Origin of the sequence: Streptomyces sp. NPDC090108 (assembly GCF_044747185.1) — a bacterium.
In the GTDB taxonomy this organism is placed as follows: domain Bacteria; phylum Actinomycetota; class Actinomycetes; order Streptomycetales; family Streptomycetaceae; genus Streptomyces.
This window is the reverse complement of sequence record NZ_JBIVDQ010000005.1, coordinates 171,636-400,590: the sequence shown is the minus strand read 5'-3', so window position 1 is coordinate 400,590 and position 228,955 is coordinate 171,636. Positions and strand designations below refer to the sequence as shown.

General features: G+C 72.8%; 188 protein-coding genes, 4 tRNA genes, 1 other RNA gene, 4 pseudogenes and 1 riboswitch (1 of these 198 running past the window's edge). Of the genes and pseudogenes, 106 read left to right on the top strand and 91 right to left on the bottom strand.

The features are described 5' to 3' along the window. The first annotated feature begins 45 nt into the window (after positions 1 to 45). Both ACIPRD_RS20030 and ACIPRD_RS20025 read left to right on the top strand, forming a co-directional pair. Positions 46 to 1,992, top strand: coding sequence for a hypothetical protein (locus ACIPRD_RS20030; protein WP_401564692.1), 1,947 nt, complete (start codon positions 46 to 48; stop codon positions 1,990 to 1,992). Positions 1,993 to 2,124: 132 nt separating this feature from the next. Then, the gene (locus tag ACIPRD_RS20025; protein ID WP_356398183.1) at positions 2,125 to 2,814 is read left to right on the top strand and encodes a TetR/AcrR family transcriptional regulator; all 690 of its coding nucleotides are present in this window, start codon (positions 2,125 to 2,127) and stop codon (positions 2,812 to 2,814) included. Between the two features lie 6 nt (positions 2,815 to 2,820). Here ACIPRD_RS20025 and pulA read toward each other — a convergent pair whose 3' ends face one another. From pulA to ACIPRD_RS19970, 11 genes are all read right to left on the bottom strand, one after another. Further along, complete coding sequence (gene pulA, locus ACIPRD_RS20020) at positions 2,821 to 8,235, bottom strand: pullulanase-type alpha-1,6-glucosidase (RefSeq protein ID WP_401564689.1); 5,415 nt, start codon at positions 8,233 to 8,235, stop codon at positions 2,821 to 2,823. Positions 8,236 to 8,426: 191 nt separating this feature from the next. Continuing rightward, positions 8,427 to 9,119 carry a TetR/AcrR family transcriptional regulator gene (locus ACIPRD_RS20015; protein WP_401564686.1) on the bottom strand — a complete coding sequence of 231 codons (693 nt, stop codon included), beginning with the start codon at positions 9,117 to 9,119 and terminating at the stop codon, positions 8,427 to 8,429. 123 nt (positions 9,120 to 9,242) lie between these two features. Beyond that, on the bottom strand, positions 9,243 to 10,385 hold the full coding sequence (locus ACIPRD_RS20010) for an acyl-CoA dehydrogenase family protein (RefSeq protein WP_356398175.1): 1,143 nt from the start codon (positions 10,383 to 10,385) through the stop codon (positions 9,243 to 9,245). Between the two features lie 184 nt (positions 10,386 to 10,569). Next, positions 10,570 to 12,246 carry an FAD-dependent oxidoreductase gene (locus ACIPRD_RS20005; RefSeq protein ID WP_401564682.1) on the bottom strand — a complete coding sequence of 559 codons (1,677 nt, stop codon included), beginning with the start codon at positions 12,244 to 12,246 and terminating at the stop codon, positions 10,570 to 10,572. Positions 12,247 to 12,455: 209 nt separating this feature from the next. Continuing rightward, complete coding sequence (locus ACIPRD_RS20000; protein ID WP_356398169.1) at positions 12,456 to 13,415, bottom strand: diiron oxygenase; 960 nt, start codon at positions 13,413 to 13,415, stop codon at positions 12,456 to 12,458. Positions 13,416 to 13,447: 32 nt separating this feature from the next. Next, positions 13,448 to 14,956, bottom strand: coding sequence for a flavin-containing monooxygenase (locus ACIPRD_RS19995; RefSeq protein WP_401564679.1), 1,509 nt, complete (start codon positions 14,954 to 14,956; stop codon positions 13,448 to 13,450). A 131-nt stretch (positions 14,957 to 15,087) separates the two neighbouring features. Next, positions 15,088 to 16,467 (bottom strand): alpha-amylase family protein, encoded by a 1,380-nt coding sequence (locus ACIPRD_RS19990; protein ID WP_356398163.1) that lies wholly within the window; start codon positions 16,465 to 16,467, stop codon positions 15,088 to 15,090. Positions 16,468 to 16,601: 134 nt separating this feature from the next. Beyond that, complete coding sequence (locus tag ACIPRD_RS19985) at positions 16,602 to 18,284, bottom strand: glycoside hydrolase family 13 protein (RefSeq protein WP_356398160.1); 1,683 nt, start codon at positions 18,282 to 18,284, stop codon at positions 16,602 to 16,604. A gap of 164 nt (positions 18,285 to 18,448) precedes the next feature. Beyond that, positions 18,449 to 19,354 carry an ABC transporter permease subunit gene (locus ACIPRD_RS19980; RefSeq protein WP_356398157.1) on the bottom strand — a complete coding sequence of 302 codons (906 nt, stop codon included), beginning with the start codon at positions 19,352 to 19,354 and terminating at the stop codon, positions 18,449 to 18,451. Between the two features lie 19 nt (positions 19,355 to 19,373). Beyond that, positions 19,374 to 20,378 carry a sugar ABC transporter permease gene (locus ACIPRD_RS19975; RefSeq protein WP_356398155.1) on the bottom strand — a complete coding sequence of 335 codons (1,005 nt, stop codon included), beginning with the start codon at positions 20,376 to 20,378 and terminating at the stop codon, positions 19,374 to 19,376. 111 nt (positions 20,379 to 20,489) lie between these two features. Next, positions 20,490 to 21,764, bottom strand: a complete 1,275-nt coding sequence (locus ACIPRD_RS19970) for an extracellular solute-binding protein (RefSeq protein WP_356398153.1) — start codon at positions 21,762 to 21,764, stop codon at positions 20,490 to 20,492. A gap of 520 nt (positions 21,765 to 22,284) precedes the next feature. Here ACIPRD_RS19970 and ACIPRD_RS19965 point away from each other — a divergent pair. Then, a complete protein-coding gene (locus tag ACIPRD_RS19965; RefSeq protein WP_356398151.1) occupies positions 22,285 to 23,328 on the top strand; it encodes a LacI family DNA-binding transcriptional regulator in 1,044 nt (347 codons plus the stop codon). Positions 23,329 to 23,396: 68 nt separating this feature from the next. Further along, a complete protein-coding gene (locus ACIPRD_RS19960; protein ID WP_401564673.1) occupies positions 23,397 to 24,263 on the top strand; it encodes a phosphatase PAP2 family protein in 867 nt (288 codons plus the stop codon). A gap of 22 nt (positions 24,264 to 24,285) precedes the next feature. Here ACIPRD_RS19960 and ACIPRD_RS19955 read toward each other — a convergent pair whose 3' ends face one another. Further along, entirely contained in the window at positions 24,286 to 27,279 is a 2,994-nt protein-coding gene (locus tag ACIPRD_RS19955; RefSeq protein WP_401565156.1) for a bifunctional [glutamine synthetase] adenylyltransferase/[glutamine synthetase]-adenylyl-L-tyrosine phosphorylase, read from the bottom strand. A gap of 195 nt (positions 27,280 to 27,474) precedes the next feature. On the opposite strand from ACIPRD_RS19955, the gene ACIPRD_RS19950 reads away from it, so the two are divergent. The 6 genes from ACIPRD_RS19950 to ACIPRD_RS19925 all read left to right on the top strand — a co-directional run bounded on the left by ACIPRD_RS19950 (position 27,475) and on the right by ACIPRD_RS19925 (position 32,841). After that, a complete protein-coding gene (locus tag ACIPRD_RS19950) occupies positions 27,475 to 27,936 on the top strand; it encodes a nuclear transport factor 2 family protein (RefSeq protein ID WP_401564670.1) in 462 nt (153 codons plus the stop codon). A 205-nt stretch (positions 27,937 to 28,141) separates the two neighbouring features. After that, positions 28,142 to 29,029 carry an alkaline phosphatase family protein gene (locus ACIPRD_RS19945; protein ID WP_401565154.1) on the top strand — a complete coding sequence of 296 codons (888 nt, stop codon included), beginning with the start codon at positions 28,142 to 28,144 and terminating at the stop codon, positions 29,027 to 29,029. 1 nt (position 29,030) lies between these two features. Beyond that, positions 29,031 to 30,602, top strand: a complete 1,572-nt coding sequence (locus ACIPRD_RS19940) for an MFS transporter (RefSeq protein ID WP_401564667.1) — start codon at positions 29,031 to 29,033, stop codon at positions 30,600 to 30,602. Beyond that, positions 30,599 to 31,621, top strand: coding sequence for a TolB-like translocation protein (locus ACIPRD_RS19935; RefSeq protein ID WP_401564664.1), 1,023 nt, complete (start codon positions 30,599 to 30,601; stop codon positions 31,619 to 31,621). Before ACIPRD_RS19940 ends, ACIPRD_RS19935 begins: the two co-directional genes overlap by 4 nt. 120 nt (positions 31,622 to 31,741) lie before the next feature. Beyond that, on the top strand, positions 31,742 to 32,638 hold the full coding sequence (locus ACIPRD_RS19930) for a helix-turn-helix domain-containing protein (protein WP_401564661.1): 897 nt from the start codon (positions 31,742 to 31,744) through the stop codon (positions 32,636 to 32,638). After that, entirely contained in the window at positions 32,635 to 32,841 is a 207-nt protein-coding gene (locus tag ACIPRD_RS19925) for a DUF397 domain-containing protein (RefSeq protein WP_356398133.1), read from the top strand. Before ACIPRD_RS19930 ends, ACIPRD_RS19925 begins: the two co-directional genes overlap by 4 nt. A gap of 18 nt (positions 32,842 to 32,859) precedes the next feature. Here the strand turns inward: ACIPRD_RS19925 and ACIPRD_RS19920 are convergent, their stop codons facing one another. Continuing rightward, positions 32,860 to 33,423: a GNAT family N-acetyltransferase gene (locus ACIPRD_RS19920; RefSeq protein WP_401564658.1), complete on the bottom strand. Its 564-nt coding sequence runs from the start codon at positions 33,421 to 33,423 to the stop codon at positions 32,860 to 32,862. A 166-nt stretch (positions 33,424 to 33,589) separates the two neighbouring features. On the opposite strand from ACIPRD_RS19920, the gene ACIPRD_RS19915 reads away from it, so the two are divergent. Both ACIPRD_RS19915 and ACIPRD_RS19910 read left to right on the top strand, forming a co-directional pair. Next, positions 33,590 to 34,021 carry a VOC family protein gene (locus ACIPRD_RS19915; protein ID WP_401564655.1) on the top strand — a complete coding sequence of 144 codons (432 nt, stop codon included), beginning with the start codon at positions 33,590 to 33,592 and terminating at the stop codon, positions 34,019 to 34,021. A 76-nt stretch (positions 34,022 to 34,097) separates the two neighbouring features. After that, entirely contained in the window at positions 34,098 to 34,835 is a 738-nt protein-coding gene (locus ACIPRD_RS19910; RefSeq protein ID WP_401564654.1) for a hypothetical protein, read from the top strand. A gap of 169 nt (positions 34,836 to 35,004) precedes the next feature. Here the strand turns inward: ACIPRD_RS19910 and ACIPRD_RS19905 are convergent, their stop codons facing one another. From ACIPRD_RS19905 to ACIPRD_RS19895, 3 genes are read right to left on the bottom strand one after another with little or no spacing between them, the layout of a single operon-like run. Continuing rightward, positions 35,005 to 35,520: an NUDIX hydrolase gene (locus tag ACIPRD_RS19905; protein ID WP_356398122.1), complete on the bottom strand. Its 516-nt coding sequence runs from the start codon at positions 35,518 to 35,520 to the stop codon at positions 35,005 to 35,007. Next, positions 35,517 to 36,254 (bottom strand): hypothetical protein, encoded by a 738-nt coding sequence (locus ACIPRD_RS19900; RefSeq protein WP_401564652.1) that lies wholly within the window; start codon positions 36,252 to 36,254, stop codon positions 35,517 to 35,519. Before ACIPRD_RS19900 ends, ACIPRD_RS19905 begins: the two co-directional genes overlap by 4 nt. Next, positions 36,251 to 36,991: a hypothetical protein gene (locus ACIPRD_RS19895; protein ID WP_356398116.1), complete on the bottom strand. Its 741-nt coding sequence runs from the start codon at positions 36,989 to 36,991 to the stop codon at positions 36,251 to 36,253. Before ACIPRD_RS19895 ends, ACIPRD_RS19900 begins: the two co-directional genes overlap by 4 nt. A 322-nt stretch (positions 36,992 to 37,313) precedes the next feature. On the opposite strand from ACIPRD_RS19895, the pseudogene ACIPRD_RS19890 reads away from it, so the two are divergent. Further along, a pseudogene (locus ACIPRD_RS19890) lies at positions 37,314 to 38,032 on the top strand (ATP-binding protein); the annotation flags it as partial. Continuing rightward, a pseudogene (locus ACIPRD_RS19885) lies at positions 38,002 to 38,259 on the top strand (hypothetical protein); the annotation flags it as partial. The pseudogenes ACIPRD_RS19890 and ACIPRD_RS19885, both read left to right, overlap by 31 nt. A 93-nt stretch (positions 38,260 to 38,352) precedes the next feature. On the opposite strand, the gene ACIPRD_RS19880 reads toward ACIPRD_RS19885, so the two are convergent. Together ACIPRD_RS19880 and ACIPRD_RS19875 are read right to left on the bottom strand one after the other, a co-directional pair. After that, positions 38,353 to 38,859: a hypothetical protein gene (locus ACIPRD_RS19880; RefSeq protein ID WP_401564648.1), complete on the bottom strand. Its 507-nt coding sequence runs from the start codon at positions 38,857 to 38,859 to the stop codon at positions 38,353 to 38,355. A gap of 593 nt (positions 38,860 to 39,452) precedes the next feature. Continuing rightward, a complete protein-coding gene (locus ACIPRD_RS19875; RefSeq protein ID WP_356398112.1) occupies positions 39,453 to 40,814 on the bottom strand; it encodes a glutamine synthetase family protein in 1,362 nt (453 codons plus the stop codon). A gap of 304 nt (positions 40,815 to 41,118) precedes the next feature. On the opposite strand from ACIPRD_RS19875, the gene ACIPRD_RS19870 reads away from it, so the two are divergent. Continuing rightward, positions 41,119 to 42,303 (top strand): globin domain-containing protein, encoded by a 1,185-nt coding sequence (locus ACIPRD_RS19870; RefSeq protein ID WP_356398109.1) that lies wholly within the window; start codon positions 41,119 to 41,121, stop codon positions 42,301 to 42,303. A gap of 190 nt (positions 42,304 to 42,493) precedes the next feature. On the opposite strand, the gene ACIPRD_RS19865 is transcribed toward ACIPRD_RS19870, so the two are convergent. Then, entirely contained in the window at positions 42,494 to 42,940 is a 447-nt protein-coding gene (locus ACIPRD_RS19865) for an RrF2 family transcriptional regulator (protein WP_401564646.1), read from the bottom strand. Positions 42,941 to 43,169: 229 nt separating this feature from the next. On the opposite strand from ACIPRD_RS19865, the gene ACIPRD_RS19860 reads away from it, so the two are divergent. From ACIPRD_RS19860 to ACIPRD_RS19840, 5 genes are all read left to right on the top strand, one after another. Continuing rightward, positions 43,170 to 43,874 carry a DUF3105 domain-containing protein gene (locus ACIPRD_RS19860; protein ID WP_401564643.1) on the top strand — a complete coding sequence of 235 codons (705 nt, stop codon included), beginning with the start codon at positions 43,170 to 43,172 and terminating at the stop codon, positions 43,872 to 43,874. Next, positions 43,871 to 44,509, top strand: a complete 639-nt coding sequence (locus tag ACIPRD_RS19855; protein WP_356398101.1) for a DUF305 domain-containing protein — start codon at positions 43,871 to 43,873, stop codon at positions 44,507 to 44,509. The genes ACIPRD_RS19860 and ACIPRD_RS19855 overlap by 4 nt, the downstream gene beginning before the upstream one ends. Before the next feature lie 209 nt (positions 44,510 to 44,718). Further along, on the top strand, positions 44,719 to 46,686 hold the full coding sequence (locus ACIPRD_RS19850) for a S53 family peptidase (protein ID WP_356398098.1): 1,968 nt from the start codon (positions 44,719 to 44,721) through the stop codon (positions 46,684 to 46,686). 221 nt (positions 46,687 to 46,907) lie between these two features. Beyond that, a complete protein-coding gene (locus tag ACIPRD_RS19845) occupies positions 46,908 to 48,662 on the top strand; it encodes an NAD+ synthase (protein WP_401564639.1) in 1,755 nt (584 codons plus the stop codon). 135 nt (positions 48,663 to 48,797) lie between these two features. Next, the gene (locus ACIPRD_RS19840) at positions 48,798 to 50,516 is read left to right on the top strand and encodes an FAD-binding oxidoreductase (RefSeq protein WP_401564637.1); all 1,719 of its coding nucleotides are present in this window, start codon (positions 48,798 to 48,800) and stop codon (positions 50,514 to 50,516) included. A gap of 56 nt (positions 50,517 to 50,572) precedes the next feature. Here the strand turns inward: ACIPRD_RS19840 and ACIPRD_RS19835 are convergent, their stop codons facing one another. The 4 genes from ACIPRD_RS19835 to ACIPRD_RS19820 all read right to left on the bottom strand — a co-directional run bounded on the left by ACIPRD_RS19835 (position 50,573) and on the right by ACIPRD_RS19820 (position 55,425). Continuing rightward, positions 50,573 to 51,784 (bottom strand): MFS transporter, encoded by a 1,212-nt coding sequence (locus ACIPRD_RS19835; protein WP_401564635.1) that lies wholly within the window; start codon positions 51,782 to 51,784, stop codon positions 50,573 to 50,575. A 92-nt stretch (positions 51,785 to 51,876) separates the two neighbouring features. Continuing rightward, positions 51,877 to 52,926 (bottom strand): endonuclease/exonuclease/phosphatase family protein, encoded by a 1,050-nt coding sequence (locus tag ACIPRD_RS19830; protein WP_356398087.1) that lies wholly within the window; start codon positions 52,924 to 52,926, stop codon positions 51,877 to 51,879. A 189-nt stretch (positions 52,927 to 53,115) separates the two neighbouring features. After that, the gene (locus ACIPRD_RS19825) at positions 53,116 to 53,745 is read right to left on the bottom strand and encodes a TetR/AcrR family transcriptional regulator (RefSeq protein WP_356398084.1); all 630 of its coding nucleotides are present in this window, start codon (positions 53,743 to 53,745) and stop codon (positions 53,116 to 53,118) included. Positions 53,746 to 53,829: 84 nt separating this feature from the next. Then, positions 53,830 to 55,425: an MFS transporter gene (locus ACIPRD_RS19820; RefSeq protein WP_401564631.1), complete on the bottom strand. Its 1,596-nt coding sequence runs from the start codon at positions 55,423 to 55,425 to the stop codon at positions 53,830 to 53,832. A 379-nt stretch (positions 55,426 to 55,804) separates the two neighbouring features. Here ACIPRD_RS19820 and panB point away from each other — a divergent pair, with 379 nt between their 5' ends. The 3 genes from panB to ACIPRD_RS19805 all read left to right on the top strand — a co-directional run bounded on the left by panB (position 55,805) and on the right by ACIPRD_RS19805 (position 58,882). Beyond that, positions 55,805 to 56,671 (top strand): 3-methyl-2-oxobutanoate hydroxymethyltransferase, encoded by an 867-nt coding sequence (panB, locus tag ACIPRD_RS19815; RefSeq protein ID WP_356398079.1) that lies wholly within the window; start codon positions 55,805 to 55,807, stop codon positions 56,669 to 56,671. A gap of 364 nt (positions 56,672 to 57,035) precedes the next feature. Beyond that, on the top strand, positions 57,036 to 58,061 hold the full coding sequence (locus ACIPRD_RS19810) for an ATP-binding cassette domain-containing protein (protein ID WP_356398076.1): 1,026 nt from the start codon (positions 57,036 to 57,038) through the stop codon (positions 58,059 to 58,061). Then, on the top strand, positions 58,058 to 58,882 hold the full coding sequence (locus tag ACIPRD_RS19805; RefSeq protein ID WP_356398074.1) for an ABC transporter permease: 825 nt from the start codon (positions 58,058 to 58,060) through the stop codon (positions 58,880 to 58,882). Before ACIPRD_RS19810 ends, ACIPRD_RS19805 begins: the two co-directional genes overlap by 4 nt. A gap of 44 nt (positions 58,883 to 58,926) precedes the next feature. On the opposite strand, the gene ACIPRD_RS19800 is transcribed toward ACIPRD_RS19805, so the two are convergent. Beyond that, a complete protein-coding gene (locus ACIPRD_RS19800) occupies positions 58,927 to 62,289 on the bottom strand; it encodes an AfsR/SARP family transcriptional regulator (protein WP_401564628.1) in 3,363 nt (1,120 codons plus the stop codon). Between the two features lie 311 nt (positions 62,290 to 62,600). On the opposite strand from ACIPRD_RS19800, the gene ACIPRD_RS19795 reads away from it, so the two are divergent. Continuing rightward, complete coding sequence (locus ACIPRD_RS19795; RefSeq protein WP_401564625.1) at positions 62,601 to 63,401, top strand: site-2 protease family protein; 801 nt, start codon at positions 62,601 to 62,603, stop codon at positions 63,399 to 63,401. Between the two features lie 13 nt (positions 63,402 to 63,414). Here ACIPRD_RS19795 and ACIPRD_RS19790 read toward each other — a convergent pair whose 3' ends face one another. Both ACIPRD_RS19790 and npdG read right to left on the bottom strand, forming a co-directional pair. After that, positions 63,415 to 63,660: a hypothetical protein gene (locus tag ACIPRD_RS19790; protein WP_401564622.1), complete on the bottom strand. Its 246-nt coding sequence runs from the start codon at positions 63,658 to 63,660 to the stop codon at positions 63,415 to 63,417. Between the two features lie 39 nt (positions 63,661 to 63,699). Further along, on the bottom strand, positions 63,700 to 64,413 hold the full coding sequence (npdG, locus tag ACIPRD_RS19785) for an NADPH-dependent F420 reductase (protein ID WP_356398062.1): 714 nt from the start codon (positions 64,411 to 64,413) through the stop codon (positions 63,700 to 63,702). A gap of 251 nt (positions 64,414 to 64,664) precedes the next feature. Here npdG and ACIPRD_RS19780 point away from each other — a divergent pair, with 251 nt between their 5' ends. Next, on the top strand, positions 64,665 to 65,261 hold the full coding sequence (locus ACIPRD_RS19780; RefSeq protein WP_401564620.1) for a hypothetical protein: 597 nt from the start codon (positions 64,665 to 64,667) through the stop codon (positions 65,259 to 65,261). An 11-nt stretch (positions 65,262 to 65,272) separates the two neighbouring features. Here the strand turns inward: ACIPRD_RS19780 and ACIPRD_RS19775 are convergent, their stop codons facing one another. Beyond that, entirely contained in the window at positions 65,273 to 65,527 is a 255-nt protein-coding gene (locus tag ACIPRD_RS19775) for a hypothetical protein (RefSeq protein WP_401564618.1), read from the bottom strand. 58 nt (positions 65,528 to 65,585) lie between these two features. Between ACIPRD_RS19775 and map the strand changes: the two genes are divergently transcribed. After that, positions 65,586 to 66,443: a type I methionyl aminopeptidase gene (gene map / locus ACIPRD_RS19770; RefSeq protein WP_356398053.1), complete on the top strand. Its 858-nt coding sequence runs from the start codon at positions 65,586 to 65,588 to the stop codon at positions 66,441 to 66,443. 76 nt (positions 66,444 to 66,519) lie between these two features. Here the strand turns inward: map and ACIPRD_RS19765 are convergent, their stop codons facing one another. Beyond that, complete coding sequence (locus ACIPRD_RS19765; protein ID WP_356398050.1) at positions 66,520 to 67,164, bottom strand: PhzF family phenazine biosynthesis protein; 645 nt, start codon at positions 67,162 to 67,164, stop codon at positions 66,520 to 66,522. Between the two features lie 304 nt (positions 67,165 to 67,468). On the opposite strand from ACIPRD_RS19765, the gene efeO reads away from it, so the two are divergent. From efeO to ACIPRD_RS19745, 4 genes are all read left to right on the top strand, one after another. Beyond that, positions 67,469 to 68,605, top strand: coding sequence for an iron uptake system protein EfeO (efeO, locus tag ACIPRD_RS19760; protein WP_401564615.1), 1,137 nt, complete (start codon positions 67,469 to 67,471; stop codon positions 68,603 to 68,605). Positions 68,606 to 68,618: 13 nt separating this feature from the next. After that, positions 68,619 to 69,887 carry an iron uptake transporter deferrochelatase/peroxidase subunit gene (gene efeB, locus ACIPRD_RS19755; protein ID WP_401564612.1) on the top strand — a complete coding sequence of 423 codons (1,269 nt, stop codon included), beginning with the start codon at positions 68,619 to 68,621 and terminating at the stop codon, positions 69,885 to 69,887. A 3-nt stretch (positions 69,888 to 69,890) separates the two neighbouring features. After that, positions 69,891 to 70,766, top strand: a complete 876-nt coding sequence (gene efeU / locus ACIPRD_RS19750; RefSeq protein ID WP_356398041.1) for an iron uptake transporter permease EfeU — start codon at positions 69,891 to 69,893, stop codon at positions 70,764 to 70,766. 114 nt (positions 70,767 to 70,880) lie between these two features. Beyond that, positions 70,881 to 71,873: a hypothetical protein gene (locus ACIPRD_RS19745; RefSeq protein WP_401564609.1), complete on the top strand. Its 993-nt coding sequence runs from the start codon at positions 70,881 to 70,883 to the stop codon at positions 71,871 to 71,873. Between the two features lie 108 nt (positions 71,874 to 71,981). Here ACIPRD_RS19745 and ACIPRD_RS19740 read toward each other — a convergent pair whose 3' ends face one another. The 6 genes from ACIPRD_RS19740 to ACIPRD_RS19715 all read right to left on the bottom strand — a co-directional run bounded on the left by ACIPRD_RS19740 (position 71,982) and on the right by ACIPRD_RS19715 (position 78,763). Beyond that, entirely contained in the window at positions 71,982 to 72,719 is a 738-nt protein-coding gene (locus tag ACIPRD_RS19740; protein WP_356399090.1) for a bifunctional DNA primase/polymerase, read from the bottom strand. A gap of 268 nt (positions 72,720 to 72,987) precedes the next feature. Further along, positions 72,988 to 74,016, bottom strand: coding sequence for a small ribosomal subunit Rsm22 family protein (locus ACIPRD_RS19735; protein ID WP_356398035.1), 1,029 nt, complete (start codon positions 74,014 to 74,016; stop codon positions 72,988 to 72,990). A 240-nt stretch (positions 74,017 to 74,256) separates the two neighbouring features. Beyond that, positions 74,257 to 75,432 carry a serine hydrolase domain-containing protein gene (locus tag ACIPRD_RS19730; RefSeq protein ID WP_356398032.1) on the bottom strand — a complete coding sequence of 392 codons (1,176 nt, stop codon included), beginning with the start codon at positions 75,430 to 75,432 and terminating at the stop codon, positions 74,257 to 74,259. Next, positions 75,384 to 76,733 (bottom strand): multidrug effflux MFS transporter, encoded by a 1,350-nt coding sequence (locus ACIPRD_RS19725; RefSeq protein ID WP_401564605.1) that lies wholly within the window; start codon positions 76,731 to 76,733, stop codon positions 75,384 to 75,386. The genes ACIPRD_RS19730 and ACIPRD_RS19725 overlap by 49 nt, the downstream gene beginning before the upstream one ends. Positions 76,734 to 76,983: 250 nt before the next feature. Next, positions 76,984 to 78,264 carry a serine hydrolase gene (locus ACIPRD_RS19720; protein WP_356398027.1) on the bottom strand — a complete coding sequence of 427 codons (1,281 nt, stop codon included), beginning with the start codon at positions 78,262 to 78,264 and terminating at the stop codon, positions 76,984 to 76,986. A gap of 172 nt (positions 78,265 to 78,436) precedes the next feature. After that, complete coding sequence (locus ACIPRD_RS19715; RefSeq protein WP_356398024.1) at positions 78,437 to 78,763, bottom strand: nuclear transport factor 2 family protein; 327 nt, start codon at positions 78,761 to 78,763, stop codon at positions 78,437 to 78,439. A 142-nt stretch (positions 78,764 to 78,905) separates the two neighbouring features. On the opposite strand from ACIPRD_RS19715, the gene ACIPRD_RS19710 reads away from it, so the two are divergent. Continuing rightward, positions 78,906 to 79,460: a DoxX family membrane protein gene (locus tag ACIPRD_RS19710; RefSeq protein WP_401564601.1), complete on the top strand. Its 555-nt coding sequence runs from the start codon at positions 78,906 to 78,908 to the stop codon at positions 79,458 to 79,460. A 176-nt stretch (positions 79,461 to 79,636) separates the two neighbouring features. Here the strand turns inward: ACIPRD_RS19710 and rnpB are convergent. Together rnpB and ACIPRD_RS19700 are read right to left on the bottom strand one after the other, a co-directional pair. After that, positions 79,637 to 80,038, bottom strand: an RNA gene (gene rnpB / locus ACIPRD_RS19705) — RNase P RNA component class A. Positions 80,039 to 80,188: 150 nt separating this feature from the next. Further along, on the bottom strand, positions 80,189 to 81,622 hold the full coding sequence (locus ACIPRD_RS19700; protein WP_401564599.1) for an RNB domain-containing ribonuclease: 1,434 nt from the start codon (positions 81,620 to 81,622) through the stop codon (positions 80,189 to 80,191). Between the two features lie 444 nt (positions 81,623 to 82,066). On the opposite strand from ACIPRD_RS19700, the gene yaaA reads away from it, so the two are divergent. Further along, the gene (gene yaaA / locus ACIPRD_RS19695; RefSeq protein WP_356398015.1) at positions 82,067 to 82,858 is read left to right on the top strand and encodes a peroxide stress protein YaaA; all 792 of its coding nucleotides are present in this window, start codon (positions 82,067 to 82,069) and stop codon (positions 82,856 to 82,858) included. A gap of 72 nt (positions 82,859 to 82,930) precedes the next feature. After that, on the top strand, positions 82,931 to 83,593 hold the full coding sequence (locus ACIPRD_RS19690; RefSeq protein WP_401564597.1) for a bifunctional 4-hydroxy-2-oxoglutarate aldolase/2-dehydro-3-deoxy-phosphogluconate aldolase: 663 nt from the start codon (positions 82,931 to 82,933) through the stop codon (positions 83,591 to 83,593). On the opposite strand, the gene ACIPRD_RS19685 is transcribed toward ACIPRD_RS19690, so the two are convergent. From ACIPRD_RS19685 to ACIPRD_RS19675, 3 genes are read right to left on the bottom strand one after another with little or no spacing between them, the layout of a single operon-like run. Beyond that, entirely contained in the window at positions 83,565 to 85,109 is a 1,545-nt protein-coding gene (locus ACIPRD_RS19685) for a bifunctional RNase H/acid phosphatase (protein ID WP_401564594.1), read from the bottom strand. The genes ACIPRD_RS19690 and ACIPRD_RS19685 overlap by 29 nt on opposite strands. Positions 85,110 to 85,157: 48 nt before the next feature. Next, positions 85,158 to 85,901 carry a C4-type zinc ribbon domain-containing protein gene (locus ACIPRD_RS19680; RefSeq protein WP_356399088.1) on the bottom strand — a complete coding sequence of 248 codons (744 nt, stop codon included), beginning with the start codon at positions 85,899 to 85,901 and terminating at the stop codon, positions 85,158 to 85,160. A 13-nt stretch (positions 85,902 to 85,914) separates the two neighbouring features. Beyond that, positions 85,915 to 86,763, bottom strand: a complete 849-nt coding sequence (locus ACIPRD_RS19675) for a Nif3-like dinuclear metal center hexameric protein (RefSeq protein WP_401564591.1) — start codon at positions 86,761 to 86,763, stop codon at positions 85,915 to 85,917. 187 nt (positions 86,764 to 86,950) lie between these two features. Between ACIPRD_RS19675 and ACIPRD_RS19670 the strand changes: the two are divergent. Then, a pseudogene (locus tag ACIPRD_RS19670) lies at positions 86,951 to 88,085 on the top strand (hypothetical protein); the annotation flags it as partial. A gap of 880 nt (positions 88,086 to 88,965) precedes the next feature. Here ACIPRD_RS19670 and ACIPRD_RS19665 read toward each other — a convergent pair. After that, positions 88,966 to 89,877 carry a MaoC/PaaZ C-terminal domain-containing protein gene (locus ACIPRD_RS19665; RefSeq protein WP_401564588.1) on the bottom strand — a complete coding sequence of 304 codons (912 nt, stop codon included), beginning with the start codon at positions 89,875 to 89,877 and terminating at the stop codon, positions 88,966 to 88,968. 273 nt (positions 89,878 to 90,150) lie between these two features. Between ACIPRD_RS19665 and ACIPRD_RS19660 the strand changes: the two genes are divergently transcribed. The 4 genes from ACIPRD_RS19660 (at position 90,151) to ACIPRD_RS19645 (ending at position 93,905) form a co-directional block, all read left to right on the top strand. Further along, positions 90,151 to 91,071, top strand: a complete 921-nt coding sequence (locus ACIPRD_RS19660) for an ABC transporter ATP-binding protein (protein WP_356398000.1) — start codon at positions 90,151 to 90,153, stop codon at positions 91,069 to 91,071. Next, a complete protein-coding gene (locus ACIPRD_RS19655) occupies positions 91,071 to 91,787 on the top strand; it encodes an ABC transporter permease (protein WP_401564585.1) in 717 nt (238 codons plus the stop codon). The genes ACIPRD_RS19660 and ACIPRD_RS19655 overlap by 1 nt, the downstream gene beginning before the upstream one ends. Before the next feature lie 15 nt (positions 91,788 to 91,802). Next, a complete protein-coding gene (locus ACIPRD_RS19650) occupies positions 91,803 to 93,215 on the top strand; it encodes a sensor histidine kinase (protein WP_401564582.1) in 1,413 nt (470 codons plus the stop codon). A 78-nt stretch (positions 93,216 to 93,293) separates the two neighbouring features. Further along, positions 93,294 to 93,905, top strand: a complete 612-nt coding sequence (locus tag ACIPRD_RS19645; protein ID WP_356397992.1) for a response regulator transcription factor — start codon at positions 93,294 to 93,296, stop codon at positions 93,903 to 93,905. A gap of 24 nt (positions 93,906 to 93,929) precedes the next feature. Here ACIPRD_RS19645 and ACIPRD_RS19640 read toward each other — a convergent pair whose 3' ends face one another. From ACIPRD_RS19640 to ACIPRD_RS19630, 3 genes are all read right to left on the bottom strand, one after another. Beyond that, positions 93,930 to 94,754 (bottom strand): hypothetical protein, encoded by an 825-nt coding sequence (locus ACIPRD_RS19640; protein WP_401564580.1) that lies wholly within the window; start codon positions 94,752 to 94,754, stop codon positions 93,930 to 93,932. Next, positions 94,754 to 95,293, bottom strand: a complete 540-nt coding sequence (locus tag ACIPRD_RS19635) for a SigE family RNA polymerase sigma factor (protein WP_356397988.1) — start codon at positions 95,291 to 95,293, stop codon at positions 94,754 to 94,756. Before ACIPRD_RS19635 ends, ACIPRD_RS19640 begins: the two co-directional genes overlap by 1 nt. A 152-nt stretch (positions 95,294 to 95,445) precedes the next feature. Continuing rightward, positions 95,446 to 96,876: an MFS transporter gene (locus ACIPRD_RS19630; protein WP_356397985.1), complete on the bottom strand. Its 1,431-nt coding sequence runs from the start codon at positions 96,874 to 96,876 to the stop codon at positions 95,446 to 95,448. A 299-nt stretch (positions 96,877 to 97,175) separates the two neighbouring features. Here ACIPRD_RS19630 and ACIPRD_RS19625 point away from each other — a divergent pair, with 299 nt between their 5' ends. From ACIPRD_RS19625 to ACIPRD_RS19610, 4 genes are all read left to right on the top strand, one after another. Beyond that, positions 97,176 to 98,918: an MFS transporter gene (locus ACIPRD_RS19625; RefSeq protein WP_401564577.1), complete on the top strand. Its 1,743-nt coding sequence runs from the start codon at positions 97,176 to 97,178 to the stop codon at positions 98,916 to 98,918. A 188-nt stretch (positions 98,919 to 99,106) separates the two neighbouring features. Then, positions 99,107 to 99,757 (top strand): class I SAM-dependent methyltransferase, encoded by a 651-nt coding sequence (locus ACIPRD_RS19620; RefSeq protein ID WP_356397980.1) that lies wholly within the window; start codon positions 99,107 to 99,109, stop codon positions 99,755 to 99,757. Positions 99,758 to 100,054: 297 nt separating this feature from the next. Next, positions 100,055 to 101,047 (top strand): N-acetylmuramoyl-L-alanine amidase, encoded by a 993-nt coding sequence (locus ACIPRD_RS19615; RefSeq protein ID WP_401564573.1) that lies wholly within the window; start codon positions 100,055 to 100,057, stop codon positions 101,045 to 101,047. Between the two features lie 84 nt (positions 101,048 to 101,131). Beyond that, on the top strand, positions 101,132 to 101,956 hold the full coding sequence (locus ACIPRD_RS19610; protein ID WP_356397974.1) for a hypothetical protein: 825 nt from the start codon (positions 101,132 to 101,134) through the stop codon (positions 101,954 to 101,956). A gap of 119 nt (positions 101,957 to 102,075) precedes the next feature. On the opposite strand, the gene ACIPRD_RS19605 is transcribed toward ACIPRD_RS19610, so the two are convergent. The 4 genes from ACIPRD_RS19605 to ACIPRD_RS19590 all read right to left on the bottom strand — a co-directional run bounded on the left by ACIPRD_RS19605 (position 102,076) and on the right by ACIPRD_RS19590 (position 106,231). Then, on the bottom strand, positions 102,076 to 102,636 hold the full coding sequence (locus ACIPRD_RS19605; RefSeq protein ID WP_356397971.1) for a hypothetical protein: 561 nt from the start codon (positions 102,634 to 102,636) through the stop codon (positions 102,076 to 102,078). A 324-nt stretch (positions 102,637 to 102,960) separates the two neighbouring features. Continuing rightward, complete coding sequence (locus tag ACIPRD_RS19600) at positions 102,961 to 104,031, bottom strand: prenyltransferase/squalene oxidase repeat-containing protein (RefSeq protein ID WP_356397968.1); 1,071 nt, start codon at positions 104,029 to 104,031, stop codon at positions 102,961 to 102,963. Further along, a complete protein-coding gene (locus ACIPRD_RS19595; RefSeq protein ID WP_401564570.1) occupies positions 104,028 to 104,807 on the bottom strand; it encodes a class I SAM-dependent methyltransferase in 780 nt (259 codons plus the stop codon). Before ACIPRD_RS19595 ends, ACIPRD_RS19600 begins: the two co-directional genes overlap by 4 nt. Then, a complete protein-coding gene (locus ACIPRD_RS19590) occupies positions 104,801 to 106,231 on the bottom strand; it encodes a glycosyltransferase family 4 protein (protein WP_401564567.1) in 1,431 nt (476 codons plus the stop codon). Before ACIPRD_RS19590 ends, ACIPRD_RS19595 begins: the two co-directional genes overlap by 7 nt. A gap of 220 nt (positions 106,232 to 106,451) precedes the next feature. On the opposite strand from ACIPRD_RS19590, the gene ACIPRD_RS19585 reads away from it, so the two are divergent. The 12 genes from ACIPRD_RS19585 to ACIPRD_RS19530 all read left to right on the top strand — a co-directional run bounded on the left by ACIPRD_RS19585 (position 106,452) and on the right by ACIPRD_RS19530 (position 121,881). Then, positions 106,452 to 107,117, top strand: a complete 666-nt coding sequence (locus tag ACIPRD_RS19585; protein WP_401564564.1) for a TetR family transcriptional regulator — start codon at positions 106,452 to 106,454, stop codon at positions 107,115 to 107,117. A 56-nt stretch (positions 107,118 to 107,173) separates the two neighbouring features. Then, entirely contained in the window at positions 107,174 to 107,782 is a 609-nt protein-coding gene (locus ACIPRD_RS19580; protein WP_401564562.1) for a hypothetical protein, read from the top strand. Further along, on the top strand, positions 107,779 to 108,438 hold the full coding sequence (locus ACIPRD_RS19575; RefSeq protein ID WP_356397955.1) for a hypothetical protein: 660 nt from the start codon (positions 107,779 to 107,781) through the stop codon (positions 108,436 to 108,438). Before ACIPRD_RS19580 ends, ACIPRD_RS19575 begins: the two co-directional genes overlap by 4 nt. Next, positions 108,438 to 113,096 (top strand): putative T7SS-secreted protein, encoded by a 4,659-nt coding sequence (locus tag ACIPRD_RS19570; RefSeq protein WP_401564559.1) that lies wholly within the window; start codon positions 108,438 to 108,440, stop codon positions 113,094 to 113,096. Before ACIPRD_RS19575 ends, ACIPRD_RS19570 begins: the two co-directional genes overlap by 1 nt. Before the next feature lie 26 nt (positions 113,097 to 113,122). After that, positions 113,123 to 113,515 (top strand): Imm50 family immunity protein, encoded by a 393-nt coding sequence (locus ACIPRD_RS19565; protein ID WP_401564556.1) that lies wholly within the window; start codon positions 113,123 to 113,125, stop codon positions 113,513 to 113,515. 94 nt (positions 113,516 to 113,609) lie between these two features. Next, a riboswitch (cobalamin riboswitch) is annotated at positions 113,610 to 113,739 on the top strand. 112 nt (positions 113,740 to 113,851) lie between these two features. After that, entirely contained in the window at positions 113,852 to 115,078 is a 1,227-nt protein-coding gene (locus ACIPRD_RS19560; RefSeq protein WP_401564553.1) for a prenyltransferase/squalene oxidase repeat-containing protein, read from the top strand. Beyond that, positions 115,075 to 115,752, top strand: a complete 678-nt coding sequence (locus ACIPRD_RS19555; protein WP_401564550.1) for an SCO2322 family protein — start codon at positions 115,075 to 115,077, stop codon at positions 115,750 to 115,752. Before ACIPRD_RS19560 ends, ACIPRD_RS19555 begins: the two co-directional genes overlap by 4 nt. A 427-nt stretch (positions 115,753 to 116,179) precedes the next feature. Further along, on the top strand, positions 116,180 to 117,253 hold the full coding sequence (locus ACIPRD_RS19550; RefSeq protein ID WP_401565150.1) for a CbiQ family ECF transporter T component: 1,074 nt from the start codon (positions 116,180 to 116,182) through the stop codon (positions 117,251 to 117,253). Continuing rightward, positions 117,250 to 119,136, top strand: coding sequence for an ABC transporter ATP-binding protein (locus ACIPRD_RS19545; RefSeq protein WP_401564547.1), 1,887 nt, complete (start codon positions 117,250 to 117,252; stop codon positions 119,134 to 119,136). Before ACIPRD_RS19550 ends, ACIPRD_RS19545 begins: the two co-directional genes overlap by 4 nt. Further along, positions 119,133 to 120,035 (top strand): ECF transporter S component, encoded by a 903-nt coding sequence (locus ACIPRD_RS19540; protein WP_401564545.1) that lies wholly within the window; start codon positions 119,133 to 119,135, stop codon positions 120,033 to 120,035. Before ACIPRD_RS19545 ends, ACIPRD_RS19540 begins: the two co-directional genes overlap by 4 nt. A 333-nt stretch (positions 120,036 to 120,368) precedes the next feature. Further along, the gene (locus ACIPRD_RS19535; RefSeq protein WP_356397937.1) at positions 120,369 to 120,782 is read left to right on the top strand and encodes a transglycosylase SLT domain-containing protein; all 414 of its coding nucleotides are present in this window, start codon (positions 120,369 to 120,371) and stop codon (positions 120,780 to 120,782) included. 367 nt (positions 120,783 to 121,149) lie between these two features. Then, positions 121,150 to 121,881: a YoaK family protein gene (locus tag ACIPRD_RS19530; protein ID WP_401564542.1), complete on the top strand. Its 732-nt coding sequence runs from the start codon at positions 121,150 to 121,152 to the stop codon at positions 121,879 to 121,881. Between the two features lie 265 nt (positions 121,882 to 122,146). Here the strand turns inward: ACIPRD_RS19530 and ACIPRD_RS19525 are convergent, their stop codons facing one another. Continuing rightward, a complete protein-coding gene (locus ACIPRD_RS19525; RefSeq protein WP_401564540.1) occupies positions 122,147 to 124,252 on the bottom strand; it encodes a bifunctional glycosyltransferase 87/phosphatase PAP2 family protein in 2,106 nt (701 codons plus the stop codon). Positions 124,253 to 124,647: 395 nt separating this feature from the next. Here ACIPRD_RS19525 and proP point away from each other — a divergent pair, with 395 nt between their 5' ends. Together proP and ACIPRD_RS19515 are read left to right on the top strand one after the other, a co-directional pair. After that, the gene (proP, locus tag ACIPRD_RS19520; protein ID WP_401564539.1) at positions 124,648 to 126,024 is read left to right on the top strand and encodes a glycine betaine/L-proline transporter ProP; all 1,377 of its coding nucleotides are present in this window, start codon (positions 124,648 to 124,650) and stop codon (positions 126,022 to 126,024) included. Between the two features lie 218 nt (positions 126,025 to 126,242). Continuing rightward, positions 126,243 to 126,914 carry an O-methyltransferase gene (locus ACIPRD_RS19515; protein ID WP_356397929.1) on the top strand — a complete coding sequence of 224 codons (672 nt, stop codon included), beginning with the start codon at positions 126,243 to 126,245 and terminating at the stop codon, positions 126,912 to 126,914. A gap of 55 nt (positions 126,915 to 126,969) precedes the next feature. Here the strand turns inward: ACIPRD_RS19515 and ACIPRD_RS19510 are convergent, their stop codons facing one another. After that, positions 126,970 to 127,362, bottom strand: a complete 393-nt coding sequence (locus ACIPRD_RS19510) for a hypothetical protein (protein WP_401564536.1) — start codon at positions 127,360 to 127,362, stop codon at positions 126,970 to 126,972. 106 nt (positions 127,363 to 127,468) lie between these two features. Here ACIPRD_RS19510 and ACIPRD_RS19505 point away from each other — a divergent pair, with 106 nt between their 5' ends. After that, on the top strand, positions 127,469 to 127,891 hold the full coding sequence (locus ACIPRD_RS19505; protein ID WP_356397923.1) for a DUF1992 domain-containing protein: 423 nt from the start codon (positions 127,469 to 127,471) through the stop codon (positions 127,889 to 127,891). 54 nt (positions 127,892 to 127,945) lie between these two features. Next, on the top strand, positions 127,946 to 128,479 hold the full coding sequence (locus tag ACIPRD_RS19500) for a GNAT family N-acetyltransferase (protein WP_401564534.1): 534 nt from the start codon (positions 127,946 to 127,948) through the stop codon (positions 128,477 to 128,479). Here the strand turns inward: ACIPRD_RS19500 and ACIPRD_RS19495 are convergent. Beyond that, positions 128,463 to 130,526, bottom strand: coding sequence for a DHA2 family efflux MFS transporter permease subunit (locus ACIPRD_RS19495; RefSeq protein WP_401565147.1), 2,064 nt, complete (start codon positions 130,524 to 130,526; stop codon positions 128,463 to 128,465). The genes ACIPRD_RS19500 and ACIPRD_RS19495 overlap by 17 nt on opposite strands. A gap of 404 nt (positions 130,527 to 130,930) precedes the next feature. Here ACIPRD_RS19495 and ACIPRD_RS19490 point away from each other — a divergent pair, with 404 nt between their 5' ends. After that, entirely contained in the window at positions 130,931 to 132,118 is a 1,188-nt protein-coding gene (locus ACIPRD_RS19490) for a peptidoglycan-binding protein (RefSeq protein WP_401564531.1), read from the top strand. A gap of 357 nt (positions 132,119 to 132,475) precedes the next feature. On the opposite strand, the gene ACIPRD_RS19485 is transcribed toward ACIPRD_RS19490, so the two are convergent. Together ACIPRD_RS19485 and ACIPRD_RS19480 are read right to left on the bottom strand one after the other, a co-directional pair. Next, positions 132,476 to 133,153: an HAD-IA family hydrolase gene (locus tag ACIPRD_RS19485; RefSeq protein ID WP_401564528.1), complete on the bottom strand. Its 678-nt coding sequence runs from the start codon at positions 133,151 to 133,153 to the stop codon at positions 132,476 to 132,478. A gap of 389 nt (positions 133,154 to 133,542) precedes the next feature. Beyond that, the gene (locus tag ACIPRD_RS19480; RefSeq protein ID WP_356397912.1) at positions 133,543 to 134,124 is read right to left on the bottom strand and encodes a TMEM165/GDT1 family protein; all 582 of its coding nucleotides are present in this window, start codon (positions 134,122 to 134,124) and stop codon (positions 133,543 to 133,545) included. Between the two features lie 375 nt (positions 134,125 to 134,499). Here ACIPRD_RS19480 and ACIPRD_RS19475 point away from each other — a divergent pair, with 375 nt between their 5' ends. Then, on the top strand, positions 134,500 to 135,144 hold the full coding sequence (locus ACIPRD_RS19475) for an HNH endonuclease family protein (protein WP_356397909.1): 645 nt from the start codon (positions 134,500 to 134,502) through the stop codon (positions 135,142 to 135,144). 302 nt (positions 135,145 to 135,446) lie between these two features. Then, positions 135,447 to 135,911 (top strand): DoxX family protein, encoded by a 465-nt coding sequence (locus ACIPRD_RS19470; protein WP_356397906.1) that lies wholly within the window; start codon positions 135,447 to 135,449, stop codon positions 135,909 to 135,911. Positions 135,912 to 136,048: 137 nt separating this feature from the next. Here ACIPRD_RS19470 and ACIPRD_RS19465 read toward each other — a convergent pair whose 3' ends face one another. Next, positions 136,049 to 136,627: a superoxide dismutase family protein gene (locus tag ACIPRD_RS19465; protein WP_356397903.1), complete on the bottom strand. Its 579-nt coding sequence runs from the start codon at positions 136,625 to 136,627 to the stop codon at positions 136,049 to 136,051. A 447-nt stretch (positions 136,628 to 137,074) separates the two neighbouring features. Here ACIPRD_RS19465 and ACIPRD_RS19460 point away from each other — a divergent pair, with 447 nt between their 5' ends. Then, the gene (locus ACIPRD_RS19460) at positions 137,075 to 137,692 is read left to right on the top strand and encodes a VTT domain-containing protein (RefSeq protein WP_356397900.1); all 618 of its coding nucleotides are present in this window, start codon (positions 137,075 to 137,077) and stop codon (positions 137,690 to 137,692) included. 187 nt (positions 137,693 to 137,879) lie between these two features. Here the strand turns inward: ACIPRD_RS19460 and ACIPRD_RS19455 are convergent, their stop codons facing one another. Further along, positions 137,880 to 138,131 carry a DUF2277 domain-containing protein gene (locus ACIPRD_RS19455; RefSeq protein ID WP_356397897.1) on the bottom strand — a complete coding sequence of 84 codons (252 nt, stop codon included), beginning with the start codon at positions 138,129 to 138,131 and terminating at the stop codon, positions 137,880 to 137,882. A 93-nt stretch (positions 138,132 to 138,224) separates the two neighbouring features. Between ACIPRD_RS19455 and ACIPRD_RS19450 the strand changes: the two genes are divergently transcribed. Continuing rightward, complete coding sequence (locus tag ACIPRD_RS19450) at positions 138,225 to 139,193, top strand: ketopantoate reductase family protein (RefSeq protein WP_401564521.1); 969 nt, start codon at positions 138,225 to 138,227, stop codon at positions 139,191 to 139,193. Between the two features lie 183 nt (positions 139,194 to 139,376). On the opposite strand, the gene ACIPRD_RS19445 is transcribed toward ACIPRD_RS19450, so the two are convergent. Beyond that, positions 139,377 to 139,979, bottom strand: coding sequence for an SMI1/KNR4 family protein (locus ACIPRD_RS19445; RefSeq protein WP_401564519.1), 603 nt, complete (start codon positions 139,977 to 139,979; stop codon positions 139,377 to 139,379). Positions 139,980 to 140,179: 200 nt separating this feature from the next. Here ACIPRD_RS19445 and ACIPRD_RS19440 point away from each other — a divergent pair, with 200 nt between their 5' ends. Continuing rightward, entirely contained in the window at positions 140,180 to 140,536 is a 357-nt protein-coding gene (locus tag ACIPRD_RS19440) for a hypothetical protein (protein ID WP_356397889.1), read from the top strand. 45 nt (positions 140,537 to 140,581) lie between these two features. Here ACIPRD_RS19440 and ACIPRD_RS19435 read toward each other — a convergent pair. Beyond that, a tRNA-Val gene (locus ACIPRD_RS19435) sits at positions 140,582 to 140,653 on the bottom strand. A 446-nt stretch (positions 140,654 to 141,099) separates the two neighbouring features. Here ACIPRD_RS19435 and ACIPRD_RS19430 point away from each other — a divergent pair. The 3 genes from ACIPRD_RS19430 (at position 141,100) to ACIPRD_RS19420 (ending at position 143,527) form a co-directional block, all read left to right on the top strand. Beyond that, the gene (locus ACIPRD_RS19430; RefSeq protein ID WP_356397886.1) at positions 141,100 to 142,506 is read left to right on the top strand and encodes a hypothetical protein; all 1,407 of its coding nucleotides are present in this window, start codon (positions 141,100 to 141,102) and stop codon (positions 142,504 to 142,506) included. 157 nt (positions 142,507 to 142,663) lie between these two features. Beyond that, on the top strand, positions 142,664 to 143,227 hold the full coding sequence (locus ACIPRD_RS19425; protein ID WP_356397883.1) for a DUF4383 domain-containing protein: 564 nt from the start codon (positions 142,664 to 142,666) through the stop codon (positions 143,225 to 143,227). Between the two features lie 75 nt (positions 143,228 to 143,302). Further along, positions 143,303 to 143,527, top strand: coding sequence for a zinc ribbon domain-containing protein (locus ACIPRD_RS19420; protein WP_356397880.1), 225 nt, complete (start codon positions 143,303 to 143,305; stop codon positions 143,525 to 143,527). 267 nt (positions 143,528 to 143,794) lie between these two features. Here the strand turns inward: ACIPRD_RS19420 and ACIPRD_RS19415 are convergent, their stop codons facing one another. Genes ACIPRD_RS19415 through ACIPRD_RS19405 form a run of 3 tightly spaced genes read right to left on the bottom strand, consistent with a single transcriptional unit; the run spans position 143,795 to position 148,366 of the window. Beyond that, the gene (locus ACIPRD_RS19415; protein ID WP_356397877.1) at positions 143,795 to 144,619 is read right to left on the bottom strand and encodes an HAD family hydrolase; all 825 of its coding nucleotides are present in this window, start codon (positions 144,617 to 144,619) and stop codon (positions 143,795 to 143,797) included. Further along, the gene (locus tag ACIPRD_RS19410) at positions 144,619 to 147,177 is read right to left on the bottom strand and encodes a phosphoribosyltransferase (RefSeq protein WP_401564515.1); all 2,559 of its coding nucleotides are present in this window, start codon (positions 147,175 to 147,177) and stop codon (positions 144,619 to 144,621) included. Before ACIPRD_RS19410 ends, ACIPRD_RS19415 begins: the two co-directional genes overlap by 1 nt. A gap of 22 nt (positions 147,178 to 147,199) precedes the next feature. Then, on the bottom strand, positions 147,200 to 148,366 hold the full coding sequence (locus ACIPRD_RS19405) for an HpcH/HpaI aldolase/citrate lyase family protein (protein WP_356397871.1): 1,167 nt from the start codon (positions 148,364 to 148,366) through the stop codon (positions 147,200 to 147,202). A 176-nt stretch (positions 148,367 to 148,542) separates the two neighbouring features. Here ACIPRD_RS19405 and ACIPRD_RS19400 point away from each other — a divergent pair, with 176 nt between their 5' ends. Beyond that, positions 148,543 to 149,373: a TerD family protein gene (locus tag ACIPRD_RS19400; RefSeq protein ID WP_356397868.1), complete on the top strand. Its 831-nt coding sequence runs from the start codon at positions 148,543 to 148,545 to the stop codon at positions 149,371 to 149,373. 19 nt (positions 149,374 to 149,392) lie between these two features. Here ACIPRD_RS19400 and ACIPRD_RS19395 read toward each other — a convergent pair whose 3' ends face one another. From ACIPRD_RS19395 to ACIPRD_RS19370, 6 genes are all read right to left on the bottom strand, one after another. Beyond that, positions 149,393 to 150,130, bottom strand: a complete 738-nt coding sequence (locus tag ACIPRD_RS19395) for a Tellurium resistance (protein ID WP_356397865.1) — start codon at positions 150,128 to 150,130, stop codon at positions 149,393 to 149,395. A gap of 166 nt (positions 150,131 to 150,296) precedes the next feature. Further along, positions 150,297 to 151,442 carry a DUF475 domain-containing protein gene (locus ACIPRD_RS19390; RefSeq protein ID WP_356397862.1) on the bottom strand — a complete coding sequence of 382 codons (1,146 nt, stop codon included), beginning with the start codon at positions 151,440 to 151,442 and terminating at the stop codon, positions 150,297 to 150,299. Between the two features lie 78 nt (positions 151,443 to 151,520). Then, positions 151,521 to 152,099 carry a TerD family protein gene (locus ACIPRD_RS19385; RefSeq protein ID WP_356397860.1) on the bottom strand — a complete coding sequence of 193 codons (579 nt, stop codon included), beginning with the start codon at positions 152,097 to 152,099 and terminating at the stop codon, positions 151,521 to 151,523. A gap of 107 nt (positions 152,100 to 152,206) precedes the next feature. After that, complete coding sequence (locus tag ACIPRD_RS19380) at positions 152,207 to 152,782, bottom strand: TerD family protein (RefSeq protein ID WP_356397857.1); 576 nt, start codon at positions 152,780 to 152,782, stop codon at positions 152,207 to 152,209. Positions 152,783 to 152,922: 140 nt separating this feature from the next. After that, entirely contained in the window at positions 152,923 to 153,381 is a 459-nt protein-coding gene (locus ACIPRD_RS19375; RefSeq protein WP_356397854.1) for a peroxiredoxin, read from the bottom strand. 186 nt (positions 153,382 to 153,567) lie between these two features. Next, complete coding sequence (locus ACIPRD_RS19370; protein ID WP_356397851.1) at positions 153,568 to 154,005, bottom strand: DUF3052 domain-containing protein; 438 nt, start codon at positions 154,003 to 154,005, stop codon at positions 153,568 to 153,570. 495 nt (positions 154,006 to 154,500) lie between these two features. On the opposite strand from ACIPRD_RS19370, the gene aceE reads away from it, so the two are divergent. Further along, positions 154,501 to 157,257, top strand: a complete 2,757-nt coding sequence (gene aceE / locus ACIPRD_RS19365) for a pyruvate dehydrogenase (acetyl-transferring), homodimeric type (protein ID WP_356397848.1) — start codon at positions 154,501 to 154,503, stop codon at positions 157,255 to 157,257. 76 nt (positions 157,258 to 157,333) lie between these two features. After that, a complete protein-coding gene (locus ACIPRD_RS19360) occupies positions 157,334 to 158,074 on the top strand; it encodes a potassium channel family protein (RefSeq protein ID WP_401564507.1) in 741 nt (246 codons plus the stop codon). Positions 158,075 to 158,164: 90 nt separating this feature from the next. Here ACIPRD_RS19360 and ACIPRD_RS19355 read toward each other — a convergent pair whose 3' ends face one another. Both ACIPRD_RS19355 and ACIPRD_RS19350 read right to left on the bottom strand, forming a co-directional pair. Further along, entirely contained in the window at positions 158,165 to 158,470 is a 306-nt protein-coding gene (locus ACIPRD_RS19355; RefSeq protein WP_401564504.1) for a small hydrophobic protein, read from the bottom strand. A gap of 101 nt (positions 158,471 to 158,571) precedes the next feature. Next, complete coding sequence (locus tag ACIPRD_RS19350; protein ID WP_356397840.1) at positions 158,572 to 160,191, bottom strand: MFS transporter; 1,620 nt, start codon at positions 160,189 to 160,191, stop codon at positions 158,572 to 158,574. Positions 160,192 to 160,329: 138 nt separating this feature from the next. Here ACIPRD_RS19350 and ACIPRD_RS19345 point away from each other — a divergent pair, with 138 nt between their 5' ends. The 3 genes from ACIPRD_RS19345 (at position 160,330) to ACIPRD_RS19335 (ending at position 163,292) form a co-directional block, all read left to right on the top strand. Next, positions 160,330 to 160,956: a TetR family transcriptional regulator gene (locus tag ACIPRD_RS19345; RefSeq protein WP_356399080.1), complete on the top strand. Its 627-nt coding sequence runs from the start codon at positions 160,330 to 160,332 to the stop codon at positions 160,954 to 160,956. A 194-nt stretch (positions 160,957 to 161,150) separates the two neighbouring features. Beyond that, positions 161,151 to 162,371 (top strand): alpha/beta hydrolase, encoded by a 1,221-nt coding sequence (locus ACIPRD_RS19340; protein WP_401564500.1) that lies wholly within the window; start codon positions 161,151 to 161,153, stop codon positions 162,369 to 162,371. A 66-nt stretch (positions 162,372 to 162,437) separates the two neighbouring features. Next, positions 162,438 to 163,292: a DUF4429 domain-containing protein gene (locus ACIPRD_RS19335; protein ID WP_356397836.1), complete on the top strand. Its 855-nt coding sequence runs from the start codon at positions 162,438 to 162,440 to the stop codon at positions 163,290 to 163,292. A gap of 59 nt (positions 163,293 to 163,351) precedes the next feature. Here ACIPRD_RS19335 and ACIPRD_RS19330 read toward each other — a convergent pair whose 3' ends face one another. Further along, positions 163,352 to 164,368: an aldo/keto reductase gene (locus ACIPRD_RS19330; RefSeq protein WP_356397833.1), complete on the bottom strand. Its 1,017-nt coding sequence runs from the start codon at positions 164,366 to 164,368 to the stop codon at positions 163,352 to 163,354. Further along, positions 164,365 to 164,835, bottom strand: a complete 471-nt coding sequence (locus ACIPRD_RS19325; RefSeq protein WP_356397830.1) for a MerR family transcriptional regulator — start codon at positions 164,833 to 164,835, stop codon at positions 164,365 to 164,367. The genes ACIPRD_RS19330 and ACIPRD_RS19325 overlap by 4 nt, the downstream gene beginning before the upstream one ends. 102 nt (positions 164,836 to 164,937) lie before the next feature. On the opposite strand from ACIPRD_RS19325, the gene ACIPRD_RS19320 reads away from it, so the two are divergent. Continuing rightward, entirely contained in the window at positions 164,938 to 165,759 is an 822-nt protein-coding gene (locus tag ACIPRD_RS19320) for a serine hydrolase domain-containing protein (protein WP_401564496.1), read from the top strand. A gap of 144 nt (positions 165,760 to 165,903) precedes the next feature. Here the strand turns inward: ACIPRD_RS19320 and ACIPRD_RS19315 are convergent, their stop codons facing one another. Next, the gene (locus tag ACIPRD_RS19315) at positions 165,904 to 166,560 is read right to left on the bottom strand and encodes a pirin family protein (RefSeq protein WP_356399078.1); all 657 of its coding nucleotides are present in this window, start codon (positions 166,558 to 166,560) and stop codon (positions 165,904 to 165,906) included. Positions 166,561 to 166,701: 141 nt separating this feature from the next. On the opposite strand from ACIPRD_RS19315, the gene ACIPRD_RS19310 reads away from it, so the two are divergent. The 5 genes from ACIPRD_RS19310 to ACIPRD_RS19290 all read left to right on the top strand — a co-directional run bounded on the left by ACIPRD_RS19310 (position 166,702) and on the right by ACIPRD_RS19290 (position 171,683). Then, a complete protein-coding gene (locus ACIPRD_RS19310; protein WP_356397824.1) occupies positions 166,702 to 167,910 on the top strand; it encodes a helix-turn-helix domain-containing protein in 1,209 nt (402 codons plus the stop codon). An 89-nt stretch (positions 167,911 to 167,999) separates the two neighbouring features. Continuing rightward, on the top strand, positions 168,000 to 168,917 hold the full coding sequence (locus tag ACIPRD_RS19305) for an ACP S-malonyltransferase (protein ID WP_401564493.1): 918 nt from the start codon (positions 168,000 to 168,002) through the stop codon (positions 168,915 to 168,917). Between the two features lie 22 nt (positions 168,918 to 168,939). Continuing rightward, positions 168,940 to 169,971, top strand: coding sequence for a ketoacyl-ACP synthase III (locus ACIPRD_RS19300; RefSeq protein ID WP_401564491.1), 1,032 nt, complete (start codon positions 168,940 to 168,942; stop codon positions 169,969 to 169,971). 106 nt (positions 169,972 to 170,077) lie between these two features. Next, on the top strand, positions 170,078 to 170,326 hold the full coding sequence (locus tag ACIPRD_RS19295) for an acyl carrier protein (RefSeq protein ID WP_356397816.1): 249 nt from the start codon (positions 170,078 to 170,080) through the stop codon (positions 170,324 to 170,326). 85 nt (positions 170,327 to 170,411) lie between these two features. Beyond that, positions 170,412 to 171,683 (top strand): beta-ketoacyl-[acyl-carrier-protein] synthase family protein, encoded by a 1,272-nt coding sequence (locus tag ACIPRD_RS19290; protein ID WP_356397813.1) that lies wholly within the window; start codon positions 170,412 to 170,414, stop codon positions 171,681 to 171,683. 229 nt (positions 171,684 to 171,912) lie between these two features. On the opposite strand, the gene ACIPRD_RS19285 is transcribed toward ACIPRD_RS19290, so the two are convergent. Continuing rightward, complete coding sequence (locus ACIPRD_RS19285) at positions 171,913 to 172,407, bottom strand: DUF3145 domain-containing protein (RefSeq protein ID WP_356397810.1); 495 nt, start codon at positions 172,405 to 172,407, stop codon at positions 171,913 to 171,915. Positions 172,408 to 172,661: 254 nt separating this feature from the next. Between ACIPRD_RS19285 and ACIPRD_RS19280 the strand changes: the two genes are divergently transcribed. Further along, positions 172,662 to 173,546 (top strand): SGNH/GDSL hydrolase family protein, encoded by an 885-nt coding sequence (locus ACIPRD_RS19280; protein ID WP_356397807.1) that lies wholly within the window; start codon positions 172,662 to 172,664, stop codon positions 173,544 to 173,546. Positions 173,547 to 173,561: 15 nt separating this feature from the next. Then, complete coding sequence (locus ACIPRD_RS19275) at positions 173,562 to 174,533, top strand: aldose epimerase family protein (protein WP_356397804.1); 972 nt, start codon at positions 173,562 to 173,564, stop codon at positions 174,531 to 174,533. A 133-nt stretch (positions 174,534 to 174,666) separates the two neighbouring features. Here ACIPRD_RS19275 and ACIPRD_RS19270 read toward each other — a convergent pair whose 3' ends face one another. From ACIPRD_RS19270 to ACIPRD_RS19260, 3 genes are all read right to left on the bottom strand, one after another. Next, complete coding sequence (locus tag ACIPRD_RS19270; RefSeq protein WP_401564487.1) at positions 174,667 to 177,135, bottom strand: beta-glucosidase; 2,469 nt, start codon at positions 177,133 to 177,135, stop codon at positions 174,667 to 174,669. Positions 177,136 to 177,358: 223 nt separating this feature from the next. Then, a complete protein-coding gene (locus ACIPRD_RS19265) occupies positions 177,359 to 178,186 on the bottom strand; it encodes an EI24 domain-containing protein (RefSeq protein ID WP_356397801.1) in 828 nt (275 codons plus the stop codon). 50 nt (positions 178,187 to 178,236) lie between these two features. Next, positions 178,237 to 178,698 carry a MarR family transcriptional regulator gene (locus ACIPRD_RS19260; protein WP_356397798.1) on the bottom strand — a complete coding sequence of 154 codons (462 nt, stop codon included), beginning with the start codon at positions 178,696 to 178,698 and terminating at the stop codon, positions 178,237 to 178,239. A gap of 91 nt (positions 178,699 to 178,789) precedes the next feature. Here ACIPRD_RS19260 and ACIPRD_RS19255 point away from each other — a divergent pair, with 91 nt between their 5' ends. Further along, positions 178,790 to 179,812 (top strand): NADP-dependent oxidoreductase, encoded by a 1,023-nt coding sequence (locus ACIPRD_RS19255; RefSeq protein ID WP_401564482.1) that lies wholly within the window; start codon positions 178,790 to 178,792, stop codon positions 179,810 to 179,812. 139 nt (positions 179,813 to 179,951) lie between these two features. On the opposite strand, the gene ACIPRD_RS19250 is transcribed toward ACIPRD_RS19255, so the two are convergent. Continuing rightward, positions 179,952 to 181,109 (bottom strand): serine hydrolase domain-containing protein, encoded by a 1,158-nt coding sequence (locus ACIPRD_RS19250; protein ID WP_401564480.1) that lies wholly within the window; start codon positions 181,107 to 181,109, stop codon positions 179,952 to 179,954. Positions 181,110 to 181,291: 182 nt separating this feature from the next. Next, positions 181,292 to 182,362, bottom strand: coding sequence for a hypothetical protein (locus ACIPRD_RS19245; RefSeq protein ID WP_401564478.1), 1,071 nt, complete (start codon positions 182,360 to 182,362; stop codon positions 181,292 to 181,294). Positions 182,363 to 182,563: 201 nt separating this feature from the next. Between ACIPRD_RS19245 and ACIPRD_RS19240 the strand changes: the two genes are divergently transcribed. The 7 genes from ACIPRD_RS19240 to ACIPRD_RS19210 all read left to right on the top strand — a co-directional run bounded on the left by ACIPRD_RS19240 (position 182,564) and on the right by ACIPRD_RS19210 (position 191,956). Next, the gene (locus ACIPRD_RS19240; RefSeq protein ID WP_356397786.1) at positions 182,564 to 183,721 is read left to right on the top strand and encodes a mandelate racemase/muconate lactonizing enzyme family protein; all 1,158 of its coding nucleotides are present in this window, start codon (positions 182,564 to 182,566) and stop codon (positions 183,719 to 183,721) included. A 47-nt stretch (positions 183,722 to 183,768) separates the two neighbouring features. Further along, positions 183,769 to 184,764: an alcohol dehydrogenase catalytic domain-containing protein gene (locus ACIPRD_RS19235; protein ID WP_356399075.1), complete on the top strand. Its 996-nt coding sequence runs from the start codon at positions 183,769 to 183,771 to the stop codon at positions 184,762 to 184,764. Between the two features lie 134 nt (positions 184,765 to 184,898). Beyond that, positions 184,899 to 185,867 (top strand): hypothetical protein, encoded by a 969-nt coding sequence (locus ACIPRD_RS19230; protein WP_356397783.1) that lies wholly within the window; start codon positions 184,899 to 184,901, stop codon positions 185,865 to 185,867. A gap of 149 nt (positions 185,868 to 186,016) precedes the next feature. Further along, a complete protein-coding gene (chvE, locus tag ACIPRD_RS19225; protein ID WP_401564475.1) occupies positions 186,017 to 187,126 on the top strand; it encodes a multiple monosaccharide ABC transporter substrate-binding protein in 1,110 nt (369 codons plus the stop codon). Between the two features lie 32 nt (positions 187,127 to 187,158). After that, positions 187,159 to 188,742: a multiple monosaccharide ABC transporter ATP-binding protein gene (gene mmsA, locus ACIPRD_RS19220; RefSeq protein ID WP_401564473.1), complete on the top strand. Its 1,584-nt coding sequence runs from the start codon at positions 187,159 to 187,161 to the stop codon at positions 188,740 to 188,742. After that, on the top strand, positions 188,739 to 189,983 hold the full coding sequence (mmsB, locus tag ACIPRD_RS19215) for a multiple monosaccharide ABC transporter permease (RefSeq protein WP_401564471.1): 1,245 nt from the start codon (positions 188,739 to 188,741) through the stop codon (positions 189,981 to 189,983). Before mmsA ends, mmsB begins: the two co-directional genes overlap by 4 nt. A 140-nt stretch (positions 189,984 to 190,123) precedes the next feature. Then, positions 190,124 to 191,956 carry a pyridoxal phosphate-dependent aminotransferase gene (locus ACIPRD_RS19210; protein WP_401564468.1) on the top strand — a complete coding sequence of 611 codons (1,833 nt, stop codon included), beginning with the start codon at positions 190,124 to 190,126 and terminating at the stop codon, positions 191,954 to 191,956. 7 nt (positions 191,957 to 191,963) lie between these two features. Here the strand turns inward: ACIPRD_RS19210 and ACIPRD_RS19205 are convergent, their stop codons facing one another. Beyond that, positions 191,964 to 192,617: a DUF4360 domain-containing protein gene (locus ACIPRD_RS19205; protein WP_356397768.1), complete on the bottom strand. Its 654-nt coding sequence runs from the start codon at positions 192,615 to 192,617 to the stop codon at positions 191,964 to 191,966. A 422-nt stretch (positions 192,618 to 193,039) separates the two neighbouring features. Between ACIPRD_RS19205 and ACIPRD_RS19200 the strand changes: the two genes are divergently transcribed. From ACIPRD_RS19200 to ACIPRD_RS19185, 4 genes are all read left to right on the top strand, one after another. Continuing rightward, positions 193,040 to 196,009: a beta-galactosidase gene (locus ACIPRD_RS19200; protein WP_401564464.1), complete on the top strand. Its 2,970-nt coding sequence runs from the start codon at positions 193,040 to 193,042 to the stop codon at positions 196,007 to 196,009. 141 nt (positions 196,010 to 196,150) lie between these two features. After that, the gene (locus ACIPRD_RS19195) at positions 196,151 to 196,768 is read left to right on the top strand and encodes a toxin-antitoxin system, toxin component family protein (protein ID WP_356397762.1); all 618 of its coding nucleotides are present in this window, start codon (positions 196,151 to 196,153) and stop codon (positions 196,766 to 196,768) included. Beyond that, the gene (locus ACIPRD_RS19190; RefSeq protein ID WP_401564461.1) at positions 196,765 to 197,994 is read left to right on the top strand and encodes an MAB_1171c family putative transporter; all 1,230 of its coding nucleotides are present in this window, start codon (positions 196,765 to 196,767) and stop codon (positions 197,992 to 197,994) included. Before ACIPRD_RS19195 ends, ACIPRD_RS19190 begins: the two co-directional genes overlap by 4 nt. Beyond that, positions 197,987 to 199,384, top strand: a complete 1,398-nt coding sequence (locus tag ACIPRD_RS19185; RefSeq protein WP_401564459.1) for an FAD-dependent oxidoreductase — start codon at positions 197,987 to 197,989, stop codon at positions 199,382 to 199,384. Before ACIPRD_RS19190 ends, ACIPRD_RS19185 begins: the two co-directional genes overlap by 8 nt. Positions 199,385 to 199,405: 21 nt before the next feature. On the opposite strand, the gene ACIPRD_RS19180 is transcribed toward ACIPRD_RS19185, so the two are convergent. Both ACIPRD_RS19180 and ACIPRD_RS19175 read right to left on the bottom strand, forming a co-directional pair. Beyond that, positions 199,406 to 200,251 carry an SMP-30/gluconolactonase/LRE family protein gene (locus ACIPRD_RS19180; protein ID WP_401564456.1) on the bottom strand — a complete coding sequence of 282 codons (846 nt, stop codon included), beginning with the start codon at positions 200,249 to 200,251 and terminating at the stop codon, positions 199,406 to 199,408. Further along, positions 200,248 to 201,021, bottom strand: coding sequence for an IclR family transcriptional regulator (locus ACIPRD_RS19175; protein ID WP_356397752.1), 774 nt, complete (start codon positions 201,019 to 201,021; stop codon positions 200,248 to 200,250). The genes ACIPRD_RS19180 and ACIPRD_RS19175 overlap by 4 nt, the downstream gene beginning before the upstream one ends. Positions 201,022 to 201,155: 134 nt before the next feature. Between ACIPRD_RS19175 and ACIPRD_RS19170 the strand changes: the two genes are divergently transcribed. From ACIPRD_RS19170 to ACIPRD_RS19150, 5 genes are all read left to right on the top strand, one after another. Further along, complete coding sequence (locus ACIPRD_RS19170; RefSeq protein WP_356397751.1) at positions 201,156 to 201,713, top strand: hypothetical protein; 558 nt, start codon at positions 201,156 to 201,158, stop codon at positions 201,711 to 201,713. Between the two features lie 177 nt (positions 201,714 to 201,890). Further along, on the top strand, positions 201,891 to 202,964 hold the full coding sequence (locus tag ACIPRD_RS19165) for a MerR family transcriptional regulator (protein ID WP_356397748.1): 1,074 nt from the start codon (positions 201,891 to 201,893) through the stop codon (positions 202,962 to 202,964). A 77-nt stretch (positions 202,965 to 203,041) separates the two neighbouring features. Then, on the top strand, positions 203,042 to 203,701 hold the full coding sequence (locus ACIPRD_RS19160) for an O-methyltransferase (protein WP_401564451.1): 660 nt from the start codon (positions 203,042 to 203,044) through the stop codon (positions 203,699 to 203,701). 64 nt (positions 203,702 to 203,765) lie between these two features. Then, a complete protein-coding gene (locus tag ACIPRD_RS19155; protein ID WP_356397742.1) occupies positions 203,766 to 205,241 on the top strand; it encodes an acyl-CoA synthetase in 1,476 nt (491 codons plus the stop codon). A gap of 183 nt (positions 205,242 to 205,424) precedes the next feature. Next, positions 205,425 to 206,462, top strand: coding sequence for a rod shape-determining protein (locus ACIPRD_RS19150; RefSeq protein WP_356397740.1), 1,038 nt, complete (start codon positions 205,425 to 205,427; stop codon positions 206,460 to 206,462). Between the two features lie 980 nt (positions 206,463 to 207,442). Here ACIPRD_RS19150 and ACIPRD_RS19145 read toward each other — a convergent pair. From ACIPRD_RS19145 to ACIPRD_RS19135, 3 genes are all read right to left on the bottom strand, one after another. Further along, positions 207,443 to 207,516, bottom strand: a tRNA-Ile gene (locus tag ACIPRD_RS19145). A 176-nt stretch (positions 207,517 to 207,692) separates the two neighbouring features. Further along, positions 207,693 to 207,765: transfer RNA gene (locus tag ACIPRD_RS19140), tRNA-Asn, on the bottom strand. Between the two features lie 6 nt (positions 207,766 to 207,771). Continuing rightward, positions 207,772 to 207,844 (bottom strand) — tRNA-Asn (locus tag ACIPRD_RS19135). 158 nt (positions 207,845 to 208,002) lie between these two features. On the opposite strand from ACIPRD_RS19135, the gene ACIPRD_RS19130 reads away from it, so the two are divergent. From ACIPRD_RS19130 to ACIPRD_RS19115, 4 genes are all read left to right on the top strand, one after another. Next, positions 208,003 to 208,305, top strand: a complete 303-nt coding sequence (locus ACIPRD_RS19130; protein ID WP_356397737.1) for a YtxH domain-containing protein — start codon at positions 208,003 to 208,005, stop codon at positions 208,303 to 208,305. Positions 208,306 to 208,424: 119 nt separating this feature from the next. Then, a complete protein-coding gene (locus ACIPRD_RS19125) occupies positions 208,425 to 209,879 on the top strand; it encodes an FGGY family carbohydrate kinase (RefSeq protein ID WP_356397734.1) in 1,455 nt (484 codons plus the stop codon). A 141-nt stretch (positions 209,880 to 210,020) separates the two neighbouring features. Beyond that, positions 210,021 to 211,754, top strand: coding sequence for an ABC transporter ATP-binding protein (locus tag ACIPRD_RS19120; RefSeq protein WP_356397731.1), 1,734 nt, complete (start codon positions 210,021 to 210,023; stop codon positions 211,752 to 211,754). Continuing rightward, positions 211,754 to 213,682, top strand: coding sequence for an ABC transporter ATP-binding protein (locus ACIPRD_RS19115; protein ID WP_356397728.1), 1,929 nt, complete (start codon positions 211,754 to 211,756; stop codon positions 213,680 to 213,682). The genes ACIPRD_RS19120 and ACIPRD_RS19115 overlap by 1 nt, the downstream gene beginning before the upstream one ends. A gap of 89 nt (positions 213,683 to 213,771) precedes the next feature. Here the strand turns inward: ACIPRD_RS19115 and ACIPRD_RS19110 are convergent. The 5 genes and pseudogenes from ACIPRD_RS19110 to ACIPRD_RS19090 all read right to left on the bottom strand — a co-directional run bounded on the left by ACIPRD_RS19110 (position 213,772) and on the right by ACIPRD_RS19090 (position 221,103). Next, a pseudogene (locus ACIPRD_RS19110) lies at positions 213,772 to 215,015 on the bottom strand (RNA polymerase sigma factor). Between the two features lie 148 nt (positions 215,016 to 215,163). Further along, a complete protein-coding gene (gene dnaG / locus ACIPRD_RS19105) occupies positions 215,164 to 217,071 on the bottom strand; it encodes a DNA primase (RefSeq protein ID WP_401564446.1) in 1,908 nt (635 codons plus the stop codon). Positions 217,072 to 217,118: 47 nt separating this feature from the next. Beyond that, on the bottom strand, positions 217,119 to 218,384 hold the full coding sequence (locus tag ACIPRD_RS19100; protein WP_356397722.1) for an FAD-dependent oxidoreductase: 1,266 nt from the start codon (positions 218,382 to 218,384) through the stop codon (positions 217,119 to 217,121). 104 nt (positions 218,385 to 218,488) lie between these two features. Then, positions 218,489 to 219,766, bottom strand: a complete 1,278-nt coding sequence (locus tag ACIPRD_RS19095; RefSeq protein ID WP_356397719.1) for a deoxyguanosinetriphosphate triphosphohydrolase — start codon at positions 219,764 to 219,766, stop codon at positions 218,489 to 218,491. Positions 219,767 to 220,218: 452 nt separating this feature from the next. After that, positions 220,219 to 221,103 (bottom strand): sirohydrochlorin chelatase, encoded by an 885-nt coding sequence (locus tag ACIPRD_RS19090; protein ID WP_401564442.1) that lies wholly within the window; start codon positions 221,101 to 221,103, stop codon positions 220,219 to 220,221. A 394-nt stretch (positions 221,104 to 221,497) separates the two neighbouring features. Between ACIPRD_RS19090 and ACIPRD_RS19085 the strand changes: the two genes are divergently transcribed. Then, complete coding sequence (locus tag ACIPRD_RS19085) at positions 221,498 to 222,175, top strand: vancomycin high temperature exclusion protein (protein ID WP_401564440.1); 678 nt, start codon at positions 221,498 to 221,500, stop codon at positions 222,173 to 222,175. A 142-nt stretch (positions 222,176 to 222,317) separates the two neighbouring features. Here the strand turns inward: ACIPRD_RS19085 and ACIPRD_RS19080 are convergent, their stop codons facing one another. After that, the gene (locus ACIPRD_RS19080) at positions 222,318 to 222,758 is read right to left on the bottom strand and encodes a gamma-glutamylcyclotransferase family protein (protein WP_401564438.1); all 441 of its coding nucleotides are present in this window, start codon (positions 222,756 to 222,758) and stop codon (positions 222,318 to 222,320) included. A gap of 155 nt (positions 222,759 to 222,913) precedes the next feature. On the opposite strand from ACIPRD_RS19080, the gene ACIPRD_RS19075 reads away from it, so the two are divergent. From ACIPRD_RS19075 to ACIPRD_RS19065, 3 genes are all read left to right on the top strand, one after another. Next, positions 222,914 to 224,554, top strand: coding sequence for a M4 family metallopeptidase (locus ACIPRD_RS19075; RefSeq protein ID WP_356397708.1), 1,641 nt, complete (start codon positions 222,914 to 222,916; stop codon positions 224,552 to 224,554). Positions 224,555 to 225,055: 501 nt separating this feature from the next. Then, entirely contained in the window at positions 225,056 to 225,595 is a 540-nt protein-coding gene (locus ACIPRD_RS19070) for a hypothetical protein (RefSeq protein ID WP_401564435.1), read from the top strand. Between the two features lie 169 nt (positions 225,596 to 225,764). Further along, the gene (locus ACIPRD_RS19065; protein WP_356397703.1) at positions 225,765 to 226,397 is read left to right on the top strand and encodes a class F sortase; all 633 of its coding nucleotides are present in this window, start codon (positions 225,765 to 225,767) and stop codon (positions 226,395 to 226,397) included. Positions 226,398 to 226,446: 49 nt separating this feature from the next. On the opposite strand, the gene ACIPRD_RS19060 is transcribed toward ACIPRD_RS19065, so the two are convergent. The 3 genes in view from ACIPRD_RS19060 to ACIPRD_RS19050 are tightly spaced (each overlapping or abutting the next) and all read right to left on the bottom strand, a layout consistent with a single transcriptional unit that may run on beyond the window. After that, entirely contained in the window at positions 226,447 to 227,280 is an 834-nt protein-coding gene (locus ACIPRD_RS19060) for a carbohydrate ABC transporter permease (protein ID WP_356397701.1), read from the bottom strand. Then, entirely contained in the window at positions 227,273 to 228,175 is a 903-nt protein-coding gene (locus ACIPRD_RS19055) for a carbohydrate ABC transporter permease (protein WP_401564432.1), read from the bottom strand. Before ACIPRD_RS19055 ends, ACIPRD_RS19060 begins: the two co-directional genes overlap by 8 nt. Next, positions 228,172 to 228,955 carry the 3' portion of a sugar ABC transporter substrate-binding protein gene (locus ACIPRD_RS19050; protein ID WP_356397695.1) on the bottom strand. The gene runs 467 nt beyond the window's last position, so only the last 784 of its 1,251 coding nucleotides appear in the window; the start codon falls outside the window, past its right edge; the stop codon is at positions 228,172 to 228,174. The genes ACIPRD_RS19055 and ACIPRD_RS19050 overlap by 4 nt, the downstream gene beginning before the upstream one ends.

Sequence of the window (228,955 nt, the reverse complement as noted above, 5' to 3'; positions counted from 1 at the left end):
CCCGCTTGACGGTGACCAACCAAGGGCTCGGTCGTTGGTCAGGGCGTGCAGTCACAGGATGTAGCCCAGCGTCACGGCCGCTCCGACGGCCCGGCCACCGATGTCCAGCAGGCCGAGGCCGCGCTCGTCGAGCACTACCCGCGGCTGGTCCGGCTCGCCTATCTGGTGCTGCCGCCGGGCCTCGGCAGGCGCCGGCGGGTGCTGACCGCACACGCCCTGGTCCAGCGCGCGCTGCCCCGCGGCCGCGCGTCGCGGTCCGCGATCCCGGCGCAGGCCGGGGGCGCTTCGGGCCGTTCGCACGCGCGGGGGCGGGACGCCCAGGGCGGTGACGCCGGGTACGCGTTCGTCCGCCTCCAGGTTGTCCGCGCGGCCCTGGAGGCGTCCCGGCCGCGCAAGGGCCTGCCCAAGCGCGCGCAACTGCCGCCGCTGCTGCCCCAGGTGTGGGGCCTCAGGCTGTTCCCGCGCTCCGGCGGCGCCGACGAACTCGCCCTGGACCAGCGCCTGTCCGAGCTGTCGGGGCCGGCCCGTGCCGCCTATGTGCTGCGCGGCCTGGAACGGCTGCCCGACGCCGACGTACGCCGGGTCCTGAAGTCCGCGGGCGTCACACGCGCCGAACCGGTGCTGGCCGAGGCCAACGGGGTGCCCGAGCAGTACACGCTGCTGGCCTCCCCCGAGTTCGACGCGTGCACGCTCCAGGCCCGGCCGACCGATCTGGTGCGCCGGCGCCAGCACGTCAAGGCGGCGCTGGCCGCGGCCGCCGCGCTCGCGGTGTGCGGCGCGCTGGTCGCCCTGCCCGGCGGCGGCTGGGGCCCGGACGGCGCCGCCGCGCCCGCCTACGCGGCGAACCCGGCCGCCGAGGCCGCCCTGGACCCCGGCAGGCTGACCCGGGCCGCCCCGGCGGCCTGGAGGACCTCGGCGCGCACCGACTTCTCCGTATGGCCCGCGCGCGGCCCGCTCACCGGCGACGAGGCGCTGCTGCGCCGTGCCCTCGCCGTCTGGGCGCGCCCGGGTGCCCGGGTGCGGGTCTCGGCGACCCCCGGCACCCAGACCGGCGGCCCGGCCGGCCCCCCGCAGCTGCTCTACGCGGGCCGGGTCGACGCGGCCCGCGTGGTGATCCTCTACGACGGGCTGCGGATCGCCCGCTACGCCGAGCCGGCGGACGGCACCGAGGGCGCGGCGCTCGACTTCGCCCGGGTGGACGGGGCGAGCGGCGCCGAGGCGAGCGCGCTGGTGCTCGGCCGCGCCGACGGCAACGTGCGCTATCTGACGGCGCCCTGGGTCCGGAAGGCGGCCGAGCGCGACCTGACGAAGCCGGACGCGGCGCCCGCCGCTCTCGCCGTCACCGACGGCGTCACCGCGCCGCTGGCCAGCCCCGCGCTGCGGCCCGGCGCCTGCACCTCGTGGAACGTGCTCCAGCTGACCGACGCCACCGGCACCCGGCTCGCCACCGACCTGGGCGAGCTGGTGCCGGCCCACCTCACCGCGGGCCGGCCGGGCTCGGCCGGCGAGGCGTCGGGGGCGGAGGGGCTGCGGGCCTGGGCGCCCTTCGCCTGCTCGCTGGCCGCGGAACGCTCCGCCGGGGTGCGCGGGGTGAACGCGTGGGCGTACGCGCGCCAGCCGCTGCCGGACGCGAGCGGCACCGGCACCTGGATGTGCACGCGGGCCGAGACCTGGCGGGGCGACGGGACGGCCGCGCTGGCCCAGTTCGGCACGCCGGGCGGTGCGGCCGGTGCGGTCGTGGCCAAGGGCACGGACGTGACCGCGTGCGGTCCGCGCGATCCGCACGTGCTGGCCGGGGTGCTGTGGAAGTCCGCTTCCGGTACCTGGTACCTGCTGGCGGCGGGCGGCCGGGACACCGCGACGGTCCGGGCGACCGGCGGGGTCACGGCGTCCGGGCAGGGCCCGCTGCTGGCGGCCCGCGCCACCCAGGGCGCCCGGGCCGAACTGGCGGGCACGCTCACGGACGGCAGGCGGATCGGCGGACTGCGGTAGGTGTCCGCCCCGGCCTCCTCGCCGCGCGCGGGACCGGTACGGGCGGCTCGTGCCCGGTCTGTGCGGGGAGCCCGTGAACACCTCGGCGGTGCCTTCCGGTTGAAGGACCGTACCGCTCGGTAAGGTAGTCGTATGAGTACCGGGGTTCGCCGCAGGATGGGCGTCGAGGAGCGGCGGCAGCAGCTCATCGGGGTCGCCCTCGACCTGTTCAGCCGACGTTCGCCCGACGAGGTGTCCATCGACGAGATAGCGGCCGCGGCGGGCATCTCACGCCCGCTGGTGTACCACTACTTCCCCGGGAAGATCAGTCTGTACGAGGCGGCGCTGAAGCGTGCCTCGCAGGATCTGTCGAGCCGGTTCGAGGAGCCGCGCGAAGGTCCGCTGGGCGCGCGGCTGCTGCGCGTGATGGGCCGCTTCTTCGACTTCGTGGACGAGCACGGACCCGGTTTCTCCGCGCTGATGCGCGGGGGCCCGGCGGTGGGCTCGTCGGCGACGAACGCGCTCGTGGACTCCGTGCGCCAGGCGGCCTACGAGCAGATCCTCGGCCACCTGGACGTCACCGAGGCCCCCGCGCGCCTCGAACTGGTCGTCCGCTCGTGGATCTCGCTGGCCGAGTCGACGGCGCTGATCTGGCTGGACGGCCGGCGCATCCCGCGCGCGGAGCTGGAGCGCCAGCTCGTCAACGACTTCGCCGCGCTGGCCGCGGTGAGCGCGGCCTACGACCCGGAGATGGCCGCCCTGCTGGGCGCGATGGTGAAGGACGAGCCGGCCGACGGCCCCTTCGCGGAGCTCGCCGGCCGGCTGCTGTCCCTGGCTCCCTGACCGCGTTTAGCGCGCGGCCCTGGTGAACACCGCCACGGTCCGCGCCGGAACGGTGAACGTGCCCGAACCGGCCGCGTAGGAGGAGGACTTCACCGTGGCGTCCGCGCCCGCCGCCTGCACGGGGTGCAGCCGGTAGGGCGTGCCCGCGAGGGCCGTGACCTTCTGCTCCTGCGCCTGCGGGGTGGCGTTGAACACGACGACCAGGTCACCGAGGCGCATGGTGATCACGCCGGGTGTCTCGTCCTCGCCCGAGAGCGGGAAGGAGAGTTCGCCCTGCACCCGGTCGGCCGTACCGAGGGAGAACGCCTTCTCCGAGGTGCGGATCCGCAGCAGGTCCTGGTAGGCGGCCGAGGCCCCGGTGATCTGCGGGCAGCCCACCTTGACCGAGCCGAGCAGGGGCCTGGCGTACGGCCACTTGGACTCGTTGTCGGCGGCCGGGGGCAGCCCGCGGCCGAAGCCGTTGCCGTCGGCGCAGTTCCAGTGGATGGCGTTGAACCAGTCGCCGCTGTCGAAGGAGTTGCGGTCCAGCGACTTCGAGCGCAGCAGGTCGGTGCCCGCCTGGGAGAGCGCCGGGCCCTGCGAGAGGGCGGCGGTGGCCATCGCCAGGACCTGCATGCGGGCCCGGTCGGACGCGGAGGTGTCCTTGGGGAGCTTGTAGGTCAGCGCGTCGAACAGCGACTCGTTGTCGTGCGCGTCCACGTAGGCGAGGGCGTCGCCCGGCGCGTCCGCGTAGCCGGCGGGTGAGCCGTTGTAGTCGACACCGGCGCCGGTGACCTCCTTGCCGCCGGAGTCGGTGAAGCGGTACTGGGCGAGGCTGCCGCTCAGCCCGACCTTGATCAGGTCCTGGTAGTGCAGCAGGCGGGCCTTCTGCTCGGCCGGAGTGCCGTTCGCCGTGGAGGAGTTGGGGTCGGTGTACAGGCCCGAGGCGAAGCCCTGGACGCCGGGGTCGGAGTCGAAGGGGCCGCCGCCGCGCACGGCGTCACGGGCGCGGTCGGAGAAGGTGGCGATGCCGGTGCCGGCCATGTTCTTCTGGGTGGCCTGCACGAAGCGGGCGTCGTCGGCGACCTCGCCGAAGTTCCAGCCCTCGCCGTACATGATGATCTTCTTGCCGTCGACGCCGTCCTTCTTCGGGGTGAGCGCGTCGAGTGCCTTGCGCACGGCGAGGATGTTGGCCTTCGGGTGGTGGCCCATGAGGTCGAAGCGGAAGCCGTCGACCTTGTACTCCTTGGCCCAGGTGACGATCGAGTCCACGACGAGCTTGCCCATCATGGCGTTCTCGGTAGCGGTGTTGGCGCAGCAGGTGCTGTTGGCGACGCTGCCGTCCGCGAGGAGCCGCTGGTAGTAGCCGGGCACGATCCTGTCGAGGACGGAGGTGTCGGCCTGGCCGGCCGCCGCCGTGTGGTTGTAGACGACGTCCATGACGACGCGCAGGCCGTCCTGGTTGAGCGACTGGACCATTCTGCGGAACTGGACCGTGCGCGCGGTGCCGTCGGGGTCGGTGGCGTACGAGCCCTCGGGGACCGTGTAGTGGTACGGGTCGTAGCCCCAGTTGTAGGCGTCCTTCGCGGCGGTCTTCGTCACGCACGCCTGCTGCTGGTCGGAGTCGGGCGCGTAGGAGGCGAGGTCGCAGTCGGGGTGCGCCTGGTCGGCCTTCTTCTCGGGGATGGTGGCGATGTCGAAGGCGGGCAGCAGGTGCACGTAGGAGGTGCCGGCCTTCGCGAGGGCCCGCAGGTGCTTGGAGCCGTCGCTGTTCCTGTCGGTGAAGGCCAGGTAGGTGCCCTGGTCCGCGGCCGGGACGGTCCTGTCGGCCGCCGAGAAGTCGCGGATGTGCAGCTCCTGGATCTGCGCGTCCTTCAGCGGTACGGCGGCGGGCTTGCGCAGGGTGTTCCAGCCGCCCGGCGCGAGGGACTTGTCGCCGAGGTCGACGACGAGGCTGCGCCCGGAGTTCGCGGTGAGGGCGACGGAGTAGGGGTCGGTGACCTCGTTGGTGACCATCTTGCGGACGCTGGGCGCCCAGACCCGGACGACGTACCGGTAGGACTTGCCCTTCCAGGAGGCGGGGCCGGTGACGGACCAGACGCCGGTGGCGTCGTCGCGGTGCATCGCGACGCCGTGGCCGTCCAGGTCGAGGCGGACGGACTGCGCGGTCGGCGCCCACACGGAGAGGGTCGGCCTGCCGTCGTGGAACACCGGTCCGAGCCGGGCCCCCGTCGCACCCGGGTACAGGTCGTCGAGGACGCCCGCGATCTGCACGCCCGTCGCGGCCAGGACGGCTCCGTTCGCGGCGCGCTGCGAGGCGACGAGCTGACCCGTGAGCGCCTCGCGCACCCGGCCGCGGTCGCGCGGGTCGACGGTCCAGGCGGTGTAGTCCTTCAGGTACGGGAACTTCGCCTTCTGGGCGTCGCTGAGGGTGCTCTTCGCGAGGCGCAGCCAGCGCTCGTCGTCGCTGGTGAGGGCCCCGTCCTTGACGGTGATGGAGCCGTCGCGGGAGTACAGCAGCTGGGTGGAGGCGGCACCGTCGGCGCCGTTCCAGGCGACCGTGTCGCGGTCGATCCAGACCGCCTTGGAGGTGGTCAGGTCGAGGGCGGCGGCGCTGCCCGCGGGCTGCGGCAGGAGGTACTTCTCCTGGCCGTTCAACAGCCACACCTCGTTGCCGTTCGCCTTGAGGTCGAGCGACTGGTCGGTGGGCAGGTCCTTGTCGTCGCCCTTGTGGAGGATGTAGCTGAGGCTGGTGGCACCCTCGGTGAGCGGTACCTCGAAGACCGCGCCATAGGCGTCAGTCTTCACCGGCTGCAGGGGGTTCGGCCAGTCGGTGGGGTGCGCGGCGCCGGACCAGACGTGCAGGCCCCAGCCGGCGTAGTCCCCGTCGGCGCGGTGGTAGTGGATGACGGCCTTGGCGGTGTCCTGGGCGGGGTGGTCCGGCCGCTGGGTGAGGACGTCGGCCTTGCCCTGCTCGATCCAGACCTCACCGGTCTTGGTGACGTCGATCGACCGGTCGGCGGAGACGTCCTTGTCGCCGTCCTTGTCGATGACGAGGAAGCCGACGTTCGAGGCGCCCGGCTTGAGCTTGACCCAGGCGAAGGCGCCGTAGGCGTCGCGTCCGGTGAAGGGGTGGCCGGCGGGCCAGGTGGTGGCCTCGCCGTCGGCGAGGTCGCCCCAGGCGTACAGGCCCCAGTCGGCGTAGTCGCCGTCGGCGCGCTTGTAGTGGACGACCGCGTAGTCGCGGGAGGAGGCCGTGGGGACCTCGGGCGCCGGGGCGGTGCCGGTGGTGCTGCTCGCCGTGGCGCTCGCGGTGTGCCCGGCGGAGTCGACGACGACCGCCTTGTAGCGCAGGGCGGTGCCGGCGGGCACGTCCGCGCCGATGGTCTGGGTGACCTTGTAGGGGGCGTGGTCGGCGGAGCCGAGGGTGTGCCACTCGCCGTTGCCGGTCTGCGCGGCGAAGACGACCCGGTCGAGCCGGCCGCCGTCGACGCCGGCGCCGATCTCGACGGTGCCGGTGGCGCCGGCGGCCGGAGCCGTGAGGGTGATCGTCGGCCGGGTGGCGGGCCGGTCGAGGGGGCCGGCGGCCTTGAGGACGACGGCGGTGCCGGCCGGGACGGTGACGGTGACCTGGCGGCCCGCGTCGGAGGTCACGGTGTCGTGGGTGCCGTAGACACCGCGGTAGGCCATCCGGGCCGAGCCGGTGGCGAAGGTGGCCGTCTTCGCCCCGTCCGCGTTGTTGAGGGCGACGACGTACTCGGCGCCGGTGCGCGCGTCGGTGCGGGTGAAGGCGTAGACGCCGGGGCCGTCGGCGGCGTACCGCTCCGTCTGGACGCCGTCCGTCAGGGCCGGGTTGGCCGCGCGGAGCCGGGAGAGGGCCGCGATCTCCCGGTAGAGGGGCGCGTGCGTGTCGTACGCGTCGCTCGCGTGGGTGCGGGCGGTGCCGATCTCGTCGTCGTCGATGTAGTCGGCGACCTTGGAGGCGAACATGGTCTGGCGGGCGTCCTTGTCGCCGCCGGAGCCGGTGAAGCCCTGCTCGTCGCCGTAGTAGACGACCGGGTTGCCGCGGCTGAGGAACATCAGCTGGTTGGCCAGCTCGTCCTTGCGCAGGATCTCGGCGTCGCCCGCCCCGGGGTTGTCCTGCTTCAGGAAGTACCCGATGCGGCCCATGTCGTGGTTGCCGAGGAAGGTGACCTGCTCGTACGCGTTGGCCTTCGACGACGTGTACTTGTAGTCGTCGCCGAAGACGCCCGCCAGCTTCTTCGCGCTGCCGCCCTGGGAGGCGTAGGTGCGCGCCGCGTCCTGGAAGGGGAAGTCGAGGGTGGCGTCGAGCCGGCCCTGGGTGACGTACGGCGAGGTGAAAGAGGTGTCGGCGGAGTAGACCTCGCCGAACATGAAGAAGTTCTTGCGGCCGTGCGCGGCCGCGTACTTGTCGAGCGCGGTGGCCCACTGGGTCCAGAAGGGCATGTCGACGTGCTTGACGGTGTCGATGCGGAAGCCGTCGACGCCGAAGTCCCGCACCCAGCGCTCGTAGATCTTCTCCATGCCGTGCACGACCTCGGGACGCTCGGTCCACAGGTCGTCCAGACCGGAGAAGTCTCCGTAGGTGGCGTTCTCGCCGGCATAGGTCGAGTCACCGCGGTTGTGGTACATCGACGGGTCGTTGAGCCAGGACGGCACCTTGGCGTCCCGCTTCGCGGCCGGGACGACCGGGGTGCGCGGGAAGGTGGCCTTCGAGACGGCGGGGAATCCCTTGCCGCCGGACGCGTAGTCGGCGTCGTCGAAGGGCCTGCCGTCCTTGGTGAGGTACGGGAAGGCGCCCTTGGAGAGGTACTCGTGGGAGGTGCCCTCGTAGTCGACGACGTCGGCGGTGTGGTTGGTGATGACGTCGAAGAAGACCTTCATCCCCTTGGCGTGCGCCTTGGTGATGAGGGTCGCGAGGTCCTTGTTGGTGCCGAAGTGCGGGTCGACCCTGGTGAAGTCGGTGATCCAGTAGCCGTGGTAGCCGGCCGAGGCGTCGGCTCCGGTGCCCTGCACGGGCTGGTTCCTGAAGATGGGCGCCATCCAGATGGCGGTGGTGCCCAGACCCTTGATGTAGTCGAGCCGCTTCGTCAGGCCCTTGAGATCGCCGCCCTGGAAGAACCCCTTGTCGGTGGGGTCGTAGCCGGTGGCGAGGCGCGAACCGGTCAGACCGCCGCGGTCGTTGGCGGTGTCACCGTTGGCGAAACGGTCCGGCATGACGAAGTAGAACTGCTCGCGGGTGTCGCCGTGCCGGGCGGGCGCGGCCGCGAGCTTCGCGTCGGAAGGCGGCGGTGGCGGCGCGTCCGCGTGCGCGGCCACGGGTTGCACCAGTGCAGCGGCGAGGGCGGCGGCGACGACGGCCGCGGCCCTCCTCCGGTACGGGGTACGGCGCGTGCGGGGCGCCGGCCATCTCGGTATCACAGGCGGGAACTCCTTGCGATTACGGCTCTGTCGGGGTGCGACCCCCACGCCCGCTCCACGGCTCCGGTGCCGGGCGCCCGCGCGACCGTACCGCCAACGAAAGGGTTGCAGCAAGAGTTCTGAAACTCTTAGCAAGACCTTTCAGCGCCAATGTCGGACGAAGGACGACAACGCCCGCGCCCGTGCCGCGCTCAGCCGCCGAGCAGCTCCGACAGGGCCTGATCGGGGGCGAGTCGGACGCCGAGCGTGCGCAGGTTGCCGTCGAGCACCGACCAGATCGAGCAGGTGAGGAACTCGGCGAACTCGGCGCCGCCGAGCTCGCCCGGCGTGGTGGTGAGCCAGTCGTTGACCGCGGCGTCGACGAATCCGACGATCCCGACCGCCAGCGAGCGCGCCAGCGCGCTGTCCTCGCCGAAGGACTTCAGGACGGCCTCGAACAGGGCGCCCACCTGCACGGCGATCGCCGCCTTGGTGCCCGCGACCACCTCGGAGCCGGCGCCCGGAGCGGGGTTGCCGAGGCCGAGGAAGGCGTGCAGCCGGGGGTGCAGGGCGATCCAGTCGAGGTAGGCGCCGACGGCACCGCGGATGGCGCCGAGGACGGTGCCGCCGGGCGCCAGCGCGGGGGCGAGGCAGGCCATGAGGGACTCGACTATGCGCCCCCGGATCAGCTCGTCGAGTTCGGCGCGGTCCTTGAAGTGCCGGTAGACCACCGACCTCGGCAGCCCGATCCGTTCGGCGATCTGCTTCACGCCGACGTCGGGGCCGTCCTCCTCGATGGCGGCCACGGCGGCGTCGAGCACGTCGGTCTGGCGCCGGGCCCGGTGCGCGTTCCAGCGGGTCGAACGGCCGTCGGCCTCGGCCCGCTGGTTCGTGGTGTCCGCCATCGGCCCAGCATAACTTCGGCCTTTCGCGCGCTCCGACGCGCGCGGGCCGTGCCCCCGGACGCCGCGGAACGCCCTCGGACGCCCAGGGGGCATTCCCGGACGCCGGAGGGGGGAGCGATGCCCTCAGACGCCGAGGGAGCGCCCGATGATCTCCTTCATGATCTCGGTGGTGCCGCCGTAGATGGTCTGCACCCGGCTGTCGAGGAAGGCCCGGGCGACCGGGTACTCGCTCATGAAGCCGTAACCGCCGTGCAGTTGGAGGCAGGTGTCAACGACCCGCTGCTGCAGCTCGGTCGTCCACCACTTGGCCATGGCCGCGTCCGGGACGGTCAGGGCGCCCTCGTTGTGGGCGGTGACGCAGCGGTCCAGGAAGGTGCGGGCGACCCGGATCTCGGTGGCCATCTCGGCCAGCTTGAAGCGGTTGGCCTGGAAGGAGCCGATGGGCCGGTCGAAGGCGGTGCGTTCCTTGCAGTAGGCGAGGGTCGCCTCGAAGACGGTCTCGCTCGCCGCCACGGCCACCACCGCGATCGACAGCCGCTCCTGCGGCAGCGCGTTCATCAGGTGGACGAAGCCGGAGTTCTCCTCGCCGAGCAGGTTCGCCGCGGGGACGCGGACGTCGTCGAAGAACAGCTCGGCGGTGTCCTGGGCCTTGAGGCCGATCTTGTCGAGGTTCCGGCCGCGTGCGAAGCCCGGCGTGCCGCGCTCGACCACGAGCAGGCTGGTGCCGTGGGCGCCGCCCTCCGGGTCGGTCTTGACGACGACGATCACGAGGTCGGCGTTGATGCCGTTGGTGATGAACGTCTTGGCGCCGTTGACGACGTAGTGGTCGCCGTCGCGGACGGCGGTGGTGCGGATGTTCTGCAGGTCGCTGCCGGCGCCCGGTTCGGTCATCGCGATGGCCGTGATCAGCTCGCCCGAGCAGAAGCCGGGCAGCCAGCGCCGCTTCTGCTCCTCGTTCGCCAGCTTCAGCAGATAGGGGGCGACGACGTCGTTGTGGAGCGTGAAGCCGACCCCGGAGGCACCGGCGCGCACGATCTCCTCGCTGAGCACGGTGTTGTAGCGGAAGTCGGCCACTCCCCCGCCGCCGTACTCCTCCGGCACGTCCATGCCGAGCAGCCCGAGCTTGCCCGCCTCGGTCCACAGGGCGCGCGGGACGATCCCGTCGCTCTCCCACTGCTGGTGGAAGGGGGCTATGTGACGCTCCACGAAGGCGCGTACCGTCGCGCGGAAGCTCTCGTGGTCGGCGGTGTACAGCACGCTCTCCATGACTGGGCCATTCCTTGTCGTCGGGCGGCGGAGGGAGTCGGGCATAACGCTGTCGTGCGGGAGTCGCCAAGGTACGGGCGCGTGCCGCTGGACGCCCAGGGCCGGTCTTCCGGATCTCGCCGGGGTCGCCGGGTCTGCTGTGAGGGTTGCAGGTCCAGGCACGGCCCGGTCCGGAAGAAAGACCCTAGCGGGACCGGCGCAGGACGGTCAGGGGCAGGCGCCGCCGTGGCCCGGGGGTCGCGGGGCGCGCTGTGGCGAGCAGGGTGTCCCGGTCGGTGATCTTGACGCGGGGGCGCCCCTGGAGAGCGCCGGCCGCGCGCTCGGCCCGGTCGATCGCCTGCCAGCCGCCGAGGTCCACGGCGTCGCCGGACTCCCCCGGACCCGCCACCGGGGGCCCGTCCGCCGCGTCCCGCGCCGGGGGCCCGAGCAGGCCCGCGTCGAAGTCGTCGAGGAGGGCCGCGACGGTCTCCTCGGCGCAGGTCTTGTTGGTGCCGATGAAGCCGGTCGCCCCGCGCTTGATCCAGCCGGCGACGTAGACGCCCGGCGCGACCCGGCCCCGCTCGTGGGGGACGGTGCCGGTGCCCTCGTCGAACGGCAGCCCGGGCACCGGCCGGGCGCGGTAGCCCACCGAACGCAGCACGAGCGAGGCGGTGATGGTCTCCGTGGCACCCGTGGGTACGGCCCGTACGGTGCCGTCGGTGCCGGTGCGCAGCTCGGTGCGGACGACCTCGACGCCGGTCGCCCGCTCGTCGCCGAGGACGCGCACCGGCACGGTCAGGAAGCGCAGCACGATGCGGCGGCGGCCGGGTACGGGGGTGCGGGCGGCGAGTTCGGCGAGCAGCGCGGTCCTCGGCGAGGTGTCCGCCGGCAGGTCCCGCGGGTACCCCTCGACCAGCACGTCGACGTCGTCGAGGGCGGCGAGCGCGACAAGCTCCGGCAGGGTGAAGGAGGCCTCGGCGGGTCCGCGCCGTCCGAGGACGACCACCTCGCGCACCCGGCTGCCGCGCAGCGCCTCCAGCGCCCCGTCGGCGATGTCGGTGCGGGCGAGCGCGGCGGGGTCGGCGGTCAGGATCCGGGCGACGTCCAGGGCCACGTTGCCGTTGCCGACGACCACGGCGCGCTCGCCGTCCAGCGCGGGGCCGTAGGAGGCGGCGGCGTGGTCGGGGTGGCCGTTGTACCAGGCCACGAAGTCGGTGGCGGCCACGCTGCCGGGCAGGTCCTCGCCGTCGACGCCGAGCCGCCGGTCGGCCGCGGCGCCGACCGCGTAGACGACGGCGTGGTGGTCGCGCAGCAGGTCCTCGTGGCCGAGGTCCCGGCCTATCTCCACGCCGAGCCGGTAGGTGAAGCCGGGCTGGGTCTCGATGTCCCGGAAGAGCCGGGTGACCCCCTTGGTGTCCTGGTGGTCGGGCGCGACCCCGGCGCGGGCGAGGCCGTAGGGGGTGGGCAGCCGGTCGTGGACGGTGACGCGCACACCCGGGTGCCTGAGCAGTTCGTCGGCGGCGAAGAGGCCCGCCGGTCCCGCGCCGACGACGGCCACCCGCAACTCTGCCTCGGCGAGCCGCCGTTGCTCCGGCACGAGCGCGAGCGGGGTACGGGCCGGATGCGGATCGCCCTCGTAGTAGGCCGCGTTGAGGGCGAGGAACGGCTGTTCGGCCGCGGTGAGCGCGGTGTGCGGCTTGAGCGCGTCCACCGGGCAGGCCGTCACGCAGGCGCCGCAGTCGACACAGGCGCGGGGGTCGACGTGGAGCATCTCGGCCTCGGCGAAGCCCGGTTCGCCGGGCGCGGGGTGGATGCAGTTGACCGGACAGGCGAGCACGCAGGACGCGTCGGCGCAGCACGACCGGGTGACGACGTAGGGCATGGCGGACTTCTTCGCTCGGGCGGACCGCCCGGACGATCGGACGGACGGAAGGACCGGTGGGACGGAAGGACGGGTGGGACGGACCGGTGGGACCGAGGGACCGGCGGCGGGCGGACGCGGGCGGACCGGCGTCACCGGGCCACCGGGCCACCGGGCCACCGGGCCACCGGGCCACCGGGCCATCCCGCCCCACCGGCCCGGCCCGCCGTTCAGGCCGCCGACGACGCGGGCTGGCCGCGGTAGCGGGACGGGCGGCCGTCGATGCGCAGCAGCCTCCACACCCGCCGGGAGGCCCTGTTCATCAGGCCGATGTCCTCGGCGAGCATGCGCACGTCGGCGAAGAGGTCGCGGAGCATCTTCCGGCCCTCGGGGGACCTCCAGAAGATGTCCTTGATCACCCGGTACGGCACGCCCATCTTCGCGGCGGTCCTGCGGTCGGGGATCACGATGACATCGCCCAGGCGGCGCATGATCAGCGGGAACATCACCGACAGCACGCCCCTGCGCACCTTCCCGTACCCGGGGACCTTGGTGCGCAGGAACTCGTGCGCGAAGGAGATGTGCCGGGCCTCCTCGGCGACATGGATCTGCATGATCCGGGTCAGCAGCGGGTGGCCCTCGGCGCCCGAGCGCAGGATCGCCTTCTGGATGTGGTCGATCGGCTCCTCCCCGGCCAGCACGCCGGTGAAGAACGCCTCCGGCAGCAGCGAGGCGGTGAGCGGGAGGAAGCGGCTGATCACCTGGAAGGAGCGGCGTCCGCCGTGCACGTCGACGCCGGCGCGGTTGACGAACTCCTGGAACATCTGGGTGTGGTGGGTCTCCTCGGTGATCTCGTGGGTGAGATACCGGAACTCCGGGTCCTGGTTGCCCAGATGGACGACGTAGTCCAGCGCCCCGCGCATGAGCAGGTTCTCGAACTGCATGCCCACCTTGGCGACGTTGGCGTACCGCCAGAGCCCGATCTCGGCCTGCCGCTCGGGCGTCTGTTCCCGGTACCAGGCATGGCCGCCCAGCGGGTCGGCGGCCGGCAGGATCCAGCGCGGGTCCCTCGGGTCGACGGCGAAGTCCGGGTGGTCCCAGTCGATGTCGGTGAACGCGTCGAAGTGGACGTGCACCGATCCCTCGGACAGGGTCCGGAGCACCTCGTGGTAGGTCTGCTGCCTGGTCATCACGGTCCTCGATCCGGCGGTGGGACGAACGGTCAGGCCACGCGGTCCGGGGCGGTCCGGTCCGCGGGCAGATCCGCGGGCGGGCCGTCGAAGCGCAGCGCGGGGTCCTCGACGGGGGCACGCCGCAGGGCGCGCCGGTCGCGGTAGTAGTTGTTCCAGATCCGCCAGGGCGCGCGGGTCCCCTGCCGGGGCATCACGGCGTCGCCGCGGGCGATGTATCCGGAGGTCAGCGAGTCGCCCATCGCGGACTCCGCGGACCGGTCCGCCTCGGTGGCGACGGGGACGACCCGGGTGTGGCCCCGCTCCTCCATGTGGGTGAGCAGCCGGCTGAGGTACTCGGCGGCCATGTCGGCCTTCAGGGTCCAGGAGGCGTTGGTGTAGCCGAGGACGACGGCGAAGTTGGGGACGCCGTCGAGCAGCACGCCCTTGTAGACGACGTGGTCGCGGGTGTTCACCGGGCGGCCGTCCACCTCCAGCCGGGCGCCGCCCGCGATCTGCACGCGCAGTCCGGTGGCGGTGACGACGATGTCGGCCGGGATCTCCTCGCCCGACCGCAGCCGGACCCCGGTCGCGGTGAACGTGTCGATGTGGTCGGTGACCACCGAGGCGGCCCCGCTGCGCAGCGTCCTGAAGAGGTCGCCGCCGGGCACCACGCACAGCCGCTGGTCCCAGGGCCGGTACGACGGGGTGAAGTGCCGCATGTCCACGTCCGGGCCGAGCCGGGCCCGCACGCCGGCCAGCAGCACCCTGCGCATGACGCCGGGGGCGGTCCGGCACAGCGCGTACAGGCCGCGCTGGAGCGCGATGTTGCGGGAGCGGCCGAGCCGGTGCAGGAGTCCGGCGGGTACACCCGCTCTGCGCAGCAGCACCGACACGGGGTCGTGTTCCGGCAGGCTCATGATGTACGTCGGCGAGCGCTGGACCATGGTGACGTGGGCGGCGTCGCCGGCCATGGCGGGCACCAGGGTGATGGCGGTGGCACCGCTGCCGATGACGACGACGCGCTTGCCGCGGTGGTCCAGGTCCTCGGGCCAGTGCTGGGGGTGGACGAGGGTCCCGGTGAAGTCCTCCTCGCCGGGGAAGTCCGGCCGGTGACCGGCGTCGTAGTCGTAGTAGCCGGTGGCGTTGACGAGGAACGAGCAGGTGTGGGTCTCGGTCTCGCCGGTGGTTTCGTCCAGCGCCTCGACGGTCCACCGCCGGTCCTCGGTGGACCAGCCGGCCCGCACGACCCTGCGGCCGAAGCGGATGTGCCGGGTGACGCCGTACTCGTCGGCGGTGTCCTGGATGTACCGGCGGATGTCGCCGCCGTCGGCGAGGGTCCTGGTGCCCCGCCAGGGCCGGAAGCGGTAGCCGAAGGTGTACATGTCCGAGTCGGAGCGCACGCCGGGATAGCGGAACAGGTCCCAGGTGCCGCCGACGCGGGTGCGGCGCTCCAGGACGACGTAGGTCCGGCCGGGGTTCCGCTCGGTCAGATGGCAGGCGACGCCGACGCCGGACAGCCCCGCGCCGATGATCAGCACATCGACATGCCGTTGCCCCATGCCCGTCTCCCTCTTCCCGCCGCGCGTTTCGCTGACGTGTCCGCAACTTACCTGCGACAGCGTGTTTCAGATACTGCCGGGAAAGTTATTTACGTCACGTCTAACAGCGGCGGGAGGAGGGAACGCGGGCCTCAGCAGGCCGACTTGCCCGCGTAGATGGCGAGGGCGGTGTTGGGCGCGACCGAAGCGGTGAACCAGCCCGTGCTGTTGACCGTCACCGTGCGGTTCGCCTGCACGTCGCAGTAGGTGCCCGCCGGCAGCGAGGTCTGGAACGACCGGTTGGCCGTGGTGCCCTCGTGGTTGACGACCACATAACCCTTGGTGCCGCGGCCGAAGCTGATCAGGTTGCTGCCGTCGTCCCACCAGTTGGTGACGGCCTGCCCGCGGGTGGCGTTGCGGAAGGCCACCATGGACTTGATCTCCGGCCAGGCGTGCTGGCACTTCCAGCCGTCCTGCCAGCAGGCGTTGACGGTGCCGCCGTTGGGCGGGCCGGCGTCGATGTCCGACCACTCGTAACCGGAGTTGATGTCCGGCGCGCCGTAGGGCCAGGCCAGCATGAACACGTTGGCCAGGGTGTAGGTGGCGCCGTCCTTGTAGTTGAGGGTGCTGCCGTTGCGCTCGGTGTCGTGGTTGTCGACGAAGACGCCGGCCTGCGAGCTGCTCAGGTACCCCCAGGGCTGGCCGAAGTTGCTGAGGTAGGCGAGGTTCTCCGAGGTGAAGACCCGCTTGAGGTCGTAGGCGTAACGGAACTCCTGCACGTCTCCGTTGCCGGTGTACTCGGTGGGCTGCACCGCCTCGCCGGCGCCGTAGATGACCTCCTGCTTCCAGTAGACGGACGGGTTGGTCAGCCGGGACTTGATGTTGGCCAGGTCCGCGGTGTCGATGTGCTTGGCGGCGTCGATGCGGAAGCCGTCCACGCCGAGGGAGAGCAGGTCGTTCATGTAGTTGGCGATGGTCTGGCGGACGTGCTCCTCCCCCGTGTCGAGGTCGGCGAGGCCCACCAGTTCGCAGTGCTGGACGTTCCAGCGGTCCGCGTAGTTGGTGACCTGGGAGGTGCAGTCGTCGAAGTCGGCCGAGGAGTACACCCCGGGGTAGTTGTACTTCGTGTACGAAGAGCCGCCGGTGCCGGTGCCCGATCCCGCCGACATGTGGTTGATGACGGTGTCGGCGACGACCTTCACACCGGCCGCGTGGCAGGTGTTCACCATGTTCTGGAAGTCGGTGCGGCTGCCGAGCCGCCCCGCGATCTTGTACGACACCGGCTGGTACGACGTCCACCACTGCGAGCCCTGTATGTGCTCGGCGGGCGGGGAGACCTGGACGAATCCGTATCCGGCGGGGCCGATGGTGGTGGTGCACTCGCGGGCGACCGAGGCGTACTTCCACTCGAACAGGACGGCGGTGACGTCCTTGGTGCCGGGCGGGGTGGCCTCAGCGGCAGTCGGGTACATGCCAACCGAGAGAGTGGCCGCGAGGGCGGCGATCAGCGTGGGGAGTGTTCTGCGTGCCATCGTGGGGGTTCCTTCGTCATTGAAGGCGCTTGCTGAAACATTTCAGCAAACTTGCGGTGACGCAGATGTTAAAGGCCCGCCACCCCGAAGGGCAGCGGGCCGAGTGAAGTTGATACGGAAACTTTCCGGGAGGGTCAGTCCGTCGTCCACCACACGGTCGCGTCGGCGGGCACCAGCGCCTCGCCGCCGCGCTCGGTGACGCCGGCGCTGGCGAGCAGCGGGCGGCCGTACGCCGGGACCGTCACCGGCTCCCCGGTGGTGTTGGCGGTGCACACGAACCGCCCGCGCCGGAAGGCCAGAACGCCCTCGGGGGCGGCCAGCCACTCCACCGCGTCGCCCGCGCCGAGGTCCGGCTGCTCGCGGCGCAGCCGCAGCGCCGAGCGGTACAGCTCCAGCGTCGAACCGGCCACGCCGTCCTGCGCCTGCACGCTCAGCCCGCCCCAGCTCGCGGGCTGCGGGAGCCAGCTGCCACCGCCGCCGAAGCCGTACGACGAGCCCTCGCGGGTCCACGGGATCGGCACCCGGCAGCCGTCGCGGAAGCCGTCCTGGCCGGCGCCGCGGAAGTACGCCGGGTCCTGGCGCACCTCGTCGGGCAGGTCGACGACGTCCGGCAGGCCCAGCTCCTCGCCCTGGTAGACGTAGGCCGAGCCGGGCAGCGCGAGCATCAGCAGGGTGGCGGCGCGGGCCCGGGCGAGACCCAGCTCGCGGTCGCCGGCCGTGCGGATCTGGGTGCCGAGGCCCGGCGGGTTGGCGAAGCGGGTGGCGTGCCGGGTCACGTCGTGGTTGGACAGCACCCAGGTGGCGGGGGCACCGACCGGGCGCATGGCCTCCAGGGTGCGGTCGATGACCTCGCGCAGCTCCGCGGCGTCCCAGGCGGTGCCCAGGTACTGGAAGTTGAAGGCCTGGTGCAGCTCGTCGGGGCGGACGTAGCGGGCGGTGCGCTCCACGGTCGGGGTCCACGCCTCGGCGACGAAGATGCGCTCGCCGGAGTACTCGTCGAGGATCAGCCGCCACTGGCGGTAGACCTCGTGCACGCCGTCCTGGTCGAAGAACGGCATGACATCGTTGCCCAGCAGCTTCAGCTGGTCGTGGTCGCCGAGGTCGGGCAGGCCCTCGGCCTTCACCAGGCCGTGGGCCACGTCGATGCGGAAGCCGTCGACGCCCATGTCCAGCCAGAACCGCAGGATGGAGCGGAACTCGTCGCCCACCGCCGGGTGTTCCCAGTTGAGGTCGGGCTGCTCGGGGGCGAAGAGGTGCAGGTACCACTCGCCGGGCGTGCCGTCGGGCTCGGTGACCCGGGTCCAGGCCGGGCCGCCGAAGATGGACTCCCAGTCGTTGGGCGGGAGTTCGCCTGCGGCGCCCTGGCCGGGCCGGAAGTGGTAGCGCTCGCGCAGCGGCGAGCCGGGGCCCTCGGCGAGCGCCCGCTTGAACCACTCGTGCTGGTCGGAGGAGTGGTTGGGGACCAGGTCCACGATGATGCGCAGGCCCAGCCGGTGGGCCTCGCGGATCAGCGCGTCGGCGTCGAGGAGGCTGCCGAACATCGCGTCGACAGCCCGGTAGTCGGCGACGTCGTAGCCGGCGTCGGCCTGCGGGGAGGCGTAGAAGGGGCTCAGCCACACGGCGTCCACGCCGAGGTCGCGCAGGTACGGCAGTCGGGAGCGCACGCCCTCCAGGTCGCCCATGCCGTCGCCGTTGCTGTCGGCGAAGCTGCGCGGATAGACCTGGTAGATGACCGCGTCCCGCCACCAGTCACGGTGCTGGGCGACGGTGGCGACGGTGGATTCGGCGGCCGGGGCGGCGGGGGGCTGCTGGCTCATGGGGTCCTAGGTACCTAACAGAGTTCGGGTCATGGCAGGGGTACGGCGTCGGCCGGCGGGGCCGGGAGTCCGAGGCGGCCGCGGTGTCCGTGGTGTCGGACCGGGAACCGCGGCCGCCTGTCCCGTGCGGGTCAGGCGCACGGGAGTCCGGGGTACGGGGCGGGTCAGCCCTTCGTGCCGCCGGCGGTGAGGCCGGTGACGAGGTTCTTCTGCACCAGGTAGAAGAACACCGACACGGGTATCGCGACGAGCACCGCGGTGGCGGCCATGTAGTTCCACTGCGCGTCGTGCTCGCTGACGAACGTCTGCAGACCCACGGCGAAGGTGTACTTGGAGTCGTCCAGCATGAAGGTCGTGGCGAACGCGACCTCGCCGACGGCGGTGATGAAGTTGTAGAAGGCGGCGACGGCGAGACCCGGGCGGGCCAGCGGCAGGATCAGCCGGAAGAAGGTGCCGAACGGGGTGAGTCCGTCCACCCGTCCCGCCTCGTCGATCTCGAAGGGGATGGTGTCGAAGTACCCCTTGAGCAGCCACGCGCTGTACGGCACCGCCGTGGTGCAGTTGATGACGATCAGGCCCCAGTAGGTGTCGATGAGGCCGAGCTCGCCGAAGATCTCGTACATCGGCACGATCAGGATGGCGATCGGGAAGGCCTGGGTGAGCAGCAGCACCCACATCAGCGACCTGTAGCCGGGAAAGCGCATGCGCGAGACGGCGTAGCCGGTGGTCGCGGCGACGAAGACACCGATGAGGGTGGTGCCCAGGGCCACGATCATCGTCGACTTGAGCCAGTCGAAGAACGCCGTGTGCTCCAGGACGAAGCTGTAGTTGGAGAAGGTGACCTTGCCCGCGATCTTGCCCGGGTGCAGGTAGTCGTCCTTGTCCGGACCGAGGGACAGGTAGAAGAGCCAGACCACCGGTGCGAGGGCGACGATGCTCGCCAGCGTCAGACCGGCGTGCAGCAGGGCCGCGCCGAGCGGGCCGCGTTCACCCCGCCCGCGGGCGCGGCGCGCGGCCGGCACGGCGGCGGACGGGCCGGTCTCTGTCTTCTCGAGGGTCGTGGTGCTCATGGCGGCGGCTCCTGCGGCGTCAGACGGCGAGCTGGTCATTGCGCTTCAGCCAGCGGAAGTAGAAGGACGTGAAGACGGTCAGCAGCGACAGCAGCAGCACGCCGTACGCGGCGGACTGGGCGAAGTCGCGGGGCTGCTGTCCGAAGCCGAGGTAGTAGGCCCAGGTGACGAGGATCTGCGCGTCGGGGGCGCTGGTGGGGCCGAACAGCAGGAAGATGATGGCGAACTGGTTGAAGGTCCAGATGACGCCGAGCAGGATCACGGTCGAGCTGACGGAGCGCAGGCCGGGCAGCGTCACGTGCCGGAACTGCTGCCAGGCACTGGCCCCGTCCATCTCCGCGGCCTCGTAGAGCGTGGCGTCGATGGACTGCAGGCCGCCGAGCAGCGAGAGCATCATGAACGGCACACCGCACCAGGTGTTGACCATGATCGCGGCGAACCGCTGCCAGAAGGTGTCCTCCAGCCACTGCGGCTCGGGCAGGTGCAGGGCGCCGAGGACCTGGTTGACCACACCGGAGTCGGCGAGCATGATCCGCCAGGAGAAGACGGTGACGAACGTCGGCACGGCCCAGGGCACGACCAGCATCAGCCGGTAGAAGGTGCGCCCGCGGACCTTCTGGTTGAGCATCATCGCGAGGCCGAGGCCGAGGGTGTAGTGCAGGGCCACGCAGCCGGCCGTCCAGACGACGGTCCACAGGAAGTGCGACCAGAAGCGGTCGTAGGACAGCGGTCCGAACAGGATGTCCTTGTAGTTGTCCAGGCCGATGAACTTGTAGGTGGCGTCGATGTGGTTGACGCCGATGGTGCGCGCCGAGTTGAGGCTGTTGGCGTCGGTGAGGGTCAGGTAGAGACCGCGCACCAGCGGGTAGGCCACGATGGCGCCGAGCACGACGACCACCGGCGCGATCATCGCGTAGGCGTACCAGTGCTTCTGATAGCCGTTCTTGATGCGCTGCACCGGCCCGGGCCGAGGCGCGCGGCCACCGCGGCTCTCGCCGGGTGCGCGGTCGATGGCGACTGTCATGGTTCGGCACCTTCGATGGGTTCGGGGGTCGGGCCGGGGTACAGGCGGGTGGCCGCCGGATCCTGCCGCCCGGTCAGGAGCGGGAGGCGGGGATCCGACGGCCACACGGAATCACTTGCTGAAGCCGGGCACCAGCTTGGCGATCGCCACTTCGGCGTTGCTCAGGCCCTTGTCCAGCGACTCCTTGCCGCCGGCGATCTTCGGGAGCTCGGTGTCCAGCGGACCCCACAGCGAGCTGTACTCGGGCAGCGCCGGGCGCGGCTGGGCCGCGGCCAGGACGCCCTGGTAGCCGGCGATGCCGGGGTCGGCCTTGACGGCTGCGGTGTAGGCGTCGGAGCGGGTGGGCAGCGTGGAGTTCTTCAGGGCGATGGTCTCCTGGGACTTCGCCGAGGTCATGAAGTTGACGAACTTCAGCGCGGCCGCCTGGTGGGCCTTGTCCGAGCCGGCGTACACGGCCAGGTTGTGGCCGCCGGTCGGGGCGCCCGCCTTGCCGGAGGAGCCGGCCGGGACGGTGGCGATGCCGAGGTTGCCCTTGTCCTTGAAGGCCGTGCCCTTGTAGAAGTTCGTGATCTCCCAGGGGCCCTGGACGATCGCGGCGACCTTGCCGTTGACGAACGCGTCCTGGATGTGGGCGTAGGCGTCGGCGGTGGTGTCGGCCTTGTGCAGGCCCTTGCCGGAGAACAGGCCCAGCCAGGTGCCGTAGCCCTTCTTGGCGGCCGGCGAGTCGACCGTGATCTTCTTGGCGGCGGCGTCGACGGTGTCGGTGCCCTCGCCGTAGAGGAAGTTCTGGGCGTAGTAGGCCTGGGTGGAGCCCCAGTAGCCGTCCGTGCCGGTCTTGCTCTTGATCTTGGCGGCGTCGGCCTTCAGCTCGTCCCAGGTCTTGGGGGCCTCGGCGATACCGGCCTTCTTGAACAGGTCCTTGTTGTAGACGAGGGCCAGGGTGTCGGTGACCAGCGGCACGCCGTAGGTCTTGCCCTCGAACTGGGCCTGCTTGATCAGGTTCGGCTGGAACTTGGCCTGGTCGGCGAGGGCCTCGGTGCCGTCCAGCGGCAGGAAGTAGCTCTTCTTCGCGAAGCCCGGGGTCCAGCCGACCTCCGAGCGCAGCACGTCCGGGGCGCCCTTGGAGCCGGCGGCCGTGTCGAACTTGTTCTGCGCCTGGTCGAAGGGGACATCGACGTACTTGACCTTGATGTCCTTGTTGGCGGCCTCGAACTGCTTGATCAGGGCCTGGTACGTCGGTGCCTCATTAGTGGCGTTGGAGGTGTCCCACCAGGTGATGGTCACCGGACCGGACGCCTTGCCGTCGCCGCTGTCGTCCCCGCCGCACGCCGTCGCCGTGAGGGCGAGGGACGCCACCAGCGCGGAGGCCGCTATGCCACGCCGCATGAGTTCTCCTTGAGGGTAAAAGCCCGAGTGGTGCAGGGGGCGGTCCCGTCCACCGTCCCTGCGACTTGCCGACTGCGCCGTTGCGGCGGCCGGGCGAGTGGGAACGTAACAGCGTTGTAAGCGCGGCGAAAGACCTTGCAGAAAAAAAATGCAAGACGACGCGAGGGTTACCGGGCCGTGACCTGCGCTAGACCGGCCCGAAACCCGGGTCTTCCGCCGGTAGGCGGGTTGACGGACACTTGTGCAAGACTCTGCAAGCCCTTGCCAGGGTTTTCCACCGCCGGGATCATCCCCTTGCAGCGGCGGTACGCGGGAGCGGGCAGCGCCGGGGCACACCCGGAACACACACCGGGGTCGGCGCACCGGGAGCCGCCGGGACACACACCGGCCGGCACCGGGCGGCACACCGAAAGGGACGAGGAGCGCGATGACGCAGCATTCCACGGCGGGCCGTTCGGCGGCCCACGCACGACGTCCCGCCGGTGGGCAGGGACGGGGACGCCCGGTACAGTCCGGTGGCGTGACCACACGGCTTGCGGACATCGCCGCACAGGCAGGGGTGAGTGAGGCGACCGTCAGCCGGGTCCTCAACGGCAAACCCGGCGTCGCCGCCACCACCCGGCAGTCAGTACTGGCCGCGCTGGACGTGCTCGGCTACGAGCGCCCCGTCCGGCTGCGGCAGCGCAGCGAGGGCCTGGTGGGCCTGATCACCCCGGAGCTGGAGAACCCGATATTCCCGGCCCTCGCCCAGGTCATCGGCCAGGCGCTGACCCGGCAGGGCTACACCCCGGTGCTCGCCACCCAGACCCCCGGCGGCTCCACCGAGGACGAGCTGACCGAGATGCTCGTGGACCGCGGGGTCGCCGGCATCATCTACGTCTCCGGGCTGCACGCCGACACCACCGCCGACATGCAGCGCTACGAGCGACTGCGGGCGCAGGGCGTGCCGTTCGTCCTGGTGGACGGGTTCTCGCCGAAGGTGCAGGCGCCGTTCATCTCGCCCGACGACCGGGCCGCGACCACCCTGGCGGTGACGCATCTGGTGTCGCTGGGGCACACCCGGATCGGGCTGGCGCTCGGCCCGAAGCGGTTCGTGCCGGTCCAGCGCAAGATCGAGGGCTTCGTGCGGGCCGTGCAGGACCAGCTGGGGCTGAGCGCGGAGACGGTCGAGACGGAGCTGGTGCAGCACTCGCTGTACACGCTGGAGGGCGGTCAGGCGGCCGCGACGGCGCTGATCGACCGGGACTGCACGGCGGTGGTGTGCGCCAGCGACATGATGGCGCTCGGTGCCATACGGGCGGCCCGGCAGCGGGGCCTCGAGGTGCCCCGGGACGTGTCGGTGGTCGGTTTCGACGACTCCCCGCTGATCGCCTTCACCGACCCGCCGCTGACCACGGTCCGCAAGCCGGTGCCGGCGATGGGGCAGGCGGCGGTGCGCACGCTGCTGGAGGAGATCGGCGGGACGCCCGCGCCGCACAGCGAGTTCGTGTTCATGCCGGAGCTGGTGGTGCGCGGTTCGACCGCTTCCGCCCCGGGTGAGCGGAAAGTCATCCGTATGTCGTAGGACATGCGGGACGGACCCGACCTTGGGATGATCTGTCGAGGATGCCCGTTCTGGCAGACTCTGATCCCATGAGCGACTCGGCCGTGACAGATCCGGAAGGCCGCGAGCGGGCGCCCCTTCCGGGGAACGTCAGGGGCCGGGACGGGCACGGTCCGCTCGGCCGGCTGCGCCGCCCCCGGCGGCCCCGGCTGTGGTTCGAAGTGCTGCTGATCGCGGTGAGTTACTGGACCTACTCGCTGATCCGCAACGCCGTGCCGGAGCAGCGGGCCGAGGCGCTGCGCAACGCCGACGCGGTCTGGCGGTTCGAGCACCGGCTGGGTCTCGCCGTCGAGCAGTCCGTCAACCACGCGGCGAACGCGGACTCCTGGCTGATCATCGGCATGAACTACTACTACGCCACGCTGCACTTCGTGATCACGCTGGGTGTGCTGGTGTGGCTGTACCGGTGGCATCCGGGGCGTTACGCGGCGGCCCGGCTGGTGCTGTTCGCGACCACGGGCGTGGCCCTGGCCGGCTACTACCTGTTCCCGCTGGCCCCGCCCCGGCTGATGCGCGGCGGCCGCTTCGTGGACACCGTCATGGTGCACCACACCTGGGGCTCGATGGCCTCCGGCGACCTGAAGCACATGTCGAACCAGTACGCGGCGATGCCCTCGATGCACATCGGCTGGTCGCTGTGGTGCGGACTGACCGTCTTCGCGCTGGCCTCGGTGCCGTGGGCGCGGGTGCTGGGCCTGCTGTACCCGCTGCTGACCCTGCTGGTCATCGTCGCCACCGCCAACCACTTCTGGCTGGACGCGGTGGGCGGTGTGCTGTGCCTGGCCTTCGGTTTCGCGGTGGCCCGCCTGTGGTACGGCGGCCTGCCGCACGCCCTGCCCCGGCGGGTGCCGGAGCCGGCCGCCCCGCGTCCGGGGCCCGCGGCGCCCCCGGTCTGAGGGCGTCCGGGGGCCGGATCCCTCAGTCGGCGTAGAACAGTTCGTCCACGACTGCGCGCGCGCGGCGGGCCGTACGGCGGTAGGCGTCGAGCATGTCCCCGGCGTGTCCGGAGCCGTAGCCGAGGTAGCGGCCGACGGCGGCCAGTTCGCGGGGCTCGGTGGGGAAGGTGTCCCCGGCCCGGCCGCGGACCAGCATGACCGCGTTGCGGACCCGGCTCGCCAGCACCCAGGCCTCGTCCAGGACGGCCGCGTCCTCCCCGGACAGCAGTCCGGCGTCGCGGGCGGCGGCGAGGGCCTCGCGGGTGCGGGTGGTGCGCAGCGCGGGCACCCGCCGGCCGTGCCGCAGCTGCATCAGCTGCACGGTCCACTCCACGTCGGACAGGCCGCCGGGGCCGAGCTTGGTGTGCAGCTTGGGGTCGGCGCCGCGCGGCAGCCGCTCGGACTCCATGCGGGCCTTCAGCCGCCGGATCTCCCTGACCGCCTCGTCGTCGAGTCCGTGCTCCGGGTAGCGCAGCGGGTCGATCAGCTCGATGAAGCGGCGCCCGAGGTCCGCGTCGCCGGCGACGTGCTCGGCCCGCAGCAGCGCCTGCGACTCCCAGACCAGGGACCAGCGGCGGTAGTACGCCTCGTACGACTTCAGGGTGCGCACGAGCGGGCCGGACTTGCCCTCGGGGCGCAGGCCGGCGTCGATGAGCAGCGGCGGGTCGGCGCTCGGCAGCTGGAGCAGCCGGCGCATCTCGGAGACGACCTTGTTCGCGGCCGCCGCGGCCTCCTGCTCGTCCACGCCCTCGCGCGGCTCGTGCACGAACAGCACGTCGGCGTCGGAGCCGTAGCCGAGTTCGTGTCCGCCGAAGCGGCCCATCCCTATGATCGCGAACCGGGTCGGCAGGGTGTCGCCCCAGCCCTCGCGGACCACCGCGCGCAGGGTGCCGGCGAGTGTGGCGGCGGTCAGGTCGGAGACGGCGCCGCCGACGCGGTCGACGAGGGCGCCCGGGTCGGCCCCGGGGTCGCCGGCCTCGATGCCGTAGGAGTCGACGATGTCCCCGGCGGCCGTGCGGAACAGTTCGCGGCGGCGCACGCCGCGGGCCGCGGTGACGCCCTGCGCCGCGTTCTCGGCGCGGCCGACGGCGGCGAGGATCTCCTGCTCCAGCTGGGCGTGGCCGCGCGGCTCCAGGCCACCGCCGTCGCCGTCGCCGAGCAGCGCGACCGCCTCGGGGGCGCGCATGAGCAGGTCGGGCGCGAGCCGCCCGGCCGACAGGACACGGGCGAGGTTCTCGGCGGCGGCGCCCTCGTCGCGCAGCAGTCTGAGGTACCAGGGGGTCTTGCCGAGCGCGTCGGAGACCTTGCGGAAGCCCAGCAGACCGGCGTCGGGGTCGGCGGAGTCGGCGAACCAGCCGAGCATCACGGGCAGCAGGGTGCGCTGGATGGCGGCCTTGCGGGTGACCCCGGAGGCCAGGGCCTCCAGGTGGCGCAGGGCGGCGGCGGGGTCGTGGTAGCCGAGGGCGATCAGGCGTTCGCGGGCCGCGTCGGGGCGCAGCCGGGTCTCGCCGGGGGCGAGCTGGGCGAACGCGTCGAGCAGCGGGCGGTAGAACAGCTTCTCGTGCAGGCGGCGTACGACACCGGTGTGCCGCTTCCACTCGCGCAGCAGGCCGGTCACCGGGTCGGTGCGCAGGCCCAGCGAACGGCCCAGGCGCCGCAGGTCCTCCTCGGCCTTGGGGACCAGGTGGGTGCGGCGCAGCCGGTGCAGCTGGATGCGGTGTTCCATGGCGCGCAGGAAGCGGTAGGCCTCGTCGAGGCGGGCGGCGTCCTCGCGGCCGACGTAGCCGCCGACGGCGAGCGCCTGGAGGGCGTCGAGGGTGGTGCCGCTGCGCAGCGAGGGGTCGGTGCGCCCGTGCACCAGCTGCAGGAGCTGTACGGCGAACTCGACGTCCCTGAGGCCGCCGGGGCCGAGCTTGAGCTCGCGGTCGATCTCGGACGCCGGGATGTTCTCCACGACCCGGCGGCGCATCTTCTGCACGTCGGAGACGAAGTTCTCGCGTTCGGCGGCCTGCCAGACCAGGGGCTGCAGGGCGTCGAGGTACTCCTGTCCGAGTTCCGCGTCGCCGGCGACCGGGCGGGCCTTCAGCAGGGCCTGGAACTCCCAGGTCTTCGCCCAGCGCTGGTAGTAGGCGAGATGGCTGCTGAGGGTGCGCACCAGGGGGCCGTTGCGGCCCTCGGGGCGCAGATTGGCGTCGACCGGCCAGATGGAGCCCTCGACGGTGGTCTCGGAGCAGATCCGCATCATGTGCGAGGCGAGCCGGGTGGCGGCGCCGAGCGCCTTGGCCTCCTCGGTGCCCTCGGCGGCCTCCGCCACGAAGATGACGTCCACGTCGGAGACGTAGTTCAGCTCGTGGCCGCCGCACTTGCCCATCGCGATCACCGCGAGGCGGCAGGCGGCCGCGTCGGCGGGGGCCGCCGCGGCCGCCATGGCCAGGGCGGCACGGAGGGTGGCGGTGGCGAGGTCGGCCAGTTCGGCGGCGGTCTGCGCGAGGTCGGTGGTGCCGCACACGTCACGGGCGGCGATCGACAGCAGGCAGCGGCGGTAGGCCACCCGCAGGGCGACCGGGTCGCCCGCTTCGGCCAGGCGGCGCTCGAACTCCTCCACCCCGGGGTGCAGGTCGCGCGGCTCGTAGGTGACCAGCTCCTGCCAGTCGTGCGGGTGCCGGGCGAGGTGCTCGCCGAGGGCGGCGGAGGCGCCGAGCACGCCCAGCAGGCGGTCGCGCAGCGGCTTGGCGGCGATGAGGGTGTCGAGCAGCTCGCGGCGGTCCGTGGGGCCGGGCTGCTCCTCCAGCAGCCGGACCAGCCCGTGCAGCGCGAGGTCGGGATCCGCGGTGGCGCCCAGCGCCTCCAGCAGGACCGGGTCGTCCCGGACGGCCGCCAGCTCGGCGCTGTCCAGCAGGCGTTCGGCGGCGGAGGGGTCGGTGAAGCCGTGCCGAAGCAGTCGGGTGAAGGTGCTGCTCCTGCGCCCCGGCGTCATCCGCGGCCTCCCCTCGCGTACGGGCATGGATCAAGGTTGCTCTGGCCAGAGCCTAGTCGCAGCAGCAGGGGACGGCCCCGGGCCCGGCGGCCTCTCCCTCGCCGCCGCGGGCGTCTCCGGCGCCGCCGACCGGCGCCCGCGACGCGGGGAACGTACCCTCTCCCCGACGAGGTGGCACCCGCCGAGGAGGTTCGCGTGACCGAGGACCGAGCGCCCTACCCGCCGTTCACCGCACAGACCGCGGCCCAGAAGGTGCAGGGGGCCGAGGACGCGTGGAACACCCGTGACCCGCACCGCGTGGCCCTGGCGTACACACCCGACTCCGTCTGGCGCAACCGCGACCGGTTCGTCACCGGCCGCGAGGAGATCGTCGCGTTCCTCACCGCCAAGTGGGAACGGGAGCTGGAGTACGCGCTGCGCAAGAGCCTGTGGTCCTTCGACGGGAACAGGATCGCGGTGCGTTTCCAGTACGAGTGCCATGACGCGGCCGGCCAGTGGTGGCGCTCCTACGGCAACGAGCTGTGGGAGTTCGACGAGCACGGTCTGATGCGGCGCCGCGAGGCGAGCATCGACGACGTCCCCATCACCGAGTCCGAGCGCCGCATCTTCGGCCCGCGCGGCGCCGACGAGCACGGTGCCGACATCCCGCTCCGCTGAGCGATGGGCACGCGGCCCCGCGGCGGCACGCGCTTGCTGTCGCGGGCGCCCGCAGGCGGTTCGCGGGACGTGTCGCCGGCCGCCAGGAGGTGAGCAGTTCACCCGGTCTTCATCCGGGGGGCCGGATTCCGTCGGGCGTGGGAGCCTTGGCGTGAGCATGCTCTGCCTGCACGGTCAGCCCCGTACCCCCCACCCGGAGGTCGATGTGTCCGGCAGTTCCGCGTACCGCCGCGCCCGCACCCTCGTGGCCTCGGCCACCGCCCTGGCCGCCGCCGCCATCGGCCTGTGGACCGGCCTGGGCGGCGATTCCGCCCAGGCGGCGGGCGCCGTGCCGAGCCCCGACCACGTGGTCGTCGTGGTCCTGGAGAACCACGCCTACAGCCAGGTCATCGGCTCCTCCGGCGCCCCGTACCTCAACTCGCTCGCCTCGGGCGGCGCGAACCTCACGCAGTCCTACGCCCTCACCCACCCGAGCCAGCCGAACTACGTCGCGCTGTTCTCCGGCTCCACCCAGGGTGTCACCGACGACAGCTGCTACACCCCCGGCTTCTCGGCGGCCCCGAACCTGGCGTCCGAGCAGCTCGCCGCCGGACGCAGCTGGGCCAGCTACAACGAGACCCTGCCGAGCCAGGGTTCGACCACGTGCAGCAGCGGGAACTACGCCCGCAAGCACAACCCGTGGTTCGGCTTCTCCAACGTGCCCACCTCGACCGCCCGGACCTTCGCGCAGTTCCCCGCCGACTACACGACGCTCCCCCAGCTGTCGTTCGTGATCCCGAACCTGTGCAGCGACATGCACGACTGCTCGGTGTCCACCGGCGACACCTGGCTGAAGAACAACCTCGGCGCCTACGCCACCTGGGCCAGGACCCACAACAGCCTGCTCGTCGTCACCTTCGACGAGGACAACCGGCTCAGCGGCAACCGCATCCCGACCGTCCTGTACGGCGGACCGGTCACGCCCGGGTCGTCGTCCGCCACCACCTACAGCCACTACGACCTGCTGCGCACCCTGGAGGACACCCAGGGCCTGACCACGCACGCGGGCAACGCGGCCTCCGCGAAGGACATCACCGGCGTCTGGGCGTCCTGACGTGTACGTAGCGGACAGCCGGGCCGCCGCGCCGGCGTCCGCGGACGGTGCCGTCCGGCCTCCGGCCGGGCGGCCCCGCGCCGCGCTCGCCCCCACCGCGCTCGCCCCCACCGTGCTGGCCCTCGGCACGGTCAGCCTCGTCACCGACGTCTCGTCCGAGATGGTCACCGCGGTCCTCCCGCTGTACCTGGTGACCGGCCTCGGCCTGTCCCCGCTGGGCTTCGGCCTGCTCGACGGCGTCTACAACGGCTTCTCGGCCCTCGTGCGCCTGGCCGGCGGCCACCTCGCCGACCGGGGCGGCGGCCGCCACAAGTGGGTGGCCGGGTTCGGCTACGGCCTCTCCGCCCTCTGCAAGCCCCTGCTGCTGATCGCCCATTCGCTCACCCCCATCGGCCTGGTCCTCGCCGCCGACCGCACCGGCAAGGGGCTGCGCACCGCCCCGCGCGACGCGCTGATCTCCCTGTCCGGCCCCCCGGAGAGCCGGGGCCGCGCCTTCGGCGTGCACCGCGCGATGGACACCGCGGGCGCCCTGCTCGGCCCGCTCGTGGCCTTCCTGATCCTGCGGGCCACCGTCGACGGGTACGACGCGGTGTTCACCGTCAGCTTCTGCGTGGCCGTGCTGGGGGTGCTGGTCCTGGTCCTGTTCGTCCCCGGCACCCCCTCTCCCGGTGCCACGGGCCCCCGCGGCGCGACGGACGCGGTGTTCCACCGCGCGACGGACGCGGGGGCCCGGCCTGCCTCGGACGCGGGAACCGGGCCTGCCTCGGAGGCCCGTCCCGGCGCGGGGGCCCAATCCGGCACGGGCGCGCGCCTCGACGGGGAGGCCGGCTCCGCCGCCGACGCCCGCTCGGGGCCGAGGCCGGGGACGGGGACGAGGCCGGGGACAGGCCCGGGGACGGGGACAGGCCCGGGGACGGGGCCGGGGCTGGGCACGGGCACAGGGCCAGGGCCGGAAGCGGGGGCGCGACCCACCCTGCGCGCCGCCGTCGGCCTGCTGCGCCGCCGCGAGCTGCGCCGGATCGCCGTCTGCGCCCTGCTGCTCGGCCTGGCCACGGTCAGCGACTCCTTCGTGTACCTGCTGCTGCAGCGCCGGCTCGGCGTCCCCGACCGCTGGTTCGCACTGCTGCCCCTCGGCACGGCCGCCGCGTTCCTGCTGCTGGCGGTGCCGCTCGGCCGGCTCGCGGACCGGGTGGGCCGCTGGACCGTGTTCGTCGCCGGCCACGGCTCGCTCCTGCTCGCGTACGCCCTGCTGCTCACCTCCTGGCACGGCACCGCGCTGCCCTTCGCCGTCCTCGCCCTGCACGGCGGCTTCTACGCGGCCACCGACGGCGTGCTGATGGCGGCGGCCTCCGATTGCGTGCCCGAGGCGCTGCGCTCGTCCGGCCTGGCGCTCGTGCAGACCGGGCAGGCGCTGGCCCGGTTCGCCTGCTCGCTGCTGTTCGGCGCCGCCTGGACCGTGTGGGGCGACCGGGCGGCGCTCGCGGGAGCGGTGCCGGCGCTGGCCGCGTGCGCGGTGTTCGCTCTGGCCCTGCGCCCGAGGACCCTCCACCCGGAAGGCACTGTCACCGCATGACCGTACGCACCCGTGTCCTGGTCCTGGTCTCGGCCGTCGCCGTCCTCGCGGCGGTCGGGCTGGCCTCCGTCCTGCACGCGTCCGCGCGCGCGGAGCGCCGCGACCGTGCGCGGCCGGGCGGCCCCGCGGTCGCCGCCGGCCCGGTGGACCTGGCCGCCGGACAGCGCCGCATGGTCTTCCGCAACCTGGCCTGGGGCCCGCACCGCGACGAGCTGACCACGGTCGCGGCGTCCGACCCCGGCGGCCCGCGCACCGCCTCCGGCGTCAAGTGCCTCCGCTTCTACGCCGCTTCGGGCACGGGCGTGTGCCTCCAGGCCGTCCACGGCCCGGTCTCGGACACCTACCGCGCGCTGATCCTGGACGCGCGCCTGAGGACCCGGGCCCACTACGCCGTCCCCGGGATCCCCTCCCGGGCACGGGTCTCCCCCAGCGGCCGCTTCGCCGCCTGGACGGCGTTCGTGGGCGGCGACTCGTACGCGGGGACGGACTTCTCCACCCGCGCGGCGATCGTCGACACCCGCACGGGCGAGCTGATCCCGTCGCTGGAGACCTTCCGGATCGTGCGGGACGGCCGCCCCTACCGCGCGGCGGACGCCAACTTCTGGGGCGTGACGTTCGCCCCGGACGACCGCACCTTCTACGCGACGCTCGCCACGAAGGGCCGTACCCACCTGGTCCGGGGCGACCTGCGCACGCGCACGGTGACCACGCTCCACCCGAACGTCGAATGCCCCTCCCTCTCCCCCGACGGCACCCGCGTCGCCTACAAGAAACGCGTCGAGGGCCTGCCGAAGGACGCCCCCTGGCGCCTGTACGTCCTCGATCTGCGCTCGATGCGCGAGACGCCGCTCGCGGAGCGGCGCAGCGTCGACGACCAGGCGGTGTGGAAGGACGGCCGCACCCTGGTCTACGCCCTCCCCGGCGACTTCGGCGCCGACCTGTACGAGACCCCGGCCGACGGCACGGGTACGCCCCGGCGCATCAGCAACTCCGCGGTGTCCCCCGCGTTCCTGGACTGAGCCCGCCACCCGTCCCGTCACCCGTGGGCGTCGCGGAAGCCGCGTTCACCCCGCCGGGCGCCGCGGCGCGCTCTACCGTCGGACACGTCGCGGGAGCACGCGTACGGCGGAGGGGCGCGCATGTCGGTGGACGGCGAGGCGGTACGGGCCGGGAGCCCGACGGTACGGCTCGGGGACGAGGCGGACGAGCCCGGCTGGGAGGTGGACCCGGACGACGAGTGGGGGGTCGCCGTGGTCGCCACGGTGGGCCGCCAGTTGAAGCTGCGCAGAGAGGCCGTGGGGATGCGGGCCGCCGACTTCGGGGCGGCGGTGGGCTACGGAGAGGACCTCGTCTACAAGATCGAGGGCGGCACCCGGATCCCCCGCCCCGAGTACCTGGAGAAGGCGGACGAGGTACTGGGCGCGGGCGGCCTGCTCGCGGCGATGCGGGAGGACGTGCAGAAGGTCAGGTATCCGAAGCGGGTGCGGGATCTGGCGCGGATGGAGGCAACTGCCGTCGAGCTGGGGGCGTATGTGGGTCTCAGCCTGCACGGTCTGCTGCAGACGCCCGAGCACGCGCGGGCCCTCTTCGAGGTGTGGCAGCCGGCCTACACGGAGGAGGAGGTCGAGCGCATGGTCGCCGCCCGCACGGCCCGCGCGTCCGTCTTCGAGCGGTCACCCGCCCCTTCGCTCGGATTCGTCCAGGAGGAAGTGACGCTCCGGCGGCCTGTCGGGGGCACGATGGTGTGGCGCGGACAGCTCGAACATCTGCTGGAGGTGGGGCGGTTGCGCAACGTCACGCTTCAGGTGATGCCGACCGACGCCGGTGCCCACCCCGGGCTGAACGGGAAGATCGAGGTCCTGAAGTTCGCCGACGGCACGGCGGTCGGCCGCTCGGACGGCGCGTACAACGGCCGCCCGACCACGGATCCCAGGCAACTGCGCGTCCTCGAACTGCGGTATGGCACGATCCGGGCGCAGGCTCTCACGCCCCGGGAGTCGCTGGCCTTCATCGAGCGCATGCTGGGAGAGTCATGATCCGTACATCCCCTGCGGACACCGCCGAGTCGGACTGGTTCAAGAGCAGTTACAGCGACGGGCCGGACGGCAATTCCTGCGTGGAGATCGCTGTCGCCCCGACTTGCGTCCGTGTGAGGGACTCCAAGGCCATGCAGGGTCCGCAGCTCACCGTCGGGGCACGGGCGTGGACGGCCTTCCTGAGGTTCACGGATAGGGACTGACCGAGGGGGTCGCCCCCCTCAGCCCCGCCCGTCCTTCCACTCGCGGGCGAGCGACGCGTAGACGTACTCGCTGCCCCAGCGCTCGCCGTCGAGGTCGTTCTCCACGAGGTGGGCCTCGCGCCGCATGCCGAGGCGCTCGCAGACGCGCACGGAACCGGTGTTGAGCACGTCGAGGCGGGCGAAGAGCCGGTGGACGCCCAGCTCGGTGAAGGCGAGCGAGGCGGCGGCGCGTGCCGCCTCGGTGGCGTAACCCCGGCCGCCGTGGGCGGGGTTGAAGACCCACCCGATCTCGGCCTGCCGCGCGGACGCACTGGCCAGCTTCAGGACGACCTCGCCGACGACGCTCTCCTCATCGCCCTGGCACACGGCGATCGTCAGACTGTCGCCGTCCTCGGCCCACGCCGTACCGGCGGCGCGCTGCGCGAGCTTCTCCGCGCACTGCTCGCGGGTGAGCGGGGGCCGGTAGAGGAAGCGGGCGACGTCCGGAAGGCTCTGGTAGGCGTACAGGTCGTCGAGGTCGTGCGTGGTGAACAGACGCAGGACGAGCCGTTCGGTGGTGACGGGCAGCGAAAAGGCGGTCATGGAACCGGTGTCCCTCCCCCGTGGACGGCTGCCCAACGTAACCGACGGGACGGCGGAGGGCATGCCGATTTCCGGGCCGCCGGAACACCGGCCCGAAGGCGCCTGTCGCCCTCCCGCCCCGCGTCCTTCCACGGGACGCGGGGCGGGAGGGGCCACAGTGGGAGCCATGAGCGAGGACAGCAGGACCGACGACCGTCTGACCCTCACCCGCGCGGTGCCCCGGCTCCCGGCCCTGGACCTGGAACGGGCCCGCCGCTTCTACTCCGAGTGCCTCGGCCTGGACCCGGTGGACCGGCGCCCCGGCGGGCTCCTCTACCGGATCGGCGACACGGAGTTCGTGGTGTTCCAGTCGACGGGCGCGTCGCCCGGCACGTTCACGCAGATGGCTCTGGAGGTCGAGAACCTGGAAGCGGCGGTGTCCGAACTGCGGCGGCGGGGAGTGGTCTTCGAGGAGGTGGACTCCCCCGGCTTCCGCACCGAGAACGGCATCGCCGAGATCGAGGGCAACTACCCGAGCAAGGGCGCCCGGGGCGAACGCGCGGCCTGGTTCCACGACAGCGAGGGCAACCTGCTCGGCATGGGCCAGCCGCTCCACTGACCCGGGCGCCCCGGCCCCCGCGGGCACGCGGACAACTCGATCGCGGACGCCGCACCCCGATGCGTACTGTGCCCGCGTGCCCTTCTTCGCCTACGACGACGCCGACCACTTCTACGGCGACCCGCACCCCGCCCCCGGAACGCGCGTGCGCTTCTGCCCCGAGAGGCTCTTCGCCGCACGTGAACGCCGCCTGGGACGCCCGGTGAGGCGGCAGCGGACCGGGAGCGACGGGCTGGTCGTGCACGAGGATCCCACCGCGATCCTCACGTGGCCGGCGGCCCTGTGGCGCGTGGAGGACCTGGAACACCCGGTCCGGCCGGTGCCGCACGCCGACTGGGCCCGCTGTCAGGCCTTCACAGTCGTGGAACAGGTACCCGCCCGGCTGGTCGCCGGCCCGCACGGCGACGCGGTGGAACGGGTGATCACCCAGGCCCGCGCCCTGACCGACGACCAGGTGGAAGCCCTGGCCGCCTTGCCGGACGGGGACGAGACCGCCCTGACGCGAGAGCTGTGGGACCAGTGGCGCCGGGACCACGGCTCCGGTTCCCCGGTCGGCTGCGGCCTCACCGTCCTGCACGACAGCGTCACGCAGGCCGCCCGCCGGGTGGGCCCGCACCTCTTCGGCCGGGACGAGGACGACGAGGTCGAAGTCCTCGACGACCCGTCCTGGATCCAGGCCCACCACGCCGCCCACGCCGCCGCCCTGGCCCTCGGCGCACCCGACCACCTCCCCCCACCCCAGAACACCACCCTGTCCCACCGCTGGACCAGCGTCATGGGCGACTCCGCCGTGCCCGGACTTCGGCGCGCCTGAACATCGCACAGGCGCTGGCGCAGGCCGATGCAGCCGGAAGCGGCGTCTCGGCACTCAGTGACCTGAGGCGTCGGCCGCTGCGGGCTGCGTCACGGCCGCCCGCGCACGACCTGGCGGAGGAAAGTCGCCGTCCCCAGCCGTCGCTCGACACCGAGAAGTAAGCGAGAACCTACAACCCGATAGAATTGAAGTACGCCGTCAACGCGATCTGCGTCTTACCGTCCGGCATGATCGAATTTCGCACAATGGCACACAACTCCTCCTGATCGAACTCCTTCAGGGCGATCCTTTTCTTATCCTTGGTGGATCGCACCGCAGGATCGAAATCACTGGCCACGAAGCAGCAGATGCGCTCCGTACTGGCACCGACGGAAGAGTAGAAGTGTCCGAGCGAACGAATAGTTCGCGGGCTGAGGCCGACCTCTTCGGACAACTCTCTCCGAAGCCCCTCTTCGGGGGTCTCACCCAGCTCCACTTTTCCACCGGGACATTCCAAGAGAGTTTCACCGACCAGCGGCCGCCATTGCTCCGTGAGCATGACCTTCCCGTCACCCAGAATCGGTACAGCGATAGCCACGGCAGGCTGTTCGATGAAAGAAATATGTCGCTCTTCACCCGTCGGGGTGGAGAAGTTTTCCGAGTAAAGGGTGAAGTTCTTCGCCCGATGAATCAGCTCTTTACTCACAGTTCCACCTCTCGCGATTCTTTCCATGACAGCCGATAACTCTTGATGATCCCATGCGCGACCTCTTCCTCGGACCTCTTCAAGGCGTACTGATGGGCCTCGGTTCCACGTTTACCCGGCAAGAACGTACTCACATAAACCTGCTCCCTGTCGACGATGATGGCACGCCATACGGGATACCTGGACGACATGCGCAAGCGTATATCCAGGTTGGAGCTCGCCTTGTGCGCCGAAAGGCGAGATATCGTGGTCTGCATGTCGGCACGCCAAGCGTCTGCCGACTCACCTTCGTCCCGTGCCCGCTCGACAAAGGCGGAGCATGAAGGGTCGAGCAGGAGGAACCTGATACGCAGATTGCGGTACTCCAGCCTTTCGAGTGAACGCCTGAAGCTGTCTTCCGTGACAGAGCGCTTGGCGCTGATGCCGTAGAAGACCACCTCCTCCCGCGCATCCAGGAGGACGTCGGCGAGTGAAGTCCTGTCGACGGGGGCCATTTTTTCTATACGGATATTCGCACCGGCACCGAATCCCCCTGCGCGATACATCGCAATGAGCAGACGCAGAAGCACCAGAACCAAAATTGCCAAGGTGACCGCGACAACGTAGAGCCAGTCGGCCTTCTTGGCGTTCAGGGCCTGCGAAACCGAGTCGGCGAGCACCCCGGCCGGGATTCCCACCACAGTCGCAATCAGCAGGGAGTCCCGTGCGATCGAGTGCGCCTGGCGATTCGTCACATCGTCACCTTCATCACTTCGGAGAGGTGCCCGTTGGAAGAGTAGGCCGTCAAGGAACTGTTCGAGGTAAAGCGAAGACTCACCGAGGGTCTTCTCAGTATTCGTAAAGACCAGGCATCGAGAGACGGATGCCATCCGGCGCGATCCGTGATTCCACTCCTCTTGATCTCTTCCTCCACCTCTGCGACCGTCACGTAGCAGGTGTGATCTTCCTGCTTGGATCCGGCGTCTCTCGATATGGCACGGAACGGAAGATTGCGCTTGATGGAGAGAACCGGATTTCCTAATGCCTCACCTATCAAGAGCGACAGGGAGTCACTGGTGGTGGCCCCGGCGATGCCGGCGGAACTGACCACGACTCGATAAGTATCGAGGAGCGTCCGAAGATCCTGGATACTTCGAGCGGGCCTTGGGCAGCACGCCCCTTCTTCCAGTGCGCGGGACAGGTGGTCGGCCATGATGGTCGAACCCAGATCGATAAGCGAGCACCCTATTTCGTTCATGAGCGCATCGGGGCACCCTACGCTCCGCGCCCAGTCCAGGAAGACGTTTCCGCCCACCCCACCGGTCACCACCGAAACGCGCAGACCGAAGCCCGCCAAGTTTCTCACCAGTGACACGACCCCTCGAAGGGCTTCTTGATCCACCCCTTCCGCACCCCTGGGAGTGATGGAATTCCCGCCCACTCGAATCACCACTCCGCCGGTGCGCGACGCCAGAGCAATGGGGTGAATCATCTATTCTCCTGATCGCTCGATCCTGCGAGAATCACTCACCGCCCAGGGCTTGGACGACAAGCCTGGGTCGACGCCGGAAGATGATCTGAAGTCGGAGCGGGGCCAAGGGTAGCGTCCACCCAACCATGTTTGAAGTGCGCCCGCTGACGGTTCGTCGCATCGGAACTGGAGGGACCGGCTTCATGGATCGCAGGAGGAGTCACGGTTCCCATGACCTCTGTGTCGCTCTGCAGTGCGGGATGTGGAAAACGCATACGGATTCCGCCGTTCCCGGATCGCCGCAACGGCTTCTCGGCGCCCCCGAGCCGTCAACCGTGATCAGGAGGACGGCCGCTACTACGGCGGCTCCAAGGCCACGTCCCGGTACTTCATGGGCGTGAGGCAGATCCCCAACCAGGGGCGGGCCGTCAACGTCCTGATGTGGCAGGGCACCCAGGACTCCACCGACCAGAACCTTCCCAAGCTGGTCCGCGAGGGCGCCCACACACGCGCCTCCCTCGCCCTCGGAACCGAGTCCCAAGCCCCGGATGGCCCTCGGGGACAAGGCCGTCGACGGCGGGGCCGCGCCGAACCTGCTCCGTCCCGGTCTGAATCAGGGAGCGCTGGTCGTCGCGTCGTCCGGCATCGACATCCCCAAGGCCAGTCCTCGCTGACCGTGCACACGCACTACGTCGACGACGCGGCCAAGGCCATCGCCGACCGCGCCAAGGCCCTGCGCGACGGCGCCACCACCCTCACCCGCATCGAGCGGGGTGAGGAGCGCGACCCGCTCGCCGACATCGCGAGCGCCCTTGAGGACGCGCCGCGGGTGCGGACGAAGAACGTGCTGGCACGGCTCGCCGTGCTGAACGCGACGCCTACGGCGGCTGGTCGTTCATCGATCTCAAGCACATCCTGCACGACGCCGGCGCGGAGCCGCACAAGTCCGATGGGGTCATGGTCGTCAGCCGCGACCGCGCGCTGCGCTCGCTCGCCAACCGCGACACAGACGGTTCCGCTTCCGCTGCCGAGCAAAGCCGGCCGTCTCCCGCGCGGCCATGAACGTCGCGCTCGGGGGCGTCGGATTCCTCGCGGTGTTTGGCGGGCTGCTGCTCCTGGCGACGTTCATCGCCGCACTCACCGTCCTGATCACCCAGCCGATCACCCTGGTTGCCGTGATCTTCGGCGGAAGGATCGCCGTACGGATCTTCACCGCCGGCAGCCACCGCGGCGGGACCACCGTCAACATCCGCAAAGCCGTGATCAAGCGCAACCACTTCCGCGGCTAGGCCGGCGAGCAGGTGGAACTAGCCGCCGAGACCCGCCGCTTCCCCATGGACGCCAGTCGCACATCGTTCGCGGCTACTTCGACAGCCGCTGTCCTACTGGGATTCCTCGGAACCGCCATCGCTCGCTCCAGCGAGCTTGCCGCCGACGAATGCCAAGCTCAGCATGAGGCCGGTTACACCGGTGGCTGCCACCAGTTTCATCGCCACCCCGTGGAACAGCTTGCTCTCGCTGTCCTTCTCGTACACCCGTCCCACGTTTCGTTCGAAGTGGTCGTGGAGGGACTCCCGCTGTGCCTCGCTGAGGTCGTCCCGACCGAGGTCGGCCTGCAGGGCGTCCCGCTGGTCCTGCGCAGCCTTGTAGAAGTGGTTCTGACTGTTCTCGTTGGCTGCGAGAGTGGCCTTGTGGGCCTCTTTGACCGCATCGATGTTGGCCTTGCCCAGATCCTTGAAGGCAGGGAACTGTTCGACGAGCTTGAGTTGCACCTCGGTGGCCATCTCGGGCAGCTTCGCCTTGAGCTTGGCTACCTTCTCCTTGGACCGGTTCCGCAAGCTTGGGATACCCAACTTCCGTTTGACCGTTGAATCGTTCGCGTCGCCCATTTCCTGACTCCCCTCCTCGCCCCGTGAGGCATCCCGGATAGTAGCGGCACCCCGCCGACAAGCCCCTCATCCTCGACCCCCTCGCCATGGCTCTGGGAGCTGTATTCGAGTGTCAGGTACACCCACTGCGCTTCGGTCAACGGCACGACCGGACCCACGATCGCATGGTCGGGACGGCGCAATCCTACGAATCAGCACATCTCTAAAGACCCCGCCGCCGTCCGTCGGCTAGGAGAGAGGGAAGCCCGTGAAGCCATCTTCGGTCTGGAAGACCAGGTGGAAACCCTAAACCCTCCCTCTGAAGCAGGTCCTTCACGTCGGGCGTGGACTCACTGGGCATCAGCACGACCAGCTTGAGCGATTCGGCGTTGTCGATGTAGCGCGAACCCTGACTTCACGCTCCGGGTGCACACGCACCTGCTGCCGAGTAGCGAGGGCCGCGCCCGGCGGGCCGTGGACAGCGTTTACGAGGACCGCGTTTCCGAGACGAACGGCCCACAGACGGCCCAGGGGCGGTGAGGACGGCCGCAGGGCCGACGATCGATGACCGCCGACCCCGCGTACTACTTCACAAAAGTGCCGCTGAACCACCCCTACAGCACCGGCAGGTTCTTCCGCAGTTCGAACGCCGTGACCTCGGACCGGTACTCCTCCCACTCCGACCGCTTGTTGCGGAGGAAGAAGTCGAAGACGTGCTCGCCGAGGGTCTCGGCGACGAGGTCGCTGCGTTCCATGAGGGTGAGGGCCTCGCCGAGGTTCTGCGGGAGGGGTTCGATGCCCATGGCGCGGCGTTCCGCGTCGGAGAGGGCCCAGACGTCGTCCTCGGCGCCCGGCGGGAGCTCGTAGCCCTCCTCGATGCCCTTGAGGCCGGCGGCGAGGAGGACCGCGTAGGAGAGGTAGGGGTTCGCGCCGGAGTCCAGGGAGCGGACCTCCACGCGGGCGGAGCCGGTCTTGCCGGGCTTGTACATCGGGACGCGGACCAGGGCGCTGCGGTTGTTGTGGCCCCAGCAGATGTACGACGGCGCCTCGCCGCCGGCGCCCGCGGTGCGCTCGGAGCCGCCCCAGATGCGCTTGTAGGAGTTGACCCACTGGTTGGTGACCGCGGAGATCTCCGCCGCGTGCTTCAGCAGGCCCGCGATGAAGGAGCGGCCGACCTTGGAGAGCTGGTACTCGGCGCCGGACTCGTAGAACGCGTTGCGGTCGCCCTCGAAGAGGGAGAGGTGGGTGTGCATGCCCGAGCCGGGGTGCTCGGAGAACGGCTTCGGCATGAAGGTCGCGTGCACCCCCTGCTCCAGCGCCACCTGCTTCATGACCAGGCGGAACGTCATGATGTTGTCCGCCGTGGACAGCGCGTCGGCGTAGCGCAGGTCGATCTCCTGCTGGCCGGGGGCGCCCTCGTGGTGGGAGAACTCCACCGAGATGCCCATCGACTCCAGCATGGTGATCGCCTGGCGGCGGAAGTCCATGCCGATGCTGGTGGGCGTGTGGTCGAAGTAGCCCGAGTTGTCGGCCGGGATCGGCCGGGTGCCGTCCAGCGGGCGGTCCTTCAGCAGGAAGAACTCGATCTCCGGGTGGGTGTAGAAGGTGAAGCCCAGGTCGGAGGTGCGGGCCAGCGCGCGCTTGAGGACGTAGCGGGGGTCGGCGAAGGACGGCGAGCCGTCGGGCATGAGGATGTCGCAGAACATGCGGGCGGTGCCGGGGGTCTCGGCGCGCCAGGGCAGCATCTGGAAGGTGGACGGGTCCGGCTTGGCGATCATGTCGGACTCGTAGACCCGGGCGAAGCCCTCGATGGCGGAGCCGTCGAAGCCGATGCCCTCGTCGAAGGCCTGTTCCAGCTCGGCAGGGGCCACCGCGACGGACTTGAGGAAGCCCAGCACGTCCGTGAACCACAGGCGTACGAACCGGATGTCGCGCTCCTCCAAGGTCCGGAGCACGAACTCCTGCTGCTTGTCCATCTTCCGCTTCCCCATCCTTGCTGGTCAGGCCGCCTGTCTCCCATGCCGCGGGAGGCGGTCGGGCACCTGAGCATCCCACCACAACACCATTTCGTGCGCGTTGCGGATCCCGATCACCACGGCGTCCCCGGCCTGAACGCCTGCCGTACGGCGGGTGTACCGCCCTGCCGCCCATCTTGCCCGCTCGCACGGACTTCCGTCATGGCCGGACGCCCGCACCCGTGACCGAGACCACCCGTCTTAATTGGTATTTCAGATGCAAGTTTTTGTTACGGTGAAAAAAGTCGAGTCGTGAGGAGCCCCGATGCTGACCGAACAGTCCGCAGCCACCGTCCGCGCCACCCTGCCCGCCGTCGGCGCGGCCATCGGCGAGATCTCGCAGCGTTTCTACGCCGGGCTCTTCGCCGCCCACCCCGGCCTCCTGCGGAACCTGTTCAACCGGGGCAACCAGGCCTCCGGCGCCCAGCAACAGGCCCTCGCCGGGGCCGTCGCCGCCTTCGCCGGCCATCTGCTGGAGCATCCGGACCGCCGCCCCGACGCCCTGCTGGGCCGCATCGCCCACAAGCACGCCTCGCTCGGCATCGCGCCGGAGCAGTACGCGATCGTCCACGAGCACCTGTTCGCCGCCATCGCCGAGGTCCTCGGCGACGCCGTCACCCCCGAGGTCGCCGCCGCCTGGGACGAGGTCTACTGGCTGATGGCGAACGCGCTCATCGCGATCGAGCGGCGCCTGTACGAGGAGAGCGGCACCCGGAGCACGCGGCCGTGGGAGGTCGTCGGGCGGACCGACGAGACCGCCGATGTCGTCACCTTCCGGCTCCGGCCGGCCGACGGCGGCCCGGTCCGCGGCTTCCGCGCCGGCCAGTACGTCTCCGTGGGCGTCACCCTGCCCGACGGCTCCCGCCAGATACGGCAGTACAGCCTCTGCGGCGCGCCGGACGAGGAGGTCCGCCGGTTCAGCGTCAAGCGTGTGCACGGCGGCGCGGCGCCCGACGGCGAGGTCTCGAACCACCTGCACGCCCATGTGCGCACGGGCGACGTCCTGGAGCTGTCCGAGCCGTACGGCGACCTGGTGCTCGACGGCGCCGACGACCGCCCCCTCCTCCTCGCCTCCGCCGGTATCGGCGTGACCCCCATGGTGGCGATGCTCGCCGCGCTGGCGGCCGAGGGCCACCGCGCCCCGGTCACGGTCGTCCACGGCGACCGTTCCCCCGGCTCCCACGCCCTGCGCGCCGACCACGAGGGGTACGCGGCGAAGCTGCCGGACGCGTCCGTGCACCTGTTCTACGAGCAGGGCGCCGAGCCCGGCACCCGCGCCGGCCGGGTCGACCTCGCCGACGTCCCCGTGGCGCCGGGCACCCGCGCCTATCTGTGCGGCCCGCTGCCCTTCATGCGTGCCGTCCGCGCCCAGCTGCTCGCCAAGGGCGTCGCCCCGGCCGACGTGCACTACGAGGTGTTCGGCCCGGACCTCTGGTCGCCCCGGACCTGATGCCCCGCTGAGCACCGCACCCGCGCCCGCACGACGACACCCCCGCACCCCCGGTCGGCGGCGACCCGCGCACCCCCACCCCCGGCCGGCGCCGCCCCGCACACCCGCACCCGGTCGGCGCCGCCCCGCACGCCCACGCCCCGGTCCGCCCCGCCCCGCCCCGCGCGGCCGCCGGGGCGGCGCCGGCTGCTCAGGCGTTGTCCCCGGGCCCCCTGGAGATGCCCAGCAGCAGCGGTCCCGTCGGGTCCGCGACCACGTCCTGGACCGTCACGGGGTCCAGCGCCGCGAAGAAGGATTCCTGGGCCCGGCGCAGGGCGCCGCGCAGGCGGCAGCCGGAGTTCAGCGGGCACGGGGTCGGGCCCTCGCAGTCGACCACGTCCCCGTCGCCCTCGAAGGTGCGGACCACCGCGCCGACCGACGCCGTCCGCCCGCGCTCGGTGAGCGTCAGCCCGCCGCCCCTGCCCCGGCGGGCGTCGACCAGGCCCAGGTGCTGGAGCTCGGCGACGACCTTCGCCGTATGGGTGTAGGGCACGTCCATGTCCTCCGCGACCTGCCGGGTCGTGGGGGTCGTACCGGCGGCGACGGCCAACCGCATGAGGACCCGCAGAGCCAGGTCGGTGGAACGCAACAGCCGCATACCGCGAGCGTAGGTAATGCGCATCCCCGGTTCAAATGATCGGCCCCCGGTTCCCTGCCACGCCGCCCCCGGTTCCCTGCCGTGCCGCATCCGGTTCCCTGCCGTGCCGCACCCGGTTCCTCCTGCGCTGCACCCGGTTCACCTCACGTGCTACAGCGGAGCGTCCCTTCCCCACTACGATCAGCGAGCCCCACCCCCGCAGCCCCGAGATCCCCCAGAAGGACACGTCATGGGTTCCGACAGCAACAGCAGCAGCGCGGCGCGCAAGGCACGCGTCGACGAGATGCGGCGCGCCGAGCGTGCCCGTGAGCGCCGTACCCGGATGCTCACGGTCGCCGCGAGCGTGGTGGTCGTGGCCGGTCTCGTCGTCGGCGGTGTGGTGCTGCTGCGCGCGCAGTCGGACCCGGACACGAAGAACGCCTCGGCGAAGAAGGACCCGGCGGGCGACGCCAAGAACGCCGGGACCTCCGGCGACACCGGGCACTTCACCACGGGCAAGGACGGGGTGCGGGTCTGGTCCGGCAAGCTGTCGCGGACGCACGTGCCGACGAAGGTGTCGTACCCGATGCACCCGCCGGTCGGCGGCAACCACAACCCGGTGTGGCTCGACTGCAACGGTGACGTCTACAAGGACGCGGTCCAGGACGAGAACGCGGTGCACGCGCTGGAGCACGGCGCGGTCTGGGTGACGTACACCGCGCAGGCGAAGAAGGCGGACGTGGACGCCCTCGCCGCCAAGGTGAAGCAGACGCCGTACTCGCTGATGAGCCCGTACGCGGACCAGGACGCGCCGCTGATGCTGTCGGCGTGGGGCCACCAGGTGGCGGTGAAGAGCGCGTCCGACCCGGAGGTCGGCAGGTTCTTCGCCTCCTACGTGCAGGGGAAGCAGACGCCGGAGCCGGGTGCCTCGTGCACCGGCGGGGCCATGAAGTGAGGCGGCGGCACGTCGGCTGGGTGGCCGGGGCCGCGGCTGCGGCGCTCGTCGCGGCGGGCGCGATCACCTACGCGGTCGCCGAGGACACCGGCGCCCCGGCGCCGGCCGCGAGCACGCCGGGCGCGGAGTCCGCGGACGCCGGGTTCGCGCGGGACATGGCCGTCCATCACCAGCAGGCCGTGGAGATGTCGTACATCGTGCGCGACCGCACGAAGAACGAGGAGGTGCGGCGGCTCGCGTACGACATCGCGCAGACGCAGGCCAACCAGCGCGGCATGATGCTGGGCTGGCTGGACCTGTGGGGGCTGCCGAAGGTGTCGGCGAAGCCGCCGATGGCGTGGATGGGCATGGGGGACATGCCGCCCGGCCAGGACGGCGCGCTGATGCCGGGCATGGCCACCGACACCGAGCTGCGCGAGCTCGGTTCGCTGAACGGGAAGCGGGCGGAGATCCTCTATCTCCAGCTCATGACGAACCATCACAAGGGCGGCATCCACATGGCGAAGGGCTGTGTCGCCCGGTGCACGGTGGGAGTGGAGAAGCGGCTCGCGCAGGGCATGGTGGACGCGCAGGAGTCGGAGCTCCAGGTGATGGCCGGAATGCTCAAGGAGCGCGGCGCGCAACCCGGTTCGTAACACCGCCGTAAGGATCAACCGCTCAAATCACCCTGGAGGAAGGTTCCTTGAGCTTCTCTTGACCTTCACGTTCCCCTGACATGAACGGTTCATCGTCAGAGTGGCCCCCATCGTGTGATCTCGTACCGGCCTAAACCGCCGCGGGCCGGCGCGGTCATCCGCGACATAGCGACCACTACATGCATGCGAACCGCATCGCAGGGGGTTTTATGAGATCCAATCGCGCCAAGACGCGCGCCGGTGTGAGCATGGCGGCGACGCTGCCGATGATCGCCGGTGCGCTGGCGCTCGGCATACCCGCGGCCCACGCCGCGGGCACCCCGGCCCGTGACGCGCTGACGGGCACCAGGCCCGCGTGGGCCACGGCCAAGGCGGACAAGGGTGCCACCGCCGACAACGCCCAGGTCAAGGCCCGGGTCTACCTGGCCGGCCGGGACGCGGCCGGACTCACCGCCTACGCCAAGGCGGTGTCCGACCCCAGCTCCCCGCTGTACGGCAAGTACCTGGACGCGAAGCACGTCCAGGCCCGCTTCGGCGCCACCAAGGCGCAGGTGTCGGCCGTGAAGTCCTGGCTGACCTCGGCCGGGCTGAAGGTCACCCAGGTCACCCCGCACTACATCGCCGTCTCCGGTGACGTGGCGGCGGCCGAGAAGGCCTTCGGCACCCAGCTGCACAACTTCGCCAAGGGTGCGAAGACCTACCGCGCGCCCTCGAAGACCGCGTCCGCGCCGGCCGGCCTCAAGGGCGCCGTCCTGACCGTCACCGGTCTGGACAACGCGCCGCACAAGTCGGACCACGACGAGCAGCTCCCCGGTCCGGGAGCCGTGTTCAAGAACTCCGGGCCGTTCTCGTCGTACTTCGGCTCGAAGACCGCGACCACGCTGCCGGACGCGTACGGCGGCAAGATCCCGTACGCGATCAAGGGCTACACCGGCAAGCAGCTGCGCGCCGCCTACGGCGCCGGCTCCTACACCGGCAAGCACGTCCGCATCGCCATCACGGACGCCTACGCCTCGCCGACCATCGCCTTCGACGCGGGCAAGTACGCGCAGAAGAACGGTGACGCGGCCTGGAAGACCGGTCAGCTGCACCAGTCGCTGCCGGCCGACTACACGCACACCTCGGCCGACGAGTGCGACGCGTCCGGCTGGTACGGCGAGGAGACCCTCGACGTCGAGGCCGTGCACGCGGTCGCGCCGAACGCCGACGTGACCTACGTGGGCGCCGCGTCCTGCTTCGACGACGACCTGCTGGACTCGCTCAGCAAGGTGGTCGACAACCACCTCGCCGACATCGTCTCCAACTCCTGGGGCGACATCGAGGCCAACCAGACGCCGGACCTCGCGGCCGCCTACGACCAGGTGTTCCAGCTCGGCGCGGTGCAGGGCATCGGCTTCTACTTCTCCTCCGGCGACAACGGCGACGAGGTGGCCAACACCACGACGCCGGAGCACCCGGGCGTGAAGCAGGTCGACACCCCGGCCAACTCGGCGTGGGTGACCGCGGTCGGCGGCACCTCGCTGGCCGTCGGCAAGGGCGACACGTACCAGTGGGAGACCGGCTGGGGCACCGAGAAGGCGACCCTGGCCGCCGACGGCAAGTCCTGGACGAACTTCCCGGGCGCGTTCACCTCGGGCGCGGGCGGCGGCACCAGCCGTACCGTGCGCGAGCCCGCGTACCAGAAGGGCATCGTGCCGAACGCGCTGGCCACGGCCAACAGCGCCGCCGGCAACCGCGTCGTCCCGGACATCTCGGCGATCGCCGACCCGAACACCGGGTTCCTGGTCGGCCAGACCCAGACCTTCCCGGACGGATCCGAGAAGTACAGCGAGTACCGCATCGGCGGCACCTCGCTGGCCGCTCCGGTGATCGCCGCGGTCCAGGCCCTGGCCCAGGAGGCGCGCGGCGGCAAGGCGATCGGCTTCGCCAACCCGTCGATCTACGCCAAGTACGGCAAGAAGGGCGTCTTCCACGACGTCACGGACCGCCCGACCGGTACCGACCTGGCGGTGGCCCGTATCGACTTCGTCAACGGTGTCGACGCCACCGACGGCCTCGCGACCTCGGTCCGCAGCCTCGGCAAGGACAGCTCGCTGTCCGCGGTGAAGGGCTACGACGACGTCACCGGCGTGGGCACGCCCGCGGACGGCTACGTCCAGTCGTTCCGGCGCCACTGATCATCCGCTCCGGCGTCCCCCGCTTCCCGGCGGGGGACGCCCGCGGTCGGTGAGGGGGTGCGGGGTGTCAGACACTCCGCACCCCTGCCGAGTTTGGGGGGGGGCAGACACTCCGCACCCCCGCCGGATGTGGGGGTCAGACACTCCGGACCCCCGTCGGGTGTGGGGTGTCAGACACTCCGGACCCCCCATCGCGTCGCTCTGACGATTACACTGGCCGGGTGCCTCAACTTCGTCTCGCCCTGAATCAAATCGACTCACGGGTCGGCGACATCGCCGGGAACACGGAGTCGGTCGTCCGCCGGACCCGGCAGGCCGCCGAGCGGGGAGCCCATCTCGCGGCGTTCCCCGAGATGGTGCTGACCGGGTATCCCGTCGAGGACCTGGCCCTGCGCTCCTCCTTCGTCGACGCCTCCCGCGCCGCCCTGCGCGCGCTCGCGGCCCGGCTGGCCGAGGAGGGCCTGGGCGAGCTGCCGGTGCTCGTCGGCTACCTCGACCGCTCGGACGCCGCGCAGCCGAGGTACGGCCAGCCGGCCGGCGCCCCGCGCAACGCCGCCGCGGTGCTGCACCGGGGCCGGGTGGCCCTGACCTTCGCCAAGCACCATCTGCCGAACTACGGCGTCTTCGACGAGTTCCGCTACTTCGTGCCCGGCGACACGATGCCGGTGATCCGGGTGCACGGCGTCGACGTGGCCCTCGCCATCTGCGAGGACCTCTGGCAGGACGGCGGCCGCGTGCCGGCCGCCCGCTCGGCGCACGCGGGGCTGCTGCTGTCGGTCAACGCCTCCCCCTACGAGCGCGACAAGGACGACACCCGTCTGGAACTGGTCCGCAAGCGCGCCCAGGAGGCGGGCTGCGTCACCGCCTACCTCGCCATGACGGGCGGCCAGGACGAGCTGGTCTTCGACGGCGACTCCATCGTGGTCGACGCGGACGGCGAAGTGATCGCCCGCGCACCGCAGTTCACCGAGTGCTGTGTGCTGGTGGACCTGGACCTGCCGGCGGCGGACCCGCAGGCGCCGACGGGCGTCGTGGACGACGGTCTGCGCATCGACCGGGTGGTCCTCACCGAGGACCCGCTGCCCGCGTACGGACCGGAGTTCACCGGCGAGCGCGCCCCGCACCTGGACGACGACGCGGAGGTCTGGTCGGCGCTGGTCACGGGCCTGCGCGCGTACGTCGTCAAGAACGGCTTCCGGTCGGTGCTGATCGGCCTGTCCGGCGGCATCGACTCGGCGCTGGTGGCCGCGATCGCGTGCGACGCGGTGGGCGCGGAGAACGTGTACGGCGTCGCGATGCCGTCGAAGTACTCCTCGGAGCACTCCCTGGGCGACGCGGCCGAACTGGCCCGCCGCACCGGCCTGAACTTCCGTACGGTGTCCATCGAGCCGATGTTCGACGCGTACATGGGCGCGCTGGGCCTGACCGGCCTGGCCGAGGAGAACCTGCAATCGCGGCTCAGGGGAACGCTGTTGATGGCGATCTCCAACCAGGAGGGCCACATCGTCCTGGCCCCGGGCAACAAGTCCGAGCTGGCGGTGGGGTATTCGACGCTCTACGGCGACTCGGTGGGCGCGTACGGCCCCATCAAGGACGTGTACAAGACGTCCGTCTTCCAGCTGGCCAGGTGGCGCAACCGGGCCGCGGAGGAGCGGGGCGCGACGCCGCCGATCCCGGAGAACTCGATCAGCAAGCCGCCGAGTGCCGAGCTGCGGCCGGGCCAGGTGGACACGGACTCCCTGCCGGACTATCCGGTCCTGGACGCGATCCTCGACCTGTACGTCGACCGGGACCAGGGCGCCGACGCGATCGTGGCGGCCGGTTTCGACCGGGACCTGGTGACGCGGACGCTGCGCATGGTGGACGCCGCCGAGTACAAGCGGCGGCAGTACCCGCCGGGCACGAAGATCTCCGCGAAGGGCTTCGGCAAGGACCGGCGCCTGCCGATCACAAACGGCTGGCGCGAGACGGCGTAGCGCCCCCCGCCGAGCGCCGGGGGCGCGACCGGTACGGGCAGGGGCGTCTTCCGGTGCGGCCGGGGATCTTGCGGGCGGCGCGGGAGACACGGCACATTGCTGGAACCTACTGGCGAGTACAGCACAGAGAGGTCCATGCCCGTGGCCGGTGCCGGCGCTTCGCACATCCCCTCCCCCGCCTCGTCCTCCTCCGGTTCGCCCGGTTCCCCCGGTTCCTCCGGCGCCCCCGCCCCCTCGGGCCCGTCACCGTCCGGTGGCGGGCCCGGCCGCCGCTCCTGGTGGGGCTGGGGCACGGAGGACAAGGCCCTGTCGGACGCCGAGTGCGTCGCGCTCGGCGCCCTGGTCCCGGGCGCGGCGGACACCCCGCTGCCCGTGCCCGCGGTCGCGGACCTCGACCTGCCGAAGGTGCGGGTCGAGCCGCCCGCCGCGCTGGCCCCCGTGATGTCGGCGGAGCCGTGGGACCGGGCCTCGCACACCTACGGCAAGGCCTACCGGGACGTGATGCGCGCCCTGCACGGAGACCTCGCCGCCGCGCCCGACCAGGTCGCCCGCCCCCGCACCGAGCAGGAGGTGGCCGACGTCCTGGACTGGGCGGCGGGCGCGGACGTGGCCGTCGTGCCGTACGGCGCGGGCAGTTCGGTGGCCGGCGGGGTCGAGTACCGCGCGGGGCTGCACCGCGGGGTGGTGTCGCTGGACCTCTCCGCCCTGGACCGGGTGCTGGAGATCGACCGGGTCAGCCGGGCCGCGCGGATCCAGGCGGGTGCTCTCGGCCCGGGTCTGGAGGCGCAGCTGCGGCCGCACGGACTCACCCTGCGGCACTTCCCGCAGAGCTTCGAGTTCTCCACCCTGGGCGGCTGGCTCGCCACCCGGGCGGGCGGCCACTACGCCACCGTGTACACCCACGTCGACGACCTCGTGGAGTCGATGCGGGTGGTGACGCCGGTCGGTGTGAGCGAGTCGCGGCGGCTGCCGGGGTCCGGCGCGGGTCCCTCTCCCGACCGGCTGTTCCTGGGCTCCGAGGGCACGCTCGGGGTGATCTCCGAGGCCTGGATGCGGCTCCAGGAACGCCCGCGCCACAAGGCGTCGGCCACCGTGCTGTTCGACGACGTGCACGCCGCCATGGAGGCCGTACGGGCCGTCTCCCAGGCGGGTCTGCACCCGGCCAACTGCCGGCTCCTCGATCCCGGGGAGGCCGCGCTGTCGGGGGTGGCCCGCGACGGCGCGAGCGTGCTCGTCCTCGGTGTGGAGTCGGCCCGCGTCCCCGTCGACGGCCGCCTGGCCGAGCTGCTCGCCCTCGCCCGCGACCACGGCGGCGTGCCCGCGGCGACGAGGTCCGGCGCGCCGGACGCCGCCGCGGAGGCCTGGCGGTCGGCGTTCCTGAGGATGCCGTACGTCCGTGACGCGCTGGCCCGTATGAGCGTGCTCACCGAGACGTTCGAGACGGCCTGCACCTGGGACCGCGCGCCGGAGCTGTACGCGTCGGTGCGCGAGCGGCTGGCCGGTGCCGTGCGGGAGGTGACGGGCTCCGAGCCCACGATCACCTGCCGGTTCACGCACGTCTACCCCGACGGCCCGGCCCCGTACTTCACCGTCGTCGCCCCCGGGCGGCGCGGGCGGGAGACCGCCATGTGGGACGAGATCAAGGCCGCGTCGATGGAGATCCTGCACGACCACGGGGCCACCGTCACCCACCATCACGCGGTCGGCCGCGACCACCGGCCCGGCTACGACCGCCAGCGCCCCGAGCTGTTCGCCCAGGCCCTGCGGGCCGTCAAACACACCCTCGACCCCGCCGGAATCCTGAACCCGGGCGTCCTCGTCGACCCGGCGGACACGGCGGCGAGCGGGGCCTGACCCCCGGGGCGGTGTGAGGGGCTCCGCTCTGCGAGCCCCTCACACCGCCTTCGGTCTCAGCGGTGCAGCGCGCCCTGTTCGGGGACGTGGGAGGCGACGACGCGGCCGGTGGAGGCGACCTCGCGGCGGCGGTCCACCGCCCAGGCCACCGCGGCCACGCCCACGCCCAGCACCGCGAGCGCGCCGCCGGCCACCGCCGGGGAGGTGGCCCCGAAGCCGGCGGCCAGCGCCAGGCCGCCGATCCAGGCACCGCCGGCGTTGGCCAGGTTGAAGGCCGCCTGGTTGGCGGAGGAGGCGAGGGAGGGCGCGCTGGCGGCCTTGTCCATGACCATGAGCTGCAGCGGCGAACCGGTGACGAAGGCCGCCATGCCGAGCAGGACGACCGCCACCACCGCACCCCACTCGGCGCGCATCAGCAGCGGGAAGAACAGCAGGACCACGGCGAGGGAGGCGAGGCCGCCGAACAGGGTGCCGCGCATCGCGTGGTCGGCGAGGCGGCCGCCCAGCAGGTTGCCCGCGGTCGCACCCACACCGAACAGGGCGAGCAGCAGCGTCACGCTGGACTCGGCGAACCCGGCGGGGCCGGTCAGCATCGGGGTGATGTAGCTGTACGCGGCGAACAGCGCGCCGAAGCCCGCGACCGTGGTGCCGAGGGCGAGCCAGACCGGCAGGGAGCGCAGGGCGGCCAGTTCGCCGCGCAGGCCGGTCGCGGGGGCGTGGGAGCGGTCGCGCGGGATCAGCAGCGCGAGCGCGGCGATCGCGGCCACGCCGATCACGCTGACGCCGAGGAAGGTCGCCCGCCAGCCCAGGTGCTGGCCCATCAGCGTGGCGACGGGGACGCCCGCGATGTTGGCGACGGTCAGGCCGAGGAACATCCGGGACACCGACCGGGCCTTGCGCTCCGGGGCGACCATGTTCATGGCGACGACGGCGCCGACGCCGAAGAACGCCCCGTGCGGCAGCCCGCTGAGGAAGCGGGCGGCGAGCAGGGAGTCGTAGCCGGGCGCGAGGGCGGAGAGCGCGTTGCCGAGGACGAACACGGCCATCAGGCCGATCAGCACCGAGCGGCGGGACATCCGCGCGGTGAGGGCGGCCAGCAGCGGGGCTCCGATGACGACGCCCAGCGCGTACGCCGAGACCAGATGTCCGGCGGCCGGGATGGAGATGTGCAGGTCGTCCGCGACCTCGGGCAGCAGGCCCATCATCACGAACTCGGTCGTACCGATACCGAAAGCGCCGACAGCCAGGGCCAGCAGGGCCAGAGGCATGGAGAGCCTGTGCCTTTCAAAGGAGAGCGGAGGTCCGGACAGTTTATGTTCGGCTACGAAACAAAGGCTCTCAGGCGCGGTATTCCAACGGGTTACGAGGACGTGTCGACGTTCACACGGGCGGCCACCGGCAGGTGGTCGCTGCCGGTGCGCGGCAGGGTCCAGGAGCTCTCCGGATCGATGCCCCTGACCATGATCTGGTCGATCCGCGCCATCGGGAACGACGCCGGCCAGCTGAACCCGAAGCCGCTGCCCGCGGCGCCCTGCGTGGAGCGCAGCTGCGAGGTGACGGCGTTGAGCGAGCGGTCGTTCATGGTGCCGTTCAGGTCGCCGAGCAGCACCACGCGGCGCAGCGGCTCGTCGGCGATCGCCTCGCCGAGGGCGTCGGCGCTCTTGTCGCGCTGCGCGGCGGTGAAGCCGGCCCGCATCTTCACCCGCACCGAGGGCATGTGGGCGACGTAGACGGCGATCGGGCCCTCGGGGGTGGCCACGGTCGCGCGCATCGCGCGTTCCCAGCCGAGCTTGATGTCGACGGCCCGCGCGCCGCTCATCGGGTACTTGCTCCACAGGCCGACGGTGCCGGTGACCGAGTGGTAGGGGTAGGTCCCCGCGAGGGCCTTCTCGTACACCGGGACCTCGGCCGGGGCGAGCTCCTCCAGGGCCAGCACGTCGGCCCCGGAGGCGGCGACGCCGCGGGCGGTCGCGGACGGGGCGGGGTTGTCGGCGTTCACGTTGTGGGTGGCGACCATGAGGTCGCCGCCGGCGGCCGACTTGTCGGTGAGCAGGCCGCCGAACAGGTTCAGCCAGACGATCGCCGGCAGGATCACGGCGATCAGCGCGGGCGCCGACTTCCGGAGCACCCCGAGGACCAGCAGGACGGGGACGGCCAGGCCGAACCAGGGCAGGAAGGTCTCCGTGAGGCTGCCGAGGTTGCCCACCCGGTTGGGGATGCGGGAGTGCAGCAGCATCACCCCGGCCAGCAGCAGGGCGAGGACGGCGAGCAGCAGTCCGCGGCGCCAGACCCGTGGATCACCCCGCCAGCCCGAGAACAGGCGGCGCGCCAGGCGTCGAAACCGGGATCCCGGTCGCTCGGATCCCGAGCCGCCGTTGCCCGTCTCCGTCATGTACGCCTGCTGCGCCATACCGTCTGCCTCACTGCCTGCCGTGCATGTCGTCGTCTCTCCCCCGTGCCCATCCGACCCTAGGGGATCAACGCCGCCGTTCTCGCCGTCCCATGACGGCCGTACGGAAGACGAGGACGAAGAGCGGGCGCCGGGAGTTCCGTCACCGCCGGACCGGGCAGGGTCTGTGACGAAATATGCACATGAGCGCTACGGGGCTGTCGAGCTGACGGGCCGTAGGCCTTCGAGGACCGTGTCGACGATCCGCCCCGACAGACCCTCGGGCAGCTCCGCCTCGGGGCGCATGAAGGCGCGGACGATCATGGGGCCGACGACGATGTCGTTGATCAGTTCCAGGTCGACGTCGTCGCGCAGCTCGCCGCCGCGCTGCCCCCGGCGCAGCACCTCGTAGCCCAGTTCGCGCCGCGGCTCTATCACCGTGCACTCGTAGGCGGCCCACAGCTTGGGGCTGCTCTTCATCTGGGCGTAGATGTTGTGCATCATCAGCGACGAGCGGTTCAGCAGACCCCGGGTGCGCATCGCCTCCAGCAGGACGACCAGGTCGTCGCGCATCGAGGTGCCCGGCAGTTCGGGGTCGGGCGGTTCGGCGGCGCGCATGACGTCGACGAACAGCTCCTCCTTGCCGCTCCAGCGGCGGTAGATGGTGGCCTTGCCGACCCCGGCGGTACGGGCGACACGCTCGATGGAGAGCTCGGCGAGGGGGACGCCGTCCTCCAGAAGCTTCATCACGGCTTCCACGATGGCGCGCTCCACGGCCTCGCTGCGGGGCCTCCCCCGGGTGGGGCAGGCCTGTCGCGGCCGGCTTTCGGCAAGGCTCACGTCGTTCCGTCCTCTCGGTGTGCTGCGGGAATTGTCCCGCAGCCGCCTCCCTCCCCCGTGCCGGCGCGTGCGGCGCCGCGGTTTCTACGACTCGCGGTCCGCGGCCGCGACCAGTTCCGGTTCCTCCTTCTGCGGCTGCCCTGCCGCCGCCCGACCGGGCAGGAACAGGGCGGTGACCACGGCACCGGCGAGGGCCACGCCCGCTCCGCACAGGGCGGTGACGTGCATGGCGTGCAGGAAGGCGTCGTGGGCCGGGGTGATCAGGGCCTGGCCGCGCGGGCCGAGCCGGGCGGCGATGCCGAGGGTGGCCTCGATGGAGTCGCCGGCCGTGTCCCGCAGGCCGGGCGGCAGGGCGCCGAGCTTGTCCTCGATGCCACCCCGGTAGGACGTGGCGAGGACCGAGCCGAGGACGGCGATGCCGAGGGCGCCGCCGACCTGGCGGAAGGTGTTGCTGAGCGCGGAGGCCGAGCCGGCCTTCTCGCGCGGCAGGGCCTGCATGATGACGACGGAGGTCGGCGTCATGATGTGCGCCATGCCGGTGCCCATGAGGAAGAAGACGACCTCCAGCTGCCAGATCGGCGTGTCGGCCTCGAAGCCGGCGAACGCGGCCAGCGTGGCGGCGATCAGCACCAGTCCCGCGGTGGTCGTGGCCTTGTTGCCGAACCGGTCGACCAGCAGCCGGGCCCGCGGCGCGAAGATCATCTGGGCGGCGGCCAGGGGCAGCATCAGCACACCGGCCTCCAGCGGCGAGTAGCCGCGCACGCTCTGGGTGTAGAAGACACCGAAGAACGTGACGCCCATCAGCGCGAAGAAGACCAGCGCGATGGCGCTCATGGCGGCCGAGAAGACCTTGTTCCTGAAGTAGGTGACGTCCAGGGACGGGTGGTCGCTGCGCTTCTCGAAGACCACGAAGGCGGCGAGCACGAGGATTCCGGCGCCGATGGTCACCAGCACCCTGGGGTCGGTGAAGTCGGCCAGCTCACCGCCCTTGATGATGCCGTAGACGAGCAGGATCAGGCCGACCACGGACAGCACGACGCCGACGGGGTCGAGGCGGCCGGGGTTCGGGTCGCGGGAGTCGGGCACCAGCCACAGCATCAGTCCGAGCGCGAGGATCACGATCGGGACGTTGATGAGGAAGACCGAGCCCCACCAGAAGTGGTCCAGCAGCGCGCCGCCGGTGATCGGGCCGATGGCGATGCCGAGGCCGACGCCGCCGGCCCAGATGCCGATGGCCTTGGGCTGCTCGTCGCGCTCGAAGACGTTCATCAGCACGGCGAGGGTCGCGGGCATGACGAACGCGGCGCCGAGGGCCATCACCGCGCGGTAGGCGATCAGCTGGCCCGGGGAGCCGGACTCGGCGGCCAGGGCCGAGCCGATGCCGAACACCACGATGCCGCCCAGCAGGACCTTCTTGCGTCCGAGGCGGTCGCCGATGAGGCCGGCGGTGAAGAGCAGGCCCGCGAAGACCAGCGTGTAGGCGTTGATCGCCCACTCGATCTGGCTCTGGGTCGCGCCGAGACCGGTGGGCGCCGGAGTGGAGATGGTCTTGATGGCGACGTTCAGGATCGAGTTGTCGAGCACCACGATGAGCAGGCTCAACATGAGCACGCCGAGAATCGCCCAACGGCGCCGGTGCACTGCTTCCGGTATTCGGGAGGCAGGTACGGAAGTTGTCATGCGTCCGAGCCTAGAGCCATTTCAATACGGCACCGTCTCGTATCTGAATTACTTTACCGAGCCCTTACGCGGCGGGGGCGGACCGGGCGGGCTCGGGGTGGACCCGGGACGGGCTCGGGGCGGGCTGGGGATGGACCCGGGGTGGACTCGGAACAGGCCTGAAGCAGGACCGGAGCGGGCCCGGAGTGACAGCCGGCGGGCGGAGATCAGGGGGTCCGAAAGGGGCGAAAAGGGGCCCGCAAAAGACTTGAAAGGGACCCCGGGGGAAGAAGCGGAGGGATCACAGGGGGTCCCCCTGGCCGAGTGCGGCACGAGGTGCCACCATGGAGACGATCCGGGGACGCCGTGAGGGCGCCTCGAGATGACTGAAGGAGCCGCAATGACGCAGCTTTCGGCTGCCCACACGAAGCCTTCCGACGGCAGCAAGGCGCTGTACGGGGGGAAGGGCACCCGTCGCATCACCGTCCGCGACATCGCTCTCGCCAAGGAGCGGGGCGAGAAGTGGCCCATGCTCACCGCCTACGACGCGATGACCGCGTCCGTCTTCGACGAGGCCGGGATCCCGGTGCTCCTCGTCGGCGACTCGGCGGGCAACTGCCACCTCGGGTACGACTCGACCGTGCCCGTCACCCTCGACCAGATGATCATGCTGTCGGCCGCCGTCGTACGGGGCACCAGCCGTTCCCTGATCGTGGCCGACCTGCCGTTCGGCACCTACCAGGAGGGCGCGGTGCAGGCGCTGCGCTCGGCGACCCGGCTGGTGAAGGAGGCCGGGGCCGGCGCGGTGAAGCTGGAGGGCGGCGAGCGCTCGCACGAGCAGATCCGGCTGCTGGTGGAGTCCGGCATCCCGGTGATGGCGCACATCGGCCTGACCCCGCAGTCCGTCCACTCGATGGGCTACCGCGTGCAGGGACGGGGCGAGGAGGCGGCCCAGCAGCTGCTGCGCGACGCGAAGGCCGTGCAGGACGCGGGCGCGTTCGCGGTCGTCCTGGAGCTGGTTCCGGCGGAGCTGGCGGCCGAGGTGACGCGGGTGCTGCACATCCCGACGGTCGGTATCGGCGCGGGCGCGGAGACGGACGCGCAGGTCCTGGTGTGGACCGACATGCTCGGTCTGACGTCCGGCCGGGTGCCGAAGTTCGTCAAGAAGTACGCGAATCTGCGTGAGGTCATGGGCGACGCGGTGAAGGAGTTCGCCGAGGAGGTCGTCGGCGGCACGTTCCCGGCGGAGGAGCACTCCGTCCACTAGGCGGCTGCCGCCGGCCGCGGGGGTCTGCCTCCGCGGCCCGGCGCCGCGCACTGAGCCATTGCCGCAACACGGGCAGCCCGTCGATCTTCCCCCGTCGGCGGGCTGCCCCCTTTCCCGGCGCTCCGCCCCAGAACCCCGCCCTGCCCCCCACCCGACCCGGCCCGCCGGAAGCCACCGCGGGCACCCCCGTGGCCGGAACGCCTCGGCCGACGGTTTCGGACGGGCGGGTGGGACATGCGGTGACCGGTGCGTCTCGGGCCACAGTTCCGGGCGGGTGGGCAAAGACAACGGACTGTCGGCGCGCTGTAGGCCCCCGGCCCACCCTGTCGGCAATCTGTCGGCAGCGCCTGCCATCGTCGTGGTCATGACGCGAATCGATGACAACCCCGCCGGCGGGCGTGCCGCCGTGACCGTACGGGGTCTGGTGAAGCACTACGGGGAGACCAAGGCCCTGGACGGCGTCGACCTGGACGTCCGCGAGGGCACCGTGATGGGTGTGCTCGGCCCGAACGGCGCCGGCAAGACCACCCTCGTCCGCATCCTGTCCACGCTGATCACCCCCGACGCCGGACAGGCCACCGTGGCCGGCCACGACGTCGTCCGCCAGCCCCGCCAGCTGCGCCGGGTGATCGGCCTGACCGGCCAGTACGCCTCGGTGGACGAGAAGCTCCCGGGCTGGGAGAACCTCTACATGATCGGGCGCCTGCTGGACCTGTCCCGCAAGGACGCCCGCACCCGCGCCGACGAACTGCTGGAGCGGTTCTCGCTGACGGAGGCCGCCAAGCGCCCGGCGTCGACGTACTCCGGCGGCATGCGGCGGCGCCTGGACCTGGCCGCCTCGATGATCGGGCGCCCCCAGGTGCTGTTTCTCGACGAGCCGACCACCGGCCTGGACCCGCGCACCCGCAACGAGGTGTGGGACGAGGTCAAGGCGATGGTCGGCGAGGGCGTCACCGTGCTGCTGACCACGCAGTACATGGAGGAGGCCGAGCAGCTCGCCTCGGAGCTGACCGTCGTGGACCGCGGCAAGGTCATCGCGAACGGCCGTATCGAGGAGCTGAAGGCCCGGGTCGGCGGCCGCACCCTCCGGGTGCGCCCGGTGGACCCGCTCCAGTTGCGCCCGCTCGCCGGCATGCTGGACGAACTGGGCATCACCGGGCTCGCGACCACCACCGTGGACACCGAGACCGGCACGCTGCTGGTGCCGATCCTGAGCGACGAGCAGCTGACCGCGGTGGTCGGCGCGGTCACCGCGCGCGGTATCACCATCTCCTCCATCACCACCGAACTGCCCAGCCTGGACGAGGTGTTCCTGTCCCTCACCGGTCACCGTGCCGGTGCCCCGCAGGACGCGACGCCCGCCGACGACCGCGAGGAGGTCGCCGTATGAGCGCCACCACCACCCTGCCCGTGACCGACGGCGTCGCCGACGCGCACATCACGCTGCGCGGCCACCTGCGTCACACCGGGGCGCTGATCCGCCGCAATCTGCTGTGGATCCGCCAGGACCCGGAGTCGATGTTCGACGCGCTGCTGATGCCGATCGTCTTCACGCTGCTGTTCGTCTACGTCTTCGGCGGTTCGATCGGCCAGGCCCTCGGCGGCGGCCAGGACAGGTACGTGCAGTACGTCATTCCCGGCATGCTGGCGATGATGAGTATGACGATGTCGCAGGGCGTCGGCACCGGCTTCAGCCAGGACTTCAACAGCGGTGTCATGGACCGTTTCCGGTCCCTGCCGATCGGGCGCGGCTCGGTGCTGTTCGCGAAGATCGCGGTGGAACTCGGGCGGATGCTGTTCGCCACGGCGGTCCTGCTGGTCGTCGCCGTCCTGGTGGGCTTCGACATCACCAGCTGGAGCGGGCTGCTCGCGGCGGTGGGCCTGTCCACGCTGTTCGCCTCGTCGATCATGTGGGTGTTCATCACGCTGGGCGTGGTGATGAAGAGCGCGCAGTCCGTGCAGGCGATGGGCTTCCTGGTGCTGTTCCCGCTGCAGTTCGGCTCGTCGATCTTCGCGCCGACGAAGTCGATGCCGGGCTGGCTGCAGGCCTTCACCGACTACAACCCGCTGTCCACGCTGGCGGACGCGGCGCGCGGCCTGATGGTGGGCGGCCCGGTCACGCACGACCTGTGGGTGACGGTGGGCTGGTCCGTGGCGATCACCGCGGTGATGGCGCCGGTCGCGATCCACAAGTTCCGCACCAAGAGCTGATCCGGGGACGGCAGGATCCGGACGCCGGGCCCCGGACCGGCACCTCACACCAGGGCGGTGGCCTCCACGAGGGAGAGGCCGCCGCCCTCGGCGTACGCGGCGTCGTAGTCCGGGCCGCCCAGCGCCTCGCGGATCCGCGCCTCGGTGAGCTCCGCGACGCGTTTCTCCACCCCGGAGGGGATGTGGCCGGCCGGCAGCAGGGCCTCGGCGGCACCCAGGCAGCGGGCGGCGTCCGCGGCTACGGCGCCACCGTCGTGGCCGGACAGGGCCATGGCGCCGACGGTGAGGCAGATGGAGGGAAGATGCGGGATGATCGCCTCGGCCAGCGGATCGCGCGCGAGCAGCAGCGCCTTGCGCACCTGGTCGAGAGCCTCCCCCGTACGGCCGTCGAGAGCGTCGAGCCAGGCCTCCTGGCCGATGATCATCGCGTCGAAGACCACGAAGTGGGCGATCTTGAACTCTTCGCGCAGCAGCCGCAGTTGCTCGCGCGCCTCGCCGGTGCGGTCGGTCAGGGAGAGCCAGACGGCGAGGAAGAGGCGGGCCGCGGGCATCGCCTCGTTGGCGGCGCCCTTCTGCTCGGCGATGACCTGGCGCAGCAGGCCCTCGCCGCGTTCGCAGTCGCCGGCCTCCAGCAGGACGCTGCCGAGGCGGGCGCCGAGCACGGCCATCTGGGCGTGGGCGCCGAGGCGTTCGGCGTGCCCGATGGCCGCCTCGTAGTCGGCGGCGGCCTCGCGGTAGGCGCCCTCGCGCTCACGCGCCTCGCCGCGCGCGGACAGCGCCTCGGCGATGCCCCAGTCGTCGCCGAGGCGGCGGAAGATCTCCAGCGACTCGTCGGCGTCCTTGCCCGCGTCCCCGGCCCAGACGGTGCGGTTGGCCAGCAGGTTGGCGCGCATCTGCAGCGCGCCGGCCAGTTCCCACTCGAAGCCGGGGGTCTCCCGGCAGGTCCGCACGGCCGCGTCGATGATCACGCGCAGCCGTTCCACTCCCCCGGTGAGCATCTCCGCGAAGAACCACAGGATGCCCGGCGCCCGGCAGGTCTGCGGCAGGCCGGGTTCGTAGACCTGGGTGATGGCGCGCAGCTTGGCCTGCGCCTCGGGCGTCTGCCAGAGGTCGAGTTCCATGTCCATGCAGGCCAGATGGGCGAGGTGGACGCCGCGCCGGGCCTCGTCGAGGACGTCACCGGCATAGGGCGGCGGGGCGTCGGTGCAGGGCTGCCACACCGGGCGCGCGCGGCGCAGCGGTTCGGCGAACGGGTCGGGTCCGAGCGACATGACCTCCTCGCACCAGGTGCGGGTCTCCAGGCGCTGGTCGCGCAACTGCCAGAACCGCAGCAGGGACTGGACCAGGGCGATCCCCTCCTGCTCGTCGCGCAGGGCGATGGCGTGGCGCAGGGCGGTGCGCAGGTTCTCGTACTCCAGCTCGATGCGTTCGACGGCGGCGCGCTGGCCCGGACCGCGCAGCAACGGGTCGGTGGTGCGGGCGAGTTCGCGGAAGTAGACGAGATGGGCGCGTTCGGCCGCGGCGCGGCCTCCGGCCTCGTCCAGGCGTTCGGCCGCGTACTCGGCGACGGTCTCCAGGAGCCGGTAGCGCATCGCGCCGTCCGCCGAAGGGGTGGCCACCACGAGGGACTTGTCGACGAGGGAGCCGAGCGCGTCCAGGGCGACCGGACCGCAGACGGCCTCGGCGGCGGGCAGGTCGCAGCCGCCCGCGAAGAGGGACAGGCGGCCGAGGACGTCGCGTTCGTCGGCGTCGAGCAGGTCCCAGGACCAGTCGACGACGGCGCGCAGGGTCTGCTGGCGGGGCAGCACGGTGCGGCTGCCGGAGGTGAGCAGCCGGAAGCGGTCGTCCAGCCGGTCGGCGATCTGGCGGGGCGTCAGCACGCGCAGCCGGGCGGCGGCCAGTTCGACCGCGAGGGGCAGTCCGTCCAGGCGGCGGCAGATCTCGGCGCACGCCTCGGGGTCGTCCTCGACGCGGAAGCCGGGCCGGGCCGCGGCGCCGCGTTCCGCGAGCAGCCGCAGCGCGACGGGCTCGGGCAGCGGCTCCACCGGTCTGAGCAACTCTCCGGGGACGCCGAGGGGTTCACGGCTGGTGGCGAGCACGGTCAGGTCGGGGCAGTCGGCCAGCAGCCGCTCGGCGAGGTGGGCGGCCGCCTCCACCACGTGCTCGCAGTTGTCGAGGATGACCAGCATGCGGCGCCGGGCGCAGTGTTCGACGAGCCGGGCGACGGGGTCGTCGTAGCGGTCGGAGACGGCGCGCATGCCCTCGACGCCGGCGCCGTGCAGCACGGTCTCGCGGGCGCCGATCGCGGTGAGCACGGCCTGCGGTACGGCGGCCGGGTCGTCGACGGGGGCCAGCTCGGCCAGCCACACGCCGTCCCGCGCGAGGTGCCGTACGGCCTCGGCGGCCTCCTGCGACAGCCGGGTCTTGCCGGCCCCGCCGGGCCCGAGCAGGGTGACCAGGCGGGCGCCCGTGAGGTCGGCGCCGATGGTCCGGATGTCGCTCTCGCGGCCGACGAAGGAGGTGAGCCGCGCCCGCAGATTGCCCGGCGCGGCGGGGACCGGGCCCATCGGGGCCGACGGCGCGGCGAGCACGGCGGACACCGGACCGGGTACGGCGGACACGGAGACGTGCCTCGGCGCGGCGGCCACGGGCGCCGGGGCGGGTGTGGGCGCGGGGGCCCGCTGGGTCAGCAGTTCGGTGTGCAGGGCGCGCAGCGCGGGGCCCGGGTCGGAACCGAGCCGCTCCGCGAGCAGCCGTCGTACGTCCTCGTAGCCGGCCAGCGCCTGGGCGGGGCGCCCGGCGTCGCGCAGGGCGCGCAGGCGCAGCGCCTGGAGGGGTTCGTCCAGCGGGTGGCTGTCGCACAGGGCCGCCAGCTCGGGCAGGGACTCCTCGGCCCGGCCGAGGGCGAGGGCGGCCGAGTGCCGGGCGCGCAGGGCGTCCAGCCGGCGGGTCTCGAAGCGGGCCGCCTCGGCGGTGCGGTCGGGCAGGTCGGCGAGGGCGGGTCCGCGCCAGAGGGCGAGGGCCTCGTCCAGGAGGGCGCGGGCACCGGCCGGGTCGCCGTCGGTCAGGGCGCGCAGGCCTTCGCCGGTCAGCCGGTCGAAACGGTTGAGGTCGATGTCGTCGGGGGCGGCGGTGAGCCGGTAGCCGCCCTCGGCGGAGGCGACGGCGTCCGCGCCGAGCGCCCGGCGCAGGCGTCCGACCAGGGCCTGGAGCGCGCCGGCGGAGTCCGCGGGCGGCTCGTCCCCCCACACCTCCTCCACCAGTACCCCGACGGGTACGGTGCGGCCGGGCCGCAGCGCGAGCACGCTCAGCAGGGCGCGCAGCCGCGCCCCGCCGACGGGGACGGCCGTGCCGTCGGGGCGGAGTGCCTGGGTGGTGCCGAGAAGCCGGTAGCGCACGGGGTCCATTGTCCCTGGGGACGCCCCCGCTCCGCCCCCGGGTTTCGGACCCTCGGGAACTGTGCGGAACGGGCGCGCGCGAACCGTGGGGAACCGATCCGCGCGAACCGTGCGGAACCGGCCCGCCTGAACCCTGCGGAACCGGCCCACGCCAACCCTGCGGAACCGGCTCGCGCGAACCCTGCGGAACCGGCCCACGCCAACCCTGCGGAACCGGCCCGCGTGAACACTGCGGAACCTCCGGCCGCCCGCGGGACGTTTCCACCGCACCACCGGTACGGTCGAGGCCGTCATCGTCAGCGACACGAGTCAGGAGTCCCATGACCACCGCCACCACCCGCCGGGCCGAGCGCCGGGTCAGTCCCGTCTTCGCCGGGATCCTGGCCGTCATGGCGGTGACCGGCTGGGCGACCTGGACGGGGTTCGCCGCGCAGCCGGGCCTCGCGGTGTTCCTGTTCGTGACCTCGGCCTGGGTCGTCTCCCTGTGCCTGCACGAGTACGCGCACGCGCGCACCGCCCTGCACAGCGGGGACATCTCGGTGGGCTCGAAGGGTTATCTGACGCTGAACCCGCTGAAGTACACGCACGCCCTGCTGAGCGTCGTGCTCCCGGTGCTGTTCGTGATCATGGGCGGCATCGGTCTGCCGGGCGGCGCGGTGTTCATCGAGCGCGGACGCGTCCGGGGCCGCTGGCGGCACAGCCTGATCTCGGCGGCGGGTCCGCTGACGAACGTGCTGTTCGCGATCGTGTGCACGGCGCCGTTCTGGCTGCACGCGCTCGACGGCGTGCCCCGCGACTTCCGGTTCGCGCTGGCGTTCCTCGCCCTGCTCCAGGTGAGCGCGGCGATCCTGAACTTCCTGCCGGTGCCGGGCCTGGACGGGTACGGGGTGATCGAGCCGTGGCTGTCGTACCGGATCAAGCGGCAGGTGGAGCCGTTCGCCCAGTGGGGCCTGATGCTGGTGTTCGCGCTGCTGTGGGTGCCGTCGGTCAACCAGGCGTTCTTCGGCCTGGTCGACACCGTGATGCGCGCGCTGGGCGTGGATGCCGGTTCCTCGGACTGCGGCTACCGGCTCTACCGCTTCTGGAACGGCACCCCCGAGCTGTGCCTGATCAGCCCGTGACGGAGCAGCCGCCTCAGCCCGTCGCGGAGCCGCCGCGCGCCGCGGCGGCGGCCCGGCCGCGCCGGACGGCGAGGAAGGTCATGTTGGACGACAGGCCCGCCAGCAGCACCCAGACGATCCCCAGCCAGCTGCCCTGGACGAACGAGACGACCGCCGCGACCACGGCGAGGACGCAGACGATCAGGCTGTAGAGGGCGATGCGGGGCATGGGGTTCGGCTCCTGTCGGGGGACACTGCTACGCCGACCAGTGTCCCCCATGTCCCCCGCGCGCCCGTCGCCCGGGCACGCCGGGGTGTCTCACACGTCGGTGACGCGCAGCCCGGCGTGGGCCTTGTACCGGCGGTTGACGGAGATCAGGTTGGCGACCAGCGCCTCCACCTGGTGGGCGTTGCGCAGCCGGCCCGCGAAGACACCGCGCATGCCGGGGATGCGCGCGGCCAGCGCCTGCACCAGGTCGGTGTCGGCCCGCTTGTCGCCGAGGACCATCACATCGGTGTCGATCTCCTCGGTCTCCGGGTCCTCGAGGAGGACGGCCGACAGGTGGTGGAAGGCGGCGGTGACCCGGGAGTCCGGGAGCAGGGCCGCGGCCTGCTGGGCGGCGCTGCCCTCCTCGGGGGTGAGCGCGTAGGCGCCCTGCTTGTCGAAGCCGAGCGGGTTGACGCAGTCCACGACGAGCTTGCCGGCCAGCTCCTCGCGCAGCGCGGCGAGGGTCGCGCCGTGGCCCTCCCACGGAACGGCGACGATCACGATGTCGCTGCGGCGCGCGGTCTCGGCGTTGTCGGCGCCCTCGATGCCGTGGCCGAGTTCCCCGGCGGCCGCTTCGGCGCGCTCGGCGGCGCGCGAACCGATGATCACCTTCTGGCCGGCCCTGGCGAAGCGGTAGGCCAGGCCCTTGCCCTGGGGGCCGGTGCCGCCGAGCACGCCGACGACGAGTCCGGAGACGTCGGGCAGGTCCCAGGGGTCCTTGGCGGGGGCCTTCGCGGCGGTGGGTGCGCTGTCGGTAGAGGTCATGCGCCGACTGTACGTCCGTGACGGGCGGGGTGCCGGGGCGGGTGGGCCGCGTCCCGGGCACGGGGGCGGCACGGGCCGTGGCGGGCGGGAACGGGCCGGGAGCGGCGGGGTGCGCGGGCCGCGCAGGGGACCGGCAGGCCCGCGCGGGACGGGCGCAACCCGGCCGGAACCGTGGGCCGGTGTCGCCAGGTCGGGCGAATCCGGGGCGAACTCCTCGCCGCCCCGCGCGGGTTGCGGCAGGATGCGGTCGCATGGACGCCGTACGGGTCGCGTTGCTGCGTGAAGTGCTCGCCGGGACGGAGTGGTTGGGGGCCACCCGGCGGTTCGCGAGCGGGCTGCGCGGCTCGGTGGTGGCGCACGGGGGCGGGCTGCTGCTGGTGGGCACGCCCGCGTACGAGCCGTGGCACCTGGCCGCGCATCTGGTGGACGAGGCGGCCTGGTCGGGCACGCCCGAGCTGGCCCCGGTCCTGGTGCGGCACGGCGCCCGCCCCGGCGACCCCGCCCATCTCGCCGTCGGACCGGGCCGGATCGAGGAGGCCCGGCGCGGGGAGACCCTCCTGGTGGTGGCCCCCGAGGAGCCGGCGGGCCTGCTGGAGCGGGTCCACGCGGCACGGCGCGCCGGGGCGACCGTGCTGTCCCTGGGCGCGGCGGCGGGCGAGCTGGCCGCGATGTCGCACGACACGCTGACCGTCCCGGAGGCGGCGGAGCTGGACCTGGACAGCGTCCAGCACCTGGTCAGCGCGGCGGCCGGCGAGAACGGCGGCCCCCCGGGGGCCCGCCGGGGCTTCTGGGACCGCCTGTCACGTCTGGCGGAGCTCCTGACGGCCCCGCCGTCCGCCCCCTGGTGAACGGCTCGGACTCAGGCAGGAGTGCCCGGCGTGTCGCCGTCCGCCGCGTCGTCCTCCGCCGCGCGGTCGTGCCAGCGCGGGTCGGTCTCCCATTCGAGGTTGCGTTCGCGCGCGGTCTCCAGGGCGCGCTGCGCCTCCTGCGGGCTGGTGTACGGGCCGAACCGGTTCTTTCCCGGGCAGTCGGGCCCCTCCTCGACCTTCTTGTGCTCCAGGCAGTAGTACCACTCGCCCGGCTTGCCGACGGTGCGCTTCTTGAACAGGGCCATCGACCACTCCTCTCGCCACCCACATGTTCCCGCATGCCCGCTGGTTAGACTCGCTGGCATGTCTGGCCAGTCGCTGCTCGTACCAGGGGAGCTGTCTCCCACCCGTCCGGTGCCCGGAAACATCCGTCGCCCCGAGTACGTCGGAAAGCCCGCGCCCACGCCCTACACCGGTCCCGAGGTGCAGACCCCGGAGACCGTCGAGGCGATGCGGACCGCCGGCCGCATCGCCGCACGGGCGATGGAGGAGGCGGCGAAGATCATCGCCCCCGGCGTGACCACCGACGAGCTGGACAAGGTCGCGCACGACTACATGTGCGACCACGGGGCCTACCCCTCCACGCTCGGCTACCGCGGCTTCCCCAAGTCGCTGTGCACGTCGGTCAACGAGGTCATCTGCCACGGCATCCCGGACTCGACGGTCCTCAGGGACGGCGACATCGTCAACCTGGACGTGACGGCGTACATCGGCGGGGTGCACGGCGACAACAACGCCACCTACCTCGTCGGGGACGTGGACGAGGAGTCGCGGCTGCTGGTGGAGCGGACCCGTGAGTCGCTGAACCGGGCGATCAAGGCGGTCAAGCCGGGCCGGCAGATCAACATCATCGGCCGGGTCATCGAGTCGTACGCCAAGCGCTTCGGCTACGGCGTGGTGCGGGACTTCACCGGCCACGGCATCAGCACCTCGTTCCACTCCGGGCTGATCGTCCCGCACTACGACAGCCCGCACGCGACGACCGTCATGCAGCCGGGGATGACGTTCACGATCGAGCCGATGCTGACGCTCGGCACGCACGAGTACGACATGTGGGACGACGGCTGGACCGTCGTGACGAAGGACCGCAGGCGCACCGCCCAGTTCGAGCACACGCTGGTCGTCACGGACACGGGCGCGGACATCCTGACCCTGCCCTGACGGGAACGGGAACGGGGACGGGACGGCGGCCGGGCGCGCGCCGCGCCGGTCCCCGGCCACCGCTCCGGAAAGACCCCTACCGCTCCAGGTAGACCCGCCCGCCGACCTCCACCCAGCCGTGCGGCTGGGGCGCGGTCAGGATCTGGGACCCCGTGCCCTGGGTGATGTTCAGGGCACGGCCGAGCCGGTCGGTGAGCAGGAGGGCCGCGGCGCCGGTCGCCTCGTCCTCCTCGATGCCGTCGCCCCGGCCGGGGAAGGCCCGGGCGCGCACCCGGCCGGCCGACTCGTCCGCCCAGGCCCAGGCGTAGATCCACTCGCCGGGCGGCGGCACGTCGAGGGCGTCGACCTCGGCGGCGGTGGCGTACTGGCGCAGCGTGCGCGGCGGGGCCCACTCCGCGCGAGCCTCGATCCAGGTGAACTCGCCGTCCAGCCGGGTGCCCACCACCCCGGCGGGCGTGACCAGTTCGGGCACGTCGAGCAGCCACGCGGTGCCGACGCAGGGGTGTCCGGCGAACGGCAGCCGCAGGGTGGGGGTGTAGATGTCGATCACTCCGCGCTCGGGGTCGTCCACGAACACGGTCTCGCTGAAGCCGAGTTTCGCGGCGAGCTCCTGCCGGTCGCTCCGCTCCGGCACGACCGAGCCGTTGCGGACGACACCGAGTTCATTGCCGTAGCCGCCGTTCGGTCCGCAGAACACGCGGAGTACGTCGTAGTCAGTCACGGGGAAATTGAAGCATCGCGGCGGCGGCGAGGACGTCCCAGGCGGGAGCGCCTCCGGGCGGGTGCCGGGAGCGGCCGGGTCCCGGGAACGCGAGGTGCCGCCGCTCCCCCGCCGGCCTCCGGCGCACGGCGCGCGCCGTTCCGCCACCTCTTTGCCGTTTCCCGGTGTCCCCTTTGCGGAGAAGGGGGCGGGTAGGGGACGTCGGCCGTTCCGTGAGACCTGAATCACGATCCGAGGGGGTATTACTGAGGTAAGCCTCAGGTAAGTTAGGGCAGCCTCACCACACCAGATCGCTGGAGCCTGCATGCGAGCCGTCCGACTGACCGTCACCGCCGCCGCCACTGTGGCCGCTCTGTGCGCCCTGCCCGCGTGCACCGCCAAGAGCGATGCCAAGGACGGGGACGCCATCAAGGTCACCGCCGCCGACTCGACGTGCGAGACCTCCGCGAAATCGGTGCCGGCGGGCCAGGTCACGCTCAAGATCGAGAACAAGGGCGAGAAGGCGACCGAGGTCGAGATCCTCTTCCCCGACGACCGCATCGTCTCCGAGAAGGAGAACATCGGTCCGGGCACCAAGTACACGCTGACCGCCGAGGTGAAGGCCGGCTCGTACGAGATCGCCTGCCGTCCGGGCATGAAGGGGCGCGGGATCCGGCAGAAGCTGGACGTGACCGGCGCCGGTGCCGCCGCCAAGCGCGACCCGCGCCTGGACAAGGCCGTCGCCGACTACCGCGAGTACGCCCAGGAGCAGGCGGACGCCACCGTGCCGCTCGCCAAGGTCTTCGCCGACGCGATCCAGGCGGGCGACCTCGACGCCGCGAAGAAGGCGTACGCGCCCTCGCGGCTCGGCTGGGAGCGCACCGAGCCGGTCGCGGAGTCCTTCGGCGACATCGACCCCAAGACCGACACCCGCGCCGACGGCCTGGAGAAGGGCCAGAAGTGGACGGGCTGGCACCGGCTGGAGAAGGCCCTCTGGCAGGACAAGAAGATCGGCGCCGAGGAGAAGACCCTCGCCGGTCAGCTCGTCACCGACCTGACGGACTGGCAGAAGCGGGTCGGCAAGGCCGCGATCACCCCGACCTCCATGGCCAACGGCGCCAAGGAACTCCTCGACGAGGTCGCCACCGGCAAGGTCACCGGCGAGGAGGACCGCTACTCGCACACCGACCTGTCCGACTTCAAGGGCAACGTCGAGGGCGCGCAGAAGGCGTACGAGCTGCTGAAGCCCGTCGCCGCCAAGAACGACCCCGCGCTCACCGGTGAGCTGGACAAGCAGTTCACCGCGCTGGACACGCTGCTCGACAAGTACCGCTCCGCCAAGGAGTCCGGCGGCTTCATCTCCTACGACAAGGTCACCAAGGACCAGCGCAAGGAACTGTCGGACGCCGTCAACGCCCTCGCGGAGCCGCTGTCCAAGCTGGCCGCGGCCGTCGTGAAGTAGCCGGGAGCCCTACATGAGCGAGAACCAGGACCGCGGCGCCTCCGCCCCCTCCCGCCGGGCGCTGATCGGCTGGGGCGGGGCCGGCCTCGCGCTCGGCGCCGCCGCGGCGGGCGGCGCGGTGGCGGCGGCCAGGACCGGCGACGACGTGAGCCCGGCGGGCGCCGACGTCGGCGCCGCCGTCGAGTTCCACGGCGCCCACCAGGCGGGCATCGCCACCCCGGTCCAGGACCGGCTGCACTTCGCCGCGTTCGACGTGAAGACGGACGACCGCGCCGAGTTCGTGCAGATGCTGAAGGACTGGACGGAGGCCGCCCGCCGGATGACCGCCGGGCAGCCGGTCGGCGACGGCGCGTACGGCGGACTGGCCGAGGCGCCGCCGGACGACACCGGCGAGGCCCTGGGACTCAAGCCCTCGCGGCTCACCCTGACCATCGGCTTCGGACCGGCGTTCTTCGAGCGGTTCGGACTGTCCGGCAAGCGCCCGGAGGCACTGGCCGACCTGCCCGCGTTCCCGGGCGACAACCTGGACCGCTCCCGCACCGGCGGCGACCTGTGCGTCCAGGCCTGCGCGGACGACCCCCAGGTCGCCGTGCACGCCATCCGCAACCTGGCCCGCATCGGCTTCGGCAAGGTCGCCATCCGCTGGTCCCAGCTCGGCTTCGGCAAGACCTCGTCCACCACCCCGGACGCCCAGACGCCCCGCAACCTGATGGGCTTCAAGGACGGCACCCGCAACATCGCGGGCACCGAGACCGGGCGGCTGACGAAGCACGTGTGGGCCGGCGAGGGCGACGGCGGCGCGGACGCGCACTGGATGACCGGGGGCTCGTACCTCGTCGCCCGCCGCATCCGGATGAACATCGAGACCTGGGACCGGACCTCGCTGCAGGAGCAGGAGGACGTCTTCGGCCGGGACAAGAAGGAAGGCGCCCCGGTCGGCAGGGCCAAGGAGCACGACGCGCCGTTCCTGAAGGCGATGAAGCCGGACGCGCACGTGCGTCTCGCGCACCCCGACGCCAACGGCGGCATCACCATCCTGCGCCGCGGCTACTCCTTCACCGACGGCACCGACGGTCTCGGCCGCCTCGACGCGGGCCTGTTCTTCCTGGCCTACATGCGCGACGTGCGCAAGGGGTTCATCCCGCTGCAGCGCCGCCTGTCGGCCTCGGACGCGCTCAACGAGTACATCCAGCACGTGGGTTCGGCGGTCTTCGCCGTCCCGCCCGGCGTCCGCGACCAGGACGACTGGTGGGGCAGCACGCTGTTCTCGAAGGAGGCGTAGCCCGTGTTCTCCAACTACCTGATCGGACTGCGCGAGGGCCTGGAGGCGTCGCTCGTCGTCTGCATCCTCATCGCCTACCTCGTCAAGACCGGCCGCAGGGACGCCCTGAAGCCGATCTGGAGCGGCATCGGCATCGCGGTCGCCATCGCGATGGGCTTCGGCTGCGCCCTCGAGTTCGGCTCGCAGGAGATGACGTTCGAGGCGCAGGAGGCGCTCGGCGGCTCGCTGTCGATCGTCGCCGTCGGCCTGGTCACCTGGATGGTGTTCTGGATGCGGCGCACCGCCCGGCACCTGAAGTCCGAGCTCCACGGCAAGCTGGACACGGCCCTCGCCACGGGCACCGGCGCGCTGGTCGCCACCGCGTTCCTGGCCGTCGGCCGGGAGGGCCTGGAGACCGCGCTGTTCGTGTGGGCCTCGGTGCACGCGGCCGGCGACGGCACCCCGCGCCCGCTGATCGGCGCGGCCCTCGGCCTGGCGACGGCGGTCCTGCTGGGCTGGCTGTTCTACCGGGGCGCGCTGCGGATCAACCTGGCCAAGTTCTTCACCTGGACCGGCGGCATGCTGGTCGTGGTCGCGGCGGGCGTGCTGGCGTACGGCTTCCACGACCTCCAGGAGGCCAGCTGGATCCCGGGCATCACGGACCTCGCCTTCGACATCAGCGACACGATCGCGCCGGACAGCTGGTACGGCGCCCTGCTGAAGGGCGTGTTCAACTTCCAGCCGGATCCGACGGTCGTCCAGGTCTCGGTCTGGGCCCTGTACCTGGTGCCGACCCTGTCCGTCTTCCTGCTCACCCCGGAGCTGCGCGCGCGGCTGAGCGGCGGACGGGCCCGGACGGCGGCCCCCGCGGCCGGGGACAAGGTCTCCGCGTCCGACTGACCCACCTCCGAGACGGCGTCCGGATGGCAGGATCCCTTCAGGGGACCGGCCGCCCGGGCGCCGTCCGCGTCCCGGTAGGGTTCGCCTCCGGAAAGGGGAGGGTGAAGGCACCTCATGAGCAGGGATCGCAGGCGCGGCGGACTCCGCAGGCGCGACCGGAACGCACTCATAGCGGCCTCACTGGCCGCTCTGTCGCTGACGGCGAGCGGCTGCGTGGTGGTCCACGGGGAACGCGTGGTGCTTCCCGCGACCACCCGTGCCGAGGCCGCCAAGGCCCTCCAGGGTTTCACCGACGCGTACAACAAGGCCGACAAGGCGTACGACAGTTCACTGGACGCGGACCATGTCACCGGGCCGCTGGCCGACATCGACGCGGCCCGGCTGAAGGCGGGGCACGCCAACAGCCCTTCCGGCAACGCGAACCACACACCGCTGGAACTGACGGACGCGAAGTTCACGATCCCGAAGAAGGCCGGCTGGCCCCGCTGGTTCGTCGCGGACGCCCACGGCAACAAGGGCGGCACGGCCCGCTGGATGCTCGTCTTCACCCGTGACTCCCTCGGCGCGCCCTGGCGGGTGGCCTATCTGACGCTGCTCGCGCCGGGCGACGTACCGGAGTTCAGGACGGACAAGGACGGCTGGGCCGAGGCGGTGCCCGCGAACTCCACCGGGATCGCGGTCCCGCCGGGCGAACTGAGCAAGGACTACACGGACTACCTCAAGCACGGCGGGACAACGTTCGCCGACGGCCGGAACACCAGCGGCTGGCGCACGGCCCGGGAGCAGCAGGCCAGCAAGCCGGGTCTGGCACGGCAGTTCATCGACGAGCCGCTGACCGACGGCGGCTACGCGCCGCTCGCGCTGCGCACGGCGGACGGCGGGGCGCTGGTCTTCTTCACCACGCGCCACTACGAGAAGCAGACCGCCGCCGCGGGCACCTCCATCACCGTCCCGAACAAGGACGTGCAGGCCCTGACCAAGGGCGACGTCGAGCAGACGCTGACGCTGGAGTTCGTCTCCAACGAGGCCGCCCTCGACCCGGCCGGCAGCGGCCGCGTGAAGGTGCTGGGCCGGGTGCAGGGCCTGACGGCGGCCCGGGGCGAATGAGCCGGGGACGGCCGGGGACCGGAGGCTGAGCCGCCGGCCGCCGGCCGCCGGTGTCCGGGGGCCGAGGCGGCCGCGGTCCGGTGGGTCGGTGGCGCAGGGGCCAGGCGGTCAGTGGCGCAGGGGCCAGGCGGTGTCGGCGTGGCCGTGGTCCGTGCCGGCGTGCCGGGCGCAGGAGTCCGTGAGCACCTCCAGCAGGCTCAGCGGCTCGGGCAGTCCGTGCTCCGGGCCACGTACCCAGCGCACCTCCCGTCCGGTGTCGCCGGGCAGCCGGGCGGGCGGTACGAGGACGTAGGAGCCCCGGCAGTGCCAGCGCAGTCCGGGGTGCTCGTCCATGGTCTCGGGGTGGCAGTCCAGCGCGCAGGGCCACCACTCGTCCTCGTCCTCAGGGGTGCCCCGGGTGAGGGTGAAGAACAGCATGCGGCCGTCGTCGCTCTCGGCGACGGGGCCGACCTCGATGCCGTCGGCGAGCAGGCGCTCCAGCGCCTCCCGGCCGGCCGCGAGGGGCACGTCGAGGACGTCGTGGACCATGCCGGTGGCGGTGATGAAGTTGGCGTCCGGCTGGTCGCGGGTCCAGCGCTCGATCTGCGCGCGGTCCGTGGTCGACTGCGTCTGCCAGGCCTGCGACACCGGGTGCCGGGCCGGGGTGGGACAGCCGACGCGGTCGCAGGAACAGCCGTAGCCGGGGGCCGGATGCGCGGCGGGGGCCAGCGGCAGTCCCGCCTCGGCGGCGGCGCGCAGCAGGGCGTCACGGCCGCCGTCGTCGGCGGTCTCCTTCGGGCGCCGTCCGCGCAGCCACTGGGAGAGTCTGCCCTGCCGGCCGGAACGGCCGCCGAACGTCGCGCTCATCTGTCCCCTCGCCTCGCTGTGTGCGGACAGCATGCCTCATCGTCCCACCTTCTCGCGCTCCGGGGGGTCCGGGCAGGGATCCGGAGGAACCGGGCGAGATGTGCCTCACATCCTGCGCGCAGCCCGGCGGCCGGCTCCGCCCTTTCCAGGTCCCGGCCCCCTGGACGCTCCGATTCCCGTGGCTCCCGGTCCGCTCCGAGCCCCGGGACTCCCAGCCGCTCCGGGTCTGCATGGCGTCGCGGGGCAGACGGGAGTTCGACGACAGGTGCTAGCCCGCCGCGGGGTCCTGGTCCGCGGGGGCGGTGTCCTCGTCGCCGCGGGGCGGCCAGGGGTCTCCCCAGTCGGCGTCCCTGGCCTGCTTGTACAGGTCGCCGTGGCGCTTGGTGACCGTCGTACGGCGCAGCCGCTCGTCGGCCTCGCACAGGTCGAGCAGGACCTGGCCCTTGCGGATCTGCGGCCGGCGCACGATCCGCGCGGGCGCGGGGCCGGCGGGCAGCCGGGTGGCGGCGACGTAGCTGAACTTCTCGTCCTCGTACGCCAGGGAACCGCCCTTGACCTGCCGGTGCAGGGAGGAACGGCTGACCCGCGCGGCGAAGTGGCACCAGTCCGTGCCGGGCACGATGGGGCAGGCGGCGGAGTGCGGGCAGGGCGCGGCGACCCGGAACCCGGCGCGGACCAGCCGGTCGCGGGCCTCGATGATCCGGTCGTAGCCGGCGGGGGTGCCGGCCTCCACGATCACCACGGAGCGGGCGGCGGCCGCGGCCGCGTCGACGAGGGCCGCGCGGTCCGCCTCGGCGAGCTCGTTGAGGACGTACGACACGGTGACGAGGTCGGTGTCCTCCAGGGCGAGCGCGCTGCCGATCCGGGCGCGCTGCCAGCGGGCGTCGCGCAGCGCGGGGTTGGCCGCGGCGATCTCCCGGCCGAGCGCGAGCGCGGGCTCGGCCCAGTCCAGCACGGTCACCGGCCGGGTCCCGTCCCAGGTGTCGGTCACCGCCCAGGTCGCCGCGCCGGTGCCGCCGCCGATGTCCACATGGCTGCCGGGCGTCCATCCGGGCACGGCCTGCGCGAACGCCCACAGCGCGGCGCGCACCGCCTCGAAGGTGGCCGGCATCCGGTAGGCGGCGTAGGCGGCCACGTCCGCGCGGTCCCGCAGGATCGGGGCGTCGGTGGGAGTGGCGCCCCGGTAGTTCGCGATCAGCCGCTCGACGGCTCCGGCGGCCTGCCGGGGCGGAAGTCCGTCGAGCAGTCCGGCCAGGGCGGTGCGCAGGGTGTCGGCTGGGGATGCGGGGGCGTTCACCGGGCGATTCTCTCAGGTGCCGGACACCGCGGGGTAACGCCGCCGCCCCTCCGCCCCGGCCCGCCCGGCCACCGGCCCGGCCCCGGCCGTCGGGGCGTACCCGGCCGCGCAGCAGCCAGGCACCCCGCCACCGCGACGCCCGCGCAGCAGCCAGGCACCCCGGCCCACGCCCCCGCGCCCGCCCGGCATCCCACGCCGGCCCCGCGGCGACCGCGAGGTGCCGGCCGGCGGGCGGCTTGGTCAGGCGTCGCGCACCGCTCTCGCCAGCCATGTCGCCGCCGCGGCCCGCGGCCGGCTGTCCGGAGCGCTTCTGCGGGGGTGGACGGTGTTCGCGAGGAGGACGAGGAAGGTGTCGGTCGCCGGGTCGAGCACGAGCGAGGTGCCGGTGAACCCGGTGTGCCCCGCCGCTCCCCCGCCCGCCAGCTCGCCCATGAACCACGGCTGGTCCACCGCGAAGCCGAGGCCGGGCGCGGCCAGCAGCAGCTCGGTGAAGTCGGGGCCGAGGATGCGGGCCGGGCCGTAGGAGCCGCCGGCGAGGAGGGTGCGGCACAGGACGGCGAGGTCGTGGGCGGTGGAGAACAGCCCGGCATGGCCCGCGACCCCGCCGAGCGCCCAGGCGTTCTCGTCGTGGACGACACCCCGCAGCATCCCCCGGTCGGCCTTGGCCCACGGCCGCCGCTGGTCCTCCGTCGCCGCCGCGCCGGGGCACGGGCCGAAGGCGGTCGCGGTCATGCCCAGCGGGCGGGTGATGCCGCCCTCGATCAGCACGTCGAGGGTGAGTCCCGTGCACCGCTCCAGCACGCACTGGAGCAGCAGCATGTTGAGGTCCGAGTAGAGGTGGGTGCCGGGTGCGGCGAGCGGCGCCTCGGCGCGCAGCAGGGCGAGCCGGGCCGTGTCGTCGGGGCAGTCGTACAGCGGGAGTTCGGGGCGCAGCCCGGAGGTGTGGGTGAGCAACTGCCGCACGGTGAGGCCGTGTCGCGCGGCGGCGGTGAACTCGGGGAGGTAGGCGCCGACGCGGGCGTCGATGCCGAGGGTGCCGCGCTCGATCTGCTGCACGGCGGCGACGGACGTGAACAGCTTGGTGAGCGACGCCAGGTCGAAGGGGGTGTCCACGGTCATCGGAACCCTTGCGGCGGGCGGCAGTTCGACGCCTTCCCCGCTGTCGGGGTCGCAGGAGGAGTGGCGGACGGCCCAGCCGGCGGCCTCGGCGACGGCGATCACCGGGCCGCGTCCGGCCAGGACGACGGTGCCGGCCGCCCAGGGCCGGGGCCCCTCGGTGAGGGCGCGCACCCCGTCGGCCAGGTGCGCGAGCGCGGCGGGGTCGAGCCCGGCCCGTTCCGGTGTGCCGGCGCGGAGTCTCGGTGCGCTCAGTGCTCTTCTCCTTCCGGCCCCGGGCTTCGCCTCCAGGGACGGCACATTCCCATGAAGCAGACCGCCGCGACCAGCGCACCGCCCAGTTGGACCAGCGCCATGGGCACGGCGGTGTGTTCTCCGGCCACGCCGACGAGCGGCGAGCAGACCGCGCCGACGAGGAAGGAGGAGGTGCCGAGCAGCGCGGACGCGGAGCCGGCGGCGTGCCGGGTGCGCTGCAGGGCGAGGGACTGGGCGTTGGGCAGGGTGATGCCCATGGCGGACATCAGCACGAACAGCGCGGCGGCCACCGGGGCCAGTCCGGTCGGCCCGAACACGCCCGCGCAGAGCAGCAGCAGGGCGGTCGCGGCCAGCACGATCAGGGCGAGGCCCACGGCGAGGACCCGGTCCAGCCGCACGCGTCCGACCAGCAGCTTGCCGTTGATCTGTCCGGCGGCCACCAGTCCGACCGAGTTGAGCCCGAACAGCAGGCTGAAGGTCTGCGGGGAGGCGCCGTAGATCTCCTGCACCACGAACGGCGAGGCGGTCACGTAGGCGAAGAGGGCGGCGAAGGCGAAGCCGCCGGTGAGCATGTAGCCGGTGAAGGGCAGGTCGCCGAGGAGGCCGCGCATGGTCCGCAGGGCCTCGCCGACGCCGCCCCGGTGGCGGGCGGCGGGCGGCAGCGTCTCGGGCAGCCGCAGCCGGACGGCCACCAGGACGACCGCTCCGAGTACCGCCAGGACGACGAAGACGCCCCGCCAGTCGGTCACCCTCAGGATCTGCCCGCCGATGAGGGGGGCGACGATCGGGGCCAGTCCGGAGATCAGCATCAGGGTGGAGAAGAAGCGGGCCATGGCCACGCCGTCGTACAGGTCGCGTACGACCGCGCGCGCGACGACGATTCCGGCGGCGCCCGCGAGGCCCTGCGCCAGCCGGAAGGCGATCAGCGCCTCGACGTTCGGCGCCAGGGCGCACAGGGCGGTGGCGACGAGGTAGAGCGCGAGTCCGGCCAGCAGGGGTCTGCGGCGTCCCCAGCGGTCGCTCATCGGGCCGATCACCAGCTGGCCGAGCGCCATCCCGGCCAGGCACGCGGTCAGCGTGAGCTGGACCGGCGCGGCGGGGGCGTGCAGGGTGCGGGTGACCTCCGGCAGCGACGGGAGGTACATGTCCATCGCGAGCGGAGTGGTGGCGGTGAGGGCGCCCAGCATCAGGGTGAGGAGCAGGCCGCCCGGGCGCTCCTCGGCGGGCGGTGCCTGCGCGGGAACGACGGCGGGTGCCTGCGCGGACGCGGCGGCAGGGGTGTGCCCGGGCGCGGGGGCAGGGGTCTGCCGTGTCCCGGGCGTCGGTATCGCCGGCGGCTCGGTCATCGGGCCCTCCCTCTGGTCCTGGGCGGGGCCCATTCTCCCGGGCCGGCCCGGGGCGAGTGCCTTGATCTGCGCAAACGGAATCTGAACGCCCGGACTATTGCGGCCCGTTGGCCGCATATGCTCGGATTTCCTTCACGATTACTTCACAGGTGATGCACCGGGTTCCGCGACCGCACCGAGAGGGGAGCCCGGCGGGGAGCGGGGCGGGAGGTGAGTCCCGCCCCCGTGCCGCCGCCCCGCGGGCGCGGTCTCAGCGGCGGTGCCTGCCGCCGGACTCCGTCGGGGATCCCGCCGCCGGCGTCTCCGCGGCGCCTTCCGCCGCGCCGCCCGCCTCCGCCTCCGCCCGCGCTTCCGCCTGGGGCTGCGTCTTCGCCGGCGCGGTCCGTGCCCGGCGCCGCCGCAGCAGCATCCAGGCGCCCGCGCCGAGCAGTGCCGCCGTCCCGGCGCCGCCCTCGGCCAGCCGCAGCGCGGAGGGACCGCCGGCGGCCGCGGCGGCCGTTCCCCCCGCGGCCGGCGCCTTCGGGTGCGCGGGGGTGGCGCCGGAGCCAGGACGGCCCCGGTTCTCGCTGACCGGATCGACGAGCACACCCACCGGCTCCGCCGAACTCCCGTGCGTGAAGCCCCAGTCGAGCAGCGCGGCGGTCTGCTCGTAGACGGCGTTGCTGCCGAGCGCCGGATGCATCACGGTGACCAGCAGGGTCCGGCCGTCGCGGGTGGCGGCGCCGGTGAAGGTGTTGCCGGCGTGGCTGGTGTAGCCGTTCTTCACCCCGATCAGGCCCTTGTACGTGCCCAGCCCCCAGGCGCCCGTGAGCAGGCGGTCGGTGTTCTGGATCTGGAAGGTCTTCTTGCCGCCGGCCGGGAAGTCGGCGGTGCGCGTACCGCAGTAGGCGCGGAAGTCGGGGTTCTTCAGACCGTGCCGGGCGAACAGCGTGAGGTCGTACGCCGAGGAGATCTGGCCCTTGTGGTCGAAGCCGTCGGGGCTGACCACATGGGTGTCCATGGCCTGCAGGTCCTCGGCCTTGGCCTGCATCTCGGCGACCGTCCGCGCGATGCCGCCGTTCATGTGCGCGAGCACGTGGACGGCGTCGTTGCCGGACCGCAGGAACACGCCCTGCCACAGCTGGTCGACGGTGTAGGTGATGCCGGGCTTGACGCCGACGAGGCTGGACCCGGAGGGCACGTCGGCCAGATCGGCGTCGGTGACCTTGTACCGCTGGGTCCGGTCGAACTTCTGCAGCACGGTGTCCGCGAACAGCATCTTCAGCGTGGACGCCGGGGCGAGCCGGCGATGCGCGCCGAAGGAGGCGAGCACCTCCCCGGTGTCCGCGTCGGCGACGATCCAGGAGCGGGCGGTGAGCTTCTTGGTGGGCAGTCCGCCGGCACCGCGCACCTGCACTCCGCCGCGCGCCAGGCGATCGCCGCCGATGACGGCGGCCTCGGCGGCGGAGGCGGGGCTGGTCGCGGAGAGCGGAAGAGCGGCGGCGGTCAGCCCGAGGACGGCACGCCGGCTGAGCCGGGAACAATCACGCACTCGGGGACCGTACACCGCGCCCAGCAGGGGTTTCGCCGCGGACGGCCCTCAGGGGCAAGGAATTTGCTGTCTTATGAAATTCCGATCGGCTGCCCGGCCGCCGGTTTCCGCCACGCCTCGCACCGCTCCGCGGCGGCGCACGGCCCGGAGCCGCGCGGCCCGCGCGCGCCCTTCAGGCCTGCCCTGTCTCGAAGCGTGAGATCCGGCCGTCGTCCGCGACGACGAAGGACCACTTGGTCTGCATCTCGCCGTAGGTGTCGTTGCGGTAGCGGGCGACGAGGGAGCGGCCTCCCCGGGACTCGTTGTCGACCTCCAGGTGGCCGTGGGAGGAGAAGATCTCCTCGTCGATCCACTCGGCGAGGTCACGGTCGGAGCCGTCGTCGGCCATGGTCGCACCGGGCGCGAGCAGGGCCATGAAGCCCTCGCGGTCGTGGGCGTTGACGGCGTTGACGAAGGCCCGGACGGCCGGGTCGCTGAGCTTGGCTGGCTGAATCGTCATGGCGTCAGGCTCACATCGCTCCCCTGCCCCCGCCACCCGGAGCCCGCCACCCGAACGGCAGCCAGCACGCGCCCCGCGCCGGTGCCGGTGCGACGGTGGAGACCGCGGAACCGGACATGCCGCCCTGCCGCTGGGAGAGACCGTGACCTGTGACGAACGACGTGATGTGGGCCTGCTGCTGCTCCGGCTGGGCACGGGCGGAGCGCTGGCCGCGCACGGAGCGCAGAAGCTGTTCGGCTGGTTCGGCGGCTACGGCCTGACGGGCACCGGGCAGTTCATGGAGTCCGTCGGCTACTCCCCCGGCCGGGGGAGCGCGGCCGCGGCGGGCCTCGCCGAGATGGGCGGCGGCACCCTGCTCGCCCTCGGCCTCGCGACCCCGGCGGCGGGCGCGGCCGCGGCCGGCGCGATGGCCGGCGCGGCGGCGGTCCATCTGCCGAACGGCTTCTTCGCCCAGTCCGGCGGCTTCGAGCACCCGGCCGCCCTCGGCCTGGCCGCGGCCTGCCTCGCCGTCACCGGCCCCGGCCGCCTCTCCCTGGACCACGCCCTCGGCCACAGCCTCGACCGCGCCTGGATGGTGCCCGCGGCCCTGGCGGCGACGGCGGCGGTGACGGCCGTCGTGGTGGGATCCCGGAACCGGCGGATGCGGGCGGCCCAGGCGGCCGAACAGGGCGAGCAGGGGACGCTGTTCGGGAAGTAGAGCGGCGCCGCGCGGGACGGGCGCGGGGCGGACGGGCGCAGGCCGGACGGGCGCAGGCCGGACGGGCACGGAGCCGGACGAGTACGAAGCCGGACAGGCCACGGAGCCGGTCGGGCACGGGGCCGGTCGGCGGAGCCGCCGCGGGCCTCCCGCTCAGGGAGGTCTCGAGTGAGGGGCAGACGAGTCGGGCTGTACGCCGGGTTCTGTCCCGAGGGGTCCTCGCGGGCCTCTCGGTGACGGCCATCCATCTAGGACCGGCGTTGCCGCCGGCCTCGTGCGGTCTACCCGCGGACTCGGGCGGGCAGCCCTCGATCGTCCGCGCAGAGACACCGGGGTGTCTCCTTTTGACCTTGCTCCTGGTGGGGTTTACCTAGCTGCCCAGGTCACCCTGGGCACTGGTGGTCTCTTACACCACCGTTTCACCCTTACCGGGGGCCGAAGCCTCCGGCGGTCTGTTTTCTGTGGCACTGTCCCGCGGGTCACCCCGGGTGGCCGTTAGCCACCACCTTGCCCTGTGGAGCCCGGACGTTCCTCGGGAAGCCCCCTGAAGGGCTCCACGCGGCCGTCCGCCCGGCTCGTCTGCCGTGCCGACCATGCTACCGGGCGCGCGGACCGGCGCGGACCGCCAGGGATCACCTCGCGGATCACCTCACCGGTCACGTCACCTCACCTCTGGCCCACCCCGCCGGTCACCTCACGCCGGCGGTCGCCTCACGCCGCCGGTCGCCTCACGCCGGCGTGAACACGATCTTCGACGTGCCCGGGTCCGCTCCGACGAGACGCACCCGCAGCCGTTCGCCGAGCGGCAGCCACTCGCCCTCGATCCGCCCGATGACGGCCGGGGCGTCCAGCTGCACGGTGCCGACGGTGGGCTCGTGGTCGGACAGGTCCACCACGCAGCCCTCGAAGACCTCGCCGACGCGGTCCTTGAGCAGCGCGGCCTCGACGATGTCGACGCACCCGCGCTCCACCGTGCCGGCGAGCCGCGCGCCCTCGGCCATCTGCCGGGGCAGCCCGTCGAGCGCCACGAGCACCCAGTCGGGCGGGTCCTCGCCCGCCACGGCGGCGAGACAGAGTTCGGCGGCGTAGCGGTCGGCCAGGCGGCGCAGCGGGGCCGTGCAGTGGGTGTAGGGGGCGGCGACGGCGGCGTGCGAGGTGATCGCGGGCAGGGCGCCGTCGCGCAAGACGGTGTAGCCGGCGCCGCGCAGCAGGGTCGTGCACTCCTGGAGGAAGGCCGCGTGGTCGGGGCGGTGCGGGTCGAGCGTGCGGATCAGGGCCGCGTACGGCATGTGGTGCGGCCAGTCGATGCGCAGGGCGGTCGCGGTGCGGCGCAGACGGGCCACCGCGCCGTCGGGGGCGGTCGGCAGGGTGCGCAGGATGCCGGTGCCGGCCGCCAGCATCAGTCCGGCGGCGGCCATGCCGGTGAGCAGGGACAGCTGGGCGTTCCAGACCTCGGCGGGCAGGGGCGCGCGGTAGGACAGCTCGTAGGTGTGGTCCCGGGCCGTGATCTCCTGCTCGGGCACGTCGAGGGAGATGCCGCCCCGCTCGGCCTCCAGCAGTTCCCGCGCCCGGCCGATCTCGGCGAGCAGCGCGACCGGTTCCTCCGCCGTGCCGTCGTCGATCCGCCGCTGCGCGCCCGCGTAGTCCAGGCGGGCGCGGCTGCGGACCAGCGCGCGCCGCACGTCCGTGGCGACGGTACGGCCCTCGGCGTCCAGGTCGATCGTCCACAGCGCGGCGGGCCGGGTGCGGTCCGGCAGCAGGCTCGCGGCGCCCTCGCTGAGCACGAAGGGGTGCAGGGGGACCTTCTCGTCGGGGAAGTACAGCGTCTCGACCCTCCGGTGCGCCTCGGCGTCGAGGGCCGTGCCGGGCCGGACGAACGCGGCCACGTCGGCGATGGCGTACCGGACGCGGTACCCGCTCCCCCGCCGCGACAGATGCGCCGCCTGGTCGAGATCGGTGGAGCCGGGCGGGTCGAGCGTGAAGAAGGGGATGTCCGTGGCGTCGTACGAGGGGAGTTCCGGCGTACTCGCCGCCCGGTCCGCCTCCGCCTGGACCTCGGCCGGGAAGGCCTGCGGGACGCCGAGCTCCGCCCGCAGCGCGGCGAACGCGGCATGCAGGGGCGCCTCGGGGGCGCCGGTCACGCGGATGCGGCGGCGTGGCATACACACGAGCGTAAGCACAAAGACGCTCGCGCGACGGCTGGAGGGGGCCGAGCGGGCGCGGCTGGGGGGGCGGGCGCGGACGGCAGGGGGCCGGGCGGCGCGGGGGCGCGATGCGGTGGGCGCGGACGGAGGGGGCCGGGCGGGCGCGGACAGGGCGGCCGGGCGGGGGCGGGCCCGATGCCGTGCGCCGGGCAGGCCCGGGGCGCGATGCCGTGGGCCGGGCAGGCCCGGGGCGCGATGCCGTGGGCGTGGGCTGCCGGGGCCCGAGGGCCGCCGGGTCCGGGGGCCGCCGGGTCCGGGGGCCGCCGGGTCCGGGGGCGTAGGCGCGCCGGGTCCCAGGGCCGTCCCAGGGCCGTACGCGCGGGGGCCCTGGCCCTGACCAGGGGCGCGGGCGGGGCGGCGGGAAGCCGTAGGCTGGCGCCGAAGCGATGAGAAGGAGTGCCCGTGCTTGTGCTGCTGCCGCCCTCGGAAGGCAAGGCGTCCTCGGGGCGTGGCGCCCCGCTGAAGCCGGAGGCGCTGTCGCTGCCGGGGCTGGCCGGGGCGCGCGAGGCGGTGCTCGGCGAGCTGGTGGAGCTGTGCGCCGGGGATCCCGCGCAGAACGAGAAGGCGCGCGAGGTGCTCGGGCTGAGCGAGGGCCTGCGCGGCGAGATCGCGAAGAACGCGGTGCTGCGCACGGCGGGAGCCCGTCCCGCCGGTGAGATCTACACGGGCGTGCTCTACGACGCCCTGGACCTCGCCTCGCTGGACCCGGCGGCGAAGCGGCGCGCCGCGCGCTCGCTGCTGGTCTTCTCCGGGCTCTGGGGCGCGGTGCGGGTGACCGACCGGATCCCCTCCTACCGCTGCTCGATGGGCGTGAAGCTGCCCGGGCTGGGCGCGCTCGCGGGACACTGGCGGGCGCCGATGGCCGAGGTGCTGCCCGAGGCGGCCGGCGACGGCCTGGTCCTGGACCTGCGTTCCGCCGCCTACGCGGCCGCCTGGAAGCCGAAGGGCGAGACCGCCGCGCGCACCGCGACCGTACGGGTGCTGCACGCGCCGACGCGGAAGGTCGTCAGCCACTTCAACAAGGCGACCAAGGGCCGGATCGTACGGAGCCTGCTGTCGGCCGGGACCGCGCCGCGGGACCCCGCCGAGCTGGTGGAGGCGCTGCGGGACCTCGGCCACACCGTGGAGGCCGAGGCGCCGGCGACGGGCGGCAGGCCCTGGGCGCTGGACGTGCTGGTGGACGAGGTCCACTGACGGGGAACAAAGCCCGTTGCAGCATGTGCAACACCCTTTGCGGAGAGTGCTTCCGCTCGGCACGATGAGCGCATGACCTCGCCGCTGCCCTCCTCCCCGGCCGCCTCCGTGCTGGACCTCGCACCCGTGGTGCCCGTGGTCGTCGTCTCCGACGCCGCCGACGCCGTACCGCTGGCGCGGGCGCTCGTGGCGGGCGGGCTGCCCGCGATCGAGGTGACCCTGCGGACCCCGGCCGCCCTGGACGCGATCCGGGCGGTCGCGGACGAGGTCCCGGAGGCGGTGGTCGGGGCCGGCACGGTCATCACGCCGGAGCAGGTACGGGACTGCGTGGCGGCGGGTGCGCGGTTCCTGGTGAGCCCCGGGTGGACGGAGACGCTGCTGGCCGCGATGCGCGGGTCCGGCGTGCCGTTCCTGCCCGGGGTGTCGACCACCTCGGAGGTGGTGGCGCTGCTGGAGCGCGGGGTGCGGGAGATGAAGTTCTTCCCCGCGCAGGCGGCGGGCGGCACCGCGTATCTGAGGTCCCTCGCCGGCCCGCTGCCGCAGGCCCGTTTCTGCCCGACGGGCGGCATCGGCCCCGCGAACGCACGGGATTACCTGTCGCTGCCCAACGTCGGCTGCGTGGGCGGCAGCTGGATGGTCCCGGCCGACGCGGTGGCCGCCCGGGACTGGGCCCGGATCGAGGAGCTCGCGCGGTCCGCGGCCGGGCTCAGGGACGCAGGTGGGACGTGTCGTTGAACAGCCGTACGCTCGCGTTGCCGTCCGCGTAGTACGCCACCGCCGACAGCGAGGCCGCGGACAGCTCCATCCGGAACAGCGACTCCGGCGGGGCGCCGAGGGCGAGCCGCAGCAGGGTCTTGATCGGGGTGACGTGCGTGACCAGCAGCACGGTACGGCCCGCGTAGGCCGCGACCAGTTCGCGCCGGGTGGCCTCGATCCGCTCGGCGGTCTCCGCGAAGCTCTCGCCGCCGCCGGTGGGGCGGACCTCCGGGTCGCCGAGCCAGGCGGTCAGGTCGTCGGGGTGGCGTTCGCGGACCTCGCCGAAGGTGAGGCCCTCCCAGGCGCCGAAGTCCGTCTCCCGCAGCCCCTCCTCGATCGCCACGTCCAGCCCGAGGCGGGCGGCGACGATGCCGGCGGTCTCCCGGGTGCGGGCCAGCGGGGAGGCGACGACCGCCTGGACCGTGCCGCGCCGGGCCAGCGCATCGGCGACCCGCCGGGCCTGCTCGCGGCCCGCGTCCGAGAGCGAGGGGTCCGTGCCGCCGCTGCCGGAGAACCGCTTCTGCGGGGTGAGGGGGGTCTCGCCGTGCCGGAGCAGGACGAAGGTGGCGGGGGCGCCCAGGTCGGGGGCCGCGCTCCAGCCCGGCGCGGAGGCGGCGCGCACGGCACCGGTGGAACCGGCGGGACCCGTAGAACCTGCGGAGGCGCGGGAGGTGGCGGAGGCGCGGGAGGTGGCCGACGCGGTGACCGAACGGGCGGCGCGCAGGTCGGCGTCGGCGGTGGACGCAGTACCGGCATCCGCACCGGAACCGGAGTCGGAGGCGGAGGCGGTATCGGAATCAGAGACGGAACCGGCGTCCGTGCCCGTGCCCGTGTCCGTGCGCGGGTGCGCGCCCGTGTCCTCGGGGGTGGAGGCGGGCGCATCCGCAGCGCCCCGCGGGGTGTGCGCGGAGCCGCTGCCGGGCTCCGCGGCCTGCGGCCGCGCGGATCCGGCGGTGCGGCCCTGGGCCAGGGCCTCCCGCGCCCTGGCCGCGCCCGCCGCCGCGTCCCCCGGCGGGCCCGACGGTTCAGGAACGGCTGGCGGCACGTCGAGGGCGGCGCGGGAGGACGACGGGGACCACTGTCCGCCCTTGGTCCCCGCGTCCATCGCCTCGTTGGCCAGGCGGTCGGCGTGCTTGTTCCGCTCGCGCGGGATCCACTCGTAGGTGACCTGCCCCGGAGGGTAGATCCGGCCGGCCTCGGCGGCCAGGGGCTTCATGGCGGGGTGCTTGATCTTCCAGCGGCCCGACATCTGCTCGATGACGAGCTTGGAGTCCATGCGGACGTGGACCGGCACCCCGGGGTCCAGGGCGTGCGCGGCCCGCAGGCCGGCGATCAGACCCTGGTACTCGGCGACGTTGTTGGTGGCGACACCGATGAACTCGGCCGCCTCCGCCAGCGTCTCCCCCGTCGCCGCGTCACTCACCGCGGCGCCGTACCCCGCGGGCCCCGGGTTGCCCCGCGACCCTCCGTCGGCCTCGACGATGAACTCCCGCACGTCCACGAACCCCTGACCGCCCGCTGCCCCGGCCGCTCCCCGTGCTTCCTACAGGCCCGACTCGGCGGTGCGCACCAGGATGCGGCGGCAGTTCTCGCAGCGCACGACGGCGTCGGACGGGGCCTTGCGGACCTCGGCCAGCTCGGTGATGGCGAGCTCCTGGCGGCAGCCCTGGCAGGTACGGGCGTACAGCTTGGCCGCGCCGATGCCGCCGCCCTGCTCGCGCAGCTTCTCGTACAGCTTCAGCAGGTCCGCGGGGACGGAGCCGGAGACGACCTGGCGCTCCTTGGTGACCGAGGCGGCCTCGCCGTCGATCTCCCCGAACGCGGTGTCACGGCGGCCGGTCGCGGCGTCGATCTTCTCCTGGACGGAGCCGGCACGCTCGGTCAGCTCGGTCACCCGCTCCTGCGCGGACTCGCGGCGCTCCATGACCTCGAGGACGACCTCCTCCAGGTCGCCCTGGCGCTTGGCGAGGGAGACGATCTCGCGCTGGAGGTTCTCCAGGTCCTTCGGAGAGGTGATCGCACCGGAGTCCAGGCGCTGCTGGTCGCGGGCGGCGCGCTGGCGCACCTGGTCCACGTCCTGCTCGGCCTTGGTCTGCTCGCGGGCGCAGTCGCTCTCCTCGGTCTGCGCGGCCACCAGCAGGTCGCGCAGCTGCGTGAGGTCCTTGGTCAGCGACTCGATCTCGGCGTGCTCCGGCAGGGACCTCCGCTTGTGCGCGAGCTGCTGCAGGCGGACGTCGAGGGCCTGGACGTCGAGAAGTCGGATCTGGTCGGCGGGCGCGGCGTTCAGTTGGGGGCTCCCATTAGCTATTGGTGATGGCGGAGGACGCCGCGTGGGCGGTCCAGGGGTCGGTGACCGTCTTGGAGACATGGACCCTGAGGCCCCATCCGTGACGGTCGGAGATCTCGTCGAGCTGGGCTGCGGCCAGCTCGCACCAGGGCCACTCGGTGGCCCAGTGCGCCGCGTCGAGCAGCGCGAGAGGTCCGGCGGCGGCCGCCGTGAACTCGGAGACCGGGTGGTGGCGCAGGTCGGCGGTGAGGAAGGCGTCCACACCCGCCGCCCTGACGTGGTCGAAGAGGCTGTCGCCGGAGCCGCCGCTGACGGCGACCGTGCGGACGACGGCCTCGGGGTCGCCGGCCACCCGGATGCCCTGCGCGGTGGCCGGGAGCCGCTCGGCGGCCCGGGCGGCCAGCTCGCGCACGGTCAGCGGGTGGTCGAGCTCACAGACGCGGCCCAGGCCCCGGCGCCCCTCCGGGTCGGTGGGGTCCGGCACGAGGGGGCGCACGACCCTGAGGTCCAGCGCGCCCGCGAGCGCGTCGGAGACGCCCGGGTCCGCCGTGTCGGCGTTGGTGTGCGCCACGTGCAGGGCGATGTCGTTCTTGATCAGCGTGTGCACGACCCGGCCCTTGAAGGTGGAGGCCGCGACCGTGGTCGTCCCGCGCAGATAGAGCGGATGGTGGGTGACCAGCAGGTCCGCGCCGAGCTTCACGGCCTCGTCGACGACGTCCTGGACGGGGTCGACGGCGAACAGGACGCGGCCGACCTCCTGGCCGGGGTCGCCCACCACCGTGCCGACCGCGTCCCAGGACTCGGCCCGCTCGGCGGGCCACAGAGCGTCCAGCGCGGCGATGACTTCAGACAGACGGGGCACGGGGAAAAGGCTACCTGGCTGATCTGCCGGGCCGTACCGCATCCGCTTCACATGGCCCCGGTCAGCACATACGCCCCGGTTCCCTCAGAGGAATCGCTTCTGCGCCACCCGTATGTGTGAAGCGGTGCGCTGCCGGTCCCCCGGCCGTGCGTACGAAAACTACCTTCTTCGCCGGAGGTGACCGACGATGACGGCCTGTGCGATCGAACCCCCGTCGGCCGGGGCGTCCGACGAGGACGAACCCGAGCCCCGGACGGGGTACGCCATCACGGCGGACGGCGCCTACGCCGCCCGCATGGCGCTGGACGGCGAGTCCTGGTTCCCGGAGCGCTGGACGCTGGACACACCGGAGCCGTACGCCGTACCGCTGCCCGGTGACCAGCCGGAGGAGCCCGGCACCCAGGTGCAGCCGATGGGGGACGGGCGGGTGCTGATCCACCGCCTGGTGGAGCGGCGGCACGCCTTCTCCCTGCTGTACCCGACCGGTCCCGGCACCGGTGAGCTGCCGCTGGGCGCGGTGGAGTGCCCGGAGCCCGGCACCCGGCTGACGCTGCTGCCGCCTGCGCCGGGCGGCAGGCGGGCCTGCGCCCTCGCCGTCGGCGCCCGCTCCACGGCCGTCTGGCTCGTGGCGGGCGGCGCCTTCGGGCCCGAGCACCTGGCCGAGATCCCGGGCCGCTGCTCCGGCGGGGTCTGGCTGGACGGGACGGGCCGGATGCTGGCCCTGGACCGGGAGCTGGGCGGGCGGACGAAGACGGTCGTGGTGGACCTGGAGCGCGGCGGCGAGATCTCCCCCCTGCTCCAGATCGCGGCGGACAGCGACGACCGGCTGCTGCTCGCGGACCCCGGCAGCGGGCTGCTGGTGATCTCGTCGGACGCGCCCTCCCCCGGGCAGGAACGATTGGGCTGGGGCGTCCTGGGCAGCACGCTGCCGGTCCGCTTCCCGGAGAGCCTGCGCCTGCCGGACTGCGCGGTGACGCCCTTCGCGATCCAGCCGGGGCAGGTGCTGATGCCGGAGCACTGCGCGGTGGCCCTGCGCATCGAGGGCCCGTTCGGCAGCTGGGTCGGGACCTGGCGCCCGTCCGAACGCCGGGTGCGTCACCTCGCCGCGCCCGAGGGCTGGCTCGCGGGAGCGGGGCTGTGGACCCCGGAGGGGGTGCTGCGGCTGCCCTGCGTCACGGAGGAGTCGCCCTGCGGCGTGGTCGAGCTGGCGGCGCCCTGGGGGGACACGGACGGGGCGGCGGCGCACACCGGGGGCACGGGCGCAGTGGGCCCGGGGGCGCGGGGGGAAGCGGCCGGAGCGGGAGAAGCGGCGGAGCCGGGAGAAGCGGCGGAGTCGGCGGAGGCTGCCGGGGCCGGGGAAGCGGCCGGGGTCGGCCAAACGGGCGAGACCGGGCAAGCGGGGGCGGCCGGGGAAGCAGGCGACGCCGGGAGAGCGGGCGGTGTGGGGGACGGGAGCGGTGTGACGGACGCGTGGGGGCCGGGGGACACGGATGCCGTGGGCACCGCGTACGCCGCGGGCGGCATGGGCGGCCTGGACACCGGGGTCGGCGTGGGCGCTGGGGACGGTGTGAGCTCGGGGCACGGCGTGGACGCGGGGCACGGTGTGGACGCGGGGCACGGATCCGTCGTCGCGGCTTACGAGGGAGCGCGGAGACCGGGACCGGGGGAATGGGGTGGCGCCGGTCCGGAGGATCCGGGGTGGGGCGGCACGTTCACCGAGGGCACGTTCACCGAGGGCACGTTCACCGGGGGTGCCGAGGGCGCCGAGGGGCTCTGGGTACCGGTGGAACCGGACCCTCCGGAACCGGTCGCGGCCCGCCCTGTGCCCTTGCAGCAGGCACCCCTGGGACGTCTTGTAACGAAGTAGTGCCGGTTGGCGTGTGCGCCTGGATGGGCCCCGTGCCGCGTTGGTTAGACTCGCCCGGCTGTAAGAGATCATGTTTGACGGGGTGAATTCTTCCGATGAGCGACACCAGCACGACACAGCCGCTGTCTGCCGACTCTCAGGAGGTGGACGGTCATGGCCGGCACCGGGGTTCGGTAGCGCCCCAGGAGGGTGAGTCCGCACCGCGCGGGCGTCACCGCAAGCCGGCCGAGGAGACCACCGAAGCGGCTGCCTGACCGGCACGGAACAGGAAGGGGCGGGGTCCGTCGTACGACGGACCCCGCCCCTTCCGCCGTTCCAGGGGGCGCCGGGCCGTCTCAGGAGTGCTCCACGGCCGCGTCGGTGAGCACCGGCGTGTCCGACCGGTCCACGGCGCTCACCGTGACCCGCACCCGCCCCTCCTCGCGCCACATGCGGACGCGCAGCGTCTCCCCCGGGTACACCACCCCGGCGAACCGTGCTTCATAGGCGCCCACCCGGGTCACGTCGCCGTCGAGCAGCGTGTCCACGACCGCCTTGAGGGTGATCCCGTAGGTGCACAGCCCGTGCAGTACGGGCCGGTCGAAGCCGGCGCGCCGGGCGAACCCGGGGTCGGCGTGCAGGGGGTTGGCGTCGCCGGAGAGACGGTGGAGCAGGGCCTGGTCGGGCCGGACGGGCCGCTCGACGGTCAGGTCGGGCTCCCCCGCGGGCACCCCGGCGGAGGTGCTCCCGCCCGGGGCACGCCCGGCGCGGGCCGGGACTGCGGGACCCCGCTCACCGCCCCAGCCGCCTTCGCCCCGCACGAAGATCCGCGCCTCCTCGCTCCACAACGGGCCGTCGGCGTCGGCCGCCTCGGTACGCAGGACGAGCAGGGCGGCCGTTCCCTTGTCGTACACGGCCGCGATCCGCTCGGTGACGGCGGCCGTGCCCGCGACGGGGACCGGGCGGTGGATCCGCAGGCTCTGGCCGCCGTGCAGGACCCGGGCGAGGTCGACGTCGACGCCGGGCACCGACAGGCCCCGGATCACCCCGGGCGGGCCGCCGCCCGCGACGGTGGCGAAGCTCGGCAGGACGTGCAGCCGGGACTCCAGGGTGTAGCGCAGTTCACCGGGGTCGGTCGCGGGACTCTCCAGGTCGGGGTTCGCGCCGGCGCCGATGCCGAGGTGGTACAGCTGGACGTCCTTCGCGGTCCAGTGGATCTCGCCGGTCCTGGGCTCGGCGGCGAGCGCCTCGGCTGCGTCGATGGGCATGGGACTCCTGACGGGTCGTTCGGATGCGCCGGCGGTGGATCCGGGCCAGGCTCGCACGCGGCCCCGGCGGCCGGGCCGGCAGGCGGCCGGGGCTCCCGGCGGTCAAGCTGTCCGCCCGCCACGTGAGCGGCCGGGGCTCCCGGCGGTCAAGCTGTCCGCCCGCCAGGTGAACTGACGGCCCGGCAGCAGGACGACGGCCGTGACATTTGTACTGCCGGGGTCCGTACGTCCGCACCTGCCGCGGACAGGGGTCCCGGTCCTAGCCTCGGAGGCATGACACAGACGGGGAGCGCCGTGTCCTTCACGGGGGCGGTCAAGACGTACGGCGCGGTCCGCGCCGTGGACGGCATCGATCTGGAGATGGCGAGCGGCGAGACCGTGGCCCTGCTGGGCCGCAACGGCGCCGGCAAGTCCACCACCATCGCCATGCTGCTCGGCCTGCTCGCGCCGGACGCCGGGTCGGTGGAGCTGTTCGGCGCCGAGCCGGAACGGTCGGTACGGGCGGGCCGGGTCGGGGCGATGCTCCAGGAGGCCCGCCCGGTGCCCCGGGTGACCGTGGGCGAGCTGGTCGGCTTCGTCGCCTCCCGCTATCCGGCGCCGATGCCGGTGCCGCACGCCCTGGAGCTGGCCGGCATCGCCGACCTGGCCGGGCGGCGGGTGGACCGGCTGTCCGGCGGGCAGGCCCAGCGGGTGCGGTTCGCGGTCGCCCTGGCCGGGGACCCGGCGCTGCTGGTGCTGGACGAGCCGACCGCGGCGCTGGACGTGGAGGCGCGGCACGCCTTCTGGGCCTCGATGCGCTCCTACGCGCAGCGCGGGCACACCGTCCTGTTCTCCACCCACTACCTGGAGGAGGCCGACGACCACGCCGACCGGATCGTGGTCATCGACCGCGGGCGGATCGTCGCGGACGGCACCGGTGACGAACTGCGCCGGGCGGCCGGCGGCAGCCTCGTCTCCGTCGAACTGGCCGGCCGCGACCCGGACGGGCTGGCCCTGCTCCCCGGCGTCCGGTCGGTGGAGGTGCGCGGGACGCGGGTGCGGCTGCGCACCGACGACTCCGACGCCACGGTCATCGCCCTGGCCGGACTGGACGCCATACGCGGCCTGGAGGTGGCCCCGGCCTCGCTGGACGACGCCTTCCTCGCCCTCACCTCGCACGACCAAGACCACGACCACGACATGGAGGCGGTGTGATGTTCGGCTATGTACGTCTGGAGGTGCGCCGCACTCTGCGCGACACGGGCTTCGTCGTCGGCGGCATCGCGATGCCGGTGCTGATGTATCTGCTGTTCACCAACCTCGGCACGGACGACGGCGAGTGGAAGGCCCTGTCGATGGTGGGCATGGCCGCCTACGGGGCGCTCGGCTCGGCGCTGAACACGGGCGGCGCGGTCGCCGAGGACCGGGCCACCGGCTGGCTGCGGCAGCTGCGGGTGACGCCGATGACACCGCGGGAGGTGGTCACGGGCCGGGCGCTGACCGGTGCGGTGACCGTACTCCCGGCGATCGTCGCCGTGCTCCTGGCGGGCGCTCTGGTCAACGGGGTGCGGCTCGCCGTCTGGCAGTGGGCCGCGATCACGCTGCTGCTGTGGCTCGGCTCACTTCCTTTCACCCTGCTGGGCCTCGGCAACGGCTACCGGATGACCGGTCCCACCACGGGCGTGGTGAACATGGCGTGCAATCTCGGGCTGGCGGTGCTGGGCGGACTGTGGTTCCCCATCAGCCTGTTCCCGCACTGGCTGCGCGCGCTGTCCGGTTACACGCCCACCCAGCGGTACGCCCAGCTCGGCACCGCCGTGGCCCAGGGTCACGGCCCGGCTCCCGGGGCCGTCGTGGTGCTGGCCGCGTGGCTGCTGCTGTTCGGTTCGTACGCTGTTCTGTCGTACCGCCGCCGGGCGGGTTCCATCTGATCGGGGGAGAAAGACATGTCGTGGTACGCGCGGACGAAATGCCACATTCTGCACCTCATGGAGGCGCGGGCCCGCTGGAAGGCGGACATGGAGCACTTCAAGGCCGGCCGGCGGGCCGCCCGGCGGAACGGGACCGCGGTGGACGAGCGGCACCCGGGGCCTCCGCCCACCGGTTTCTCCCTGCTGCCCTGGCTGCTGCTGGGCCTGGGGTCCTTCTCCAACCTCCTGCAGGGCACCGCCCCGAACCCGTGGATCGGCGGCCTGGGCCTGCTCGTCTTCAACTCCCTGTACATCTACGTCACCTTCCGTTCCTTCGACCGGGAGAAGCGCCGGGCGCGCGACACCCGGGTGGCGCTGCTGCTGATGGGCGTGCTGACCACGGGCCTGGCCGCCGGGTACGGCGGCAACTGGCTGATGTTCTTCCCGCTGCTGGGTCTGGCCACCGGCGCCACCCTGCGCGGCCCGTGGCTCGGCCGGGCCGGCATCGCGCTCGCGGTGTACGCGGCCGCCGTCGCCGCCGTCCGTGAAGGCTGGAGCAGTGCGGCGAACATCGGCTACGCGACCTTCCTCTCCTGCATGGTGACCGCCGCGATCCTCGGCCTGTCGGAGGCGGTGCGGGAGTTGCGGGCGGCCCGGGAGGAGCTGGCCCGGCGGGCGGTGGAGAAGGAGCGGATGCGCTTCTCCCGCGACCTGCACGACCTGCTCGGCCACACCCTGTCGGTGATCGTGGTGAAGTCCGAGGCGGCCCGGCGGCTCGCCCCGCGCGACATGGACGCGGCGCTCGCCCAGATCGGCGACATCGAGTCGGTGGGCCGGCAGGCGCTGACCGAGATCCGCGAGGCGGTGACGGGCTACCGCGAGGGCAGCCTGGCCACCGAGCTGACCCGGGCCCGCTCCGCGCTGTCCGCGGCGAGCATCGAACCGGTCGTGAGCCAGTCGGGGGCGCCGCTCGCCCCGCCCGCCGAGGCCCTGCTCGGCTGGGTGGTGCGCGAGGCGGTCACCAACGTCGTCCGGCACAGCGACGCCACCCGCTGCGAGATCACCGTGGACAGCGCCGCGGAACAGGTCCGGCTCACCGTCGCCGACAACGGCACCGGCCGGGCCGTCGCCCGCCGGCACGAGGGCATCGGCGGCACCGGTCTGACGGGCCTGACCGAGCGCCTCGCGGCGGCGGGCGGCTCCCTCGACGCCGGCCCGTCGCCGCGCGGCGGCTTCCGGGTCACCGCCACGCTCCCCCTGGAACCGGCGGATCCGGAGGAGTCCGCCACCGGGAGTACCTCCGAGCACGGCGAGGCGGCCGGGGAGAACGGCGCGGACCGGGGAGACGGAGCGATCGGGGACATCGGCGGGACCGGCGGGACCGCCGCGGGCGAGAAGGCCGGAGGAACAGGCTCCTCGGCGAAGGTCGGCGCGGAAGCCGCCCCCTGACCGTCCGCGCCTCCCGCCGGCCGCCGTCTTCGCGCCCGGTCCGCTCCCCGGCGGCCGTCCCCTGGCTACGCTTGAGGGGTGAACGACATCCGGGTTCTGCTCGCCGAGGATCAGGGCATGATGCGCGGCGCGCTGGCCCTGCTGCTCGGCATGGAGGACGACATCGAGGTGGTCGCCCAGGTCGCGTCCGGCGACGCGATCGTGGACGCCGCGCTGCTGCACCGGCCGGACGTGGCCCTGCTGGACATCGAACTCCCCGGCATCAGCGGCCTGGACGCGGCCGCGCTGCTGCGCGAACAGGCGCCCCGCTGCCGGGTCCTGATCCTGACCACCTTCGGCAGGCCCGGGTATCTGCGCCGGGCCATGGAGGCCGGGGCTGCCGGATTCCTGGTCAAGGACGGCCCGGTGGAGGAACTCGCCGCGTCGATCCGGCGCGTGCTCACCGGGGAGACGGTGGTCGATCCGGCACTGGCCGCGGCCGCCCTCAGCGCCGGGCCGAATCCGCTGACGGCCCGTGAGTGCGACGTGCTCAAGGCGTCGGCGGACGGGGCCACGGTCGCCGACGTCGCCGGACGGCTGCACCTGTCGGAGTCCACCGTCCGCAACTACCTGTCCTCGGCGATCGGGAAGACGGCGACCCGCAACCGCGCGGAGGCGGTACGGGAGGCTCGCCGGCAGGGATGGCTGTGAGCCGGCCCCGAGCCTCCCGCCGGGCTACCTCGTCACCTTCGCGTCCTTGTACCGCGCCCCGTCCGGGCCGACGCACACGAACCAGTTCCCGCCCGGGAAGGAGCCGACCGGACGGATCACCGAGCCGCGGGCTCCGGGAGCGGCCGCATCCACGGCGGGGCGGGCCGCGGTCGAACCACCGTCCTTCCAGGTGCAGGTGACCTCCCGGGCGCTCTTGGCGACCATGCCGACCACCAGCGGGGCGGAGTCCTTCGCACCGGCTCCCGGGGCAAGGCCGACGGCCGCGCTCTCGAGGTCGGTGCCGGAGAACCCCGGCAGCCGCCCGACCGTGTTGAAGATGACCGGCCGCGCGTGGCCGTCGCCGTAGGAACGGACCGCGAAGAACGACGTCCGGCCGATCAGGCCGGCGGCCCTGGTGGCGTCCACCGGTTCGAGTCCGGCGTCCTTCATCGCGCCGAACTGCCGGTCGGCCTCCCGCTCGTCGCGCGGCGCCCCCCAGACCCTGACGTCGACGGACCACTCCTTGCCCTGATCGATCCCACTGGCCAGCACCGTGACCCGCGGCTCGTACACGTGCCGGGCCTCGGGGGACGCCGGCCGTTGCGCCGTCACCGCTCCCCGGTCCCCGATTCCGGGCAGACCCGCGAACGCCAGCGTCGCGCCCGTCGAACCGGCCAGGACCACCGCCGTGGCCGCGCCGACCGCCCAGCGGCGGGCCCTGCGGCGCCGGCCCGCCCGCATGACGGCCTGGACGGGGGCTATACCGATCTCGACCTCGTCCGCGGCGTCCGCGAGGAGGAGGGCGATGTCCGTCTGTGTCATCTCGTACTTCTTCCGGTCCGCGCTCATCACTTCCGCCCTCCCTGCGTCACCGTCTCGGCCAGCGCCGGTATGGCGCGGAGTTTCGCGATCCCCTTGGCCGCGTTGCTCTTGACCGTGCCGACCGAACAGCCCATCGCCCGCGCCGTCTGCGTCTCCGTCAGGTCCTCCCAGTAGCGCAGAACCACCGCCTCCCGCTGTCGTGGGGGCAGTTGGGCGAGCGCCTTGAGCAGAGCGCTGCGGTCGTCGGCCTGGGCGATGCGGTCACCGGTGTCGGGCACGTCGTGCACCAGCCCCGAGTCGTCCCGGGGCGCCAGGAACTCCTTCAGCCTCCTTCTGTGCTTGCGCGCATGCATGTTGATCATGACGCGCCGCACATACGCCTCCGGGTCGTCGGCCGCGCCCACCCTGCGCCAGGACGAGAAGGCCTGTTCGAGCGTGGACTGCGTCAGATCCTCGGCGGCGTGCTGCTCCCCCGTGAGCAGGAACGCCGTACGCAACAGCCGCGGCCAGCGGCCGGTCATGAAGCTCTGGAACTCCTCGCTCCGAGCCTGCTTACGATCCCCCATGAGCACCTCCTAGATATCAAAAGGAGTCCATGAGCCACCCGGATCGTTGCCTCACCCGCGAGAAGTCCCGGAACCTTCCGCGAACCGCCCCGCGAACCGCCCCGCGAACCCGCACGGCACAGCCCCGCACGGCACAGCCCCGCACGGGCCCCTCACCCCCGCGGCAGCCACACCCGTATCAGCGCCGCGCCGCCCAGCAGCAGCGCGGTGCTGGTGCGGAAGACCAGGACGTAGCCGTCCGTCAGCGCTTCGGCGCCCCCGCCGCCCGCCCCGGCCGCGGCGCCCGTGCCGGCCGCGGCGATCGTCGACATGACGGCGAGCCCCAGCGAACCGCCCATCGTGCGCGAGGTGTTGACGAGCCCCGCGACCAGTCCGGCCTCCCCCGGCTCCGCGCCGGACGTGGCCAGGGCGGCCAGCGGGGTGCCGGCCAGGCCCGCGCCGAGCATCATCAGGATGCCCGGGAGCATGATCCCGGTGACGTACGGGACGTGCGCGTTCATCGTCGACTGCCAGCCGAAGCCGGTCGCGGCCACCAGCGTGCCGCCCGCCGCCACCGTGCGCGCCCCGGCCGCTCTCATCAGCCGCGGCGCCAGCTTGGAGCCCGCGACCACCGCGAGGGAACTGGGCACCAGGGCGAGTCCGGCCTCCAGCGGCGTGTAACCGAGCACGTTCTGGGCGTACAGCGTCATGAAGTACCACATGCAGAACATGGCGGAGCCGGAGACGAACATCGCCGTGTTCGCCGACGCCACCGCACGCCGCCGCAACAGGCCGAGCGGCATCAGCGGGGCCGCCGTACGCGCCTCCACCAGCAGGAAGAGGCCGACGAGCGCCACCCCGGCGAGCAGCGGCACCAGGGTGGCCGCTGCGGTCCAGCCCCGCGCCTCGGTCTGCACGATGCCGTACGCGAGCGTCGCGAGACCCGCCGTGACCAGCAGCGCGCCCGGCAGGTCCAGCCGGCGGCGCTCCCCCGCGCGGCTCTCCTGGAGCCGGAGCGCGGAGGCCACCAGCAGCACGGCACCGACGGGCACGTTGATCAGCAGCACCCAGCGCCAGGACAGCAGGTCCACCAGCACCCCGCCGACGACGCCGCCCGCCGCTCCGCCGCCCGCGCCCACCGCCGTCCAGGACGCTATGGCCCGCGCCCGGGCGGCCCCCTCCGGCACGGCGGCCGTGACCAGCGTGAGCGTCGAGGGCGCGAGCACCGCCGCGCCCAGTCCCTGCACCGCCCGCGCGAGCAGCAGCTGCCAGCCGTCCTGGGCGAGGCCGCCTCCCAGCGAGGCCAGCGTGAACAGCCCGAGCCCGACGAGGAACATGCGCTTGCGGCCGTAGAGGTCTCCCGCCCGGCCGCCGAGGAGCATGAAGCCGGCGAAGGCGATGGCGTACGCGTTCACCACCCACTGCAGGCCGGACGCGCTCAGGCCGAGACCGGCGCGCATCGACGGCAGCGCCACGTTCACGACCGACACGTCGAGCACGACCAGGAACTGGCCGGCGCAGGCGAGGGCCACCACGAGCCAGGCGGCGGGTGCGGCGGGTCGGGACACTCGGGAGACATCGGCGGCTTCGAGCATGGGTGTCATGCTCTCAACCGGACGACGGTCCTTGCATCGGCTTTTCGCCCGACGGCGGACCGGTCCGGGGACCTACGCCCCACGCCGACCCGGCACGGCCCCGCACGGCCCCGCACCTGCCCCGAGCCGCCGCTCCGCCACTCGGCGCGGCCCCGCACGGACCCCTCCCCCAGCCCCCGCCCGGACCCTGATGACAGCTCAGTAACCCATGAAAAGGTCAAGGATTCATTAGGGACCCGAAGCAACGGAATAGTTGCCTGTGCATACGAGGTTTACCCAGCACTCATTCACGCGGGAGGCCTCACTCAATGACCCACACGACGACCGATCATCCCCCCTCGAAGGCGGCCGGGGCACTGGTCCCCGTGCTCGCCTTCGCGGGCATCGTGGTCGCGGTGATGCAGACGCTGCTCGTGCCGGTCATCAAGGACCTGCCGCAGCTGCTCGGCACCGCGCCCAGCAACGCCACCTGGGTCCTCACCTCGACACTCCTGTCCGGCGCCGTCGCCACCCCGATCATGGGCCGGCTCGGCGACCTGTACGGCAAGCGGCGCATGCTGATCCTCAGCCTCGCCGTGATGGTGGTCGGCGCCCTGGTCAGCGCGCTCACCAGCGACCTGCTCACCATGATCGTGGGCCGCACGCTCCAGGGCTTCGCCATGGGCGCGATCCCGCTGGGCATCGGTCTGATGCGGGACATGCTGCCCCGTGAGCGGCTCGGCTCGGCGATGGCCCTGATGAGCTCCTCCATCGGCGTCGGCGGCGGCCTCGCGCTGCCCGCCGCCGCCCTGGTCGCCGAGCACACGGACTGGCACGCCCTGTTCTACGGCGCCGCCGGCCTCGGTGTCGTGGCCATCCTCCTCACCCTCCTCGTCGTCCCCGAGTCCCCGATGCGCGCCGAGGGCTCCTTCGACCTGGTCGGCGCGCTCGGCCTGTCGGCCGGTCTGGTGCTGCTCCTGCTGCCCATCACCAAGGGCAGCGACTGGGGCTGGTCCTCCGGCACGACGCTCGGCCTGTTCGCCGCGGCCGTGGCCGTACTGCTCCTGTGGGGCCTGTACGAGCTGCGGGTCAAGGCGCCGCTGGTCGACCTGCGCACCACCGCGCGCCGCGAGGTGCTGCTCACCAACCTGGCCTCGATCATGGTCGGCGTCAGCTTCTACGTCGTCTCGCTCGTCCTGCCCCAGCTGCTCCAGCTGCCGAAGGCGACCGGGTACGGCCTCGGCCAGTCGATGGTCGTCGCGGGTCTGTGCGTGGCCCCGCTGGGCCTGACCATGATGTTCACGGCTCCGGTCTACGCCCGCCTGTCCGCCCGCTACGGCCCGCGGACCACCCTCATCATGGGCCTGGTGATCATCGCCGCCGGGTACGGCGGCGGCCTCGGACTGATGGACGCCGCCTGGCAGACGATCGTCACCTCGGTGGTGCTCGGCGCCGGCATCGGCCTCGCCTACTCCTCGCTGCCCGCGCTGATCGTCGGCGCGGTCCCGGCCTCCGAGACCAGCGCGGCCAACGGCCTCAACACGCTGATGCGGTCCATCGGCACCTCGGTGTCCAGCGCCGTCATCGGCATGGTGCTGGCCAACACGGCCGACCACGTGGGCGGCTTCGCCGTCCCCACCATGCACGGCTTCCGGGTCTCCTTCCTGATCGCCACGGCCGCCGTCGCGGTGGGCCTGGTGCTCGCGATATTCCTGCCCCGGGCGCCTCGTCCGGAGCAGCACGCCCAGCTGCGCGCGAGCAGTGAGGAGGACGCGGCGGTGGAGCGGGCCGAGGAGGTCCTGCGGGGCTTCCGCGGCCGGGTCCTGGACGCCGCCGGCACCCCGGTCGCGCGCGCCAAGGTCACCCTGATCGACCGCCGGGGACGCCAGGCGGGCGCCACGCTGTCCGAGGCGGACGGCACCTACGCCCTCGCGGTCCCGGCGGAGGGCCCCTACGTCCTCGCGGCCAGGGCCGCCGGCCACGGCCCGCTGGCCTCCTCGGCGACGCACGCCGGGGACGAGAGCGCGGTGGAACTGGATCTGTCGCTGCCCGGCGAGACGGTCACCGCGTAGCCCGCACCCCTCCCGCAGGCCCCCGCCCCGCACCCCCTGTCGTCCCTCGGCAGGGGGTGCGGCAGCATGGGGCGCCGGGAGAGCCGTACGACGTCACGGCCGGTCGCCGCGGTCACGGGCCGCGGGTGCCGGCGCCGGCGCCGCCGCGCGTCCCGGCCCGTCACGCCGTCACGACCGAGAGGACCCCCATGCCCGCGGCACCCAAGCCGGAGATCCTGGCCGCTTTCGAGGCGGCGAAGGGGTTCATGCCCGCCGACGAGGGACTGGCGTTGTACGCGGCGGCGGTGGAGGCGGGACGGCTCGGGCTGCCGCTGCTGGAGGTGGGGACGTACTGCGGGCGCTCCACGATCCTGCTCGCGGACGCCGCCCGCCAGGCCGGCGTCACCGCGCTGACCGTCGACCACCACCGCGGCAGCGAGGAGCAGCAGCCGGGCTGGGACTACCACGACCCCGAGACGGTGGACCCCGAGGTCGGCCTGATGGACACGCTGCCGGCGTTCCGGCGCACGCTGCACCGGGCCGGGCTGGAGGACCACGTGGTCGCGCTGGTCGGCCGTTCCCCGCAGGTCGCCGCGATCTGGAACTCCCCCGTCGCCCTCGTCTTCATCGACGGCGGCCACACCGACGAGCACGCCGGCGCCGACTACGAGGGCTGGGCCCCGCACGTCGCCGAGGGCGGACTGCTCGTCATCCACGACGTGTTCCCGCACCCCGAGGACGAGTTCACCGGGCAGGCCCCCTACCGGGTCTACCTGCGGGCCCTGGAGTCGGGCGCGTTCACGGAGGAGTCGGTGACGGGGTCGATGCGCGTGCTCCGGCGGACGGGCCGCGGCATCTAGGGGGCGTCTCCCCGATCTTCGTGGGTCCGCGACGCCCCCTAGGCCTGCCTTCCGGAGCGGGCCGGGCCGGGCCGGCCCTACGGCGTCTCGCGGCCCGCGACCCCGGCAGGACCCGGAAGACAGGTCCCGGGAGGTGTCTGCCGGGCGCGGGCGCGTCCCGCACGCTCCCCCGGCCCCAGGTGTGCGGCGGCCCCCGGCCGTGAAGCCGTCGGCCGCCGGTGTGGCCTGCGGGACGCGCCCGCGCCGCCGGCCGGTCATGCGCCCGTGCGCGGGCCGGCCGGCCGCTAGGGTGGCGTGGTGTCGTACGTAGGCCCTGACTTCGAGCCCCCGCAGTCGCGCCGCCCCCGGCGCGCCCCTCTGACCGTGGCGCTGATCGCGCTGGTGCCCGGCGTGCTGCTCGGGTGGGGGGTGTACGAGGCCGTGGGCGGCGGCTCGGGGGATCCGGGCGCCGCGGGTTCCGCGGGCTCCGCGTCGACGCTGTCCCGCACGCGGTCGCCGGGAGCCGAACCGCGGGACACCTCGGCCGCTCCGCACGACGACGGCAAGAAGCCCGGCGGCCCGGCGACCGCCTCCGGATCCGCGACCGCTTCCGGTCCGGTGAACGCGTCCGGACCGCTCAAGGGCAAGGTCGTCGTCATCGACCCGGGGCACAACCCGGGGAACTTCCGGCACACGGCCGAGATCGCCCGCCAGGTGGACGTCGGCAACGGCCACAAGGAGTGCGACACCACCGGCACGTCCACCAACTCCGGTTACGCCGAGGCGCGGTTCACCCTCGACGTCGCCCACCGGCTGCGCACCCTGCTGGAGAAGCAGGGGGTGACGGTGAAGCTGACCCACGACGCGGACAGCCCGGCCTGGGGTCCGTGCGTGAACGAGCGGGCCCGCATCGGCAACACCGCGCGCGCGGACGCCGCGATCTCCATCCACGCCGACGGATCGGCGGAGGGAAACCGGGGCTTCCACGTGATCCTGCCGGGCTCGGTGCACGCCGGCGGCGCCGACACCCGCCCGATCGTCGGTCCGTCCCGCGATCTCGGGACGCGCATCGCGGGCTACTTCGTCAGCGCCACGGGGGAACCGCCCTCCAACTACCTCGGCGGCGGCACCGGTATCGTCACGCGGACGGACCTGGGTGGTCTCAATCTGTCAACGGTTCCCAAGGTGTTCATCGAGTGCGGCAACATGCGCGATACGAAGGACTCGGCACGACTGACCGACGGGGCCTGGCGGCAGAAGGCGGCGCAGGGAATGTCTGAGGGAATCGTGAGTTTCCTGCACGAGTCGTGACCGGCGTGGACAACCGACCGGACAGTCGGATCTTACGAACGATACTGTCTGTGCGACGACGAGACGACCTACGAAGGACCTGAAGTGAATATCCGCTCCCTCACTAGAGGCGACGGCGTGGTGATCGGGGCAGCGGTGTTGCTGTTCATCGCGTCGTTCTTCGACAACTACTCGTACGACGTGGCCGGTGCCGGCGACATCGACATGCCGAACCTCTGGGAGAGCGGCCCGGTCCTGCTCGGTGTCGTCCTCGCGGGCATCATCGGCGCGGCCCTCGTCGTCGTCAGCCGTGCGCTCCCGCAGCAGCGCAAGGTCGCGGGTCTGGACATCGGCCAGTTCGGCGCGGCCTTCGCGGTGTTCGCCGCCTGGAGCGCCCTCGGCAACGTCATCGACCCCTTCGGCGGCGCGAACAACGTCGGCGGCGGCTCCGGTGACGGTCCGAGCGCCGGCACGGGTCTGATCCTGGCCCTGGTCGCCACCCTGCTGATGGCGGCCGGCGCGATCGCCGGCCCGCTCGTCCCGGCCCTCCAGGCCGCGCTGCTCCCGGCCCCCAAGCCGGTCGCCCCGCAGCCGTACGGCGCCCAGCCGCCCACGGGTTACGGCTACCCGGGCGCCCAGCCCCAGCAGCCGTACGGTGCCCAGCCGCAGCAGGGCCAGCCGTTCGGCCAGCCGGCCGCGCAGGGTGTTCCGGCGCAGCAGCCGGCCGCCGCGGAGTTCTCGCCCTTCTGGTTCGCCGTGCCGATGACCCGTCCGCTGTTCGCGGAGGACGGCTCGCCGAGCCCGATCGCCGAGCTGGCGCCCGGCACCTGGTACCTGGCGGTCGAGCAGCGTGGCGCCGCGCTGGTGGCCCAGACGCAGGACGGCCGCCGCGGCATCCTTCAGGACACCTCGGGGATCCAGCGCGGCTGAGCCGCCGGACCACCGCACGACGGCCCCTCGCCCTCACGGGCGGGGGGCCGTCGTCGTCGGGCAGGCCGTCCCGTACAGCGGCTGACGTGGCGTCAACTCCACTGCGGGGATGCGGATTCCTAGCCCTTGGTGAGCTGAGAGGCCGACGGGACCTGGTTGTTGACCGGGGCACCCGCGCTCTTACCGGCGTCCTTCACCTGGTTGATGATGCTGTCGAAGGAACCGATCGCACCCTCGTCGCCCTTGCGCAGCTTGGACGGCAGGTTCTTCAGCGAGTCGATCCCGGCGGTCAGCGGCGCGAGGGCCTTGGACAGGAGCGGATCGCCCTGGGCGTTGCGCTGGGCGGCCTTGAGCCTGTTGTAGGCGAAGGCACCGGCGACGGCGGCCTTCACCAGGGCCAGCCTGCGGCCGTGGGCGCCCTTCTTGAACTTGCCGTCCTTCCAGGGCTTCACGATCCACTGGTAGGTCGCGCCGGCGGCGAGACCCGCGTTCGCCACGAATCTGGTCTTGGCGAACTTCTGGCGTTCGGCGGACGTACTCGGACTTGGCGTGGCCGCGGCGGCGGCCGCCGCGACCTCCTTCGTGCTGGTCTTCTCGCTGCTGCCGCAGGCCGTGGTACCGGCCAGCAGGGCGCAGCACACGGTGAGCGCCACACAGAGGCGCCGTATCGGAACGGGCACGGGGTCCTCCGGACGTGTCTCCCCGAGCGGGTTGCTTCCTACGGCAGGCTCACCCAGCGGGACGCGTTGCGCCACTCGGGCGATACCGGGAAAGCGCCCGGGAAGCCGTGCGTACCTGCTGTGACGTGCGGTTTCGCCGGGATGAGGCGGCTCGCGCGCAAGCCCCGCCGCGGACACCTCGCTCGCGTACGCCGGAGGGCTGTGCACAGGCCCGATCCGTCGGCATGCGCACAGCCCGGTCCGTCGGTACGCGCACAGCCCGATCCGTCGGCATGCGCACGGCCCGATGCGTCGGGCCGTGCACACACCCGTGCGGTGGGGCGGTCAGGCGCAGCAGTCCGGGTCGAGCCCGGCCGGCAGGTGCTCACCGCCGAAGACCGCGCACGTGGCGTCGTGGCCGCCGAGGGCGGCGACGGCGAGCAGGAGGGAGCCCGCGGTCCAGGTGGTGAGTTCGCGGGGCCACACGACCTCGTCCTCGAACTCGTAACCGGTCCAGTACAGCCCGGAGTCCGGGTCGCGCAGATGCTGGATGGACTGGAGAATCTCCAGGGAGCGGTCGGACTCGCCCATCGCCCACAGTGCCAGCGCGAGCTCGCTGGACTCGCCGCCGGTCACCCAGGGGTTGGGGACGACGCAGCGCACGCCGAGGCCGGGGACGACGAAGCGGTCCCAGTCCGCCTCGATGCGGGCCTTGGCCTCCGCTCCGGTCAGCGCGCCGCCGAGGACCGGGTAGTACCAGTCCATCGAGTAGCGGTCCTTGTCCAGGAAGCGCTCGGGATGCCGGCGGATCGCGTGGCGCAGCGCGCCGGCGGCCAACTCCCAGTCCGGCTGGGTCTCTTCACGCTGGTCGGCGATGGCGAGCGCGCAGCGCAGGGCGTGGTGGACGGACGAACTGCCGGTGAGCAGGGCGTCCGTGGCGGGCGTTCCGTCGTCGTCGCGGCGCCAGCCGATCTGGCCGCCGGGCTGCTGGAGTCCGAGCACCCATTCGACCGCCGCGTAGACGGTGGGCCACATGCGGTCCAGGAACGTGTCGTCCCCGGTGGACAGGTAGTGGTGCCAGACGCCGACGGCTATGTAGGCGGTGAAGTTGGACTCGCGGGCGCGGTCGGTGACGTCGTCGTGGGCGCCGTCGGCGTAGGCCGCGTACCAGGAGCCGTCGGGGTTCTGGTGGGTGGCGAGCCAGTCGTAGGCCCGTTCCGCCGCCTCGTGCTCGCCGGCCGCGTCCAGGGCCATGGCGGCCTCGGTGTGGTCCCAGGGGTCGAGGTGGTGGCCGCGGAACCAGGGGATCGCGCCGTCCTCACGCTGGTGCGCCAGGATGCCGCGCACGGTCGCGGCGGCCTGCTCGGCGGTGAGGACCCCGGGCAGGACGAGGTGGTCTGTCCGGGGAGTCGTCACTTGGCGGCCGCCTCGGGGGCGGCGGGGACAGCGGAGTCGGCGGGGGCGGCGGCCGCGCGCGGCAGGTGGGGCTTGGTCGCGTAGGCCACGAAGCTCTTGCCGATCAGCGGGTTCAGCGCCTGCTCGGCGACCCGGGTCGCGAGCGGCTTCTTCATGATGTCCCAGACCAGCAGCTTGTGGTACGCCCGCACGGGCAGCGCCTTGTCGTTGTCGACACCGAAGGCGCACTTCAGCCACCAGTACGGCGAGTGCAGCGCGTGCGCGTGGTGCGTGCCGTACGGCTTCAGGCCCGCCTGGCGGATCTTCGCGAGGAGTTCGTCCGCCTTGTAGATGCGGATGTGGCCGCCCTCGACCTCGTGGTAGGCGTCGGACAGCGACCAGCAGACCTTCTCCGGGCCGTAGCGCGGCACGGTGATGGCGATCCGGCCGCCGGGCCTGAGCACCCGGACCATCTCGGCGAGCACGCCCTTGTCGTCGGGGATGTGCTCCATCACCTCGGAGATGATGACGACGTCGAAGGACTCGTCGGGGAAGGGCAGCGCGAGGGCGTCACCCTCCATGGCGGTGGCGGTGGCACCCTCGGGCGCCTCCCCGGCCTCCTTCATCGCCGCGAACCACTTGGCGACCTCGCGGATCTCCTCGGCGTTCTGGTCCAGCGCCACGACCTGCGCGCCACGCCGGTAGCACTCGAAGGCGTGTCGCCCGGCCCCGCAGCCGAGGTCCAGTACACGGTCGCCGGGGGCGAGCGGGAACCGGGAGAAGTCGACGGTCAGCACGTGGCCCTGCTTTCGGAGGAGATGCCTGCAACACTTGCCGGGGCCGCGGCGCGGCCGGCGTCGCGAGCCGCGCCGGGGTTCCCCCCGTGCGGACGCGCCGGAGCGGGGGTACGGGCGATGGCCTCGCGGTAACGGGCCACGGTGCCCTCCGCCGCGCGGGCCCAGGTGAAGTGCCGCAGCACCCGTTCGCGGCCCGCCGCGCCGAGGCGCGCGCGCAGCTCGCGGTCCCCGAGCAGCCGGCTGAGCCCCGCGGCCAGCGCGCCGGCGTCGCCGGGCGGTACGGCGAGGCAGGTCTCCCCGTCACGCCCCGCGACCTCGGGGATCGCGCCGCCGGTGGTGGCGACCAGCGGGGTGGCGGTGGCCATCGCCTCGGCGGCGGGCAGCGAGAAGCCCTCGTAGAGCGAGGGGACGCAGGCGACCTCGGCCGAACGGATCAGGTCCACCAGCTCGGCGTCGGAGATGCCCTTGACGAAGTCGACGGCGCCTTCGAGGCCGTAGCGCTCGACCGCCTGGGCGACGGGCCCCTCCTCGGGGCGCTTGCCGACGACGACGAGGTGGGCGTCGGGGTGTTCGGTGCGGACCTTGGCGAGCGCCTCGACGAGGAAGACGAGGCCCTTGAGCGGCACGTCGGCGCTGGAGGTGGTGACGATCCGGCCGGGCACCTCGGCGACCGCGGGGTCCGGCGCGAAGAGGTTGGTGTCGGCGCCGATGTGGACGACGTGGACGCGGTCCTCGCGGACACCGAGGTGGTCGACGATCTCCTGGCGGGAGCTGCCGGAGACGGTGAGGACGGAGGGCAGGCGGCGCGACACGCGCTTCTGCATCCGGGTGAACGCGTACCAGCGGCGCACCGACCACTGCCGCTGCCGGGTCTCGGCGGCGTCCAGCTCCAGCTGCCGGTCGACGGTGATGGGGTGGTGGATCGTGGTGACCAGAGGGGCGCCGATGTCGCCGAGCAGGCCGTAGCCGAGGGTCTGGTTGTCGTGCACGATGTCGAACTCGCCGCGCCGGGCGCGCAGATGGCGGCGGGCACGCAGGGAGAACGTCAGCGGCTCGGGGAAGCCGCCGGTCCACATGGTGGCGACCTCCAGCGCGTCGATCCAGTCGCGGTACTCGTCCCGCCCGGGGGTGCGGAAGGGGTCGGGCTGGCGGTAGAGGTCGAGGCTGGGCAGCTCGGTGAGGGTCAGCCGGCCGCCGTGGCCGCCGAACCCGCCGTCACCGTCCAGTACGGGGTACGGCTGGGAGCCGATGACCTCCACCCGGTGCCCGAGGCGCGCGAGCTCGCGCGAGAGGTGCCGTACGTAGACACCCTGGCCGCCGCAGAACGGGTTCCCTTTGTAGGTGAGGAGCGCGATGTCGAGCGGACGTTCTCCGTCGGCGGCGAGGTCCTGCCGGGGACCCGCCTGACTGGCCTCAGCGGTCACTCCGGGCCCCCTTCTGCCTGCACTGCCCCGCGACACTACGCCGGGACGTTAATCTAGAACAAGTTTCAGACTTGATCGTTCAAGAGGCTCTGAATCTACCGGCAGGTAGGGGCACAGCGGGCAATGGATCAGGTGATTCACGCCACGGCACGCGCCCCCGCGCGCCGGTCCGGTCACCTGCTCTGCAGAAGCCCTCACCGACTGTCACGGAACGGGACCCATGACTGCGCGACCCAAGGCGGAACCCAGCGGCGGCCGGCCTCCCACGGCGCCGCTCACCGAGCGTCAGGAGGCCCGGCGCCGGCGGATCCTGCACGCGAGCGCGCGGCTGGCCTGCCAGGGCGGCTTCGACGCCGTGCAGATGCGCGAGGTCGCGGAGTCCTCGCAGGTGGCCCTCGGCACGCTGTACCGCTACTTCCCGTCCAAGGTGCATCTGCTGGTGGCCACCATGCAGGACCAGCTGGAGCGCCTGCACGCCACGCTGCGCCGCAGACCCCCCACGGGCGAACTCCCCTCCGAGCGGGTCGCCGAGACCCTGACGCGCGCCTTCCGTTCCCTCCAGCGCGATCCGCGGCTGGCCGACGCGATGCTCCGCGCCCTCACCTTCGCCGACCGCGGTGTCGCCGCCGAGGTCGACGAGGTCTCCCGCCGCACCACGGAGATCATCCTGGACGCGACGGGCCTGACCGACCCGACCCCCGGTCAGCTCTCCGCCGTCCGCGTCATCGAACACACCTGGCACGCGGCCCTCATCGCGTGGCTCTCCGGCCGCGCCTCGGCCAGCCAGGTCAGCACCGACATCCGAACAGCCTGCCGCCTCCTCGACCTCCCGGACCCGGCCGCCCCTGCCGGACCCGCCGCCGATGACTCCCCCGCCGTGCTGTGACAGGGGTGTGACGGGAGCGACTTGTTCTCGGTGAGTGCGATAGCGATGATGACGCCATGTCCGAACACGTGGACGGGGCGATCGATGCGCCGCACCAGAAGACTCCGAGGTCACGGCTCGCCGACTACGCGGAGATGACGGTCCCTTCGCAGGAGCAAGCGACGTTCTCTCCGATGGAGGCGGTAGCCGCGTCGACCGGGCAGCGGGAAGCGGCGCCACCGGCCGGCACGGCCGCGCCTGTCCCACCGCCCGCCGAGGATCCCGGTGTCCGGGCGCGCAGGAGGGAGTTCGCGGCGCTGCTCGGCGAGTTCCGCCGCACGGCTGTCCTGGTGCCGCTGGGCGACGGCTCTGTCCCGGTCGGGGAACGCGGTCTGCTGACGGCCGACGTGGACGGGATCCGTTTCATCCTGGCCTTCTCCGACGAGCAGGCGCTGGCCCGTTACGCCGTGGCACGTGGCGATGTGGCGCGCGAGTGGACGTATCAGACGGTTCTCGGCGCGCGGCTGCTGGATGTGGCGGTACCCGCGGCCGGGGTGCCGTGCGGGGTGGCGCTGGACTGCGCGGACGGCGAGGAGGGGATGGTGTTCCCTCCGGTGGTGGGGATCGTGCCCGACGAGGTGGCGCTGGACCACGACGAGAACGGTGACCCGGAGGCTGCGGCATGAGTGGTGGCGGGGGCAAGGACCTGAAGGCCGAGGGGCTGGGTCTGATCGCGAAGGGCCTGACCGAGGCGCTGGGTGAGTTGAAGGAACTCGGGATGGTCGGTGAGGCCGGGGCCGGGCGCGGTTTCGGTGACCTCGCGCTGTCCGGTCTGGAACTGGGCCACGAGGGGCTGACGGGCGAGTTCACGTCGTTCTGCGAGCGCTGGGAGTGGGGAGTGCGGTCGCTGATCGTCGAGGGCAACGGGTTCGCGGTGAAGACGGGCCTGTCGGCGGGGACCTACTACGAGACCGAGCAGTACGTGGAAGGCAGTTTCAAGGTCGTGGAGAACGCGGCGATCGGCAATCCGTACGCGTCCGAGGAGGACGTGGAGAAGATGGGCTGGGGGGACATCGCCACGTCCGGCGCGTACGGCGGCGTGGACTACAGCAAGGAGTCCATGGACCAGGCGCTGGACAACAGCGAGCAGGGCTGGAAGGACGCCGGCCGGGACGTGATGACCTCGCACACGATCGGACCGCTGCCCGGCATGGATCCGCAGGACCTGCACGACGCGTTCGGTGTCTCGGACAAGCAGTACGACCAGTATCTCGACGACACCTTCGGCCCCTCCCCCGAAGAACGCGCCAAGGCGGCCGAGCAGCAGGGCGGTGAGGGCTGATGGGTCTCGGGGACATCACCAACTCGCTGCTGGGCAAGGGCGAGGACCTCTACGACGCGGGCAAGAAGAAGCTCGGCGAGGCCGTGGACTGGGGCACCGACCAACTGGGCGAGGGCCTGGACAAGGTCGGTGCGCACGACTGGGCGGACGGCGTGGAGGACTGGGGCGACGAGGTCGCCTCCGACCTGGGCGCCACCCCCGGCGAGCAACAGCTCGGCCGGACCGAGGAGCCGAACGAACTCGTGCACGGCGACCCGGCGAAGATCCGGGAGAGCGCCAAGCACCTGCGGGACTTCAACGGCGCATTCGAAAAGGTGAGTTCGGGGCTGAAGAAGGTCGACTCATCCGGATGGGTGGGCGAGGGCGGCAACACGTTCCGGGAGAAGCTCGGCGTCCACCCCTTGAAGTGGGCGCAGGCGGCACAGGCGTGCGAGTCGGCGGCCGGGGCGCTGGAGTCGTTCGCGGACACCGTGAAGTGGGCGCAAGGGCAGGCCAAGGAAGCCGTCGAGCTCTACAAGAAGGGCGTGAAGGCGTCCAAGGACGCGGCCGACGCCTACAACCGGAAAGCCGACGCCTACAACGCCAGGATCAAGGCGGACGAGGATCCGGGACCGAAGCCGGAGCCCTTCCACGATCCCGGCAAGGCCGACATCAAAGCGGCCGCGCAGAAACTCGCCGAGGCCCGTAAACAGCGCAACACCGCCGGCTCCGAAGCCCAGGGCAAGGTCAGGGCGGCTCTCGCCCACGCCCCGGCAGAACCCCCGCCGCTGTCCCGTATCCGCGACGACCTCACCGACGGCTACCAGGCCTACAACACCGAACTCACCCACGTCGTGGGCGGCGCCCTGAAGGGCACCGCGGGCCTCCTGAACTTCGCCCGCGGCCTGAACCCCACCGACCCCTACAACCTCACCCACCCGGCCGCCTATGTGCAGAACGTCAGCATGACGCTCTCCGGCCTGGTCTCCACCGCCGCCCATCCCGAACGGGTCGTCCAGGCCGCCGTCGACGGCTTCGAGAAGGACCCCTCCGAGTTCGTCGGCCGCCTCATCCCCGAACTCATCGGCACCAAGGGCGCGGGCCTGGCCCGCGGCGGACTGCGGCTGGCGCTGAAGGAGGGGGCCGAGGGCGTCGCGGAACAGGGACTGCGCAAGACCGCGCGGGAGGCCGTGGAAGAGGGCGCGGACGATGTCGCACGGCGTCCCGGCGAGAAGGTCTGCGCGAAGGACCCCGTCGACGTCGCCACCGGCAGGATGGTGCTCCCGGCGACCGATGTGTCCCTTCCGGGGCAGTTGCCCCTCACCTTCAGGCGGCAGTTCGAGTCGTCGTACCGGCTGGGCGGCTGGTTCGGACCTGCTTGGTCCTCGACGCTCGACCAGCGCCTGGAAATCGACACGGAGGGAGTCGTCTTCGTCGGCGAGGACGGCGTGACACTCGCCTACCCGCACCCGGCCCCCGGCGTACCGACGCTGCCCAGTCACGGTGCGCGCTGGCCCTTGGACCGGGTGGACGGCGGTTACACCCTCACCGATCCGGAGTCCGGCCGCGTACGGCACTTCGCCGACCGCTCCGAAACCCTGGCGGTGCTGGAGCAGCTCGACGACCGCAATGGCAACTGGATCGCGTTCGAGCACGACGCGGAGGGTGCGCCCCGCGCGCTGACGCACTGCGGTGGCTACCGCCTGCTCATATCGACGTCGGACGACCGCGTCACCGCACTGCGCCTGGCCGGCGCGGCCCCGGACGGCACCGACCAGGAACTGCTCCGCTACGGCTACACCGACGGCCACCTCACCGAGGTAACCAACTCCTCCGGCCTCCCGACCCGCTTCGGCTACGACGATCTCGGCCGCATCACGTCCTGGACGGACACCAACGACAGCCACTTCACGTACGTCTACGACGACCAGGACCGCTGTACCTGGCAGTCCGGCGTCGCGGGCCACCTGCGGTCGGCCTTCGCCTACAGCTCCGCGGACCCGGACACCGGCGAGTCCACCACGACGATCACGGACTCGCTGGGCCACCGCACCACCTACCTGACCAACCGGCACTGCCAGGTCATCGCCGAGACGGACGCCCTGGGCGCGGTCACCCACTACCGGCGCGACCGCTTCAACCGCCTGCTCTCCGAGACGGACCCGCTGGGCCGTGTGACGACGTTCGCGTACGACACGGCGGGCAACCTGACGTGTGTCGTACGCCCGGACGGCCGTGAGGCGAGGGCGGAGTACAACGGTCTCGGCCTGCCCGTGAAGGTGGTGAACCCGGACGGGACGGTGATCCGTCAGGCGTACGACGTCCATGGCAACCGCACATCGGTGACTGACTCGGCCGGCCGGACCACGCACTTCACCTACACCGAGGCCGGTCACCTGGCCTCCGTGACGGACTCCCTCGGCCACACGACGCGGGTGGCGTCCGACCGATCCGGTCTCCCCCTGGAGATCACGGACCCGCTGGGCGCCGTGACCCGCTACGGACGGGACGCCTTCGGCCGCCCGGTCACGGTCACCGACCCGGCCGGCGCGACCACGCGTTCGGAATGGACAGTCGAGGGTCATCTGGCCCGGCGCACGGCCCCCGATGGCACGACCGAGGTCTGGACGCACGACGGCGAGGGCAACTGCACGACGTACACCGACCAGCTCGGTGGCGTCTCCCGTCTCGAATACACCCACTTCGACCTGCTCGCCGCCCGCACCGGCCCGGACGGCGTGCGCTACGAGTTCGCCCACGACACCGAGCTGCGGCTGACGGAGGTGACCAACCCCCTAGGTCTGAAGTGGAGCTACGAGTACGACGCGGACGGACGTCTGGTCACGGAAACGGACTTCGACCACCACAGCCTGACCTACACCTACGACGCGGCCGGACGCCAGACCGGTCGTACCAACGCAGTCGGGGAAACGACCCTCTTCGAACGTGACGAACTGGGCCGGACGATCCGCAAGGACGCGGCCGGACAGGTCACCACCTACGCCTACGACCTGACCGGCCAACTGGCCCGCGCGACCGGACCCGACGGTTCCACCCTCACCCTCCTGCGCGACCGTCACGGCCACCTGCGCTCGGAAACGGTCGACGGTCGCACCCAGACGTACACCTACGACGCGCTGGGCCGCCGCACCGGCCGCACGACCCCCACCGGTGCCACCACCATCTGGTCGTACGACGCCGCCGGGCGGCGCACCAGCATGGTCGCCTCGGGCCGCACCATCGACTTCGCCTACGACGAGACAGGCCGCGAACAAAGCCGACGCGTCGGCGGAACCGTCGCCTTGGAGCACACCTTCGACTCCATGGGGCGCCTGACGACCCAGTCGGTGACCGGGGCCGGGGGTCACACCGTCCAGCAGCGGTCCTACACCTACCGCGCCGACGGCAACGTGATCGGCATCGACGACCACCTCTCCGGTGTCCGTCGGTTCGATCTGGACGCCACGGGACGGGTCACGGCCGTGCACGCGGCCGACTGGACCGAGGCCTACGCCTACGACAAGGCGGGAAACCAGACCCAGGCGGTGTGGCCGGCCGGTCACCCGGGTCAGGAAGCGGTCGGCAGCCGCGACTACGCCGGCACTCGCATCATCCGGGCCGGAGAGGTCCGGTACGAACACGACGCCCTCGGCCGCATCACTCTCCGCCAGAAGCCTCGTCTGTCCCGCAAACCGGACACCTGGCGTTACGAGTGGGGTACCGAGGACCGCCTGATGTCAGTGGTGACGCCCGACGGCACCCGCTGGCGCTACACCTACGACCCTCTGGGCCGCCGCACGGCGAAACTCCGCCTCGCGGCCGACGGCGAGACCGTCGTGGAGCGGGTCGACTTCACCTGGGACGGCACCGACCTCTGCGAACAGACGACGATCTCGGCAGAGCTGGCAGGTCCCGTCACTCTCACCTGGGACCACCAAGGCCGACGCCCTGTGGCCCAGACGGAACGCATCACCCCTGCCGGCGCTCCTCAGGACGAGATCGACTCACGCTTCTTCGCCATCGTCACCGATCTCGTGGGAACTCCCTCGGAACTCCTCGACGAGCAGGGCGAGATCGCCTGGCGAACCCGCAGCACCCTGTGGGGGACGACGGCGTGGGCGACCCGGAGCACCGCCTACACACCTCTGCGCTTCCCAGGTCAGTATTACGACCCCGAAACGGGGCTGCACTACAACTATTTTCGCCATTACGATCCCGAGACGGCCCGGTACCTCACCGACGACCCTCTCGGTCTCGTTCCCGCGCCGAATCCGGCGGGCTACGTCGACAATCCGCATACTTGGACTGACCCCCTCGGCCTTTCCCCCTGCACCGAGCCTCCGTCCCACAAGTATTCGAGCAGTCGAAATTCCGCCTTCCGGGAGGCGAAACGCGACCTGGACATCCCCGTGTCGCAACACCCCGACGAAATCAATCGAGTCCCGATGACGGATCGAACCGGCCACCAGATCATGGACGATTCAGGGAAACCTGTCATGACACGCGAATACGTTTACACGCGAAGCGACGGCAGCAAGGTAATCATCCAGGATCATTCCTACGGTCACGACTTCCGCGAAGGCGGCGTCGGCAACCAAGGGCGCCATTTCAATGTCCGCCCGTCCGAGAACCCTCGAACTGGTAAAGTCCCCGGAACAGCCCAGCATTACGAGTACTGAAGCAGAAGGAAAGAAAGAAGATCGCCATGTCGTGGATTTCACTGCTGCACAATCCGGAGGGGATTTCGGCGGTCTACCAAGGAGATCCGCCAGCTCTCTCGGACGTCCGGGTGAGAGAGGTGACCCTGCACGAGGACGGGCCGGTTCTGAGGATGCGCGTCGACCTTCCTCGTTACCCGTCCATGCCACCGCGCAAGTGGACCGCGCAGGGTTTCAACACCGTGCAGATCGAGATCTCCTTCAGCGGTCTGCGCACGGTCACGCTGGAAGGGTTCGGCAGCGAAGTGACAGCAAGCATCTCCCTCTCGGGGGACGACGGGGTCCACGTCGACGTCAGATCGCCCGAGATGCGCATCGAGGCCGTCTCCGACACCGCCCACATCTCGCAGTTGACCGCATACGCCGATACGGCGAAGTGACGACGGGCCCCGAGGGCGGGCCGGGAGCCGTCCTGCGGCGTGACCCCCGTCACCGAGGCCCTGTGCCGACGGCCACTCCCCCGCCCCGTGTCGGCTGCCGGTAAAGTGGCCGGGTCGTCATCACACTCGTACGGGGGAAAGCCGGTGCAATTCCGGCGCTGACCCGCAACCGTGATCCTCCCTGCCGGGCGGTGAGCCGGAATGCCTCGCACAGGACGTTGAACGGCTCGTGTGTGCGGCGCCCGCCGTGCACGACACCGTCGAGGTATACGGAGTCGAGCCGCCCGGGTCTCCCGTGCGCTGCCCGGCTCCCCGCAGGAGAGGCAGTCGCCGACCATGAACGTCCGCCGCAGTGCCGCGGCTCTCGCCGCCCTAGGCGTGCTGGCCGCCGCCGCCCCCGCCATGGCCGCCGACCCGTCGCCGTCCGCGCCCCCGAAGGTGACGGTCCCGGCCGCGCTGTTCGGCAAGACCGACCCGACGTACGACGGTGTGTGGCGCCAGTCGCTGTCCCTGATCGCCCAGCACACCGCGGGCGAGCGCCCCGCGGCCTCGGCCGTGAGCTGGCTGGCCGCGCAGCAGTGCGCCGACGGCGGCTTCGCCGCGTTCCGCGCGGACCCGGCCAAGGCCTGCGGCGGCAAGGCCGGTGCCCAGCCGGACACCAACAGCACCGCCGCCGCCGTACAGGCCCTCAAGGCGGTCGGCGGACACGACGACGCGGTCCGCAAGAGCGTCACCTGGCTGAAGTCGGTCCAGGACAAGGACGGCGGCTGGGGCTACATGGCGGGCGGCCCGAGCGACACCAACTCCACCTCGGTGGTCGTCGGCGCGCTCGCCGCCGCCGGTGAGGACACCGCCGGTCTGCGCGCCCAGGGCAGGACCCCGCTCGACGCGCTGGCCTCCCTGGCGCTGCCCTGCTCCGCGGACGGCGGCGGCTCCTTCGCCTACCAGCCCGACAAGAAGGGCAAGCTGGCCGCCAACGCGGACGCGACCGCGGCCGGCGTGCTCGGCGCCCTCGGCAAGGGCTTCGTCGTGGAGCCCGGCAAGGCCCACGGCAAGGCTCCCGCCTGCGCCTCCGGCAAGCCGACCGCGCAGTTGCTGGCCGGCAACGCCTCCGCCTACCTGGCCGGTGCCGTCGCCAAGAGCGGCCACCTGATGTCGGTCATGCCCGGCGCCACCGACCAGCCCGACTTCGGCAACACCGCCGACACGGTCGTCGCGCTCGCCGCGGACGGCCGGACCGGGGAGGCCAGGAAGCCGTACGCCTGGCTGGAGAAGAACGCGACCGCCTGGGCGGCGCAGAGCGGCCCGGCCGCCTACGCCCAGCTGATCCTCAGCTCCCACGCGCTGGGCGAGTCTCCGCGCGACTTCGCCGGCACCGACCTCGTGAAGGCGCTCGACAAGCTGGGCCCGGCCCCGCAGAAGGCGGCGAAGGCCGGCGGCCACGAGGAGAAGTCCGCGAAGAAGTCCTCCAGCACGAGCGTGTGGTGGATCGTCGGCGTCGGCCTGGTCTTCGGCATCGGCATCGGCTTCCTGCTCAGCGGCCGCAAGAAGCGGCAGCCGTGACCGCCGTCCGCCGTGCCGCGACCCTGCTGGTCGCCGCGTTCGCCCTCGTGGCCGGCGCCGCCCAGGCGCACGCCACCGGCTACCGCTACTGGTCCTTCTGGGAGCGGACCGGCGGGCACTGGACCTACGCCACGCAGGGGCCGTCGACCGACAGTCCCGACGACGGCGCCGTCCAGGGCTTCCGGTTCGCGGTCAGCGCGGACTCCGCGGACGCGACCCGGCCGCGCGGCACGGCGGACTTCGGCACCATCTGCGCGGGCACGCCCGCGAAGCCGGGGACGAAGCGGATCGCCCTGGTCATCGACTTCGGCACCCCCGCGGACGCCCCGTCCGGCGAGACGCCGCCCGGGGCGCGCACGGCCTGTGCCCGTGTCGCCCCCGGGGCGAGCACGGCCGCTGCCCTGGCCACGGTCGCCAAGCCGCTGCGCTACGACACCAACGCCCTGCTCTGCGCCATCTCCGGCTATCCGCACCAGGGCTGCGGCGAGCAGGTCTCCGGGAACGGCTCCGGCAAGAACGGCGCGCAGGAGCAGAAGAAGGCTCAGCAGGCGGAGAAGCCTGGGGAGAAGGACGCGGACGGCGGGCCCTCCCTCGGCCTGCCGGTCGGCGTGGGCGTCGTCGCGGTGCTGGCCGGAGCGGCGGTGTGGCAGGCCCGGCGGCGCCGGAATGCCTAGCGCCGGCGAGAGCGCACCCCACCGGCGGCCCACGGTCCTGCGCCTGCGCCCGGGTGCGGGTGGGAGCACGGGTGCGGGTGCGAGCCCGGGTGCGGGTGCGAGCCCGGGTGCGGGGCTGTTCCGGTCGACGGCGGAATCCGCCGCGCCTCCGGTGCCCGCCGGGAGCACCGGCCCCGTCCCACCCGCGGCCCCGCGCCTGCGCGTTGGGAGCCAGGGCGAGGCACCCGGGCCGGGGGAGGCGACTCGCCCGGGTGAGGCACCTGGCACGAAGGACGTGCCGCACCGCTTCGACCGCGCGACCACAACCGCCTCGCGCGAGCACGCCGGGAGCTCGGGCAACGGGTCCCGGCGCCGCGGTCGCGCGGACATACCCGCGCCGCGCCCCGCCCTCCGGCGCCGGGCGGAGCTTCATCCCGGTGCCTGGTGGCTGTGGGCCCTCGGTCTCGGCACCGCCGCCACCCGGACCACCAACCCCCTCCTCCTCGGCCTGCTCATGGCCTCGGCCGGATACGTGGTGGCCACCCACCGTTCCACCGCCCCCTGGGCGCGCTCCTACGCCGCCTTCGCCAAGCTGGCCTTCGCCGTACTGCTCGTCCGGATCGCCTTCACGGTGGTCCTGGGCTCCCCGATCCCCGGCACGCACGTCCTCCTCACCCTCCCCGAGGTCCCGCTGCCGCACTGGGCGCAGGGCATCCGCCTGGGCGGCGAGGTCACCGCGGAGGCGCTGCTGTTCTCCGCGTACAACGGCCTCAAGCTGGCCGCCCTCCTCATCTGTGTCGGCGCCGCCAACGCCCTCGCCTCCCCGGCCCGCCTGCTGAAGTCCCTGCCCGGCGCCCTCTACGAGGCGGGCGTCGCCGTGGTCGTCGCGCTCACCTTCGCGCCGTATCTCATCGCCGACGTCCAGCGTCTGCGGGCCGCCCGCCGGCTGCGCGGGCGCCCGGACCGGGGCGTACGGGGACTGCTCCAGGTCGGGCTGCCGGTCCTGGAGGGCGCCCTGGAACGCTCGGTGGCGCTCGCCGCCGCGATGGACGCCCGCGGCTACGGCCGTACCGCCGACGTCGGCGCTTCCGTGCGCCGTACGACGACCGCGCTCACCCTCGGCGGACTGCTCGGGGTGTGCGCGGGGACGTACGGGCTGCTCACCGCGGAGGGCGGCACGTACGGGCTGCCCGTGCTGCTCGGCGGGGTCGCCGCCGCGCTCGCGGGGCTGCGGCTCGGCGGCCGCCGCTCGGTGCGCACCCGGTACCGGCCGGCCCCGTGGGGGCTGCGGGCCTGGCTGGTGGCGGGCTCGGGTGCCGCGGTGGCCGCGCTGCTCACGCTGGCCTCGGTCCGTGACGCGGACGCGCTGCATCCCGGGGTCCTGCCGCTGACCGCCCCCGCCTTCCCGCTGTGGCCGGCCGCGTCCGTGCTGCTCGCCCTGCTGCCCGCCTTCGCCGTCCCCCAGGACACCGAGGGCCCCGAGAACCCCGCGAACCCCGCGAACCCCGAGGAGCCGTCTTGATCCGCTTCGAGGAGGTCAGCGTCCGTTACGAGGGTGCGGCCGAACCGGCCGTCCGGGACGTGGACTTCGAGGTGCCCGAGGGTGAACTGGCGCTGCTCGTCGGGCCGTCCGGGGTCGGCAAGTCCACCGTGCTGGGCGCGGTCAGCGGGCTGGTCCCGCACTTCACCGGCGGCACGCTGCGCGGCCGCGTCACCGTCGCCGGCCGGGACACCCGCACGCACAAGCCGCGCGAACTCGCCGACGTGGTCGGCACGGTGGGCCAGGATCCGCTCGCGCACTTCGTGACGGACACCGTGGAGGACGAACTCGCCTACGGCATGGAATCACTGGGGCTCGCCCCCGCGGTGATGCGGCGCCGCGTGGAGGAGACGCTCGACCTGCTGGGCCTGGCCGGTCTGCGCGACCGCCCGATCGCCACGCTCTCCGGCGGGCAGCGGCAGCGGGTCGCGATCGGCTCGGTCCTCACCCCGCACCCTCAGGTCCTGGTCCTGGACGAGCCGACCTCGGCACTCGACCCGGCCGCCGCGGAGGAGGTGCTGGCCGTACTGCAGCGCCTGGTCCACGATCTCGGTACGACGGTGCTGCTCGCCGAGCACCGGCTGGAGCGCGTGATCCAGTACGCCGACCGCGTCGTCCTGCTCCCCTCCCCCGGCGCCGCCCCGGTGCTGGGCACGCCGTCCGAGGCGATGGCGGTGTCCCCGGTGTGCCCGCCGGTGGTGGAGCTGGGCCGGCTGGCCGGCTGGTCCCCGCTCCCCCTGACCGTCCGGGACGCGCGCCGCCGGGCGGGCGGGCTGCGGGAGCGGCTGGCGGCGCGGCCCGCCGGTACCACCCCGGCCTCCGGCAGCACGGCCGCTCCTCCCACCTCCCCTTCCCCTGATCCGGCCCCGGCTCCGGCCCCTGCTTCGGCCCCTGCTTCGGCTCCGGAGAAGGCTCCGGCTCCGGCCCCGGCTCCGGCTTCGGCTTCGGCTCCGGCCCCGGCTCCGGCTCCGGCTCCGGCTCCGGCTCCGAAGAAGGCTTCGGCTTCGGAGAAGGATCCGGCCCCCGGGGCGCGTACCGCTCCCGCGCCCTCCCCCCTCGCCCGTCTGTTCCGGCGAGGTGCGCGAGGCGAGGTGCCCGGCGCCGCACCCTCCCCCCACGTCGCCGAGGTCCGCGCCCTGGCCGTGCGGCGCGGGCGGGTCGACGCGCTGCGGCACATCGACCTGGCCGTGTCCCCCGGTGAGACCGTCGCGCTGATGGGGCGCAACGGTGCCGGGAAGTCCACGCTGCTCGGGTCGCTGGTGGGCCTGGTGGTGCCGACCGCCGGGTCCGTCCGGGTCGGCGGGGCCGTGCCGCACCGCGTCTCGCCCCGGGAACTCGTACGCCGGGTCGGACTGGTCCCGCAGGAGCCGCGCGATCTGCTGTACGCCGACACGGTCGCCGCCGAGTGCGCGGCCGCCGACCGGGACGCGGGGGCCGGGCCGGGCACCTGCCGCGCCCTGGTGTCGGAGCTGCTGCCGGACATCACGGACGGCACGCATCCCCGCGACCTCTCCGAGGGCCAGCGGCTGGCGCTCGCCCTGGCGGTCGTCCTGACCGCGCGGCCTCCGCTGCTGCTGCTCGACGAGCCGACTCGCGGTCTCGACTACGCGGCGAAGGCCCGTCTGGTCGGGGTGCTGCGCGAGCTGGCCGGGAAGGGGCACGCGATCGTGCTGGCCACCCATGACGTGGAGCTGGCCGCCGAGATCGCCCACCGGGTGGTGCTGCTCGCCGAGGGCGAGGTGATCGCGGACGGTCCGACGGCCGAGATCGTCGTGTCCTCGCCGTCCTTCGCGCCGCAGGTCACCAAGATTCTGGCCCCGCAGCCCTGGCTGACGGTGACCGAGGTGCGGGAGGCGCTGGCATGACCGCGGACACGAACACCGGCACGCGCGCGGAGGCACCCGCCGGGGCGGCAACGGGTACGACCGCCGCGCACCCTCCCGCGCCGCGCCGGCCCGTGCGCGCCGTACCGCTCGGCCCCCGTTCCCTCGCCGCGCTCGCGCTGGTCAGCGCCGTCGGCGTGGTCGCGTTCGGGTGGCCCTTCCTCGCGCCGCCCGCCTCGCAGCTGAGCGCGCACGCCGAGGACGCGCCCTGGCTGTTCGCCGGGCTGCTGGTGCTGCTGGTCGCGGTCGTGGCGGCGACGATCTCCGAGTCCGGGCTGGGCCCGAAGGCCGTGGCCATGCTGGGTGTGCTGGCGGCGACCGGGGCCGCGCTGCGCCCGATCGGCGCGGGCACCGCCGGGATCGAGCCGATGTTCTTCCTGCTGGTGCTGAGCGGCCGGGTGCTGGGGCCGGGCTTCGGCTTCGTCCTCGGCTCGGTGACGATGTTCGCCTCCGCGCTGCTGACCGGCGGGGTGGGACCGTGGATGCCGTTCCAGATGCTGGCGATGGGCTGGTTCACCATGGGCGCGGGCCTGCTGCCGGGGCGGACCCGGCTGCGCGGGCGGGGCGAACTGCTGCTGCTGGCCGGCTACGGCTTCCTGGCGGCCTTCGCCTACGGCACGATCATGAACCTGGCCGGCTGGCCCTTCATGGGCACCCTGGCCTCGAACATCGCCTTCGACCCGCACGCGGCGGTCCCCGCCAACCTGGCCCGTTTCGCCGCCTACTGCCTGGCCACCTCCATGGGCTGGGACCTCGGCCGGGCCGTCTGCACGGTCGTCCTCACCCTGGCCCTCGGCCCCGCGGTGCTGCGCGCGCTGCGCCGGGCCACCCGGCGGGCCGCGTTCGAGACCGCGGTCACATTCGACGCACCCGGAGCGTGAGGGGCCGCATCCGTGCCGTCAGGCGAGCGGTGAAGCACCCCACATGACCCACGTCACCTACGATCCGCCCTCGTAGTCCAAAATGTCCATTACATCCTTTTTATTACCCCTCTGACCTGCACAAAGAGACCCACGTCACACAGGTTGAACGGGCCACTAGTCCGGCCACAACTAGTAAAAGGGGTCATTGCGGACATCTCGGATGGCTGCTTCTCTGGATGAGTCGCCAGGCGCCACGAGCCCCCACGGGCCGCGGCGCCGACGTATGCACAGGCCGCACGAGCGGCCCGGACGTACCGGCGCATCCATGTCTCCGAACGCAAAGGTTTTTTCGTGTCCGTTTCTTTCATCCGCCGCATCGCTTCTCCGAAGAAGGCTCTCGCCTCCGCCGCCGTGGCTGCCGCCGCTGCCGGTCTGGCGATCTCCGCGGCGCCCGCTCAGGCCGCCACCGGCTCGTCCTCCTCCGCTCAGGCGATCGCGCACAAGATGATCCCGGACGCCGCTCAGTACAACGCGTTCAACAAGATCGTCTCGCACGAGAGTGGCTGGAACCCCTCCGCCACCAACAGCTCGTCCGGCGCCTACGGTCTGGTCCAGGCCCTGCCCGGCTCCAAGATGTCCTCGGTCGGTTCCGACTGGAAGACCAACCCGGCCACCCAGATCAAGTGGGGCCTCAACTACATGAACTCCCGCTACGGCAGCCCCGTCCAGGCCTGGAACTTCTGGCAGGCCAACGGCTGGTACTGAGCCGTCCAGCGGTGACACCGCCCGGTCGGATCCTCTGACCACCCGGTCCGGACCCGTCCGGACCCGCCGCCCAGCGCCCCCACCGGGCGCTGAGACACCGGCCTTTCCCTGCGCACCCTTGCCCACGCGGCGAGGGTGCTTTCGCATGTCCGGACCCCCGCCGGACACCCGCCGTCCGAACCCGTACCGTCCGGGACCGCCGCGCGCGCCCGCCGCCCAGGACCGCCGCCCGAGGCCGCCGCCCGCGCCCGCCGCCCGGAACCCGCCCGGAACCCGCCGGGACACGCGCCGTTCCGGACCACCGGCCCGGTGCCCCGCGCGTGGTGGACTTTCCCCGGTCCTGTCCGTCCGGCCGACCGGAGACCCCATGACGACGCCGCCGACCTCCCCGACACCGGAACCGGAACCGGAATCCGCACAGCAACCGGAACCGGATCGCGGCCCGGAACCCCGCGGGGTGCGGCTGGTCGTCGTGCTCCTCGCGCTGACGGTGGTGAGCGGGCTGATCGACGCGGTCAGCTATCTGGGCCTCGGCCGGGTCTTCACGGCCAACATGACCGGCAACGTCGTGGTCCTGGGCTTCGCCGCGGCCGGCGCCCCGGGCTTCTCGGTGCCGCACACGGCGACCTCGCTGGGCTGCTTCCTGGCGGGAGCGGCGTCCGGCGGCCGGCTGGCCGCGCGCTGCCGTCCGGGGTCCCGCCGGAGGTGGGCCCGGGTGACGCTGGCCGTGGAGGCGCTCCTGGTCGGCGTCTCGGCGGCGATCGCGTACGCCTGGCCGGACCGGGCCCCCACGGTGTACGCCCTGATCGCGCTCACCGCCTACGCGATGGGCCTGCGCAACGCGACCGTACGGAAGCTGGGCGTGCCCGACCTGACCACCACGGTGCTGACGATGACCCTGACGGGTCTGGCCGCCGATTCCCGCCTGGGCGACGGCACCGACCGCCGCTCCCCCCGTCGTACGGCCGCGGTGTGCGCCATGTTCGCGGGCGCGCTGCTGGGCGCGTGGCTCGTGCTGCACCACGGCCTCGGGCTCCCCCTGCTGATCGCGGCGGCGGCATCGGCCGTACTGGCCGCGGTGGCCTCGGGCCGGGAGTGAGTCAGCCCCCACCGCACCCCCGCACACCACACCCCCGCTCCCCTCCGCCCCGGCCTCGGCACGCCCGACCGCACCCGGTCCCGCCCCCGCGCCCCGCCCCGGTACGCCCGGCCGCACCCGCGCCCAACCCCGCCTCCGCGCCCCCTCCGCACACCCGACCGCACCCGGTCGCGCCCGCGCCGTACGCCCAGCCGCCCCCGCGCCCCCTCCGTACGCCCGACCGCGCCCCCTCCGTACGCCCGACCGCGCCCGAGTCCCGCCGCCCTCAGCGCGGCAGTCGCGAGCGTTCCGTCCGCGGGGTCCGGGCGTCGGGCAGGTGTCCGGCGGCGGTGAGGGCGGGCGGTGCCGCGCGCGGGCCCCACAGGAGGGAGGTCAGCGCGAAGCCGAGGCCCACGACGGCCGCGCCGCCCACCGCGTCCAGCACCCAGTGGTTGGCGGTGGCGACGATCGCGGCGACGGTGCACAGCGGGTGCACCAGGCCCAGCGCCCTCACCCACCGTCCGCGGGCGACCGCGACGATCACGACGGCGCTCCACAGGGCCCAGCCGAAGTGCAGCGAGGGCATCGCCGCGTACTGGTTGGTGACCGCGGTCATGACGCCGTAGTCGGGCCGGGAGAAGTCCTGGACGCCGTGCACGGTGTCGACGAAGCCGAGGCCCGGCATCAGGCGGGGCGGGGCGAGCGGGTAGCACCAGAAGCCGACCAGGCCGAGGACTGTGGCGAGGCCGAGCGCCGCGCGGGCCCAGCGGTAGTCGGCCGGGCGCCGGGCCCAGAGCACCGCGAGGAGGATCGGCGGGACCACGAAGTGGAACGTCTCGTAATAGAAGGTGAGGAAGTGCTCCAGCCGCGGCAGCGCGACCACCGCGTGGTTCACCCCGTGCTCGACGGCGATGTGCAGGGCGCGCTCCACGACGTGGACCTGGTGGCCGTGGGCCTCGGCGGTGGCGCGGTCGCCCTGGGCGGCGGCGCGCACCGAGGAGTACGCGGCGTAGGTGACGCGGATCAGCAGCAGTTCCAGCAGCAGGTTCGGGCGGGTGAGCACCCGGCGCAGGAGCGGTGCGGACACGGCCCGTGGGAGGGCCACGGTCGGCAGGAACGGCAGGAACCGCAGGTGCCGCACGCGCCGGAAGGGGTCGGGGCCGGCGTACTCCTGGGGCACCGGCGTCCGGAAGTGGGGTGAGGTGCGGGACAGGAACGGGACCGCGGTGGCGGCCGCGAGCGCGGCCAGCAGGGGGAGGTTCTCCCGCACGGGGTCCAGCGCGGCGCCGCCGGGCAGCACCATCTTGGCCGGGAGGGTCGCCACGACGATCACGGCGGCGGGCCAGACCGGCCGGTCGGCGGCGCGCCTGCCCACCCGGCCGGCCACCGTGAGCAGCAGCCACAGCAGCTGGTACCGCCAGGCGCCGGGCGACACGGCGACGGCGGCACAGCCGGTGACGGCGACGGCGAGCAGGAACTGCCCGTCGCGGGCGTAGCGCACGGCGCGCCGCAGCCCGAGGACGGCGACGGCCGCGCCGAGCGCCAGGAACAGCCCGGTCGCCGGCGGACCGGTGAGCCCGGCGTGCGGCAGCAGGGCACCGAGCGGGAACCGGCCGGTGCCACCTCCCCCGCCGAGACCGGCGCCGGCCAGGTGCGGCCAGTGGGCGGCGGAGCCGGGCGGTGCCGCGGCCCAGGCGAGCGCGGTGCAGCCGGCGAAGGAGGCGGCGGCGGACAGGGCGGCCCGGCGCCGTCCGGTGCACCACAGCAGGGGCACGAACAGCAGCAGGGCCGGCTGGAGCGCGGCGGCGGCGCCCACGCACAGGCCGCCGGCGCGTTCCCCTCGCACGGTGAGGCAGCCGAGCAGGACCAGCAGGACCGGAAGGATCAGCAGGCCCGGGAGGACGGCGGTCCGGCCGGGCCACAGCGTGTCGCGGACCGGTGCGGACACCAGGAGCAGGCTGATGGCGGCCGGCGCGGCGAGGAGCGCGGTGCGGCGGCCGACCGGCCGGGGCAGCGCGCGGACGGCGGTCAGGCCGAGGGCGGCGACGAGGAGCAGGGTGCCCCCGGTCCAGGCCAGGCCGAGGACGGCCTGGCCCGCCCCGGCGAGCGGCCGGAGGAGCAGGCCCGCGAAGGGCGTGCCGGTGAACCGGGCCGGGTCGTACGGCGAGCCGCCCGCGCGGGGGACGAGGTGGAGGCCCGGCCAGGTCCCGGGGGCGGTGAGGTGCGCGTCGGCCAGGGCTTCGGTCACCTGCCGGGCCGCGAGGAGCGCCGCCAGCGCCCACAGCCCGAGCCGGGCGGCGCGCAGGCGGCCCGCCACGGGCGCGGCCGTGACCAGTGCCGCAGCCGTCCTGTACGCGTCCGCCGGTCGCCCGCTGTGCTCCACGTTCGCCACTCCTCGCCGGCCCCCACCGCGTTCGTCCCTGGTGCCGTCGCGCCCGGTGCCACCGGTGGTCGCCGGCGTGGCGCGTGGCCCCTTCGCGGGAGGATCCGGGCAAATCCTGATTCACCCGACATCGGTGCCACGTTTTGTCCGGATGACCATAGTCCGCGAGGGGCGCGGTTGCGCCATGTTGGCGCGAGAAGCATCACAATGCGCGACTGCATCCTTCGGGTTTCGACGGGCAGACGTACCTGCGTACACACTGTTTAGATGCACTGTGCATCGAAGTGCGTACGGACTGTAAGGGGCCCAAGTCCTCCTATGGTCGTTTTTGGGCCCACCGCACGTCACCGCTGCCGTACGGGTACCCCGTCCCTGTCCCCGTCGAAAGGCAGGCGAGCCTCGTTTTGGCGACCGCCACCGTCCCCACCGCCCCTCTGCACGACCGCCGGGCCGGCCAGACCCGCGCCGACGTCACCGTCACCGACCCCGCCCTGGTCAAGCGCGCCGTGAAGGCGGCCGCGCTGGGCAACGCCATGGAGTGGTTCGACTTCGGCGTCTACAGCTACATCGCGGTCACCCTGGGAAAGGTCTTCTTCCCCTCGGGCAACCCGACCGCGCAGCTGCTGTCCACCTTCGGCGCCTTCGCCGCCGCCTTCCTGGTCCGTCCGCTCGGCGGCATGGTCTTCGGCCCGCTGGGTGACCGCGTCGGCCGCCAGAAGGTCCTCGCCGTCACGATGATCATGATGGCGGTGGGCACGTTCGCGATCGGTCTGATCCCGTCGTACGCCACCATCGGCGTCGGCGCGCCGCTGCTCCTGCTGGCCGCCCGCCTGGTGCAGGGCTTCTCCACGGGCGGTGAGTACGCGGGCGCCTCGACGTTCATCGCCGAGTACGCCCCCGACAAGAAGCGCGGCTTCTTCGGCAGCTGGCTGGAGTTCGGCACGCTCGCCGGCTACATCGGCGGCGCGGGCCTGGTCACGCTCATGACCGCCCTGCTCTCCACCGACGACCTGCTCTCCTGGGGCTGGCGCATCCCGTTCCTGATCGCGGGCCCGATGGGCATCATCGGCCTCTACCTGCGGATGCGCCTGGAGGAGACCCCGGCGTTCGCCGCCGAGGTCGAGAAGGCCGAGGCCGAGCGCCCGAAGGTGCCGCTGCGCGAGATGGTGGCGGGCCAGTGGAAGGCGCTGCTGCTGTGCATGGGCCTGGTGCTGGTCTTCAACGTCACCGACTACATGCTGCTGTCGTACATGCCGAGCTACCTCACCAGTGAGCTGAAGTACGACGAGACGCACGGCCTGCTGGTCGTGCTCGGTGTGATGGCGCTGATGATGATCGTCCAGCCGTTCGCGGGTGCGCTGACCGACCGGGTCGGCCGTCGTCCCGTGATCGCCGCGGGCTGCGCGGGCTTCCTGTTCCTGTCGGTCCCGGCCATCCTGCTGATCCGCCAGGGCAGCCTGCTGGCCGTCGGCCTCGGCATGGGCGCGCTGGGTCTGCTGCTGGTCTGCTTCACCGCGGCCATGCCGGCCGCGCTGCCCGCGCTGTTCCCGACCCGGGTGCGCTACGGCTCGCTGTCCATCGGCTTCAACGTGTCGGTGTCCCTGTTCGGCGGCACGACCCCGCTCGTCGTCACCGCGCTGATCGGGGCGACCGGAAACATGATGATGCCCGCGTACTACATGATGGCCGCGGCCGTCGTCGGCGGGTTCGCCGTGTGGCGGATGTCCGAGTCGGCGGGCCGCCCGCTGCCGGGTTCGAAGCCGGCCGTGGAGCGCGGCTGACCGACCCCGTGCCCTGCGGGCACGGGACGGCCCGACGGGTACGGGCGGACGGGGTGCGGCACAGCGGGACTGTGCCGCACCCCGTCCGCCGTTCGCCGCGTCCGCGCCACATGGCCGAAACCCCCCGGGCCGGACCACGGGAGCTGCGATCATCCGGGAGGAAGCGCCAAGGACTCGGGAAGAGTCTCCAGAAGACACTCGGGAAAGGCAGCACACGCATGGGCGGGTCGCAGCTCTGGGACGACGTCGACTTCTACTTCAGCAGCCATCTCGCGCCGGACGACGAGGCACTCCAGGCGGCGCTGCGCGAGAGCGAGGCGGCCGGGCTGCCGCACATCGCCGTATCGCCTCCCCAGGGCAAGCTGCTCCGGCTCCTCGCCGAGATCCAGGGCGCCCGGAACATCCTGGAGATCGGCACGCTGGGCGGCTACAGCACCATCTGGCTGGCCCGCGCGCTGCCGGAGGACGGCAGGCTGGTCACCCTGGAGCACGACGCCCGGCACGCCGAGGTCGCCACCCGCAACGTCGCCCGCGCGGGCCTGGACCGGATCGTGGAGGTGCGGGTGGGGCCGGCCCTGGAGTCGCTGCCCAAGCTCGCCGACGAGAACCCGGCCCCGTTCGACCTGGTCTTCATCGACGCCGACAAGGCCAACAACCCGCACTACGTCGAGTGGGCGCTCAAGCTGACCCGCACGGGCAGTCTGATCGTGGTGGACAACGTGGTGCGCGAGGGCCGCGTCGCTGACGCGGACAACACCGATCCGGACGTCGTGGGCACCCGTGCCGCCATCGAACTGATCGCCACCCACCCCCGGCTGACCGGCACGGCGGTCCAGACGGTCGGCAGCAAGGGCTACGACGGCTTCGCCCTGGCCCGGGTCCTGGGCTGACCCGCCCGGCGGGACCGCGCCCCGCCGCTCCCCCGGCGGGACCGCATCCCGCCGCTCACACCTCGTGGAAGAAGCCCACGTTGACGCTGCGCGGCTCGGTGCGGTCCTGGATCACGATCTCGCCGGCGGCTCCGCGCGGCAGGGCCACCGCCTCGCCGTAGCCGAGCAGCTGCTCGTACGCGCCGAGGGTCAGCCGTACGGCGGCGGACGGGTCGGCCTGCGAGCCGCGCAGCCAGGACACCTGCCAGCCGCCTTCGGGGCCGCACAGGAACTCCAGGTGGACCCGGGAGACGAACAGCCAGTCGTCGGGCGTGACCAGCCGGCACACGCCCCCGTCCCGACCCACGCGCAGCACGGCACCGGGCTCGGTACCGACGGACGCCATGGTCATTCCTGCCGTGGCCCCCGCCTCCGCGGCGGAGACGGCGGCCATGGTGAGTTCGAGCACGTGCGTTCCCCCTGAAACGTCGTCGCGCGAGGGCCGGTTCCCCGCACCGCCGCCGCAGGATAGAACGCCCGGCCGGACCGCGGGGGCCCTACGGCACAATGGAAACATGACCGAACGCAAACCACCGGGTGTTCCGTTCGAGTCCTGGGTGGACCGGCAGATCCGCGACGCGCAGAACCGCGGCGAGTTCGCGCATCTGACGGGCACGGGCGCGCCGTTGCCCACGGGACTGGAGTCGACGTACGACGAACTGTGGTGGATCAAAAGGAAGATGGCCCGCGAGGGACTGGCCGTGCTGCCGCCGGCGCTGGCCTTGCGCAAGGAGGCCGAGGACGCGCTGGAGGCGGCCCTGTCGGCCCCTTCGGAGCGGAGCGTCCGGCAGATCATCACCGCCGTCAACGCGAAGATCAGCGACATGATGTTCAAGCCGCCGCCCGGCCCGCCGCTGGGCAAGAAGCCGTACGACGTCGAGGAGATCGTGCGCGAGTGGCGGCGCCGCCGGGAGACCGGCCCGCACGACTCCCCGTGACGGCCCGCTCCCCCGCGTAATCCGCTTGCCCGGGGGCCGTGCCCGCGCCCGAGAATGACCGGCATGACCACGTGGACGATCGCCCCGGAACCGTACGACTCCCCTGTGGCCGCCGCGTTGTGGCGGGCGTACTACACGGAGGTCAGCGACCGCTGGTACCTGCTGCACGAGGGGCGCCGCACCCGCGCGGACGACCTGGAGCGCGGGATCGCGTCCCAGAGCGGCAGCGAACTCACCCCGCCCACCGGCCGGTTGATGGTCGGCCGGTACGGCGGTGAACCGGCCGGCACGGCGGGCGTGCGGCTGCTCGCGCCCGAAACGGCCGAGCTGACCCGGGTGTTCGTGGACGGGCGGCTGCGCGGCCGGGGCGGTGCCGCGCTGCTGGTGACCGCCGCCGAGGAGGCGGCCCGCGCGCTCGGCGCCCGGGAGCTGATCCTCGACACGCGCGACGACCTGGTGGAGGCCCGCGCCCTGTACGCCCGTCTCGGCTTCACCGAGACCGAGGCGCACAACGACGACGTGTACGCCGAGCACTGGTTCCGCAAGGACCTCACCACCGCGCCCGGGGCGCTCAGCCGGCCTTCGTGACCGGCACGTCCTGCGGCGTCGGCGGCGCCGTGTCGTGCGGGCGTTCGCGCTCCGAGCCGCACAGTTCGGCGGTCAGCTCCTTCACCAGCCGGTCCAGATCGGTCGGCCGGTCCGTGCTCCACCAGTCGCCGAGCAGCTCCGCCAGGGACTCCTGGCGGGCCTTGGCGAGGTGTTCGGCGACCTCGCGGCCCCGCTCGGTGAGCATCAGCTCCAGCCCCTCGCGGGTGGCGAGGTGCCGCTCCTCCACCTGCCGCGCGGCGGCGAGGACGGTCTCCAGCGGGACGGGGCTGCGCTCGGCGAGCACCGCCGGCTCCACCGAGCCGTACCTGCGGACGCGCAGCAGCAGCCAGCTGGCGGCGGGCAGCAGGTCGTACCCGGCGCGCTCGGTGATCTCCCGGTAGACCTCCCGGCGCCCCTCGCGGGTGCCGAGCAGCGACAGCGCGCGGCACACCTCGTCGTAGGAGGAGCGGTGGACCGGGTTGGGCGGGATGGTCTCGGAGGCGTCCGGCGCGGTGACCGAGCCGCGCAGCCGGTCCTCCTTCAGCAGCCACGCCAGCAGGAAGCCGAAGGCGGCCACGGGGGCGGCGTAGAGGAAGACGTCGGTGATGGAGGACGCGTAGGCGTGCAGCGCGGCCGGGCGCAGGGGCGGCGGCAGGGCGGCGATGCCGCGCGGGTCGGCCTTGAGGCTGCCGGCCGTGATGCCCGGCGGCAGCCGCACGCCCCGGAAGGCGTCGGTGAGCATGTCGCCGAGGCGGCTCGCGAAGAGGGTGCCGAAGAGGGCGACGCCGAAGGAGGCGCCGATGGAGCGGAAGAAGGTGACGCCCGAGGTGGCGACGCCGAGGTCCTGGTAGGTCACCGCGTTCTGCACGATGAGCACCAGCACCTGGAGGACGAAGCCGAGGCCCAGGCCGAAGACGAAGAAGTAGATGCTCATCTCGGCGGTCGAGCTGTGCTCGTCGAGCCGGTGCAGCAGGAGCAGGCCGATCGTGGTGACCGCAGTGCCGAGGACCGGGAACACCTTCCAGCGGCCGGTGCGGCTGACGATCTGCCCGGAGGCGGTCGAGGACAGCAGCAGCCCGAACACCATCGGCAGCATGTGCACGCCGGACATGGTCGGGGAGATGCCGTGCACGACCTGGAGGAAGGTCGGCAGATAGGTCATCGCGCCGAACATGGCGAAGCCGACGATGAAGCTGATGACGGCGGCGAGGGTGAAGGTGCGGACGCGGAAGAGCTTCAGCGGCAGGACCGGTTCGGCGGCCCGCCGCTCCACCGCGACGAACGCGCAGGCGAGCAGGACGCCCAGCACGGCGAGCCCGATGATCTCGGCCGAGTCCCAGGCCCAGGTCGTGCCGCCTAGCGAGGCGACCAGCACCAGGCAGGTGGCGACCGCGGCGATGAGGAAGGTGCCGAGGTAGTCGATGACGTGCCGGGAGCCGCGGCGCGGGAGGTGCAGCGCGAACGCGATGACGACGAGGGCGACGATGCCGATGGGCAGGTTGACGTAGAACACCCAGCGCCAGCTCAGGTGCTCGGTGAACAGCCCTCCGAGCAGGGGTCCGAGCACGCTGGTCGCGCCGAACACGGCACCGAACAGGCCCTGGTAGCGGCCGCGTTCGCGGGGCGGCACGAGGTCGCCGACGATCGCCATCGACAGCACGATCAGCCCGCCGCCGCCCAGCCCCTGCAGCGCCCGGAAGCCGATGAGTTCGGGCATGCTGCCCGCGATCCCGCAGAGCGCGGAGCCGATCAGGAAGATGACGATCGCGGCCTGGAACAGCCGCTTGCGCCCGTACTGGTCGCCGAGTTTGCCCCACAGCGGGGTGGCGGCGGTGGAGGCCAGCAGATAGGCGGTGACCACCCAGGACAGGTGCTCCAGGCCGCCGAGGTCGCTGACGATCGTCGGCAGCGCGGTCGCCACGATGGTCTGGTCGAGCGCGGCCAGCAGCAGCCCGAGCAGCAGGGCTCCGATCGGCACGAGCACGCTGCCCGGGACATGTTCGGACGCCTTCATGTCCTTCGACGTGCCGTGCGTGTCCAGGGCCATGGAGACCTCCCGGTGCGGGGCTCGGTGCACACCTCCACTCCATGGTGGGCGGTCCCACCGGTTACGGCCTGTCGAGGGGGCATGGCGGGACGGCTGGGGGGCGGGGGCCTGGCGATCGGGTGGCCCGGGGGCGGGGTGGCTCGGGGGCGGGGGCCTGGCGATCGGGTGGCCCGGGGGCGGGGGTGGCTTCGGGGCGGCGCGGCTGGGGGCCCGGGGACCGGGTGGCCTGGGGACCGGGTGGGCAGCGGGCGGATCGGCCCGGGCGAGGTTGCCTCGGGGCGGCGCGGCTTCGAGGGCGGCGGCTTCGAGGGGGCGGTGGGCTTCGGGGGCGGAGGGGGTTTCCTCCGGCGGAGGCGGCGGGCGTGCGGAGGTGTGCCTAGACTCCCCCGAGGGGAGGGGTGCGAGTGACGGGACCTACGGGGCACATCTGCCCGGAGTGCGGAACGCCTGGGGGTACGGACAACACGCCCTCGTGCGACTGCGGCCGGCGCACCGCCGACGCCCTGCACGAGGCACGCACGGCCGAGGCGGCAGCGGCGGAGGACTTCGACCCCCTGCGCATACGCCCGTACGTCGACGTGGGGCCCGGAGAGGGCCCGGCCGTCGATGCCGGGGCGGAGGACGGAAGGGGCACGGACGGGCCGGGGACGGCCGGCCCGGCGGTGGGCGCCTCGGGCGCGAACGGCGCGGCCTCTGACGAGGGCAGTGGCTCCTCGGCGGTGGGCGGCGGAGCCTCGGCTGCGAGCGGAGGGTTCTCGGCTGCGGGCGGCGGCCTCTCGGGCTTGGGTACCGCCGACTCGACCGTGAGTGGTGACGCCTCGGGCGCGGTCGGGGCCGACGTGCACAGCAGCGCCGACCTGGCGAGCGCGGGCGCGGGCGCCGACGCCTCGGCCGCGACCGGGGGCGTCCCGGACGCGGGAGCTGCCGGCCCAGACGTGAGCGATGCCGTCGTGTCCGGCGAGGATCCGCCGGGGAAGCCCCGGCGCCGGTCCCGGCGTACGGTCCTGCTGGCCGCCGCGGGAGCGGGGATCGTGGTGGCGGCCGCGGGGCTGACGAGCGGGCTGCTCCTCTACCACGCGCCGGAGCGGGACCGGTCGGCCCAGGAGGTACGGCAGCGGGTCCCGGACGTGACGACGGCACCCGGTACCTCGTCGCCGCACGCCCCGGCCGCCCCGCGCCACCCGGCCGCCCCGCCCCTCTCACCGTCGGCCGACGCGGACCCCTCGTCCGGGGCCCCGTCCGCCTCTCCGGTGGCCGCGGGGGCTTCCGGCGCCCCGGTCCCGACCCCCTCGGGCGCTTCCGGCGCCTCGGCATCCGCGTCCCGCCCGGCCTCGGACGGCCGCGCCGTGACCGCGTCACCCGCCGTGCCACCCGTGCTCCGGCGCGGCGACCAGGGCCCGGAGGTCACGGAACTCCAGCTGCGTCTGAAGGAGCTGAATCTGTACGTGCAGCAGACGGACGGCGTGTTCGGCCGGGCCGTGGAGAGCTCCCTGGAGACCTACCAGCTGGCCCGGGGCATCCAGGGCGACAGCCTCGGCGTGTACGGCCCGGCGACCCGGGCGAGCCTGGAGTCGGAGACGGCGAACCCCTGACCGGCGCGAGCGCGCCGACCGGGCTGCCCCGGGCCGACCCGGCCACCCCGGGCCGACCGTGGCCACCGGCCTGACCGGGACCACCGGCCTGACCGGACCACCGGCTCGACCGGGCTGCCCCGGTCGACGAAGCGAGCGGCCAGGGTCTTCAGCGGGAACCGGCCCAGAAGTACCGGCCTTCGTGCGGACCGGAGCGAGCGGGCGCAACCCGGAAGTACCGGCCCTGATGCGGACCGGAGCGAGCGGGCACAGCCCGGAAGTACCCGCCCTGGCGCGGACCAGCACGAGCGGGCACAGCCCAGGCGAGCGCAGCCCCGGCCGGTCACCGGGCCCTGACGGACTCCGGGGCGCCGGGCCTCAGCCCGCGGTGATCCGGACGGTGCCGTCGTCCAGCGGCTCGACCTTCACCCGGGTGAGGTCGGGCACCACCACGTCGGGGCCGTGGACCGCGGCCCGGGGGCCGATGCCGACGACGCGCATCCCGGCCGCGCGGCCGGCGGCGATACCCGCGCCCGAGTCCTCGAACACGACGCAGTCCGCGGGGTCGACACCCAGCTCGGCGGCGCCCTTCAGGAACCCCTCGGGGTCGGGCTTGCTCGCGCCGACGGACTCGGCCGTGACCCGCACGCCGGGCAGCGGCAGTCCGGCGGCGGCCATGCGGGCGCTGGACAGCGGAACGTCGGCGGAGGTCACCAGGGCGTGCGGCACACCGCGCAGGGAGGCGAGGAACGCGGCGGCGCCGGGGACCTCGACCACGCCGTCCATGTCGGCGGTCTCCGCCGCCAGCATGCGGGCGTTGTCGGCGAGGTTCTGCTCCCTGGGCCGGCCGGGCAGCAGGACCGCCATCGAGGCGTGGCCCTGCCTGCCGTGCACGACCGCCATCACCGCGTCGCCGTCCAGCCCGTGCTCCGACGCCCAGCGGCGCCAGATGCGCTCGACCACGGCGTCCGAGTTGACGAGGGTGCCGTCCATGTCGAGCAGGAGGGCACGGGCGGTGAGGACCGCGGACGTGGCGACGGACGTGGCGGCGGGCATGGGCAGCTCCTGAGGCGTGGCGCCCCGGGGCGCGGCTCCGCGGCGGGGACCCTCGCGGCCGGGCGGCGGTACGGAAGGCCCCGGCGCCGGGGACGGGCCCTGAGGCGGTGCGGTCGGTACGGACGGCGGTGCGGACGGTTTCGCACGGCCGTACGGACGGCGGGGTGGTCGGTGCGGACGGCGGGGTACCGCCGGGCGCTGGGAGACAAGGCGGCCCCGCCCGCTGGTCAGGGAGTGCGGACGGGAGCCACTTTGTTTCTCCACGGTACAAAACAGGTCCGCATACCGCCACCCGCCGTCCGGAGAGTTCACCGGCCGTTCGGCTCCCGCCGCCCGCGCGGGGCGGAGCCGCGCGGCCCCCGCGACCCCGCGGTGCGAGCTCAGCCGCCTCAGCCGCTCACGGCCTCGTACAGGCTCCAGATACCGAGACCCAGCATCAGCAGCGCCGCGATCTGGGTGATGAGCCGCAGCGGAACCCGCTTCATCAGGGCCTTTCCGCCGACGATGCCGAGTCCGGCCACGGCCCACAGGCCGAGGACCGCGCCCAGGCCGACGGAGATCGGGTCGTTGTACCGGGCCGCGAGGTTGGCGGTCATGATCTGGGTGAGGTCGCCGAACTCGGCGACGAAGATCAGCATGAAGCCCGTGCCCGCGACCTTCCAGAAGGACTGGTCGGCGGGCCTGCGGACCTCCTCCTCGTCGTCGCCCTTCTTCAGCAGCAGGACCGCGGCGCCGGCGAGGAAGAGGACACCGGTGACGGCGTGGACGATCCGCTGGGGCAGCAGGGTCAGCACGCTTCCGGCCGCGACGGCGATCACGACGTGCAGCAGGAAGGCGGCGGCGACACCCGCGAAGACGTAAGAGGCGCGGTAGCGGGTGCCGAGGACGAGGCCGGCGAGCGCGGTCTTGTCCGGCAGTTCGGCAAGGAAGACGACGCCGAAGACGAGCGCCGTCACGGTGATGCTGATCAAGGTTCCTCAATCGGTCGGGGGCCGCCCGCCGAGAGTGCTGCACGTCTGGGAAGACACCTCGGCACGGCAGCACACTCGGCGCCCGTGCCGTGGGGCGCGGGCGTGCACTGCTTGCCGAAGGTCTCGCTGGACGGTCCCGAGGGATCCGTCTCCGGGCGCCGGCTCAGACGTGCTGAGCAGTATGTCGACGGTCCGGCGAAGAGCTACTCCCCTTCTGCTTCGTCCATCGTACGGGACGAAGAAGTTCCGCCATAAATCTTGTTCTGTCATGCACGCGTCACTACGGTCTTACCGAGCGCTCATCCCCCCGCAACACGGCGTCGCGAGCATTCCCGTGCCCGCACCCGAAAACCCCCACATCGCAAGGGAGTTCGCATGTCCAGGTTCTACGCGCGTCGACGGATGAGCATACTCGCGGCCCTCACCGGACTGATAGCCTCCGCGGCCCTCTTCAACTCCCCGAGCGCCTCCGCCGCACTCCCCACGCCGGTCAGCGGCGCCACCGCCCGCAGCTACCTCTCCCAGCTCACGGTGGCCACGGAGAATCGCACCGGCTACAGCCGGGACCTGTTCCCGACCTGGATCACCATCAGCGGCACCTGCAACACGCGCGAGTACATCCTCAAGCGGGACGGCTCCAACGTCGTCACCGACTCCGCCTGCGTCTCCCAGAGCGGCAGCTGGTACTCCCCGTACGACGGCGCCACCTGGAGCTCCCCCTCCGACGTGGACATCGACCACCTGGTCCCGCTGGCCGAGGCCTGGGACTCCGGCGCGAGCCAGTGGACCACCGCCCAGCGGCAGGCCTTCGCCAACGACGTGACCCGCCCCCAGCTCCTCGCGGTCACGGACAACGTCAACCAGTCCAAGGGCGACCAGGACCCGGCCACGTGGATGCCCTCGCTCACGTCGTACCGCTGCACCTACGTCCGCGCCTGGGTCCAGGTGAAGTACTACTACAACCTCTCGGTCGACTCCGCGGAGAAGACCGCGCTCCAGAACTACCTGGCGGGCTGCTGACCCCACCACCGCGCCGGCACCCGCCGGGCGCACACGCATCGACGGCTCGTCCACGGCCCACCCGGCCCGGGACGGGCCGTCGGCCTTTCCGGCCACCGTCGCGGCCGCGGCCCGTCGAGCGGCCGACCCGCCGGCACGGCGAGTCCGCCGAATGGCCGGATCTTGAACTTGCAAGCACAATTAGGTTTGCCTAACTTTACTTCTCGCTCGGTACCACCGTCCCCACGCCGTACCGGTGTTCCCGTCCGGCCCCGCCGGACCCACCGGGCACGGCCGACACCGAAAGAGGAGGACCCCCCACCATGTCCGCCCGCCTCGACTCCGCTCAGCCCTACGTCATCGGTCTCTTCCGCATCGTCATCGGCCTGCTGTTCGCCTCGCACGGCGCCGCCTCGCTGTTCGGCGTCCTCGGCGGCGCCATGGGCACCGGCGGCACCATCGCCGCCGGCACCTGGCCGGGCTGGTACGCGGCGGTGATCCAGCTGGTCGCCGGCACCCTCGTCCTGCTCGGCCTCGGCACCCGGGGCGCGGCCCTGATCGCCTCGGGCTCGATGGCGTACGCCTACTTCGACGTCCACCAGCAGGCCGCCCTGCTGCCGATCCAGAACGGCGGCGAGCCGTCCACGCTCTTCTGCTGGGCGTTCTTCCTGCTGGTCTTCACGGGATCCGGCGCGTTCGGCCTGGACCGCCTCTTCGGCGGCGGCGCCCGGCGCGCCGGCGGGGAGACCGCGGAGCGGAGCACCGAGCAGGCCCCGATAGCCGCCTGACCGGCGACCGGACGCGACCCCGCACCGTTCGCACCCCCGCACCGCGGCGGCGCCCCCTCCCGCACACCCCGGGGCGGGGCGCCGCACCGCCGGAGCCACGGCGCGGCACGCCCCCGGGTGCGGCGCACCCCGGCGGGTCACGACAGACCCGTCACCCACCCGAACGGCACCGTGAAGCAGGCCACGCGGGCACCGCCCGTGCCCGGCCGGTCCTCGATCACCACGGAGGCGGCCTCGCCCCGCCGGAAGCCCCAGGAATGCCGGACGCCCGCCCGGCCCTCGCCCCGCGCGTCGGCCGTGAAGTCGAGCTGGACCTCGTTGCCGGGGTCGCCGTCCGCGCCGGGCCGGTCCTGGTAGCGCGCGCCGCCCGTCCCGGCCGCCGGACCGCCGCACGGCTGCTGGTGCACGGAGGCGCCGTAGGCCTGCCCGGGCCGGAACCCGGTCACCTCCAGGTCGACGGACGTGGCGCCGCCCGGCCCGGTGTGCTGCCGCACCCTGATCCAGGAGGCCGCCGGCACGAGCGCCTGGTCGTACGTCACCGCCGCCGACGGGATGAACGCGGTGGGCGGCGCGAACCGGCCCTCGGCGTCGACGGTGTAACCGCTGTCCCCGGTGGCCGCGGACTCGGGCGCGGAGCCGCCACCGGCCCCCGTCACCCCGGCCCCCGCTCCGAACACGACCGCGGCGACGGCGCCCGCGCACAGGGCTCCCATCATGGTGTCCTCCTCGTTTCCCGTCGTTTCCCGTCGTTTCCCGACGTTTCCCGACGTTTCCCGTCGTTCCCCGTCGCAGGCCGGCGCGTCTCCCGGCTCGGCGCCGCAGCTCCGTGCACGACGCCGCACGACGCCGCGCGGCGCCTCGCGCCGCCGCGTCCGGCCGCCTCCTCCGGTCCGTTCGGAACGGTCCGTGGGGAACGATCCGTGCGGGACGGTCCATGCGGGACGGCGGGGAGATCCCCTCTGTTGCTACGCGACACCGGCCGGTCCCGCCGCGCGGGACGCGCCACCCGGGTGAGACACGGGGCGCCGGCACCCGCCGGTCCACCCGTGCGGGCCTCTCCGGTGTGAACGGACCGTGTTGATCACATGCACCCCGCGTGAAACCCGTGTCACACCATCGGCGTACGCTGTATGGCTGTCACCGGGGGAGTAACGGGGAGTCTCGTGTTGGAGAGCGTGGGGTCACTGGCGGCCGGCCCATGGATCTACGCCATGGTGGCCGTGTCCGTCCTGCTCGACGTGTTCGTGCCGGTGCTGCCGAGCGGGGTGCTCGTCATCACGGCCGCCACGGCCGCGGCGGCCGGTTCCGGCGCGGCGGCGGGCGGCGTCCCGCACGAGGTGCCCGACGTCGTCGCCCTCATCCTCTCCGCGGCGACCGCCTCCGTCCTCGGCGACCTCGTCGCCTACCGGCTGGCCTGGCGGGGCGGTGAACGCCTGGACCGCGCGATCGCCCGCTCCCGGCGCCTGACCAAGGCGCAGGAACGTCTCGGCGAGGCGCTGTCCCGAGGCGGCGGGGCGCTGGTGGTCCTGGCCCGCTTCGCCCCCGCCGGCCGCTCGGTCGTCTCCTTCTGCGCCGGCGCCGCCCACCGTCGCGCCCGGGACTTCGTGCCGTGGTCCGCCGTCGCCGGCCTCTCCTGGGCCGCGTACAGCGTGGCCCTCGGCTACTACGGCGCACGCTGGCTGGGCGCGACCTGGCTGTCCACCGGGGTGTCGGTGGCGGCTCTGGCGGGCGCGGGCGCGGCGGCGGCGTTCCTGATGCGACGGCGGCCGGCCGAGAGCTGAGGGCCGCACCCTCCGGGGACGCGACGGCCCCCTGCGTCCACTTCGCCTCGATGGAGGCCTCCGCGCGTACTTCGCCCCGCGGGATGCCTCCGGGTCCACTCCGCCTCGCCGGATGCCTCCGGGGCCAGGGCGGAGTGTCCGGGGCCAGGGCGGAGTGTCCGGGGTCTATTTGCGGAGTGTCCGGGGTCTACTTCGACTCGCCGGAGGCCTCCGCGGCGGCCCGGGCGGAGTGGCCGCGCACCTCCAGTCCGTCCAGCAGTTCCGCCGTGGCGGCGGCGACGGCCGCCACCGCCCGGTCGAACACCTCGCGGTTGTGGGCGGCGGGCGCCCGGAAACCCGAGACCTTCCGCACGTACTGCAGCGCGGCGGCGTGGATGTCGTCCCCGGTGGCCTCGGTGGGCAGCACGGGCGGACGCAGCGTCTTGATGCTCCGGCACATGCCCCCAGTCTCACGCACGGCGCACGCCACTGGGACGATCCTCCCGAAGGCGGCCACCGATCGACGGGGCCGACCCGATGAGAGGAGCACCTCATGACGCTCACCACGAACCGGCCCACCGTGGCCGTCCTCGGCCCGGGCGGTGTCGGCGGCCTCCTGGCCGCCCTGCTGTCCCGTTCCGGCCACCGTGTGGTCTGCGTGGCCAGGGAGTCCACGGCGTGCGCCCTGCGCGAGGGCGGGATCGAGGTCCGCAGCGGCCTGTTCGGCGACTTCACCGCCGCCGTGGAGGCGGACACCGAGCTGCGCGAGCCCGTCGACGCCTGCCTGGTCGCGGTCAAGCACACCGCCCTGGACGACGCCCTCACCCGCGTCCCGCCGGCGGCCCTCGGTGACGCGCTCGTCGTCCCGCTCCTGAACGGCGTCGAGCACCCCGCCGCCCTCCGGGCCCGCTACGGCCCCGGCCGCGTCGCCGCCGGGGTGATCCGGGTCGAGGCCACCCGCCTCGGACCCCGGGCGGCGGATTCCGGGTCGACCGGGACTCCCGGGACGGCCGGGCCGGCCTCCGGACCCGTGGTGATCGAGCACGGCAGCCCGTTCGCCGAGATCGACCTGGCGGCCGGCACGGCGTCCCGTCCCCGCCTGGACGCCCTCGCCGCCGCCCTCCGCACCGCGGGCGCGACCGCGCGCGTGGTGGAGGACGAGACCACGGCCCTGTGGGCGAAGATGGCCTTCCTCGCCCCCTTCGCCCTGCTCACCACCCGCTACGGCCTTCCCCTCGGCGAGGCCCGCACCCGCCATCGCGCGGAGCTGGAGTCGCTGGTCGCCGAGACCGCCGAGGTCAGCCGGGCCTCGGGCGCCCCCGCGGATCCGGCCGCCGCCATGGCCCGGTACGACGCCTTCCCGCCCGCGGCCAGGTCCTCCATGCAGCGCGACGCGGAGGCGGGCCGCCCGCTCGAACTCGACGCCATCGGCGGCGCGTTGCTGCGGGCGGCCGCCCGGTACGGCGTTCCGGTGCCGGTGACGGCCCGTCTGGTACGGGAGATCGGCGCCGCCGGCCACTGAGCCGCCCGGGGTCCGGCGGACGCCCACCCGCCGGACCCCTCCCTCCCCATGCCGTACGCACGTGCTCTCCATGCCGCTGCGCGTGTCCCCCATGCCGCCTGCGCGTGTCCCCATGCCGTATGCGCGTGGCGCGCCAGGGTGCCGGGACGGGGGCGGGGAGTCGGACGGCAGGCATCCGCGCGGTCACGCGGCCGGAGGACCCGCCAGCCACTCGTCGTACCAGGCGCGGAAGCCGGGCCGCAGCGGAGTGAGGCCGCCCCAGTCCGGGTCGAGCATCCAGACCTCGCCGGCGAACGGGCCGTTCAGGATCAGCCGGACGAAGGTGCCGCAGCCGTATTCGGCCAGCGTGAGCGTGCCCGGGGTCAGTTCCCCGGTCCCGGCGCCGAGGCGGCCGGGCAGGGGGCCGGTGAGCGGGAACGGCGTGGCGAGACGGCCGGGCAGCCGGTCCGCCTCCCACTCCCCGTCCACGGCCCAGCCGTCCTCGCCGTCCTCGCCGTCCTCGCCGTCAGCGGCCGCGTCCCCGGCGGCCTCGGGGCGGGGCGCGGTCAGCGGCAGCAGGCCGTGAGCGGGACCGGCGGGGCCGTCGCCCACTTCTCCGGCGAAGGCCCGGTACTCGGCCGGGAGAACGATGCCGTGCCGTTCCTCGAAGGCGCGGATCTCCCGCTCCGGCAGAGGGGGCCGCAGCTCGTACCGGTGCGTGTCCGCCCCGAAGCGCTCCCGCCGGGGGTCCCCCGCCGCCATCTCCCGCAGACGCGCGCGCACGGCCGCCCCGTCCCAGCTCTCCATGGACCGAACCATAGGCGGAGGGCGGTCGGGACCGGAGGGCGGTCGGGATCGTCCCGCGGTCCGAGCGGAGCGGAGGGGCGGTCCGGGGGGGGCCGCACCGCCCCTCCGCTCGGAAACCCTTCGCCCCATGGACCACTCGTTCGACTGAAACCTCGTGATCGAACCCGCCGTCCAAAATCGAACAGGCGTACCATTGCCGCGTGGCAACGACCCCTGAATTCCCCCGTGACCTCCTCGCCGGCCAGGAGGAGCTGCACCAGGTCCGGGCCGAGCTGTCGGACCTGCTCAAGCGTCTGCCCTGGTCGGTCGAGCCGCTGGACGGATTCCACGACGACAACGGCTGGCGCAAGGTGGAACGCCCCGCGTCCCCCGGCTGGACCCCGGACGAACAGGCCGAGGTGGAGAAGCTGAGGCGCCGGGAGCACGAACTCGCGGTCTTCGTCAGCGGCCACCGCTTCTGGGCCGAGGTCGCGGCGGCGGACCGTGTGGACGCCCGCACCACACTCAAGCACGCCCGGCAGGGACCCGCACAGGAACCCGCACCGGAGAACAGATGAACGAAGAAGCCCCCGGCCGCGATCGGCCGGGGGCTTCCTCCCGTGTGGGCGCGGACGGTTTCGAACCGCCGACATCCTGCTTGTAAGGCAGGCGCTCTACCCCTGAGCTACGCACCCTCGTCCCGGCTCATGTGCGCAGGACAGGTCGACAGCCTACATGGCCGGAGCGCCTGCGCCGCAAACCACGGAAGGCCGTATCCCGCCAGGACCTGCGGTCACGCGCCGCCCTGTCGCGCCGGGTCCGCCGCGCGCCCGGCACACCGGGTCGTCCGGGGTGCTCCACCGCCTCCTTCTGCAGGCGCACCGCCGCCGCCGGACCTAGCCGCGGCTCCGCCCGCCGCAGCCGCCTTCAGAGCCGCCATGGAGGAGATGTCTCGACCGCCGCACGGCACTCCGGCGGGCGACTTGAGCGGTCTCTGGGACTCTGTCCGGCCGGCTCTTCCGGATCATGTGGCCGGAGGGGAAAATGGGGGCCCGGAAGGCGAACTGACCGACCCGTGTGTTCGTCCTCAACGGGTGGGAGAATGACACCACCCAGGGCGACCACAGCACGGGAGAGGGATGTGACGGCGACACCGGGCACGCCACGTTCGCAGCCGTACCCATCGTCGACCGCACGCACCCCGCACCGGCGCGGCTCCTCGGCGCTGCGCGACACACTGACCCTGATGAGCCTGCCGGTGCTGGCCGCTCTCGCGGTGCCCGCGGCGTTCGCGGGCGGGGGCACCCGGCGCTGGTTCGGCGGGCGCGCGGAGAGCCAGCGGGCGGAGGCGCAGGCGGCGAAGGACGCGGCGGCTGCCGCCTTCTACGAACTCGACACCGCCCAGCGGGACCTGAGGATCTCCGTCGAGACCATCACGGCCGTGGACGACTCCCCCGCCGCCCGCCGCGCCGTCGCCGAGTTCGCGGCACTGGGCGGCCGCATCGACGAGGCCAGCTCGCGGTACATCCAGGCCGTCGACGCATGCGACCTCGACCGGGACGACCTCGACGCCTCGGCCGCCGTCCGCGCCCGTACCGAACTGACCGCCGCCAAGGACGAACTGACCGGCGTCAAGCGGGAGCTGGACCGCTACGGCAGCTCGCTCGGCCCGCTGCTCGGCAAGGCCGAGACCCAGCTGGCCCGGCTCGCGCCCGCCGTGGAACGCGCCCGGCAGTCACTGCTGGGCGCGAGCAACGCCCTCGACGCGGCACGGGCGCAGAACCTGCGCGCCGACGATCTCGCCGCCCGCCTCGCCGCCCTCTCCCCCGAGCTGACCAAGCTCGGCCAGGGCGCCGGGCAGCACGGCGCGGCAGCGACCCTGGAACGGGCCGAGCGGGTGCAGCGCGAGGCCGGAGCGATCCGGGCGGAGGCGGAACGGCTGCCGGAGAAGGCCGCCGAGATCGACCACCGGCTGGTCAGCCTGCGCACCCGCGCCCAGGCACTGACGACCCGCGCCGGACAGGTCGACCCGGTGCTGAGCGAGCTGCGACGGCGCTTCTCGGCGGCGTGCTGGCAGGACCTCCAGCAGGTGCCGGCGCAGGCCGCGGAGAACGTCCGGCAGGCCGAGCTGAAGCTCAGGGAGGCGCAGTCCGCGCGGGACGCCCAGCGCTGGCCGGACGCCACCTCGCTGCTGTCGACCGTGCGCGCGCTGCTCAACACCACCGACGAGGCCGTCTCGGCCGCCGGTGACCGGCTGACCCGGCTGAACGCCGTGCAGAAGGATCCGCAGGCGGAGATCCAGCGGGCCCGGTTCGCGATCCGCGACGCCCAGCGGCTGGCCATGACGGGCCGTACGACCCCGGACCCGCGGCACGCCCGCCCGCTGGACGACGCGGTGGCGCGGCTGGAACGGGCGATCGGCACCCTGGAGGGCGGCCGGCATCCGGACTACTGGCACTTCCTCACGGAGACGGAGGCGGTGCGGGGGACGGCCACCCGGGTGGTGTCGCAGATCCGCGAGGAACGCGGGGGCGGCACGGGCCACTGAGGCGCCGCAGCCCCCGGATCCACGGGGCACCGGAGGCTCCCGGCCGTGACCGGCGGTAGCGGGGTCCCGACCCGTGCGTGTTGCCGGTGGGTCCGGGCGGGCCGATATTGGGAGGGACGGCTGATCTCCGTACGCCGACGCCCGAGGGAGGCGGCACATGGCCACACACGCGGTGCACAGGCGGTCCGAACGCCCCGCACGCGGACGCATCCGATTCGACGAGCACCTGCCCGTCGACCACCGTCTGAACACGGTCTACCGGATCGGCGCGGGCGTCATCGGCCTGTTCCTGCTCGTCTTCGGCATCCTCGGCCTGGTCGACGAGATCGGCTTCTTCAGCACCGGCGGCGACACGGTGGCGGGCCTGAACACCAACGGCGCGCTGAGCGTGCTGTCGATCGTCGTGGGTGTGCTGCTGCTGATCGGGATGGTGATCGGCGGGAACCTCGCGTCCACGCTGAACATGGTGTTCGGCATCCTGTTCATCCTGAGCGGGTTCGTGAACCTGGGTCTGCTGGACACCGACAGCAACATCCTGGCGTTCAAGATCCAGAACGTGTTCTTCACGTTCGTCGTGGGCGTCCTGCTGATGGCCTTCGGGATGTACGGCCGGGTCGGCTCGACCCTGCCGCACGACAACCCGTACTGGCGCTCCCGCCACCCCGAGGCCGCGGAAGCGGAGTCCGGGCCCACGCGGCCGGCGATCACTCCGAAGCCCTGACGGACCTGACGGACCTGACGGAACCGGCTGACACGTGCGGGGCCCCGCGGGGCCCCGCACGGCTAATCTGTGCGCATGCCTCGCTACGAGTACCGCTGCCGGACCTGCGGCGACACCTTCGAACTCAGCCGCCCGATGGCGGAGTCCGCCGCCCCCGCGGCCTGCCCCGCCGGACACGACGACACGGTCAAGCTGCTGTCGGCGGTCGCCGTGGGCGGCACGTCGGCCGGGCCGGCCCCGGCACCGCGATCCGGCGGTGGGGGCGGTGGCGGCTGCTGCGGCGGAGGCTGCTGCGGCTGACCGGGACGGGTGGGCCAACAAGCGTTGGCCCCAGCCTGGTCCCTCTTCTGCCGGGCCGACGAACGTGGGCCGACGAGCGTTGGCCCACAGCCGTTGACCAACGGGCGTTGACCAACAGGCGTTGGCCCACAGGTGTTAACTCACCGCCGCCGGCCCACCGACGCTGACTCACCGGTGTTGGCCAACAGGTGTTGGCCAACAGGCGTTGGTCACCAGCCGTTGACCCATCAGCGTCGGCCTGCGGGCTGCATCGGCCTGCGGGCGGCGTCAGCCCGTGACCGCGGTCGCGCCTCGCGCCGCCTTCAGGAACTCCCGGGTGATCCGTTCGCCCGCCAGCACCCCCCGCTCCGGCAGGGCGGTGATCGCCGCGGCGGTCCAGTCGATGTCGGCCAGCTCGCCGTGGCCGGGCCGCCAGCCGCGATCGGCGGCCAGCAGCAGGTCGGCGTCCAGGAGGGAGTCCCCGGCCGTCAGGGTCAGTTCCGCGCCGGTGCGCCGGGCGACCTCGCGGACGGCCGCGCTCTTGGTGAGCGGCTTGGGGACGGCGTAGATCTTGCGCCCCTGGAGGGACACCGTCCACCCCCGCTCCCCGGCCCACACGGACAGCTCCTCGACCCACTGCTCGGGCAGCAGCTCCCGCTCGACGACGAGATAGGCGAACAGGTCCTCCGCCACCCGGTGCTTGCGCAGCCACGCGGGGTCGGCGGTCGCGTCGAGACGGGCGCGGACCTCCTCCAGCGGCGCGCACTCCTCGGCGAGGCGCGCCAGCACCCCCGCGTGCCAGTCCTGGTCGGTCACGCCGTCCACCAGGAGATGACCGCCGTTGGCGCAGATGGCGAACCCGGGCTGCGGTCCGGGCAGGTTGATGCGCTGGTACTGCTTGCGGGTACGGGTCGTGGTGGGCACGAAGACGGCCGCGTCGCCCAGGTCGGTCAGCAGCCGGGCCGCCGTCTCCGTCATGTACGACAGCGGCTTGTTCTCGTGGACCTCCACGCACAGCAGCCGGGGTGCCCGCGCGTCGGGCATCGTCAGGGCCAGGGCGGCCGAGGAGTAGATCAGCGTACGGTCGAGATCGCTCGCCACCAGTACGGCCATCAGAGGTTCACCGCCTTGCCGTCGGCGCCGGTCGCACCCCGAGTGTACTTGGGATGGATCAACCCGACGCAGGTGTACGGCAGTTCGGCCACCTCCTCGACCGGCACCCCGCGCTGCCGCGCGAGCAGCCGCACATGGTCGAGGTCGGCTCCGGCGCCGGCCCGGGCGAGGATCTTCCAGGGCACCCGGCGCAGCAGCACCCGCGTGGTCTCGCCGACGCCGGGCTTGACGAGGTTGACGTCGTGGATGCCGTACTCCTCGCTGATCCGCTCGACCGCCCGCCAGCCCTCCCAGGTGGGGGTGCGGTCCCCGGCCGCCAGCTCCTCGACCGCCGCGTCGACGGCCGCGTCGACCTCGGGGAAGCGGGCGGCCACGGCGTCGAGGAAGGCCACGGAGACGTCGGCGCCCGCGAGTTCGCGGTAGAACTTGGCGCCGTGGAAGTCGTCGGGACCGACCAGGTCGGCGCGCAGGACGGTGCGTGAGATCAGGCCGGAGACGGTCGAGTTGAGACAGGCGGAGGGTATGAGGAAGTCCTCGCGGGTGCCGTAGGTGCGCACGCAGGAACCGGGGTCGGCGAGCACGGCGATCTCCGGGCTGAAGCCGGTGATGCCCTCCCGCTTCTCGAACTCCTCGATGGCGTCCGCGAGTTCGCGGGTGATGGCGCCCTTGCCGGTCCAGCCGTCGACGAAGACGACGTCACGGGGGTCGTGGTGGGCGGCGAGCCAGCGCAGCGCGTTGGCGTCGATACCGCGGCCCCGGACGATGGAGACCGCGTAGTGCGGCAGCGTGTGGCCGTGGCGGTACTGGGCCCAGCGGCGCATCAGCACACCCACGGGGGTGCCGGCGCGGGCCAGGGAGACCAGCACCGGCCGGGGCGCGGGGGCACCGGCCTCCGGGGCGGGGCGGGACCGGGCCAGCTCGGCGATCACCGTCTCGGTGACGACGCCGACGGCCTGGGCGATGCGGGCGGCCGAGGCGTCCAGGGCGGCGTGGAACAGCTCCTGGTAGCGCTCGCTGGGCTGGTACTCCACCGGCAGCGACTCGGCGTAGTGCGCGCCGCCGCTCTGTATGGCCTCCTCGCGCTCCTCGGTCGGCGCCTCCAGGGTCACGTCCGAGAGGTCCTGGAGCAGCCAGCCGACCTCCTCGGGCGCGTACGAGGAGAAGGCGGGGCCGCGGAGGGGCTCGGGCAGCATGGGCGGCCTTTCGGGGGCAGCGGGGGACGCGGGGGCGTAGGAGGGGACGACCGCGAGCAGGACGTGCGGGACGTGTGCGGCGAGGCGGCCGAGGAGTCCTTCAGGGGCCCGCAGCAGGGGGGTGTCGGCGGCGGAGTCGACGACGGCGACCACGGCGTCGAACCCCGCGCCTGCGACGTTGTAGGCGTAGCGCTCGCCGGGGCCGTCGGCCGGGTCGTCGTGGGCGGGGAAGGCGAGGCGGGTGCGGATGGCGTACCCGGGGTCGTCCACGGCGAGGACGGGCGAGCGGGTGGTGGTCGAGAAGCGCACCTCGGCCGGGACGACGCGCTCCAGTTCGCGGGCGATGCGCAGCGGGGCGTACATCAGCTCCTCGAAGCCGAGCACGAGCACCCGGCGGGCGCCGGCGGGCAGCGCCTCGGCGACCCGGGCGGCCATGCCGGGCAGGGCGGCCTCCAGGCGGGCCCGGTGCGCCGGGGTGAAACCGTGCCGGCCGCCGTCGGGCAGACCCCGGGGCCAGTGCAGGTCCACGCGCCCGGTCCGCCCGTACGACGCCCCGGGGGCATCCCCGGCAGGCCTGTCGCCCCCGGCGAGGCCCTCCTGTCCGGCACCGGCCTCGTGCGCGCCGCCGTCCGACAGTCCGGCACCGGCCTCGTGCCGGGCGACCAGTTCCTGGCCCTTGGCGAGGACGCCGTCCGGGAGCCGTACCGTGCCGGAGGCCGTCGCGACGAGGTCTATCCGGGCGCCGATCTCGGCGGCGAAACGTTCCAGCCTGGCGGCGTCGTCGGCCGAGCGCATGTCGACCAGGGCGACCACCACGTACCGGCGCCGCGGATGGCGCGCGTGCAGGTCGCGGATGGTGTTGAGGACCGTGTTGCCGGTGGAGAACTCGTCGTCGACCAGCACCAGCGGGCCGTCGCCGGCGAGCAGGGCCGGGTCCTCGGGGAGCAGCAGGTGGGAGGTGGCGTGGGAGTGGGACTCCTCGAAGCCGCCCGCCGGGGTGAGGCCCTCGACAGGGCGGCGGGTGGAGTGCAGGTACGGGGCGTCGCCGAGGCCGTCGGCTACGCAGTGGCCGAGTCCGGTGGCGGTCTCCGCGTAGCCGAGGACCACCGCGGTGGCCGCCTCCCGCTCGCCGAGCAGCTCGCGGACCCGGCGGCCCAGCCGGAAGCCGTGGCCGTGGACCACGGCGGGCGACTGCGGTACGTGCTTGCCGAGCACGTGCGAGACGAGGAGGTGGGCCCGCTTGGGGTTGCGGCGCAGCGCGAGCCCGAGCATGGCCGTGAGGCCGTCGTCGCCCTCCAGTTCGACCCCGAGCCGCTCGGCGACCCAGCTGCCGGACCAGACCCCGTCGTTCACTGCCTTGTTCATGCGTTCCTTGGGTTGAGGAGGGTCAGCCGGGGATTCCGGCGGCGAGCAGCTCCACGAAGCCGACGTCCTCGTTGGCGACGCCGAAGACCTCGGCGCGCAGCAGGGTGCGCTCGGCCCAGGCCCGGTGCGGCTTCACTTCGTTCATCTTGTTCGTGTAGGCCGAACGGAGGACACCCCCGCCGCCGCGTTCCGGCCGCAGGATGTCCTGGGCGTCGCTGAACTCCTCGTGGCTGACCACGGACAGCGCGTGTACGGGCAGGACGTGGGAGGGGTGGATGCAGGTCTTGCCGAGCAGGCCGTTCGCCTGGTCGAGGGAGATCTCCCGCAGCAGCCCGTCCATGGCGTGCTCGATCAGCTTCTCGCGCAGTTCCACGGCCTGCACCTCCAGGAAGGGGCTCTGCCGCAACTGTGGCTTGAACATGCGTTCGGGGACGCGGAAGTACTCCCAGACCGGTCCCGTCACGGTGAATCCGGTGCCGTCGGCCCGGCCGAGCATGTTGACCACGTCGGCGATCACGGAGGCGACGATCTGGACGTCGTAGGCGGTCATGTCGGGGGCGCGGCGCAGGCCGTAGGAGGAGCAGAAGTCGGTGACGCCCAGGCGCAGGGCCAGGACCCGGTCCCGGTGGCTGCCGACCGCGCGCAGGATGCCCTCCAGGGTCTCCACCCGGGTCTCGCGGTAGAGCAGCTCGGGCGACTCCAGGACGGGCATGGCGAACAGCCTCCGTCCGCTCGCCGCCTCGGCGGCGCTGAGCGCCTCCAGGAAGGGGCCGCCGCGCTCCCCGGTGAACTTGGGCAGCACGAACCCGGACAGCAGCCGTACGGTGCCGCCGAGGCGCCGGACGAGGTCGGGGATCTGCGCGGGGGTGCGGACCCGGATGAAGAGCAGCGGGAGTTCCGCGTCGCCGCGGGCGTCGAGGTCGGCGAACTGGCGGACGAGGTTCTCCTCGCCGGCCGGGACGTCCGCGTCGTCGATGGAGTCCTCCAGGCACAGCACCATCGACACCACGCCGACGGCGGCCTGCTTGAGGATGTCGTCCGCGAGGCGGGGCCGGGTGGCCGGGCTGTACAGCGTCGCCCCGAGGGCCGCGGAGAGCAGCCGGGCCGGGGAGTCGGCGGTGAACGTGCACGGCTCCTGGTGGAAGAGACGCTTCCGCACTTCGGGGGCGAGGTGCCCGAAATGACGCATATAACTCCCTCAGGGGCCGGGCCCGGTCTTCGAGTTGGGTAAAACGTGGCCGGTAATAGTACGTAGGGATGTATGTCAGAGGTTCCCCACGAGCGTGAATTTCCGGTAACCCCCCGGTGGAGGTGGGTACACCCCCCGCATTGTCGTGGCCAGGACGGAGAAGGCAGGATGACCGCATGACGCACGCGATGCTGAAGGGGTCGAACGTCCCGCTGGAGGTCACCACGGTGCGCGCCGTGCTGCGCTGGACGCCTGGACAGGGCGTTCCCGACGTGGACGCGTCGGCGCTGCTGCTGGGCTCCGACGGCCGTGTGCGCTCCGACGAGGACTTCGTCTTCTACAACCAGCCCCGGCACCCCTCGGGCAAGGTGTGGCGGCTGGGCAAGAAGCGGATCGCCGACGGGCTGACCGACACGATCCAGTCAGATCTGACCGGGGTCGAGCCGGAGGTCGGCCGGATCCTGCTCGTCGCCTCGGCGGACGGGATCCCCTTCGACCGGGTCCCGGCACTGGGGATCCTGATCTACGACGGTTCGGAGACGGACCCCGAGCCGCTGGCCCACTTCGAGATCAAGCCGGAGACGGGCTCGGAGACCGCCCTGATCTGCGGCGAGCTGTACCGGCGCGGGGACGGCTGGAAGTTCCGGGCGCTGGGCGAGGGCTACTCGAACGGGCTGAAGGGCCTGGCCACGGACTTCGGCATCTCCGTGGACGAGGCGGAGGCCGAGGAGGAGCCCCGCCGCCCGGAGTCGCTGTCCGTGCCGCTTCCCCCGGAGCAGCCGACGTCCACCCTGCAGACCCAGCAGACGTCCGCGCTCCCGGCGGCCCAGCAGACGTCGGCGCTCCCCGCCCAGTCGGCCTACGGCTACCCGCAGCCGACCTCCGCGCAGGCGCCCGCGTACGGCTATCCCCAGCCGGCGTACGGCTACCCGCAGCCCGTCGCGGCCGTACCGCTGGACCCGGACTTCCGGCTGCCTCCCCAGGGGCCGCAGTTCCTCTCGCGCTAGCCACCCGTACCGGGGCCCCCTAGCGGTCGGCCTTGGTCTTGTAGCCGCGGCCCCAGGTGAGCCCCCAGCCGTAGAGCCGGTCCAGCTCGCCCTGGAAGCCGTACACGAACTTGACCTCGCGCCGGACGACCAGTTCGCCCTTCACGTTCTCTATCAGCACGACCGCGCACGAGCGGGCCTGGGGGTGCCGCTCGTCGAGGCCGATCTCGATCCGGGGGCCGTTGCTGGGGAAGAGGGTGACGATCGCGTGGGTGCGGTCGAACGCGGGCGTCCGGTCGTAGATGTAGACGAAGACCAGCAGCCGCTTGATGGCGTCCCGGTGGTCGAGGTTGATGTACATCGTCTCGCCGGACGCCGAGCCGAACCGGTCGTCCCCGCTGAGCTTGATGTACGGCGGTGAGTTGACGTCCCCGAGATAGCCGCCGAGGGGCTGTACGACACCCTTCGTACCGTCGGTCAGCTCGTACAGGCAGCCGAGGTCGAGGTCGACGTTGACCATGCTCTGCCCGTGTCCGAGGACTTCCGGGGGCTTGAGCGCCCGGAACGGGTGGCGCAGGAGGCTGTTGCGCGGGTTGGTGTCGAAGTCGGAGGTGCGCATCCGCCAGGTCAGGTTGACGCGCAGATGACCCGTGGCCGCGTCCTGCTTGGTGAGGGACACCTGCTGGTGCCGCCGGGTGAGCTCGATCGCGTTGGACGCGGCGCTGCCCGAGTCGAAGTCGGCGGTGCGCCCGCCCCGCAGCCCGTCGAAGAAACCCATTCCGCCCCCTGGTGATCGTCCGTACGCCGTCGGGGCGGCCGGGCCGAGCCGGCCGCCCCGCTCAGAGCGTTCCTCACCGCGGGGGGCATCACACCCCGCCACGTCCCTGATCTTGCCCGTAGGGGGCTCTCAGGGGCGTGGGAGGCGTGCCGGACCCCGAGGCGTGTCAGACCCCGGAGGGGATCTCGGTCTTCTCGTCCGAGCCCGCCTCGCCCTCCGCGGCCGCGAGCGCGCGGTTGCGGCGGACCGAGGACCAGAAGGACCAGGCGATCAGGACGACGCCGACGAGACCCGTGATGACCTCGTTGATCTCGTACTGGATGGTGACCATGAGGATCACGGCCAGGGCGCCGATCGCGTAGTGGGCGCCGTGCTCCAGGAAGACGTAGTCGTCCAGGGTGCCCTGGCGGACCAGGTAGACGGTGAGCGAGCGGACGTACATCGCGCCGATGCCGAGGCCCAGCGCCATCAGGACGATGTCGTTGGTGATGGCGAAGGCGCCGATGACGCCGTCGAAGGAGAAGGACGCGTCCAGGACCTCGAGGTAGAGGAACATGAAGAACGCGGCCTGACCGGCCAGGACCACCGCGGGGCGCTTCTTGCCGGTGCGGGCGGCCTCCTCCTCCTGCTCGTGCTCGCGCTCCTCCTCTTCCTCCAGCTTGTCCTCGAAGAACCCGGAGAGCCCGCCGACGATCATGTACGTGATCAGGCCGGCGATGCCGGCGATGAGGACCGTCTGCGCCTTGTCGACATGGGCGCCGCCGTGCTGGTGGGCGTGGGTGGCGAAGGTGAAGGACGTGATCAGCAGGACGATCAGGGCGATGCAGACCGACAGCATGTCGACCTTGCCGAGCTTGGCCAGGGGCCGCTCGATCCAGCGCAGCCACTGGATGTCCCGGTCCTCGAAGATGAAGTCCAGGAAGATCATCAGCAGGAACATGCCACCGAACGCGGCGATCGCCGGGTGGGCGTCGGTGACCAGCTGCTGGTACTGGTCCTTGTTGTTGAGCGCGAGGTCGACCGCGTCGATCGGGCCGATCTTGGCGGTGATCGCGACGATGACGACGGGGAAGACCAGCCGCATGCCGAAGACCGCGATGAGCACGCCGACCGTGAGGAAGATCTTCTGCCAGAAGGCGTTCATCTTCTTCAGGATTCCGGCGTTGACCACCGCGTTGTCGAACGACAGCGAGATCTCGAGAATGGAAAGGATCGCCACGATACCGAAGGCCTTCCACCCCCCGTAGAAGACCGCCGCGACCAGGCCGATCGCGGTGACCGCGAACGACCAGCCGAAGGTTTTCAGAAGCACTGGCTACCCCATCGTGTGGTGCGGGTCCCTCCCGGACGCGGTCCCGGGGAGGATCTCCCCCGCGTCGTACCCGACTTTTTACGAAACATTGACTCCGAAGTCTAGAGCGATGCCGCGCAGACCGGACGCGTACCCCTGGCCCACCGCCCGGAACTTCCATTCGCCCTGGTAGCGGTAGAGCTCGCCGAAGATCATGGCCGTCTCGGTGGAGGCGTCCTCGCTCAGGTCGTAGCGGGCCAGTTCCTGGCCGTCGGCCTGGTTGACCACCCGGATGAAGGCGTTGGAGACCTGTCCGAAGGTCTGGGCGCGCTCGTCGGCCATGTGGATCGAGACGGGAAAGATGATCTTCTCGCACTGCGCCGGCACCCGGGGCAGGTCCACCAGGATCGACTCGTCGTCGCCCTCGCCCTCACCGGTGAGGTTGTCTCCGGTGTGCTCCACCGAGCCGTCCGGGCTCGTGAGCTGGTTGTAGAACACGAACCACTCGTCGCCCATCACCCGGTTCCCGGCGCCGCACAGCAGGGCACTGGCGTCGAGGTCGAAGGGGGCGCCGGTGGTGGACCTGGCGTCCCAGCCGAGCCCGATCAGGACGTTGGTGAGGTTCGGTGCGGCCTTCGACAGGGAGACGTTTCCTCCCTTGGCTAGCGTGACGCCCATGCTGCTGGTCCTCCCCTGATGAAGCTTCCCTGGTTCTCTGCGCGTCCGGCGCCGCCCGTAAACGGTGCGGCGCCGGATGCGCGGGTACGGCGGTGTGGCCGGACGTGTCAGACGTTGACGCCGAAGTCCTGGGCGATGCCGCGCAGACCGGAGGCGTAGCCCTGGCCGATGGCGCGGAACTTCCACTCGGCGCCGTGCCGGTACAGCTCGCCGAAGACCATGGCGGTCTCGGTGGAGGCGTCCTCGCTCAGGTCGTAGCGGGCGATCTCCTGGCCGCCGGCCTGGTTGACCACACGGATGAAGGCGTTGCGGACCTGGCCGAAGGACTGCTGGCGGTTCTCGGCGTCGTAGATCGAGACCGGGAAGACGATCTTCTCCACGTCGGCCGGGACCCCGGACAGGTCGACCTTGATCTGCTCGTCGTCGCCCTCGCCCTCACCGGTGAGGTTGTCTCCGGTGTGCTCGACGGAGCCGTCCGGGCTCTTGAGGTTGTTGAAGAAGACGAAGTGCTGGTCGCTCGCGACCTTGCCGGCGTTGTTCAGCAGCAGCGCGCTGGCGTCCAGGTCGAAGTCGGTGCCGGTGGTGGAACGCACGTCCCATCCGAGGCCGACGATGACGGCGGTCAGGCCCGGGGCCTCCTTCGTCAGCGATACGTTGCCGCCCTTGCTGAGGCTGACTCCCACGGGTCCTCCATGTGGTGTCCAGGGGCGGGAAGCCCCGTAGTGCTTCGGATATGGGATCAACGTGCCGATCCTAGTGACGGGTTCCCGCCCCCGCAGACCCTGGAACCGGGCGATTCACGCCCGGCGGCCCAGGGGTGCGCTCAGATGGTGTCGAGCGCCTTGACGTAGCCGTCGAGGTCGCGCGCGTCCATCAGAGCGTTGAGCACGGTCCAGCGCACGATGCCGTCCTTGTCGATGACGAACGTGCCGCGGTTGGCGAGACCCTTCTCCTCGTCGAAGACGCCGTAGGCGCGGGAGACGTTGCCGTGCGGCCAGAAGTCGCTCAGCAGCGGGTACTCCAGGCCCTCCTGCTCGGCGAAGACGCGCAGGGTGTGGATGGAGTCGTTGGAGACGGCGAGCACCTGGGTGTCGCGGTCCTCGAACTTCGGCAGGTTGTCGCGCAGCTCGCACAGCTCGCCGGTGCACACACCGGTGAAGGCGAACGGGTAGAAGAGCAGCACCACGTTCTTCTCGCCGCGGAAGTCGGAGAGCTTCACGGTGCGGCCGTGGTTGTCCTTGAGCTCGAAGTCGGGCGCCTTGTCGCCGACCTGGATCGCCATCGTCGTGCTTCCCTTCGGTGGACCGTTCGGGTGAGAGCGCGGCAAGCGCTCGGAACCACCCTACGCAGCGATCACCGCGGGGCATCGGACGGGCCGGGCGAACCCGGCCCGTCCGGCGTCACGACCGGGCCGCGGGCCGTCCGGGAGTCTGCGGGAGCAGCCCCGGGCGGCCTGCGCGGCACACGGTCACTTCTTGGACTTGGCCGCCTTCGGCGTCGCCAGACGGCTGCCGCTCCAGTCCTTGCCGACGCTGACGCTCTTGGAGGCGGTCAGGCCGGCGGTCGTCGCGGCTTCCGAGATGTCGCTCGGCTCCACGTACCCCGCACGGCCGGTCTTCGGCGTGAGAAGCAGGATGGCGCCGCCCTCTTCGATGTACGTGGTGGCATCCACCAGCGCATCCGTGAGGTCTCCGTCGTCGTCACGGAACCACAGCACAACGGCGTCGGCTACGTCGTCGTACTCCTCATCCATGAGGTCGGTCCCGATGACTTCCTCGATGGCCTCGCGGAGTTCCTGATCGACGTCGTCGTCGTAGCCGATCTCCTGGACCACCTGCCCGGGCTGGAACCCCAGCCTGGCGGCAGGGTTCGTCCGCTCCTCCGCGTGGTCCGCGGTCGCGCTCACGGGTTGCCTCCTGATCATGTTTTGGTGAATGTCTCAGCCACGCGCGTACGCGAAGCATTGGCCGTAGTCCACACGGGCGGGACGGATCGCGCAAGTACCCGGCCGTCCTGACCGCCGAAACGGTGACGATCCTGGCCGTGTCGCCGCAACTTCTGGCACCGTATCCCGATTCCCCGGGAACCACATCACACCGATGTGCCCGGAATGCACGGTTCGGAATCATCCGTCGATACGTTGCTCGAACAACTTTGCCATGCCCGTCACGCCCCGGGCGTATCGTTGCGTTTTGACCGGGGGACGAAGGGGACGGCGTGGACGCACGCGGCACGGACGGGGCGCACGGCTGGACGCTCCGCCCGGCGCATCGGTGGATGTGCCGGCAGGTGTAACGGGGCAAACGTACCGGTAGACGTGACGGGCGCCGCCCCGAGGTACACGATGGGGAGCGGTGCAGGCACGAGAGAACAAGCGGCCCCCCGAAAGGTAAGGAACAGCGTGGTTTCCGGATCCGATCGCAACCCGATCATCATTGGCGGCCTTCCGAGTCAGGTTCCTGACTTCGACCCCGAGGAAACCCAGGAGTGGCTCGACTCGCTCGACGCCGCCGTCGACGAACGCGGCCGGGAGCGGGCCCGCTATCTCATGCTCCGCCTGATCGAGCGGGCCCGCGAGAAGCGCGTGGCCGTGCCCGAGATGCGCAGCACGGACTACGTCAACACCATCCCCACCAAGAGCGAGCCGTTCTTCCCGGGCAACGAGGAGATCGAGCGCAGGATCCTCAACGCGACCCGCTGGAACGCGGCCGTGATGGTCTCGCGGGCCCAGCGGCCCGGTATCGGCGTGGGCGGCCACATCGCCACCTTCGCCTCCTCCGCGTCGCTGTACGACGTGGGCTTCAACCACTTCTTCCGCGGCAAGGACGGGGGCGACGGCGGGGACCAGGTCTTCTTCCAGGGGCACGCCTCGCCCGGCATCTACGCCCGCGCGTTCCTGCTCGACCGGCTCTCGGAGAACCAGCTCGACGGCTTCCGCCAGGAGAAGTCGAAGTATCCCGACGGGCTCTCCAGCTACCCCCACCCGCGCTCGATGCCCGACTTCTGGGAGTTCCCGACCGTCTCCATGGGCCTCGGCCCCCTCGGCGCGATCTACCAGGCCCGGATGAACCGCTACATGGAGGCGCGCGGCATCGCCGACACCTCGGCGTCGCACGTGTGGGCGTTCCTCGGCGACGGCGAGATGGACGAGCCGGAGTCCCTCGGCCAGCTGTCCATCGCCGCGCGCGAGGGCCTGGACAACCTGACCTTCGTGGTCAACTGCAACCTCCAGCGGCTCGACGGCCCGGTGCGCGGCAACGGGAAGATCATCCAGGAGCTGGAGTCCGTCTTCCGGGGCGCCGGCTGGAACGTGATCAAGCTGGTCTGGGACCGCAGCTGGGACCCGCTGCTGGCCCAGGACCGCGACGGCGTGCTGGTCAACAAGATGAACATCACCCCGGACGGCCAGTTCCAGACCTACGCCACCGAGTCCGGTGCCTACATCCGCGAGCACTTCTTCGGCGACGACCACCGGCTGCGCGCGATGGTCCAGAACATGACCGACGACCAGATCCTGCACCTGGGCCGCGGCGGACACGACCACCGGAAGATCTTCGCGGCGATGTCGGCGGCCAAGGCGCACAAGGGCCAGCCGACGGTGATCCTCGCCAAGACCATCAAGGGCTGGACGCTGGGCCCGAACTTCGAGGGCCGCAACGCCACGCACCAGATGAAGAAGCTGACGGTCGACGACCTCAAGCGCTTCCGGGACCGTCTGCACCTGCCGATCTCCGACCGGGAGCTGGAGTCCGGCGCGCCGCCGTACTACCACCCGGGCCGGGACTCGGAGGAGATCCAGTACATGCACGACCGGCGCAAGTCGCACGGCGGGTACGTCCCGACGCGCGTCCTGCGCGCGAAGCCGCTCCCGCTGCCGGACGACAAGACGTACGCGGGTGTGAAGAAGGGCTCCGGTCAGCAGTCCATCGCGACGACGATGGCGTTCGTCCGGCTGCTGAAGGACCTCATGCGGGACAAGGAGATCGGCAAGAGGTTCGTGCTGATCGCGCCCGACGAGTACCGCACGTTCGGCATGGACTCGTTCTTCCCGAGCGCGAAGATCTACAACCCGCTCGGCCAGCAGTACGAGGCGGTCGACCGCGATCTGCTGCTCGCGTACAAGGAGTCGCCGACGGGTCAGATGCTGCACGACGGCATCTCGGAGGCGGGCTGCACGGCCTCGCTGATCGCGGCCGGCTCGGCGTACGCGACGCACGGCGAGCCGCTGATCCCGGTGTACGTCTTCTACTCGATGTTCGGTTTCCAGCGCACCGGCGACCAGTTCTGGCAGATGGCCGACCAGCTGTCGCGCGGATTCGTGCTGGGCGCGACCGCCGGCCGTACGACGCTGACCGGTGAGGGCCTCCAGCACGCGGACGGCCACTCGCAGCTGCTCGCCTCGACCAACCCGGCGTGCGTGGCCTACGACCCGGCGTACGCGTACGAGATCGCGCACATCGTGCAGGACGGGCTGCGCCGCATGTACGGCGGCGAGGCCGACAACCCCGGGCACCCGCACGGCGAGGACGTCTTCTACTACCTCACCGTCTACAACGAGCCCATCCAGCACCCGGCCGAACCGGCGGACGTGGACGTCGAGGGCATCCTCAAGGGCGTGCACCGGATCTCGGAGGGGACCCGGGGCGCGATCCCGGCGCAGATCATGGCGTCCGGCGTCGCGGTGCCGTGGGCGCTGGAGGCGCAGCGGATCCTCGCCGAGGAGTGGGACGTCAGGGCGGACGTCTGGTCCGCGACCTCCTGGAACGAACTGCGCCGCGAGGCCGTGGCCTGCGAGGAGCACAACCTGCTGCACCCGGAGGAGGAGCAGCGGGTGCCGTACGTGACCCGGAAGCTGGGCGGGGCCGAGGGTCCGTTCGTGGCCGTGTCCGACTGGATGCGGTCGGTTCCGGACCAGATCGCGCGCTGGGTGCCGGGGCCCTACCAGTCGCTGGGCGCGGACGGGTTCGGCTTCGCGGACACGCGGGGCGCGGCGCGGCGGTTCTTCCACATCGACGCGCAGTCGATCGTGGTCGCGGTGCTGACCGAGCTGGCCAAGGAGGGCAAGGTCGACCGCTCGGCCCTGAAGCAGGCCGTCGACCGCTACCAGCTGCTGGACGTCGGCGCGGCGCATCCGGGAGCCGCGGGCGGCGACGCGTAGCGGCCGCCGGGTGTCATGCGGGTGAGGGCGGTGGGGTTCGGCTCCACCGCCCTTACTTTTTCTTTACCATGCGGACATGGAGGAACATTCCGCGCAGAAGCGGTGGGAACGGCACACTCAACGGCCCTTGCTCGCGCTGGCGGTGGCCTTCGCCGTCGCGTACGCCGTGCCCATCGTGCGGAGTTCCGCGAGCCCCTCGGTGACGGCCTGGTGCACCGGGGTGGAGTGGGTGGTGTGGGCGGCGTTCGCCGTGGACTACCTGATGCGGCTGGCGCTCTCCGACCGGCGCCGGGAGTTCGTCCGCGGGCACTGGCCCGACCTGTGCGCGGTGGTGCTGCCGGTGCTCCAGCCGCTGCGGCTGCTGCGGCTGGTGTCGACACTGCTGCTGGTGGGGCGGCGGGCGCGGATGGCTCCGCAGATCCGGCTCACCACGTACGTGGTGGGCTCGGTGATCGGGCTGCTGATGTTCGGCTCGCTGGCCGTGCTGTCCGTGGAACGGCAGTCGCCGGACGGGAACATCCGGACACTGGGTGACGCGGTGTGGTGGTCGTTCACGACGATGACCACCGTCGGATACGGCGATCACGCGCCGACGACGGGGCTGGGGCGGATGATCGCGGTCGGTCTGATGCTGTCCGGGATCGCGCTCCTCGGCGTGGTGACCGCGAACATCGCCGCGTGGTTCATCGCGCGGTTCGACAAGGACGACGACGAGGAGCGGCGGCAGACCGAGGCGATCACCCGACTGGCCGACGAGGTGCGGCTGCTGCGGGCGGAGGTGGCCCGCCTGGCGTCCCGCGAGGAGCAGCCGCGGTGACGGCACGTCACCGGGGGGACGGGGGCGGGCTCGCACGGGCCGCGCCCCCCCGGGCCCTGGGGCACCGGGGGGCGGCCGCAGCGGACCCTGTCAGAGGATCCCGTTGCTCCAGGCCGTCATGCCCACGAGGGCGACGAGGGCCAGCAGGGTGTCGATGGCCCCGAGGACCAGGGCCACCAGGGCGGGGACGGAGCCGGCCGAGGCCCACTTCCCGCCCATGGACCGCCAGCCGCAGAACATCGCGACGGGGCCGAGGACGATGCCCAGCACGAAGAAGCCGGCCACCGCGCAGATGGCGCCGATGATGCCGAGCGTCGCACGGTCCGGCCCGGTCCGCTGCCATGTCCGGCCGCGTGACCGGGGGTACCCGCGCGTGCCGTTCCCGAAGACCGCCATCATCAACTCCTCGATGTTTCCGGACAGTTCGGCTTCGGTAGCTCGGGTACCCCGGTTTCCGCGGGGCAGGCCCCCCGGACGGCTTCCCGTCGCGGCGGACCTCAGATGTGGCCCACGCCCGCGCCGGCCTCCGCGTTCTCGCCGCGCTTGGTGAGCAGGGCGACGAACACGGCGACCGCGGCGACGCCCGCCGCGACCAGGCAGGCGAGGCTCATGCCGGAGATGAAGGTGTCGTGGGCGACCTCGGTGATCTTCGCGGCGATGGGAGCGGGCGCCCCCTTCGGCACCGGGGCCACACCCACCTGGACGGCCTGGGAGACCTGGTCCAGCTGGGACGGCGTCAGCTTCGGCAGACCGGCGCCGGTCCAGTTGCCCGCCAGGTCGTTGTCGACCTTGGAGGCCATCACGGCACCCAGCACCGCCGTGCCGAGGCTGCCGCCGATCTGCATGGCCGCCTGCTGGAGGCCGCCCGCCACACCGGACAGCTCCATGGGGGCGTTGCCGACGATGACCTCGGTGGCGCCGACCATCACGGGTGCGAGGCCGAGGCCGAGCATGGCGAACCAGACCGACATCACGCCGCTGCCGGTGTCGGCCTTCAGCGTCGACATGCCGTACATCGCGGCCGCGGTGAGGATCATGCCGGAGGCGAGCGGGATGCGCGGGCCGAGCTTGGTGATCAGCGCGCCGGCCAGCGGGGAGCCGACGATCATCATGCCGGTGAGCGGCAGCAGATGCAGTCCGGCGTCGACGGGGCTGAGCCCGTGGACCTTCTGGAGGTAGAAGGTCACGAAGAACAGGCCGCCCATGAAGGCGATGGCCATGAGGACCATCAGGACGACACCCGCGGACAGCGGCACCGAGCGGAACAGCGCCAGCGGGATCAGCGGCTCGCCGACCCTGGTCTCCCAGACCGCGAACAGGCCGAAGAGCAGCGCGGAGGCGGCGATGAACGTCCAGGTCATGCCGTCGCCCCAGCCCCAGGCCGGCGCCTTGATGAGGGCCCAGACCAGGCAGAACATCGCGCCGGACAGCAGCGCGATGCCGGGGAGGTCGAAGGAGCGCGGCGCGTTCTCGGCGCGGTGGTCGCGCAGGATCAGCAGGCCGAGGACGAGGGCGAGCAGGCCGACGGGCACGTTGATGAAGAACACCGACTGCCAGTTGACGTGCTGGACCAGCACGCCGCCGAGGATCGGGCCGCCCGCGGTGGAGGCGCCGATGACCATGCCCCAGATGCCGATCGCCATGTTGAGCTTCTCGGCCGGGAAGGTGGCCCGCAGCAGGCCGAGCGCGGCCGGCATCAGCAGCGCGCCGAACAGGCCCTGGAAGACCCGGAAGGTCACGACCATCGGGATGCTGTCGGACAGCCCGATGGCGCCGGAGGCGAGGGCGAAGCCGGTGACGCCGATGAGGAAGGTCTGCCGGTGGCCGAAGCGGTCACCGAGCTTGCCCGCGGTGATCAGGGAGACCGCGAGGGCGAGGAAGTAGGCGTTGGTGATCCACTGCACGTCGGAGAAGCTCGCGTGCAGGTCGTCGGCGATGGCCGGGTTGGCGATGGCCACGATGGTGCCGTCGAGGGCGACCATCATGACGCCCACGGCGACGGTGATGAGGGTGAACCAGGGATGGCCGCGCAGTCCGGCGGCCGGAGCCGGTGCCGGAGAGGCCGTCGCCGCCCCGTCCCCCGGCCCCGTCGTGTCGATGGTGGTCTGACCAGTCATGCGTTCGAGGCTAGTGACAGTCGCTGACAGTTGACAACGGAATTCACTAGTCGGTAACTGACATGTCGTACGCACCCGGTCCCGAATCGGGCGTATGTTCACGGGAAGAGAAAGAGACGGACAGTGATGGACGAGGTCATGGAGTCGCTGCGCGAGCGCAAGAAGCGGCGTACGCGTGAGGCGCTGCTGCTGGCCGCCCTCGAACTGTTCACCACGCAGGGGTACGAGCGCACGACGGTCGACGAGATCGCCGAGGCGGTGGACGTCTCGCAGCGCACCTTCTTCCGCTACTTCGCGGGCAAGGAGGACGCCGCCTTCGCCGTCCAGGAGATGACCGAGGCGCACTTCGTCGCGGCGGTGCGGGCACGGCCCGCCGGGGAGGCGCCGATGCAGGCGCTGCGGCAGGCGGTGCTGGAGGGCTGGGACGCGATCCGGGAGACGGTCGAATCGGCCGTTCCGGTCGAGCTGTACCTGCGCATGTACCGCACGATCGAGTCGACGCCGGCGCTGCTCGCCGCCCATCTGCGCCGGTCCGCGGCGACCGAGGAGACCATCGCGCGGCTGCTCGCCGAACGGGAGGGCGTCGACGTGGACACCGACCCCCGGCCGCGGCTGGCCATGGCCGTCTTCTGCGGGGTGATAAGGGTCACCGAACGCCGGTGGAGCACGGGGGACGACTTCAGCCTGGAGGCGATCCGCGCGCTCACCGCGTCGTACCTCGACCAGGTGGGACCCGCGCTCACCGGGCCCTGGCGCACCTCCTGAGCGGACCCGTCCGGGGGGCGCGGACGCGCCGCGTCCGAGAATGTGCGCGCCGCCTGACCGGGAACCGGACCGGCACCTGAAATCGTTGGCACCTCGACGGACGACCGCCTGTAGATCGTCCATTCGTCGACGAAACGTGATACCTGTCACTCGGTACCCCCGAGACCCTCCCGTTCTCCTAGTGTGTCCTCCCAGTGATTCCCTTCCGCACCTCCCCGCAGCTCCTCGTCTGGCGCGCGACGCTGGCGCTGGCCGTCGTGTTCATGATGCTCGCGACGACCGGCTGGACCGCCCTGCGCACGCACCGGGACTCGACCGCGATGCAGTCCTCCCTCTCGGAGTGGGAGCACGGCAGCATCCGCGGCGGCCCGCGCCTGCCGGATCCGAAGGCCTCACCGGCCGAGCTCTCCCGCTTCTTCTCCTCGCTCACCCCGCGCGAGCGCCGCGGTCTCGCCCACCGCTACCCGCTCGCGGTCGGCAACATGAACGGCGCCCCCACTCCCCTGCGCTACCGCGCCAACCGCATCGCGCTGGAACAGGCCCGTGACGTCGAGCGGGAGCGTGTGCACGACAGCCGGCTCAGCACGGCGGGCCAGCAGGACGCCAGGCGCCGTATGCAGCGCTACGAGGCGCTCATGCACCCCGGCCGGCACATCCTGGCCTTCGACCCCGGGGGCTCGGGCCGGGTCGCCGAGGTGTTCGGCGACCTCGACCGGGCGCAGCGGATCTCCGTCGTCGTCCCCGGTGTGGACACCGACCTGCTCACCTTCGAGCGGACGAGCCGCGAGTACACCGCGCCGGTGGGCATGGCGAAGGCGCTCTACGCCGCCGAGCGGCAGGCCGCGCCCACGGCCCGGACGGCCGTGATCGCCTGGGCCGACTACACCTCCCCCGACGGGCTCGGCGTGGACGCGGCCACCGCGATGCGCGCCGAGGACGGCGCCGTACGGCTGAACGCGCTGCTGCGCGGCCTGCCCGGCCGGGCGCCGGTGTCGATGTTCTGCCACAGCTACGGTTCCGTGCTCTGCGGGGTCGCCGCGCCCGGCATGCCGGGGCGGGTCAGTGACATAGCGGTGGCCGCGAGCCCCGGCATGCGGGTCGCGAAGGCGGCGCACCTGCGCACCTCCGCCCGCCTGTGGGCGATGCGCGACGCGTCCGACTGGGTGCAGGACGTGCCGTACCTGGAGGTGGGCGGGCTCGGGCACGGTGCCGACCCGGTGTCCCCGGCGTTCGGCGCGCGGGTGCTGTCGGCGCACGACGCCCAAGGGCACAGCGGCTACTTCCAGCCGGGCACGGACAGCCTGCGCAACCTCGCCGACATCGGCGTGGGCGCGTTCGGCGCGGTGACGTGCGCCCGGGACGAAGACTCGTGCCGGACCGGTGTGCCGGACGCGGCTCCCGCCGGACGCGCGTAGAAACAGCAGGAAGTGCGGTCTGCTCGGGTGGCGACGGAGGAGCGGGTGCCGCATACGATGAGCCGCATGGGTGACGTACTGGCGGGTTTTCATGCCGTCTGGGAGTTCGAGTCAGACTCCGTGCTCATCCGTTACGAACGGGGGATCCGGACACCGAAGCTGTTCCAGGCCCTGGGCGTGAGACGCGTCCCGCTGTCCGCGGTGGAGGGGGTGACCCTCGGCCCGGGCAAGCGCGGCACGGTCGTCCTGCGGCTCACGCCGCGCCCCGGCGCCGACCCGCTGATGGACGCGGCGGCCGGGCAGCTGCCCGAGGGCTCCGATCCGTACCGGCTGGTGCTGCCGGCCGAGCGCGAGACGCTCGCCGAGTACTACGCCGACGAGCTGAAGGGGCTGCTGGCGGAGTCCGGGTCCGGTCCGGCCGAGCGGTACCTGGTCGACGCGCCGGCCGCTCCGCTGCACTTCAAGGCGTACGACGCGAAGGCCTCCTTCGACGGCTCCACCGTGCAGTTCCGCTGGTCGTGGACGGGCGCGTCGTCGGCGAAGTGGAAGGCCGGCGACCAGAGCTTCGCGGTCACGGACCTGAGCGGGGTGGAATGGCGCTCGCCGGAGGTGTTCGAAGGACATCTGCGGCTGCTGCGGCGTTCCGCCGAACCGGCGGAGGCCGTGCAGGCCGACCAGGATCCGGCGGCCGTCGTCTTCGGGCTCGGGTACGGCCCGGTGCACGAGTCGCTGCCGTTCGCGGCGGCGGTGCTGGCGGCCCTGCGCGCGCGGGGTCCGGTTCCGGTGGCACCGGCGCCCGCCCGGCGTGACCCGGCGGACATCGCCGAGCGGATCCGGCATCTCGGGGAGCTGCACCAGGCCGGGCTGGTGACCGACGAGGAGTTCTCCTCCAAGAAGAGCCGGCTGCTCGACGAGCTGTAGCCACCGTGCCGCACGCCGCGGCACGGCCGCCGGACCCTCGGGCCGGCGGCCGTCGGCGGTTACTCCCGGCCCGCGGAGGTGAAGCTCATGTCGGCGTAGCGATCGCCGGCCACCTTCGCCGCGATCGGCTCCAGACGGGACAGTTCCTCGTCCGTGAGGGTGAGGGACGCGGCCGCCACGTTCTCCTCCACCCGGCCCGGCTTGCGGGTGCCCGGGATGGGGAGGACGGCGAGGCCGTGGACGGCCGCGCGCTGGTGCACCCAGGCCAGGGCTATCTGCCCCGGGCTCGCCCCGTGGGCCTCGGCGATCTCGCGGACCGGGGCCAGCAGAGCGGCGTTGGCGGAGGCGTTGTCGCCGGTGAAGCGGGGCTGGTGCCGGCGGAAGTCGCCTGCGGTGAGGTCCGTGCCGGCGTCGGTGAAGGAGCCGGTGAGGAAGCCGCGGCCCAGCGGGGAGTACGGCACCAGGGCCACCCCGAGCTCGCGCACCGCAGGGACCACCTGCTGCTCGATGTCCCGGCTGAACAGGGACCACTCGGACTGCACGGCGGCGATGGGGTGGACGGCGTGGGCGGTCCGCAGCTCCTCCGCCGTGACCTCGCTCAGTCCCAGGTGCTTGACCTTGCCCTCGCGGACCAGGTCGGCCATGACGGCGACGGTCTCCTCCAGGGGGACGTTCACGTCGCGGCGGTGCATGTAGTAGAGGTCGATCACGTCGACGTCGAGCCGCCGCAGGCTGGCCTCGACCGCCTCGCGGATGTACGGCTCGTCGTTGCGGATGATCCGCTTGGCCGGGTCGTCCGGCGGGATGGAGAGGGCGAACTTGGTGGCGATGACCACCTCGTCGCGGTGCGCCTTGAAGAAGGGGGAGAGGAACCGCTCGTTCTCCCCGGCGCCGTACGCGTCCGCCGTGTCGTAGAGCGTCACGCCGAGCTCCAGGGCCCGCTCCAGGGCGGCCCGGGAGGCGTCCGCGTCCGACGGGCCGTAGCCGAAGCTCATGCCCATGCAGCCGAGTCCCTGGATACCGGCCTCCGGTCCGCCTTCGCCGAGCCGTACCGTCGGGATGGTGCCGTCCGTCATCGGGTGTTCCCCTCCGTCGCGTAGAAACTGATCTTGCGGTCGAGCACGGCGAGCGTGTCGTGCAGTTCGGCGATCCGGGCCAGCACGTCCCTGCGGGTCGACTCCAGCAGGTCCTGCCGGTCCGTGTAGGTGCTCTCCCCCTCGCGCACCAGTTCGGCGTACCGGACCATGTCCGCCACCGGCATGCCGGTCAGGCGCAGCTTGGTCACGAAGTCCAGCCAGTCCAGGTCGCGGTTGCTGTAGCGGCGCTGGCCGGTGTGCGAGCGGTCGATGTGCGGCATCAGGCCGATCCGCTCGTACCAGCGCAGGGTGTGCGCGGTCAGGCCGGTGAAGGTGACGACCTCGCTGATCGTGTAGCGGTCCCGGCCGTCGGGCCGGGGGTGGCGCCGGGGTGGGGCGGCACAGGTGTCCGCGGCGGCGGACGTGGCTTGCGGGGCGGCCGTGGGGGTGGTCTGCAGCACCGTCATGGCCTCAACGCTATGACCTTCGAGTGCACTCCAGGCAAGCGGATTCCGGACGGAAACGGCCCCCGTTCGGCCCGGGGGGCGGCGGCGCATAGGCTCGCTGCCATGTCGTTGCAGAGCTTGGCGCTGATCGAGAACTGGCCGGTCACCACCGCCGCGGCGGGTGTCGTACGGGCCGACGGGACCGTCCTCGGGACCCATGGGGCCCTCGGGCACCGCTTTCCGCTGGCCTCGGTGACCAAACCGCTGGCAGCGTACGCGGCGCTGGTCGCGTACGAGGAGGGGGCGGTCGAGCTGGACGAGCCGGCCGGTCCCCCCGGGGCCACGGTCCGCCATCTGCTCGCGCACACCTCCGGGCTGGCCTTCGACGAGCACCGGGTGCTCGCGCCGGCCGGTGAGCGGCGGCTGTACTCCAACGCCGGGTTCGAGCAGCTCGGGGACCACATCGCCAAGGCGACGGACATCCCGTTCGCGGAGTACCTGCGCCAGGCGGTGCTGGAGCCGCTCGGGATGACGTCCACGTCGCTGGAGGGGTCACCGGCGAAGGACGGGGTGTCGAGCGTGGCGGACCTGCTGAGGTTCGCGGCGGAGGTGCAGGCACCGCGGCTGCTGGACCCGCGCACGGTCGCCGAGGCGATGAGCGTGCAGTTCCCGGGCACGAAGGGCGTGCTGCCCGGGTACGGCCACCAGAGCCCCAACGACTGGGGGCTGGGCTTCGAGATCCGTGACTCCAAGTCGCCGCACTGGACCGGCACTTCGTCCTCGCCGCGCACCTTCGGGCACTTCGGCCAGGCGGGCACGTTCCTGTGGGTGGACCCGGTCGCCGGGGTGGCCGCGGTGGCCCTGGCCGACCGCGCCTTCGGCCCCTGGGCCGTCGAGGCGTGGCCGGTACTGACGGACGCGGTGCTCGCGGAACTGCGGGGCTGAACCGGGCGGGCCCGGCGGGTGGCCCGGACCGGGCGGGCCCGGCGGGGAGGGCGGGCCCGGCGGAGAGAGCGGCCCGTCACCGCGCCCGAGCCGTCATCGCGTCCGGGCCCTCACCGCGCCCGGCCCGTCACCGCGTCCGGGCCCTCACCGCGCCGCCATCTCCCACAGGAGTACCTCCGCGGGCACGACCCCCACGAGTTCCAGTCCCTCGGCGCCCGTGATCCGCGCCGAATCCCCCGGGCCCAGGGTCTCGCCGGCCAGCCGGATCTCGCCGCGGACCACCTGCGCGTACACGTACGCGGCGTCCGGCACCGCCGTCCGCTCCCCCGCCGCCGGACGCCGCACGTGCAGCATCGCCCCGGCGCCGGGGACGGCGTACGGGGTGGAATCGGCGATGCCGGGGACGATCCCGTACGCCGGCTCGCCGCCCGGTTCCAGGGGCGCCAGCCACATCTGCACGAAGGTCAGCGGCAGCGCGCCCTCGTTGCGCTCCACGTGCCGGACGCCCGCCGCCGCGCTGAGGTGCTGGACGTCACCGGGGCGGACCGTCGTCGCGCGGCCCGTGGAGTCGCGGTGGGTGAGCTCGCCCTCGACGACCCAGGTCACGATCTCGGTGTGGCTGTGCGGATGCTCGTCGAAGCCGGCGCCGGGCGCGAGCCGCTCCTCGTTGCAGGCGATGACCGCGCCGAAGCGCAGGTTGCCGGGGTCGTAGTGCGGGCCGAAGGAGAAGGCGTGCCGGGAGTCGATCCCGGCCTCCGGGTCCCCTCCGCGGTAGCGCTCACCGGCGCGCCGTACGTCCATCACGGCACCACGGTAGTCCGCGCGCGGCCCCTCCCGCAGGCCCCCGCCGGACCCCCGCCCAGGGCCCCGCACGACCCCGCCGGACGCTTCGCACCGACCCGGCGGCACACGCTCCCGTCCGGATAAGGCAGTCTTGTCCACGTGCCCGAACCCGAATCCCATGACAGCGACCCCGCAGCAGCCCGGCCCGTCCACCCGCACACGGCGACCCTGAAACGGCTGGAGAAGTCCTCCGGGAGTCTCGCCGCGCAGGCCATCGCGCGCATGGACGAGACCCTGTCGTGGTACCGGGCCATGCCCCCGGAGAACCGTTCCTGGATCGGGCTCGTGGCCCAGGCGGGCATCGCCGCCTTCACCGAGTGGTTCCGGCACCCGGACGCCCCGCAGGCCATCTCCACGGACGTGTTCGGCACCGCCCCGCGCGAGCTGACCCGGGCCATCACGCTGCGGCAGACCGTGGAGATGGTGCGCACCACGATCGAGGTCATGGAGTCGGCGATCGACGAGGTCGCCGCCCCGGGCGACGAGCGGGTGCTGCGCGAGGCGCTGCTCGTGTACGCCCGGGAGATCGCCTTCGCCACCGCCCAGGTGTACGCCCAGGCCGCCGAGGCACGCGGTGCCTGGGACGCGCGGCTGGAGTCGCTGGTGGTCAACGCGGTGCTCAGCGGCGAGGCGGACGAGGGTGCCGTCAGCAGGGCCGCCGCGCTCGGCTGGAACTCCCCGGACAACGTGTGCGTCATCCTCGGGACGGCGCCCGACGGCGACAGCGAGCTCACCGTCGAGGCCATCCGGCGGGCCGCCCGGCACGCCAAGCTCCAGGTGCTCACCGGGGTGCTCGGGGACCGGCTGGTGGTCATCGCCGGCGGCCACCCCAATCCGCTCGCGGTGGCCAGGTCGCTGATCGGGCCGTTCGCCGCCGGACCGGTCGTCGCCGGCCCCGTCGTCTCCGACCTGCTCGCCGCCACGCGGTCCGCGCAGGCCGCCGCCGCGGGACTGAAGGCGTGCACCGCCTGGCAGGACGCGCCGCGGCCGGTGCTGGCGGACGATCTGCTGCCGGAGCGCGCCATAGCGGGCGATCCGGGTGCGCGCGAGCAGCTGGTGGAGGAGATCTACAGACCGCTGGAGGAGGCGGGCTCCGCTCTCCTGGAGACGCTGAGTGTCTATCTGGAGCAGGCGAGCAGCCTGGAGGGCGCCGCGCGGATGCTCTTCGTTCACCCGAACACCGTGCGCTACCGGCTCCGACGTGTGACTGACGTCACTGGTTGGTCACCCTCCGATGTACGATCCGCGTTCACGCTGCGGATCGCCCTGATCCTGGGGCGTCTGACCGATGGAGACGCCCAGCTCTAGCTTTTTGTCGGGGGCCCACAAAAGGCCTTCGTGTTCTTCGTCCCTGTCCCCACGGGCGGCCGTGGCCGTCCCCAAGAGAGAGTGTGAGAGTGCTCGTACTCGTCGCTCCCGGCCAGGGCGCCCAGACGCCCGGCTTCCTGACCCCCTGGCTCGACCTCCCCGGCGCCGCCGACCGCGTCGCCGCGTGGTCCGAGGCCATCGGACTGGACCTCGCCCACTACGGCACCCAGGCCGACGCCGACGCCATCCGCGACACCTCGGTGGCCCAGCCGCTGCTGGTCGCCGCCGGCATCCTGTCGGCCTCCGCGCTCGGTGACGTCACCCCGGGCGCGGTCGCGGGACACAGCGTCGGCGAGTTCACCGCCGCCGCGGTCGCGGGCGTGCTCGACGACACCGCCGCGCTCCGCCTCGTCCGCACCCGTGGTCTCGCCATGGCCGACGCCGCCGCGATCACCGCGACCGGCATGTCGGCGCTGCTCGGCGGCGACCCCGAGGTGTCGGTCGCGCACCTGGAGAAGCTGGGTCTGACCCCGGCCAACATCAACGGCGCGGGCCAGATCGTCGCCGCGGGCACGCTGGAGCAGCTCGCCGCGCTGAACGAGGACAAGCCCGAGGGCGTCCGCAAGGTCGTCCCGCTGAAGGTGGCCGGCGCCTTCCACACGCACCACATGGCCCCGGCCGTCGAGCGGCTGGCGGAGGCCGCGGCCGCGCTCGCTCCGGCCGACCCCGCGATCGCCTACGTCTCCAACAAGGACGGCCGTACCGTCGCCACCGGCACCGAGGTGCTGCAGCGGCTCGTCGGCCAGGTCGCCAACCCGGTCCGCTGGGACCTGTGCATGGAGACGTTCAAGGAGCTGGGCGTCACCACCCTCATCGAGGTCTGCCCGGGCGGCACCCTGACGGGCCTGGCCAAGCGCGCCCTGCCCGGCGTGCGCACGCTCGCCCTGAAGACCCCCGACGACCTCGACGCGGCGCGCGAGCTCATCTCCGAGCACGCCAACGCCTGACGCCTAAGGAGCCGTACCGAACATGTCGAAGATCAAGCCCAGCAAGGGCTCCCCGTACGCGCGCATCCTCGGAGTCGGCGGATACCGGCCGGTCAGGGTCGTGCCCAACGAGGTGATCCTCGAGAAGATCGACTCGTCCGACGAGTGGATCCGTTCGCGTTCCGGCATCGAGACCCGCCACTGGGCAGGCCCCGAGGAGACCGTCGCGGCCATGTCGGTCGAGGCCGGCGGCAAGGCGATCGCGGACGCGGGCATCACCGCCGAGCAGATCGGCGCCGTGGTCGTCTCCACCGTCTCGCACTTCGCCCAGACCCCGGCGATCGCCACCTCGATCGCCGACCAGCTGGGCACGGCCAAGGCGGCCGCCTTCGACATCTCGGCCGGCTGCGCGGGCTTCGGCTACGGCCTGACCCTCGCCAAGGGCATGGTGGTGGAAGGTTCCGCCGAGTACGTGCTCGTGATCGGCGTGGAGCGGCTGAGCGACCTGACCGACCTGGAGGACCGTGCGACGGCCTTCCTGTTCGGCGACGGCGCCGGCGCGGTCGTGGTCGGCCCCTCCACGGAGCCGGCGATCGGCCCCACGGTCTGGGGTTCCGAGGGCGACAAGTCCGAGACCATCAAGCAGACCGTGCCGTGGGACCGCTTCCACGTCGGCGACGTCAATGAGCTGCCCCTGGACTCCGAGGGCAACATCAAGTTCCCTGCGATCACGCAGGAGGGCCAGGCGGTGTTCCGCTGGGCCGTGTTCGAGATGGCGAAGGTCGCCCAGCAGGCGCTGGACGCGGCCGGGATCAGCCCGGACGACCTGGACGTCTTCATCCCGCACCAGGCCAACGTGCGGATCATCGACTCGATGGTGAAGACCCTGAAGCTGCCGGAGCACGTCACGATCGCCCGTGACGTGCGCACCACCGGCAACACCTCGGCCGCCTCGATCCCGCTCGCGATGGAGCGGCTCCTGGCGACCGGCGAAGCGAAGAGCGGCGACACCGCGCTCGTCATCGGTTTCGGGGCGGGTCTCGTCTACGCCGCAACGGTCGTTACCCTCCCTTAGGCACTCCGTGCCGGATCGAGCGATCCGGCGCCTGTGCCGCACCGCCTGCCGCCGACGCGGCAGGTGCCGTATTACCGTCTGGAACATCGAAGAAGGAGCGCCTGACATGGCCGCCACCCAGGAAGAGATCGTCGCCGGTCTCGCCGAAATCGTGAACGAGATCGCCGGCATCCCGGTCGAGGACGTCCAGCTGGACAAGTCCTTCACCGACGACCTGGACGTCGACTCGCTGTCCATGGTCGAGGTCGTCGTCGCCGCCGAAGAGCGTTTCGACGTCAAGATCCCCGACGAGGACGTCAAGAACCTGAAGACGGTCGGCGACGCCGCCGACTACATCCTCAAGCACCAGGCCTGAGCCACCCTCAGGACCTGAGGCTGCAAGGCCCCGCCACCCGGCGGTGGCGCCGCTGAATCCCGCATCCGTTGGAGAAAGAATTCCCGTGAGCCCGACCAATCGCACCGTGGTCGTCACCGGTATCGGCGCAACCACACCGCTGGGTGGCGACGTAGCTTCCACCTGGGAGGGGCTGCTCGCCGGCCGGTCCGGCGTCCGTCCCCTCGAGCAGGACTGGGCCGCCGACCAGGCGGTCCGCATCGCGGCGCAGATCGCCGTGGAGCCGGGCGAGGTCATCCCCCGCCCGCAGGCCCGCCGCCTGGACCGCTCGGCGCAGTTCGCGCTGATCGCGGCCAAGGAGGCCTGGGCGAACGCAGGTTTCACCGACAAGGCCGGTGAGGACAGCAGCGTCGACCCCGACCGGCTGGGCGCGGTCATCGCCTCCGGCATCGGCGGCGTGACGACCCTGCTGGACCAGTACGACGTGCTGAAGGACAAGGGCGTACGCCGTGTCTCCCCGCACACCGTGCCGATGCTGATGCCGAACGGCCCGTCCGCCAACGTGGGTCTCGCCGTGGGCGCCCGCGCCGGTGTGCACACCCCGGTGTCCGCGTGCGCCTCGGGCGCCGAGGCCATCGGCTACGCCATCGAGATGATCCGCACGGGCCGCGCCGACGTCGTCGTCGCCGGTGGCACCGAGGCGGCCATCCACCCGCTGCCCATCGCCGCCTTCGGCAACATGATGGCGATGTCCAAGAACAACGAGGACCCGCAGGGTGCCTCGCGCCCCTACGACGTCGCCCGTGACGGCTTCGTCCTCGGTGAGGGCGCCGGCGTCCTGGTCCTGGAGTCCGCCGAGCACGCCGCCAAGCGCGGTGCCCGCGTCTACGCGGAGGCCGTCGGCCAGGGCATCTCGGCCGACAGCCACGACATCGTGCAGCCGGAGCCGGAGGGCCGCGGCATCGCGCACGCCCTGCAGAGCCTGCTGGACAGCACCGACCTGGACCCGGCCGAGATCGTGCACGTCAACGCGCACGCGACCTCGACGCCGGCGGGTGACGTGGCCGAGCTGAAGGCGCTGCGCAAGGTCTTCGGCGACGACGCGGACCACTTCGCGGTCTCCGCGACCAAGTCGATGACGGGTCACCTGCTCGGTGGCGCCGGCGGTATCGAGTCGGTCGCGACCGTGCTCGCGCTGTACAACCGGATCGCGCCGCCGACCATCAACGTCGAGAACCTCGACCCCGAGGCCGAGGCGGCCGCCGACATCGTCCGCGGTGAGGCGCGCAAGCTGCCGGCCGACGGCCGTATCGCCGCGCTGAACGACTCGTTCGGGTTCGGTGGGCACAACGTGGTGCTGGCGTTCCGGACGATCTGACGTCCGGCGTGTCGAACGGCCCGGTCCCCCTCGGTGGGGACCGGGCCGTCGCCGTTGTGGGGGCTGTGCCGGGTGGTGCGGGGGGCGTCCGCCGGCGGATGCGGGGGGCCGTCCGCCGGCGGATGGGGTGGGGGTGCGTCGTGGCTGGTCGCGCAGGTCCCCGCGCCCCTCAGGTCCGTCGCCGCTGGGGTCCGCCGTGTCCTGAAGGCCGCTGTCGCCGAGGAAGGGGTCAGACGACCTGGTGGAGCCAGCGGACCGGGGCGCCTTCGCCCGCGTAGCGGAAGGGTTCCAGTTCGTCGTCCCAGGGCTTGCCGAGGAGCTTGGCGATCTCCGCCTCCAGGTCGGTCTCGCCGCGCTGGGACCGCGTCAGCGCCGCGCGCAGCCGGTCCTCGGGGATCAGGATGTCCCCGTGCATGCCGGTGACGGCGTGGAAGATGCCGAGGTCGGGGGTGCAGCTGTAGCGCTCGCCCTCGGCGCTGGGGCACGGCTCCGCGGTGACCTCGAAGCGGAGCAGGTGCCAGCCGCGCAGGGCGGAGGCGAGCTTGGAGGCGGTGCCGGCCTGGCCCTGCCAGGAGAACTCCGAGCGCCAGGTACCCGGTGCCGCCGGCTGCCTGATCCAGTCGAGGTTGACGCGCGTACCGAGCACCCCGGCGACGGCCCACTCGACGTGCGGGCACAGCGCGCGCGGCGCGGAGTGCACGTACAGAACTCCACGTGTCGTCACCGTAACCTCCGGGCAGGGCGGGACATCTTGCGGACGGGCCGGCGCAGTGGCGCGACGGCCGCGTTCATGGCGAGGCTACCGTGCGGCGGTGCAAGGAGTGTGACGTACCGTCGGTCCCGCTGTCAGGAAACCCCTGCCATTCACCCAGGGGGACGCTTGTCCGGGGGTGCGCCGCGGCAGGCGGCCCGTGCGGGAACTCCCGCGCGTTGTTATGGACGGGAGCACTTCGGCGACGAGCGAGGGGACCAGCGGGGATGCGGACACGAGGCCGGCTGCGCACCGCTCTCGCCGTCGTGACGGCGGCCGTGCTGGCCACCGGATGCGGCGCCTTCGGCGGGGACACGCGGGACGCCGGTGCGGGCGCGACCCGTGCCGCGGCGAAACCCGCCCCGGTGTGGAACCGCAGCCCGGACTCCATCGCGGCGGTCGGCGACTCCATCACCCGCGGCTTCGACGCCTGCACGGTGTTCTCCGACTGCCCCGAGGTGTCGTGGGCGACCGGCAGCGACACCGGGGTGGACAGCCTGGCCGTGCGGCTGCTCGGGTCGACGGGGGCGGTGGAGCGCAGCTGGAACTACGCGGTGACCGGCGCCCGGATGTCCGACCTGCCCGGCCAGATGGCCCAGGCGGCGGCGCGGCGGCCGGAGTTGGTGACGGTGATGGCGGGGGCCAACGACGCCTGCCGTGCCTCGGTGTCGTCGATGACGTCCGTGGCCTCGTTCCGCGAGGACTTCACCGAGGCGATGCGGACGCTGCGGACGGCGCTGCCGAAGACGCAGGTGTACGTGGCGAGCGTGCCGAACCTGAAGCGGCTGTGGTCGCAGGGGCGCACCGACCCGCTGGGCAAGCAGGTGTGGAAGCTGGGGATCTGCCCGTCGATGCTGGGCGACGCGGACGACCTGACCGACACGGCCGCGCTGCGCCGGGCGAAGGTGCAGCGGCGGGTGGAGGAGTACAACGCGGTGCTGCGGGAGGTCTGCGCGAAGGACCGCCGCTGCCGCTTCGACGGCAACGCCGTCTTCGACTACCGCTTCGGGACCGGGCAGCTCAGCCACTGGGACTGGTTCCACCCGAGCCGCAGCGGCCAGGCACGGCTCGCCGAGATCGCGTACCGCACGGTCACGGCGCGCCGACCGTGACCTACGCTTTCCCACATGAGTGAACTTTTCGGCACACTTTCCGACGGCACTCCGGTGCACCGGTGGACGCTGGAGCGCGGCGGGGTGCGGGTGCGGATCCTGTCGTACGGCGGGATCGTGCAGTCGGCCGAGGTGCCGGACCGGGAGGGGCGCACCGCGGACGTGGTGCTGGGCTTCCCGGGGCTCGACGGCTATCTGGAGCACCCGGAGCCGTATCTGGGCGCCCTGGTCGGCCGGTACGCCAACCGCATCGCGGGCGGCCGCTTCCCGCTGGACGGCTGGACGTACGCCCTCGCCCGCAACAACGGCCCCAACTCGCTGCACGGCGGCGAGCGGGGCTTCGACCGGCGGGTGTGGCGGGTGGAGCCGGCCGGGGACGGGCTGCGGCTGAGCCGGGTCAGCCCGCACGGCGAGGAGGGCTTCCCGGGGCGGCTGGAGGTCTCGGCGACGTACTCGCTGGACGCGTCGGGCGCGCTGCGGATCGCCTACGAGGCGGTCACCGACGCGCCGACGATCCTGAACCTCACCAACCACACGTACTGGAACCTGGCCGGCTCCGGCCACGCGGGCGGTCACGAGCTGCGGCTCGCCGCCTCCCGGTACACCCCGGTCGACGGCGACCTGATCCCGGACGGTCCCCCGGCGGACGTGACCGGGACCCGCTTCGACTTCCGCACGGCCCGCAAGACGGGATCCGGCTACGACCACAACTTCGTGCTGGACAAGGGGGTCACGGGGGCGCCCGAGGAGGTGGCCGAGCTGTACGACCCGGGCTCCGGGCGGGTGCTCACGGTGTCCACGACCGAGCCGGGACTGCAGCTCTACACCGCCGACCACCTGGCCGAGCCGTTCGCCCCCTGCGACGGCGTCGCGCTGGAGACCCAGCACTTCCCGGACTCCCCCAACCGCCCGGACTTCCCGAGCACGGAGCTGCGGCCGGGCGAGGTGTACCGCTCGGAGACGGTGTACGGCTTCTCGGTGCGCTAGGGGGCGTCTCCCCGATCTTCGTGGGTCCGCGACGCCCGGCACGGCACCTCTCCGCGGCCGCGACGGGCCGGGACATAGCCCCGGTCCGGCGTCAGGACCGGACCGGGGCTGCTCGTGGGGGACTTGTCCCGGATCAGACGTTAATCGGGGCGGCGAGCCTTCGGTCGGCGATCGAGCGTCCGGCCGTGATCTCGTACGAACCCTTCACACACACCCACGCTTTCCCCTTGTCGTCCCAGATCTCGAAGGCGCGGCGCGGCAGTTCGACGATCACCTCGGCGCTCTCGCCGGGGCCGGCCTCCGCGGTCGCGAATCCGGCCAGCCAGCGCGCCGGGCGCTCGGGGTCGGCCTCGGCCGGGGACAGGTACAGCTGGACGACCTCGCGGCCCGGACGCCCGCCGGTGTTGCGCACGCGGACGCGGACGGTGGTGCCGTCGGTGTCCAGGGACTCGTAGGCCCAGTCGGTGTAGCCGAGTCCGTGTCCGAAGGGGTAGGAGGGGGTGCGGCCCGCCTTCTCCCAGGCCCGGTAGCCGATGAAGACACCCTCGCTGTACGGCAGTTCGCCGCCGACGGGGACGACCTGGGTGACCGGGGCGTCGGCGAGGGAGCCCCAGGTGGTGGGGAGCCGGCCGCCGGGCTCGTGGGTGCCGGTCAGCACGTCGGCGAGGGCGGCGCCGCCCTCCTGCCCGGGGAACCAGGTGAGCAGCACGGCGGCGACCTCGTCGCGCCAGGGCAGTTCGACGGGGGATCCGGCGTTGACGACCACGACGGTGTTCGGGTTGGCGGCGGCCACGGCGCGCACCAGGTCGTCCTGGCGGCCGGGCAGGCGCAGGTCGGCGCGGTCGAAGCCCTCGGACTCGACGCGGTCGGTGGTGGCGACCACGACGACGGCGGTGCCGGCGTTCCGCGCGGCCTCGACGGCCTCGGCGATCAGTTCGTCGGGGTCGCGCTGCGGGGCGGCGTGGGCGAGGGCGAACGTGATGGACCGCAGGGGCCTGTCCTCGGGGACCTCGACGGTGTGGGTGAGGGAGACGGTCACCGGCTCGCCCGCGATGAGTTCGGCCTGGGCGCGGGGCACGGGGGCGTTGAACAGCGCGGCGAACGGGTCGCTGCCGTCGGGGCGCTGGACGCCGTCGTAGTAGGTCGTGCCGTCGATGACGAGGGCGAAGGCGCCCCTGCCCTTGACGCCGAAGGTGTGCGGGCCGGACTCGCGCGGCATGAAGGTGCCGGTGAGTTCGACGGTGTGGAGGTTGTCGTGGCGGACGCCCTCGGGGAGGTCGGAGCCCATCCACTGGATGTGGCCGCTGGGTGCCGAGCGGGTGCCGATGACGGCCCCGGAGGCGTCGCGGCAGACGGTCCGCAGGGTGAAATCCCTTCCGGCGGCGGCGAGTTCGGTGGCCGGGTCGGCGCCGACCGCGTGGTCGAGGGTGCCCTCGGGGAGGGCGGCGGTGAGGCCGTCCAGCGGGGAGACGGTGCGGGGCGGGAAGACGGTGGCGGAGCCGCCGCCGAGGATGCGCGCGTCGCGGGCGGCGGCGCCGATCAGGGCGACGGTGCCGGGTTTCAGCGGGAGCGCGCCGCGTTCGTTGCGTACGAGGACGAAGGAGCGGCGGGCGATCTCGCGGGCCAGGGCCTCGCCGTCGACCGGGGCGGGCGGCTCGGCGACGGCCGGCGCGGCACCCTGGAGGATGCCCACGCGGGCCGCGAGGCGGAGCACTCTGCGCACGGCCGCGTCGACGTCGGCCTCGTCGACACGGCCGTCCCGGACGGCGGCGGCGAGGGCGTCGCCGTAGACGGTCCGGGGGCCGGGCATGGCGATGTCGAGACCCCCGCGCAGGGCGGCGGCGGTGTTCCGGGCGGCCGACCAGTCGGAGACGTTGATCCCGTCGAACCCCCAGGCGCCGCGCAGGACTTCGCCGACCAGGTCCCGGTGCTCGGTCATGGTGGTGCCGTTGACCGTGTTGTAGGCGGTCATGACGCCCCAGGGGCGGGCCCCGGCGACGATCGCCTCGAAGGGCGCCAGGTACAGCTCGCGCAGGGCGCGTTCGGGGACCCGGTTGTCGACGGTGAAGCGCTCGGTCTCGGCGTCGTTGGCGACGAAGTGCTTGACGGTGGTGCCGACACCGCCGGACTGGACCCCGCGCACGTAGCCGGTGCCGATGCGGCCGGTCAGGAGCGGGTCCTCGCTGTAGGCCTCGAAGTGGCGGCCGCCGAGCGGGGAGCGGTGCAGGTTGACGGTCGGGGCGAGCAGGACGTGGACCCCCTTGCGGCGGGCCTCCTGGGCCAGCAGGACGCCCGCGCGGTGGGCGAGTCCGGGGTCCCAGGTGGCGGCGAGCGCCGTCGGCGAGGGCAGCGCGACGGAGGGGTCCTCGGCGGTCCAGCGCACGCCCCGCACGCCGATGGGTCCGTCGGACATGACCAGGGACTGCAGTCCGATCTCCGGCAGCGCGGGCAGGCTCCAGGTGTCCTGTCCGGCCAGCAGCCGGGTCTTGGCGTCGAGGCCGAGCCGCCCGAGCGCCGCCTCCACGGCCGCCTCCCGGGCCTCGTCCGCCGCCGTCGGTTCCCCTGTGTCCAGCACGCCCTCTCCCTCCTCGTCGAAGTCCACGGGCGCCTTCCATCCTGCCCAGGACACCGCCGGACAAGTCGGATCCTGGACGGTCGATCCGGGACAGGGCACGGCGGCCGCCGTTTCCAGCGGGCCGCCAGGGAATTCGGCCCGCCGGGCATCCCGGCCCGGGACCCCAGGACCTGGACCCCGAGTGCGGGGGCTGCCAGCCCGGGGCCCCGGCCTCAAGGTCGCGCCTCGCGCGCCCCGGGACCGGCGTGTGTCAGCGGGTGGTGCGCGCGCCGTCGACCGGCGCCGGCTCGGCCGGCTCCTGCCCGGCGTGGTGCCCGTCGGTCTCCTCGCGGTTCTCCTCACCCAGCAGGTCCCGGGCGAGGAAGGTGGCGCCGGCGACCGCGCCCGGCATCAGGAAGACGGCGACGAAGGGCACCAGGAAGGCCAGCCCGAGGGGCGTGCCGAAGCCCCACACCAGGGTCTTGCGGGAGCGGAGCAGGGCGAGTCGGGCGCGCAGGTCGACGCCCCGGCGCTGGAGGGCGACGGCGGCGAGTTCCTCGGTGAGGAAGAAGCCGGTGACGAAGAAGCCGATCACCGGGACGGCCGTCTGCCCGACGAAGGGCAGCAGGCCGAGCGCGAAGAGCAGCACGCCCCACACACCGGCCCGCACCAGGATGCGCAGGCTGTCGCGCGCCGAGACCCAGATCTCGCGCCACAGGGGCAGCTCCGAGCGGGGGGCGGTGCCGTCGGGCGAGAGGTCCTCGTCGACCTTCTCCGAGAGGTTCTCGTAGAAGGGCTGGCCGACCAGGAGGGTGACGGCCGTGAAGGTGAGGACGGCCAGCAGCAGCCCGAGGGCGAAGAGCACGACCGTGAGGAAGCCGCGGAACAGGCCCTGCCAGGGGCTCGACCAGTGGTCGGCGAACGGGGTCGCCCACGCGACCGCGTCCGGCCCCCACACCGCGAGCGCGACGAGCGCGCCCGTGTAGAGGACGAGCGTGATCAGTCCGGGCAGCAGGCCGAGACCGAACTGCCGGCCGTGCCGGTAGACCCAGCGCTGGCCCTGCAGAAGATGACCGAACCCCGCCCCGATGTCACGCATGCGGGTGACTCTACCGGGGCGGTGTGGCCGCCCTGTGTGGCGAACGTGTGTCAGGCGTCGAGCATGCGGCGCAGCAGGTCCCGGAGGGAGCCGCGCTCCTCGGTGGAGAGTCCGGCCAGGGGCTCGCGGGCGAAGCGCAGGCCCTCGCGCAGGTCGCGGGCGACGCGCAGGCCCTCCTCGGTGGGGGCGGCGAGCTTCACCCGGCGGTCGGCCGGATCGGGGCGGCGCTCGACCAGGCCGCGGGACTCCAGGCGGTCGACGATGCCGGTGACGTTGGACGGCTCGCACTTCAGCTTCTGGGCCAGCTTGCGCATCGGCAGCGGCTCCAGCGAGAGCAGGCTGAGCAGGCGCGCCTGGGGGCCGGTGAGGGAGTGCTCGCCGGCCGCCTCCTCGTAGTCCGCGTAGAAGCGGGCCACGACCTCACCGATCAGTTCGACGACCTCCATGGACAGAGGGTCGACGCGGCGGCTGGACGGGGCCGGCGGACGGGACGGGGACGACTCGGGCGACATGCCGTCCAGGATAGCCGGTTACTTGACATCCTGAAATATTTAGGCGCATGGTTGTTTCAGGTACTGAAGTAATTGAGGAAGGTCACGCACCATGTCCGACTCCCCCGCCCTCCCCGCCGTCAACCGCGAGTGGCACCTGATGAAGCGCCCGGTCGGCTGGCCGACGCCCGAGGACTTCGCCCTCGTCGAGGCCCCCATGCCGGTCCCCGGCGAGGGCCAGGTCCTGGTGCGTAACGTGTACCTCTCGGTCGACCCGTACATGCGCGGCCGAATGAGTGCCGCCAAGTCCTACGCCGCCCCCTTCGAGCTGGGCCAGGTCATGCAGGGCGGCACGGTCGGCGAGATCGTCGCCTCCGACGTCGAGGGCTTCGAGGTCGGCGAGCACGTCCTGCACTTCCTCGGCTGGCGCGAGTACGCGGCCGTGGACGTCAAGAACGCCGTCAAGGTGAACGGCGCCCTCGCCCCGCTCTCGACCTACCTCGGCGTCCTCGGCATGACCGGTCTCACCGCGTACGCCGGCCTGCTGCGCACCGCCTCCTTCAAGGAGGGCGACGTCGTGTTCGTCTCCGGCGCCGCCGGTGCCGTCGGCAGCGAGGTCGGCCAGCTCGCCAAGCTCATGGGCGCCTCCCGGGTCATCGGCTCGGCCGGCTCCGACGAGAAGGTCAAGCTGCTGCTCGACGAGTACGGCTTCGACGCCGCGTTCAACTACAAGAAGGGCCCCGTCGCCGAGCAGCTGCGCGCCGCCGCTCCCGACGGCATCGACGTCTACTTCGACAACGTCGGCGGGGACCACCTCGAAGCCGCCATCGGCTCCCTCAACCTGCGCGGCCGGATCGCCATCTGCGGCATGATCTCCGTCTACAACAACACCGAGCCCGCCCCCGGCCCGGTCAACCTCGCCCGTCTGATCCAGACCCGCGGCCGCATGGAGGGCTTCCTCGTCGGCGACCACTACGACATGCAGCCGCTCTTCATCGACCAGGTCGGCCCCTGGGTCGCCTCCGGCGCCCTCAAGTACCGCGAGACGGTCGTCGACGGCATCGAGAACATGGTCGAGGCGTTCCTCGGCGTCCTGCGCGGCGACAACATCGGCAAGATGATCGTGAAGGCCTGACCTTCCGCTGCGTTCGCCCGCGGGGCCGCCTCGGCCGGTCACGGGAGACCGGACGTGCTCGGCCCCGCGGGCCCGCGCGCGACCGGTCTCCCGCCGGCCTGAACGGGGTGGAGCGTGACGGCCGGGGTCCGGCCGTCACTCAGGCGGTCAGGGCCGCCCTGTGGACGGCGGCCGCCAGGCGGTCGTTCTCCGGGGCGGCTCCGCCCGGGTAGGCGCAACGGCGGCGGGTGTAGCCGTAGGCGAGGCCCGCGCGGCGGTCCGCGAAGGCCTGGGAGCCGGCCGCACCGCTGTGGCCGATCGTCCCGGCGCCCAGGAAGGGATGCCGGGCCTCGGCCGTGGCCTGGAAGCCCAGGCCGAACGCCGCGTACGCGCGGATGACCAGGTCCTGGCCCGCCGAGTGCGGCTGCCCGAACTCCGCGATCGTGTCCTCCTTGAGCAGCGGCGCCTGCCCGCCGACCTCGCTGATCATCGCCGCGTACATCCCGGCCAGCCCGCGCGCCGAGGCGACGCCGCCCACCGACGCGGGGCCCTTGGCACGGACCACGGGATCGTTGGGCAGGGCCTCCAGATCCGTCGGCTCCGCCGCGTGCCGGTTGAAGGCGATCCCGGGGAGCGTGTGCGGCCCGGCCGGCAGCGCGTCCAGCTCCACCTGCTGCGCGGGGGTCGGCAGCATCGGCAGGGTGGTGCGGAACCGGGACTCGTGGACGGCGGCCAGACCGAGGTGGAAGTCCAGCCCGTACGGGGCGCGGACCCGCTCCTCGTACAGCTCCTGCACCGTACGGCCGGTCGCCCGCCGGACGATCTCACCGGTCAGCGCGCCGATCACCAGGGCGTGGTAGCCGAACGCCGCCCCGGGCCGCCAGAACGGCCGCTGGTCGGCCAGGCGTTCGGCGAGCGCGCGGTCGTCGGCGAGCTCGGCCGCGCTGAAGCCGCTGTCGGTCCCGATCAGTCCGGCACGGTGCGCCAGCACCTCGCGCAGGGTCAGGGCCCCCTTGCCCTCGACGCCGAACTCCGGCCAGTAGTAGGTGACCTTGCGGTCCAGTTCCAGCGTGCCGTCCTGGACCAGCAGGGCCACGACGAGGTGGGCGGCACCTTTGCTGGAGGAGAACACGCCGTACAGCGCGTCCGGGCCGCCTCCTGGCCCGGCCCACAGGTCCACGACTCTCCGGCCGTGCACATACGCGCACAACTGGCCCTCGTAGTCGTGCCGTTCACCGGTCACGAAGGCGGCGAACTCCTCGCGCACCGCCTCGTACCCGTCGGCAACCGTGCCCTGGACGGTGATGTGCTGCGTCATCCGCTCTCCTCGGCCGATCCGCTGCTCGCCGTTCCCGTTCGCGCGACACCCGGCCCGGAGCCGGGCGTTCCCGGGATCATGTACGGCGAGACGTACCCGTTCGGTTCAACCCCCCAGGCGCCTGGTTGGTGACACCGATGCCCCGGATGGCCCACACCCCGGACACTCAGGGGAGACGCCCCCTAGGTGCACCACCACAGGAACCTGTCGCACTTCTTCGTCGGGGACGGCTCCGGCGTCGGATCCGGGCTGGTCGGGGCGGCGGTCGGGGTGGCCGGCGCGTGCGTGGCCGCCGGAGCGGCCGGGGTGCCCGCCGCCGCGCCCGCGGCCGCGCCCGCCGGCCGTTCGGCCTTCTTCGAGGCCTCCGGGGACGTGGAGGCCTCGGCCTTCGGGGACGTGGAGGCGGACGCCGAGGCCGAGGCGTCCGGGGAGGCCGACACGGTGCCCCGGCCGGCGGCGGCGCCCGGCGCGGAAGCCGGGGCGGAGGCCGTGGGGGCGGGGGCGGCGGAGGTGTCGTCGCTCTCGGGGGCCGCGCCGCCGGAGACGGCGGGGGCGCCGGTGGAGAAGGGCGCGTCGACGCCGAGTTCGGCGAGGCTGAGACCGCCGGCCGCCAGCACGAAGCCCGCCGCGATCAGGACCGTACGGCGGCGGCGACGCCGGTGCGCGGCGGCCTTGCGGTCCCGGCGGCTGCCGTCGGCGTCGGCCTGTCGCCGGCCCGCGCGGCGCCCGCCGCCGGTGTCCGGGTGATCCTCGTCCGCGAGATCGTCCTCGGAGAGGGGTTCGTCCGCGGAGTCGTCGTACGCGGAGTCGTCGTACGCGCTGTCGTCGTACGCGGGGTCGCGTGTGGGGTTGTGCGCGGAGCCGTGCGTGTCCCCGTAGGCGTCGCCGGTGCCGTCAGTACCGCCGGGACCGCCGGTGTGCGTGTTCGCGGTCGCCGCGACGGCGCGTTCGTCGGGGGCGCCGGCCTGCCGGGGCACCCTCGGGGCGGCCGGGGGCGTCGCGTCTCCGTGACCGGCGTGACCCGCGTGTCCCGGGTGACCTGCGTGTCCCGCGTGATCGGCATGACCGGTGTGATCGGCATGACCGGCCTGGCCGTCCGCCGGGTCGGCACTGTGGGCCGCCTGCCCGTAGGGGGCGGCCGCCGTGCCCGCGTGTACGCCCGCGGGGACGGCGGGCATCTGCGCCGGTGCGCCGCAGCCCGGGCAGGCCAGAGCGCCGTTGAGGTGCCGTCGGCACGGCTGGCAGTAGTCCATGACGCGGGAAGACTAGATTCCCGGCCGGTGACTTTCCTAGGCACCGCTGTGAAGGTTTGGTGCGGGACGGCGAGGGATCCCGCGTCCCGTGCCCGAACCGTTTCCTGTTCGCCCCATTGACACCCTCGCCGCCCCATCCCTACTGTCGCGCCAACATTTCGAACGCGTGACGAAATATCGAACGGGTGAGGGGCAACCTCCGTGCGCATCACCGGAATCAGCACACATGTCGTCGGGACGCCGTGGCGCAATCTCACGTACGTCCAGGTGCACACCGACGAGGGGATCACGGGAGTCGGCGAGACCCGGATGCTGGGCCGCACCGACGCGCTGATCGGGTACCTGCGCGAGGCGGAGACCAACCATGTGCGCGGCTCGGACCCGTTCGCCGTCGAGGACCTCGTGCGCCGGATGAAGTACGGCGACTACGGGCGGGCCGGCGAGATCGTCATGTCCGGTGTCGCGGTCGTCGAGATGGCCTGCTGGGACATCAAGGGCAAGGCGCTCGGCGTGCCGGTGTGGCAGCTGCTGGGCGGCCGGGTCACCGACCGGGTCAAGGCGTACGCCAACGGCTGGTACACGACCGAGCGGACCCCGGAGGCGTACCACAAGGCCGCCCGGGAGGTCGTGGCGCGCGGGTACCGGGCCCTGAAGATCGACCCGTTCGGCACCGGCCACTTCGAACTGGACCACGAGAGCACCCTGTACGCCGTCTCGCTGATCGAGGCCGTGCGGGACGCCGTCGGGCCCGGCACCGAGCTGATGCTGGAGATGCACGGCCGGTTCTCCCCGGCCACCGCGGTCCGGCTGGCGCGCGAGCTCGCGCCCTTCGACCCGGCCTGGCTGGAGGAGCCGGTCCCGCCGGAGAACCTCAAGGCCCTGGAGAAGGTCGCCGCGAAGGTCGACATACCGGTGGCCACCGGTGAACGGATGCACGACCGGATCGAGTTCCGGGAGCTGTTCGAGAGCCAGGCGGCGGACATCATCCAGCCGGACGTCGGCCACATCGGCGGCATCTGGGAGACGCGCAAGCTCGCCGCGGCCGCCGAGGCCCACTACATGCTCGTCGCCCCGCACAACGTGGGCGGATCCGTACTGACCGCCGCCTCGCTCCAACTGGGCTTCAGCACCCCGAACTTCAAGATCCTGGAGCACTTCAACGACTTCGCGGACGCGGAGATCAAGAAGGTGGTGAAGGGCGCCCCCGAGGTGGTGGACGGCTACTTCCACCTCTCGGACGCACCCGGTCTGGGCGTCGAGCTGGACACCGACGCCGCCGCCGAATTCCCGCAGCAGCAGGCCCGGTTCGACCTCTGGGCCGAGGGCTGGGAGCAGCGCAGGCCGAAGGACACGAAGTGAGCGCCGACGGCCTCCAGGTCCTGGTCGAGGCGCCGGGCGCGCACCGGATGGAGGAGCACACGCCACGGGCTCCCGGCCCCGGTGAGGCATTGGTCGCCGTGCACGCGGTGGGCGTCTGCGGCAGCGACCGCGAGCTGTATCGGGGCAACCGGCCCGAGGGGTACGTGCGTTACCCGCTGGTCCCCGGCCACGAGTGGTCCGGGACCGTGCGCGCGGTCGGCGCCGGGGTGCCGGAGAGCCTGACCGGCCGCAAGGTCGTCGGGGAGGGCTTCCGCAACTGCCAGGTCTGCGAGCGCTGTCACGCGGGCGAGACGACGCTGTGCACCGCGGGCTACGAGGAGACGGGCTTCACCCGGCCGGGCGCGATGGCCGGCACGCTCACGCTGCCGGCCCGGCTGCTCCATCCGCTGTCCGCCGACGCCGACCTCACCGCCGCCGCCCTGCTGGAACCGGCCGCCTGTGTCGCCGCGGCGGCCCTGAAGGCGGGGGCCCGGCCGGGCGAGCGGGTCGCGGTGGTGGGAACGGGCACGCTCGGCATGCTCGCCGTGCAGTTCCTCGCGGCCGTGTCCCCGGCCGAGTTGCTGGTGGTGGGCGTGGACCGGGAACGGGAGGAACTGGCACGGCGGTTCGGGGCCACCCGGTACCGGCTCGCCGGCCAGGAGCTGCCGGACGGCTTCGACGTCGTGATCGAGGCCGCCGGGTCCGCGTCCGCCGCGCGCACCGCCGCGGCCCTGCTCCGGCGCGGCGGCCGGCTGGTGCTCACCGGCATCCCGGCGCCGGGCGCGGACGGACTCGACCCGACCTCCCTCGTCGTACGGCAGCTGGAGGTGCGCACGGTGTTCGGGGCGCCGCCGGCGGCCTGGGCGCACGCGGTGCGGATGTTCGCCGCCGGACTCCTCGACCCGCTCCCGCTGGTCACCCACGAGCTGCCGCTGTCGGCGTTCCCCGAGGCCGTCGAGCTGGTGGGGAGCGGTGACCCGAAGGTCGGCAAGGTGCTGCTGCGGCCCCATCCGTACCCGGGCCCCGCGCCGGCCGGGCCGTGAGCCCGTACCCGGGCCGCCTGGACCCGGACGCCGCGCCGCGGGACCCACGGCCGGCCCGGAGCCCGCGGCCCCCGGAGTCCGCCGTACCCGAGATCCCGACCCTTGTCCGGTACACCGAACGCGAAGGACAGCTTGTGACCGACGCTTCCGCCCCGGCGGCCCGCAGGCCCGGCGAGCAGGTGCTCGCCGCGCTCGGGCTGGGCGCGCCCCTTCCCGACCCCGCCGACGCGTCCCCCCACCGCTTCCCGGGCGGCGGTCTCTGGCGCACCGAGGTCCCCTCGTGCGAGGGGCCCGAGGCGCTGGCGGTGATCCTGAAGGAGAGCGCGCGCCTGGACGTGCCGGTCCACCGGATCAGCCAGGGCAGCGGCGTGTGGATGCTCTCCGACGCCGAGATCACCGAGATGGCCGGGGCGGCCGCCGAACGGGACATCGAGCTGTGCCTGTTCACCGGTCCGCGCGGCACCTGGGACACCGGCGGCTCGGTGCGCACCGACTCGCGCGGTGCGGGGCTGCGCGCCCGCGGCCACGACGCGGTCGCCGGGTGCGTCGAGGACGCCGTACGGGCCACCGAGCTGGGCGTGAAGTGCCTGCTGGTGGCCGACGAGGGCGTGCTGTGGACGCTGCACCGGGCGCGCCGGTCGGGGATCATCCCGGCGGACACGACGCTCAAGGTCTCCGCGCTCATCGGGCCGGTCAATCCGGCCGCGTACGCGGTGTACGAGCGGCTCGGCGCCGACTCGGTCAACGTGCCGAGCGATCTGACGCTGTCGCATCTCACGGAGATCCGGCGGGTGTCGGGCGCCCCGATGGACATGTACATCGAGGCGCCCGACGACCTCGGCGGCTATGTCCGGATGTACGAGGTCGCCGAGCTGATCCGGCGCGGTGCGCCGCTCTATCTGAAGTTCGGCCTGTCCAAGGCCCCCGGCATCTATCCGTGGGGCGCCCACCTGCGGGACCTGACGCTGAACACCGCCCGGGAGCGGGTGCGGCGGGGCCGGCTCGCGCTGGACCTGCTCGCCCGGCACGGCGCGGACGGCGGCATGGCCCCGCTCGGCTCCCGGCTGCCCGGCCCGCTCGACCGCTTCCCCGACACCGCCTGACTCCCCCGCACCCCCCGCACCCCGTGCCGCGCGGCCCGCGACCCGCACCGACAACGCACCCCCGCACCGCACGAGCACCGCACCACCCCCGACCCGCACGAGCACCGCACCCCCGCACCACCCCCGAGACCGACAAAGGACGGATCACCATGCGCAACCGCAGAGCCGTACTCACCGCGACAGTGGCGGCAGCCGCGCTCTCCCTCGCCCTGTCCGCCTGCGGGCAGAACAGCGAGGGCGGCAGCAAGGACAAGGGCGGCGACACCAAGGGCGGCACGATCGGCATCGCGATGCCGACCAAGTCCTCCGAACGCTGGATCGCGGACGGTGACAACGTAGTCAAGAACCTCCAGGGCAAGGGGTACAAGACCAAGCTGGTCTTCGGCGAGGACGACCCCGACACCCAGGTCTCGCAGATCGAGAACCTGATCACGCAGGGCGTGAAGGGCCTGATCGTCGCGGCGATCGACAACAAGTCCCTGGACAACGTGCTCCAGCAGGCGGCGGACGCGCACATCCCCGTCATCGCCTACGACCGCCTGATCCTCGGCACCAAGAACGTCGACTACTACGCCTCGTTCGACAACGAGAAGGTCGGCCGGCTCCAGGGCTCGTACATCGTGCACAAGCTCGGCCTGGACGGCGGGAAGAAGGGCCCGTTCAGCATCGAGCTGTTCGCCGGCTCCAACGACGACAACAACACCAAGTACTTCTTCAACGGCGCGATGAGCGTGCTCCAGCCGTACATCGACAAGAAGCAGCTGGTGGTCAGGTCCGGCCAGACCGCGCTGAACAAGGTCACCACCCTGCGCTGGGACGGCACCACCGCGCAGCACCGGATGGAGGACATCCTCACCGCGTCCTACCGCAGCGGCCGGGTCGACGCGGTGCTCTCGCCGTACGACGGCATCTCCATCGGCATCCTGTCCGCGCTGAAGTCGGACGGCTACGGCTCGGCGGCCAAGCCGCTGCCGGTGGTCACCGGCCAGGACGCCGAGCTGGCCTCGGTGAAGTCGATCATCGCCGGTGATCAGACGCAGACCGTCTACAAGGACACCCGTGAGCTGGCCAAGGTCGCCTCGGCCATGGTCGACGACGCCCTCAAGGGCAAGAAGCCCCAGGTCAACGACACCAAGACCTACGACAACGGCACCAAGGTCGTGCCCGCGTACCTGCTCCAGCCGGTCAGCGTCGACAAGGGCAACTACCGGCAGGTGCTGGTCGACGGCGGTTACTACACCGAGTCCGAGCTCAAGTAAGCCCCCGCCCCTACCCACTGGAAGGCACGACCATGGCGGGACCCGTCCTGGAAATGCGCGCGATCGGCAAGACCTTCCCCGGTGTCACGGCGCTGTCGGACGTCACCCTGACCGTCGGACAGGGTGAGGTCCACGCCGTCTGCGGGGAGAACGGCGCCGGGAAGTCCACCCTGATGAAGGTGCTCTCCGGCGTCCACCCGTACGGCAGTTACCAGGGGGACGTCCTCTTCGAGGGCGAGGCCTGCCGGTTCAGGGACATCCGGGCCAGTGAGCGCAGCGGCATCGTCATCATCCACCAGGAGCTGGCACTGGTGCCGTACCTGTCGCTCGCGGAGAACCTCTTCCTCGGCAACGAGCACGCCCGGCGCGGCATCGTCGACTGGCGGGAGACGCTCCGGCACGCCACCGCGCTGCTGCGCCGGGTCGGGCTGCACGACCACCCGGAGACCCGCGTCGCCGACATCGGCGTGGGCAAGCAGCAGCTCGTGGAGATCGCGAAGGCGCTGTCGAAGTCGGTGAAGCTGCTGATCCTGGACGAGCCGACGGCGGCCCTGAACGACGAGGACAGCGGCAAGCTCCTCGATCTGATCATGGAGCTGAAGACGCAGGGCATCACCTCGATCGTCATCTCGCACAAGCTGAACGAGATCCGCAGGGTCGCCGACAAGGTGACGATCCTGCGCGACGGCCGGTCCGTGGAGACCCTCGACGTCCGCGCCCCGGGGACGACCGAGGAGCGGATCATCGCCGGCATGGTCGGCCGCGACCTCGACCACCGCTTCCCCGAACGCACCCCGCACCGCACCGCGCGGGACGCGCCCCCGGCGCTCGAGATCCGCGGCTGGAGCGTGCACCACCCCATCGACCGGCAGCGCAAGGTCGTGGACGACGTGTCCGTGCACGTGCGCCGCGGGGAGATCGTCGGGATCGCGGGCCTGATGGGGGCCGGCCGCACCGAGCTCGCGATGAACGTCTTCGGCCGCTCCTACGGCCGGTACGCGGGCGGCACGGTCCTCAAGGACGGCGCGGAGATCCGCACCCGGACCGTCGCGGAGGCGGTCGGGCACGGCATCGCCTACGTCACCGAGGACCGCAAGCACTACGGCCTGAACCTCATCGACACCGTCCACCGCAACATCTCGCTGACCGCCCTGCACAAGGTGGCCCGGCGCGGAGTCGTCGACGAGCACGAGGAACGGCGGGTCGCCGAGGGTTTCCGCCGGACCATGAACATCAAGGCGCCGACCGTCTTCGAGCCGGCCGGCAAGCTGTCCGGCGGCAACCAGCAGAAGGTCGTCCTCAGCAAGTGGATCTTCGCGGGTCCCGAGGTGCTGATCCTGGACGAGCCCACGCGCGGCATCGACGTCGGCGCGAAGTACGAGATCTACACCGTCATCGACCGGCTCGCCGCCGAGGGCAAGGCGGTCGTCTTCATCTCCTCCGAACTGCCCGAACTGCTCGGCATGTGCGACCGCATCTACACCATGGCCGCCGGGCGGCTGACCGGTGAGGTGCCGCGGGCCGAGGCCACCCAGGAAGTGCTGATGCGCCTCATGACCAAGGACAAGGGCGCGCCGGAGCGCCGGCCGGCCGACCAGGAAGAGGTGACGCCGTGAGCGCCGACGTGACCGTGACGGACCCGGCCCCCGCGTCGCCGGGCGGCGACGGGAACGGACCGGCGGGGAGCCTGCTCCGGCTGATGCTGGACGGGCTGCGCCGCAACATGCGCCAGTACGGGATGCTGATCGCGCTCGGGCTGATCGTGGTCCTCTTCGCGGTCTGGACCGACGGGGACCTGCTGCTGCCGCGCAACGTCTCCAACCTGGTGCTCCAGAACAGCTACATCCTGATCCTCGCGATCGGCATGATGCTGGTGATCATCGCCGGGCACATCGATCTGTCGGTGGGCTCGCTGACCGCGTTCACCGGCGCGTTCGCGGCCGTGCTGACCGTGCAGCACGGCGCGCCCTGGCCGCTGGCGCTGGTGCTGTGCCTGCTGGTGGGCGCGGCGGCGGGCTCGGTCCAGGGGTATCTGATCGCGTATCTCGGCATCCCGTCGTTCATCGTCACGCTCGCCGGGATGCTCCTGTTCCGCGGGATGACGGAGATCCTGCTGAAGGGGCAGACCCTCGGCCCGTTCCCGGACGGACTGCAGAAGCTCGGCAACGGGTTCCTGCCCGAGGCGGGCCCGGACACCAACTACCACAACCTGACCCTGCTGCTGGGGCTCGTGCTGATCGCGGCCGTGGTCCGGCAGGAGGTCCGCGACCGGCGCAGGCACCGGGAGTTCGCCCTGGAGGTGGCGCCCACCCGCCTGTTCCTGCTGAAGCTGACGGCGCTGGTGGCCGCGGTCCTGGTGCTCACCCTCCTGCTCGCCAGCTACAAGGGCGCCCCGATCGTGCTGATCATCCTCGGCGCGCTGGTGGCCGGTTACGGCTATCTGATGCGCAACGCGGTGTTCGGGCGGCACATCTATGCGATCGGCGGCAACCTGCCGGCCGCCAAGCTGTCCGGGGTGAAGGACCGGAAGGTCACCTTCCTGGTCTTCCTGAACATGGGCGTGCTCGCGGCCCTGGCCGGACTCGTGGTCGCCGCGCGGCTGAACGCGGCCTCGCCGAAGGCGGGTGTCAACTTCGAACTGGAGGCGATCGCCTCGGCGTTCATCGGCGGCGCGTCCATGAGCGGCGGGGTCGGCACGGTCCTCGGCGCCATCATCGGCGGACTGGTCCTCGGCGTGCTCAACAACGGCATGAACCTGCTGAGCGTCGGCACCGACTGGCAGCAGGTCATCAAGGGTCTCGCCCTGCTGGTGGCGGTCGGCTTCGACGTCTGGAACAAGCGCAGGTCGGGCGCGTAGGCGCGAAGAGAGCGCCGGAGCGCGAGCCGGGGATGTGAACCGGCTCACGTGACGGGTGAGTTGAACGACACCCGCGCCGCCTCCGTATCCATGGGTGGCCCGTGCTCCCCCGCGCGGGCCACCCTTCGACGGAGGTTCCCTTGCCTGACAACGTCACCGCGTTGTTCCGCAGCACAGCGGCGCACAGCCCTTCGATGGCGGCGCTGACGCGGGAGAGCGACGGGACGGGCCCGGTGGACTTCTGCATCCCGTGCAACCCCTACTTCCCCACCCCGGCCATGTTCGACGACATGGCGGCGCGGTTGCGCGACATCATCACGTACTACCCGAGCGGCGCCGACACCATCACCGCCGAGCTGTGCGGCCTGCTCCAACTGCCGCCGCAGTGCGTGGCGATGGGCAACGGCTCGACCGAGCTGATCACCTGGATCGACCATCTGCTGGTCCGCGAGTCGCTGTCGGTCCCCGTCCCCACCTTCGGCCGCTGGACCGACCAGCCGATGGAGACCGGCAAGCGGGTCGACATGTTCCCGCTCCAGGAGGCGAACGGCTTCGCGCTGGACCTCGGCCGCTACGCCGAGTTCATCCGGTCGCGCGGCACGCGGGTCGCGGTCGTCTGCAACCCGAACAACCCCGACGGCGGTTACGCGTACAAGCAGTCGCTGGTGCAGTTCATGGACGCCATGGCCGACCTGGACCTGGTGGTGGTGGACGAGTCGTTCCTGGAGTTCGCCGACGCGGAGGCCGACCCGAGCGTGGTGCAGGAGGCGATGCTGCGGCCGAACGTGATCGTGCTGCGCAGCCTCGGCAAGAACTTCGGCCTGCACGGCATCCGGTTCGGCTATCTGGTCGCCAACCCGGGCCTGGCCGGCCGGATCCGCTCCATGCTCCCCAAGTGGAACCTCAACTCCTTCGCCGAGCATGTGGTGTTCATGCTGCGGGAGCACGGCACCGAGTACGCGCAGAGCCTGCTCCAGGTGCGCCGCGACCGGCTGGACATGACCAGCCAGCTCTCCGCCCTGCCCGGCCTGACGGTCTACCCCTCGCAGGGCAACTTCCTCTTCGTGCGCCTTCCCGTGGGCGCCGAGGGCACCGTGGTCCGGGACCGGCTGCTCACCGAGCACCGGATCCTGGTCCGCGAGTGCGGCAACAAGATCGGATCCTCCAGCCGCTTCCTGCGGCTCGTGGTGCGCCCCCAGGTCGACGTGCGACGCCTGGTGTCCGGCCTGGAGTCGGTGCTCTACGAGCCCGGGAGGGGAGCCGCCGTACCCGAGCTGGGTGCCGGGACCAGCTACAGCTCGGGTACGGCGGCGGTCGACCGGCTGGTCGGCGCGACCAACGGGGCCGGCGCGCGACTGGCCGTACCGGCCGGCGCGGCGGCCCCCGCCCCGGGGCCGAGCGACGCCCCGCCCGCCGGCACCGGCATGCCGCTCACCGCCGCCGCGGCTCAGCCCGGCGGCGCGATGCCGGTGCCGGCGCCAGGCCGGATGGTGCCCCAGCAGCCGGCCGCGCTCGCCGCCCCGCCGGCGCAGCAGCCCGCCGCCATGGTGCAGCAGCCCGCCGCGGCCATGGCGCAGCAACCCATGACCCCGATGCCCGCGCAGGCTCCGGTGGCGGCGGTTCCGATGCAGCAGCCGGTCGCCGCGATACCGATGCAGCAGCCGGTGGCCGCGCCGGCCCTGGCGCCGTTCCCCGCGCAGGTTCCGCTCGCGGCCTCCGTCGTACCGCCGCTGCCGGCTCCCGTGCCGGCGGCGCCGCCCGTGCCGGCTTCGGCGCCGGCCGCGCAGGCCGGCCGCACTCCGCCGGGTGTCCCGGCCCGCGGCGGTCTCACCGCGGCCCAGGTCCGGGGCATGACGGCTCCGGGGATGCCGGCCGCGCCGCCGCCCCCGGGCCTGTCCCCGGCCCCGGCGACGGGCTGGCCCGACGCGCAGAGCTGGCCGAACGCGGCCGGGATGGGCGAGGCGACCGGCTGACGGCTGCTCAGCCGCGGGCGCCCGGGCACTCCTTCCACGCCATGTGGTAGACGGTGCTGATGTCGCCGTCGGTCGAGTCCATCGTCATGAAACTGACCTTGCCCGGTGACGTGGTGCCCGCGTTCACCCGTATCTCGGTGTTGATGTTGAAGTTGCGCAGCACGCCGCAGGGCGCCCAGACGAGCTGCGCCACGTCGGTGCTGTCGGTGGCCTGCCAGTCGTCGTTGTAGGGGCCGCCGAAGGGGTGGGTCTTCGCGGCGGTGCTGGGGGAGCCCTGGAAGTAGTACGAGGCCTTCTGGGTGCCGCTCGCTCCCGGCTGGAGCGAGGCGAAGCCCCGGTAGTCGGCGCTGGCGATCGCGTAGGTGAAGCCCGACGGGACGTGCACGACCAGGTTGAGCTGGCAGTTCTTGCGGAAGGCCGTGGGGTCGGAACCGCCGCCGGCCTGGGCGAGGTAGTCGCTGTAGGTCACGGTGAACGCGGTGTTGTCCGGCGAGACGGCCACCGCGGCGGTGCCCTGGGGACAGCCGGAGCCGTTCACCGTCGCGACATCGATGACGATCTTGTCGGGGGGCGGGTCGTCGAAGACGGGCGAGGAGGCCGGCGCGGGCAGCGCCGTGGCGAGCAGAGCGGCCGCGCCGCTCAGGAGGAGCCCACCTGTCATTGGTTTCTCCCGGTTGTGGAGTGGGGGGTTCACCCTCCGCCCCCTCCGTTGAACTTTGAAGAACCTGTGCGGAACCTGTGAAGGGAGGGGAGGCAGGGGAAGCCTAGGAAGGCGCGCCGACGGGCGGGAGGGCTGTCTTAGGCCATTCACAACCGGCTTTTCACGTTCCGCGCCCGGGACACGGCCGCGGTCTCCCCCGTCTCCACCGGGCCGCCACCCCCGCTCCTCACCCGGCCGCGTCCCGCCCTCCACCCGGCCGCCACCCGGCTGCCACCCGGCCGCCACCCGGCCGTACGGCCGTCCCCGTCCGCCCGTACCGCGTAATCCGCCCGCGCCGGGACCCGCGGGCGGTCACCGGGGGCCGTCGCGCCATGGAGAATGGCCGGACCCGCGCCCCGTAAGATCGCCCGGGAGGATCCACCTTGGCGCTTGACAGACGTACCTTCAGTGCCCTGGCCGGCTCGGCCGCGCTCGGCTTCGCCCTGGGCGGCAGCGGCGGTCCGGGGGTGTCCCCGGCGTACGCGGCACGCGATGTGCCCACCGGTCCCGCACCCGCCCCGCCGCGCCCCGACGGCAAGCGGCACACCGTCGGCCACGACTCCTACTCGCTGCTCGTGGACGGGCGGCGGCTGGTCGTGTGGTCCGGCGAGATGCACCCCTTCCGGCTGCCGAGCCCGTCCCTGTGGCGGGACGTGCTCCAGAAGATGCGGGCGCACGGGTTCAACACCGTGAGCGTCTACGTGTCGTGGAACTACCACTCCCCCGCGCCCGGCCGGTACGACTTCTCCGGCGTCCGCGACCTCGACCTCTTCCTGCGCACGGCCGCCGAGACCGGGCTGTACGTCATCCTGCGCCCCGGCCCGTACATCAACGCCGAGGTCGACGGCGGCGGCTTCCCGGGCTGGCTGACGGCCACGAAGGGCACCGCGCGCACCTCCGACCCGGACTACCTGCGGTACGCGGACGAGTGGCTGACGCAGGTGAACCGGATCGCCCGCCGGCATCTGTTCACCGACGGCAGCGGAACGATCCTGCTCTACCAGATCGAGAACGAGTACGACGCCCACGTCACGGAGCCGGCCGGCCGGGACTACATGGCCCACCTGTACCGCAAGGTCAGGCAGGACGGGATCGACGTCCCGCTGTTCCACAACGACAAGGGCCGCAACGGCTACTGGATCCCGGGCTCGTTCGACACCGGCGGCGAGCAGGGCCGGTGGCTGTACGGCTTCGACGGCTACCCCTCGCCCTCCCAGACCCCGCCGGACTGGGGTCACTTCGGACGCGGCGGGCTCACCGGCGGGGCGACGGCCTCACCGCGCACACCCGGGTTCGTGCCCGAGTTCGGGGGCGGCTGGTTCGACCCGTGGGGCGGGGCCTGGTTCGACGGCAAGGGCTACGCCGAGGCGCGGCGCACCCGGGACGCGGCCTACGAGCGCCGCTTCTACCTGACCAACCTCGCCAACGGCCTCACCCTGCACAACGTGTACATGACCTTCGGCGGCACCTCGTGGGGCTGGCTGCCGGCACCGGTGGTCTACACGTCGTACGACTACGGGGCCGCGATCGACGAGGCCCGCAACGTCACCACGAAGATCGCCCCGATGCACCAGCTCGGGCACCTGCTCCAGCGCGTGCCCGACTTCGCCCGCCTGGACCGGGCGGCGGACGTCCACGCCGAGGGCCTGAAGGTCTACCACCTGACCAACCCGGACACCGGCGCCCACGTGTACGTGGCCCGCAACGACGGCACGGCGGCCGTCACCACCGACCTGCCCACCGACGCCGGGCCGCTGCGGATCACCGTGCCCGCGCGGGACGCCCGCATGCTCGCCACCGGGCTGTCGCTGGGCAGGCGGACGATGAAGTACTGCACCGCCGAGCCCATGATGAACCTGACGGCCGGGCGGCTGGAGATCGCCGTGTTCACCGGGCGCCGGGGCGACATGGCGGACCTGGTCCTGAAGTGCCCGGCCGACCCGGTCGTCCAGCGGCTCGACCCGGAGGGCGCCTGGGCCTACGACGGCGACGAACTCCGCATGAACGCGCCCCTCGGGCAGGAGGGCCTCACCCGGATACTGGTCACCCAGGGCGAGACCGAGATCCCGCTGCTGGTGCTCTTCGCCGACGACGCCACCGCCGTGCGCCTGTTCCCGTACGACACCCCCTCCGGCACCCTGCTGGTGTACGGCCCGAAGCTGCTGCGCCACGTCGAACTGCGCGGCTCCGAGGTGCATCTGACGGGTGACACCGAGGAGGCGGCCGGCCTGGAGGTGTGGGGGCCGCGCGGCATCACGGGCCTGGTGTGGAACGGGCGGAAGGTGCCGACCCGGGTCACCGTCTCCGGCAGCCTGATGGCGACGCAGCCGCTGCCCGGCGTGCCGGACGTGGTGCTGCCGGAGCTGGGCCGGTGGCGGACGCGCACCGAGAACCCGGAGGCCGGACCCGGCTTCGACGACGCGAAGTGGCGGGTCGCCGACCGGACGTCGTCGTACAGCGTCACCCCCGTCCCGCGGGGCGGTCCGGTGCTGTTCGCCGACGACTACGGCTTCCACTACGGCGACGTCTGGTACCGGGGCACCTTCGAGGACGCCACCGGCGCCGAGGAGGTCGCGCTCTCCTACACCTCCGGCACCCAGGGCCTGCTGATGGCGTGGCTGGACGGGGAGCCGCTGGGCACGCACCGGATGCCGGTGCCGGACAAGGACACCACCATCCGCAAGGGCAGCTGGGACGCGACCGCCGTCCTGCCCGTGCGGGAGTCCCTGCGCACGCCCGGCCGGCACGTCCTGTCGGTCCTGGTGCGGCGCATGCAGCACGACCAGGACGGCAAGGCCCAGGACACCCACAAGGCGGCACGCGGTCTGACGGCCGCCGTCTTCAAGGGCGCGGCGCCGAAGGTCACCTGGCGGATCCAGGGCGAGGCGGGCGCGGACCCGGTGCGCGGACCGCTGAACAACGGCGGCCTGTACGGCGAGCGCGAGGGCTGGCACCTGCCCGGCTTCCCCGACCGGGACTGGGAGTCCGTGAGCCTCCCCCGGGCCGAGCGGCGGCAGGGCGTGACCTGGTACCGGACGGACTTCCGGCTGTCCGTGCCGCAGGACGTCGACGCCTCGGTCGGACTCACCCTGGACGACGATCCGTACCGGGCCTACCGGGCGCAGATCTTCCTCAACGGCTGGAACATGGGCCAGTACATCAACAACGTCGGCCCGCAGCACACGTTCGTGCTGCCGAACGGCATCCTGCGCACCCGGGGCACCAACACCCTGGCGCTGGCGGTGCTGTCGGAGTTCACCACGCTGTCCGGACCGGGCGACGTCCGGCTGACCCTGCTGGGGCGGACGGCGGGCGGCCTGCCGGTGACCCCGGTGCTCTCCCCCGGCCGCTGAGCCGCCGGACCCCGTGCGCGCGGCACCCCGAGGACGGCCGCGCGCACGGGGCGGAACTGCCGCCCCCGGATGCATGACGTGGACACAGTCGGCCGCGTAGGCTCGGACGGTCCGCACTGCGGCGGGCGCGAAGGGGGACGGATGGTCATCGCGGGCGCGCGACGGCGGGCGGCACGCCTGACCGCACGGCTGGCCGTACGCCTGCGACGCTCGGGTCCGGCCAGGCGCTCGCTGGCCGCCGATCTCGCCGCCGCCGTCCGCGCCCGGCCCCGGCGCCCCGAAGGGGTCGAGGCCCTGTGCCGCGCGCTGTGCGAGGAGATGAGCGCCCGCCGGGACGGGCGGCCGGTGCGGCTGCGCTTCGAGCGCTTCCCGGACGAGATCGAGGTCACCGGGCTGTGGATGGAGTTCCAGGACTTCGACCTGGTGATCGTGGAGGAGCGCGCCGAGGCCGTGCAGCGGCTCGTCATCCTCGGCCACGAGCTGTGGCACCTGCACGCCGGGCACCGGCACCACCACCCGGTCGGGGACGAGGTCGCCCGCGCCTTCGCCGACGCGCCCGGCTGGCGTGACCCGGCCCTCACCGTCGCCGCCCGCAACGGCTCCCGGGAGTCCGACGAGGCCGCCGCCGAGGACTTCGGGCACCGCCTGGCCGCCCTGTTCCGGCCCTTCCTCGCGGACCGGGCACCCGGCCCGGACGCCCCGCTGCACCCGGTCCAGCGCTCCCTCGGCTACCGGGGACGCCAGGGGGCCGGGCGGTGATCCGGTCGGCGTTCGACGCCCCCGCGTTACTCGGGGAGTTCTACATCTCCTTCTGGATACCGACGGCCGTGCTCGCCGCGGCCCTCGTGATCAAACTGCCCACGATCGTCCGGCTGTGGCGGGACCCGCTGCTGCGCGCGGTCGGCGGGCTGCTGCTGCTCGCCCTCGGCGTCTTCGTGTTCTGCACGCCCTCCACGATCGCCCGGGTGAACCGGCTGGCCGGGGTGCCCAACATCTCGGCGCCCTGGTGCTATTCACTGCTCACCGCGTTCTGCGGCTCCTGCCTGCTGCTCATCGTCACCTGGCGCAACGGCCCCGCCGACCGCTCACCGGTGACCCGGCGGGCGACGCGCTGGGTGGTGTCGGTGTACTGCGGGGTGATCGTCGCCCTGTGGGTGCTGTTCGGGCTCGCCGACGCCTCCGTGGAACGGCTGCGGGACCTCGACACCTACTACGCCACCACCCCGTTCATGCGCGAGGAGATCCTGCTCTATCTCGTCGCGCACTCGGTGGCCTGCGTGATCACCTCCCGGCTGCTGTGGAACTGGGTGCGCACCGAGGGGCTGGACGCCTGGCTGCGCTGGGGGCTGAAGCTGCTGGGCGTGGGGTACGTGGTGAACCTCGTCTTCGACGCGGCCAAGCTGACCGCCGTCACGGCGCGCTGGCTGGGGCGGAACCTGGACTGGCTGAGCACCGACCTCGCCCCGCCCGTGGCCGCGCTGTCCGCCATCCTCATCGCCGTCGGCTTCATCCTCCCGCACGCCGGCCAGTACCTGCACGACCGCTGGCGCATCCGCCTCGCCCACCGCGAACTGCGGCCTCTGTACCGGCTGATGAGGTCGGCGACCGGCGAGCGGGTGCCGTTCGTGCTGCGGGCCACGCCCGAACTGCGGCTGATCCGGCGCGAGACGTTCATCCGGGACGTGCTGCTGCCGCTGGCCCGCCGCATCGACACCGGCCTGAGCGGCCGCGGTTACGACGCCGCGCTCGCCCTCGGCCACCCGCCGGAGCGGGCCCGCGCGCTGGCGCGGGCGGTGGGCATCCTCGACGCGGTCGAGGCCGGGTCCCGTACGCCGGACGCGCCGGACGCGGCCGCCGCGCCCGACACCACCCACCTCCTGAAGGAGATCGGGGCCGTCTCCAGGGCCCTGCGCCGACCCGACGACATCGCGGCGGTCCGCGCGCGTGCGGCCGCCCCAGCAGAGAGCGTTGCCGTACATGAGTGAACGCAAGTCCTCGGCCGTCGTGCTCGGCGGCTCCCTCGCCGGACTGCTCGCGGCCCGTGCCCTGGCCTCGGCGGGAGCGCGGGTGACCGTCGTCGAGCGGGACGCGCTGCCCGCGGGGCCCGAGCCGCGCAAGGGGCTGCCGCAGGCCCGGCACGTGCACCAGCTGTGGTCCGGCGGCGCGCGGGCGCTGGAGGACCTGCTGCCGGGCGCGCTGGAGGGGCTGCGGGCGGCCGGTGTCCGCCGGGTGCCGATGACCACGGACATGGTCGGGCTGTCGCCGTACGGCTGGTTCCGGCGGTGGGAGGAGTCGGCGTACATGCTGCCCGCCGGCCGCGACCTGCTGGACTGGGTGGTGCGCGAACGCGTGCTGGCCGGCGGCGGGATCGAGCTGCTGGAGCGGGCGGAGGCGGTCGGGCTGACCGGTACGGCGCGGGAGGTGACGGGGGTGCGGGTGCTCCCCCGTGACGGCGCCGAGCACACCTTGCCGGCCGGTCTGGTCGTGGACGCCACCGGGCGCGGCTCCCGCGCCCCGCACTGGCTGGCGGGTCTCGGACTGCCCGCTCCCGAACGGCGTGAGGTCGACTCCGGACTGGGCTACGCCAGCCGGCTGTTCCGGGCGCCGAAGGGCGCGCGGGACGGCTTCCCCGTCGTCAACATCGCGCCCGATCCGCGGATCTCGGGGACCGGACGCGGAGGGGTGCTGCTGCCGGTCGAGGACGGCCGGTGGCTGGTCACGCTCATCGGCGGCCGTGACGACGAACTGCCCTCCGGGGACGAGGACTTCATCCCGTACGCCCTCGGCCGGCTGCGGCATCCGCTGCTCGGGGAGCTGCTGGCGCACGCGGAACCGCTGGGCGGGGTGACGGTCACCCGGACCACGGCCAACCGCCGTCACTTCTACGAGCGGGCCGCGCGGTGGCCGGAGGGGTTCGCGGTCCTCGGGGACGCGGTGTGCGCGCTCAACCCGGTGTACGGGCACGGGATGGCGGTCGCGGCCCGGTCCGCGCTGGCGCTGCGCGAGGTGACGCTGTGCCGGGGCGGCGTGGGGGCGCCGGGGCTGGCCCGGCACGTGCAGAAGGCGGTCGGACGCGCGGTCGCCCCGGGCTGGGACCTCGCGATCGGCTCGGACGTCTTCTACCCCGGCGCCACCGAGGCCGGCCCCACCCTCAGGGACCGGGTCCTGTCCGCGTACGTCGACCGTCTGCTGTACACCGCGACGGGCAACGGCCGGATCGCCCGCCGGATGACCGACGTGACGTCCCTGCAGCGGGGCGCGCAGACACTGCTCTCGCCGTCCGTGCTCGTCGCCGCCGCGGTGGGCCCGCTGAGGAAGCCGCTGGGCGAACCGCCGCTGAGCGCGGCGGAACGCGAGGCGGCGGGCGCCGGCTGACCGCGGGCGGGACCGGGTGCCTCAGCCCGCGAAGGCGGGCTGGGGCAGGCCGTGGCCCGCGTCCGGGACGACCAGGAGCGAGCCCGACAGGGGGCCGGGCGACGCGAGGCCCTCGCGGGCCGTCGTGATGTAGAGGTCGGTCAGGCCGGGCCCGCCGAAGGCGCAGGCCGTCGTGCGCGGGGCGGGCAGGGGGATCACCCGGTCCAGCCGCCCGTCGGGCGTGTAGCGGCGGACCGCTCCGCCGTCCCAGAGCGCGACCCAGACGCAGCCGTCCGCGTCGACCGTGAGCCCGTCGGGATACCCCGCGCCCTCCTCGATCACGGCCAGCGTGCGGCGGCCGCGGATCCCGTCGGCGTCGTGGTCGAAGACGTCGACGCGCCGGGTGGGGCTGTCGACGTGGTACATCAGCCGGCCGTCCGGGCTCCAGCCCGTCCCGTTGCCGACGGTGACCGGGTCCGGCGCCGTCCACACCGTGCCGGCGCCGGTCAGCCGGCTCAGCGTGCCGCCGCCCGGTGCCTCGTCGTAGCGCATGGTGCCGGCCCACAGGGAGCCGTCCGGGGCGACGGCGGCGTCGTTGGCGCGGCGGCCGGGTACGGGGTCGCGGTGGAGCCAGCGGAAGGTGTCGTCGGGGTCGAGCAGACCGACGCCGTCCCGCAGGTTCAGCACCAGCCCGCCGCCCGCGCGCGGCTTCGCGGCGCCGACGTGCTGCTCGGTCGTCCGGACCGTGCGGCGACCCGTGGCGGGGTCGTAGGTGTGCACGCGCATGCCGAGGATGTCGACCCAGAGCAGACGGCCGGCCGCCGGGTCCCAGGTGGGACCCTCGCCGAGGGCCGCCCCGGCCCGCACCGCGACCTCGTGGCGGATCACGCCGCCTCCCGGTGCCCGAGCCGCCCGGACAGGTCCGCCGCGCCCTTGGCGGCCAGCAGTTCCAGCTCGGCGCGGCGTTCCTCGCTCCAGCGGATCATCGGGACCGAGATGGACAGGGCGGCGACGACCTGCCCGGTGCGGTCGCGCACCGGCGCGGCCACGCAGGCGACGTCCGGGTTGGACTCACGGTGCTCCACGGCGACACCCCGGCGGCGGACCTCGGCGAGCGCGGCCCGCAGGGCGGCGGGGTCGGTGATGCTGTCCGGGGTCATCGCGGCCAGCGGGGTGCCGTCCGGAACGCGCGCGGCCAGCTCCTCCTCGGGCAGCGCCGCCAGCAGCATCTTGCCGACCGAGGTGCAGTGGGCGGGCAGCCGGCGGCCCGCGGCGGAGACCATGCGCACCGCGTGCGTGGAGTCGACCTTGGCGATGTAGATGACGTCGGTGTCCTCCAGGACGGCCACGTGCACCGTCTCGTCGCAGGTCTCGGCGACCGTGCGGGCGACCTGCCGGCCCTCGGCGGCGAGGTCGAGCTGCTCGGCGTAGCGGCTGCCGAGCTGGTACGGGCGCACGCCGAGCCGGTACCGGCCGGGCTCCCCGGGCGCGGGCACGATGTACGAGCGGGCGGCGAGCGTGGTGACGAGCTCGTGCACGGTGGTGCGCGGCAGCTGGAGTCTGCGCACGATGTCGGGGGCGGAGAGGATCCCGTCCCCGTCGAGGAACAGCTCGAGAATGTCCAGAGCCCGGGTCACGGCGGGCACCATGCGTCCCACGTCCGGCCCCTCCCTTGCGTCTCAGGCACCTGCCGCGTTCGAGATTTCAACAGGTGATCGGCATGACGAACACAGGCTAGTCATGGCGGGTCGGCCGGGCAACGGTCCCTCATGGGCCGGGCACCATGGGTGACATGGATCTCGACTTCCAGCTGGTGCTGCTGCGCCGCATGGCCGACCACAACCCGGAGCTGGTGGAGGAGGCCCGGCGCCGGCTGGGCGCGTCGGCCGCGGACATGCGGGAGGCGAACCGGCGCTGGCAGGCGCTGGTCCACTCGCCGCGGTCCCGGTCCGCGGCGTCCCGGTACCGGTCGGTGCTGGGCCGGCCCGAGGCCGTGCTCCCGCGCCGGCTCGGTGATGTCGCGTGCGAGGCCTGGCAGTGGACGCTGCCCCTCTGGCCCGGCCTGCGCTTCGAGGTCCTGGTCTCCTCCGACGGCGCCGTGTGGCACGAGTGGCTGGTCCGCGCGCCGGACGCCCCGGCGCCGGAGCTGCGCACCCTGGAGGACCTCGCCCCGTGGTCCTGCACGGTGGACGAGGCCGCCCGCGCCTTCGCCCCGGCCCGCCCGCTGCAGGGGACGGCGCCGGCGCGGTGGGGGCTCGCGTTCACCGCGCCCGATCGGGACGGCGTACCGCGGGAGGTGGCCGCGGAGTTCACCTGGGGACTGCTCCAGCGGACGGCGGTCCGCGACTGAGCCGGGACCGGCGGACGGACCCGGCCCCCGGCAGCCCCGCGGGACGGCGGACGGACCCGCCCTCCGGGACCGGGCGCGGGTGAGGGCGGCGGATCTGTTGACCTTCCCCCTCGGGGAAGGCCCAGCATCGGTGGTGTGAACGAGGAAGGGCGGCGCCCTGATGACGCCGGGACACGCATGGAACCGCTGACGATCGGCGCCTTCGCGAAGGCGTGCCGGCTGACCCCGAAGGCCCTGCGGCTGTACGACGAGCTGGAGTTGCTGCGGCCCGCACGGGTCGACCCGGACACCGGCTACCGGTACTACACCGCCGGGCAGTTGCCGCGGGCCCGGCTGGTCGCGTGGCTGCGCCGGCTGGGCATGCCGCTGGCCGAGATCCGCGCGGTGTGCGCCCTGGACGCGGCCGGTGCCGCGCGGGAGATCCGCGCCTACTGGGCACGCGTCGAGGCGGAGACGGCCGCCCGGCGGGATCTCGCCGCCTTCCTCGTCGACCAGTTGACCGCCGGACCACGAGAGGACACCACCACCATGCTGGAACTCCGTTACGCCGCACGCTCCGACCGGGGGCTCGTCCGCCCCGTCAACCAGGACACCGTGTACGCGGGCCGCAGGCTGCTCGCCGTGGCCGACGGCTTCGGCCCGGCGGGGGCGCCCGCGAGCAGTGCCGCCGTCGACGCGCTGCGGTTCCTCGACGAAGGGGAGGAACCGGCCGCCGGCAGCGTGCTGAACCTGCTGGAGGACGCCGTACGGGGAGCGGACGAGGCGATCCGGGATCTGCCGGGCGACGGCGACGAGCGGGCCGGCACCACGCTGACCGCGCTGCTGTGGGCGGGGCCGAAGCTGGCCCTCGTGCACATCGGGGACTCGCGGGCGTATCTGCTGCGGGACGGCGAGCTGTTCCGGATCACCCACGACCACAGCGTCGTCCAGTCCCTGGTCGACGAGGGGCGGCTGGCGCCGGAGGAGGCGGACAGCCATCCGCAGCGGAGCCTGCTGCTGAAGGCCCTCGGCGGCGGCTCGGCCGCCGCCCCGGACCTGCGGCTGCACGAGGCCCGGCCCGGTGACCGCTACCTCCTGTGCTCCGACGGCCTGACCTCGGTCGTCCCCGACGAACGGATCAGGGAACTGCTCGGCTCCGAGGACGCCGTCCGGGCCCTGATCGACGAGGCCAACGCGGCGGGCGGCCCGGACAACGTCAGCTGCGCGGTCGCCGACGTCGTCCCGTCCACGGCCCCGACTCCGACGGAGTAGCGCTACGGTGCCGCGACGCCGGGAACGCGGTCCCGGGGACACGCCCCTGCCGCGTCCCCGGGACGGGGAGGAACCGTATGGCGACGCACGGCACCGACGCGTACGAGGACCCGGCCGCCGGTCCGGACGGGTTCCCGCCCCTGGTGCGGGACGCTCTGGCCCTCGCGCGCGCCCAGGGCTTCCCGTACTCCTGCCGTCCCGAACAGGGCCGCCTGCTGCGGGTGCTGGCGGGCGGCGCCACGACCCGTGTCGCCGAGACCGGCACCGGCCTCGGCGTGGGACTGGCGTGGCTGGCGTCGGGGGCGCGGGCGGGGGTCCGGCTGTACAGCGTGGAGCGGGATCCGGAGCGGGCCCGGCTGGCCGCCGGGGTGTTCGCGGAGCGGCCGGAGGTCACGGTGCTGCGCGGTGACTGGCGGCGGATCGAGGAGCACGGCCCCTTCGACCTGCTGGTGCTCGACGGCGGCGGGCAGGGCAAGGCGCCCGGTGACCCGCCCGCCGACGTCGAACGGCTGCTGGTGCCCGGCGGAACGGTCGTCGTCGACGACTTCACCCCGGCGACGGGCCGGCCGCCCCGGCACGGGGGCGGCGTCGACCTGGCGCGGGTGCACTGGCTGGAGCACCCCGCCCTGCGCGCCGTCGAGCTGCGGCTCGCGGCCGACCTGAGCGTGGTCGTGGGCACGAGACCGCTGCCCGAGGAAGCGACGGGGGAAGGGAACGGGAGACCCCTCAGGGGGTAGGAAGGGGGTGTCGTCGGCCATGGCCACGGGCCACCGGCCCCGCCGCAGTGAAGGAGTGCCCCGCGTGTCCTCCCCCTCCAGCCCGCTGTTCCCCGCCCTGTCATCCGCCGGCACGGACGGGGGTCCCGGCGAACGGGTCGCCCTGCGCTTCGGCCCCCGCACCCTGACGTACGGCGCCCTGGCCGGCGCGGCGGGCGCGCTCGCCGCGCGCCTGCGGGGACACGGCCGCGTCGCGGTGTGGGCGGCCCCGGAGCTGGAGACCGCCGTCGCGGTGACCGGCGCGCTGCTCGCCGGGGTGGCCGCGGTGCCGCTCAACCCGAAGTCGGGCGAGAAGGAGCTCGCGCACATCCTCTCCGACAGCGCCCCGTCGCTGGTGCTGGCCGCACCGGGTGCCGAACTGCCCCCCGCGCTGGGCGCCCTGGAGCGGCTGGACGTGGACGTGTCCGCCGCCGGGACCGTGCCGCCCGAGCGGCTCTCCGGCGAGGACCCGGCGCTGATCGTCTACACCTCCGGCACCACCGGCCCGCCCAAGGGCGCGGTCGTCCCGCGCCGGGCGCTCGCCGCCACCCTGGACGCGCTGGCCGACGCCTGGCGATGGACCGGTGAGGACGTGCTGGTGCACGGGCTGCCCCTGTTCCATGTGCACGGGCTCGTGCTGGGCGTGCTCGGCCCGCTGCGGCGCGGCGGCTCGGTCCGGCACCTGGGCCGCTTCAGCACCGAGGGTGTGGCCCGCGAGCTGAACGCCGGCGCGACCATGCTGTTCGGCGTGCCGACGATGTACCACCGCATCGCCGAGGCGCTGCCGGACGAGCCGGAGCTGGCCAAGGCCCTGGCGGGGGCCCGGCTGCTGGTGTCCGGCTCGGCCGCGCTGCCCGTGCACGACCACGAGCGGATCGCGGCCGCGACCGGCCGGCGGGTCGTCGAGCGGTACGGCATGACGGAGACCCTGATGAACACGAGCGTGCGGGCCGACGGCGAGGCGCGCGCCGGGACCGTGGGACTGCCGCTGCCCGGGGTCGGGCTGCGGCTCGTGGAGGAGGACGGCACGGAGATCGCCGGGTACGACGGCGAGACGGTCGGCGAGATCCAGGTGCGCGGCCCGAACCTGTTCACCGGGTATCTGAACCGGCCCGACGCGACCGCCGCCGCCTTCACCGCCGACGGCTGGTTCCGCACCGGCGACGTGGCGGTCCGCGAGAGCGACGGCTACGTCCGGATCGTCGGCCGCAAGGCCACCGACCTGATCAAGAGCGGTGGTTACAAGATCGGCGCGGGCGAGATCGAGAACGCGCTGCTGGAGCACCCCGGGGTGCGCGAGGCGGCGGTGACCGGGGAGCCGGACCCGGATCTGGGCGAGCGGATCGTGGCCTGGATCGTCCCGGCCGACCCCCAGCTGCCGCCCTCGGACGAGGAGTTGGCCGGCCATGTGGCCCGCCGCCTGGCCCCGCACAAGCGGCCGCGCGTGGTGCGCCACCTGGACGCCCTCCCCCGCAACGACATGGGCAAGATCATGAAACGGGAGCTGACCGCCGGCTCCTGACCGGCCGCCGGCCCGCGCGGCATCCCCCGTTCGGCGGCCTCCCCCATTCAGCGGCGCCCCGCCCGGCCCCCTTCAGAAGGCACCGGCCTCCCGGCCCCCGGAGGATGCGAGTGGGCCCGCCAGTACCGGGCGGCCGCCCATGGCCTGTGCACTCCATGGCCTGTGCACTCGGGAGGACCTGCCGTGACCGTCAGTCTGGAGCACTTGCGCCGGTGCCATTTCGCCGTCGACCTGGGCGCGGCCCGCACCCGTGTGTATGTGAAGGGGGCCGGTCTCGTGGTGGACCAGCCCTCGGTCGCGGCCGTGAACACCCGCAGCGGGGCGCTCATCGCGGTCGGCGAGTTCGCGGAGAAGATGACGGGCCGTACGCCGAGTTACATCAGGGTCGTACGGCCGGTCTCCGGCGGCACGGTCGTCGACATCGAGATGGCGCAGCGCATGCTGCGGCATCTGATGGGCGACAAGCTGCGCCGCGCCCTGCGCCGCAGGCCTCGGCTGCGCGCGGCGGCGTGCACGCCGCACGACGCGGATCCGCTGGCGCAGCGGGCGACGATCGAGACGCTGGTCGGTCTCGGGGCGCGGCGCGTGGAGCTGGTGGACACGCTGATCGCGGCCGCCGTCGGCTGCGGACTTCCGGTGGAGCGGCCCGAGGCCACGATGATCGTGGTGTGCGGGGCGGCGGCCACGCAGGTCGCCGTGCTCTCCCTGGGGTCGATCGTGACCGCCCAGCGGGTCCCGGTGGGCGGCGAGGCCGTGGACCACGCGATCGTGCAGCACCTGCGCCACCAGCACGAGCTGATGCTGCCCAGCCAGTCCGTACGGCCGCTGCAGCTGGCGCTGTCCGGGAACGGGCTCACCCCGAGCGGGCCGGCGTCCACCGAGATCCACGGGCGTGACGTGGCCACGGGGCTCGCGCGCAGCGTGCGGGTGGACACGGCCGCGGTGCGCCAGGCCATCCAGACCCCGCTGACGGCGGTGCTGGACGGCATCGGCAAGGTGCTGCGCGGCTGCCCGCCGGACCTGGTCGCCGACCTGACCGACCGCGGGCTGATGATGGTCGGCGGCTCCGCCCTGCTGCCCGGCCTCGACGAGATGCTGGGCGGCTTCATCGGTGTCCCGGTGCACATCGCGGAACGCCCCGACGTGTGCGCCGTGGAGGGGCTGGGCGCGATGATGGAGGGCAGGGTCCAGCCACTGGTCCTGAACCCGCTGGCGGCCTGAACCAGGGGTCCGGCCGCTGGAGCCGGCGTATCCCCACGATCCTTTCCCATGACTGCGGCAGGCGCGCGACGGTGACCGTCACGCGCCTGTCGGCCGTGGGCGGCCGGCTCCCGTTCAGTACGGCAGGATGCGCCCCGAGGGCGTCCTGCGGTCGATCTCCTGCCCGCGCGGGGCCGCGGGCCGCCGACTGACCCGCACCCGGATCCTACGGTCCATGACGCCCTCCTCCTGCCGGCACCGTCCGGCGGTGGACGCCGGTAGGGGGACGGTGCCCCGGACGCGGCATGTCCAAGCCAGAACCGGCCCAACTCTTTCCTTTCGAACGGCTGTTGGGAAGGTGACCCGACCGGGCGCCGTGGCATGCCCTTTTCCCGGACCGCTCACCGGCGGCTCCGCTGCGGCTCTCCGGCGGCTCACCTGCGGCCGGCCCCCGGTCGACCCGCGGTCGGCCCTCGGTCGATCCCCAACCCACCCCCGGTCGGCCCGCGGTCGGCCCGCGGCTCTCCGACGGTGATCACCGTCGCCCGATCACCCGCGCACGGCCTCCAGGGCGCCCCCTGCGGGCCGTTGCGGCGCCCCGCGTGCCGGGGACGGGGAGGGGCGGGGCCGGAGTGCCGTGAGCGACGCAGGGAGGCGTGGGCGGATCGCGCGGCGTCCGGGTCCCGTCCGGGCCGCCGCGGAACAGACCGGCACGGGAACGGTTCTGACGGGCCGCAGCGGACGGGAGCCAGGAAGGCGGGTGCGGAGGGCGCGGTCCGGGGCGGAAGCGGGAAGGCGCGGTCCGGGCGGAAGCCGGAGGGCGCGGTGCCGGGCGGAAGCCGGAGGGCGGGCGCGTAGGCGCGGTGCGGGCGGAATGCCGTGGTACCGGGCGGCGGGCCGTTTCTGGCCTGAGCGGGTGAAGGGTGGCCACCTCATCGGTGTGGCGACCACCACGTTCACGGTGACGCAGGTCAGATCGATTCTGCACAGAACCTGCTGGGTGGGGCGGGTGGGACTCGAACCCACGGCCGACGGATTATGAGTCCGCTGCTCTAACCGGCTGAGCTACCGCCCCATAGCGGCGTGTCGCGTACAAGTGTGCGCGCCGTCTGCCGCAGCATAGCCGCTCATACGATCTCCTGCTTCGGATGGTCGGCTTCTGCGCTGCTTCCTGACCTTGAGGACTTCACCGAGGTCGGCGCGGTTCCCGAGCACATGAAAAAGGACCCCGAAGGGTCCTGGTTCACTGCGCTCCCCCGACTGGACTCGAACCAGTAACCTGCCGGTTAACAGCCGGCTGCTCTGCCAATTGAGCTACAGGGGATCGAAGCTCCCCCGACTGGACTCGAACCAGTAACCTGCCGGTTAACAGCCGGCTGCTCTGCCAATTGAGCTACAGGGGATCGCTTCGTCGCATCGAACGCTTTGACCCGGGTATTCGCCAGGGGGCGGTCGCTCGCTGCGAGACATACATTAGCGCAAGCAGGGGGGTGCTCCGCCAATCGGTATCTCCGGCGCCCCGCGCCGCACCACAGACCAACCCAAGAGAAGGGTGGCCGTCATGCGCTACCGGCTCACGTTCGTCGCCGGACTGGCCCTCGGTTACGTGCTCGGCACCAAGGCCGGCCGCGAGCGCTACGAGCAGCTGAAGAAGTGCGCCCGTCAGGTCGCCCAGAACCCGGCGGTCCGCAACACCGCGGAGACCGCCACCCAGCAGGGCCGGGTCTACGCCGGCCGGGCCGCCCACCTCGTCGGCGAGAAGCTCGGCGACCGCGTCCCGGACTCCCTCACCCAGCGGGTCCGCACCTTCCGTACGCGCGCCGTCGTCACGGAGGAGGACGACTGGGGCACGAGCAACACCTGAGCGCGGGCCCGGCATCTCCCCTCCCCCGGTCCGGACCAGGGCCCCGGCCGCAAGGCACCTCTCGGCCAGAAAGCACCCTCGGCCGGAGCGAGCGTGGCGTTGCGGCAGAATTCACCGACATGGGGATAGTCGCCGGCTTGGACAGCTCGCCCGATTTCACACGCATCGTGGTCTGTGACACGGACACGGGCGCCGTGCTGCGCCAGGGGTACGCGGCGCATCCGGTCGACACGCCGGAGGGCGCCCCGCGCCCCAGCGACGTCGACCCGCAGGCCTGGCTGCTGTCCCTGGGCGAGGCCGCGGGGGGCGGCCTGCTGGAGGGCGTGCAGGCCATCGGCGTCTCCGCGCAGGCGAACGCGCTGATCCCGGTGGACGCGCAGGGCAACACCGTGCGCCCCGCGATGACCGGCGGCGACAAGCGGGCGCAGGTCGCGGCGGCCGACCTCATCGACGCGCTCGGCGGCAAGGAGGCCTGGGCGCAGGCGGTCGGCTCCGCGCCGCAGGCCGCCCAGCCGGTGACCAAGCTGCGCTGGCTCGCGAAGAGCGAGCCGGAGAACGCCGCCAGGACCGCCGCCCTGCTCCAGGCCCACGACTGGCTGGTCTGGCAGCTGCTGGGCCGGCCGGTGCGCCGTACGACCGACCGGGGCGGCGCCTCGGGCACCGGGTACTGGTCCGCCGCCACCGGCGGCTACCGGCCCGACCTGGTCGAGCTGGCGCTCGGTCACCAGGCGATGCTGCCGGAGGTCATCGGCCCCTCGGACGCGGCCGGCACCACCCCGGAGGGGCTGCTGATCTCCGCGGGCACCGGGGAGACCATGGCCGCGGCGTTCGGGCTGGGCATCGGGCTGGGCGACGCGGTGGTCTCGCTGGGGGCGTCCGGGTCCGTGATGGCCGTGCACCCGGAGGCGCTCGCCGACCAGTCCGGGATGATCACCTCGCTCGCCGACGCCACCGGCATGCACCTGCCGGTCGTCACCACGCTGAACGCCGTACGCACCCTGCGCGGCACCGCGGAACTCCTCGGCCTGCCCGACCTGGAGAGCCTGTCGGACCTGGCGATGAAGTCCACGCCCGGCTCCCACGGCCTGGTCATGCTCCCCTACCTGGAGGGCGAGCGGACGCCGAACCTGCCGCACACCGCGGGCACGCTCGCCGGGCTGCGGCGGGAGTCGATGAAGGCGGAGCACCTGGCACGGGCGGCCTTCGAGGGCATGCTGTGCGGGCTCGCGGACGCGCTGGACGTGCTGCGCGGACGGGGCGTGGAGGTCAGACGGATCTTCCTGCTGGGCCGGGCCGCGGAGCTGCCGGCCGTGCAGGCGGCGGCGCCGTCGCTGTTCGGCGCGCAGGTCGTGGTGCCGCAGCCCGCCGACTACGCGGCGATGGGCGCGGCCCGGCAGGCCGCGTGGGCGCTCGGTGTGACACAGGGCACACTCGACCCGCGTACGCCGCCCGCCTGGCACGGCGCGGCCGCGCAGGTGCTGGAGCCGGGCGACGATCTGGCCGTGGGACAGGCGGTCCGCCAGCAGTTCGTGGCGGTGCGCGAGCAGACGCATCCGGGGGCGCTGCGCACGTGACCCGTGCGGCGCCGGCACGACCGGTGTCCCGGCCGGACCGGGACGCCGGTTAATCGGTTGAGGTAACACGGGTGGAGTGTCCGACGATAGGGGCCAAGGGCACACCGACCGCGCCCTCACCGCCGACTCCGAGAGACCAGCGTGCTCATACGACTTCTGCGGACCTATCTCAGGCCCTACAAGAAACCGCTCACCCTGCTGGTGCTGCTGCAGTTCCTGCAGACCTGCGCCACCCTCTATCTGCCCAACCTCAACGCGCACATCATCGACAACGGTGTCGTGAAGGGGGACACGGGTTACATCCTGTCCTACGGCGCCCTGATGATCGGCATCTCGCTGGTCCAGGTCGTCTGCAACATCGGTGCCGTGTACTACGGCGCCCGCACCGCCTCCGCGCTCGGCCGGGACCTGCGCCGCTCGGTCTTCGAGCGGGTGCAGTCCTTCTCCTCGCGCGAGGTGGGCCACTTCGGGGCGCCCTCGCTCATCACCCGTACGACGAACGACGTGCAGCAGGTCCAGATGCTGGTCCTGATGACGTTCACCCTGATGGTGTCGGCGCCCATCATGTGTGTGGGCGGGATCGTCCTGGCACTCGGCCTGGACGTGCCGCTGTCCGGGGTGCTCGTCGCCGTCGTCCCCGTGCTCGGCATCTGCGTCACGCTGATCGTCCGCCGGCTGCGGCCGCTGTTCCGGTCCATGCAGACGCGCCTGGACACGGTGAACCGGGTGCTGCGCGAGCAGATCACCGGCAACCGGGTGATCCGCGCCTTCGTCCGCGACGAGTACGAGCAGGGCCGCTTCGGCAAGGCCAACGGCGAGCTGACCGAGATGCAGCTGGCGACCGGCCGGATGCTGGCGCTGATGTTCCCGATGGTGATGACGGTGGTGAATCTGTCGTCCATCGCGGTGGTCTGGTTCGGCGCGCACCGCATCGACAGCGGCGGCATGCAGATCGGTGACCTGACCGCGTTCCTCGCCTATCTGATGCAGATCGTGATGTCCGTGATGATGGCCACCTTCATGTTCATGATGGTGCCGCGCGCGGAGGTCTGCGCCGAGCGCATCCAGGAGGTCATGGAGACGGAGTCGAGCGTGGTTCCGCCGCTCGCGCCCGTCACCGAGCTGCGCCGGCACGGTCACCTGGAGATCCGGGAGGCGGGCTTCCGCTACCCGGGTGCCGAGGAGCCGGTGCTGAAGTCCATCGGCCTGGTGGCCCGGCCGGGCGAGACGACGGCCGTGATCGGTTCGACCGGCAGCGGCAAGTCGACGCTGCTCGGACTGGTCCCGCGGCTGTTCGACGCCACCGAGGGCGAGGTCCTGGTGGACGGCGTCGACGTGCGGGAGGTCGAGCCCGGACTGCTGGCCAGGACGGTCGGCCTGGTGCCGCAGAAGCCGTACCTGTTCGCCGGCACGGTCGCGACGAACCTGCGCTACGGCAATCCGGACGCCACCGACGAGGAGCTGTGGCACGCGCTGGAGGTGGCGCAGGCCAAGGGCTTCGTCTCCGAGCTGGAGAACGGCCTCGACGCGCCGATCGCGCAGGGCGGCACGAACGTGTCGGGCGGCCAGCGCCAGCGTCTGGCCATCGCCCGCACGCTGGTGCAGCGCCCGGAGATCTATCTGTTCGACGACTCGTTCTCCGCGCTGGACTACGCCACGGACGCGGCGCTGCGCGCGGCGCTCGCCGAGGAGACGGCGGAGGCGACCGTCGTGATCGTCGCCCAGCGGGTGGCGACCATCCGGGACGCCGACCGGATCATCGTCCTCGACGAGGGGCGGGTGGTCGGCGAGGGCCGCCACCACGAACTCATGGCGGGCAACGAGACCTACCGGGAGATCGTGCTCTCCCAGCTGACGGAAGCGGAGGCCGCCTGATGGCCGGGCCCATGGGACGCATGATGACCGGGGGCGGCCCCGACCAGCGCTCGATGGACTTCAAGGGGTCGGGCAAGCGGCTCGTCGCCCAGTTCAGGCCCGAGCGGTTCACGATCTACGGCCTGCTGGTGTGCGTGGTCGTCAGCGTGGGCCTGAGCGTGATCGGTCCGAAGATCCTCGGCAAGGCCACCGACCTGGTGTTCTCCGGGATCATCGGCCGGCGGATGCCGGCCGGGGCCACCAAGGAGCAGGTGCTCGCGTCGATGCGCGACCGTGGCCAGGGCGCGGTCGCGGACATGCTGAAGGGCACCGACTTCACCCCGGGCAAGGGCATCGACTTCGGCGCGGTCGGGAACGTGCTGCTGCTCGCGCTGGGCACCTTCCTGGTCGCCGGTCTGCTGATGGCGGTGGCGACCCGGCTGGTGAACCGGACCGTGAACCGCACGATGTTCCGGATGCGCGGCGAGGTGCAGGCGAAGCTGTCGCGGCTGCCGCTGTCGTACTTCGACAAGCGCCAGCGCGGTGAGGTGCTCTCCCGGGCCACCAACGACATCGACAACATCGGCCAGACGCTCCAGCAGTCGATGGGGCAGCTGATCAACGCGGTGCTGACCATCATCGGCGTGCTCGCGATGATGTTCTGGGTCTCCTGGGTGCTGGCGCTGGTCGCGCTGGTGACCGTACCGCTGTCGTTCGTCATAGCCACCCGGGTCGGCAAGCGTTCGCAGCCGCACTTCGTGCAGCAGTGGCGCACCACCGGCGCGCTCAACGCGCACATCGAGGAGATGTACACCGGGCACACCCTGGTGAAGGTGTTCGGGCGGCAGGAGCAGTCGGCGCGGCAGTTCGCCGAGCAGAACGAGACGCTGTACGAGGCCTCGTTCAGGGCGCAGTTCAACAGCGGTGTGATGCAGCCGCTGATGATGTGCGTGTCGAACCTGAACTACGTGCTCGTGGCCGTGGTCGGCGGTCTGCGGGTGGCTTCCGGTTCGCTGTCGATCGGTGACGTGCAGGCGTTCATCCAGTACTCGCGGCAGTTCTCGATGCCGCTGACGCAGGTCGCGTCGATGGCGAACCTGGTGCAGTCGGGTGTCGCGTCGGCCGAGCGGGTCTTCGAACTGCTGGACGCCGAGGAGCAGGAGGCGGACCCGGTGCCGGGCGTGCGCCCGGAGGAGCTGCGCGGCCGGGTGGCCCTGGAGGGCGTGTCCTTCCGGTACGACCCGGAGAAGCCGCTGATCGAGGACCTGTCGCTGAAGGTCGAGCCCGGCCACACGGTCGCGATCGTCGGCCCGACCGGCGCGGGCAAGACCACGCTGGTCAACCTGCTGCTGCGGTTCTACGACGTCTCGGGCGGCCGGATCACCCTGGACGGTGTGGACATCCGCACGATGACCCGGGACGAGCTGCGCTCCGGGATCGGCATGGTGCTCCAGGACACCTGGCTGTTCGGCGGCACCATCGCGGAGAACATCGCGTACGGCGCCTCGCGCGAGGTGACCCGGGGCGAGATCGAGGAGGCGGCGCGGGCGGCCCACGCCGACCGGTTCGTCCGTACCCTGCCCGACGGTTACGACACGGTGATCGACGACGAGGGCGCCGGCGTGAGCGCCGGTGAGAAGCAGCTGATCACCATCGCGCGGGCGTTCCTGTCCGACCCGGTGATCCTGGTGCTGGACGAGGCGACGAGTTCCGTCGACACCCGTACCGAGGTGCTGATCCAGAAGGCGATGGCCAAACTCGCCCACGGGCGCACGTCGTTCGTGATCGCGCACCGGCTCTCCACGATCCGGGACGCGGACACGATCCTGGTGATGGAGAACGGCTCGATCGTCGAACAGGGCGCGCACGCCGAGCTGCTGGCGGCCGACGGGGCCTACGCGCGTCTGTACAAGGCGCAGTTCGCGCAGGCGGTGGCCGAGGTCGACTGACCCCGGGGCCGGCAGGCACCGACGGCGAAGGGGGTTGTCCACCGCTGGTGGGCAGCCCCCTTCGTCCGGTCCGGGCGTCCGCGCCCGGCTCAGTCCAGGTAGCCGCGCAGCTGGTCGGCGTAGGCGTGGTCGCGGAGCTTGTTGAGGGTCTTGGACTCGATCTGCCGTATCCGCTCGCGGGTGACGCCGAAGAGGCGGCCGATCTCCTCCAGGGTGCGGGGGCGGCCGTCGGCGAGGCCGTAGCGGAGCTGGACGACCTTGCGTTCGCGCTCGCCGAGCGTGGACAGGACGGCGTCCAGGTGCTGGCGCAGCAGCAGGAAGGCGGCGGACTCGACGGGGCTCGCGGCGTCGCCGTCCTCGATGAGGTCGCCGAGGGCCACGTCGTCCTCCTCGCCGACCGGGGCGTGCAGCGACACCGGTTCCTGGGCCAGGCGCAGCACCTCGAAGACGCGCTCGGTCGGCAGTTCGAGGTGGGCGGCGACCTCGTCGGGGGTCGGTTCGTAGCCGCGTTCCTGGAGCATGCGGCGCTGGACGCGGACGACCCGGTTGATCAGCTCCACGACGTGCACGGGCACCCGGATGGTGCGGGCCTGGTCGGCCAGGGCGCGGGACATGGCCTGGCGGATCCACCAGGTGGCGTAGGTGGAGAACTTGTAGCCGCGCGCGTAGTCGAACTTCTCCACGGCGCGGATGAGGCCGAGGTTGCCCTCCTGGACCAGGTCGAGCATGGTCAGCCCGCGTCCGACGTAGCGCTTCGCCACGGACACCACGAGCCGCAGATTGGCCTCGATGAGGCGGCGCTTGGCCATCCGGCCCATCACGACCAGCCGGTCCAGGTCGAGTTCGAGCCGGGCGTCCAGGTCGGGGGTGCGGCTCAGCTTCTCCTCGGCGAACAGCCCGGCCTCGACCCGGCGGGCGAGTTCGACCTCCTCGGCGGCGGTGAGCAGCGGGATGCGGCCGATCTCGCGCAGATACTGGCGGAACAGGTCCGAGGAGGGGCTGCCGGACTCGGTGCGGGCGGCGGGCGGCGCCTCCGCGGGATCCGCGGCCTCGTCCGGCGCGGCCGCCTCGTCCGGCGCCGCGGCCTCGTCGGGCTCCTCCGGCAGTGCCCCGGCGGGCGGGCCGTCCGGCGTGTCGGCGGGGGCGGCGGCCTCCGGGTGGTGGAGGGCGCGGCTCTGCGGGGGCAGGGCCGCGAGAACGTCCTCCTCCGGGTCCGGCTCGTCGGCGGCCACGGCGGTCGCGCCGGTGGTGCGGTCGGTCTGGCCGAGGATCTGGGTCTGCACGGGGGCGACCTCCAGGATGATCGCTGCTCAGAGGTGGGCGGCAGCGGCACGTCGGGAGCGGGGAGCCGACGGCCTGCGCTCCGCGGACTCGGGGCACCGCACCCAGTGTGGGGTACGACACATCGCCGCCACGAGGGGCGTGCGGTGACTTTTTGCATCCGGTCCGTGACCGGCTGGTGATCCCGGAGGCGGGAGTGCCTACAGGGCCGCGGCTCCGTGCGCGCGCAGTGCCTGGTCGTACTGCTGGAGGACCCACAGCTCGTTCTGCACGGCGGACAGCTGTGCGGGGTCGCCGCCGCTGGCCAGGCGGGCCAGCTGGGACTGGATGTCGCGGATGCGGCGCTCCACCGCGCGGCGCCGGATCACCACCAGGACCGTGCCCGCGTACGTCTCGTCCACCGTGCGCCGCAGGATCGGCTCGACGGCCAGCTCGGTGACCATGGCGCGGACGGTGTCGTCGGGGGCCGCCTCGCGCACCCGGACCAGGTACTCCTGCGGGTCCGGGACGCCGTACTCGGCGCCGCCGGCCTCCGCGACCGTGAGGCGCACGGCGGCGTAGGGCGGGGCGGTGAACTCGTCGATCCCGTAGGCGTCGAAGGCCGGGGAGACCAGTTCGGGCCGCTGGAGGGCGAGCTTGAGCAGTTCGCGCTCGGCGGCGTAGACGGGGTTGCGCAGGGTGAGCGCGGGGCCGGAGCTGGTGGGGCGGGCCTCGGTCTCCCACTGCTGCTGCGGGGCGCGGGACTGCTGCGGGGGGCCGCCCTTGCCGCCGCGTTCACGGGCCCAGCGGGCCAGCTGGGCCACCCGCTTGACGACGAACTGGGTGTCGAGGATGCCGAGCATGCCGGCCAGCTGGACGGCCACCTCGTGCTGGGCGCCGGTGTTCTTGATGCGGGCGACGACCGGGGCGGCCTCGTCCAGGGCGGCGGCGCGGCCGGCCGGGGTGTCGAGGTCGTAGCGGCCCACGATCTGGCGGAGCGCGAACTCGAAGAGCGGGGTGCGGGGTTCGGCCAGGTCGGCGACGGCCTCGTCGCCCTTGGCCAGGCGCAGCTCGCAGGGGTCCATGCCGTCGGGGGCGATGGCGATGTAGGTCTCGGCGGCGAACTTCTGGTCGTCCTCGAAGGCGCGCAGGGCGGCCTTCTGGCCGGCGGCGTCACCGTCGAAGGTGAAGATCACGCGGGCGGAGCCGTTGTCCATCAGCAGCCGGCGCAGGATCTTGATGTGGTCGCCGCCGAACGCGGTGCCGCAGGTCGCGATGGCGGTGGTGACGCCGGCCAGGTGGCAGGCCATGACGTCGGTGTAGCCCTCGACGACGACGGCCCGGCTGGACTTGGCGATGTGCTGCTTGGCGAGGTCGATGCCGTACAGCACCTGCGACTTCTTGTAGATCGCGGTGTCGGGGGTGTTCAGGTACTTGGGCCCGTTGTCCGCCTCGTACAGCTTGCGGGCGCCGAAGCCGACGACCTCGCCGCCGATGTCCCGGATGGGCCACATCAGGCGGCCGCGGAAGCGGTCGATGGGGCCGCGCCGGCCCTCCTGGGAGAGTCCGGAGAGGACCAGTTCCTTGTCGGTGAAGCCCTTGCCGCGCAGGTGGCGGGTGAGGTGGTCCCAGCCCTGGGGGCTGTAGCCGACGCCGAAGTGCACGGCGGCCGCCTGGTCGAAGCCGCGCTCGGCGAGGAAGACCCGGCCGGTCTCGGCCTCGGGGCTGGTGGCGAGCTGCTCGGCGTACCACTGGGCGGCGGCCTTGTGCGCCTCGACCAGCCGGATGCGCTCACCGCGCTGGTGGGCCGGGTTGTACCCGCCCTCCTCGTAGCGCAGCGTGATGCCGGCCTGGGCGGCCAGCCGCTCCACCGCCTCCGAGAAGGACAGGTGGTCCACCTTCATCACGAAGGTGAGGGTGTCGCCGCCCTCCTGGCAGCCGAAGCAGTGGAAGAGCCCCTTGCTGGGGCTGACCTGGAAGGACGGCGACTTCTCGTCGTGGAAGGGGCACAGCCCCTTGAGGTTTCCGCCCCCGGCGTTGCGCAGCTGGAGGTACTCGGAGACCACGGCGTCGATCGGGACCGCGTCCCGTACCGCCTTCACGTCCTCGTCGTTGATCCGTCCTGCCACGCATGAATTCTACGGGGGTGCGGCGGGGGTCCCTGCGCGCGGACTCCTCAGGGCACGAGGCTGTCGAGCGGGACGTGCGGGTCGGCGAGGGCCTCGCTGTCGACACGGGCCTTGGAGCGGACGAGTTTCTGGATGGTCTCTGTGACGTCCCACACGTTCACGTTCATCCCGGCCAGCACCCTGCCCTCGGACAGCCAGAACGCGATGAACTGGCGTTTTCCGGCATCCCCGCGGATCACCACCTCGTCGTACGACCCCGGCGGCGCCCAGCCGCTGTACTCGAGGCCCAGGTCGTACTGGTCGGAGAAGAAGTAGGGCACGCGGTCGTGGACGGTGTCCCGGCCGAGCATCGCGCGGGCGGCGGCCGGTCCGCCGTTCAGCGCGTTGGCCCAGTGCTCGACCCGCATCCGGGTGCCGAACAGGGCGAGCGGGAAGTTCGCCACGTCGCCGGCGGCGTAGATGTGGGGGTCGGAGGTGCGCAGCCGTTCGTCGACAGCGATGCCGCCGCCGTCCGCCCGGTCGGCGATCTCCAGGCCGGCGGCCTCCGCGAGCGCGACCCGCGGGGCGGCGCCGATCGCCGCGAGGACGTCGTGCGCGGGGTGTTCCTCGCCGTCGTCGGTGCGGGCGGCGAGGACCATGCCGTCCTGGCCGACGATCTCGGTGAGCCGCACCCCGAAGCGGAAGCGGACGCCGTGCTCGCGGTGCAGTTCGGCGAAGACGTTGCCCAGCTCGGGGCCGAGGACCTGGTGGAGCGGGGTCGGTTCCTGTTCGATCACGGTGACCTCGGCGCCGTACTCGCGGGCGGCGGCCGCGACCTCCAGGCCGATCCAGCCGGCGCCGGCGATCACGAGGTGGCCGTTGTCCCGGCCGAGGGCGGCGAGGACCCGCTTGAGGCGTTCGGCGTGGGCGAGGCGGCGCAGGTGGTGGACGCCGGCCAGGCCGGTGCCGGGGACGTCCAGACGGCGGGGCTCGGCGCCGGTGACGAGGAGCAGCTTGTCGTAGTGGACGAGGGTGCCGTCGTCGCCGTAGCGCACGGTCCTGGCGGCCCGGTCGATCCGGTCGACGGTCTGCCCGAGGTGCAGCTCGATGTCGTTCTGCGCGTACCAGGACGGTTCGTGCACGAAGACGCTGTCGCGTTCCTCCTTGCCGAGCAGGTGGCCCTTGGACAGGGCCGGCCGCTCGTAGGGCTGGTCGCGCTCGTCGCAGATCAGTATCACGCGCCCGGTGAAGCCCTCCGCACGGAGCGTCTCGGCCGCCTTCGCTCCGGCGAGACCGCCTCCGACGATGACGAATGTCTGGTCCGCGTCGACCACTTGATGCCTCCTCGTAAGGGTGCCGCCACGTGCGAGCGTCCCGCACCCGGCCTGGTGCGGGAAGGGGGTGTGCCCCGATCGGGCCACCCTCGGTCACTTTCCTCTCACATATGCGCGCCGGTCAGTCTCGCGTGCAGCGACCGGGCCGAGGCGTCGGTCAGGGAGGCGATCTGGTCCACGATCACGCGCTTGCGGGCGGCGTCGTCGGGCGCGGTGTCGAACAGCGCGCGGAACTGCGGGTCCAGGCCCTCGGGGGCGCGGGCGGTGAGCGCCTCGGCCAGCTCCGCGACCACGATCCGCTGGTCGGCGCGGAGCAGTTCCTGCTCGGCGCGCTGCATCACGTACCGGTCGGCGACCGCCTTGAGCACCGCGCACTCCAGCCGGGTCTCGCGGGGCACGACGAGTTCGGCGCCGTAGCGGGTGAGCCGGCCGCCGCCGTACGCGGCGCGGGTGGCGCCCTCGGCGGCCAGGCAGAAGCGGCCGATGAGCTGGCTGGTGGCATCCTTCAGGCGGGCCTGGGCGGCCGCCGTGCCGTCGTAGCCGTGCGGCCACCACTCCTGGTCCTGGAGCCGGTCGAGGGCGGCGGCGAGTTCGGCCGGGTCGGTGTCCGCGGGGACGTACCGGCCGACGGCGACCTCGAACACCGCCTGCCGTTCGGGTTCGGCGTGCAGAGCGGCCGGATCGAGGTGCCCGGCGTGCAGGCCGTCCTCGACGTCGTGCACCGAGTAGGCCACGTCGTCCGCCCAGTCCATGACCTGGGCCTCGAAGCAGGTGCGGGTGCCGGGCGCCTCCTTGCGGACCCAGTCGAACACCGGGCGGTCGTCCTCGTAGACGCCGAACTTCGGGGACGCCGGGTCGGTGGGGTGCGCGCCGCGCGGCCAGGGGTACTTGGTGGCGGCGTCGAGGGCGGCGCGGGTGAGGTTGAGGCCGACGGAGCCCTCCTCGGTGAAGCGCTTGGGCTCGATGCGGGTGAGGAGCCTGAGGGACTGGGCGTTGCCCTCGAAGCCGCCGCAGTCGTCGGCGAACTCGTTCAGCGCCTGTTCGCCGTTGTGGCCGAAGGGCGGGTGGCCGAGGTCGTGGGAGAGACAGGCCGCCTCGACCAGGTCGGGGTCGCAGCCGAGGGCCGCGCCCAGTTCCCGGCCGACCTGGGCGCACTCCAGGGAGTGGGTGAGCCGGGTGCGCGGGCTCGCGTCCCAGGCCTGGCTCCTGGTGCCCGGGGTGACCACCTGGGTCTTGCCCGCCAGGCGGCGCAGGGCCGCGGAGTGCAGGATGCGGGCGCGGTCGCGCTGGAAGGCGGTGCGGCCGGGGCGCTTGTCGGGCTCGGGGGCCCAGCGCTCGGCCGACGCCGGGTCATAGCCGGGGAGCGGTGCGGGAACTGCCATGGTTCGACAGTAAGCGCAGGCGATGACAATCGGGCCCCGCGGGCCCCGGTCCGCCCCCACGCGTCCGCAGCGGGGGCGCGCGGGGCGGGGTGGCCCGGCGGCAGAACGTGCGGACCGGGGTGGTCCGGCGCCGGGGCGCAAGGACCGGGGTGGAACGCTGCCGCCGGGGCGCGCGGGCCCGGGTTGCCCGCCACAGGAACGCGCGGGCCCGGGTGGAACGCCGCCGGGGCGCGAGGACCGGGGTGGAACGCCGCCGCCGGGGCGCGCGGGCCCGGGTGGCCCGCCACAGGAACGCGCAGGCCCGGGTGGAACGCCGCCAGGCGCGCGGACCGGGGTGGTCCGGCGGCAGAGCGCGCGGGCCTGGGTGGTCCGCCACAGGAACGCGCGGGACGGGATGCCACGGCCCGGCGGTCGCCGCCGTCAGGGGGTTCCCGCGTCCGCACCGCGCGCGCTCACGCCCAGGCCGGTTCCGGCGCGGTCGACGGGCGTGCCGCCAGGGTCCGGTCGTACCGGTGCAGGATCAGGCGGGCCACGGCCGGGTGGGCGCCGAGGGGTTCCGAGGCGATCCAGGGGGCCTGCCGCGCGCACTCGGCCGCGAGGCGGCCCGGGGCGGTGAAGTACGACGCGATCGCCACCCGGTGCCGGCCCCGTGCCGCCAGGGCGCGCAGGGCCGCGGGGACCGTGGGAACGGCCGCCGAGGCATAGGCGGGGAGCACGGGGACGCCGAGACGGTCGGCGAGGAACCGGGCCGTCCGCAGGGTGCCGGCCGCCGGTTCCGGGGCGCGGGAGCCCGCGGCGGCGAGGACGACGGCGCCGGTCCGGCGGATGTCCGCGTCCTGGCCGGCGGGCCAGCCCGCCTCGACGAGGCGGTCGTACAGGGCCTCCGTGAGGAGGGGGTGGGGGCCGAGCGGCGGGGCCAGGAGCGCGCGGACCGGGGAGCGCGCGGCCGTCGCGGGGATGTCGCGGCCGACGTGCTGACCGTGGCCGAGGAGCAGCGGGACGAGGACGGCGGTGCTGTCACCGAGTGCCGCGAGGGTGTCGGGGAGCAGCGGCTCGTCCAGCTCGATGTGGCCGAGGCGGACGGGGAGCGCGGGGCGCAGTTCACGGACGCGTTCGACGACGGCGCGCACGGTGGCGAGGGCCCGCGGGTCGCGGCTGCCGTGGGCGACCAGGACGAGGGCGGGCGGGACGGCGGCGGGCGGCGCCGCACGGAGGCGTCCGGTCGGGGAGACGAGCCGGAGCCGGTCGGTGAGGCTGCTGCTGATGCTGTTCATGAGGAGGGCGGTGCTGTCGAGGCGGAAGCGGGGATCGTCGCTGAGGGGGTTCGACGCCGTCATAAAAGGATCCTGGCCGCAGGAGGTTGCGAGGCCGTTGCGGGGCCGTCACGGGAATCTGTTCCGTGCGTCCGCCCGGTACGGATGCGGCTCGATGCGGCTCGATGCGACCCGGACCGCCCCCGGATCCGGGCGCACGGTGACCTGGACAGCCCCCGGATGCAGACGCGCGGCACCCCGGGCCGCCCCGGATCCGGGCGCACGGCGCCCCGAACCACCCCCGCATCCGGGCGCGCGGCGCCCCGGACCACCCTCGGATCGGGGCGGGCGCTGAACCGGACCGCCGCCGGATCCGGGCGCACGGTGCCCCGAACCACCCCCCGGATCCGGGTGCGCGGTGAACCGGACCGCCCCGGACCGCGTCCTCCAAGGTCGGAAGCGATCCGAGGGGGCCCGTATGAAGATCCGCAGGCCACGGCTGCCGCGCACCCGCCAGGGGCAGCGGCGGCTGGTGCAGGCGCTGGCGGCCGCGTGCGTGCTGGCGCTGCTGCCCGCCACCTGGCTGTACGTGTCGACGGCCGGCCGGCTGCGCACCGCGGCGGACGTGCCGCGCGCCCAGGTCGCCGTCGTCTTCGGCGCGGGCCTGTGGGACGGGGAGCCGTCGCCGTACCTCGCGCACCGGCTGGACGCGGCGGCGCGGCTGTACCGGGAGGGCCGGATCGAGGTCGTGCTCGTCACGGGGGACAACAGCCGCGAGGACTACGACGAGCCCGACGCGATGCGCGCCTATCTGACCCGGCACGGCGTGCCGCGCGCGCGGATCGTCAGCGACTACGCCGGTTTCGACACCTGGGACTCCTGCGTGCGGGCCCGGAAGATCTTCGGGGTGGACCGCGCGGTGCTGATCAGCCAGGGCTTCCACATCCGGCGGGCGGTGGCCCTGTGCGAGGCGGCCGGGGTGGACTCCTACGGGCTCGGGGTCGACGACAAGCACGACGCGACTTGGTACTACGGCGGCACCCGCGAGGTGTTCGCGGCCGGCAAGGCGGCGCTGGACGCGGTGTTCCGGCCGGATCCGCAGTTCCTCGGCCCACGGGAACCGGGGGTCGCGCGGGCGCTCGCCGCGGCCGGGTGAGCGACGGTCGGACGAGCTGCGGCCGGGAGAGCGACGGCCAGGTGAGCTGCGGTCAGGTGAACGACAGCCAGGTGAGCCGCGGTCAGGCGAACGACGGTCGGGTGGGCTGCGGTCACGTGAACGACGGTCGGATGAGCCGCCGTCAGGACAGCGGCCGGCCGCGGCGGCCGGCCCAGTCGCCGCCCGGGACACGGGTGCCGTGGGCGCGCAGCCGGGCCGCGACGCGCGGGGCGGCGAGGTACACCCAGGCCCGCACCCCGGCGCCGTCGGCGCGCACGGTGCGCCGGGCGGCGCGCTCGTAGAGGCTGCGGGCGTCGCCGGGGACGTACTCCTCCAGCCGGTCCAGCTCGGCGAGCAGGGCGTCGTAGGCCTCCGGGAGCGCGGTGACCAGCTCGCCCCGCACCACTCCCCCGGGCTCCTCCACGGCGTACGGGTAGCCGGGGCCGTCGTACAGGACCGCGCCGGTGAGGCGGGCCGGTTCCTCCGCCGCCGTGCGGCCCCTCAGGTACAGGTCGTGGTTCGGTTCGCCGGGGCGCAGGGTGCCGTAGACGAAGAAGGGCAGTCGGGGCGGCGGCACGATCACGGAAACGATTCTCCATCCCCTCGGAGCCCCCACACATCTCCATACCGGCGCTATGGACACGACATGTCATGCCCACTTAACTCCTCGGTACCAGCGGCTCTCCCCGCTTCCCCCCACCTCCCCCACGCCGCCAAGGCGCATTCCCGAGGAGCCAGATGAGTCGGATACGGCAGCCCGCCCGCCGCGCCGCCACCGCCGGCATCGCCGCCACCACGGCCACCCTGATGGCCGCCGCGCTCGCCCCCGCCGCGCACGCCGCCGACAGGCCGGCGCCCGCCACCGCGATCGCCCGCGCGACCGCGGCCCTCGTGGCCCACGCCGCGAACCTGGGCCTGACCTCCGCGCAGGACACCAGCGTCCGTGACGTGATCGTCGACAACGACGGTACCCAGCACGTCCGTTACGACCGCACCTACCGCGGCCTCCCCGTGCTCGGCGGTGACTTCGTGGTCCACCTGGCGTCCGGCGGCGGCTACCGCGGCGCCGACCGCGCCACCCGCGGCACGCTCTCCCTGACCTCCGTCACGCCGCAGGTGTCCGCCCCGAAGGCGGCCGGCCTCGCCGTGGACGCGCTGCGCGCCGCCCACCTCGGCGAGACGCTGAAGCAGGTGACGGCCAGGCCGGCGCTGATCGTCGACGCGCTGCACGGCACCCCCCGGCTGGCCTGGCGGACGAACGCGGTGGGCCGGGACTCCCTCGGCAACCCCGTCGCCCGCACCGTGCTGACCGACGCCCGCACCGGCGCCCGGATCGACGCCTGGGACAGCATCGAGACGGCCGCCGGCGACGGCAGGTCGCTGTACAGCGGGACGGTGCCGCTGCAGACGACCGCGTCCGGGTCGCAGTACCAGCTCAAGGACGCCTCCCGGGGCGGCACTTACACCGGTGACGCCGCCGGGAAGACCGATCTGTGCGTCCTCGGCATCTGTGTCAGCCGGGCCCCCGCGACGCTGATGACGGACGCCGACAACCACTGGGGCACGGGCACCACCGCCGACCGCGCCTCGGCGGCCGTCGACGCCCAGTACGGCACGGACATGACCTGGGACTACTACAAGAGCGTCCACGGCCGCAACGGCATCGCCGGTGACGGCAAGGGGTCGTTCAACCGCGTCCACTACGGCAGCAACTACAACAACGCCTTCTGGGACGACAGTTGCTTCTGCATGACGTACGGCGACGGTGACGGCACCCAGCTCGGCCCGCTGGTCGCGCTCGACGTGACCGGGCACGAGATGACGCACGGGGTCACCTCGAAGACTGCGGCGCTGACGTACTCGGGCGAGTCCGGCGGCCTGAACGAGGCCACCTCCGACATCCTCGGCACCATGGTCGAGTGGTACGCGGACAACCCCTCCGACAAGGGCGACTACCTCATCGGCGAGAAGATCGTCCGGCCCGGCTTCGGCAAGCCCGCGCTGCGCTTCATGGACAAGCCCTCCAAGGACGGCAACTCGGCCGACTACTGGAGCAGTTCGGTCGGCGACCTCGATGTCCACTACTCCTCGGGCGTCGCCAACCACTTCGCGTACCTCCTCGCCGAGGGCAGCGGCAAGAAGACCGTCAACGGGGTGAGCTACGACTCCCCGACCGCCGACGGCTCGACCCTGACCGGCATCGGCCGGGACAAGGTCGGCAAGATCTGGTACCGGGCGCTGACGGTCTACATGACGTCCTCCACGGACTACGCGGGCGCGCGGACCGCCACCCTGAACGCCGCCAAGGACCTGTACGGCGCGGGCAGCACGGAGCACGCCGCGGTGGCGGCGGCCTGGAGCGCGGTCAACGTGCGCTGAGCCCGACGGCGGCGCACACGCGAGCCGCCCCGCGCACACGGCGGACAGCACAGCGGCCGCCCCCGGCCCCACCGGCCGGGGCGGCCTTCGCGTGTCCGGGGGCTTCCGCAGTCCCGGGGGGGATTCCGCGTGCCGGGGGGATTCCGCGTGCCGGGGGGGCGCGTGCCTGGGGAGGGTCCGCGTGCCCGGGGAGGGTTCCGCGTGCCCCGGGGGGGCTTCCGCGTGAGGCGGCCGGGGGCCCGTCACCCGTTCACCGCCGACCGCGCGCCATTCGTGTGCTCTTGGCCGGAGCCCCGGCCACGCCCATGACCTGCCCGAACCCGTCGCGGCTAGCCCGTGTGGGGGCCGCGGGCGCCACCCGTTCACCGCAGCGCGGGCCGGGCCTCGCCATGCGGAGCCGTCGCGGAGCCACTTACCTCAGAAGGGCAGGGGCGCGTCCTCTGCGGAAGTCCGCGAGACACCGGGCCGAGAGAACGAGCCGGACGAGTTCTGGGGAGCACCATGCGACGTACCGCCCGCCTGCTGACCGCCACCGCGCTCACCGCCGCCGCGGCGGGCCTCGCCGTAGCCCCGGCGTACGGCGGCGTGGCCGGCACGGCGGCCCGGAGCGGCAGCCTCCAGGTGTTCCCGTCGACGGTCGTGCCGGGCAGTCAGGTCACGGTGAACACGGCGGACTGCGGGACCACGGGGACGGCGCTGGGTGACGCGGGCGCGGTCGGCGCCGGCACCTTCACGCTGGCGCCCAGCACGCACCAGGGCGAGGCCATCGGCCAGTTCAAGGTGCCCGCGAGCGCGCAGCCCGGGACGTACGAGATCGTCGCGAAGTGCGCCGAGGGCGACCGGAACGTGACGGGCGATCTGATGGTGGCGCTGAGCGCGGCGCACGAGCAGGTGCAGCCGCGCGGAAGCATGAAGACGGGGGTCGGCGGCGCGTTCGGCACCGACCCCGTACAGACCACGGCGGGTGTGGCGGCTCTGGCCGTCGCCGCCGCGGGCGGTACCTGGCTCCTGCATCGCCGGGCGAGAGGCGACGGGATCTGACGGACACCCTCCGCTGTCCGTCGCCGGTACCGCAAGTCCCACCTCCTCCGGGTCCGACGCCCCTCGTGACCCGGAGGAGGAGGGGGCAGGCCCGTCCAGGGCTTCCCCCTCAGGAAATCAGCCTCACAGGGGTCCGTCCCGCAGCGGGCGGCTCCGGGAGAGGGGTCGTATGCGCAGGTTCGGGGACACCGCGATAGCCGCCGTCACCGTCGTCGCCCTCGGTTCGGGGGTGTGGCTGCTCGGCGGCGGTGCCGGGACGCACGCGCCGCCGCAGCCGGCGGCCGCCGAGAGCCGGCCCGAGGCCGCGGAGGAGCGGCTCTCCTCCCCCGCGCTCGAAGCCTCACCGCCCACCCGCATCCGCATCCCCTCGATCCGGGTGGACGCCCCGCTGATGGGCCTCGCCCTCACTCCCGCCGGCAGCCTGGACGTGCCGCCGGCCGGGCAGAAGAACCTCGCCGGCTGGTACGAGGCCGGCACCGCGCCCGGTGAGACGGGCACCGCGATCGTCGCGGGCCACGTCGACAACACGCAGGGCCCCGCCGTCTTCTACGACCTCGGCGCCCTGAAGCGGGGCGCGCGGATCGAGGTGGACCGCGAGGACGGCTCGGTGGCCGTGTTCTCCGTGGACGCCGTCGAGGTCTACGCGGCCAGTTCCTTCCCCGACACCAAGGTGTACGGCGCCGCCGCCCGCCCCGAGCTCCGCGTCATCACCTGCGGCGGGGCCTACTCCCGGACCACCGGCTACCAGGGCAACGTGGTGGTCTTCGCCCACCTGACGGGCAGCAGGGCACGCGGCGCCTAGGGCCTGCCCGGCCTGATCCGGAAGAAAGGCCCTTCAGGCCCGAGCGGGCTCAGTCGATGCCGGAGCGTTCCACTCCGGCGACGATCCACCGCTGGAAGCAGAGGAACACCGCCAGCAGCGGCAGCACCGACACGGCGGCGGCCACGAACAGTTCGTGCAGGCGGACGACCTGGGAGGTGGTGAAGGAGGAGAGCGCCACCTGGACGGTCCAGGCGTTGCGGTCCTGTCCGATGACCAGCGGCCACAGGAACGAGTTCCAGGCGCCGAGGAACACGATCGTGCCGACGGCCGCGAACACGGGCCGGGCGTTCGGTACGACCACCAGCCAGTACGTACGCCAGGGGCCGAGCCCGTCGACCTGTGCCGCGTCCTCCAGCTCGCGGGGGAAGCCGAGGAAGTACTGCCGGAAGACGAAGCAGGCGAACGCGGAGAACAGGGTGGGGACGATCAGCCCCCGCAGCGTGGAGACCCAGCCCAGCGAGGACACCAGCACGAAGGTCGGCACGAAGGTCACGGCGGCCGGGACGAGGAGGGTGCCGAGGATCCCGTAGAAGACCTTGTTCGCGTGCCGGTAGGGGATGCGGGCGAGACCGTACCCGGCGAGGGAGGCGAGCAGCAGGGTGCCGAGGGTCGTCGCGACCGCGATGAGCGCGGAGTTGAGCAGCGAGCGGGCGAACGGCACGGAGGGGTCGTCGAACAGCTCACGGACGTTGCCCCATCTGAGCGTGTGCGGGAAGAAGGTCCACGCGGGCGAGGTGATCTCCTGTTCGCTCGCCAGGCCGTTGCGCACCAGCAGGTAGAACGGGATCAGGAAGAGCAGGGCGAGCGCGGTGAGCAGGACCGCCCGCAGGGCCCGTCCGGCCCGTACCAGGGCGTCATCCATCGGCGTCCGTCCTTCCCAGCCGCAGCCACCGCGCCTGCGCGAGGGTGACGACGGCGATGACGAGGGCGAGGACGACCGCGCCCGCGCTGCCCAGCCCGAGGTTCTGCCCCTGCCCCAGGGCCGTGTAGTAGAGGTAGACGAGCGGAGGCCGGGCGTAGGGCGGGTAACCGCGCGCGTCGGACAGCAGGTTGTAGAACTCGTCGAAGGCCTGGAAGGCGTTGACGACGAGCAGCAGGACCACCGCGACCGAGGTGGGCCGCAGCTGGGGCAGGGTGATGTGCCGCAGCACGGTCCAGCCGGGCCGGGCCCCGTCCACGGCGGCCGCCTCGTACAGCGCCGGGTCGATGCGCTGGAGCCCGGCGAGGAACAGGATCATGTAGAAGCCGGCCTGGAGCCACAGCCGTACGGTGACGATCACCAGCCAGTACCAGGGCGGGTCGGTGGTGGACAGCCAGGCCACGGAGTCGGCGCCGAACCGGTCGAGCACGGTGTTGGCCAGCCCGAACCGCACCCCGCTGAACAGGGACATCTTCCAGACGAGGGCCGCCACGACGTAACTGCACGCGGCGGGCAGGAAGAACACGGACCGGAAGAAGGCCTGGGCCCACCGCAGCCGGTTGACCATCAGGGCGAGCGAGAGGGACACGGCGTAGGTGACGGGCACGATGAACGCGGTGAAGACCAGGAAGGTCTTCAGGCTGTCCGTGAACGCGGTGTCCCGCAGCATCGCCGTGTAGTTGTCCAGGCCGGTGAAGTGCGTGGGCGTGACGGTGTTGTGCGCGTCGAAGAAGCTCAGCCCGAGGCTCCAGAGCAGGGGCACATAGGTGAACAGGGCGAGCCCGAGGACGAAGGGCCCGGTGAACACCCAGAACCACAGCGCGCCGCGCTGCCTCACGACGTCTTCTTCACCCGGTCGAGCTCGGCCGACACTTTCCGTACGACCGGCCGCAGTTCGCTCTCCGGGCTCGCCCCGCCCCGGATGATCCGGTCGAGGGCGTCCTGGTAGGCGGTCTGGCTCGCCGGGGTCCACAGCAGGGGCTGGGCGTGGCCGTGGTCGGTGGTGAAGCGGACGGCGTCGGCGGCCGCTCCGGTGCGCAGCTTGGCGGCCTTCCTGGCGAGGGAGATCCGGGCGGGGATGTGGAAGCCGTAGGACAGGGCGAAGTCGCTCTGGTAGTCGGTGTGTTCGACCCACAGCCACTTCACGAAGTCCTTGGCGTCCTGCCGGTGCCCGCTCCGCGCGCTGACGGCGGCGCCGTACGCCCCGACGGGCACGGCGGCCCTCCCCTGCGGGCCGTCGGCGGGGAAGGGCAACACCCCGAAGTCGTCGCCGAGTTCCTTCCGCACCTGGGGCAGGGCCCACAGTCCCGACCACTGCATGGCGGTCAGTCCCTGGAGGAACGCGGAGGGGTCGGACCAGTCGGCGGGCGCGCCGAGCAGGAGGGACCTGTCGGCGTGGAGCCGGTGCAGTTTGCCGAGGGTGCGGGCGGCGGCGGGGTCGTCGAAGCCGATGCGGCCGTCGGGGGTGACGAGTTCGAGTCCGGCCGCGTACAGGGGAGTTCCGCCGAGGACACCGGCGCCTCCGTCGTTGCCCAGGAACAGGCCCTTGACCTTGTCCCGGGTCAGCTTCCGTGCCGCGTCGACGAGGGCGTCCAGGGTGGTGGGCGGTTCGACCCCG

Excerpts from the sequence above, each read along its gene's own strand:
- ACIPRD_RS20025 (WP_356398183.1), top strand. The coding sequence starts at position 2,125 with ATGAGTACCGGGGTTCGCCGCAGGATGGGCGTCGAGGAGCGGCGGCAG.
- ACIPRD_RS20015 (WP_401564686.1), bottom strand. The coding sequence starts at position 9,119 with ATGGCGGACACCACGAACCAGCGGGCCGAGGCCGACGGCCGTTCGACC.
- ACIPRD_RS20010 (WP_356398175.1), bottom strand. The coding sequence starts at position 10,385 with ATGGAGAGCGTGCTGTACACCGCCGACCACGAGAGCTTCCGCGCGACG.
- ACIPRD_RS20005 (WP_401564682.1), bottom strand. The coding sequence starts at position 12,246 with ATGCCCTACGTCGTCACCCGGTCGTGCTGCGCCGACGCGTCCTGCGTG.
- ACIPRD_RS20000 (WP_356398169.1), bottom strand. The coding sequence starts at position 13,415 with ATGACCAGGCAGCAGACCTACCACGAGGTGCTCCGGACCCTGTCCGAG.
- ACIPRD_RS19995 (WP_401564679.1), bottom strand. The coding sequence starts at position 14,956 with ATGGGGCAACGGCATGTCGATGTGCTGATCATCGGCGCGGGGCTGTCC.
- ACIPRD_RS19990 (WP_356398163.1), bottom strand. The coding sequence starts at position 16,467 with ATGGCACGCAGAACACTCCCCACGCTGATCGCCGCCCTCGCGGCCACT.
- ACIPRD_RS19985 (WP_356398160.1), bottom strand. The coding sequence starts at position 18,284 with ATGAGCCAGCAGCCCCCCGCCGCCCCGGCCGCCGAATCCACCGTCGCC.
- ACIPRD_RS19980 (WP_356398157.1), bottom strand. The coding sequence starts at position 19,354 with ATGAGCACCACGACCCTCGAGAAGACAGAGACCGGCCCGTCCGCCGCC.
- ACIPRD_RS19975 (WP_356398155.1), bottom strand. The coding sequence starts at position 20,378 with ATGACAGTCGCCATCGACCGCGCACCCGGCGAGAGCCGCGGTGGCCGC.
- ACIPRD_RS19970 (WP_356398153.1), bottom strand. The coding sequence starts at position 21,764 with ATGCGGCGTGGCATAGCGGCCTCCGCGCTGGTGGCGTCCCTCGCCCTC.
- ACIPRD_RS19960 (WP_401564673.1), top strand. The coding sequence starts at position 23,397 with ATGAGCGACTCGGCCGTGACAGATCCGGAAGGCCGCGAGCGGGCGCCC.
- ACIPRD_RS19955 (WP_401565156.1), bottom strand. The coding sequence starts at position 27,279 with ATGACGCCGGGGCGCAGGAGCAGCACCTTCACCCGACTGCTTCGGCAC.
- ACIPRD_RS19935 (WP_401564664.1), top strand. The coding sequence starts at position 30,599 with ATGACCGTACGCACCCGTGTCCTGGTCCTGGTCTCGGCCGTCGCCGTC.
- ACIPRD_RS19930 (WP_401564661.1), top strand. The coding sequence starts at position 31,742 with ATGTCGGTGGACGGCGAGGCGGTACGGGCCGGGAGCCCGACGGTACGG.
- ACIPRD_RS19925 (WP_356398133.1), top strand. The coding sequence starts at position 32,635 with ATGATCCGTACATCCCCTGCGGACACCGCCGAGTCGGACTGGTTCAAG.
- ACIPRD_RS19920 (WP_401564658.1), bottom strand. The coding sequence starts at position 33,423 with ATGACCGCCTTTTCGCTGCCCGTCACCACCGAACGGCTCGTCCTGCGT.
- ACIPRD_RS19915 (WP_401564655.1), top strand. The coding sequence starts at position 33,590 with ATGAGCGAGGACAGCAGGACCGACGACCGTCTGACCCTCACCCGCGCG.
- ACIPRD_RS19895 (WP_356398116.1), bottom strand. The coding sequence starts at position 36,991 with ATGATTCACCCCATTGCTCTGGCGTCGCGCACCGGCGGAGTGGTGATT.
- ACIPRD_RS19880 (WP_401564648.1), bottom strand. The coding sequence starts at position 38,859 with ATGGGCGACGCGAACGATTCAACGGTCAAACGGAAGTTGGGTATCCCA.
- ACIPRD_RS19875 (WP_356398112.1), bottom strand. The coding sequence starts at position 40,814 with ATGGACAAGCAGCAGGAGTTCGTGCTCCGGACCTTGGAGGAGCGCGAC.
- ACIPRD_RS19870 (WP_356398109.1), top strand. The coding sequence starts at position 41,119 with ATGCTGACCGAACAGTCCGCAGCCACCGTCCGCGCCACCCTGCCCGCC.
- ACIPRD_RS19865 (WP_401564646.1), bottom strand. The coding sequence starts at position 42,940 with ATGCGGCTGTTGCGTTCCACCGACCTGGCTCTGCGGGTCCTCATGCGG.
- ACIPRD_RS19860 (WP_401564643.1), top strand. The coding sequence starts at position 43,170 with ATGGGTTCCGACAGCAACAGCAGCAGCGCGGCGCGCAAGGCACGCGTC.
- ACIPRD_RS19850 (WP_356398098.1), top strand. The coding sequence starts at position 44,719 with ATGAGATCCAATCGCGCCAAGACGCGCGCCGGTGTGAGCATGGCGGCG.
- ACIPRD_RS19840 (WP_401564637.1), top strand. The coding sequence starts at position 48,798 with ATGCCCGTGGCCGGTGCCGGCGCTTCGCACATCCCCTCCCCCGCCTCG.
- ACIPRD_RS19835 (WP_401564635.1), bottom strand. The coding sequence starts at position 51,784 with ATGCCTCTGGCCCTGCTGGCCCTGGCTGTCGGCGCTTTCGGTATCGGT.
- ACIPRD_RS19830 (WP_356398087.1), bottom strand. The coding sequence starts at position 52,926 with ATGGCGCAGCAGGCGTACATGACGGAGACGGGCAACGGCGGCTCGGGA.
- ACIPRD_RS19820 (WP_401564631.1), bottom strand. The coding sequence starts at position 55,425 with ATGACAACTTCCGTACCTGCCTCCCGAATACCGGAAGCAGTGCACCGG.
- panB (WP_356398079.1), top strand. The coding sequence starts at position 55,805 with ATGACGCAGCTTTCGGCTGCCCACACGAAGCCTTCCGACGGCAGCAAG.
- ACIPRD_RS19810 (WP_356398076.1), top strand. The coding sequence starts at position 57,036 with ATGACGCGAATCGATGACAACCCCGCCGGCGGGCGTGCCGCCGTGACC.
- ACIPRD_RS19805 (WP_356398074.1), top strand. The coding sequence starts at position 58,058 with ATGAGCGCCACCACCACCCTGCCCGTGACCGACGGCGTCGCCGACGCG.
- ACIPRD_RS19800 (WP_401564628.1), bottom strand. The coding sequence starts at position 62,289 with ATGGACCCCGTGCGCTACCGGCTTCTCGGCACCACCCAGGCACTCCGC.
- ACIPRD_RS19795 (WP_401564625.1), top strand. The coding sequence starts at position 62,601 with ATGACCACCGCCACCACCCGCCGGGCCGAGCGCCGGGTCAGTCCCGTC.
- ACIPRD_RS19790 (WP_401564622.1), bottom strand. The coding sequence starts at position 63,660 with ATGGGGGACACTGGTCGGCGTAGCAGTGTCCCCCGACAGGAGCCGAAC.
- npdG (WP_356398062.1), bottom strand. The coding sequence starts at position 64,413 with ATGACCTCTACCGACAGCGCACCCACCGCCGCGAAGGCCCCCGCCAAG.
- ACIPRD_RS19780 (WP_401564620.1), top strand. The coding sequence starts at position 64,665 with ATGGACGCCGTACGGGTCGCGTTGCTGCGTGAAGTGCTCGCCGGGACG.
- ACIPRD_RS19775 (WP_401564618.1), bottom strand. The coding sequence starts at position 65,527 with ATGGCCCTGTTCAAGAAGCGCACCGTCGGCAAGCCGGGCGAGTGGTAC.
- map (WP_356398053.1), top strand. The coding sequence starts at position 65,586 with ATGTCTGGCCAGTCGCTGCTCGTACCAGGGGAGCTGTCTCCCACCCGT.
- efeO (WP_401564615.1), top strand. The coding sequence starts at position 67,469 with ATGCGAGCCGTCCGACTGACCGTCACCGCCGCCGCCACTGTGGCCGCT.
- efeB (WP_401564612.1), top strand. The coding sequence starts at position 68,619 with ATGAGCGAGAACCAGGACCGCGGCGCCTCCGCCCCCTCCCGCCGGGCG.
- ACIPRD_RS19745 (WP_401564609.1), top strand. The coding sequence starts at position 70,881 with ATGAGCAGGGATCGCAGGCGCGGCGGACTCCGCAGGCGCGACCGGAAC.
- ACIPRD_RS19740 (WP_356399090.1), bottom strand. The coding sequence starts at position 72,719 with ATGAGCGCGACGTTCGGCGGCCGTTCCGGCCGGCAGGGCAGACTCTCC.
- ACIPRD_RS19725 (WP_401564605.1), bottom strand. The coding sequence starts at position 76,733 with ATGACCGAGCCGCCGGCGATACCGACGCCCGGGACACGGCAGACCCCT.
- ACIPRD_RS19715 (WP_356398024.1), bottom strand. The coding sequence starts at position 78,763 with ATGACGATTCAGCCAGCCAAGCTCAGCGACCCGGCCGTCCGGGCCTTC.
- ACIPRD_RS19700 (WP_401564599.1), bottom strand. The coding sequence starts at position 81,622 with ATGCCACGCCGCCGCATCCGCGTGACCGGCGCCCCCGAGGCGCCCCTG.
- ACIPRD_RS19690 (WP_401564597.1), top strand. The coding sequence starts at position 82,931 with ATGACCTCGCCGCTGCCCTCCTCCCCGGCCGCCTCCGTGCTGGACCTC.
- ACIPRD_RS19665 (WP_401564588.1), bottom strand. The coding sequence starts at position 89,877 with ATGCCCATCGACGCAGCCGAGGCGCTCGCCGCCGAGCCCAGGACCGGC.
- ACIPRD_RS19660 (WP_356398000.1), top strand. The coding sequence starts at position 90,151 with ATGACACAGACGGGGAGCGCCGTGTCCTTCACGGGGGCGGTCAAGACG.
- ACIPRD_RS19655 (WP_401564585.1), top strand. The coding sequence starts at position 91,071 with ATGTTCGGCTATGTACGTCTGGAGGTGCGCCGCACTCTGCGCGACACG.
- ACIPRD_RS19650 (WP_401564582.1), top strand. The coding sequence starts at position 91,803 with ATGTCGTGGTACGCGCGGACGAAATGCCACATTCTGCACCTCATGGAG.
- ACIPRD_RS19640 (WP_401564580.1), bottom strand. The coding sequence starts at position 94,754 with ATGAGCGCGGACCGGAAGAAGTACGAGATGACACAGACGGACATCGCC.
- ACIPRD_RS19635 (WP_356397988.1), bottom strand. The coding sequence starts at position 95,293 with ATGGGGGATCGTAAGCAGGCTCGGAGCGAGGAGTTCCAGAGCTTCATG.
- ACIPRD_RS19630 (WP_356397985.1), bottom strand. The coding sequence starts at position 96,876 with ATGACACCCATGCTCGAAGCCGCCGATGTCTCCCGAGTGTCCCGACCC.
- ACIPRD_RS19625 (WP_401564577.1), top strand. The coding sequence starts at position 97,176 with ATGACCCACACGACGACCGATCATCCCCCCTCGAAGGCGGCCGGGGCA.
- ACIPRD_RS19620 (WP_356397980.1), top strand. The coding sequence starts at position 99,107 with ATGCCCGCGGCACCCAAGCCGGAGATCCTGGCCGCTTTCGAGGCGGCG.
- ACIPRD_RS19585 (WP_401564564.1), top strand. The coding sequence starts at position 106,452 with ATGACTGCGCGACCCAAGGCGGAACCCAGCGGCGGCCGGCCTCCCACG.
- ACIPRD_RS19580 (WP_401564562.1), top strand. The coding sequence starts at position 107,174 with ATGTCCGAACACGTGGACGGGGCGATCGATGCGCCGCACCAGAAGACT.
- ACIPRD_RS19575 (WP_356397955.1), top strand. The coding sequence starts at position 107,779 with ATGAGTGGTGGCGGGGGCAAGGACCTGAAGGCCGAGGGGCTGGGTCTG.
- ACIPRD_RS19570 (WP_401564559.1), top strand. The coding sequence starts at position 108,438 with ATGGGTCTCGGGGACATCACCAACTCGCTGCTGGGCAAGGGCGAGGAC.
- ACIPRD_RS19565 (WP_401564556.1), top strand. The coding sequence starts at position 113,123 with ATGTCGTGGATTTCACTGCTGCACAATCCGGAGGGGATTTCGGCGGTC.
- ACIPRD_RS19560 (WP_401564553.1), top strand. The coding sequence starts at position 113,852 with ATGAACGTCCGCCGCAGTGCCGCGGCTCTCGCCGCCCTAGGCGTGCTG.
- ACIPRD_RS19540 (WP_401564545.1), top strand. The coding sequence starts at position 119,133 with ATGACCGCGGACACGAACACCGGCACGCGCGCGGAGGCACCCGCCGGG.
- ACIPRD_RS19530 (WP_401564542.1), top strand. The coding sequence starts at position 121,150 with ATGACGACGCCGCCGACCTCCCCGACACCGGAACCGGAACCGGAATCC.
- ACIPRD_RS19515 (WP_356397929.1), top strand. The coding sequence starts at position 126,243 with ATGGGCGGGTCGCAGCTCTGGGACGACGTCGACTTCTACTTCAGCAGC.
- ACIPRD_RS19505 (WP_356397923.1), top strand. The coding sequence starts at position 127,469 with ATGACCGAACGCAAACCACCGGGTGTTCCGTTCGAGTCCTGGGTGGAC.
- ACIPRD_RS19500 (WP_401564534.1), top strand. The coding sequence starts at position 127,946 with ATGACCGGCATGACCACGTGGACGATCGCCCCGGAACCGTACGACTCC.
- ACIPRD_RS19495 (WP_401565147.1), bottom strand. The coding sequence starts at position 130,526 with ATGGCCCTGGACACGCACGGCACGTCGAAGGACATGAAGGCGTCCGAA.
- ACIPRD_RS19485 (WP_401564528.1), bottom strand. The coding sequence starts at position 133,153 with ATGCCCGCCGCCACGTCCGTCGCCACGTCCGCGGTCCTCACCGCCCGT.
- ACIPRD_RS19475 (WP_356397909.1), top strand. The coding sequence starts at position 134,500 with ATGTCCAGGTTCTACGCGCGTCGACGGATGAGCATACTCGCGGCCCTC.
- ACIPRD_RS19470 (WP_356397906.1), top strand. The coding sequence starts at position 135,447 with ATGTCCGCCCGCCTCGACTCCGCTCAGCCCTACGTCATCGGTCTCTTC.
- ACIPRD_RS19465 (WP_356397903.1), bottom strand. The coding sequence starts at position 136,627 with ATGATGGGAGCCCTGTGCGCGGGCGCCGTCGCCGCGGTCGTGTTCGGA.
- ACIPRD_RS19455 (WP_356397897.1), bottom strand. The coding sequence starts at position 138,131 with ATGTGCCGGAGCATCAAGACGCTGCGTCCGCCCGTGCTGCCCACCGAG.
- ACIPRD_RS19450 (WP_401564521.1), top strand. The coding sequence starts at position 138,225 with ATGACGCTCACCACGAACCGGCCCACCGTGGCCGTCCTCGGCCCGGGC.
- ACIPRD_RS19445 (WP_401564519.1), bottom strand. The coding sequence starts at position 139,979 with ATGGAGAGCTGGGACGGGGCGGCCGTGCGCGCGCGTCTGCGGGAGATG.
- ACIPRD_RS19425 (WP_356397883.1), top strand. The coding sequence starts at position 142,664 with ATGGCCACACACGCGGTGCACAGGCGGTCCGAACGCCCCGCACGCGGA.
- ACIPRD_RS19420 (WP_356397880.1), top strand. The coding sequence starts at position 143,303 with ATGCCTCGCTACGAGTACCGCTGCCGGACCTGCGGCGACACCTTCGAA.
- ACIPRD_RS19415 (WP_356397877.1), bottom strand. The coding sequence starts at position 144,619 with ATGGCCGTACTGGTGGCGAGCGATCTCGACCGTACGCTGATCTACTCC.
- ACIPRD_RS19410 (WP_401564515.1), bottom strand. The coding sequence starts at position 147,177 with ATGAACAAGGCAGTGAACGACGGGGTCTGGTCCGGCAGCTGGGTCGCC.
- ACIPRD_RS19405 (WP_356397871.1), bottom strand. The coding sequence starts at position 148,366 with ATGCGTCATTTCGGGCACCTCGCCCCCGAAGTGCGGAAGCGTCTCTTC.
- ACIPRD_RS19400 (WP_356397868.1), top strand. The coding sequence starts at position 148,543 with ATGACGCACGCGATGCTGAAGGGGTCGAACGTCCCGCTGGAGGTCACC.
- ACIPRD_RS19395 (WP_356397865.1), bottom strand. The coding sequence starts at position 150,130 with ATGGGTTTCTTCGACGGGCTGCGGGGCGGGCGCACCGCCGACTTCGAC.
- ACIPRD_RS19385 (WP_356397860.1), bottom strand. The coding sequence starts at position 152,099 with ATGGGCGTCACGCTAGCCAAGGGAGGAAACGTCTCCCTGTCGAAGGCC.
- ACIPRD_RS19375 (WP_356397854.1), bottom strand. The coding sequence starts at position 153,381 with ATGGCGATCCAGGTCGGCGACAAGGCGCCCGACTTCGAGCTCAAGGAC.
- ACIPRD_RS19360 (WP_401564507.1), top strand. The coding sequence starts at position 157,334 with ATGGAGGAACATTCCGCGCAGAAGCGGTGGGAACGGCACACTCAACGG.
- ACIPRD_RS19355 (WP_401564504.1), bottom strand. The coding sequence starts at position 158,470 with ATGGCGGTCTTCGGGAACGGCACGCGCGGGTACCCCCGGTCACGCGGC.
- ACIPRD_RS19350 (WP_356397840.1), bottom strand. The coding sequence starts at position 160,191 with ATGACTGGTCAGACCACCATCGACACGACGGGGCCGGGGGACGGGGCG.
- ACIPRD_RS19345 (WP_356399080.1), top strand. The coding sequence starts at position 160,330 with ATGGAGTCGCTGCGCGAGCGCAAGAAGCGGCGTACGCGTGAGGCGCTG.
- ACIPRD_RS19335 (WP_356397836.1), top strand. The coding sequence starts at position 162,438 with ATGGGTGACGTACTGGCGGGTTTTCATGCCGTCTGGGAGTTCGAGTCA.
- ACIPRD_RS19330 (WP_356397833.1), bottom strand. The coding sequence starts at position 164,368 with ATGACGGACGGCACCATCCCGACGGTACGGCTCGGCGAAGGCGGACCG.
- ACIPRD_RS19325 (WP_356397830.1), bottom strand. The coding sequence starts at position 164,835 with ATGACGGTGCTGCAGACCACCCCCACGGCCGCCCCGCAAGCCACGTCC.
- ACIPRD_RS19320 (WP_401564496.1), top strand. The coding sequence starts at position 164,938 with ATGTCGTTGCAGAGCTTGGCGCTGATCGAGAACTGGCCGGTCACCACC.
- ACIPRD_RS19315 (WP_356399078.1), bottom strand. The coding sequence starts at position 166,560 with ATGGACGTACGGCGCGCCGGTGAGCGCTACCGCGGAGGGGACCCGGAG.
- ACIPRD_RS19300 (WP_401564491.1), top strand. The coding sequence starts at position 168,940 with ATGTCGAAGATCAAGCCCAGCAAGGGCTCCCCGTACGCGCGCATCCTC.
- ACIPRD_RS19295 (WP_356397816.1), top strand. The coding sequence starts at position 170,078 with ATGGCCGCCACCCAGGAAGAGATCGTCGCCGGTCTCGCCGAAATCGTG.
- ACIPRD_RS19280 (WP_356397807.1), top strand. The coding sequence starts at position 172,662 with ATGCGGACACGAGGCCGGCTGCGCACCGCTCTCGCCGTCGTGACGGCG.
- ACIPRD_RS19275 (WP_356397804.1), top strand. The coding sequence starts at position 173,562 with ATGAGTGAACTTTTCGGCACACTTTCCGACGGCACTCCGGTGCACCGG.
- ACIPRD_RS19265 (WP_356397801.1), bottom strand. The coding sequence starts at position 178,186 with ATGCGTGACATCGGGGCGGGGTTCGGTCATCTTCTGCAGGGCCAGCGC.
- ACIPRD_RS19260 (WP_356397798.1), bottom strand. The coding sequence starts at position 178,698 with ATGTCGCCCGAGTCGTCCCCGTCCCGTCCGCCGGCCCCGTCCAGCCGC.
- ACIPRD_RS19255 (WP_401564482.1), top strand. The coding sequence starts at position 178,790 with ATGTCCGACTCCCCCGCCCTCCCCGCCGTCAACCGCGAGTGGCACCTG.
- ACIPRD_RS19250 (WP_401564480.1), bottom strand. The coding sequence starts at position 181,109 with ATGACGCAGCACATCACCGTCCAGGGCACGGTTGCCGACGGGTACGAG.
- ACIPRD_RS19245 (WP_401564478.1), bottom strand. The coding sequence starts at position 182,362 with ATGGACTACTGCCAGCCGTGCCGACGGCACCTCAACGGCGCTCTGGCC.
- ACIPRD_RS19235 (WP_356399075.1), top strand. The coding sequence starts at position 183,769 with ATGGAGGAGCACACGCCACGGGCTCCCGGCCCCGGTGAGGCATTGGTC.
- chvE (WP_401564475.1), top strand. The coding sequence starts at position 186,017 with ATGCGCAACCGCAGAGCCGTACTCACCGCGACAGTGGCGGCAGCCGCG.
- mmsA (WP_401564473.1), top strand. The coding sequence starts at position 187,159 with ATGGCGGGACCCGTCCTGGAAATGCGCGCGATCGGCAAGACCTTCCCC.
- ACIPRD_RS19205 (WP_356397768.1), bottom strand. The coding sequence starts at position 192,617 with ATGACAGGTGGGCTCCTCCTGAGCGGCGCGGCCGCTCTGCTCGCCACG.
- ACIPRD_RS19195 (WP_356397762.1), top strand. The coding sequence starts at position 196,151 with ATGGTCATCGCGGGCGCGCGACGGCGGGCGGCACGCCTGACCGCACGG.
- ACIPRD_RS19185 (WP_401564459.1), top strand. The coding sequence starts at position 197,987 with ATGAGTGAACGCAAGTCCTCGGCCGTCGTGCTCGGCGGCTCCCTCGCC.
- ACIPRD_RS19170 (WP_356397751.1), top strand. The coding sequence starts at position 201,156 with ATGGATCTCGACTTCCAGCTGGTGCTGCTGCGCCGCATGGCCGACCAC.
- ACIPRD_RS19165 (WP_356397748.1), top strand. The coding sequence starts at position 201,891 with ATGGAACCGCTGACGATCGGCGCCTTCGCGAAGGCGTGCCGGCTGACC.
- ACIPRD_RS19160 (WP_401564451.1), top strand. The coding sequence starts at position 203,042 with ATGGCGACGCACGGCACCGACGCGTACGAGGACCCGGCCGCCGGTCCG.
- ACIPRD_RS19130 (WP_356397737.1), top strand. The coding sequence starts at position 208,003 with ATGCGCTACCGGCTCACGTTCGTCGCCGGACTGGCCCTCGGTTACGTG.
- ACIPRD_RS19125 (WP_356397734.1), top strand. The coding sequence starts at position 208,425 with ATGGGGATAGTCGCCGGCTTGGACAGCTCGCCCGATTTCACACGCATC.
- ACIPRD_RS19115 (WP_356397728.1), top strand. The coding sequence starts at position 211,754 with ATGGCCGGGCCCATGGGACGCATGATGACCGGGGGCGGCCCCGACCAG.
- ACIPRD_RS19095 (WP_356397719.1), bottom strand. The coding sequence starts at position 219,766 with ATGGCAGTTCCCGCACCGCTCCCCGGCTATGACCCGGCGTCGGCCGAG.
- ACIPRD_RS19090 (WP_401564442.1), bottom strand. The coding sequence starts at position 221,103 with ATGACGGCGTCGAACCCCCTCAGCGACGATCCCCGCTTCCGCCTCGAC.
- ACIPRD_RS19085 (WP_401564440.1), top strand. The coding sequence starts at position 221,498 with ATGAAGATCCGCAGGCCACGGCTGCCGCGCACCCGCCAGGGGCAGCGG.
- ACIPRD_RS19075 (WP_356397708.1), top strand. The coding sequence starts at position 222,914 with ATGAGTCGGATACGGCAGCCCGCCCGCCGCGCCGCCACCGCCGGCATC.
- ACIPRD_RS19070 (WP_401564435.1), top strand. The coding sequence starts at position 225,056 with ATGCGACGTACCGCCCGCCTGCTGACCGCCACCGCGCTCACCGCCGCC.
- ACIPRD_RS19065 (WP_356397703.1), top strand. The coding sequence starts at position 225,765 with ATGCGCAGGTTCGGGGACACCGCGATAGCCGCCGTCACCGTCGTCGCC.
- ACIPRD_RS19060 (WP_356397701.1), bottom strand. The coding sequence starts at position 227,280 with ATGGATGACGCCCTGGTACGGGCCGGACGGGCCCTGCGGGCGGTCCTG.